189 protein-coding genes, 1 other RNA gene and 29 pseudogenes (2 of these 219 running past the window's edge) are annotated in these 229706 nt (G+C 65.3%); 101 read left to right on the forward strand and 118 right to left on the reverse strand.

All coding sequences use genetic code 11. The features are described 5' to 3' along the window. From HK436_RS04350 to HK436_RS31095, 4 genes are all read left to right on the forward strand, one after another. Positions 1–80, forward strand: partial view of an ABC transporter substrate-binding protein gene (locus tag HK436_RS04350; RefSeq protein WP_173187616.1) — the end only. The gene continues 1099 nt to the left of window position 1, outside the view; only the last 80 of its 1179 coding nucleotides appear in the window; its start codon lies beyond the left edge, outside the window; the stop codon is at positions 78–80. A gap of 49 nt (positions 81–129) precedes the next feature. Further along, on the forward strand, positions 130–981 hold the full coding sequence (locus tag HK436_RS04355) for a branched-chain amino acid ABC transporter permease (protein ID WP_312860564.1): 852 nt from the start codon (positions 130–132) through the stop codon (positions 979–981). 234 nt (positions 982–1215) lie between these two features. Next, positions 1216–2211, forward strand: coding sequence for a branched-chain amino acid ABC transporter permease (locus HK436_RS04360; protein ID WP_206680486.1), 996 nt, complete (start codon positions 1216–1218; stop codon positions 2209–2211). Continuing rightward, positions 2208–3662, forward strand: coding sequence for an ATP-binding cassette domain-containing protein (locus HK436_RS31095; RefSeq protein ID WP_173187622.1), 1455 nt, complete (start codon positions 2208–2210; stop codon positions 3660–3662). Before HK436_RS04360 ends, HK436_RS31095 begins: the two co-directional genes overlap by 4 nt. A 12-nt stretch (positions 3663–3674) precedes the next feature. On the opposite strand, the pseudogene HK436_RS04370 reads toward HK436_RS31095, so the two are convergent. Next, positions 3675–4464: pseudogene (locus tag HK436_RS04370) on the reverse strand (enoyl-CoA hydratase/isomerase family protein). Positions 4465–4618: 154 nt separating this feature from the next. Here HK436_RS04370 and HK436_RS04375 point away from each other — a divergent pair. Beyond that, a complete protein-coding gene (locus HK436_RS04375; protein WP_173187624.1) occupies positions 4619–5758 on the forward strand; it encodes an acyl-CoA dehydrogenase family protein in 1140 nt (379 codons plus the stop codon). 85 nt (positions 5759–5843) lie between these two features. After that, positions 5844–8354: a heavy metal translocating P-type ATPase gene (locus HK436_RS04380; RefSeq protein ID WP_173187626.1), complete on the forward strand. Its 2511-nt coding sequence runs from the start codon at positions 5844–5846 to the stop codon at positions 8352–8354. Between the two features lie 18 nt (positions 8355–8372). Here HK436_RS04380 and HK436_RS04385 read toward each other — a convergent pair. Both HK436_RS04385 and HK436_RS04390 read right to left on the reverse strand, forming a co-directional pair. After that, positions 8373–11011: pseudogene (locus tag HK436_RS04385) on the reverse strand (AAA family ATPase). Continuing rightward, positions 11008–12129, reverse strand: a complete 1122-nt coding sequence (locus tag HK436_RS04390; RefSeq protein WP_173187628.1) for a metallophosphoesterase family protein — start codon at positions 12127–12129, stop codon at positions 11008–11010. The pseudogene HK436_RS04385 and the gene HK436_RS04390 overlap by 4 nt, the downstream one beginning before the upstream one ends. Before the next feature lie 182 nt (positions 12130–12311). Here HK436_RS04390 and HK436_RS04395 point away from each other — a divergent pair, with 182 nt between their 5' ends. Continuing rightward, positions 12312–12512 carry a hypothetical protein gene (locus tag HK436_RS04395; RefSeq protein ID WP_244648528.1) on the forward strand — a complete coding sequence of 67 codons (201 nt, stop codon included), beginning with the start codon at positions 12312–12314 and terminating at the stop codon, positions 12510–12512. Between the two features lie 49 nt (positions 12513–12561). On the opposite strand, the gene rpsU is transcribed toward HK436_RS04395, so the two are convergent. From rpsU to cysG, 6 genes are all read right to left on the reverse strand, one after another. Continuing rightward, positions 12562–12855, reverse strand: a complete 294-nt coding sequence (rpsU, locus tag HK436_RS04400) for a 30S ribosomal protein S21 (protein WP_173187630.1) — start codon at positions 12853–12855, stop codon at positions 12562–12564. A gap of 201 nt (positions 12856–13056) precedes the next feature. Beyond that, positions 13057–13587, reverse strand: coding sequence for a DUF934 domain-containing protein (locus HK436_RS04405; protein WP_173187632.1), 531 nt, complete (start codon positions 13585–13587; stop codon positions 13057–13059). An 8-nt stretch (positions 13588–13595) separates the two neighbouring features. Beyond that, positions 13596–14348, reverse strand: coding sequence for a phosphoadenylyl-sulfate reductase (locus HK436_RS04410; RefSeq protein ID WP_173187634.1), 753 nt, complete (start codon positions 14346–14348; stop codon positions 13596–13598). Beyond that, positions 14323–15993 carry a nitrite/sulfite reductase gene (locus tag HK436_RS04415; RefSeq protein WP_173187636.1) on the reverse strand — a complete coding sequence of 557 codons (1671 nt, stop codon included), beginning with the start codon at positions 15991–15993 and terminating at the stop codon, positions 14323–14325. Before HK436_RS04415 ends, HK436_RS04410 begins: the two co-directional genes overlap by 26 nt. Positions 15994–16031: 38 nt before the next feature. Then, the gene (locus HK436_RS04420) at positions 16032–16340 is read right to left on the reverse strand and encodes a DUF2849 domain-containing protein (protein WP_173187638.1); all 309 of its coding nucleotides are present in this window, start codon (positions 16338–16340) and stop codon (positions 16032–16034) included. Further along, positions 16303–17808, reverse strand: a complete 1506-nt coding sequence (cysG, locus tag HK436_RS04425; RefSeq protein WP_244648780.1) for a siroheme synthase CysG — start codon at positions 17806–17808, stop codon at positions 16303–16305. Before cysG ends, HK436_RS04420 begins: the two co-directional genes overlap by 38 nt. Positions 17809–18011: 203 nt before the next feature. On the opposite strand from cysG, the gene HK436_RS04430 reads away from it, so the two are divergent. Beyond that, positions 18012–18461 (forward strand): baeRF12 domain-containing protein, encoded by a 450-nt coding sequence (locus HK436_RS04430; RefSeq protein WP_173187640.1) that lies wholly within the window; start codon positions 18012–18014, stop codon positions 18459–18461. 276 nt (positions 18462–18737) lie between these two features. On the opposite strand, the gene HK436_RS04435 is transcribed toward HK436_RS04430, so the two are convergent. From HK436_RS04435 to HK436_RS04460, 6 genes and pseudogenes are all read right to left on the reverse strand, one after another. Then, complete coding sequence (locus HK436_RS04435) at positions 18738–19577, reverse strand: alpha/beta fold hydrolase (RefSeq protein WP_173187642.1); 840 nt, start codon at positions 19575–19577, stop codon at positions 18738–18740. Further along, positions 19574–20683 (reverse strand): branched-chain amino acid ABC transporter permease, encoded by a 1110-nt coding sequence (locus tag HK436_RS04440; RefSeq protein WP_173187644.1) that lies wholly within the window; start codon positions 20681–20683, stop codon positions 19574–19576. The genes HK436_RS04435 and HK436_RS04440 overlap by 4 nt, the downstream gene beginning before the upstream one ends. Before the next feature lie 5 nt (positions 20684–20688). Further along, a pseudogene (locus HK436_RS04445) lies at positions 20689–21683 on the reverse strand (branched-chain amino acid ABC transporter permease). A gap of 232 nt (positions 21684–21915) precedes the next feature. Continuing rightward, the gene (locus HK436_RS04450) at positions 21916–22635 is read right to left on the reverse strand and encodes an ABC transporter ATP-binding protein (RefSeq protein ID WP_173187646.1); all 720 of its coding nucleotides are present in this window, start codon (positions 22633–22635) and stop codon (positions 21916–21918) included. Then, positions 22632–23411, reverse strand: coding sequence for an ABC transporter ATP-binding protein (locus tag HK436_RS04455; protein ID WP_173187648.1), 780 nt, complete (start codon positions 23409–23411; stop codon positions 22632–22634). Before HK436_RS04455 ends, HK436_RS04450 begins: the two co-directional genes overlap by 4 nt. A gap of 200 nt (positions 23412–23611) precedes the next feature. Beyond that, complete coding sequence (locus HK436_RS04460) at positions 23612–24808, reverse strand: substrate-binding domain-containing protein (RefSeq protein ID WP_173187650.1); 1197 nt, start codon at positions 24806–24808, stop codon at positions 23612–23614. A 124-nt stretch (positions 24809–24932) separates the two neighbouring features. On the opposite strand from HK436_RS04460, the gene HK436_RS31105 reads away from it, so the two are divergent. Continuing rightward, positions 24933–25490, forward strand: a complete 558-nt coding sequence (locus HK436_RS31105) for a PAS and helix-turn-helix domain-containing protein (RefSeq protein WP_173187652.1) — start codon at positions 24933–24935, stop codon at positions 25488–25490. 65 nt (positions 25491–25555) lie between these two features. Here the strand turns inward: HK436_RS31105 and HK436_RS04470 are convergent, their stop codons facing one another. The 6 genes and pseudogenes from HK436_RS04470 to HK436_RS04495 form a co-directional block, all read right to left on the reverse strand. Then, positions 25556–26305 carry an SDR family NAD(P)-dependent oxidoreductase gene (locus tag HK436_RS04470; protein ID WP_173187654.1) on the reverse strand — a complete coding sequence of 250 codons (750 nt, stop codon included), beginning with the start codon at positions 26303–26305 and terminating at the stop codon, positions 25556–25558. A gap of 64 nt (positions 26306–26369) precedes the next feature. Then, positions 26370–28536 (reverse strand): annotated as a pseudogene (locus tag HK436_RS04475) (transglycosylase domain-containing protein). A 227-nt stretch (positions 28537–28763) separates the two neighbouring features. Further along, entirely contained in the window at positions 28764–30038 is a 1275-nt protein-coding gene (locus HK436_RS04480; RefSeq protein ID WP_173187656.1) for an L-fuconate dehydratase, read from the reverse strand. Positions 30039–30106: 68 nt separating this feature from the next. After that, positions 30107–31051 (reverse strand): ABC transporter substrate-binding protein, encoded by a 945-nt coding sequence (locus HK436_RS04485; RefSeq protein WP_173187658.1) that lies wholly within the window; start codon positions 31049–31051, stop codon positions 30107–30109. A gap of 61 nt (positions 31052–31112) precedes the next feature. Beyond that, positions 31113–32117: an ABC transporter permease gene (locus HK436_RS04490; RefSeq protein WP_173187660.1), complete on the reverse strand. Its 1005-nt coding sequence runs from the start codon at positions 32115–32117 to the stop codon at positions 31113–31115. Further along, entirely contained in the window at positions 32114–33646 is a 1533-nt protein-coding gene (locus HK436_RS04495) for a sugar ABC transporter ATP-binding protein (RefSeq protein WP_173187662.1), read from the reverse strand. Before HK436_RS04495 ends, HK436_RS04490 begins: the two co-directional genes overlap by 4 nt. A 425-nt stretch (positions 33647–34071) precedes the next feature. Here HK436_RS04495 and HK436_RS04500 point away from each other — a divergent pair, with 425 nt between their 5' ends. Together HK436_RS04500 and HK436_RS04505 are read left to right on the forward strand one after the other, a co-directional pair. Beyond that, positions 34072–34596 (forward strand): IclR family transcriptional regulator domain-containing protein, encoded by a 525-nt coding sequence (locus HK436_RS04500; protein WP_244648532.1) that lies wholly within the window; start codon positions 34072–34074, stop codon positions 34594–34596. A 112-nt stretch (positions 34597–34708) separates the two neighbouring features. Further along, complete coding sequence (locus tag HK436_RS04505) at positions 34709–35218, forward strand: hypothetical protein (RefSeq protein ID WP_173187664.1); 510 nt, start codon at positions 34709–34711, stop codon at positions 35216–35218. Between the two features lie 69 nt (positions 35219–35287). Here the strand turns inward: HK436_RS04505 and gyrB are convergent, their stop codons facing one another. Continuing rightward, on the reverse strand, positions 35288–37759 hold the full coding sequence (gyrB, locus tag HK436_RS04510) for a DNA topoisomerase (ATP-hydrolyzing) subunit B (RefSeq protein WP_173187666.1): 2472 nt from the start codon (positions 37757–37759) through the stop codon (positions 35288–35290). 320 nt (positions 37760–38079) lie between these two features. On the opposite strand from gyrB, the gene HK436_RS04515 reads away from it, so the two are divergent. Beyond that, positions 38080–39447, forward strand: a complete 1368-nt coding sequence (locus tag HK436_RS04515) for a cytochrome P450 (protein ID WP_173187668.1) — start codon at positions 38080–38082, stop codon at positions 39445–39447. 298 nt (positions 39448–39745) lie between these two features. On the opposite strand, the gene HK436_RS04520 is transcribed toward HK436_RS04515, so the two are convergent. From HK436_RS04520 to rph, 9 genes are all read right to left on the reverse strand, one after another. Beyond that, positions 39746–41353: a GMC family oxidoreductase gene (locus tag HK436_RS04520; protein ID WP_173187670.1), complete on the reverse strand. Its 1608-nt coding sequence runs from the start codon at positions 41351–41353 to the stop codon at positions 39746–39748. 80 nt (positions 41354–41433) lie between these two features. After that, positions 41434–42273, reverse strand: a complete 840-nt coding sequence (locus tag HK436_RS04525) for a cyclase family protein (protein WP_173189930.1) — start codon at positions 42271–42273, stop codon at positions 41434–41436. Positions 42274–42360: 87 nt separating this feature from the next. Then, the gene (locus HK436_RS04530) at positions 42361–42735 is read right to left on the reverse strand and encodes a YraN family protein (protein ID WP_173187672.1); all 375 of its coding nucleotides are present in this window, start codon (positions 42733–42735) and stop codon (positions 42361–42363) included. Beyond that, positions 42728–42826, reverse strand: a complete 99-nt coding sequence (locus HK436_RS34085) for a hypothetical protein (protein WP_512770944.1) — start codon at positions 42824–42826, stop codon at positions 42728–42730. The genes HK436_RS04530 and HK436_RS34085 overlap by 8 nt, the downstream gene beginning before the upstream one ends. Continuing rightward, positions 42787–43626 carry a 16S rRNA (cytidine(1402)-2'-O)-methyltransferase gene (rsmI, locus tag HK436_RS04535; RefSeq protein ID WP_512770950.1) on the reverse strand — a complete coding sequence of 280 codons (840 nt, stop codon included), beginning with the start codon at positions 43624–43626 and terminating at the stop codon, positions 42787–42789. The genes HK436_RS34085 and rsmI overlap by 40 nt, the downstream gene beginning before the upstream one ends. Before the next feature lie 4 nt (positions 43627–43630). Further along, a complete protein-coding gene (hemW, locus tag HK436_RS04540; protein WP_173187674.1) occupies positions 43631–44788 on the reverse strand; it encodes a radical SAM family heme chaperone HemW in 1158 nt (385 codons plus the stop codon). After that, on the reverse strand, positions 44788–45435 hold the full coding sequence (locus tag HK436_RS04545) for a non-canonical purine NTP pyrophosphatase (RefSeq protein ID WP_173187676.1): 648 nt from the start codon (positions 45433–45435) through the stop codon (positions 44788–44790). Before HK436_RS04545 ends, hemW begins: the two co-directional genes overlap by 1 nt. After that, complete coding sequence (locus HK436_RS04550; RefSeq protein ID WP_173187678.1) at positions 45436–45846, reverse strand: VOC family protein; 411 nt, start codon at positions 45844–45846, stop codon at positions 45436–45438. It abuts the gene before it with no gap. Between the two features lie 10 nt (positions 45847–45856). After that, a complete protein-coding gene (gene rph / locus HK436_RS04555; RefSeq protein ID WP_173187680.1) occupies positions 45857–46573 on the reverse strand; it encodes a ribonuclease PH in 717 nt (238 codons plus the stop codon). 150 nt (positions 46574–46723) lie between these two features. Between rph and hrcA the strand changes: the two genes are divergently transcribed. The 4 genes from hrcA (at position 46724) to HK436_RS04575 (ending at position 49822) form a co-directional block, all read left to right on the forward strand. Further along, on the forward strand, positions 46724–47794 hold the full coding sequence (gene hrcA, locus HK436_RS04560; RefSeq protein WP_173187682.1) for a heat-inducible transcriptional repressor HrcA: 1071 nt from the start codon (positions 46724–46726) through the stop codon (positions 47792–47794). Between the two features lie 13 nt (positions 47795–47807). Continuing rightward, positions 47808–48104, forward strand: a complete 297-nt coding sequence (locus HK436_RS04565) for a putative quinol monooxygenase (protein ID WP_173187684.1) — start codon at positions 47808–47810, stop codon at positions 48102–48104. Positions 48105–48206: 102 nt separating this feature from the next. Beyond that, on the forward strand, positions 48207–48890 hold the full coding sequence (gene grpE, locus HK436_RS04570) for a nucleotide exchange factor GrpE (protein WP_173187686.1): 684 nt from the start codon (positions 48207–48209) through the stop codon (positions 48888–48890). 299 nt (positions 48891–49189) lie between these two features. After that, positions 49190–49822, forward strand: a complete 633-nt coding sequence (locus HK436_RS04575; protein WP_173187688.1) for a trimeric intracellular cation channel family protein — start codon at positions 49190–49192, stop codon at positions 49820–49822. A 3-nt stretch (positions 49823–49825) separates the two neighbouring features. Here HK436_RS04575 and HK436_RS04580 read toward each other — a convergent pair whose 3' ends face one another. Then, a complete protein-coding gene (locus HK436_RS04580; RefSeq protein WP_173187690.1) occupies positions 49826–50818 on the reverse strand; it encodes an adenosine kinase in 993 nt (330 codons plus the stop codon). A gap of 161 nt (positions 50819–50979) precedes the next feature. Between HK436_RS04580 and HK436_RS04585 the strand changes: the two genes are divergently transcribed. The 4 genes from HK436_RS04585 to HK436_RS04600 all read left to right on the forward strand — a co-directional run bounded on the left by HK436_RS04585 (position 50980) and on the right by HK436_RS04600 (position 54057). Further along, the gene (locus HK436_RS04585) at positions 50980–51945 is read left to right on the forward strand and encodes a helix-turn-helix domain-containing protein (RefSeq protein WP_173187692.1); all 966 of its coding nucleotides are present in this window, start codon (positions 50980–50982) and stop codon (positions 51943–51945) included. A gap of 392 nt (positions 51946–52337) precedes the next feature. Beyond that, positions 52338–52709 carry a hypothetical protein gene (locus HK436_RS04590; RefSeq protein WP_173187694.1) on the forward strand — a complete coding sequence of 124 codons (372 nt, stop codon included), beginning with the start codon at positions 52338–52340 and terminating at the stop codon, positions 52707–52709. Between the two features lie 11 nt (positions 52710–52720). After that, a complete protein-coding gene (locus HK436_RS04595; protein ID WP_173187695.1) occupies positions 52721–53206 on the forward strand; it encodes a hypothetical protein in 486 nt (161 codons plus the stop codon). A gap of 119 nt (positions 53207–53325) precedes the next feature. Then, positions 53326–54057: a sulfate transporter family protein gene (locus tag HK436_RS04600; protein WP_173187697.1), complete on the forward strand. Its 732-nt coding sequence runs from the start codon at positions 53326–53328 to the stop codon at positions 54055–54057. 4 nt (positions 54058–54061) lie between these two features. Here HK436_RS04600 and HK436_RS04605 read toward each other — a convergent pair whose 3' ends face one another. Beyond that, positions 54062–54298: a YdeI/OmpD-associated family protein gene (locus tag HK436_RS04605; protein ID WP_173187699.1), complete on the reverse strand. Its 237-nt coding sequence runs from the start codon at positions 54296–54298 to the stop codon at positions 54062–54064. 152 nt (positions 54299–54450) lie between these two features. Between HK436_RS04605 and HK436_RS04610 the strand changes: the two genes are divergently transcribed. Next, on the forward strand, positions 54451–54900 hold the full coding sequence (locus HK436_RS04610) for a DUF2214 family protein (RefSeq protein ID WP_173187701.1): 450 nt from the start codon (positions 54451–54453) through the stop codon (positions 54898–54900). Here the strand turns inward: HK436_RS04610 and nth are convergent. Beyond that, entirely contained in the window at positions 54894–55661 is a 768-nt protein-coding gene (nth, locus tag HK436_RS04615; protein ID WP_173187703.1) for an endonuclease III, read from the reverse strand. The genes HK436_RS04610 and nth overlap by 7 nt on opposite strands. Before the next feature lie 21 nt (positions 55662–55682). On the opposite strand from nth, the gene HK436_RS04620 reads away from it, so the two are divergent. The 5 genes from HK436_RS04620 to HK436_RS04640 all read left to right on the forward strand — a co-directional run bounded on the left by HK436_RS04620 (position 55683) and on the right by HK436_RS04640 (position 59102). Then, a complete protein-coding gene (locus HK436_RS04620) occupies positions 55683–56168 on the forward strand; it encodes a DUF2244 domain-containing protein (protein ID WP_173187705.1) in 486 nt (161 codons plus the stop codon). 63 nt (positions 56169–56231) lie between these two features. Continuing rightward, positions 56232–57110, forward strand: coding sequence for a methylated-DNA--[protein]-cysteine S-methyltransferase (locus HK436_RS04625; protein WP_173187706.1), 879 nt, complete (start codon positions 56232–56234; stop codon positions 57108–57110). Between the two features lie 67 nt (positions 57111–57177). Beyond that, positions 57178–58080 (forward strand): ribokinase, encoded by a 903-nt coding sequence (locus HK436_RS04630; protein WP_173187708.1) that lies wholly within the window; start codon positions 57178–57180, stop codon positions 58078–58080. A 45-nt stretch (positions 58081–58125) separates the two neighbouring features. After that, positions 58126–58740 carry a LysE family translocator gene (locus tag HK436_RS04635; RefSeq protein WP_173187710.1) on the forward strand — a complete coding sequence of 205 codons (615 nt, stop codon included), beginning with the start codon at positions 58126–58128 and terminating at the stop codon, positions 58738–58740. Between the two features lie 20 nt (positions 58741–58760). Continuing rightward, positions 58761–59102 carry a winged helix-turn-helix domain-containing protein gene (locus HK436_RS04640; protein ID WP_173187712.1) on the forward strand — a complete coding sequence of 114 codons (342 nt, stop codon included), beginning with the start codon at positions 58761–58763 and terminating at the stop codon, positions 59100–59102. Positions 59103–59106: 4 nt separating this feature from the next. On the opposite strand, the gene HK436_RS04645 is transcribed toward HK436_RS04640, so the two are convergent. Together HK436_RS04645 and cueR are read right to left on the reverse strand one after the other, a co-directional pair. Beyond that, on the reverse strand, positions 59107–59607 hold the full coding sequence (locus tag HK436_RS04645) for an MmcB family DNA repair protein (protein ID WP_173187714.1): 501 nt from the start codon (positions 59605–59607) through the stop codon (positions 59107–59109). A 38-nt stretch (positions 59608–59645) separates the two neighbouring features. Further along, a complete protein-coding gene (cueR, locus tag HK436_RS04650; protein WP_173187716.1) occupies positions 59646–60050 on the reverse strand; it encodes a Cu(I)-responsive transcriptional regulator in 405 nt (134 codons plus the stop codon). A gap of 236 nt (positions 60051–60286) precedes the next feature. Between cueR and HK436_RS04655 the strand changes: the two genes are divergently transcribed. Then, complete coding sequence (locus tag HK436_RS04655) at positions 60287–60901, forward strand: L,D-transpeptidase (RefSeq protein ID WP_173187718.1); 615 nt, start codon at positions 60287–60289, stop codon at positions 60899–60901. A gap of 109 nt (positions 60902–61010) precedes the next feature. On the opposite strand, the pseudogene HK436_RS04660 reads toward HK436_RS04655, so the two are convergent. The 7 genes and pseudogenes from HK436_RS04660 to HK436_RS04685 all read right to left on the reverse strand — a co-directional run bounded on the left by HK436_RS04660 (position 61011) and on the right by HK436_RS04685 (position 69623). Next, positions 61011–61591: pseudogene (locus HK436_RS04660) on the reverse strand (NifU family protein). A 120-nt stretch (positions 61592–61711) separates the two neighbouring features. Then, positions 61712–62202, reverse strand: a pseudogene (locus tag HK436_RS04665) (universal stress protein). A gap of 97 nt (positions 62203–62299) precedes the next feature. Beyond that, complete coding sequence (gene trpS / locus HK436_RS04670) at positions 62300–63367, reverse strand: tryptophan--tRNA ligase (RefSeq protein WP_173187720.1); 1068 nt, start codon at positions 63365–63367, stop codon at positions 62300–62302. Positions 63368–63493: 126 nt separating this feature from the next. After that, positions 63494–65095 carry a murein biosynthesis integral membrane protein MurJ gene (gene murJ, locus HK436_RS04675; RefSeq protein ID WP_173187722.1) on the reverse strand — a complete coding sequence of 534 codons (1602 nt, stop codon included), beginning with the start codon at positions 65093–65095 and terminating at the stop codon, positions 63494–63496. Positions 65096–65125: 30 nt separating this feature from the next. Continuing rightward, entirely contained in the window at positions 65126–65374 is a 249-nt protein-coding gene (locus HK436_RS34090; protein WP_512770952.1) for a hypothetical protein, read from the reverse strand. Beyond that, positions 65263–67932, reverse strand: coding sequence for a [protein-PII] uridylyltransferase (locus tag HK436_RS04680; RefSeq protein ID WP_512770951.1), 2670 nt, complete (start codon positions 67930–67932; stop codon positions 65263–65265). The genes HK436_RS34090 and HK436_RS04680 overlap by 112 nt, the downstream gene beginning before the upstream one ends. Positions 67933–68003: 71 nt before the next feature. After that, positions 68004–69623, reverse strand: a complete 1620-nt coding sequence (locus HK436_RS04685) for an EAL domain-containing protein (protein ID WP_173187724.1) — start codon at positions 69621–69623, stop codon at positions 68004–68006. A 241-nt stretch (positions 69624–69864) separates the two neighbouring features. Here HK436_RS04685 and HK436_RS33395 point away from each other — a divergent pair, with 241 nt between their 5' ends. Then, positions 69865–70017 carry a DUF982 domain-containing protein gene (locus HK436_RS33395; RefSeq protein WP_173189932.1) on the forward strand — a complete coding sequence of 51 codons (153 nt, stop codon included), beginning with the start codon at positions 69865–69867 and terminating at the stop codon, positions 70015–70017. A gap of 105 nt (positions 70018–70122) precedes the next feature. Here HK436_RS33395 and mutS read toward each other — a convergent pair. Further along, a pseudogene (mutS, locus tag HK436_RS04695) lies at positions 70123–72790 on the reverse strand (DNA mismatch repair protein MutS). Positions 72791–72999: 209 nt separating this feature from the next. Between mutS and HK436_RS04700 the strand changes: the two are divergent. Both HK436_RS04700 and HK436_RS04705 read left to right on the forward strand, forming a co-directional pair. After that, a complete protein-coding gene (locus HK436_RS04700; protein WP_173187726.1) occupies positions 73000–75285 on the forward strand; it encodes an NADP-dependent malic enzyme in 2286 nt (761 codons plus the stop codon). A 77-nt stretch (positions 75286–75362) separates the two neighbouring features. Beyond that, positions 75363–76445, forward strand: a complete 1083-nt coding sequence (locus HK436_RS04705) for an endonuclease/exonuclease/phosphatase family protein (protein WP_173187728.1) — start codon at positions 75363–75365, stop codon at positions 76443–76445. Positions 76446–76457: 12 nt separating this feature from the next. Here HK436_RS04705 and olsB read toward each other — a convergent pair. The 6 genes and pseudogenes from olsB to HK436_RS04735 all read right to left on the reverse strand — a co-directional run bounded on the left by olsB (position 76458) and on the right by HK436_RS04735 (position 83232). Further along, positions 76458–77323: pseudogene (gene olsB, locus HK436_RS04710) on the reverse strand (l-ornithine N(alpha)-acyltransferase). A gap of 127 nt (positions 77324–77450) precedes the next feature. Beyond that, entirely contained in the window at positions 77451–79742 is a 2292-nt protein-coding gene (locus HK436_RS04715) for a response regulator (protein ID WP_173187730.1), read from the reverse strand. A 75-nt stretch (positions 79743–79817) separates the two neighbouring features. Continuing rightward, complete coding sequence (gene acuI / locus HK436_RS04720) at positions 79818–80807, reverse strand: acrylyl-CoA reductase (NADPH) (RefSeq protein WP_173187733.1); 990 nt, start codon at positions 80805–80807, stop codon at positions 79818–79820. 69 nt (positions 80808–80876) lie between these two features. Next, positions 80877–81365: a signal peptidase II gene (gene lspA, locus HK436_RS04725; protein WP_173187735.1), complete on the reverse strand. Its 489-nt coding sequence runs from the start codon at positions 81363–81365 to the stop codon at positions 80877–80879. After that, on the reverse strand, positions 81362–82210 hold the full coding sequence (locus tag HK436_RS04730; protein WP_173187737.1) for a TrmH family RNA methyltransferase: 849 nt from the start codon (positions 82208–82210) through the stop codon (positions 81362–81364). Before HK436_RS04730 ends, lspA begins: the two co-directional genes overlap by 4 nt. After that, positions 82207–83232 (reverse strand): RsmD family RNA methyltransferase, encoded by a 1026-nt coding sequence (locus HK436_RS04735; protein ID WP_173187739.1) that lies wholly within the window; start codon positions 83230–83232, stop codon positions 82207–82209. The genes HK436_RS04730 and HK436_RS04735 overlap by 4 nt, the downstream gene beginning before the upstream one ends. 138 nt (positions 83233–83370) lie before the next feature. Here HK436_RS04735 and HK436_RS04740 point away from each other — a divergent pair, with 138 nt between their 5' ends. Further along, positions 83371–83718 (forward strand): VOC family protein, encoded by a 348-nt coding sequence (locus HK436_RS04740; RefSeq protein ID WP_194248441.1) that lies wholly within the window; start codon positions 83371–83373, stop codon positions 83716–83718. Here HK436_RS04740 and lhpI read toward each other — a convergent pair. From lhpI to sppA, 4 genes and pseudogenes are all read right to left on the reverse strand, one after another. Beyond that, positions 83715–84676, reverse strand: a pseudogene (gene lhpI / locus HK436_RS04745) (bifunctional Delta(1)-pyrroline-2-carboxylate/Delta(1)-piperideine-2-carboxylate reductase). The gene HK436_RS04740 and the pseudogene lhpI overlap by 4 nt on opposite strands. Before the next feature lie 37 nt (positions 84677–84713). Beyond that, positions 84714–85040: a LapA family protein gene (locus HK436_RS04750; protein ID WP_173189936.1), complete on the reverse strand. Its 327-nt coding sequence runs from the start codon at positions 85038–85040 to the stop codon at positions 84714–84716. Positions 85041–85077: 37 nt separating this feature from the next. Beyond that, a complete protein-coding gene (locus HK436_RS04755) occupies positions 85078–85359 on the reverse strand; it encodes an integration host factor subunit beta (protein WP_173187741.1) in 282 nt (93 codons plus the stop codon). A gap of 60 nt (positions 85360–85419) precedes the next feature. Then, a complete protein-coding gene (gene sppA / locus HK436_RS04760) occupies positions 85420–86394 on the reverse strand; it encodes a signal peptide peptidase SppA (RefSeq protein WP_173187743.1) in 975 nt (324 codons plus the stop codon). Positions 86395–86720: 326 nt separating this feature from the next. On the opposite strand from sppA, the gene lptC reads away from it, so the two are divergent. The 6 genes and pseudogenes from lptC to ptsN all read left to right on the forward strand — a co-directional run bounded on the left by lptC (position 86721) and on the right by ptsN (position 91932). Further along, positions 86721–87386: an LPS export ABC transporter periplasmic protein LptC gene (gene lptC / locus HK436_RS04765; RefSeq protein WP_173187744.1), complete on the forward strand. Its 666-nt coding sequence runs from the start codon at positions 86721–86723 to the stop codon at positions 87384–87386. Between the two features lie 59 nt (positions 87387–87445). Continuing rightward, positions 87446–87999: pseudogene (locus HK436_RS04770) on the forward strand (LptA/OstA family protein). Between the two features lie 125 nt (positions 88000–88124). Further along, positions 88125–88838, forward strand: coding sequence for an LPS export ABC transporter ATP-binding protein (lptB, locus tag HK436_RS04775; RefSeq protein ID WP_244648782.1), 714 nt, complete (start codon positions 88125–88127; stop codon positions 88836–88838). Positions 88839–89042: 204 nt separating this feature from the next. Continuing rightward, positions 89043–90571 (forward strand): annotated as a pseudogene (rpoN, locus tag HK436_RS04780) (RNA polymerase factor sigma-54). 239 nt (positions 90572–90810) lie between these two features. After that, the gene (gene hpf / locus HK436_RS04785) at positions 90811–91392 is read left to right on the forward strand and encodes a ribosome hibernation-promoting factor, HPF/YfiA family (protein WP_173187748.1); all 582 of its coding nucleotides are present in this window, start codon (positions 90811–90813) and stop codon (positions 91390–91392) included. A gap of 75 nt (positions 91393–91467) precedes the next feature. After that, the gene (gene ptsN / locus HK436_RS04790) at positions 91468–91932 is read left to right on the forward strand and encodes a PTS IIA-like nitrogen regulatory protein PtsN (protein ID WP_173187750.1); all 465 of its coding nucleotides are present in this window, start codon (positions 91468–91470) and stop codon (positions 91930–91932) included. A gap of 72 nt (positions 91933–92004) precedes the next feature. Here the strand turns inward: ptsN and HK436_RS04795 are convergent, their stop codons facing one another. Further along, positions 92005–92265 carry a BQ00720 family protein gene (locus HK436_RS04795; RefSeq protein WP_173187752.1) on the reverse strand — a complete coding sequence of 87 codons (261 nt, stop codon included), beginning with the start codon at positions 92263–92265 and terminating at the stop codon, positions 92005–92007. 78 nt (positions 92266–92343) lie between these two features. Next, complete coding sequence (locus HK436_RS04800) at positions 92344–92763, reverse strand: Hsp20 family protein (protein WP_173187754.1); 420 nt, start codon at positions 92761–92763, stop codon at positions 92344–92346. A 119-nt stretch (positions 92764–92882) separates the two neighbouring features. Between HK436_RS04800 and HK436_RS04805 the strand changes: the two genes are divergently transcribed. Next, positions 92883–93824, forward strand: a complete 942-nt coding sequence (locus HK436_RS04805) for a nucleoside hydrolase (protein ID WP_173187756.1) — start codon at positions 92883–92885, stop codon at positions 93822–93824. 274 nt (positions 93825–94098) lie between these two features. On the opposite strand, the pseudogene HK436_RS04810 reads toward HK436_RS04805, so the two are convergent. The 4 genes and pseudogenes from HK436_RS04810 to HK436_RS04825 all read right to left on the reverse strand — a co-directional run bounded on the left by HK436_RS04810 (position 94099) and on the right by HK436_RS04825 (position 99798). After that, positions 94099–94664, reverse strand: a pseudogene (locus HK436_RS04810) (ActR/PrrA/RegA family redox response regulator transcription factor). 67 nt (positions 94665–94731) lie between these two features. Next, positions 94732–96047 (reverse strand): annotated as a pseudogene (locus tag HK436_RS04815) (ActS/PrrB/RegB family redox-sensitive histidine kinase). A 40-nt stretch (positions 96048–96087) separates the two neighbouring features. Beyond that, positions 96088–98548: pseudogene (hrpB, locus tag HK436_RS04820) on the reverse strand (ATP-dependent helicase HrpB). Positions 98549–98592: 44 nt separating this feature from the next. Next, positions 98593–99798, reverse strand: a complete 1206-nt coding sequence (locus tag HK436_RS04825; protein ID WP_173187758.1) for an OpgC family protein — start codon at positions 99796–99798, stop codon at positions 98593–98595. Between the two features lie 330 nt (positions 99799–100128). Here HK436_RS04825 and HK436_RS04830 point away from each other — a divergent pair, with 330 nt between their 5' ends. From HK436_RS04830 to bfr, 3 genes are read left to right on the forward strand one after another with little or no spacing between them, the layout of a single operon-like run. Then, positions 100129–100410, forward strand: a complete 282-nt coding sequence (locus HK436_RS04830) for a hypothetical protein (RefSeq protein ID WP_173187760.1) — start codon at positions 100129–100131, stop codon at positions 100408–100410. Between the two features lie 49 nt (positions 100411–100459). Next, on the forward strand, positions 100460–100771 hold the full coding sequence (locus HK436_RS04835; RefSeq protein ID WP_173187762.1) for a (2Fe-2S)-binding protein: 312 nt from the start codon (positions 100460–100462) through the stop codon (positions 100769–100771). Then, positions 100737–101222: a bacterioferritin gene (gene bfr, locus HK436_RS04840; protein ID WP_173187764.1), complete on the forward strand. Its 486-nt coding sequence runs from the start codon at positions 100737–100739 to the stop codon at positions 101220–101222. Before HK436_RS04835 ends, bfr begins: the two co-directional genes overlap by 35 nt. Positions 101223–101308: 86 nt before the next feature. On the opposite strand, the gene HK436_RS04845 is transcribed toward bfr, so the two are convergent. Next, complete coding sequence (locus HK436_RS04845; RefSeq protein ID WP_173187766.1) at positions 101309–103096, reverse strand: glucan ABC transporter ATP-binding protein/ permease; 1788 nt, start codon at positions 103094–103096, stop codon at positions 101309–101311. A 234-nt stretch (positions 103097–103330) separates the two neighbouring features. Continuing rightward, positions 103331–111850, reverse strand: a pseudogene (locus HK436_RS33400) (glycoside hydrolase family 94 protein). A 386-nt stretch (positions 111851–112236) separates the two neighbouring features. On the opposite strand from HK436_RS33400, the gene HK436_RS04855 reads away from it, so the two are divergent. The 6 genes from HK436_RS04855 (at position 112237) to HK436_RS04880 (ending at position 119127) form a co-directional block, all read left to right on the forward strand. Further along, entirely contained in the window at positions 112237–114156 is a 1920-nt protein-coding gene (locus HK436_RS04855) for a methyl-accepting chemotaxis protein (protein WP_173187768.1), read from the forward strand. 307 nt (positions 114157–114463) lie between these two features. After that, positions 114464–115219, forward strand: a complete 756-nt coding sequence (locus HK436_RS04860) for an ABC transporter ATP-binding protein (RefSeq protein WP_173187770.1) — start codon at positions 114464–114466, stop codon at positions 115217–115219. Further along, positions 115212–115955 carry an ABC transporter ATP-binding protein gene (locus tag HK436_RS04865; RefSeq protein WP_173187772.1) on the forward strand — a complete coding sequence of 248 codons (744 nt, stop codon included), beginning with the start codon at positions 115212–115214 and terminating at the stop codon, positions 115953–115955. Before HK436_RS04860 ends, HK436_RS04865 begins: the two co-directional genes overlap by 8 nt. Before the next feature lie 43 nt (positions 115956–115998). After that, on the forward strand, positions 115999–117189 hold the full coding sequence (locus HK436_RS04870) for an ABC transporter substrate-binding protein (RefSeq protein WP_173187774.1): 1191 nt from the start codon (positions 115999–116001) through the stop codon (positions 117187–117189). Between the two features lie 67 nt (positions 117190–117256). Next, on the forward strand, positions 117257–118144 hold the full coding sequence (locus tag HK436_RS04875) for a branched-chain amino acid ABC transporter permease (RefSeq protein WP_173187776.1): 888 nt from the start codon (positions 117257–117259) through the stop codon (positions 118142–118144). After that, positions 118144–119127, forward strand: a complete 984-nt coding sequence (locus HK436_RS04880; protein ID WP_173187778.1) for a branched-chain amino acid ABC transporter permease — start codon at positions 118144–118146, stop codon at positions 119125–119127. The genes HK436_RS04875 and HK436_RS04880 overlap by 1 nt, the downstream gene beginning before the upstream one ends. A 28-nt stretch (positions 119128–119155) precedes the next feature. On the opposite strand, the gene HK436_RS04885 is transcribed toward HK436_RS04880, so the two are convergent. From HK436_RS04885 to relB, 12 genes are all read right to left on the reverse strand, one after another. After that, positions 119156–120205 carry a dihydrodipicolinate synthase family protein gene (locus tag HK436_RS04885; protein ID WP_173187780.1) on the reverse strand — a complete coding sequence of 350 codons (1050 nt, stop codon included), beginning with the start codon at positions 120203–120205 and terminating at the stop codon, positions 119156–119158. Then, entirely contained in the window at positions 120202–120924 is a 723-nt protein-coding gene (locus HK436_RS04890; protein ID WP_173187782.1) for a TetR/AcrR family transcriptional regulator, read from the reverse strand. Before HK436_RS04890 ends, HK436_RS04885 begins: the two co-directional genes overlap by 4 nt. 72 nt (positions 120925–120996) lie before the next feature. After that, positions 120997–121323, reverse strand: coding sequence for a hypothetical protein (locus HK436_RS31115; RefSeq protein ID WP_244648534.1), 327 nt, complete (start codon positions 121321–121323; stop codon positions 120997–120999). A 23-nt stretch (positions 121324–121346) separates the two neighbouring features. After that, positions 121347–121940 carry an NAD-dependent epimerase/dehydratase family protein gene (locus HK436_RS31120; RefSeq protein WP_244648536.1) on the reverse strand — a complete coding sequence of 198 codons (594 nt, stop codon included), beginning with the start codon at positions 121938–121940 and terminating at the stop codon, positions 121347–121349. A gap of 18 nt (positions 121941–121958) precedes the next feature. Further along, a complete protein-coding gene (locus tag HK436_RS04900; RefSeq protein WP_173187784.1) occupies positions 121959–123422 on the reverse strand; it encodes an enolase-like domain-containing protein in 1464 nt (487 codons plus the stop codon). Beyond that, on the reverse strand, positions 123419–124234 hold the full coding sequence (locus HK436_RS04905; RefSeq protein WP_206680487.1) for a sugar phosphate isomerase/epimerase family protein: 816 nt from the start codon (positions 124232–124234) through the stop codon (positions 123419–123421). The genes HK436_RS04900 and HK436_RS04905 overlap by 4 nt, the downstream gene beginning before the upstream one ends. A gap of 29 nt (positions 124235–124263) precedes the next feature. Continuing rightward, a complete protein-coding gene (locus tag HK436_RS04910; RefSeq protein ID WP_173187788.1) occupies positions 124264–124770 on the reverse strand; it encodes a tripartite tricarboxylate transporter TctB family protein in 507 nt (168 codons plus the stop codon). Then, the gene (locus tag HK436_RS04915; protein ID WP_173187790.1) at positions 124767–125807 is read right to left on the reverse strand and encodes a Gfo/Idh/MocA family protein; all 1041 of its coding nucleotides are present in this window, start codon (positions 125805–125807) and stop codon (positions 124767–124769) included. Before HK436_RS04915 ends, HK436_RS04910 begins: the two co-directional genes overlap by 4 nt. Beyond that, a complete protein-coding gene (locus HK436_RS04920) occupies positions 125800–127326 on the reverse strand; it encodes a tripartite tricarboxylate transporter permease (RefSeq protein WP_173187792.1) in 1527 nt (508 codons plus the stop codon). The genes HK436_RS04915 and HK436_RS04920 overlap by 8 nt, the downstream gene beginning before the upstream one ends. Positions 127327–127412: 86 nt before the next feature. Then, entirely contained in the window at positions 127413–128420 is a 1008-nt protein-coding gene (locus HK436_RS04925) for a Bug family tripartite tricarboxylate transporter substrate binding protein (protein WP_173187794.1), read from the reverse strand. A 207-nt stretch (positions 128421–128627) separates the two neighbouring features. Then, positions 128628–129785 (reverse strand): alpha-hydroxy acid oxidase, encoded by a 1158-nt coding sequence (locus tag HK436_RS04930; RefSeq protein ID WP_173187796.1) that lies wholly within the window; start codon positions 129783–129785, stop codon positions 128628–128630. Positions 129786–129794: 9 nt separating this feature from the next. Continuing rightward, on the reverse strand, positions 129795–130403 hold the full coding sequence (gene relB, locus HK436_RS04935) for a type II toxin-antitoxin system RelB family anti-toxin (RefSeq protein ID WP_173187798.1): 609 nt from the start codon (positions 130401–130403) through the stop codon (positions 129795–129797). A gap of 358 nt (positions 130404–130761) precedes the next feature. Between relB and HK436_RS04940 the strand changes: the two genes are divergently transcribed. From HK436_RS04940 to proX, 8 genes are all read left to right on the forward strand, one after another. Then, complete coding sequence (locus HK436_RS04940; protein ID WP_173187800.1) at positions 130762–131748, forward strand: TRAP transporter substrate-binding protein; 987 nt, start codon at positions 130762–130764, stop codon at positions 131746–131748. A gap of 87 nt (positions 131749–131835) precedes the next feature. Further along, positions 131836–132354 carry a TRAP transporter small permease gene (locus HK436_RS04945; RefSeq protein ID WP_173187802.1) on the forward strand — a complete coding sequence of 173 codons (519 nt, stop codon included), beginning with the start codon at positions 131836–131838 and terminating at the stop codon, positions 132352–132354. 9 nt (positions 132355–132363) lie between these two features. After that, positions 132364–133665, forward strand: coding sequence for a TRAP transporter large permease (locus tag HK436_RS04950; RefSeq protein WP_173187804.1), 1302 nt, complete (start codon positions 132364–132366; stop codon positions 133663–133665). A 22-nt stretch (positions 133666–133687) separates the two neighbouring features. Beyond that, the gene (gene dapA, locus HK436_RS04955; protein WP_173187806.1) at positions 133688–134587 is read left to right on the forward strand and encodes a 4-hydroxy-tetrahydrodipicolinate synthase; all 900 of its coding nucleotides are present in this window, start codon (positions 133688–133690) and stop codon (positions 134585–134587) included. Next, positions 134584–136005 carry an FAD-binding oxidoreductase gene (locus HK436_RS04960; RefSeq protein ID WP_312860496.1) on the forward strand — a complete coding sequence of 474 codons (1422 nt, stop codon included), beginning with the start codon at positions 134584–134586 and terminating at the stop codon, positions 136003–136005. Before dapA ends, HK436_RS04960 begins: the two co-directional genes overlap by 4 nt. 328 nt (positions 136006–136333) lie before the next feature. Then, complete coding sequence (locus HK436_RS04965; protein ID WP_173187808.1) at positions 136334–137515, forward strand: quaternary amine ABC transporter ATP-binding protein; 1182 nt, start codon at positions 136334–136336, stop codon at positions 137513–137515. A gap of 1 nt (position 137516) precedes the next feature. Then, the gene (locus HK436_RS04970) at positions 137517–138455 is read left to right on the forward strand and encodes an ABC transporter permease (protein WP_173187810.1); all 939 of its coding nucleotides are present in this window, start codon (positions 137517–137519) and stop codon (positions 138453–138455) included. A 77-nt stretch (positions 138456–138532) separates the two neighbouring features. After that, entirely contained in the window at positions 138533–139576 is a 1044-nt protein-coding gene (gene proX, locus HK436_RS04975) for a glycine betaine/L-proline ABC transporter substrate-binding protein ProX (protein WP_173187812.1), read from the forward strand. A gap of 82 nt (positions 139577–139658) precedes the next feature. On the opposite strand, the gene HK436_RS04980 is transcribed toward proX, so the two are convergent. Together HK436_RS04980 and HK436_RS04985 are read right to left on the reverse strand one after the other, a co-directional pair. Then, complete coding sequence (locus HK436_RS04980; RefSeq protein ID WP_173187814.1) at positions 139659–140597, reverse strand: DUF817 domain-containing protein; 939 nt, start codon at positions 140595–140597, stop codon at positions 139659–139661. After that, the gene (locus tag HK436_RS04985) at positions 140594–141304 is read right to left on the reverse strand and encodes a pyrimidine 5'-nucleotidase (RefSeq protein ID WP_173187816.1); all 711 of its coding nucleotides are present in this window, start codon (positions 141302–141304) and stop codon (positions 140594–140596) included. Before HK436_RS04985 ends, HK436_RS04980 begins: the two co-directional genes overlap by 4 nt. Positions 141305–141437: 133 nt before the next feature. Between HK436_RS04985 and HK436_RS04990 the strand changes: the two genes are divergently transcribed. Continuing rightward, positions 141438–142217, forward strand: a complete 780-nt coding sequence (locus HK436_RS04990; RefSeq protein ID WP_173187818.1) for a GGDEF domain-containing protein — start codon at positions 141438–141440, stop codon at positions 142215–142217. A gap of 136 nt (positions 142218–142353) precedes the next feature. Further along, on the forward strand, positions 142354–143259 hold the full coding sequence (locus HK436_RS04995; protein ID WP_173187820.1) for a DMT family transporter: 906 nt from the start codon (positions 142354–142356) through the stop codon (positions 143257–143259). Between the two features lie 3 nt (positions 143260–143262). Here the strand turns inward: HK436_RS04995 and HK436_RS05000 are convergent, their stop codons facing one another. The 5 genes from HK436_RS05000 to HK436_RS05020 all read right to left on the reverse strand — a co-directional run bounded on the left by HK436_RS05000 (position 143263) and on the right by HK436_RS05020 (position 146800). Continuing rightward, positions 143263–143691 (reverse strand): carboxymuconolactone decarboxylase family protein, encoded by a 429-nt coding sequence (locus tag HK436_RS05000; protein ID WP_173187822.1) that lies wholly within the window; start codon positions 143689–143691, stop codon positions 143263–143265. Continuing rightward, complete coding sequence (locus HK436_RS05005) at positions 143681–144076, reverse strand: MerR family transcriptional regulator (RefSeq protein WP_173187824.1); 396 nt, start codon at positions 144074–144076, stop codon at positions 143681–143683. Before HK436_RS05005 ends, HK436_RS05000 begins: the two co-directional genes overlap by 11 nt. A gap of 339 nt (positions 144077–144415) precedes the next feature. After that, the gene (locus tag HK436_RS05010) at positions 144416–144754 is read right to left on the reverse strand and encodes a hypothetical protein (RefSeq protein WP_173187826.1); all 339 of its coding nucleotides are present in this window, start codon (positions 144752–144754) and stop codon (positions 144416–144418) included. Positions 144755–145080: 326 nt separating this feature from the next. Continuing rightward, positions 145081–145920 carry an acetylglutamate kinase gene (gene argB / locus HK436_RS05015; RefSeq protein ID WP_173189940.1) on the reverse strand — a complete coding sequence of 280 codons (840 nt, stop codon included), beginning with the start codon at positions 145918–145920 and terminating at the stop codon, positions 145081–145083. A gap of 136 nt (positions 145921–146056) precedes the next feature. Beyond that, positions 146057–146800 carry a ZIP family metal transporter gene (locus tag HK436_RS05020; RefSeq protein WP_173187827.1) on the reverse strand — a complete coding sequence of 248 codons (744 nt, stop codon included), beginning with the start codon at positions 146798–146800 and terminating at the stop codon, positions 146057–146059. Between the two features lie 125 nt (positions 146801–146925). On the opposite strand from HK436_RS05020, the gene HK436_RS05025 reads away from it, so the two are divergent. After that, positions 146926–148347 (forward strand): MATE family efflux transporter, encoded by a 1422-nt coding sequence (locus HK436_RS05025; RefSeq protein WP_376769126.1) that lies wholly within the window; start codon positions 146926–146928, stop codon positions 148345–148347. Here HK436_RS05025 and HK436_RS05030 read toward each other — a convergent pair. Beyond that, positions 148337–149296, reverse strand: coding sequence for a GntR family transcriptional regulator (locus tag HK436_RS05030; protein WP_244648538.1), 960 nt, complete (start codon positions 149294–149296; stop codon positions 148337–148339). The two genes, HK436_RS05025 and HK436_RS05030, sit on opposite strands and share 11 nt — an antisense overlap. A 164-nt stretch (positions 149297–149460) precedes the next feature. On the opposite strand from HK436_RS05030, the gene HK436_RS05035 reads away from it, so the two are divergent. The 16 genes and pseudogenes from HK436_RS05035 to HK436_RS05120 all read left to right on the forward strand — a co-directional run bounded on the left by HK436_RS05035 (position 149461) and on the right by HK436_RS05120 (position 166918). Beyond that, positions 149461–150627, forward strand: a complete 1167-nt coding sequence (locus HK436_RS05035; protein WP_244648540.1) for a C45 family autoproteolytic acyltransferase/hydrolase — start codon at positions 149461–149463, stop codon at positions 150625–150627. A 2-nt stretch (positions 150628–150629) separates the two neighbouring features. Beyond that, the gene (locus HK436_RS05040) at positions 150630–151574 is read left to right on the forward strand and encodes an ABC transporter permease (RefSeq protein WP_173187829.1); all 945 of its coding nucleotides are present in this window, start codon (positions 150630–150632) and stop codon (positions 151572–151574) included. A 56-nt stretch (positions 151575–151630) separates the two neighbouring features. After that, positions 151631–152368: pseudogene (locus tag HK436_RS05045) on the forward strand (ABC transporter permease); the annotation flags it as partial. A gap of 21 nt (positions 152369–152389) precedes the next feature. Then, a pseudogene (locus HK436_RS05055) lies at positions 152390–154036 on the forward strand (dipeptide ABC transporter ATP-binding protein). A gap of 13 nt (positions 154037–154049) precedes the next feature. Continuing rightward, the gene (locus HK436_RS05060) at positions 154050–154919 is read left to right on the forward strand and encodes an alpha/beta hydrolase family protein (RefSeq protein ID WP_173187831.1); all 870 of its coding nucleotides are present in this window, start codon (positions 154050–154052) and stop codon (positions 154917–154919) included. A 254-nt stretch (positions 154920–155173) separates the two neighbouring features. Further along, a pseudogene (locus tag HK436_RS31125) lies at positions 155174–157885 on the forward strand (amidase family protein); the annotation flags it as partial. 85 nt (positions 157886–157970) lie between these two features. Then, entirely contained in the window at positions 157971–158597 is a 627-nt protein-coding gene (locus tag HK436_RS05075; protein ID WP_173187833.1) for an FMN-binding negative transcriptional regulator, read from the forward strand. Beyond that, positions 158597–159517 (forward strand): peptidoglycan DD-metalloendopeptidase family protein, encoded by a 921-nt coding sequence (locus tag HK436_RS05080; RefSeq protein WP_173187835.1) that lies wholly within the window; start codon positions 158597–158599, stop codon positions 159515–159517. Before HK436_RS05075 ends, HK436_RS05080 begins: the two co-directional genes overlap by 1 nt. 130 nt (positions 159518–159647) lie before the next feature. After that, positions 159648–160445 (forward strand): annotated as a pseudogene (locus HK436_RS31130) (FGGY family carbohydrate kinase); the annotation flags it as partial. A 320-nt stretch (positions 160446–160765) separates the two neighbouring features. Continuing rightward, positions 160766–161194 carry an FGGY-family carbohydrate kinase gene (locus tag HK436_RS05090; RefSeq protein ID WP_312860567.1) on the forward strand — a complete coding sequence of 143 codons (429 nt, stop codon included), beginning with the start codon at positions 160766–160768 and terminating at the stop codon, positions 161192–161194. Between the two features lie 127 nt (positions 161195–161321). Continuing rightward, entirely contained in the window at positions 161322–162056 is a 735-nt protein-coding gene (locus HK436_RS05095) for a GntR family transcriptional regulator (RefSeq protein WP_173187841.1), read from the forward strand. After that, the gene (locus HK436_RS05100; protein WP_173187843.1) at positions 162053–162781 is read left to right on the forward strand and encodes an SIS domain-containing protein; all 729 of its coding nucleotides are present in this window, start codon (positions 162053–162055) and stop codon (positions 162779–162781) included. The genes HK436_RS05095 and HK436_RS05100 overlap by 4 nt, the downstream gene beginning before the upstream one ends. A gap of 44 nt (positions 162782–162825) precedes the next feature. Continuing rightward, entirely contained in the window at positions 162826–164103 is a 1278-nt protein-coding gene (locus HK436_RS05105) for an ABC transporter substrate-binding protein (protein WP_173187845.1), read from the forward strand. Between the two features lie 21 nt (positions 164104–164124). Further along, positions 164125–164997, forward strand: a complete 873-nt coding sequence (locus tag HK436_RS05110) for a carbohydrate ABC transporter permease (protein ID WP_173187847.1) — start codon at positions 164125–164127, stop codon at positions 164995–164997. Next, positions 164994–165821 (forward strand): carbohydrate ABC transporter permease, encoded by an 828-nt coding sequence (locus tag HK436_RS05115; protein ID WP_173187849.1) that lies wholly within the window; start codon positions 164994–164996, stop codon positions 165819–165821. The genes HK436_RS05110 and HK436_RS05115 overlap by 4 nt, the downstream gene beginning before the upstream one ends. Before the next feature lie 11 nt (positions 165822–165832). Next, on the forward strand, positions 165833–166918 hold the full coding sequence (locus HK436_RS05120; RefSeq protein WP_173187851.1) for an ABC transporter ATP-binding protein: 1086 nt from the start codon (positions 165833–165835) through the stop codon (positions 166916–166918). Positions 166919–166995: 77 nt separating this feature from the next. Here the strand turns inward: HK436_RS05120 and HK436_RS05125 are convergent, their stop codons facing one another. The 3 genes from HK436_RS05125 to HK436_RS05135 all read right to left on the reverse strand — a co-directional run bounded on the left by HK436_RS05125 (position 166996) and on the right by HK436_RS05135 (position 169370). Continuing rightward, positions 166996–167967, reverse strand: coding sequence for a DUF1775 domain-containing protein (locus tag HK436_RS05125; protein WP_376769127.1), 972 nt, complete (start codon positions 167965–167967; stop codon positions 166996–166998). A gap of 57 nt (positions 167968–168024) precedes the next feature. Then, positions 168025–168429, reverse strand: coding sequence for a DUF2946 family protein (locus tag HK436_RS05130; protein WP_173187853.1), 405 nt, complete (start codon positions 168427–168429; stop codon positions 168025–168027). A gap of 98 nt (positions 168430–168527) precedes the next feature. Continuing rightward, complete coding sequence (locus tag HK436_RS05135; protein ID WP_173187855.1) at positions 168528–169370, reverse strand: LOG family protein; 843 nt, start codon at positions 169368–169370, stop codon at positions 168528–168530. Between the two features lie 151 nt (positions 169371–169521). On the opposite strand from HK436_RS05135, the gene dapD reads away from it, so the two are divergent. Then, on the forward strand, positions 169522–170376 hold the full coding sequence (gene dapD / locus HK436_RS05140; protein WP_173187857.1) for a 2,3,4,5-tetrahydropyridine-2,6-dicarboxylate N-succinyltransferase: 855 nt from the start codon (positions 169522–169524) through the stop codon (positions 170374–170376). Between the two features lie 58 nt (positions 170377–170434). Then, entirely contained in the window at positions 170435–170803 is a 369-nt protein-coding gene (locus tag HK436_RS05145; protein ID WP_173187859.1) for a DUF805 domain-containing protein, read from the forward strand. Between the two features lie 10 nt (positions 170804–170813). On the opposite strand, the gene HK436_RS05150 is transcribed toward HK436_RS05145, so the two are convergent. Then, positions 170814–171839: a 2-dehydropantoate 2-reductase gene (locus HK436_RS05150; RefSeq protein ID WP_173187861.1), complete on the reverse strand. Its 1026-nt coding sequence runs from the start codon at positions 171837–171839 to the stop codon at positions 170814–170816. A 368-nt stretch (positions 171840–172207) separates the two neighbouring features. Between HK436_RS05150 and dapE the strand changes: the two genes are divergently transcribed. After that, the gene (gene dapE / locus HK436_RS05155) at positions 172208–173395 is read left to right on the forward strand and encodes a succinyl-diaminopimelate desuccinylase (RefSeq protein ID WP_173187862.1); all 1188 of its coding nucleotides are present in this window, start codon (positions 172208–172210) and stop codon (positions 173393–173395) included. A gap of 49 nt (positions 173396–173444) precedes the next feature. Beyond that, entirely contained in the window at positions 173445–173999 is a 555-nt protein-coding gene (locus HK436_RS05160; RefSeq protein ID WP_312860497.1) for a transporter, read from the forward strand. 210 nt (positions 174000–174209) lie between these two features. On the opposite strand, the gene HK436_RS05165 is transcribed toward HK436_RS05160, so the two are convergent. Next, entirely contained in the window at positions 174210–175313 is a 1104-nt protein-coding gene (locus HK436_RS05165) for an MFS transporter (RefSeq protein WP_376769128.1), read from the reverse strand. A gap of 116 nt (positions 175314–175429) precedes the next feature. On the opposite strand from HK436_RS05165, the gene HK436_RS05170 reads away from it, so the two are divergent. Further along, the gene (locus tag HK436_RS05170; protein WP_173187866.1) at positions 175430–175993 is read left to right on the forward strand and encodes an Lrp/AsnC family transcriptional regulator; all 564 of its coding nucleotides are present in this window, start codon (positions 175430–175432) and stop codon (positions 175991–175993) included. Here the strand turns inward: HK436_RS05170 and truA are convergent. From truA to def, 4 genes are read right to left on the reverse strand one after another with little or no spacing between them, the layout of a single operon-like run. Next, complete coding sequence (gene truA, locus HK436_RS05175) at positions 175974–176717, reverse strand: tRNA pseudouridine(38-40) synthase TruA (RefSeq protein ID WP_173187868.1); 744 nt, start codon at positions 176715–176717, stop codon at positions 175974–175976. The two genes, HK436_RS05170 and truA, sit on opposite strands and share 20 nt — an antisense overlap. Positions 176718–176719: 2 nt before the next feature. Beyond that, positions 176720–177220 carry a GNAT family N-acetyltransferase gene (locus HK436_RS05180; RefSeq protein WP_173187870.1) on the reverse strand — a complete coding sequence of 167 codons (501 nt, stop codon included), beginning with the start codon at positions 177218–177220 and terminating at the stop codon, positions 176720–176722. After that, a complete protein-coding gene (gene fmt / locus HK436_RS05185) occupies positions 177217–178152 on the reverse strand; it encodes a methionyl-tRNA formyltransferase (protein ID WP_173187872.1) in 936 nt (311 codons plus the stop codon). The genes HK436_RS05180 and fmt overlap by 4 nt, the downstream gene beginning before the upstream one ends. A gap of 29 nt (positions 178153–178181) precedes the next feature. Then, positions 178182–178709 carry a peptide deformylase gene (def, locus tag HK436_RS05190; protein ID WP_173189950.1) on the reverse strand — a complete coding sequence of 176 codons (528 nt, stop codon included), beginning with the start codon at positions 178707–178709 and terminating at the stop codon, positions 178182–178184. A gap of 101 nt (positions 178710–178810) precedes the next feature. Between def and HK436_RS05195 the strand changes: the two genes are divergently transcribed. Together HK436_RS05195 and HK436_RS05200 are read left to right on the forward strand one after the other, a co-directional pair. After that, positions 178811–180058: a DNA recombination protein RmuC gene (locus HK436_RS05195; RefSeq protein WP_173187874.1), complete on the forward strand. Its 1248-nt coding sequence runs from the start codon at positions 178811–178813 to the stop codon at positions 180056–180058. Between the two features lie 62 nt (positions 180059–180120). Then, the gene (locus HK436_RS05200) at positions 180121–180603 is read left to right on the forward strand and encodes a CAP domain-containing protein (protein ID WP_244648542.1); all 483 of its coding nucleotides are present in this window, start codon (positions 180121–180123) and stop codon (positions 180601–180603) included. 8 nt (positions 180604–180611) lie between these two features. Here HK436_RS05200 and HK436_RS05205 read toward each other — a convergent pair whose 3' ends face one another. Together HK436_RS05205 and HK436_RS05210 are read right to left on the reverse strand one after the other, a co-directional pair. Next, positions 180612–181484, reverse strand: coding sequence for an N-formylglutamate amidohydrolase (locus HK436_RS05205; protein WP_173187875.1), 873 nt, complete (start codon positions 181482–181484; stop codon positions 180612–180614). Next, positions 181477–182151, reverse strand: coding sequence for a DUF1028 domain-containing protein (locus tag HK436_RS05210; protein WP_173187877.1), 675 nt, complete (start codon positions 182149–182151; stop codon positions 181477–181479). Before HK436_RS05210 ends, HK436_RS05205 begins: the two co-directional genes overlap by 8 nt. A gap of 154 nt (positions 182152–182305) precedes the next feature. Between HK436_RS05210 and HK436_RS05215 the strand changes: the two are divergent. The 5 genes and pseudogenes from HK436_RS05215 to HK436_RS32880 all read left to right on the forward strand — a co-directional run. Next, positions 182306–183355: pseudogene (locus HK436_RS05215) on the forward strand (Atu2307/SP_0267 family LLM class monooxygenase); the annotation flags it as partial. Positions 183356–183715: 360 nt separating this feature from the next. Next, positions 183716–184726 carry an LLM class flavin-dependent oxidoreductase gene (locus tag HK436_RS05220; protein WP_173189954.1) on the forward strand — a complete coding sequence of 337 codons (1011 nt, stop codon included), beginning with the start codon at positions 183716–183718 and terminating at the stop codon, positions 184724–184726. 95 nt (positions 184727–184821) lie between these two features. Beyond that, positions 184822–185534, forward strand: a pseudogene (locus tag HK436_RS05225) (ABC transporter ATP-binding protein). A 4-nt stretch (positions 185535–185538) separates the two neighbouring features. After that, a complete protein-coding gene (locus HK436_RS32875) occupies positions 185539–186792 on the forward strand; it encodes an ABC transporter permease (RefSeq protein WP_312860498.1) in 1254 nt (417 codons plus the stop codon). Beyond that, positions 186756–189104: an FtsX-like permease family protein gene (locus HK436_RS32880; protein WP_312860499.1), complete on the forward strand. Its 2349-nt coding sequence runs from the start codon at positions 186756–186758 to the stop codon at positions 189102–189104. The genes HK436_RS32875 and HK436_RS32880 overlap by 37 nt, the downstream gene beginning before the upstream one ends. Here the strand turns inward: HK436_RS32880 and HK436_RS05240 are convergent. Beyond that, positions 189091–189801, reverse strand: coding sequence for a phosphoribosyltransferase (locus HK436_RS05240; RefSeq protein WP_173187879.1), 711 nt, complete (start codon positions 189799–189801; stop codon positions 189091–189093). The two genes, HK436_RS32880 and HK436_RS05240, sit on opposite strands and share 14 nt — an antisense overlap. Before the next feature lie 82 nt (positions 189802–189883). On the opposite strand from HK436_RS05240, the gene HK436_RS05245 reads away from it, so the two are divergent. Further along, a complete protein-coding gene (locus HK436_RS05245; RefSeq protein WP_173187881.1) occupies positions 189884–191059 on the forward strand; it encodes an amidohydrolase in 1176 nt (391 codons plus the stop codon). A 23-nt stretch (positions 191060–191082) separates the two neighbouring features. Here the strand turns inward: HK436_RS05245 and HK436_RS05250 are convergent, their stop codons facing one another. From HK436_RS05250 to recR, 10 genes and pseudogenes are all read right to left on the reverse strand, one after another. Then, positions 191083–192006: a nucleoside hydrolase gene (locus HK436_RS05250; RefSeq protein WP_173187883.1), complete on the reverse strand. Its 924-nt coding sequence runs from the start codon at positions 192004–192006 to the stop codon at positions 191083–191085. Further along, positions 192006–193337: an amidohydrolase family protein gene (locus HK436_RS05255; protein ID WP_173187884.1), complete on the reverse strand. Its 1332-nt coding sequence runs from the start codon at positions 193335–193337 to the stop codon at positions 192006–192008. Before HK436_RS05255 ends, HK436_RS05250 begins: the two co-directional genes overlap by 1 nt. A 236-nt stretch (positions 193338–193573) precedes the next feature. Then, positions 193574–194635 (reverse strand): ABC transporter ATP-binding protein, encoded by a 1062-nt coding sequence (locus tag HK436_RS05260; protein ID WP_173187886.1) that lies wholly within the window; start codon positions 194633–194635, stop codon positions 193574–193576. Between the two features lie 9 nt (positions 194636–194644). Next, positions 194645–195436 (reverse strand): ABC transporter permease, encoded by a 792-nt coding sequence (locus HK436_RS05265; RefSeq protein ID WP_244648792.1) that lies wholly within the window; start codon positions 195434–195436, stop codon positions 194645–194647. Continuing rightward, positions 195433–196257, reverse strand: coding sequence for an ABC transporter permease (locus HK436_RS05270; RefSeq protein WP_173189956.1), 825 nt, complete (start codon positions 196255–196257; stop codon positions 195433–195435). Before HK436_RS05270 ends, HK436_RS05265 begins: the two co-directional genes overlap by 4 nt. A 313-nt stretch (positions 196258–196570) precedes the next feature. Next, on the reverse strand, positions 196571–197599 hold the full coding sequence (locus HK436_RS05275) for an ABC transporter substrate-binding protein (RefSeq protein ID WP_173187890.1): 1029 nt from the start codon (positions 197597–197599) through the stop codon (positions 196571–196573). Positions 197600–197753: 154 nt separating this feature from the next. After that, positions 197754–198137 (reverse strand): DUF6481 family protein, encoded by a 384-nt coding sequence (locus tag HK436_RS05280; protein WP_173187892.1) that lies wholly within the window; start codon positions 198135–198137, stop codon positions 197754–197756. 134 nt (positions 198138–198271) lie between these two features. Next, positions 198272–198841: a Kazal-type serine protease inhibitor domain-containing protein gene (locus tag HK436_RS05285; protein WP_173187894.1), complete on the reverse strand. Its 570-nt coding sequence runs from the start codon at positions 198839–198841 to the stop codon at positions 198272–198274. Between the two features lie 104 nt (positions 198842–198945). Continuing rightward, positions 198946–200200, reverse strand: a pseudogene (locus tag HK436_RS05290) (lytic murein transglycosylase). A gap of 185 nt (positions 200201–200385) precedes the next feature. Beyond that, on the reverse strand, positions 200386–200991 hold the full coding sequence (gene recR / locus HK436_RS05295; protein WP_173187896.1) for a recombination mediator RecR: 606 nt from the start codon (positions 200989–200991) through the stop codon (positions 200386–200388). A gap of 278 nt (positions 200992–201269) precedes the next feature. Between recR and HK436_RS05300 the strand changes: the two genes are divergently transcribed. After that, positions 201270–201779, forward strand: coding sequence for a GNAT family N-acetyltransferase (locus tag HK436_RS05300; protein ID WP_173187898.1), 510 nt, complete (start codon positions 201270–201272; stop codon positions 201777–201779). A gap of 156 nt (positions 201780–201935) precedes the next feature. Here the strand turns inward: HK436_RS05300 and HK436_RS05305 are convergent. From HK436_RS05305 to HK436_RS05330, 6 genes and pseudogenes are all read right to left on the reverse strand, one after another. Further along, positions 201936–202295, reverse strand: a pseudogene (locus tag HK436_RS05305) (cell wall hydrolase); the annotation flags it as partial. 308 nt (positions 202296–202603) lie between these two features. Next, positions 202604–202927 carry a YbaB/EbfC family nucleoid-associated protein gene (locus tag HK436_RS05310; protein ID WP_173187899.1) on the reverse strand — a complete coding sequence of 108 codons (324 nt, stop codon included), beginning with the start codon at positions 202925–202927 and terminating at the stop codon, positions 202604–202606. A gap of 18 nt (positions 202928–202945) precedes the next feature. Then, positions 202946–204782, reverse strand: a pseudogene (locus HK436_RS05315) (DNA polymerase III subunit gamma/tau). A gap of 124 nt (positions 204783–204906) precedes the next feature. Beyond that, positions 204907–205004: signal recognition particle sRNA small type (gene ffs / locus HK436_RS05320), an RNA gene on the reverse strand. A gap of 112 nt (positions 205005–205116) precedes the next feature. Further along, positions 205117–205602, reverse strand: coding sequence for an SRPBCC family protein (locus tag HK436_RS05325; protein ID WP_173187901.1), 486 nt, complete (start codon positions 205600–205602; stop codon positions 205117–205119). Then, positions 205599–205940 (reverse strand): ArsR/SmtB family transcription factor, encoded by a 342-nt coding sequence (locus HK436_RS05330; RefSeq protein WP_206680489.1) that lies wholly within the window; start codon positions 205938–205940, stop codon positions 205599–205601. Before HK436_RS05330 ends, HK436_RS05325 begins: the two co-directional genes overlap by 4 nt. 134 nt (positions 205941–206074) lie before the next feature. Between HK436_RS05330 and HK436_RS05335 the strand changes: the two genes are divergently transcribed. Further along, complete coding sequence (locus HK436_RS05335; protein WP_173187903.1) at positions 206075–206497, forward strand: HIT family protein; 423 nt, start codon at positions 206075–206077, stop codon at positions 206495–206497. A gap of 26 nt (positions 206498–206523) precedes the next feature. Beyond that, positions 206524–207452 (forward strand): annotated as a pseudogene (gene nudC / locus HK436_RS31140) (NAD(+) diphosphatase). 278 nt (positions 207453–207730) lie between these two features. Here nudC and HK436_RS05350 read toward each other — a convergent pair. Then, positions 207731–208033: a GIY-YIG nuclease family protein gene (locus tag HK436_RS05350; protein ID WP_173189964.1), complete on the reverse strand. Its 303-nt coding sequence runs from the start codon at positions 208031–208033 to the stop codon at positions 207731–207733. Between the two features lie 324 nt (positions 208034–208357). Between HK436_RS05350 and HK436_RS05355 the strand changes: the two genes are divergently transcribed. Together HK436_RS05355 and HK436_RS05360 are read left to right on the forward strand one after the other, a co-directional pair. Next, positions 208358–209068 (forward strand): GNAT family N-acetyltransferase, encoded by a 711-nt coding sequence (locus HK436_RS05355; RefSeq protein WP_173187907.1) that lies wholly within the window; start codon positions 208358–208360, stop codon positions 209066–209068. Positions 209069–209150: 82 nt separating this feature from the next. Further along, positions 209151–209861, forward strand: a complete 711-nt coding sequence (locus HK436_RS05360) for a GNAT family N-acetyltransferase (protein WP_173187909.1) — start codon at positions 209151–209153, stop codon at positions 209859–209861. Positions 209862–209881: 20 nt separating this feature from the next. On the opposite strand, the pseudogene HK436_RS05365 reads toward HK436_RS05360, so the two are convergent. Next, positions 209882–210750, reverse strand: a pseudogene (locus HK436_RS05365) (prephenate dehydratase). Continuing rightward, the gene (locus HK436_RS05370) at positions 210747–211487 is read right to left on the reverse strand and encodes a 3-deoxy-manno-octulosonate cytidylyltransferase (protein WP_173187911.1); all 741 of its coding nucleotides are present in this window, start codon (positions 211485–211487) and stop codon (positions 210747–210749) included. Before HK436_RS05370 ends, HK436_RS05365 begins: the two are co-directional and overlap by 4 nt. Before the next feature lie 214 nt (positions 211488–211701). On the opposite strand from HK436_RS05370, the pseudogene HK436_RS05375 reads away from it, so the two are divergent. The 7 genes and pseudogenes from HK436_RS05375 to HK436_RS05405 all read left to right on the forward strand — a co-directional run. Beyond that, positions 211702–212460: pseudogene (locus tag HK436_RS05375) on the forward strand (c-type cytochrome); the annotation flags it as partial. Positions 212461–212662: 202 nt separating this feature from the next. Then, complete coding sequence (locus HK436_RS05380) at positions 212663–214540, forward strand: extracellular solute-binding protein (RefSeq protein ID WP_173187913.1); 1878 nt, start codon at positions 212663–212665, stop codon at positions 214538–214540. Then, positions 214537–216414: an extracellular solute-binding protein gene (locus HK436_RS05385; protein ID WP_244648544.1), complete on the forward strand. Its 1878-nt coding sequence runs from the start codon at positions 214537–214539 to the stop codon at positions 216412–216414. The genes HK436_RS05380 and HK436_RS05385 overlap by 4 nt, the downstream gene beginning before the upstream one ends. 67 nt (positions 216415–216481) lie before the next feature. Then, positions 216482–217573 carry a microcin C ABC transporter permease YejB gene (locus HK436_RS05390; RefSeq protein ID WP_173187915.1) on the forward strand — a complete coding sequence of 364 codons (1092 nt, stop codon included), beginning with the start codon at positions 216482–216484 and terminating at the stop codon, positions 217571–217573. Next, a complete protein-coding gene (locus tag HK436_RS05395) occupies positions 217574–218725 on the forward strand; it encodes an ABC transporter permease (protein ID WP_173187917.1) in 1152 nt (383 codons plus the stop codon). Beyond that, positions 218722–220353 carry an ABC transporter ATP-binding protein gene (locus HK436_RS05400; RefSeq protein ID WP_173187919.1) on the forward strand — a complete coding sequence of 544 codons (1632 nt, stop codon included), beginning with the start codon at positions 218722–218724 and terminating at the stop codon, positions 220351–220353. Before HK436_RS05395 ends, HK436_RS05400 begins: the two co-directional genes overlap by 4 nt. Before the next feature lie 22 nt (positions 220354–220375). After that, positions 220376–221317, forward strand: a complete 942-nt coding sequence (locus tag HK436_RS05405; RefSeq protein ID WP_173187921.1) for a 2-hydroxyacid dehydrogenase — start codon at positions 220376–220378, stop codon at positions 221315–221317. A 7-nt stretch (positions 221318–221324) separates the two neighbouring features. On the opposite strand, the gene HK436_RS05410 is transcribed toward HK436_RS05405, so the two are convergent. The 4 genes and pseudogenes from HK436_RS05410 to HK436_RS05425 all read right to left on the reverse strand — a co-directional run bounded on the left by HK436_RS05410 (position 221325) and on the right by HK436_RS05425 (position 226856). Further along, positions 221325–222185 carry a C40 family peptidase gene (locus HK436_RS05410; RefSeq protein WP_173187923.1) on the reverse strand — a complete coding sequence of 287 codons (861 nt, stop codon included), beginning with the start codon at positions 222183–222185 and terminating at the stop codon, positions 221325–221327. After that, entirely contained in the window at positions 222182–222532 is a 351-nt protein-coding gene (locus HK436_RS05415) for a MarR family winged helix-turn-helix transcriptional regulator (protein WP_173187925.1), read from the reverse strand. Before HK436_RS05415 ends, HK436_RS05410 begins: the two co-directional genes overlap by 4 nt. 33 nt (positions 222533–222565) lie before the next feature. After that, positions 222566–225711, reverse strand: a pseudogene (locus tag HK436_RS05420) (efflux RND transporter permease subunit). Further along, on the reverse strand, positions 225708–226856 hold the full coding sequence (locus HK436_RS05425) for an efflux RND transporter periplasmic adaptor subunit (protein ID WP_173187927.1): 1149 nt from the start codon (positions 226854–226856) through the stop codon (positions 225708–225710). Before HK436_RS05425 ends, HK436_RS05420 begins: the two are co-directional and overlap by 4 nt. Positions 226857–226993: 137 nt before the next feature. On the opposite strand from HK436_RS05425, the gene HK436_RS05430 reads away from it, so the two are divergent. Further along, positions 226994–227548: a TetR/AcrR family transcriptional regulator gene (locus tag HK436_RS05430; RefSeq protein WP_173187929.1), complete on the forward strand. Its 555-nt coding sequence runs from the start codon at positions 226994–226996 to the stop codon at positions 227546–227548. A gap of 7 nt (positions 227549–227555) precedes the next feature. Here the strand turns inward: HK436_RS05430 and HK436_RS05435 are convergent. After that, positions 227556–228931 (reverse strand): annotated as a pseudogene (locus HK436_RS05435) (leucyl aminopeptidase family protein). Positions 228932–229067: 136 nt separating this feature from the next. On the opposite strand from HK436_RS05435, the gene HK436_RS05440 reads away from it, so the two are divergent. Beyond that, a protein-coding gene (locus HK436_RS05440) for a tetratricopeptide repeat protein (protein WP_173189970.1) crosses the window boundary here: on the forward strand, positions 229068–229706 show its 5' portion. Its footprint extends 177 nt past the window's final position; 639 of the gene's 816 nt are visible here — the first part of the coding sequence; it begins with the start codon at positions 229068–229070; its stop codon lies off the right edge, out of view.

Genomic DNA, 229706 nt, shown 5'->3' on the forward strand with positions numbered 1-229706 from the left:
AGGAGGTTGACGGCAAGCTGCAGAACGTCATCATCCACGAAATTCCGGAGGTAAAAGACCCGCTGCACGGGGCCAACTGAGGGCAGGTTCGGTTCAAGCTGGCATGCGTTTGAGATCGTGATCGGGCAGATCGCCATCGTGCTGTTCGACGGGTTCGCCTTCGGGATGCTCTTGTTCGTCCTGTCGGTGGGCCTGTCGGTCACGCTGGGGCTGATGAACTTCATCAACCTCGCCCACGGCGCGTTCGGCATGCTGGGCGGCTATGTCACCGTGCTGGCAATGCGCCAGCTCGGCCTGCCTTTCCTGCTTGCCCTGCCGGCCGCCTTCTTGGCGGCGGCGCTGGTCAGCGTGGTCTTCGAGCGCACGCTTTTCCGCCGGCTCTACAAGGCGGGCGAGTTGAACCAGGTTCTCTTCACCATCGGCGTGGTGTTCGTCGCGGCGGCAGTCGCGACCTATGCGTTCGGAACGGTGCAGCAGGTCATCATCCTGCCGTCCTGGCTGCGCGGTTCGGTCGAGGTCTTCGGCCTGCGCCTCGGCGTCTACCGCATCTTCCTGATCGCGATCGCGCTTGCGGTGACGGCGCTGCTGGTGTTCGGGCTGGAACGGACGCGGCTCGGCGCACAGATCCGCGCGGCCGTCGACAACCAGCGCATGGCGCAGGGGCTCGGGCTGGACGTCGAGCGCATCTTCGCCATCACCTTCGCGCTCGGCAGCGGTCTTGCGGGGCTCGGCGGCGCGCTGGCGATTGAGATCGTCGGGCTCGACCCGTCCTTCGGCTTCCACTACCTCGTCTACGTTCTGATCGTGGTCGCGGTCGGCGGGCTTGGCTCGATCACCGGCTCTTTCGTAGGCGCAGCACTGCTCGGTATCGGCGACGTCGCCGGCAAATATTTCGTGCCGGAGATCGGCTCTTTCCTGATCTACCTGCTGCTCGTCGCCATCCTGTTCGTGCGGCCGCTCGGCCTTTTCGGAAAGCGGTGAGCGAGTTCATGGACAGACCCGCGCCCTACGTTGCCCCCTATGTCCTGCCGGACATCTCCCCCACGAGGGGGAGATCGGCCTTCATTTCTCTCGGTGCCCATCCTGAGAGGTCGGAGATTAGCTAAAGCCGATGCGCTAGTTGATCTCCCCCTCGTGGGGGAGATGTCCGGCAGGACAGAGGGGGCGCGAAGGAGCGCAGCCCTTCCGTCGCAATACCAACCAGAGCGCCCGGCCATGACGAGCCTCGACAGCTCTAACGACTCGCCCCACGTCTGGCTTGCCCGGCAGAGCCGCTGGTCGCCGCTCGAAATCGCCTTCTGGCTGGCGACGCTGCTGCCGTTCTACTTCTTTCCAACCTATCTGACGCTTGCGAGCCAGATCGCCATCACCGCGCTGTTCGCGATCTCCGTCGACCTCATCCTCGGTTATGCCGGCATCGTCACACTGGGCCATGCGATGTTCTTCGGCCTCGGCGCCTATGCCGCCGGCCTGCTCAGCGTTTATGGCTGGGGCGAGCCGATTTCCGGCCTGCTGTTCGCCGCCGCCATCGCGGGTCTTGCCGGCTGGTTGGCCAGCTTCGTCATCGTGCGCGTGCAGCACCTCGCGCTCATCATGATCACGCTCGGACTCGGCTTCCTGACCTACGAACTCGCGAACGCGATGACATGGCTGACCGGCGGCACTGACGGGCTGCGCGGCATCCGCACATGGCCGATCTTCAACTACTTCCGGTTCGACCTTTGGGGCTACACCGCCTATTCCTATTCACTGGCGGCCCTGTTCGTCGGATTTCTGCTCAGCCGACGGATCGTGAATTCCTCTTTCGGCCTGGCGCTGCGCGGCGTGCGCGAGAACGTGAGGCGCATGCCGGCCATCGGCTCCGACTATCGCCGCCACCTGCAGAAGATCTACGTCATCTCGGCGGCGATCGCCGGCACGGCCGGCGGGCTGCTCGCGCAGACGACCAACGTGGTGGCACTCGACGCGCTCAGCTTCCAGCGCTCCGCCGACGTGGTGGTCATGCTGATCCTCGGCGGTACCGGCAGGCTATACGGTGCCATCGTCGGCGCGGTCATATTCCTGGTGGCGCGCGACCAGCTTGCGGGCATCAATCCGCAATATTGGTATTTCTGGATCGGCCTGCTGCTGATGTTCGTGGTGCTGGTGATGCCCAAGGGCATTCTCGGCGGGCTGGCCAGCCTCGCGGCGCGCTGGAGAGGCCGCGGATGAGCGAAGCCGTGTTGCAGACCAGGGCGCTGCGCAAGAACTTCGGCTCGCTGGAAGTCGCCCGCGACATCTCGCTGGCGCTGTCGCGCGGCTGCCGGCACGCGCTGATCGGCCCCAACGGCGCCGGCAAGACGACGCTCATCAACCTCATCACGGGGCAGCTCAAGCCGGACGCCGGCACGATCACGCTGGAAGGCGAGGACATCACCGCTGCCCCTGCCGCGGCGCGGGTGCGCAAGGGCCTGACCCGCACGTTCCAGATCAACACGCTGTTTCCGGACCTGACGCCGCTGGAGGCGGTCACCCTTGCAATCTGCGAGCGCGAACGCGTGGCCGCGCAATTCTGGCGCGGCCTTACATCGCAAGGTGCGATCGTCGACGAGAGCATCGCCATTCTCGAGCGGCTTGGGCTGGGTAACGCTGCCACGCGGGCCACGCGCACCCTGCCCTATGGCCAGCAGCGGCTGCTCGAGATTGCGCTGGCGCTGGCGACGCGCCCGAAGGTGCTGCTGCTCGACGAGCCGGCAGCCGGCGTGCCCAAGGACGAGAGCGCGATGCTGTTCGACGTGATCGCCGCGCTGCCGGACGACATCTCGGTGCTTTTCATCGAGCACGACATGGACATCGTGTTCCGCTTCGCCACGCAGATCATCGTGATGGTTTCCGGCGGAATTCTGCTGGAGGCGGACCCGCAGACCGTGCGCGACGATCCGCGCGTGCGCGAGGTCTATCTGGGGGCGGCCATGGCTGAGCCGCTCCTCGAATTGGAAGACGTGCGCGCCGGCTATGGCGAGGCCGTGGTGCTCGACGGGGTTTCGCTGTCGCTGCCGGTCAACGGCAGCCTGGCATTGCTCGGCCGAAACGGCGTCGGCAAGACGACGCTGCTGCTGGCCTCCATGGGCTTCGTTGGCATCATGCGCGGAGCTGTTCGGCTCGGCGTCCGCGACATCTCGCGCCTCGCCCCACACAGGCGCGCGCAGGCTGGCCTCGGCTGGGTGTCGCAGGAACGCGACATCTTCCCCTCGCTCAGCGTCGAGGAAAACCTGACCGTCGCCGCACGGCCGGGGCGCTGGGATACTTCGTCGATCTACGCGCTCTTCCCGCGCCTGCGGGAGCGACGCGGCAATATGGGAAACCAGCTTTCTGGCGGCGAACAGCAGATGCTCGCGCTCGCCCGCACGCTGATGACAAATCCATCTGTGCTGCTGCTCGACGAACCATTCGAAGGGCTCGCCCCGATCATCATCGAGGAACTGACCGGCGCGGTGCGGAAGATGATCGACGACGAGGGTGTCGCGATCGTTCTGGTCGAGCAGCATGCCGAAGTGGCCCTGCGCCTGACGCGCGACGCGGTGATCCTGGAACGCGGGATGATCGCGCATCGCGCGCCGTCGCAGGAATTGCTCCACGACCACGCCACGCTGGAGCGCTATCTCGGCCTCAAACTCGGCTGACGCGTTGCCGCGTCACACACCTTTGAAGACCGGTTTGCGCCGGGCGAAGAACGCATCGACAGCCTCGCCGAAATCATCAGTCACGGCACAATCGCCGAAGGCCTGCGCCTCGGCATCGAGCTGCTCAGCGTAGGCGTTTTCGAGCGATGTACGCATGAGTTCCTTGATCCGCGCCTGCGCCATCGGCGCGCCGGCGGCAAGGCGGGCGCAGTTTCGCCGTCTCCGCATCCAGTTGGTCGCGCGGCACGACCCTGTTGGCCAGTCCGAGCCGCAGCGCTTCATCCGCACCGACGGTATCGGACAGCAGCGCGATCTCCAGAGCCCGACGCACGCCGACCAGGCGCGGCAGCGCCCACGAGCCGCCGCAATCGGGCGGCGCGCCGATACGGGCATAGGCAAGGTTGAAGGTCGCGTCGTCGGCCGCCACCAGCAGGTCGAAATTGAGTGCCAGCGACATGCCGGCGCCCGCGACGGCTCCCTTCACGCTGCCCAGCGAGATCACGGGAGCTGCGGCAAGCATCTTCAGCGCGCCATGCAGCGGATCGATCAGCTCAGCGGCAGCCGCCCGCCTGTCCTGTGAGGTCCGGAAATGAGCGAGGTCGCCGCCGGCGACGAAGGCGCGCCCTTCCGAGGAAATGACGACCACCCTCAAGGTTTCGTCGGCCGTCACCCGTTCGATGGCTGCGGCAAACGCCTGCGCCATTTCGAGATCGAGCACGTTGAGCCGGTCGGGCCGATTGAACCTTATCTCGGCTATGCCGCCGGCGCTGGAATAAAGCACCGGTCCGTCATCTGTCTGCATTCGTCATTCTCCCCGGTGTCCACATCGGCGCCGCGCGTCGCCTGCCCCGTTTCTTGCAGGTAATGACTTTACTGGCGAGTGAATAGTCGCCAAACAGCCTGCATGCGACAAGCCTGCGGGATGCTTTTCCGCACGGGGAGAGAGAGGCCTATCGATGCTGCTGAACGAAGACCAGACGATGATCCGCGACATGGCCCGCCGCTTCGCGCAGGAGCGGCTCAAGCCGTTTTCGGCCGAGTGGGATCGCAGCAAGACCTTCCCGCGCGACCGCGTCACAGAAATGGGCGAACTCGGCCTGATGGGCATGCTGGTGCCGGAAGCCTATGACGGCTCGAAGACCGACTATGTCTCCTACGCGCTCGCCATCGAGGAGATCGCGGCCGGCGACGGCGCGCTTTCGACAGTCATGAGCGTGCACAATTCGGTCGGCTGCGCGCCCATACTCGCCTTCGGCAGCGAGGAACAGAAGGAACGCTTCCTCAAACCGATGGCGCGCGGCGAATGGCTGGGCGCCTTTTGCCTGACCGAACCGCAGGCCGGTTCCGACGCCTCCGCGATCAGGACCCGTGCGCGCAAGGTCGGCAACCGCTATGTGCTCAACGGCACCAAGCAGTTCATCACCTCGGGCAAGAATGCCGATGTCGCCATCGTCTTCGCCGTGACCGACCCGGACGCCGGCAAGCGCGGCATCAGCGCGTTCATCGTGCCGACGTCCACGCCCGGCTATCGCGTGGCGGGGCTGGAGGAGAAGCTCGGCCAGCATCTTTCCGATACCGCCCAGATCGCCTTCGACGACATGGAACTGACGCCCGACCTGCTGCTCGGCGAAGAAGGCCAGGGCTATCGCATCGCGCTCTCCAATCTCGAAGGCGGACGCGTCGGTATCGCCGCGCAGTCGGTCGGCATGGCGCGTGCCGCACTGGAGGCAGCCCTCGCCTACGCACAGGAGCGGACGAGCTTCGGCGCGAAGATCATCGAGCATCAGGCGGTCGCGTTCCGCCTTGCCGATATGGCCACGAAGATCGAAGTCGCGCGGCAGATGGTGCTGCATGCGGCCGCTTTGCGCGAGGCGGGCCAGCCTGCGCTCAAGGAAGCCTCGATGGCCAAGCTGTTCGCGTCGGAAATGGCCGAGCGGGTGTGCTCGGACGCGATCCAGATCCACGGCGGCTACGGCTACGTCGCCGACTTCCCGGTCGAGCGCATCTATCGCGACGTGCGGGTCTGCCAGATCTACGAAGGCACCAGCGACATCCAGAAGCTCGTGATCGCGCGTGCGCTGGCGCAGGAGAGCTGACGCGGAACTCTGAAAAAAAAGCGCTTGACCCTCCAGTGACTGGAAGGATTACCCGTGGTTTCATCAGGAAATCCGGAGACTGCCCATGGCGCACAACCACACACATTCCCACAATTCGAGCGGCGGTTCCTGCTGCTCCGCCCATGGCGGCAAGGCGCATGGCGTAACGCGCGATCCCGTCTGCGGCATGACGGTCGATCCGAACGCCGGCAAGCTGACGGCGACGCATGAAGGCCGGACGTTTCATTTCTGCTCGGCCGGCTGCCACAAGAAATTCACCGCTGCGCCAGATCAATATCTGACGGCGACCGACCCGGTTTGCGGCATGGATGTCGACCGCGCCAGCGCGGAACATTTCGCCCGCCATGAAGGTCAGGCCTTCTATTTCTGCTCGGAGCGCTGCCTGAAGAAATTCGAGGCAGAGCCGGCCAAATATCTGGGTGACCGGCCGGCGCCGGAGCCGATGCCAGCGGGAACCGAATGGACCTGCCCGATGCATCCGGAGATCGTGCGCGACAAGCCGGGCTCGTGCCCGCTCTGCGGCATGGCGCTGGAGCCGATGGGCGTACCGACCGGCGAGGAAGGCCCCAATCCGGAGCTGATCGACTTCACCCGCAGGTTCTGGGTCAGCGCAGTGCTGTCGCTGCCGCTGCTGGTCATCACGATGGGGCCGATGCTGGGCCTGCCGGTGCGCGAATGGCTCGGCGAGCGCACAGCAATCTGGCTTGAGTTCGCGCTGGCGACACCGGTCGTTTTGTGGGCCGCGATCCCGTTCTTCCATCGCGGGTGGGAATCGATCGTCAACCGCAGCCCCAACATGTGGACGCTGATATCCATCGGCGTCGGTGCGGCCTACATTTACAGCGTCGTGGCGACGCTGTTCCCCGGCATCTTCCCGCACCAGTTCCGCGGCCATGGCGGCTCCGTTCCGGTCTATTTCGAGGCGGCCGCCGTCATCACCGCGCTGGTCTTCCTCGGACAGGTACTGGAGTTGCGGGCGCGTGAACGCACCGGCTCGGCCATCCGCGCGCTCCTCGACCTCGCGCCGAAGACGGCGCGACGGATCGGCGACGACGGTTCCGAGACCGACGTGCCGCTCGACGAGGTCGCGAGCGGCGACCGCCTGCGCGTCCGCCCCGGCGACAGCGTCCCGGTGGACGGCGTCGTGGTCGAGGGCCGCTCCTCCATCGACGAATCCATGATCACCGGCGAGCCGGTTCCCGTCGAAAAGGCGGAAGGCGATACGGTCACCGGCGGCACGCTCAACAAGAACGGCTCGCTCGTCATCCGCGCCGAGCGGGTGGGCTCGGAAACCGTGCTGTCGCAGATCGTGGAGATGGTGGCCAAGGCGCAGCGCAGCCGGGCGCCGATCCAAGGGCTGGCCGACCGCGTGTCGTTCTACTTCGTGCCGACCGTGGTGCTTGTCGCCATCCTGGCCTTCATCGTCTGGGCCGTCTTCGGTCCCGAGCCCAGCATGGTCTTCGCCATCGTCTCGGCGGTGTCGGTGCTCATCATCGCCTGTCCCTGTGCGCTGGGGCTTGCCACGCCCATGTCGATCATGACGGCAACCGGACGCGGCGCGCAGGCCGGCGTGCTGATCAAGGATGCCGAGGCGCTGGAACGCTTCGCCAAGGTGGACACGCTGATCGTCGACAAGACCGGCACGCTGACAGAAGGCCGGCCGAAGCTGACCGACGTCGTTACCGCCGAAGGTTTCGACGAGAAGCGGCTGCTTGGGCTCGCCGCAAGCCTCGAAAAGGGGTCGGAGCATCCGCTTGCCGAGGCGATCGTCGAAGGCGCGAGAGAGCGCGGCGCAAAGATCGAAAACGCCGCCGACTTCGAGGCCGTCACCGGCAAGGGCGTTCAGGGCAAGGTCGGTGATGCAGACGTATCGCTAGGCAACCGGGCGATGATGGAAGCGATGGGTCTCGACACGCAGGCCCTGCGCCAGCAGGCCGATACGTTGCGCAAGGACGGCAAGACGGCGATGTTCGTCGCAGTCGACGGCAAGCTGGCAGGCATCGTTGCCGTTGCTGATCCGGTCAAGGCGACGACGGCCGAGGCGATCCGTGCCCTGCACGAAAGCGGGCTCAAAATCATCATGGCGACAGGCGACAACGCGCTGACGGCGAAAGCGGTGGCCGACCGGCTCGGCATCGACGCTGTCCGCGCCGACATGCTTCCCGAAAGCAAGAAGGCGCTTGTCGACGAACTGCGCGCGGCGGGCGCATCGGTCGCCATGGCAGGTGACGGCGTCAACGACGCGCCGGCCCTGGCAGCCGCCGATGTCGGCATCGCGATGGGCACCGGCGCGGATGTCGCGGTGGAGAGCGCGGGCATCACGCTGGTCAAGGGCGATCTCAACGGCATCGTGCGCGCACGGCTTCTGGCGCGGGCGACGATCCGCAACATCAAACAGAACCTGTTCTTCGCCTTCATCTACAACGCGGCCGGCGTGCCCATCGCCGCAGGTGTCCTCTATCCGATCTTCGGCACCTTGCTGTCGCCGATGCTCGCGGCAGCAGCGATGAGCCTGTCATCCGTGTCGGTCATCAGCAACGCGCTGCGGCTGCGCCGCGTCAATCTCGACGGCTGAACCGCGAGGGCGGCCGGATCAACCCTGGTCCGGCCGCCACTCCGTCATCTGCAAGCGGTTGCCGCCCAGCCGCTCAAAGGCGCGCTGCCGGCAGGAAAAGACGATGATCTGCTGGTCGCGCGACTGGCGATGCAGCGCATCGAACATCTTCTCGATGCGGTCGTCGTCGGAATAGACGAGCGCGTCATCGAGGATGACCGGCGCGGGGCGTCCGTCGCGTGCCAGAAGCCGGGCAAAGGCAAGACGCGTGAGGATTGCAAGCTGCTCGCGCATCCCGCCGCTCAGCACGTCCACCGGCTCGTCCTGGCCGTTGCGGCGCAGCAGTTCCGGCAGCAGCGTGGCATCGTTGAACGAGACCGAGACATCGTCGAACAGCAGCCCCATCAGCGGCCGCAGCTCGTTCATCACCGGCTCGAAATAGAGATCGCGCGCGGCCGTGCGCGCATCTTCCAGCGCGCGGCGCAGCCTCGTCAGCGCAGCGACTTCCATCTCAAACCGCCGCACCAGCGTATATCGGCGGCAGCGCGCCGTTCGGCCGTCTCACGCCAGATTTCCTCGACCGCGCCGTCCGTCCGGGTACGGATGCTGCCGTTCAGGTCGGCCAACTGTTCTCGCAAGGATGCAGCTTCCTTGGCCGTGGCGTCGACCGCCGATGCCGTACGGCGCAGCGTCGCCTCGACAGTGTCGATATCGGGAGCGCCCGCTCGCAACGTCTCGGCCGCAGCCTTCGCTTCGGCGAACGCGGCTTCAGCCGTTTCGCAAACACGCTGAAGCTCGCCAGCGCGGTCAGCGCGGCCTTCCTCGGCGCCGAGTGCCGCTTCAGCGACCGCACGCTCCGCTGCAATCGAGGAGAGCGCCTTTTCGGCATCGATCACTGCGGCTTCCGCTCTATCCCTTGCAGGGCGGGCCTCGCGTGCAGCAAGCCGCGCAGCGGCAAGCTTCTCGCCTGCGGCGGCATGCGCCTGCCTTGCCGCCTCCGGATTCGCTTCCGTTTGGTCTTCCGGCACAGGCAAATCCTGCAGACGCGCGATCTCCGCGCGCAACTCGGCCACGCCCTGCGGGGCGAGCAGCGCGAGATGCCGACGCGCCGTTTCGAGTTCGATCGCCTTCGCCGAGGCAGCGGCCTGCCGCTCCCGCACGTCGCGAAGGCTTTCGGCGCCAAGCTGGCGAAGCAACGTCCGGTGCCTTTCCACTGCCTTGGCAAGCTTGCCGTCGGACGCCGCGCCTTCACGCGTGGAACGGATCGTCAACGTCCCGACACCTTCGATCCGGAACTGTTCGGTGCCGTGGATGGGCCGCTCCGCCCCGTCCGGCAGCGGCGCACCGCCATCGGTCAGCCGTCCCCCGGCACCATCGTCATAATCTATCCGCAGCGTCGTCGCCCGCGCGGCCTCGGCAGCACGCAACCCCGCCAGTTCAGTCTCGAGGCGTTCCAGTTCGCGCACCGTGTCGGCAGGAACGGCGGCGACACGCAGCGCCGCCTGGCCATCCTCGATCTGCTTGTGCGCCGCTTCCGCTTCCGCAAGGCGCGTCCGCAGCTCCTTCAGCCGTTCCGCGGCTTCCCGCGCGCGCAGGGCGCGGTCCAGCCGGGCGAGAAGTCCGCGCGCCTCCTGCTCCGCCACTTCCGCCTGCTCGGCGGCTGCCAGCGCATTGTCGCTCGCCGTCACAGCTTCCAGCCGCCTGGCGAGCGCATCGTCGCGCCGCGCGATCGCGGCCGTTTCCTGCGATTGCAGTTCGAGCGCGCGCTGCGTTGCGCGGCGGAACATGTCAAGCGCCGCGCGTGCGGCTTCCGCGTTATGCCGCGCGAGGCTCTCCCGCGCTTCGGCGGCGTGCAGTTTCTCGCCATGCGCGCGCGCCTGAGCGAGCGCCTGTTCGGCCTGCGCCCTGGCCTGCTGTCGCGCGGCTGTTTCGGCCGGATCCTCAAGCTCCGCCAGCCGCTCGCGCGCCTTGCGCCGTGCATCGAGCGCGTTGCGCAGATCGCGCACATCGGCTTCCAGACGCGCCTCCTCGGAAGCCAGCCTGTCGCGCTCCTCCAGCGCTTGGTCATAGGGCTCACCGGTCCTCGGTTTCCCTTTTGACGTCACCAATTTGTCGAGCTCCGCGGCGCAGGCATCCAGAATCTGTGCCATGCGGCGGCCGCCGGTCAGCGCCTCGACCTCTCCCTGCACGGAGGCAAGCACGCCCTCGCGCGCCTTGCGCTCTTCTTCCTTTTCGCTGGGCGACCGATTCTCGATGCCGGTGATGCCCTGCCTCACCCACAACAGGCCCGCCGGGCCGCCGCTGCCGCCGTGCACCAGCTCGGCGATGAACCGCTCGGCCTCGTCCGCCTGCGCCACGATGCGGCCGGTCCCAAGATCGACGACGCCGGCGCGCTTGCCGGCATAGAACTGTTTCGTCAGCCGGAAGCGCCCCGCATCCGTTTCGATGTCGGCCTCGACGAGCGGGCTTCCGCCGCTGTAGGGGCGCAGCGACTGCACCGCCTTGGGTGTGCCGGAATGCGGCTGGAAAAAGAGCGCGTGGAGTGCATCGAACGAGGTCGACTTGCCATGCTCGTTGGCCGCCGACAGCACATTGACGCCATCGCCCATGCCTTCGATCGCGACACCCCGCCCGGCAAAGCGGCGGACGTTGTGCAAGCGGACAGCGCGCAGCTTCACGACGGCGCGTCCTCGCAATAGGAGAACAGCCGCGCCAGCGCCCCACGCGCGATGTCGCGCTCGGCCTCCGCGCGCTGCGGATCGTCGCTTTCGGCCAGAAGCGTTTCGGCCGCCTGTCGTAAGGCACCGGCATGGTCTATACGGTCAAGATCACCGCTCTCGCAGACGGTTTCCAAAGCATCGTCTTCATAAATCGCATGAGCGAAGTCCGGCGCAGCATGTTCGACGGCGGCCTTGAGTTCCGCTTTTGCCGGCAGCCGCGTGCGCCCCTGTGCGGCGATCCGCAACAACGTCTGCCGCCGCATCTCTGTCGGTAGCACCTGTGCCAGCGCCTCGTTCACGTTCTCATCGCCAAACAGGCGAAGATCGAGCGTGCGCCACTGGAACGCACCGGTTTCGGCCGGCGTGACGGTCGGTTCGGCGCCTGCCCCCTCTATCGACACGAGGAGTGCGCGACCTGGCTCACGGTGCTTGAACCGATCCGGCTCAGGCGTGCCGCTGTACCATGTACGGGCATCGATGCGGGTCAGCCCATGCCAGTCGCCCAGCGCCAGATAATCGAGACCCGCGCGCGACGCCCGGTCGGGCGCCAGCACGTCGGATGAACTGCCTTCTTCGGAGAAATCGCGGATCGCGCCGTGCGCAAGGCCTATGCGGAGCGTGCCATCGCCCGTCGTTACCCCATCCATCCATTCGCTGAGATCGCGCCCGGGCCGCCTCGTGGTACAAGGTGCCGGCAGCACGACCACGCCGGGTGCAACGTCCACCGGCTCCGGCTCGAGAGCCAGCGTGACGTTGGCTGGAGCGTGCTGCAGGGCGGTTCGCCACAGCTCGTCGGCCACCCGTGAATCGTGATTTCCCGGAAGAACTATCCAGCGCAACGCGGGATCTTCGGCCATCGCCGCAAGCGACTGTCGCAACATCGCCGGTGTCGGCGTTTCGGTATCGAAGGTGTCGCCCGCAAGCAGGACCACAGACGCGCCCTGTGCACGGGCAAGGCCAGCCAGGCGTCCGATCGCCTGATGGCGCGCCTCACGCAGCCGCCCCCGCAAGTCCTCCGGCAGGTTGCCGAAACGCTTGCCTATGTGCAGATCGGAGCTGTGAACGAAACGAAACATGCATCCCGACTAGCAGGATTCGGCGCGGCGCAAGAGCGAAAAACGCTCCACCACCAGAGCAGCACATCGCTACAACTTAAGTAAAATTTTACCGTGTTGCTCGGTTTCCGTTGCGCGAACGGGGCCTATTCCGGAACCATTCCACCCACACCATTGTTTCTATTCACGAAAGGAACGGAAACATGTCTGGAATGAAGGCAAATACGATGCGGGAGGACGCGCTCGACCAACTGATCCGCAAGGAGATCGGTTCGGCGAACAATCGCCGACTTCTCGGCCGCATGCCTGCCTTCAAAGTGGATGCGGACATGCCTGATCAGTTCAACGATCTACTTGCGGAACTCGACCGAGCCGAAAACGGACGGTCGCGAGCGCGCAGCTAGCAAAAAGGGGACGGCTGCCTGGCAGCCGTCCCCCTGAATTTCGTTACCATCACGCAGCGTTTGAGCTGGTCGACGGTGTCGCTTCAACAGCAGCAGGACGCGGACGCGCCGGGCGCATCGGCTTCTTCTTCGGCGAAGGCAGCAGGCCTTCCCGCTGCGCCTGCTTGCGGGCCAGCTTGCGCGCCCTGCGCACTGCCTCGGCCTTTTCGCGGGCGCGCTTCTCGGACGGCTTCTCGTAGGAACGGCGCGCCTTCATCTCGCGGAAGACGCCTTCGCGCTGCAATTTCTTCTTGAGGACCCTGAGGGCCTGATCGACGTTGTTGTCGCGTACAATAACCTGCAATTGCTTTCCTGACTTCTCACGGGTTCGCCCGGCATGTTCTGGACATGGAGGACATGGAAGCGGATCGCAGTGCGATCCGGCGAAGCGGCGCCAAGTCACGAAATGAGAGCGGACGATGCGTGCCGCAGATCCTGCGGGCGCCTGAAGATGCACTCGATATAGACCGCTGACAGCTTAATGCAACCCCGTGGGGCAGAAAGCTCAGGCTGCGGGACGCCTGCGCCAGGAATATCCGGCTCCACAATCGCCTGCTTTGGCTGCTGGCTGGTAGTGGAACGGAATACCGCCAACGCGCCCTTCACCGAGCCGCGAGAGCGCTGTTTCGTTGGTCACCTCGAACTCGCTGAAGCCCGTTCGGATCATCAGAGGGATCTGATCGATCAGCACATCGCCCGAGGCGCGGATGGTGCCGCCGTATCCATGCCGTGAGCGCAGCAGCTCTGCCTTCGAATAGCTGCGGCCATCGTTGAAGGCGGGGAAACCGAGCGAAATCAACGACACCTGGGACAGGAAGGGCAGCAAGGCATCCAGCGCCTCGCCGGGCAGCACATGAACGCCGATGCGGTCGGCCGCTGCCGCCCGCGTGGCATCGTCGAGATCCAGGAAGACAGCAAGCGGCAGGATAACGCGCTGGTTACCAGCGAGCGCCTGAGCGTCCTCCGCATGGCTCCATTCTTCCTCGCGGAAGCCGTCCGGGGTCCATAGCCGGGTGACGGTTTCGGTCTCGCTCATTGCATGCCCTAATGTGTTGGAGTGGCCAGTCGCTCGCCGAGCCCCGGCAGATGAATGCCGCATTCGGTCTTCGCCTGCCCTGCCCAGCGGCCCGAACGCGGGTCTTCGCCCGGCTTGGCCGGCTCCGTGCAGGGAAAGCAGCCGATCGACAGGTAGCCGTAGGCAACCAGCGGATTTTCTCTCAGGTCATGACGGCGCATGTAATCTGCCAGCTTCGCCGTATCCCAGCGCGCCAGCGGATTGATGCGGATGCGCGGCCCGACCGCCTCGAAGACCGGCATGGCGCCCCGCGTCGAAGCCTGAAAACGCTTGCGGCCCGTGAACCATGCGCGGAAAGGTTCAACGCCACGAGCCATCGGCTCCACCTTACGAACGCCGCAGCATCCGTCGACGTCCGTCTTGTGCAGATGTCCGGTCGGGTCGACGTGCGCCAGTGCCGCGTCATCCGGCGTGACGATGCGAATATCGGACAGGCCGAGATCGTCAGCCAGCTGCTCGCGATATTCGAGCGTCTCGCCGAAATGCTTGCCCGTATCGAGGAAGACGACGGGCAAATCCGGATCGGTGCGGGCGATCATATGCAACAGAACGGCCGAATCCGCGCCGAATGACGATACGGCGGCGAGCTCGCCGAGACCGAAGCGTTCCCTGGCCACACCGATGATCTCATGCGGTTCGAGGCCGCCGAAGCGGGCATCGAGCGCCGCCGCCTCCCCGATCGTATCGAGGCCGGCTTCAGGCAGCCTTTGCTTCGCTTCCATAAAGGGCCTCCTTGAATGGGGCGGCCCCCAGCCGCCGATAGGTATCGAGGAACGTTTCTTCGCGGCCTGAGCGGCAGGCGAGATAGGTCTCGACGACCGTCTCGATGGCCCCACCAATCTCTTCCGGCCCGAAGCCGCGACCGACGATCTCGCCGATGGACGTGTTCTGGTCACCCGAACCGCCGAGCGTCACCTGGTAGAGTTCGGCGCCCTTCTTTTCAACACCCAGAATGCCGATATGGCCGACATGGTGGTGGCCGCAGGCGTTGATGCAGCCGGAAATCTTCAGCTTCAGCTCGCCGATTTCCTCCTGCTTCTCCTGCGACGCGAAACGGCGCGAGATGTCCTGCGCAACCGAGATCGAGCGGGCATTGGCGAGCGCGCAATAGTCGAGCCCCGGGCACGCGATGATGTCGGTGACGAGGCCGGAATTCGCGGTCTCAAGACCGATCGCGACGAGCCTGTCGTAAACCGTCTTCAGGTCGGCGCGCGCGACATGCGGCAGGATCAGGTTCTGTTCGTGGCTGACGCGGATTTCGTCGAATGCTAGTTCCTCGGCGATGTCGGCAACCGCGTCCATTTGCGCGTCGGTCGCGTCGCCCGGCGCCTCGCCGATTGCCTTCAGCGAAATGGTAACGGCCGCATAATCCGGGTGGCGGTGTGTGGTCACGTTGCGGCGCAGCCAGGCGGCGAAACCGCGATCGTCGAGCTGCGCTTCCTTGACCACAGCTTCCCCTTCGGGACGCACATTCAAGGCAGGCGGCGCGAAATAGGTCTCAATCGCGCGGATGTCCGCCTCAGGCAGCTTGAGTTCGCCGTCCTTCAGCGCCTCGAATTCCTTCTCCACCCAGCCCGTCAGTTCCTCGGTGCCGGTCTCGTGGACGAGGATCTTGATGCGCGCCTTGTACTTGTTGTCCCGGCGGCCGTGCAGGTTGTAGACGCGCAGGATCGCTGTCGTGTAGGCGAGCAAGTCCGCCTCGGGCAGGAAGTCCCTGATCTTCTTCGCGATCATCGGCGTCCGGCCCTGGCCGCCGCCGACATAGACCGCAAATCCCAGCTCACCCTGCGCATTGCGCTTTAGGTGCAGGCCGATGTCGTGAACCTGGATCGCGGCCCGGTCGCGTTCCGCGCCGGTGACCGCGATCTTGAACTTGCGCGGCAGGTAGGAAAATTCGGGGTGCACCGACGACCATTGCCGCAGGATTTCGGCATAGGGGCGCGGATCGGCCACCTCGTCGGCCGCAGCACCGGCAAAGTGGTCTGCGGTGACATTGCGGATGCAGTTGCCGCTGGTCTGAAGCGCGTGCATCTCCACCGACGCCAGATCGTCGAGGATCGCGGGAATGTCGGCCAGCGCCGGCCAGTTGTACTGGACGTTCTGGCGCGTGGTGAAATGGCCGTAGCCCTTGTCGTATTTGCGCGCGATATGCGCCAGCACGCGCATCTGGCGGGCATTCAGCGTGCCATAGGGGATCGCGACGCGCAGCATGTAGGCGTGGAGCTGGAGATAGACCCCGTTCATCAGCCGCAACGGCTTGAACTGGTCCTCCGTGATCTCGCCGGCTAGCCGCCGGTCGACCTGTTCGCGGAATTCGGCGACGCGGGCCTTCACGAAGCCATGGTCGAATTCGTCGTAGCGATACATGCTGGACTGTCCTTAAAGCGGGACAGCCGCCGGCTCGATCAGGCGGCGACTGCGATTTCGGGGCGGGCCTGCTTGCCCAGGTCGATGCGGTTGGTGGGGCCGGCGGCGCGGATGCGCTCGCGAAGGCGAAGCGGCCGGATCGCGCCGTCCACGACCTCGACGTCGATCAGGTTCACGTCCACGACCTCGTTCTTGAGGAACGCCGCCTTGCCGGTGCGCTCGAGCCGCTCTTCGGTGGTCGCGTCCCTGGCGAGTTCGGCGGCGTCGATTGCTTCCGACCAGGAATGATCTGCGGCAAGCCACACCGCTTCACCGTCGGAAAGCCTGTTCGCGGTCAGTATCTTCATCGGGTCGGTCCTTTCTGCGTCTCAAGCGGTCGGTCGCCCCAGCGGCAATACGCGCGCCGAGCGGTTCTGATCTGTCGAAATTCGCGCCGGCGACCGCGTCGCCGATGATTGTCATGACGGGACCCGCAAGATCCGTGCGCTCCTGCAGCGCGGGCAGGTCGGCCAGCGTACCGTGGAACAGGCGGCGATGCCCCAGGCTGGCGTTTTCCACGACTGCGACCGCCGTGTCGGGCGAAAGTCCGGCATCGGCCAGCCGGCCGGCCACGTCGGCGGCATTGCTGCGGCCCATGTAGACGGCAACGGTCGCGCCATCGATCGCGAGCCGCGCCCAGTCCGGCAGCGACTTGCCTTTCAGGTCATGGCCCGTCGTGAAGACGAGGGAGGATGAAACGCCGCGTAGCGTCAACGGCAGTTCGAAATCGGCGGCGGCCGCGAAAGCCGAGGTGACGCCGGGCACGACCTCGTAGGAGACGTTTGCCGCGCGCATTGCCGCCATCTCCTCGCCGGCACGCCCGAATACCAGCGGGTCGCCCGACTTGAGCCGCACCACTCGCTTGCCGGCCTTCGCCAGATCGACGAGCAGGTGGTTGATCTCGGCCTGCGACTTCGAATGGCAGCCCTTGCGCTTGCCAGCCGCGATCCGTTCGGCGTCGCGGCGTCCGAGAGCGACGATCGCCTCCGGCACCAGCGCGTCGTGGACGATGACGTCGGCTTCCATCAGAAGCCGATGGGCACGCAGGGTAATCAGGTCCTCGGAGCCAGGTCCCGCACCGACAAGCGCCACGTGGCCGTTAGCCTGACCCTTGTACTGCAACAGAGATTGCGCGGCCCGATGGGCACCAGTCTCGTCACCGGCATCGAGCGCGCGGGCCGTCGCGCCGGTGAAGAAGGACTTCCAGAAGGCGCGGCGCGGCGCGCCCTTTGGCACGTGCCGCTCGGCAGCCTCGCGATAAAGGGTCGCCAGCGATGCCAGCGCACCCAGCGACGGCGACAGCATCCGGTCGATGCGGCTGCGGATCATCTGGGCGAGGACGGGACCGGCGCCCTCGGTGCCGATCGCAACCGCGACGGGCGCGCGGTTGACGAGCGCGGGGGTGTAGAAATCGCAGAGTTCGGGACGGTCGACCGCATTGGCGGCGACACCTGCGCGGCGCGCATCGGCGACGATGGCAGCATCGCGCTGTTCGTCGCCGGTTGCAGCAAAGACCAGAACGGCATTGTCCAGATAAGCGGGTGCCCACGCCTTCTGGATTAGCTCCGCGCCATTGGCGTCGGCCCAGTCTGCGAGGGGCGGTTCCGCGGCCTCGGCCACGATGCGGATCGCTGCCGCCGACTGCCCGAGCAGCCGTGCCTTGGCAAGCGCCTCCTCGCCATCGCCGACGATGACGACCCTGCGGCCTTCAACCCGCATAAACACGGGGAAGGCGCTCAGGCGCGTTTCGCGGGTGTGTGGCAGCTTCTCGACCATGGCCGGATTGTCGCTGCCTCGGCCGGTTTTCAGAAGAAACAGCCTCGCTTGGCGGATCGCGGCGGGCAATCGCTTTTGCGCCATGCAGCATCGCCACGCAAAGTTTTGCTCCTGATGCCGATCAAACCGGACAAAGCACGGAACGGCCAACCATCCGCAAGCGTTGAAAGATCAACCGGAAACAAGGCTGAAAGGAGCAGGACATGTCTGGAATCAAGCTGGAGCACGACGCGTGGGTTGTCGTCGCCGATGGCGAGAAGGCGCTGTTCCTTCGCAATGAAGGCGATGCGAAATTTCCGAACCTGGAAGTGTTTCGCGAGATGCATGACGACAATCCGCCAACCCACGAACAGGGCACCGACAGGCCCGGGCGCTTCAACGACGGACCCAATGTTCACCGCAGCGCCGTGCAGGAGACCGACTGGCACCGGATCGAGAAGGAACGTTTCGCGAAGGAGGTTGCCGAGCGGCTCTACAAGGCTGCGCACCGGGGCGATTACAAGCGGCTTGTGATCGTCGCACCGCCGATGGTCATGGGCGAGGTCCGAAAGGAGCTACACAAGGAGGTCGAGGACCGCGTGGTGGCGGAAGTGTCGAAAACCCTAACGAACCACACGATCGACGAGATCGAGAAAATCTTGACGGCCGACTGAGTGGCTGCTCGCATTCTCAGGGGTGCGTCCTTCGAGGCTCGCGGAGCCTGTCCTCGGGCTTGCCGAAGGCAAGACCCGGGGGCTCGCACGTCAGGATAAGGGATGTAGTCTAGGGGCTCGCACGTCAGGATGAGGGATGTAGTCTGATCGAGTCTACGACGTCGTGGGCTCGATGGATTTCTGAAGAACGGCCCTCGAACCCACCGGCTCGCCGGAGCGATGCACAACAGTCCTCATCCTGAGGTGCGAGCGTAGCGAGCCTCGAAGGACGCACAGCTACTCCGCGAGGAAGTCCCGCAACATGGCGATCTCGAAGTCGCTGGCAAGCGTCGGGGCGTGGCCGCAGTCGGGCATGACCTCGAGACGCGGGCGCGGCCCGCGCCGCACCATGTCCTCGGCGATGCCGGCGGGCAGCACGTCGGAGCTTTCGCCTCGTATCAGCAGCGTTTTCGAGGTGATCGCGTCGTAGGAGTCCCACACGTCGAGATCCGACTTGTGGTGCGTGAACTGCGAGACGATGTTGGGATCGTAGTGGACGGTCACGCGGCCATCGTCTGTCCTGCGCGAGGAGGTGTCGGCCATCCGGCGCCAAAAGGCATCGGTGTTGCGGCCGAAGGGTGCGTAATTCTCGCGCAGCCACGCTTCAAGTTCGCCGATCGTGTCGTAGACGGGCGGATTGCCGACATAGGAGGCGATCCGTCCCGTGCCGGCCTCTGGTATGTCGGGTCCGATGTCGTTGATCACTAGATGGGTGATACGCTGCGCGAGCGGGCCCGCCGCAAGCGTGACGCCGATCAGGCCGCCCATCGAGGTGCCGAGCCAGCGCAGGTCGCCGATGCGGTAATGGTCGAGGACCGCCAGCGCCGTCTCGCCGAACACCCGATAGGAATAATCGACCGTGTAGTCGCGCGCCCAGCTCGACAGGCCGCGCCCGAGCGTGTCGGGACAGATGACGAAATAGGTGTCGCTGAGCGCCTCGGCTACCTCGTCGAAATCACGGCCGGTGCGAGCAAGTCCATGCCACATCACCAAAGCAGGCTTTTGCGGATCGCCCCATTCGGTGACGTGCACCTCGAAGCCGTCGCAATTCACATAGGTCGAACGCGGCAGGGTCATTTGGTGCCTCCCTTGCCCATGAGGGTGCCGGCGATGCCAGCCGGAAAGAAATAGACGAGCAGGATGAAAACCACGCCGAGCCACAGCAGCCAGCGGTCAGGGTTCAGCAGGTCGGGTATCAGCGGCACGTCGGCGGTTGCCGCCGCGCCGGCGGCCATGAGGTCCTTCAGGTAGAACTGTGCCAGCGTCATGATGACGACACCGATCACCGCGCCGAACATGGTGCCCATGCCGCCGATCACCACCATCAGCAGGATGTCGAGCATGATGTCGAAGGAGAGCGCCACGTCCGGGCCGGTATAGCGCAGCCACGTCGCCCGCACGACGCCGGCAAGAGCGGCGACGACCGCCGCTATGCAGAAGATGGCGGTGCGATAGGCCACGACACGATAACCGATCGCTTCCGCGCGCATCTCGTTTTCGCGGATCGCCTCCAGCACCGTGCCAAGCGGCGAAGCGACGATGCGCAACATCGTCAGGAACAGAATCAAAGAGGACAGGAAGACGAAATAGTAAAGCGCAAGCCTGCCGTTCGCGGCGACGCCGAAGATGCGCAACGCCTTGCCGTCGCTGCCCTCGATCAGCGTATTTGCCGGCGAGAAGAAGCGCGGTATGGAGTAGGTCATCCCATCCTCACCGCCGGTGAAATCGGAAAGCTGGCTGGCCAGCACCATCATCACCGAGGCCGCGGCAAGCGTGATCATGGCGAAGAAGATCGCCTTGACGCGCAGCGACAGGAGACCGATCAGTACAGCCAGCACGAGCGCCGCAATCACGCCGAGCGACCCGCCAAGCAGGATCGCGTCGAACCCCGCGCCCATGGTTTTCAGCGCAATCGCCACCCCGTATGCGCCGAGCCCGAAGAACATCGTGTGGGCGAAGGACACGATGCCCGTATAGCCAATCAGCAGGTCGTAGCTCGCCACCAGCACGATGAACACGCAGATCCGCGCCGCCACTTCCTGCGCCCGTACATCGGGGAACAGAAACGGCGCGAACATCAGGCAAAGCCCGACCGCAAGCACGACGCCGTAGACGATGAGCCTGCCTGCGGGAACGCGACGATCAATCCTGTGACCGGTGGTGGCTGGCGTCGTTGCTGTCATGTCGCTCACCCCTTCACCGCCGGCTTCAGTCCGAAGGGTCGCCACAGCAGGATCGCCATCATCAGGATCATGTTCGACGCCAGCGACATCTTCGGGAACAGGAAGGCCACGTAGTTCGCCATCAGCCCGACGAGGATCGCGCCGAGCAGTGAACCCTCGATGGAGCCAAGCCCGCCGATGATGACGACGATGAAGACGAGGATCATCATCTCCGAGCCGATGGCAGTCGTGATCAGCCCCTGATAGCCGGCCCACATGGCGCCGCCCATCGCGGCCAGCGCGGAGCCCGCCATGAAGACGGCGATGAACAGCCGGTCGATCCGGAAGCCCAGCGCCTCGACCATTTCCCGGTTCTCGACGCCGGCGCGGATCAGAAGGCCGATGCGGGTTCGGTTGAGCGCGAAATGCATGGCGATATAGACGACGAGCCCGAGGGCGAAAGCGAAGATGCGGTAGAGCTCGATGGCCACGTCGCCGATGACGATCGAGCCGGTCAGCGCAGCCGGGCGCGGCACCGGGATCGGCGCGCCGCCCCAGATCATCAAAATGAGTTCCTCCGCCACGATCAGCGCGCCCATGGTGATGAGGATCTGGCGCAAATGGTCCTTATAGACCGGCTTGACGATGACGCGCTCGAAAGCCCAGCCAGCAAGCGCGCCGAACGCGGTAGCAGCCGCGATGGCCGCCATCAGTGCGACGATGTTCATGGCCGCGCTGCCGCCCGACACCCAGACGCCGAACCATGCAAGCACGCTCGCTGCAATAAACGCCCGAAGGAGACGAAGGCCGAATGGCCGAAGTTGAGCACGTCCATGAGGCCGAAGATCAGCGACAGACCGGACGCCATCAGGAAGATCATCATGCCCATGGCGAGACCGGCGACGGTCAGCGTCATCCATGTCGACGGCCGGCCGATCAGCACGAAGGCGATAAGGCCCAGCGCGACCGGCAGCAGCATGACGCCTCCGAAGCGTTCGAAGGTGGCGGAGAGGGTTTTCATGTTGGCCGTTTCCCCGCGATCGTCCGACCAAAGGAACCCACTCTATGTTGCCCCCTCTGTCCTGCCGGACATCTCCCCCATGAGGGGGAGATCGGCTTTCAGACCGCTCACCGAGCGCTTGGCAACGCCGGCGATTGGCGAAAACTGCGCGACCGGCTGATCTCCCTCCTTGTGGGGGAGATGTCCGGCAGGACAGAGGGGGCGTGACAGAGCGCATACATGACCAACATCCTCAATGCGCTTCCATCGACAGGCTGAGGAAACGGTTCTGGAGCGCCTCGTCGGCCGCGAGCTCGGCCATGGAGCCGCGATGGACAATGCGGCCGTCGTCGATCACGGCGACGGTTTCGCCGAGCGCGCGGGCAAAAAGGAAGTTCTGCTCGACCAGCAGGATAGTCGTCTCGCGTGCGATGTCGCGGAAGGCGTCGATCATCGCGCGGATGATCGCAGGCGCCAGCCCCTTGGTCGGCTCGTCGATGAGTATCAGGTCGCGCCTTTCAATGATGGCGCGGGAGATGGCGAGCATCTGCTTCTGTCCGCCGGAAAGCGCATAAGCCTGCCGATCCCAGAACTTCTCCATCGCAGGAAAGAGTGTGAAGACGCGCTGCAGCCGCTCGTCGTCGAACCGGCCCCCGGTCGCGGCCAGCCGCATGTTTTCCTCGACCGTGAGGCCGCCGAAGATACCCATGTTCTCGGGCACGAACGCCACGCCCAGCCTGGCGATGTCGGGCGTCCGCATGGCGGTGATGTCCTGACCGCGGAATACAATCCTGCCGGAGCGCGCGCGCCAGAGCCCCATGATCGTGCGCAGCGTCGTGGTCTTGCCGGCGCCGTTGCGGCCGAGCAGCACGTGCACGCCGCCCTCCGGCACGTCGAGCGAGATGCCATGCAGAATGTGATATTGCGCGATGTCGGTATAAACATCCTCGATGCGCAGGATCGGCGCGTTCATGCCACCTCCTCCGCACCGACGCCGAGATAGATCTCGCGCACAATCGGCAGCGCCATCACTTCGTCGGGCCTGCCGTCGGCAACGAGTTCGCCATTGTGCAACACCACGATGCGGTCCGCGAGCGCGCGCACCACATCCATCTTGTGCTCCACCAGCAGAATGGTCTTGGAACGGTCCTTCTTGAGTTCGGCGACCAGCTCAAGGATCGCCGGAGCCTCATCGACCGACATGCCCGCCGTCGGCTCGTCGAACATGAAGATGTCCGGCTCCATCGCCATCAGAAGCGCGACCTCCAGCTTGCGCTGGTCGCCATGCGGCAGGGCCGAGGCAGGCAGATGCGCGACAGCGGCCAGCCTGGTCGCTTCGACGAAGCCGTAGGCCTTTTCGCGTATGCCGGTCAGTCCGGCGGCGCGAGTGAAGATGCGGGCACCCTGCCCCGCGCTGGCCTGCACGGCAAGCCGCACATTTTCCAGCACCGTCAGCTTGGGAAACAGGTTGGTGAGCTGGAACGCGCGGCCGACGCCACCCTTTGCACGCGCTGACGGGGAGAGCGCGGAGATGTCGTCGTCGCCCTTGAAAATACGACCCTCGGTCGGCTTCAATTGTCCCGAGACGAGGTTGAACCACGTCGTCTTGCCGGCCCCGTTCGGCCCCACGATCACCGTCAGCTCGCCCGGCTGGAACGCGCAGGTAACGCCGTTGACCGCCGCATGGCCGCCAAAACGGATCGTCAGGTTTTCGGTGCGGAGTGATGGGGGGACATGTCTTCCAGGCAATCGGTTTCAAAACAAGCACCCCACTCCGGCCCTTCGGGCCACCTCTCCCCTGCCCGGGGGAGAGGAAAGGCGCTGCCGCCATGTCGGCGCTTCTCCAGCTTGGGTTCCTCTCCCCGGGCAGGGGGAGAGGTGGCCCGAAGGGCCGGAGTGGGGGTGTTGCGTTCCCGGCTCGAGCCGGGAACGATCGGATGGATTCAAGCCTACTCCTGGTTGTTCCGGCCGACCGGAATGTCCATCTCTTCGGCCTTGATCTCGCGGACCAGTTCCGGCACCGCCCAGTCGACACCGTCCTCGACCTTGATCTTGAAGTGGTACATGGACTGCAGGGCCTGGTGGTCTTCGGGCCTGAAGGTCATCTGTCCCTTCGGGGTGTCGAAGGTCATGCCTTCCATGGTGGCGATCAGCGTTTCGGTGTCCCACTCCTCGGCCTTTTCGAGGGCGGTGACGATGGCCATGGCAGACGCCATGCCGCCGGCGGTGAAGAAGTCGGGCGGCGAGCCGAAGCGTTCCTGATGCTGCTCGACGAGCCAGTCGTTCACCGGATTGTCCGGTGCCTCGTAGTAGTAATAGATCGCGCCTTCCATGCCCGGCACCTGCTTGTAGGCGACGAGCGCCGGCAGAATGTTACCACCGGTGGAAAGCTCGATGTCGTAGCGGTCGAGGCCGGCGCCCGCCAACGGCGTCATGGCGTCGATGCCTGCGACGTAGATCATGATGACCTTGCGGCCGGGCTGATCCTTCAGCGCCGCCGTCAGCCGCTCGATCGTGGCGGTGAAGTCCGTCGTCTGCTGCGGCACATATTCCTCGGCAACGATATGCGCGCCGGTGCCGTCGAGCGCCGCCTTGAACGCCGACACGCCGTCGCGCCCGAACGCATAGTCCTGCGCCAGCGTCGCGACGTAGAGGTTCTCGTCCGGGTTGAGCGCAAGCGCCTGCGCCTGCATGTCCATTGACGAGTTGCGCGAGGTCTTGAAGACGTAGCGGTTGGAATCCGGCCCGGTGAGGCCGTCGGCCACGGCCGGCTCGACAAGCAGGATCTTCTCGTACTCCTCGGCGACGGGCAGCATCGACAACGCCACACCCGAGGACGTATCCCCGACGGCGATCAGCGCATCGTCGTCGCCATAGGCTTCGGCCAGCAGGGCGCGGGCGACATCGGGCTTGAACTGCGTGTCCTTGACGATCAGCTCGATCTTGCGACCCTTGACCTCCATCGTGCCGTCGGTGGCGTATTCGAGGCCGAGCTCGAAGCCGGTGTGGGTCTGCTTGGAATAGGCTTCCAGCGGCGAACCCGACAGGCCGTGAAGCAGAGCGATGCGAACCGTGTCGTCCTGCGCCAGGCCCGGCGTGGCCGTCAACGCGGTCGCCACGGCCAGCGCGGCAAAAAGCTTCTTCATGATGGTCTCCTCCCAGAGTATGACGGAACGCTGCGACTGGCGCGGTTCGGTCTGGCGGCTATTATCGTTTCCGGAAACCGGAACCCGCAATATCGTAGGAATACGAACGGTAGAAATACGCATCATGAGTTGGGCCGAAAACATCCGCGAGCTGGCGTTCGAACATGCGCCGGTCGGGCTCGTGGTCACGGAAAGCCGCGTCATCCGCGCCTGCAATCCGCGCTTTGCGGAGATGTTCGGCTATGAACGCGACGAACTGACCGACAGGTCCTTCGCCATCCTCTACCCCTCCTTCGAGGAGTTCGTGCGCATTCGAGATGTCGGCGTCGCGCCGCTCAAGAAGAACAACCGCTATTCCGACGAGCGCATCATGGCGCGCAAGGACGGCACGCTGTTCTGGTGCCGGGTGCGCGGCCACTCGCTGACGCCGGACGACGACCCGCTGCGCCGCGCGGTCTGGAGCTTCGCCGATCTGTCGGAGACCCGCCCGGTACTCGACCTCACCACCCGCGAACGCCAGATCGTCATGCACCTGGGCGAAGGCCGCACCTCCAAGGAGATCGCGCGCATGCTCGCGATTTCGCCGCGCACGGTGGAGGCCTACCGGGCGCGGCTTCTGAAGAAATGCGGGGCGGCCAATGTCGCCGAGCTGCTGTCGCACCTGTCGACGATGCCGCAGTAGAGCGGCAGCTTCACCTTAGTGCGTCCTTCGAGGCTCGCTCCGCTCACCACAAGGGCGCGGCAGCATCAGACGTGCTGGCCACCGTTGATGTGGATTTCCGATCCCGTCACGTAGGAAGCCTGGCCGGAACACAAGAAGAAGATGATGTCGGCGACTTCCGCCGTAGAACCCAGCCGACGCAAAGGGATGGTCTCGACGATCTTTTCCGTGCCCGGCGACAGGATCGCGGTATCGATCTCGCCCGGCGCGATCGCATTTACCCGGATACCGTGCGGACCGAAATCGGCCGCCATCTCGCGGGTCAGCGAACCGAGTGCGGCCTTCGACGTCGCGTAGGCAGTGCCGGCGAAGGGATGCACCCTGCTACCCACGATCGACGAGACATTGACGACGGACCCTTTCGCCCTGGCCAGTTCCTTGAACAGGCCGCGAGCAAGCATGATGGGGGCGAAGAAATTGACCTGGAACACGTCGCGCCAGACATGCATCGGTGTCTCGATCGAGTTCATGCGCGCGCCGCCCTCGAGCTTGGGCGAAATCGCGGCATTGTTGACGAGCGCGTCGAGCTGGCCACCCTCGGCCTCAAGCCGGTGGCGTATCTCGGCCACGGCCTGCCCCACATCCTCCGGGTCGGAAAGGTCGACCTTGATGTGATCCTCCGGGCCTGATGGCCAGGGACAGTTGTCGGCGAATGCCTGCCTGGAACAGGTGATGACGCGCCACCCTTCGCCCGAAAAGCGCTTGACGGTGGCGTGGCCGATGCCCCGGCTTGCGCCGGTCAACACCAGTGTCTTGCGTGGGTCGGCATCGGCCATGGCAAATCTCCTTGCCGCTATCTAGCGGAAGCCGTTGCCCAAAGCGAGTGCGCAAAGACGCGCATCAATTGCCGAGGATGATGTCCATGATCGAGCCCACGGGTTTCTGAGCCTGTGCGCCAATATCGGCCTGCGGTGTCGGCGCGTCGATCGACGCCGTATGCTCGGTACCGGGCTGCGCGCGCAAAATGTCCTCGACCTGCGAGAGCACCCGCCCGTTCCAGTTGCCAGGCAGGTTGGCGACCGGCACGCCTTCATGCGCGGCAGCCATGAAGTCGTTCCAGGCCGCAGCGGGCAGCGAGCCGCCGGTGATGTTCTTGGTCGCGGTCCCGTCGTCGTTGCCGAACCATACGCCCGTTGTGAGGTTCGCGGTGTAGCCGACGAACCAGGCGTCGCGGGAATTCTGCGTGGTACCAGTCTTGCCAGCCGCCGGCCAGCCGAAGGCCGCGCGCCGCGCCGTGCCCTGCGACACGGTTTCGGCCATCATCGCGTTCATCATGCCGACGATTTCCGGGCGCACTACACGCGGCCCGCTGGTCGACCTATGCTGGTATAACACCGCCGCCGCCGGCCGTGGTGATCCGCTTGACGAAGTGGATGTCCGGTCTGAAACCGCCATTTGCAAATGGCACATAGGCGGCCGTCAGCTCCAGCGGCGTGACCTCCGACGTGCCGAGCGCGATCGACAGGTTCGGCGTCAGATCGGATTCGATGCCCATGCGCCAGGCCGACTCGACGATCGCGGCAGGTCCCACCTCCTGCGCAAGCTGGACGGCAACCGAATTGAGCGACTTGGACAGCGCCGTGCTCAGCGAGACCTGACCGTAGTATTTTTCGTTGTAGTTGCGCGGCGCCCACTTGCCGATGCGGATCGGCGCATCGTTTCGCATCGTATCCGGGAACAGTCCCTTTTCCAGCGCCGCCATGAAGACGAACGGCTTGAAGGCCGAGCCCGGCTGCCGGCGCGCTTCCGAGGCGCGGTCGAACTGGCTCGTCGCATAGTCGTAACCGCCAACCATGGCGCGTACCGCGCCCGAAGCGTCGATAGACACAAGCGCACCCTGGCTGACATTGTGCTTCTTGCCCTCCTCGTCGATCAGGCGGCGGATCGAGCCTTCCGCATAGGTCTGCAGGACGAGGTCGACGGTCGTTTCCACCACGATATCCTGCCGCACCTCACCGATGAGTTGAGGCAGCTCTTCCATGATGCGGTCGGCGAAATAGTGCTCCGAACCTGTCCAGTAGGCGGTGGCGCGGACGGCCGGCGTGCTCATCGCGGTTGCAAGCTGGCTGTCGCCGATCATGTCTTGGTCGCGCATGGCGGCAAGCACGAGCTGGGCGCGCTGCTCGGCCGCCTGCGGATCGCGGGCCGGCGAAAGCCGCGACGGCGCCTTGAGCAGACCGGCAAGCAATGCGGCTTCGGACAGCGAGACATCGCGCGCGGACTTACCGAAATAGCGCCGCGAGGCCGCCTCCACTCCATAGGCGCCCGAGCCGAAATAGACCCGGTTCAGATACATTTCGAGGATCTGGTCCTTGGTGTATTTCTGCTCCAGCCACAGCGCCAGCAGCAGCACTTCCTGCACCTTGCGCTCGATGGTTCGCTCCGGCTTGAGGAACAGGTTCTTGGCAAGCTGCTGGGTGAGCGTCGAGCCGCCCTGGCTGAACCGCGCACCGGCGATGTTGGTAACGACAGCGCGTGCCAGGCCTATCGGGTCGACGCCGAAATGGGAGTGGAACCTGCGATCCTCGATCGCCATTACCGCCTGCGGGATAAAGGGCGACATCTCGTGCAGGCCGACGGCCTCGCCGCCGGTCATGCCGCGATTGGCGACGAGCTGGCCGTTGACGGCGACAATGCGCACGTTCGGCGGCCGGTCGGGGATCGCCCACGTGGTCGCTGCCGGCATCTGCGCGCCGTAGAAGGCAACGAGGCCTGCAGCGGCGATGCCGCCCCAGATACCCATAACCATCATCCAGTAGACGCCGCCGCGCAGGAGGCCGAAGAAGCCGCGCCGCTTCTTTTGTCTTCCTGAGCGCGAACGGTTTCCGGACGATTGCCTGCGGGTCGTTCCGCTCGCCGCCTTCTTGCGGGTCGGGGCTGCCTTGCCCTTTCGCGCTGCAGGCACCACGCGATCGTCTTCGCCGACGAAAAACACCGAAGCGTCGTCATCTCGCGATCCTCCACCGAAGGTCGGTTCTATGCGCGTGTTTCGATTTCGGCTGGCCATCCCGTCCGCGGGTCCGATCTCAGTCTGTGGGCATCGGGTCGGGTGGAGAGTAAATGCGGCTATTTAAAGGGGGTTAAGCCCAAAGGTTGCGTTCGCTATCCGTTGACAGACTGTTGACCGTTTCGACAACAGTGGTATGCAACGCTTCTCAGGCAACGGAACCTCGTCGATTCTTTCGAGAGCGGCGGGGTTCTTTTGTTTCAGACGCCTGAGGGATTAGCTACGAGTTACGCGCCAAAGCGGTAAGTTTCGCGCGATTTCGGCTTGATCTCGATGGAAAAGCCCGGCGCGGACGGCGGCATGTAGGCTGCACCCTCGATCACGCATGGTTCGACGAAATGCTCGTGCAGGTGGTCCACATATTCGACCACCCTCCCCTCGAGCGTGCCTGCGATGCAGACATAGTCGATCATGGCCAGGTGCTGCACATATTCGCACAGGCCCACCCCGCCGGCATGCGGGCAGACCGGCAGCCCGTATTTCGCGGCCATCAGCAGCACGGCCAGCACCTCGTTGACGCCGCCGAGCCGGCAGGCATCGATCTGCACCACATCGATGGCGCCGCGCATGATGAGCTGCTTGAAGATCACCCGGTTCTGGCACATCTCACCGGTGGCGACCTTCACCGGCGCGATGTCCTCGCGGATGCGGCGGTGGCCCTCAATGTCGTCGGGGCTGGTCGGCTCCTCGATGAACCACGGCCTTGCGAAGGCCAGGTCCTTCACCCAGTCTATGGCCTCACTCACCTCCCACACCTGATTGGCGTCGATCATCAGGTTGACCTCAGGCCCGACTGTTTCGCGCGCAATGGTCAACCGGCGAATGTCGTCGGCCTTGTCGCGCCCGACCTTCATCTTGATGTGGTTGAAGCCCGCGTCCACGGCTTCCCGGCAAAGCCGGCGCAGCTTGTCGTCGTCATAACCGAGCCAGCCGGCCGAGGTGGTGTAACAGGGGTAGCCCTCGCGAAGCAGTGTCGCGATGCGTTCGTCCTTGCCTTCGCCCCGCACACGCAGCAGATCGACGGCCTCTGCCGGCGTGATGCAGTCGGTGATGTAGCGGAAATCGATGCAGCGCACGATCTCCTCGGGGCTCATCTCGGCCACAAGCCGCCAGACTGGCTTGCCTTCGAGCCTTGCCCACAGATCCCAAACGGCGTTGACGACGGCGCCGGTCGCCAGGTGGATCGCGCCCTTGTCGGGACCGATCCAGCGGAGCTGGCTGTCGGACGTCATGTGCCGCCAGAAAGCGCCCATGTTCTCCGCGACCTTGGCCATGTCGAGCCCGACCACGAGATGGCGCATGGCCTCGATCGCCGCACAACAGATCTCGTTGCCGCGCCCGATGGTGAAGGTCAGTCCGTGGCCTTCATGCTCACCGTCGGTCTTGAGGATGACATAGGCCGCCGAATAATCGGGGTCGGGGTTCATCGCATCCGATCCGTCGAGATGGAGCGATGTCGGAAAGCGCAGGTCCAGCACCTGCATGTCGACGATGCGTGTCATGGGCGTCCGGCAGGTAAGGAAGGAAAAAGTGGCCGGAGACGCAAGCGCGCCTCCGGCCCATGCTTGTCCTAATCGTATAGAACGGCGGCGATCTCGGGATCGTCGATGTTCGACTTATCGTACCAGTAGAAGCCGGTGTCGATCGCGGCCGGAACTTCCTCGCCCTTGATCGCTTTCACGGCAGCCGCGACGGTCTCGTAGCCGATGCCGACCGGGTTCTGGGTGATGGCTCCGGCCATCAATCCGTCGCGGATCGCCTGCTTCTGCTGCGCGCCGGAATCGTAACCGATGATGACGAGGTCGGTCTTGCCGAGTTCGCGTGCGCCGTTGACGACACCGATCGCCGAGCCTTCATTCGCGCCGAAGATGCCCTTCAGGTCGGGATTGGCCTGCAGGATCGACTTGGTGATCTCCGTCGACTGCAGATGGTCGCCGCCGCCATACTGCACGGTGACGATCTCGATGTTCGGATAGGCCTCCTCGACGCGGTTGACGAATCCGTCCCGGCGGTCGATGCCAGTGCGGCTGGTCTGGTCGTGCACGACCAACGCCACCTTGCCTTCGCCACCGATCAGCTCGGCCATCTTGTCGGCCGCAAGGGCGGCGGCGGCGAGATTGTCGGTCGAGGCGGTGGCGACGGGAATGTCGGAATCGACGCCGGAGTCGAACGCGATCACCGGAATGCCGGCCTCCTGCGCCTTGCGCAGCAGGGGGATCGCCGCCTGGCTGTCGAGCGCGGCGAAGCCGATGGCCTGGGGGTTCTTGGCAAGTGCGGCCGCCAGCATGTCGATCTGGCGGTCGACCTGAGCCTCCGTGTCGGGACCTTCGAAGGTGACGGTGACCCCGAACTCGGCCGCGGCCTTGTCGGCGCCGGCCTTCACAGCCTGCCAGAACTGGTGCTGGAAGCCCTTCGAGATCAGCGGAATGTAGGTCTCCTGCGCGCTGGCGGGCACTGCCGCGCCAAGCATGGCGAGCGCGCCGATCGCGCCCAGGATAGTGCGTCTGTTGAGCATGGCATTTCCTCCTTGGTTACACGTATTGGTACGTTTCCGGAGCGCTGACCGCCCTCTCTTGCTAAAGCTTCCGCCGCCGCAGCATGTCGATGTAGACGGCGAGGATGATGATCGAGCCGGTGACGACGGTCTGCCACTCCTGCGCCACCGACAGAATACGCAGGCCGTTGAGCAGAACGCTCATGATGAGGGCGCCGATCAGCGTGCCGAGCACCGTGCCGCGCCCGCCGGAAAGCGACGTGCCGCCGATGACCACCGCCGCGATGGCGTCGAGCTCGTAGCCCTGACCAAGTGCGGGTTGCGCGGAATTGAGACGCGAGGCGATCAGCAGCCCGGCGATGCCGCAGATGGAGCCGGCGAGCGTATAGACGGCGATCTTCCACCGGTCCGTGTTGACGCCCGACAGGCGCACCGCTTCCTCGTTGGAGCCGAGCGCGAAGGTGTAGCGTCCAAGCGCCGTCTTCGACAGGATGAAGGAAACGGCGATCGCAACGAGGAACAGGATCAACACGCCATTGGGCAACGGCACCGACGGTATCAGCACGCCGACGATCGATCCCTGCGCGATCTCGGTGAAGCCGGGCGTATCGTTGAAATAGATCGGTCGCGTGCCCGAAATCACCAGCGAAAGGCCCTTGAGAATCAGCATCATGCCGAGCGTTGCGATAAATGGCGGGACCTTGAGCTTGGCGACGAACGTGCCGGAACAGAAGCCAGCCGCGGCGCCAGCCAGGATCGCGCCCAGCACGCCGAGCGGCAGCGGCAGGCCCCAGTAGGTCAACACAACGCCGCAGATCACCGCGCAGAAGGTCATCAGCGTACCGACAGACAGGTCGATGCCGCCGGTGATGATGACAAGCGTCGCGGCAATGGCGAGCACGCCGTTGACCGAGGTCGCCTGCAGGATTGCGATGATGTTGCTGGTCTGCATGAAGTTGGGCGACGCAAGGCTGAAGCCCAGGACCAGAACGATGAGGCTGGCGAAGGCGAGCAGCCGGTGATGCGCACCGGAAAGCCTTGCTGCTGCCGGCGAAGGGGCCGCTGGTGTGGCTGCTTCAGTGGTCATGCCGCGTCTCCCATCTGCTGCTGCGCTCCGGTCGCGCCGTTGCGCTGCGTTGCCAGCTTCATGATCTCTTCCTGTGAGGCGCCGGCGGGCAGGATGCCGGTCAGGCGCCCCTCGCACATCACCGCGATGCGATGCGAAAGCCGCAGGATTTCGGGCAATTCGGAGGAGATCACGATCACCGCGCGCCCCTGCGCGGCCAGCGAATTCAGAAGCTTGTAAATTTCGCTCTTTGCCCCAACGTCGATGCCACGCGTCGGCTCGTCGAAGATCAGGATGTCGCAATCGCGCAGAAGCCACTTGGCGATGACGACCTTCTGCTGATTACCGCCCGAAAGCAGCCGCGCTTCCTGCAGGTCCGAAGGCGTCTTGATCGAGAGCATGTCGATGTAGCCGACTGCGGCTTCCCGCATCGCCCCGTCGCGAAGAATCCCGCCCGCGCCGGTGAAGCGCGACAGGCTCGCTAGCGCGATGTTGTTGCGGACATCCATGCCGGTGGCGAGGCCGAACTGCTTGCGATCCTCCGAGAGGTAACCGATGCCGGCGCGCACGGCGTCCTTGGGTTGTGCGATCGCCACTTTGCGGCCGTGAACATGGATTTCCCCGGCGTCGAGCGGATCGGCGCCGAAGATCGCACGCGCGACCTCCGTGCGGCCCGCACCCATCAGGCCCGCGAAGCCGAGGATCTCGCCTTTGCGTACCGAAAAGCTGACGTCGCGAATTTCGGCGCCCCGGCGCAGGCCGCGCACTTCAAGCGCAACCTCGGCGGCGCTCAGATCAGGCACTTTCACCGCTTCATCGGAAAGCTTGCGCCCGACCATCATCGAAATGATGGTCTCCACCGGTGTTTCGGCCGCCGGCACGGTGTCGACGGTCTCGCTGTCGCGCATCACCGTCACGCGGTCGGCGATACGCTTCAGCTCGTCCATCTTGTGCGAGATGTAGACGATGCCGACACCCTCGCCGCGCAGCTTGCGGATGATCGTGAACAGTTCGGCAATCTCTGTATCGTTCAAGGCGGCCGTCGGCTCGTCCATGATCAGCACGCGTGACTTGTAGGATAGCGCCTTGGCGATCTCGACCATCTGCTGCCGCGCGATGGAGAGCCCGTGCACCGGTGTGCGCGGGTCGAGCGACAGGTTCATGCCCTGCAGGATCGCGGCGGCGCGTGCGTTGAGCGCGGCTTCGTCGAGCAGCAGCCCGCCGGCGCGGCGCGGCTCACGCCCGATCAGGATATTCTGCGCCGCCGTCAGGTCCGGCATCAGGCTCAGTTCCTGATGGATTATGCCGATGCCCAGCGCCTGGGCAGCGCGCGGTGACGCGATCTCGGCTGGGTTGCCATCAATCAGGATCGCGCCGCGGTCCTTCTGATAGATGCCCGCGAGGATTTTCATGAGGGTGGACTTGCCGGCACCGTTCTCGCCCATCAGGGCGTGAACCTCACCTGCCAGCAACTCGAAGCGCGCGCCATTCAGAGCACGTACGCCCGGGAAACTCTTGTCGATCCCGGCCATGGCGACGAGGGGCGTCAAAAGTCGACCCCACGGTCAACATGCCGGCCTGGAACGAGCGGATATGTGCTCCCAAACGATCGCATTCGCCGATTGTCCTCCCAGTCAATTGGCAGCGTCTCATTCTATATACAAACAGATCGTTCATATGTAAACTGAAATCGCTGACGTTGGGGCATGAGGTCGGGTGATGGAATCTGCGGTGGTCGAGCAAAGGGACAGACAGACGGACGACCGCTATCGCGCGCCTGCGCTGGACAAGGGCCTCGACATTTTGGAGCTGCTTTCGGAGCAGCCGCGGGGCATGACCCGGGCCGAGATCGTCAAGGCGATGGGCCGCAGCGCCAGCGAGATCTACCGGATGCTCGAACGGCTGGTCGCGCGTGACTATGTCAGCCGCTCGCCGGAGGGCGATCGCTATGCGCTGACGATGAAGCTGTTCGTGCTTGCGCACCGGCACCCCCGTGCGCCGGCTGGTGGCTCGGGCGCTGCCGCTGATGGACGCCTTTGCGCGCGCGGCCCTGCAATCATCGCATCTGGTGGTGCCCGATACCGAACAGGCCATCGTCGTGGCGCAGGCGACATGCCCCGGCAATTGGGAATTCGGCATCAGGGTGGGAACGCAGATCGCCCTGCTGGGCACTGGCTCGGGGCACACGCTGCTTGCCTTCCAGGACCCGCACCTCACGGAGGAAGCGCTCGACCGCTGGCAGCGCGACGGCAAGGATCACGACATGGACGCAATGCGCGCCGAACTGGAGGCCTGCCGCAATGCCGGGCACCGCATCGGACCCAGCCAGCAGATCAGGGGCGTGGACGACATCTCCGTGCCGATCCGGTCACCGGAGGGCCATGCCATCGCCGTGCTGACCTGCCCCTATATCCAGCGGCTCGACGGCAAGGCGCAGCCCGAGATCGACGAGGTGCTGGCGCTGCTCAAAGGCGTGGCGCAGGACCTGTCGCTGTCCTAGTCATCCGGGCTCCGGCCTCCCAAGCCTTGGCAAGGCCTGCTGACGTCAGGGTGGCAGCAAGGCTGTGCGACGTTCGGCGTCGGGCCAGCCAAGGACAAGGGACAGCGACGCCATGACAATTTCTCCGTTTCATGCGGCTCTCGGATCGGGCGGTCCTGCCGCTGGGATCGCCGGCGACATGAGCCTCTATGGATGGCTGATCGGAAGCTGGGAGATGGATACCGTGCATCACCTCGATGATGGTACAACGGAGAAATCGACCGGGGAAATCCATTTCGGCTGGGTGCTCGAGGGCCGTGCCATCCAGGACATATGGATCAGGCCCAGGCGCCCGGCGCCGTCGACCATGTACGGCACGACGCTGCGTGTTTTCGATCCGGGGATCGACGGCTGGCACATCATATGGAGCGATCCGCTCAACCAGGACTATTCGCGCCAGATCGGCCGGGCCGACGGCAACGACATCGTCCAGGTCGGCGAGGATTCGCGCGGCCTGAAGGCGCGATGGCGCTTTACCGAAATCACGGCCGACAGCTTCCACTGGATCGGCGAGGAGCGCGTATCCGACAAAGATCCCTGGCGGGTGACATACGAGCATTTTGCCCGCAGGACCGCTTCCTGAAACAGAAAAGGGCGGAGAGGTCTGCAATGACCTCTCCGCCCTCTCGGCGTTCCTTTTCCGGCCGGTCGCCTACACGTCGAGGTTGGCGACAGACAGCGCGTTTTCCTGGATGAAGTCGCGCCGCGGCTCGACCTCGTCGCCCATCAGGCGGGCAAAGAGCGAGTCTGCGTCGGTCGCGTCCGTCACCTTGACCTGAAGCAGCGAGCGCACGTTCGGATCGAGCGTCGTTTCCCAGAGCTGCTCGGCATTCATCTCGCCGAGGCCCTTGTAGCGCTGCATGGTCAGCCCCTTGCGGCCGGTTGCAAACACGGCGTCCAGCAGCGCCATCGGCCCCGAAATCGGCTCCGAGGTGTCGCGGCGGCGCAGCACGGGCTGCTTGGCGTAGATTTCCTGCAGCCGGCCCGCATAGCGGTCGATGGCGCGCGCGTCGGCCGAGCCGATCAGCCCGGCATCCAGCGTCACGACCTCGCGCACACCGCGTACGGTGCGTTCGAAGACCAGACCGCCCGCGCCCTCGTTGGACGGATTCACGCGACCTTCCCAGCCACGCTCGGTCTCTTCGGCGATCATGTCGAGGCGTCGGGCGACATAGGCGGCGGCTTCTGCGGCTCGCGCCGGGCTCGACAGCACTTCGGCGTTCAGCGCCCCCGCGATCGCGGCCTGCTCGACGATGGATCGCGAATAGCGCGTATGCAGGCCGTTGATGAGCGTGCGCACGGCAATCGCATCGTCGATGACCGCGCGAAGATCCTGTCCGGCGCGCACTTCTCCGCCGTCCAGTTCCAGCGACGCCTCGTCCAGACCGGACTCGATCAGGAATTCCTCGAAGGAACGCTCGTCCTTGATGTACTGAGCCGACTTGCCGCGGCTGACCTTATAGAGTGGTGGCTGCGCGATATAGAGGTGCCCGCGCTCGATCAGCTCCGGCATCTGCCGGAAGAAGAAGGTCAGAAGCAGGGTGCGAATATGGGCGCCGTCGACGTCGGCGTCGGTCATGATGATGATCTTGTGGTAGCGCAGCTTTTCGGGGTTGAACTCGTCCTTCCCGATGCCCGTACCCAGCGCCGTGATCAGCGTGCCGATCATGTCCGAGCCCAGCATCCGGTCGAAACGCGCGCGCTCGACATTGAGGATCTTGCCGCGCAGCGGCAGGATCGCCTGGTTCTGGCGAGAGCGTCCGGATTTGGCCGAGCCGCCTGCCGAGTCACCCTCGACGATGAAGATTTCGGACTTGGCCGGATCGCGTTCCTGGCAGTCCGCGAGCTTGCCGGGCAGCGACGTGATATCGAGCGCGCCCTTGCGCCGCGTCAGGTCGCGCGCCTTGCGCGCTGCCTCGCGGGCCGCCGCCGCCTCGACCACCTTGCCGATCAGCACCTTCGCCTCGGCGGGGTGCTCCTCGAGCCATGTGTTGAGCGCCTCGTTGACGAGGCTTTCGACCACAGGCCGCACCTCCGACGAGACCAGCTTGTCCTTGGTCTGCGAGGAGAATTTCGGGTCCGGCACCTTCACCGACAGCACCGCCGTCAGGCCCTCCCGGCAGTCGTCGCCGGTGAGCGAGACCTTCTCCTTCTTGGAGATGCCGGAAGACTCCGCATAACCCGTCACCTGGCGCGTCAGCGCGCCGCGGAAGCCGGCAAGATGGGTGCCGCCGTCGCGCTGCGGGATGTTGTTGGTAAAGGCCAGCACGTTCTCGTGGTAGGAATCGTTCCACCACATCGCCACCTCGACGGTGATCCCGTCGCGCTCGGCCCTGATCCCGATCGGCGCGGTAATGAGCGGCTTCTTCGCGCGGTCAAGATATTTGACGAATTCTTCCAGCCCGCCGTCATAATGCAGCTCGACCTGCTTGACGTCGGCATGGCGCATGTCGGTCAGGATGATGCGCACGCCCGAGTTCAGGAAGGCGAGTTCGCGCAGCCGGTGCTCCAGCGTGCCGTAGTCGAATTCGGTCTTCGTGAATGTCTGCGGCGACGGCAGGAAGGTGATCTCGGTGCCCGAACGGCCTTCATAGGTGCCGGGTTGCCGGTTCTCGACGTAGGAGCCTGTCACGGCCAGCGGCGCGTCCGCGTTGCCATGGGTGAAAGTCATCTCGTTGATCTCGCCATCGCGGCGGATCTTCAGCCGAAGCTGGGTCGACAAGGCGTTGACGACCGACACGCCGACGCCATGGAGGCCGCCGGAAACCTTATAGGAATTCTGGTCGAACTTTCCGCCCGCATGGAGCTGCGTCATGATCACTTCGGCAGCGGAAACGCCCTCGCCGGAGTGGATCGCGGTCGGAATGCCGCGCCCGTTGTCGATCACCGTGCACGAACCGTCCGGATTGAGCGTCACCGACACGAGGTCGGCGTGGCCGGCGAGCGATTCGTCGATGGCGTTGTCGACAACCTCGTAGACCATGTGATGCAGGCCGGAGCCGTCATCGGTGTCGCCGATATACATGCCCGGCCGCTTGCGCACCGCGTCGAGGCCCTTGAGGACCTTGATGGAGTCCGCGCCGTACTCGTTGCCGCCGTTGCCGTTTTCGGTCTCGTCGCTCATGAAATTCCAATCTCGCAAAGCCCGGAAATGGAGCACCGGACCGGTGCCGAATCATGCTCCAGAAAGATACCCAGATATAGGTGTTTTGCGGCCCGATTTCCAACAAATGCGCGCTGTTTTGCAGAGGAATGGAGCCGTTTCGGGGACAAAAACCGGCAAAATTCCTGTCCGGCCCGATAATCGGGCCAAACTTCGCAACTCATCGGCCCTGACGGCCTGAACCGCACCACACCGCCTGCTGTAATTCGACGCACTGCTGCGGGCTGCGTGGACTGCCAGCGGGCGGCTTCCTACATTCGGCTTGAACCAAGGATCAGCCGATGACCCAGGCCACGCTCTTCGTACCGCCGGCGCCCAAGCCGCGCACAAAGCCGCCGTCGACGCTCGAGATGATACGGATCGTCTATCGCAATCCGCTCGAATTGTGGGGCGAACCTTCCTACAACGAGCCGTGGATTTCCATCTCCACCGGGATCGGCGGCCCGCTGGTGATCGCCAACGACCCGGCGCTGATCCGTCACATCCTCGTCGACAACGCGAAGAACTACCGGATGGCGCGCGTACGCCAGAAGATTCTGCGCCCGATCCTGCACGATGGCCTACTGACGGCCGAGGGCGAGGTCTGGAAACGGTCGCGCAAGGCGATGGCGCCGGTTTTCACGCCGCGCCACATCGCCGGCTTCGCGGGACCCATGCTGCGCGTGTCGCAGGACTTCGCCGCGCGCTACGAGGACGGCGCGATCGTCGATGTCGCCCGCGATATGACGATGCTGACCTATGAGATCCTGGCCGAGACTCTGTTTTCCGGCGAGATTGCCGGCAATCCAGACGATTTCGCGCACCAGGTCGACCATCTGTTCGAAACGATGGGGCGGGTCGACCCGCTCGACCTGATCGGCGCGCCGGACTGGCTGCCCCGCATCACGCGGCTGCGCGGTCGCAAGGCGCTCGCCTTCTTCCGCGGGCTGGTCGCCGATACGATGCGCATGCGCAAGGCGAAGCTCGCGCGGGACCCGGAAGGCTCGCCCAGCGATTTCCTGACGCTGCTGCTGAAAGCCGAAGGTCCGGAGGGGATTTCGGCATCCGAAATCGAGGACAACATCATCACCTTCATCGGCGCCGGGCACGAAACCACCGCCCGCGCGCTCGGCTGGACGCTGTTCTGCCTTGCCGAAGCACCCGGCGAGCGTGACCGGGTGGAGGCGGAGATCGACGCGGTCGTGGCAAGCACGCCCGATCCCTATGAATGGCTCGGCAAGATGCCTTTCACCCGCGCCGCCTTCGAGGAGGCGATGCGGCTCTATCCGCCGGCGGCCTCGATCAGCCGCGAGGCGATCACGCCCGAGCGCTGGCGCGACCTCGACATCGTGCGCGGCGCCCAAATCCAGATCATGCCATGGACGATCCACCGCCACCGCAAGCTCTGGCACGAGCCGGAAGCGTTCATGCCGGAGCGGTTCCATCCGGACAACCGCGACGCCATCGACCGCTTCCAGTACCTGCCCTTCGGCGCCGGCCCCCGCATCTGCATCGGCGCAAGCTTCGCCATGCAGGAAGCCGTGATCGCGCTCGGCGTCCTGATGTCGCGCTTCCGCTTCGACAGCGTGCCCGAGACGAAGCCATGGCCGGTGCAGAAGCTCACCACCCAACCCCAGGGCGGCCTGCCGATGCGGGTGACGCGGAGGTAGGCTGGCGGCGGCGCCGTCCTCATCCTGATCCAGTCTAAGGCAATGACCAGACCGTAAACGGGGCGTGCTTGCGTGATGAGATGCGGCCATGCAACAGCGTCATCCCGGCCAAGGGAGCGTCAGCGACCGCAGGGCCGGGACCCATTGGCCCGAAGATCATAGGGCCCAGCCCGGCTCTCATCCCGGCGCGTTTCAGCGCTTTCGCGCGAACCTTCAACCCGGCCGCGCTGCTCAATAGGTCCCGGCTCTCCCTCGCTTCGCTCACTCGGCCGGGATGACGGTGGAGAAGTAGCCATAGCTACGCCGCCCTGATCATATCGGCCGCCTTCTCGGCGATCATGATAGTCGGCGCGTTGGTGTTGCCGCCGATCAGCGTCGGCATCACGGAAGCATCGACGACCCGCAACCCCTCCAGCCCCCGCACCCGCAATTGCGGGTCGACGACGGCCTCATCGCCGGTCCCCATGCCGCAGGTGCCGACCGGATGGTAGATCGTGTCGGCGCGGGTGCGGATGTGGCTGAGCAGCTCGTCGTCCGAGACGTCGCCCTGCATGTAAAGCTCCTTGTGTCGGTAACGCGCCATCGCCGGCGCGGCGAGAATTTCGCGCATTTTGCGCGCGCCCTTGACCATAAGCGCCGTATCGCGATCGTCGGAGAGATAGCGCGGATCGATGCGCGGCGGCGACAAAGGATTGGCATCGCCCAGCCCGACCTCGCCGCGCGAGAACGGCCGCAGCACGCAGACATGGCACGAATAGCCGTAGCCGAGGTGCAGCTTTCTGGCGTGGTCGTCGACGATGCCGATGACGAAATGCAGTTGCAGGTCGGGCCGGTCGAGGTCCGGCCGCGACTTGAAGAAGGCGCCTGCCTCGGCCGAGGGCGTGGCGATCATGCCGCCGCCCTCGCGCCGCCAGATGCCGATCTGCTTGAGGATGTTCGTCGTGCCTCGAAGACCGACGCCGACGAGATCAGTCTCCTTCGATTTCCACGAGGCGATGAAGTCGAGATGATCCTGAAGATTGCGGCCGACGCCGGTCAGTTCGTGTCGCACCGCGATGCCGTGGCGCTTCAGCTCGTCAGCCGGCCCGATGCCGGACAGAAGCAGGAGTTGCGGCGACCCGAACGCCCCGCCCGACAGCACCACCTCCCGACGCGCGGAAGCGAGCATGTCCTGCCGGCCCCTGCGATAACGCAGGCCGACGGCGCGCTTCCCGTCGAATTCGATGCCAGTAGCGTGAGCGCCAGTGATGACCGTCAGGTTGGGCCGCACGCCCATATGCGGATGCAGGTAGGCAGCGGCAGCGGAGCAGCGCTCTCCGCGATGCGCACCGTCCCAGAACTGCGTCACCTGATAGTAGCCGGCACCTTCCTGTTCCGGGCCGTTGAAGTCGGTGGTCGTGCGTAGCTGGGACTGCGCGCAGGCTTCGATGAAGGCCCGGCTGATCGATCGCGGGTGCGGCTGGTCGCGCACCTGCAGCGGTCCATCGTTGCCGTGAAGATCGTCTGCGCCGCGCTGGTTGCCCTCGGCACGACGGAAATAGGGAAGCACCTCGTCCCACGACCAGCCGTCGCAGCCGAGATCGGCCCAGCCGTCATAGTCGGAGCGATGGCCGCGCACATAGAGCATAGCGTTGATGGCGCTTGAGCCGCCGAGCGTGCGGCCGCGCGGCTGATAGCCCCGGCGTCCGTTGAGACCCTCCTGCGGCTCGGTGGTGAAGGCCCAGTTGTTGATCTTCGGCCGTCCCGGCAGCATCGCCACGGTGCCCATCGGCGTGCGGATGAGGAAGTCACGGCCCTCGCCGCCTGCCTCTATCAGGCATACCTCGACGGACGGATCTTCCGACAAGCGCGCAGCCAAGGTCGCGCCGGCGGAACCGCCGCCGGCGATGACATAATCATAGGACATCGCTTCCCCTCCCCAGGTGAGCCGCCATTGCCGACGACGAGACGGTAGAGCCGGCCACCGATGCCTGTCCAGTCAAGCAGTCAGGCGAAAGCGAAGATACGGGCCGGACCGCCGGTGCCACCGCGCACCTTTGGCGCGCCGACCACGATAGTTGCGCCCGAGGCCGGCAACGCGCCGAGATTGGCAATGCCCTCGATGCCGTAGCGCCCGGAAGGCAGCCAGGTGTTGTGGACGATGAAGTCCGGCGAAGGCCCGAAGTCGAGAGACAGCGTATCGACCGCGATCGCCTTGGCGGAGGTCTCGTCCATCAGCATCTGCACCGCTTCGACATGGAAACCGGGGAAATGCATGGTCTTGCCATCGTCGCCGACATTGCGGAACTTGTCGGTGGCCACATGCCGGTCCCAACCCGAATTCATCGCAATGCATGCGCCCTCAGGGATGTCGCCGTTCGCCGAAATCCAGGCGGCGATATGATCAGGCGTCACCTGCACGTCGGGGTTCTCCTCGGCTTCGGCGGCAATGTCGATCACCACGAGGGGGCAGATCAGATCTTCTATAGGTAGTTCGGCGACCGACTTGCCATCGGCGGTGAAATGCAGCGGCGCGTCGATATGGGTGCCGGTATGTTCGCTCAGGCGCAGTTCGTAGAGGTTGAAGGTGTCCTTTGCGAAATCGTACTGCTTCTCGAAGAAAAGCTGCTGTCCGCCGAAATAGGTCGGGAACGTATCCCATAGCTCATGCGTGAGGTCGCTCCAGCCGGCTGCGGCGGGCATGGACGCGGCCGGGCTCTGGGCGGCGGCTGAAACCGGCAGTGCGCCCAGTGCTGCGGCCCCTGCCACGGCCGCACCACCCTTGAACAGGCTACGGCGCGACAGCATGTTCTGCTTGACGTTTTCAATGACGCAATGATGGCACATCTTCATTCCCTCTCCGGTCATCGTTTCAACGATGCCGGACAGAATGATCCCCCAACGCGGGTTACGCAAGGTAAGGATGTGCACTACTCAGACGCGCTGGAAGATGTTCTCCACATGCACCGGCCAGCGGCGCGGCAGCACCGCCACCATGTCGAAACGGATCGAGAGACGGGCATGATCGGGCTGGCGCATCAGCCAGAGATCAGCGGCGTCCGCGATACGGCGCTCGCTCAGGTGCCCGATGGCCTCCATGGCCTGCACCAGCGTAGAGCGCACCTTGACCTCGACGATGAGCACGAGGTCGCCGCGCCGTGCGATCAGGTCGATCTCGCCGAGTTTTGTGCGGTAGCGCCGTTCGACGATGCGATAGCCCTTGAGCATTAATGCCAGCGACGCCAGCCACTCACCCCGGCTGCCGCGGCGCAGAGCGCGTTGCCGCCTCGCCCGCACACCGTCAGCCATCGCTCTTGAGCTCCATCAGCCGACGGTAGAGATCGGCCTTGCGCGCGCCGGTCATTTTGGCCGCTTCGCCGGCAGCCCGCGATGCCCCCATCTCGCCGGCCAGCGAAAGCAACAGCGCATCGACATCCTCGACCGTGGAGGCAGCTTCCTGCGGAGGCGCCACGCAGATGACGACCTCGCCCTTGGGCGTGTCTTCTCCGGCATAAGCCTGCGCCAGCGCTGCCAGAGCCCCCTACGCATCTCCTCGAAAGTCTTGGTGAGTTCGCGGCCGATGGCGGCTTCACGGTCGCCCAGCACCTCGGCCATTGCCGCAAGGCAATCGGCGAGCCGGCGCGGCGATTCGTAGAACACCAGCGTTGCCGGCACCGCGCGCAGTTCCTCCAGTCGCGTCTTTCGCTGTCCGGCCTTCACGGGCAGGAACCCGGCAAACAGGAACGTGTCGGACGGCAGTCCCGACGCCGTGAGTGCCGTCAGCAGGGCCGACGCGCCGGGTATCGGCACGACGCGGCCGCCGGCTTCCACGACGTCGCCGACCAGCCGGAAACCGGGATCGGAAACGAGCGGCGTGCCTGCGTCCGAAACCAGCGCGACGCTCTTGCCCGCCAGCACTGCCTCGACCAGCTTCGGCCCTGCCTCGGCCGCGTTGTGCTCGTGATAGGCGGTGGTTCGGCGCCTGATGCCGTAGCGGTCGAGCAACACGCGCGTAACGCGGGTGTCCTCGCAGGCAACAATGTCAGCGGCCGCCAGCGTCTCCAGCGCGCGGATGGTGATGTCGCCGAGATTGCCGATCGGGGTCGCCACCAGATAGAGCGCGGGCTCCAGCCGGCGCGCGGAAAATTCCGCCTGCCCGATCACATAGCTGCGCTTGCCGTCGGTGTCCGCCCGGTCCATCGGCCTATCGTGCCAGATCGGCGACCACCGCGTCGAGCACGATCATGCCGGCCGAGGTTGCGCGCAGGCGCGAGTTGCCGACGGGCGCCACCAGCGCCTCCTCCTGGAGCGTGGCGATGCGGCGCGACGACAGCGGCCGGCCCGAAAGCTGCTCGTAGCGCGCAAGGTCGATGCCTTCGGCAAGCCGCAATCCCATCAGGAGGAATTCGTCGGCCTCCTCCGAACGCGTCAGGACTTCGCCGCCGATCACGCCGTGCCCCTTCGCTTCGACAAGATTAAGCCACGTCTCCGGCATCTTCTCGGTGAAAGTGACGATGCGGTGCCCGTCCTCCAGGAAACGGCCATGGGCGCCAGGGCCGATGCCGACATATTCGCCGTAGCGCCAGTAGACGAGGTTGTGACGGCTCTCGGCCCCCGGCCTTGCGTGGTTCGAGATTTCATAGGCCGGAAGGCCGCGCGCCGCGGTCACCTCCTGCGTCAGCCGGTAAAGATCGGCCGCGTGGTCGGGATCGGGCATCGCGAACTTGCCGGCCGCATGCAGGGCATGGAAGCGCGTGCCTTCCTCGATGGTGAGCTGGTAGAGCGACAGATGATCGGCCGCATAGCCGATGGCTTCGTCCAGTTCCTTCTCCCAGGCATCCATAGACTGGCCGGGCCGGGCGTAGATCAGGTCGAAGGAAAGACGCGGGAAGGTCTCGCGGGCAAGCCGGATCGCGCCCAGCGCCTGCTCCACGTCATGCAGGCGGCCGAGGAAACGCAGGTCGCCATCGTTCAGCGCCTGCACGCCGAGCGAGACGCGATTGACCCCCGCATCGCGATAGCCGCGAAAGCGCGTCGCCTCGACCGAGGACGGGTTTGCCTCCAGCGTCACCTCGATGTCGTCCGGCACGGTCCAGTTGGCGGCGATCGCCTCCAGCACGGCGCCGACGGTCTGCGGCTTCATCAGCGAAGGCGTGCCGCCGCCGAGGAAGATCGACGTTACCTCGCGCGGACCGGTGCGTTGCCGCATCGACGCCATCTCGGCCGCGAATGCGGCAGCGAAACGCTCCTCGTCGACCTTCTGGTGGCGGACATGGCTGTTGAAGTCGCAATAAGGGCACTTGGCCGCACAGAACGGCCAATGAACATAGACGCCGAAGCCGGGCTGCCGGTCGTCGGGCATCACGCCTCGACCAGCATGGCGTTAGCGAAGCGGGCGAAGGCGCGGGCCCGGTGCGACAGGCCGAGGTCGCCACGGCCGGCTTCCCAGGAATGTTTCTGCGAGGCCGGCATCTCGCCGAACGTCTCGTCGTAACCGTCGGGCTTGAAGACCGGGTCGTAGCCGAAGCCGCGCTCGCCGCGTGGCGGCCAGACCAGCGTGCCCTCGACCTCGCCGCGGAAATATTCCGCATGGCCATCCGGCCAGCACAGGCAGAGCACCGCCACGAAGCGCCCGGTGCGGGCGTCCGGGGTCACCGCACCTTTTTCCCGCAAGAGGTCCTCCACCTTGCGCATGGCCATGGCGAAGTCGCGGCCGTCACCGGTCTCCGCCCAGTCGGCCGTGTAGACGCCCGGCGCGCCGTCGAGCGCGTCGACGACAAGCCCGCTGTCGTCGGAGAGCGCCGGCAGCCCGGTTGCCGAAGCCGCGGCATAAGCCTTGATGTAGGCGTTTTCCTCGAAGGTCGTGCCGGTCTCGGCAGGTTCCGGCAGGCCGTAATCTGCGGCCGACCCCGCTTGCAGCCCGAACGGCGCGATTAGCTCGGCGATCTCGGCCAGCTTGCCCTTGTTGTGGCTCGCCACAACGATCTTCGCTGCCTCAAGCTTCCGCATCTAAAGTCCCCAGATCTTCGGGTTTGCGATCTCGATCGAATTGCCTGCCGGATCGCGAAAATAGATCGAGCGCCCGCCCTGAGGCCACTCGAAATCGGCCTCGATGACGATCCCGCGCCCTTCGAGGCGGGTTTTCCACTGCTCTATCTCGTCCTCGGTTCCACGAAAGCACAGATGCCCGGCTCCCCTGGTGCCGTGGGGCGGCACAGGCAGCCGCGCATCGGGTGCCGGCGGCTGGACGGTCTTGTCCGGATCGAAGAGCAGGAGAACCCCATCCCCGCAGCGGAAAAAGACATGGCGGCCTTCCACCTTCGCAATGCGCTCCAGTCCCATCACTTCGGTATAGAAAGCCTCGGCCTCGTCAAGATCATCGACATAGAGCGCGGTTTCGAGGATGCCGTAGGGGGTCATCGCTTCGATCTCAGGCGATCGCCATCTTCTGCAGGTTGACCAGCCGGCTGATGCCGGAGCGCGCGAGCGCCATCAGCGCGGCAAATTCCTCCTCCGAGAAAGGCTCGCCTTCGGCGGTGCCCTGTATCTCGACGATGCCGCCCTTGCCGGTCATGACGAAATTGGCGTCGGTGCCGGCCGAGGAATCCTCGTCATAATCGAGATCGATCACCGGCACGCCATTGTGGATGCCGCAGGAGATGGCGGCCACATGGTCCTTCAGCACCTTGCCGACGCTGACCATCTGGCGCGCTTCCATCCATTTGAGGCAGTCATGCAGCGCCACGAAGCCGCCGGTGATCGCGGCCGTGCGCGTGCCGCCATCGGCCTGCAGCACGTCGCAGTCGACGGTGATCTGCATTTCGCCAAGCGCCTGCAGGTCGACGACCGCGCGCAGCGAACGGCCGATCAGCCGCTGGATCTCGAGCGTGCGGCCGCCCTGCTTGCCGGACGATGCCTCGCGGCGCATGCGCTCGCCGGTCGAGCGCGGCAGCATCCCGTATTCCGCCGTCACCCAGCCCTTGCCTGAATTGCGCATCCAGCCGGGAACGCGCTCCTCGAGGCTGGCGGTACAAAGCACGTGGGTGTCGCCGAACCTGACGAGGCACGAGCCCTCGGCATGTTTGGAAAAGCCGCGTTCGAAGGAGATTGCCCGCATCTCGTCGGGCTGGCGCTTGGATGGCCGCATGGATTCTGTCCGGTCCTGTTCAATGTGCCGGGGCTTGTAGCGGCAGCAACGGCGCGACGCAAAGGAAAAGGCAAACGACGCACGACCTTCACAGCCGTTGCGCCCGCGCAGCCGACGATTATATCCTCCATTGAACGAGACAGGCAGACAATGACCAAGCCAGTGATGGACCAGCAGTTGCAGTCGCTCGACGCACGCTCGCGCGACATCTTCCGGATGATCGTCGACAGCTACCTGCGCGACGGTGAGCCGTTGGGCTCGCGCAACCTGTCGCGGCTGTTGCCGCAATCGCTCTCACCGGCGACGATTCGCAACGTGATGAGCGATCTGGAACAGTTGGGGCTGATTTACGCGCCACACGTTTCGGCCGGACGGTTGCCCACCCAGCAGGGTCTGCGCTTCTTCGTCGACGCCTTCATGGAGGTCGGCGACCTTTCCGACGACGAACGTCGCGTGATCGACGCGCAGGTCAAGGCATCCGGCAGCGGCGCGACGCTGGAGCACATGCTGACCGAAGCGAGCCAGATGCTTTCCGGCATGTCGCGCGGCGCAGGCCTGGTGCTTGCGACCAAGAACGAGGTGCCGCTGAAGCATATCGAGTTCATCCAGCTCGAGCCGAAGCGCGCCCTCGCCGTGATGGTCTCGCAGAACGGGGATGTGGAGAACCGCGTCGTCGAACTGCCGGCTGGTGTCACGGCATCGCAGCTTCACGAGGCGTCGAACTTCCTCAATGCCCACATCCGCGGCCGCACGCTGGCGGAGGCGCGATCGGAGATCGCCAAGCTCAAGGAAGAGACCAAGACAGCGCTCGACGCGCTGTCCCAGGACCTCGTGGAACGCGGACTCGCGATCTGGGCCGGCGCGGAAAGCGGGTTGCCTGCGCGGCTGATCGTGCGCGGCCGGTCCAACCTTCTGGAAAACATAACGGCCGAAGCAGACCTCGACCTGCTGCGCCATCTGTTCGACGATCTGGAAACCAAGGAAGGGCTGATCCAGCTTCTCGACCTCGCAGAGGAAGGCTCCGGCGTGCGCATCTTCATCGGCTCCGAAAACAAGCTCTTCTCGCTGTCGGGTTCGTCGCTGGTGGTCGCGCCCTATCGCGACAAGGATGCCCGCGTCGTCGGCGCGCTGGGCGTGATCGGGCCGACACGGCTCAACTATGCCCGTATCGTGCCGATGGTAGATTACACCGCGCAGGTCATCAGCCGCCTGTTGCGCTAGCGAGGAACCGGACATGTACGGACTGATCGGCAAGATGCGGGCGGTGCCCGGCCAGCGCGACGCCCTTCTCGACCTGCTCCTGGAAGGCAGCGGCGACATGCCCGGCTGCCTCAGCTACATCGTGGCCCGCGACCCCACCGACGGCGATGCGATCTGGGTGACGGAGGTCTGGACTGACGAGGCCAGCCACAAGGCATCGCTTGCGCTGCCTGCCGTTCAGGCCGCAATTGCCAAGGCACGGCCGCTGATTGCCGGTTTCGACAACCACACCGTTACCGAGCCGGTGGCAGGCATCGGCCTGCCCGGATAGGAACCTTTTCCCCTCCCCTTGCATCCGGCTCTTGATTTTCGCGCCCCGAACATCGATATCGGGCGCAACTTTCAAGAACCATTCCAAAGACGGGATCTGGCGATGAGCGAACAGCCAAAAGACGAACGCGCGCCCGAGCAAACCGCGGCAAAGAGCGAGTATGCCGAGACGGCTGCAACCGGTGAGGCCTTCCAGGCCGAAACGGAGGCCGATGCGCAGGGGCAGGCAGCCGATTATGAAGCTGTCGTGCGGCTGGTAAAGGAAAACGAGGAAAAGGAACTTAAGGACCGAGCGCTGCGGCTTGCGGCGGAGATGGAGAACCTGCGCCGGCGCACCCAGCGCGACGTGCAGGACGCCAAGTCCTATGCGATCGCCAATTTCGCGCGCGACATGCTGCAGGTGTCCGACAATCTGCGCCGCGCGCTCGACGCCATTCCGGCCGAGGCCAAGGCTGCGGGCGATGCCGGCTTCACCGCCCTGATCGAAGGCGTCGACATGACAGAGCGTGCGATGCTGTCGGCACTCGAGCGCCATGGCGTCAAGAAGCTCGAACCGATCGGCGAAAAGTTCGATCCGCATTTCCATCAGGCGATGTTCGAGGTGCCCAATCCCGAGGTGCCGGCCAATACGGTCGTGCAGGTTGTGCAGACCGGCTACGTCATCGGCGAGCGCGTCCTGCGCCCGGCCATGGTCGGCGTGGCCAAGGGCGGCCCGAAACAGCCTGCCGAGCAGGCGGCGCCCGCAGAACCCGGCCCGCCGGACCCCCAGGCGGAAAAGGACGCCTGAACAGGACCATCGTCGTCCGATCGAAACTCGTCAGTGCGTCCTTCGAGGCTCGCTGCGCTCGCACCTCAGGATGAGGTAGGTGGGTTGCTCGATCTCACTGCAGCGGGCTCGATGGACGTAATTGGAACGACCTTGAGCCGAAGAGCATCGGGCTCGATGCACTGCGGTCCTCATCCTGAGGTGCGAGCGTAGCGAGCCTCGAAGGACGCGCTGACGCAGGCCCACCGCGGCTCTCGAACCGGCATTGCTACCTTCCACACGCCAAGCCCTTCCGCTAGAGATCGTAGCGGGAGGTCGCGATGGACCAGATCATCTTCCTCGACTATGCCGGCGTCGCGGTGTTTGCCGCGACCGGCGCGCTCGCGGCATCGCGCAAGGAGCTCGATGTCATCGGCTTCCTGTTCCTGGCCAGCGTGACCGGCGTGGGCGGCGGCACGTTCCGCGATCTCATTCTCGACGTGCCGGTGTTCTGGGTGCAGAACCACGACTATCTGCTGGTCTGCGCTGCAATCGCGGTCGCCGTCTACTTCTCGGCTCACCTGATCGAGTCGCGCTACCGTCTGCTGCTGTGGCTCGACGCGGTGGGCCTTGCTGCCTATTGCGTGTTCGGCGCCTGGAAGGGGCTTGTCGTCACCGGTTCGGCGATGGTTGCCATCGTCATGGGCATGCTGACGGCCACCTTCGGCGGCATTCTGCGCGACATTCTTTCAGGCGAGCCATCGGTGCTGCTGCGTCCTGAAATCTACGTCACTTCGGCCATGGCGGGCGCAGTGACCTTTACGGTCCTCGACATCGCCGGACTGCCGCTGCTTTTGTCGGCGGCGCCGGCCTTTCTCGTCGCGTTCGCCATTCGTGGCGGCGCATTGCGCTTCGGCTGGTCTTTCCCGCCCTACAAGAGCCGGCCCGGCCGGCGTCCGGAGGATATCCCGTGAGCGTCAGGCCAGCCGGTGCTGCTGGGCTTCCTCCAGCAGATTCTGGCGCGGGCGCGGGCCGATCTGCTGGATAACCAGCCCGGCGGCCAGCGAACCCAGCGCGCCGCAATCGGCAAGGCTGCGCCCGGCCGTATAACCGTACAGGAACCCGGCCGCATAGAGGTCGCCGGCACCTGTCGTATCGACCAGTTCGGCGATCTCGATGGCCTTGATCGGCACCGTTTCCTCGCCGCGAACGACAACCGAGCCGCGTTCGGAGCGAGTGACTGCGGCAACCTTGCAATCCCTGCGGATCTGATCCAGCCCGGCCTCGAACGAAGACGTCTGGTAAAGCGACTTCAGTTCGCTCTCATTGGCGAAAACGATATCCACCGTGCCGGAGCGCATCAGGTCGAGGAACTCGTCACGGTACCGATCGACGCAAAACGGATCGGATAGCGTCATCGACACTTCATTGCCGGCCGCATGCGCGTGGCGGGCCGCCATGCGGATCGCCTCCTTGGCACGTGGCGGATCCCACAGGTAACCCTCGAAATAGGTCACCTTGGCGCCGCTTGCCTTCTCGGCCTCCACATCTTCCGGTCCGAGCTCGACGCAGGCGCCGAGATAGGTGTTCATCGACCGCTCGCCGTCCGGCGTGACGAAGATCATCGAGCGCGCCGTGGGTGGCTCCCCGGTCAGCGGCCTGGTGTCGAAAGCCACACCCTGCGCGCGGATGTCGTGCGTGTAGATCGTGCCAAGATGATCGTTGGACACCTTGCCGAAATAGGCAGCACGTGCGCCAAAGCTCGCAACGCCTGCAGCCGTGTTGCCCGCGCTGCCGCCCGACGCTTCGATCGCTGGCCCCATGCGGCTGTACAGAAGCTCGGCACGCTCGGCGTCGATGAGGTTCATCGCCCCCTTGATGATGCCGTTGTCGGTGAGGAACGCTTCGTCGCAGCGCGCGATGATGTCCACGATCGCATTGCCGATGCAGAGCACGTCGTACTGGCTCATGAATGTCTCCGAAGTGCCGACAAGCGGTCGCCTGCCAAGCATTGAACATCGGCCGGGTTTAGCCGCTGTGCCCCGAAATGCAAGTCCGCGCGCAAGAAGGCTGTTCATCCAAATCAAACTTGAGTATAGGCGCGCATCCTTTCTGACGTTACGGCAATCCTATGGCCGAAAGCTGGTCCTTTCATTTCGACGGCAAGCATCCCGAACGCCGCTATCGCAGCGGACGCGTGCAGTATCATGACGGCCCGTTTCAAGGCTGGATGGAAGGTTCGGAACTGCGACCGGGATTTCATCTCTATCGCATCAACGGCATTTCCACGCACCGCTATGACCTTGCTCCCAAGGGCGTGATGCAGCGCGGTTCGCTCGTTCTCGGCAATATGCTCGGAGGCGCCGGCTGCGTCAAAACAGGCGACGCTGAAGACCAGAGCTGGCGGGACGACCGCAACTTCTTCGCGCTGACGCCTGAGACGCCGGTTTCCTATCACATTCAGCCCGGCAAGACATGGAGCACAGTGGGTGTCGTACTCGAACCGCAGACGCTGGCGGAACTGACGGCCGGCGACGATCTGCCCGACCTCGCGCGCAACACCATTGATGGTAAATCCCGGCCGTTCAGCATGATGCGGCCGCTTGACGGCCCTGCAACGGCGCAGCTTGCAGACGATATCATCAACATGAACTACCAGGGCAGGATGGGAGAGCTCTACCGTCAGGCCAAGTCAATGGAGTTTCTGGCGCGCCTCCTCGATCTACTCGACACCCCGGCCGACACGCGCGCCCTTTCGGCGCGCGAGAAGATGCGCATCCGTGAAGCGCGCGAACGTCTTCTTGCAGATCTGCGAAACCCGCCCGATCTGCACGAGCTCGCGCATTCCGTCGGCCTGAGCGCCAAACGGCTCAACCAGGGCTTTCGCATGGTCTTCGGCACAACGGTTTTCGATCATCTGCGCGACGCAAGGCTGGACCGGGCGCGGCAGCTTATCGCAGAAGGCATCGACATGCCGTTGAAGCAGCTTGCCTGGGAGTTGGGCTACGGCCATCCGACGAACTTCATAAGTGCCTATCGGCGCCGCTTCGGCATCTCGCCTGCACGGCACCGGCGCGACGGTTTCCCCGAAAACTGACCTGCATCTCCCTCTGCCACCCTATGCGCGCGGGGCAAAAGCTATGCGTGCGTGAATTGCCGTTGCCGATGTCGCGGCGTCGCGACTACTCGTCCGCCATCTGCGAGGCGGCTCCCCGGTCTGCTCGAGCCCCTCGCAGGCAATCGCAGGCGAGACGCAGATGGGCTGGTCAACAACCACTCGGCTTGCTTGCCCGAGGGGCCGGCCCGCACCGCGTCGGGCCGGCCCACAGGCAATTCTTGCGTGGATGCAACGGCCGAACCGCCGCGCCGCAACCCGCTCCTCAATTCATATGCACGGATCATGCTCATGAAAGCATTCATCACTCCTTTCACGCCGCTGCCGGCGTTCCGCTCCGACAGAATTCCCAGACCACCCGTACGGCGGTTGCCATGAACAGGCTCGCAATCCTCGCGCTATGCACCTTGCTCGCCGGATGCAGCCAGACCTCGAAGCCGGCCGGTTCCGGGGCGAGCCCTGTTTCGACCACCAACACCGCGGCTGCGGCAACGTCGCGGGCTGCCCCGGCGCATCAGGCAGCTTCCGCGACCGGCGCCTGCGATACGGCAATCAGGAGCCAGGCCAACTCCGCAATGCTGGGTGGTGCGCTCGGCATGGTCGGTGGCTTCGGTGGTTTCGGGGGACGTGGCGGCATGGTTGCCGCGCAGGTCGCCTCGACCGCCGGCGGTGCGATAGCCAGATCCCAGCAAGCGCAAGCCCAGGCCAATGTGATGCGCGAATGCCAGTCACGACAGGGCTACTAGAGGGACCCCACATGAAACGGATAAAGTTTGCGCTGCTGGCCGCGCTCGCCTCGCTTTTCCTTGCCTCCTATGCAGTCGCACTGGAAAGCAGGCAGGCGGCTATCGTTGCCGACGTGCTGGAGACACTGGCTTCGGAACGCGGCGAACCGGTCTATTACGACGAAGAGGCCGCTGACGACTGGCATGAATTCGACGCCGACGGTGACGGCCTCATTCCCGCTGCCGGCTTCACCCGCGAGAGCTGGCAAGTCGCCTACGAGCAGACGATGAAGGGTCTTATGGCACTGATGCCGCAGTCAGAATTCGACGCCATGTTCGGCAATGTCGAGGAGAAGGTCGCCGCGCTTCATGGCCTGACCGCCGAACAGAAGCGCGAGCTGGCGGGCGACTTCATGGCTGAGGCGGAGCGGGTTAAGGCCTACAGGGCCGAAGGCGCGGCCTTTGCCGAAGCGGTGCGGCCCGTGGCCGGCCGGCTGCGCGCGCTCGGCGATCAGTAGCTCAAGCACGTTCGCCGAGGCGGCGGCGTCGTGCCGGGCCTCCGCATCCCTCAGTGCGGAGGCCCACTTCTTGCAGCGGAGGGAGCGGCTGCCTATCTGCGGATGATGCAGGTGCGCCCATGATCCTCCAAGCAGCATCCGCGGCTCTAGGCCGCCTGTTCACGCCCGAATTCCGTGCAGTCTTCTTCAAGACGCTGGGGCTCACCATTCTCGCGCTCATCGGCCTGTGGTTCGCGATCGGCGGCCTGTTCGACGTACTGGCCCTGCCCACGCTGCAGGAGCTGATGCCCGACCTGCCGGGATGGGCGGCCTGGTTCGGCGTTGCTGCGACATTCGTTGCCGGCCTGATGCTGGCGCTGGGCCTCGGCCTGCTGATCGCGCCGGTGACCGCCATCATCGCCGGCTTCTTCCTTGACGATGTCGCCGAGATCGTCGAACGCGAGGACTATCCGCAGGACGCGCCCGGCAAGGCTCTGCCTCTGATGACGGCGGCAATCGTCTCGGCCAAGTTCCTCGGCCTCGTCTTGCTCGGCAATCTCCTGGCGCTGCTTCTGCTGCTGGTGCCGGGCGTCAATCTCATCGCGTTCTTTGTCGTCAACGGCTATCTGCTCGGCCGGGAATTCTTCGAGTTCGCGGCCATGCGCTTCCGCAGCGAGGCCGATGCGAAGGCCCTGCGCCGCCGCAATGCCGGCACGGTGTTCGGCGCCGGGCTGTTGATCGCTGCCGTCCTGTCCGTACCCATCGTCAACCTGCTCGCGCCGCTGTTCGCCGCAGCGATGATGGTGCACCTGCACAAGCTGGTGTCGATCCGCGAGAATGGACCGGCGGCGGCTGTTGCGCGCGCTTCCTGACCGGTCAGTCGGTTCCGCCGTTCCACTTCATGTTCATGTAGACATCGCCACGCTTCAGCTCGTCCAGCATCTGGTCGAGACGTTTGCGCCGCGTCTGCTCGCGCGCGGGGCTTGCGATCCAACGGAGATAATCGTTGCGCTGGTAGGCAGGACGCGCGTCGTAGCTTGCCATCAATCCGTCTTCTTCAAGCGCGTCGCGCACGAAGGCGGGCATCGGGTGCAGGGGGCGTTTCAGGACCATGGACGGAATTTATCGCCGCGAGAATGGCAGGCAAGGTGCCTCGCGCTCGTTCCTGCCATCGCTGTCTGCACCGCCACCGCGTCTTGACAGCGGAAAGATTCGTATCTATCCAATCTTTACGTTGTAAACATTTGTCCGAGGGGACTCACCCGATGACCGATCTCATTCTGGCCATCCTCCATCACCTGCTCGTTTTTGCGCTGTTTTCCATCTTCGCGGTTCAGATGACGCTCGTGCGCCCGGGGCTGGAAGCCTCCACTGTCAGCCGCCTCGCGCGACTGGACGGCGCCTATGGCGGCATCGCGCTGGCGGTCATCATCGTCGGTTTCGCGCGGGCGATCTTCGGTCTCAAGGGATGGGACTACTACAGCACCTACTGGGTATTCTGGGCCAAGCTCGGCGCCTTTCTGCTAGTCGGCCTGCTGTCGGTGCCGCCGACGCTTCGCTTCCGCCGCTGGCTCGGCGCTGCCAGGGCCGACGCAGGCTACATCGTACCGGACGACGAGGTCGGCGCGGTTAGAACGTGGCTCGGCCGCGAAGGGCTGGTCCTGCTGTTGATCCCCATTCTGGCGGCAATGCTGGCGCGCGGTATCGGCTACTGAGCCGCCAAAGGCTCGGGATCGCCGATCGGCACCAGCGGCGCGGGGGTGGAAGTGGTCTTTTCCGGCGATTTGCAGATGTCGGCGATAACGCAGGCCGGACAATCCGGCTTGCGCGCCTTGCAGACGTAGCGGCCGTGCAGGATCAGCCAGTGATGCGCATGGCGCATGTATTTGTCGGGGATGATGCGCACGAGCGTGTCTTCCACCTGCTCGGGCGTCTTGCCCGGCGCAAGACCGATGCGGTTGCCGATCCGCAATATGTGGGTGTCGACCGCCATGGTCGGCTGTCCGAAGGACATGTTGAGCACCACATTCGCGGTCTTGCGGCCGACGCCGGGCAGCGTCACCAGCTCCTCGCGGGTCTGTGGCACCTCGCCGCCGAAATCGCGTATCAGCCCCTGCGATAGTGCGATGACGTTGCGGGCCTTGTTGCGCCAGAGCCCGATGGTGCGAATGTGTTGACCGACCGCCTCCTCGCCCAGCGCACGCATCTTTTCGGGCGTATCGGCGACTGCGAACAGCGCCCGCGTGGCGCGGTTGACGCCGGCATCCGTCGCCTGCGCCGACAGCACCACCGCCACCAGCAACGTGAACGCATTGACGTGCTCGAGCTCGCCCTTCGGCTCGGTGCGCTGCACGGAAAAACGACGGAAAATCTCGTCGATCTCCTGCGGCGTGTAGAGGGTCCGGCGGCGACGGCTTGCAGCGGGCCGCTTGCGCTGCGACGCCGCGGCCGCCTTTTTGCTCTTGGGCTTTTCCATGGGCACTCTATACTCCGTGCCATGGACGAAACGAAAGCCGCAGACGAGCCGATTTTCCGCGCGCTGCTGACCCCCTACCGCTCATTGGGGCGGACGGGTTTCATCGTACTGATGAGCGTGCTCGGCGTGATCTGGCTCGGCACCGGCCTGTTCTTCATGTCGATAGGCGCATGGCCGGTCTTCGGCTTCTTCGGGCTCGACATGGTGGCAATCTATGTCGCCTTCCGGCTGAACTACCGCGCCGCGCGGGTGCGTGAGGAGGTGTCGGTGTCACGCAGCGCGCTCGACATCCGCAAGATCGCGCCGTCCGGTCAGACCGAGGCGCACCACTTCAACCCCTTCTGGGCACGGTTCCGCGTCGCGCGCCACGACGAGATCGGCATCACCGACATGGCCGTCGAAGGCGAAGGAAAACGGGTCGGAATCGGCTCGTTCCTCAACCCGGACGACCGCGAGAGTTTCGCAACCGCCTTCGGCCGCGCACTCGCCACGGCCAAGGCCGGATAAGGCAGGAATCGGGTGGCGAAGACGACCGTACAAAACGATATTGGCGTTCAAGGAGATATTGCCATGAACGCACAGACCGCCATCCTGCAACGCGACGTGACGCCGGTCGGCAACGACTATGAGGTCGTTCGGCGCGCAATCGAGAAGATCAGCCTCGACTATCGCGACCAGCCGTCGCTGGAAGAGCTCGCCGCAGATGTCGGCGATACGCCGACCGGGCTGCAGAAGCTGTTCACCCGCTGGGCCGGACTTTCTCCCAAGGGCTTCTTGCAGGCGGTGACGCTCGACCACGCCCGACGGCTGCTCGACCAGGGCATGCCGCTTCTCGACACCGCCTTCGAGGTCGGCATGTCGGGGCCGGGGCGGCTGCACGACCTGTTCGTCACCCACGAGGCAATGTCGCCCGGCGACTACAAGAGCCGCGGCAAGGGCCTGACCATCCGCTACGGCTATCACCTGTCGCCGTTCGGCATCGCGCTCGTCATGGTCACCGATCGGGGGCTTGCCGGCCTTGCCTTCTGCGACCACGGCGGAGAGCGGGCCGCGTTCGAGGATATGTCCGGGCGCTGGCCGAACGCGACCTATGTCGAAGACCTTTCGGCAACGACGCCCTATGCCGGGCGCGTCTTCGAACCGTCGCGCTGGCGGGCCGACGAGCCGTTGCGCGTGGTGCTGATCGGAACCGACTTCCAGGTCCGCGTATGGGAAGCGCTGCTCAAGATCCCGATGAACCGGGCGCGCACCTATTCGTCGATCGCGGCCGAAATCGGCAATCCGACTGCCAGTCGGGCGGTTGGCGCGGCCGTTGGGGCCAATCCGGTTTCCTTCGTGGTGCCCTGCCATCGGGCGCTGGGCAAGTCAGGCGCCCTCACCGGCTACCACTGGGGCCTGACGCGCAAGCGCGCCATTCTCGGCTGGGAGGCCGGCCACGCAACGATCTGACCGGCTTACCCCGCGCGGCCAAATCGGCTAAAGCCTCCCCGGACACCACCCAGGGAGGCTTTTCTTCGTGATAACCGTCATCGGCTCCGCCAATCTCGACCTGATCGCCACCGTCGATCGCCTGCCCCGGCCGGGCGAAACGGTTCTCGGCGACGGCTTCTCCACGGCGCCTGGCGGCAAGGGCGCCAATCAGGCGCTTGCAGCGCGGCGCGCCGGCGCGGATGTGCGGATGGTCGGGGCGGTCGGTCAGGACGCCTTTGCGGACCAGGCGTTGGCGCTGCTGCAGGAAGGCGTCGTCGACCTGTCCCAGATGCGCCGGGCCGAAACTGCCACGGGCATTGCTGTGATCCTGGTCGAAGCCGCGGGCGAGAACGTGATCGCTATCGTGCCCGGCGGCAACGGCACGGTTTCACCTTCCGACGTCGCGGCAGCAAAGCTGTCGGCCGACGATTTCCTGATGATGCAGCTCGAAATCCCGCTCGACGCAGTCGAAGCGGCGCTTGCCGCGGCACGACTGGCCGGCGCACCGTCGATGCTCAACACCGCGCCTTTCCGCGCCGAGGCCAGTGGGCTGCTCGCCGAGGCGGACTATGTTGTAGCCAACGAGACCGAGTTCGACCTCTACGCCGAAGCGCTCGACCTCGCTGGCGACGAGCGCGAAGCCAGGATGCGCGATTTCTGCGCACGCACCGGGCGCATCGTTGTCGTCACGCTGGGTGCGGAAGGCGTCATGGCCGCCACGCCGGACGGCGTTGTTCGCGCGCGCGGCCTCGCCATCACGCCGATTGATACGGTGGGCGCAGGCGACACCTTCTGCGGTTATCTGGCTGCCAGCCTTGAGCGGGGGCTTGAGCTTGAAGAGGCGCTGCGGCGCGCGGCAGCCGCCGGCTCGCTTGCCTGCCTGAAACCCGGCGCACAGCCGGCCATACCCTTTGCCGCCGAGATCGACGAGGCGCTGAAAGCGAATTGAACCACATCCGGACTCGTGCAAGCTTGCGCCTTCCGGAGGACGTCCATGAACCCTGAAGCCTATTTCGCCTATCTCGCCGTCTGTCTGGTCGCGATCATCGTTCCCGGCCCGACCAACACGCTCATCGTCGCCAACGGCATGCGCCACGGCACCAGGGCGGGGCTGCTCAACGTCGCCGGAACGCAGGCGGGGCTGGCGCTGATGCTGGCGATCGCGGGTTTCGGGCTGACATCGGTGGTCGAGACCGCCGGTCACTGGTTCGAATGGATCAAGTTGCTGGGCGCGGCCTATCTGATCTGGGTCGGATGGCAGATGATCCGTGCCGGCGGCCGCATCGATAATTCACCAACGGCCCGCAAGCCGCGCGGCGGCTTTTTCATGCAGGGTCTGCTGGTCTGCCTCGGCAATCCCAAGCAGCTTCTGTTCTTTGGCGCGCTGCTGCCGCAGTTCATCGATCCGGCGGCCGACCACGCGATGCAGATCGCGATACTCGGCGTCACCGCGCTTTCGCTCGCCGCCCTTTGCGACGGCGCCTATGCGCTCGCTTCCGGCCGGATCGGCCGCGCGCTTTCCGAGCGCGTCGTCAGAACCATTACCCGCGTCAGCGGCGGAATGCTGATCGGCGGCGGGCTCTGGCTCGCTTTCTCGCGGGCGAAATAGGACCGCCGGAAAGGAAAGACGTGCCGTCGCTCAGCCTGCGCATCAATCTCGATCCCGAAGGTCGCATCGGGCCGGGCAAGATCGAACTCCTGGAGCATATCGCATCCTTCGGCTCGATCTCGGCCGGCGCCCGGCAGATGAACATGTCTTACAAGCATGCCTGGGACCTCGTGGAGGAGATGAACCAGCTCTTCGGCAAGCCGGTGCTCGACACGCAGAAAGGCGGCCAGCGAGGCGGCGGCGCGCAACTGACCCCGACAGGCCTTGCCTTAGTCAGCCGGTTTCGCGCCATCGAACGGGCGGCGCTCGCCGCCGCCGAGCCGCACATGGTCGCGTTGCAATCCGAGATCGGCGAGGACTGATCCCCTATTCGCTCTCGCCGTCGAGCGCAGGGATGGCCACGCCGGCGATTTCGGCCGCGGTCAGCCGGGCCGCGCCGGCGCGCGCGATCCGCAGCATCAGCGCCTTGCGGGTCGCAGGCGGCAGCCGGTGCTCCGGCGCATCGCGCAGGATCTCCGCGCCGTAACCGTCGGAGAGGATGAAGCCGCATTCGTCCGGAAAAATCCCGGCCGGCACTTCAGGGTGCGTGGCGAAGAAGAAGCGGTCGGAATGGAGCCGGTATTCCGGCCATTTGCGATCGACCCGGAAATCCTCGATCGAGGACTTGATCTCGATGATCCAGATGTCGCCCTTGCGCGTCAGCGCAACGAGATCGGCGCGCCGTCCGGAGGCCAGCGATATTTCGGGGATCACGGATGCGCCCATTTCCATCAGGAGGCGCTGGACGCCGCGACGCACCACCATGGCGCGCTCGGACTGGCGTCCGTCGGCCAGAGGATTTACGAGAATCGGAGAGATGATCGGCATGAAGCGAGAATGCCATCAAAGGCGTCGGCATTGAACCGTCAGGCGTGCGTATCCTGCAATGCTCCCGCCATATCGTCGAGGATCGGGCAATCGGGCCGGTCGTCGCCGTGGCAGGCCGTGATCAGGCGGTTGAGCGTGCGGCGCATCGATTCCAGTTCGCGCATCTTCTCCTCGATCGCCGCGACATGCGCGATCGCGATCTGGCGCACGTCGTGGCTGGCGCGGCTTCGGTCCCTGTAGAGCGTCATGAGCTGCCGGCATTCATCGATCGAGAAGCCGAGGCCGCGGGCGCGCTTCAGGAAAGCCAGCCGATGCACGTCGTCGCCGGAATAGTCGCGATAGCCGTTTGCGGACCTGTCCGGCTTCAGCAAGCCGACGTCCTCATAGTAACGGATGGTCTTGGCTGGAAGACCCGAGCGCCGGGCGGCTGCCGAAACGTTCATCTAACACCTCTCTTTAGCTATGCCCGCCCTCGAAAGGATGAGCAATGTGGAGCGCGTTTTCTTCACGAAGCCGTGAGAATGTTGCGCATTTACCATAGACCTGCAGTAAGCTGCGACGGGGTCGTTGCACATGGGCGTCGGAGACTTGGCAAACGCCGCTGGGTAAGCCAAACAGACCATGGCAGAAATACGGCTCGAATCGGGCAACAAGCTGGCTGTGGGGGTTTGAGTATCATATGCGACTGAAGACGCTTTTCATCGTTGCGGCGCTTGGGGCTGCAACTGCTCTTGCGGGATGTAGCACCGGGGGCACGATCTTCACCTCGGAATACGGTGCCAAGAAAGACTCCGGCTACCAGCTTCCGCAGATTCCGATCAACAAGGTGCCGAGGCAGTACCACCGGCAGATTGTCAAGTACGACACCAGCGAGAAGCCCGGCACGATCATTGTCGATACCAGCGACAAGTTCCTCTATTTCGTGATGGGCGACGGCAAAGCGATGCGCTACGGCATCGGCGTCGGCCGCGAAGGCTTCGAGTGGAACGGCACGGCGCGCATCGCCATGAAGCGCGAGTGGCCGACCTGGACGCCGCCGGCAGCGATGATCGGTCGCCAGCCCGAGCTCGCCAAGTGGCGCGGCGGACAGCCGGGCGGTCTCAGCAACCCTCTGGGTGCGCGCGCGCTGTATCTCTTCAACAAGGGTGGCGACACCGGTTACCGGCTGCATGGCACGCCGGAATGGAATTCGATCGGCAAGGCGATGTCGTCCGGCTGCATTCGAATGATCAACCAGGACGTCATCGACCTCTACGAGCGCGCCGACGTGGGCGCGAAGGTGATCGTGAAATAAGGCGGACCGTCTAGGCAACACTGACGTCCCAATGCAGAAAACCGGGCGCAAGCCCGGTTTTTTGTTGTTCGTCGACGGTCGCTCGGTTGAGCGAATTATCGGGCAGCGTTCAGGAAATCTGCTCGACCTGCTGCACTTCGGGCACGAAATGGCGCAACAGGTTCTGGATGCCGTGCTTGAGCGTGGCGGTCGAAGACGGGCAGCCGGCGCAGGCACCCTTCATGTGAAGGAAGACCGTGCCGTTCTCGTATCCACGGAAGGTGATATCGCCGCCGTCCTGTGCCACGGCCGGACGAACGCGGGTGTCGAGCAGCTCCTTGATCGTCAGGACGATCTCCTCGTCCTCCTTTTCGTAGAACTCCTCGCCAGCGCTTGCAGCGCGACCTTCCGCTGCCGCGTTCAACGAAGCCATGACCGGCTGGCCGGACATGAAATGCTCCATGATCGTGCCGAGGATCGCCGGCTTGAGTGCTGCCAGTCGTGCTCGTCGGACTTCGTGACGGTCACGAAATCGTAGCCGAAAAAGACGCCGACGACACCGGGCACGCCGAACAGGCGGCCTGCGAGTGCGGATGCGGCGGTCGCCGAATCGGCGTCGCGGAAATCCGCCGTGCCTTCCTCGAGCACGACCTTGCCCGGCAGGAACTTCAGCGTTGCGGGATTTGGCGTGGCTTCGGTCTGGATGAACATCAGCGTTCTCCGTTCATATAGTTTGGAATAATTCTAAATAGGCCTGCCAGCGCAGAACTGCAAGCGCCAATCGGCCTTCATATGGTGAGCGGTGCCCCGCCGCGCAATCTCTGGGAAGGCTCAGGCGAGGCTTTCGATATCCTCGTCGGAGAGATTCATCGGCACGACGGTGACCGGGATGGGGAATGCGGCACCCTTGCCGGCAACCGAGGCGACCAGCGGTCCCGGCCCCTCTTTCGCGCCACCGGCGGCCAGCACCAGGATTGCGATGTCCTGATCGTCCTCGATCAGCTTGTGGATTTCTTCCGTCGGTGAGCCCTCGCGGATCACAAGCTCCGGTTCGATGCCGATCCGTTCGCGCACCTTCGCCGCCTGGGCATCAAGCACCGCAGCAGCTGCGGCATTGATTCCTCGCGCATGATCTGCTCGACGCCGAGCCAATGCTGGAAATCGCCGGGTTCGATGACGTAGAGGAGCACGACAGAGCCGTTGGTCGCCTGCGCGCGGCGCGAGGCATAGGCGATAGCGCGCTCGGACTCCGGCGTTTCATCGGCGACCGCAAGGAATTTCCGCCGGTGACCGGCTTCACGGCTCAGACGTTTGGAAACCATCTAATCTCCCGACCCGGCACCCGCTGCCGACGGCGCAATCTGCCATCGGATGCGGCGGCGGGCAAGCCGTCGCATCCGGGCAAACCGACAGGCCTTGTCAGTCGTTGAGCAGGCCAATGATCTCGCGTACGCCCTTCATGGTGGCTTCCGCGATCACCTCGGCGCGTTCGGCGCCTTCCCGCAGCACCCCGTCGACATAGGTCGTGTCGGCCGAGATGCGGCGCATTTCGGCTGCGATCGGTGCGAGCCTGTCGACGGCCAGATCGGCAAGCGCCGGCTTGAAGGCGGAGAACTGCTGTCCGCCGAATTCGGCGATCACAGCCTCGCGGGTCTTGTCGGCCAGCGCCGCATAGATGCCGACGAGGTTTTCGGCTTCCGGGCGTGCCTTCAGACCGTCGAGTTCGGACGGCAACGGCTCGGGATCGGTCTTGGCCTTCTTGATCTTCTTCGAGATTGCATCGGCGTCATCGGTCAGGTTGATGCGCGACAGATCCGACGGATCGGACTTCGACATCTTCTTGGAGCCGTCGCGCAGGCTCATCACGCGCGTGGCCGGCCCCTCGATCAGCGGTTCGGTCAGCGGGAAGAAGCCGTTGACGGTTTCCTCGCCGACTTCCATCTCCACACCAAGGCCGAGATCACCGATCTTGGCGGAGAAGTCGTTGTTGAACTTGGCGGCGATGTCGCGCGTCAGCTCGAGATGCTGCTTCTGGTCGTCGCCCACCGGCACGTGCGTTGCGCGATAGACGAGAATGTCCGCGGCCATCAGGCTCGGATAGGCGAGAAGGCCGAGCGATGCGTTCTCGCGGTCCTTGCCGGCCTTGTCCTTGAACTGGGTCATGCGGTTCATCCAGCCGATGCGGGCGACACAATTGAAGACCCAGGCGAGCTCGGCGTGCTGACGCACCCGGCTCTGGTTGAAGACGATGTGCTTCGTCGGGTCGATGCCGGCCGCCAGGAAGGCGGCAGTGATCGAACGTGTCTGGCCGGGCAGGTCGTCATGGACGAGCTGCGCGGTGATCGAATGCAGGTCGACGACGCAATAGATGCAGTCGTGGCTTTCCTGCAGCGCGACGAATTTGCGGATCGCACCGAGATAGTTGCCGAGATGCAGGTTTCCGGTCGGTTGAACGCCGGAGAAGACAAGGGGCTTGAATTCGGACATTTCGTTTTTCCTGGCTTGTGGAGGGCCGTCTGAGGTGAATCGGAAGACTGCCGGCTTCGCCCTTGAACCGCGTGGTTGCAATGCGAGACGCGCGCTTATGGCCGAGCGCGCCTCACGGATCAAGCCTCACACGGGGTCATTGTTCTGGTCGCCGCCCGAGGGTATACCCTGCTTCCGCTTCACGTTGCGGCGGATCATGCCCATATCGGCTCCGCCCAATCCGAAAACAGCCGCGAAATAGAAAACCATGCCACCCGCAACGACGGCGGCCAGCGCTGCCGCCTGAATGTAGAACGGCGTTTCCGGCGCAAATTGCGGCTGCATGTAGCTGACGGCGAGGTGGATCGCGCCACCCATGAGCGCGGAGGCGACCAGTATCCGGGGCGCGCGTTTCAAAAGCCCCGCATCGCTGCCCCATTGGCCGCGGCGGACGAGCACGGTGAAAAGAAGCGTCGCGTTGATCCAGCCGGCAACCGCCGAGGCGGTCGCAATGCCGGGCGCGCCCATGGACGGGAACAGCAGAAGCGCGACCGATATGTTCACCGCAACGGAAATGCCCGCGAAAATCATCGGGGTTCTGGTGTCTTCCCGCGCGAAATAGCCGGGCGTAAACGCCTTGATCAGCACGAATGCCGGCAGGCCGATGCCGAAGATCGCAAGCACCTCGGAAACGACAAGCGTGTCTTCGGGCAGGAATGCGCCGCGTTCGTAGAGCACCCGAACGATGGGTTCGGCGATGGTGAACAGGGCGGCGGCCGCCGGCAGTGTCAGGAACAGGGTGAACTCGACCGAACGGTTCTGCAGGTTCGCGGCCTCGACGCGGTTGCCCGCCCGCAGCGCGCGCGCCAGCTCCGGCAAAAGAACCACACCAACGGCCACGCCGACGATGCCGAGCGGGAGCTGGTAGACCCGGTCTGCAAGGTTGAGCGAGGGAACCGCGCCGTCCTGCCCCGTAGCGATCGCCGTGCCCACAAGCGTGTTGATCTGCGTGATGCCGCCGGTGATGGCCGCGGGCAAGGCAAGCCACAAGAGACGTTTTACGTTGGGCGTCAGGCGCGGCCTGCGGAAGCCGATGGACACGCCCGCGCCGCGCACTGCGACGAAGACGATACCGAGCTGCACCACGCCGGCAGCCAGAACGCCCCAACCGAGCGCCAGGCCGACCTCGCGGCCGTCATAGCCGCCGTACCAGGCGACAACGAGGACGCCGACCAGAATGATGTTCAGGAATACCGGCGCGATCGCGGCCGCGAAGTAGCGATGTAGGGAATTGAGCATTCCCGCCATCATGGCGCCCAGCGACATGCAGATGAGGTAGGGGAACATGATCGCCGCCAGCTCGACCGTCAGCAGCAGCTTTTCGGGATCGTTCGCGAAGCCCGGCGCGATCGCGTAGCGGATCACGAAGGGCATAGCCAGCTCCATCGCGATCGTCAAAAGCAGCAGAACGGTGAAGAGGACGCCGAAAACCTCTTCGGAGAACTTTTTGGCGCCGGCAACGCCGTTTGCCTCTATCTCCTTGGCAAAGAGCGGCACGAAGGCGGCGTTGAACGCCCCCTCGGCGAACAGCCGCCTGAAAGTGTTCGGAAACTGGAATGCGGCATAGAAGGCTTCCGCCACGGGCCCGGTGCCTAGCGCCGCCGCCATCATCATTTCGCGGGCGAAGCCGAAGACGCGGCTCAGCATCGTGCCGGAGCCGACAGTGGCAAACTTCTTCACGAGGCTCATTCGATGGGGGTCCCGCCGGTCAACACAGCTTCATTCCGCCGCCGCTTTCGGCGTCGAACCGGTGCCGCGGCCATTGCCGTTGCGCGCGGTGTCGCTGCCGTCCATCACGGCGATCAGCCGCTTGCGGATGTTCTCCTGGCGCGTCGGATTCTCAATCTTCTGCCCCGTCAGGTCGGTGACGTAGAAGGTGTCGATGACCTTTTCGCCGAAGGTGGTGATGTGCGCCGACGCGATGTCCAGCGACAGATCGGATATGGCGCCGGTGATTTCCGAGAGCAGGCCGGGCCGGTCCAGTCCCTTGACCTCGACGACCGAGAAGCGGTTCGACAGGGTGTTGCGCACTTCCGCGCGTGGCTGCACCCGGAACGTCTTTGCCCCCGCCGTGGCTTGGTGCGCTTCTCGATCATCTCCGGCAGCCAGCTCTTGCCGGACAGAACGTCCTCGATCAGCCGCCCCACCCGCTGAGCGCGCCGGCGCTCGTCCTCGTCCATGTCGAACTCTCGCGAGATCAGGATGGTGTCGAGCGCGCGGCCGTCTGCCGTGGTGAAAATCTGCGCGTCGACGATGTTGGCGCCCGCTGCCGCACATGCACCCGCGATTACCGAAAGCAGGCGCGGATGGTCCGGCGACAGCACGGTGATCTCGGTCACAGCCTCGAACTGGTGCGTGCGCACCATCGTCGCCAGCCGCCGCGAGGCCGCATCGGCCTCCCGGATGAAACCGGCATGGCGTACCTGGTCATCGAGATCGACCGTCAGCAGATAGTTGTCGTAGTGCAGGCCGAGATAGCGCTTGCGCTCCTTCTCGGGCCAGTCCGCAAGCGCATCTTCGAGTACGGCGCGGGCTTCCTGGGCACGCTTGGCGCGTGTGACCTCCGAGAAGCCGCCGGTCAGTTGCAGCTCGGTCTCGTAATAGAGCGTGCGCAGTAGCTGGCCCTTCCAGCCGTTCCACACGCCGGGCCCGACGCCGCGGATGTCGCAGACGGTCAGCACCAGAAGAAGCTTTAGCCGCTCTACCGACTGCACGACGTCGGCGAAATCCTGGATCGTCTTGCGGTCGTTGAGGTCGCGGGTCTGCGCCGTCATCGACATGACGAGATGGTTCTCGATCAGCCATGCGATGGTTTCGGTATCGGCTTTGGAAAAGCCCATATGCGGGCACAACCTGCGGGCTATACGGGCGCCGGCTTCCGAATGGTCCTCCGGCCGCCCCTTGGCGATGTCGTGGAACAGCACGGTGACATAAAGGATGTCTCGCAGCGGTTGCAGCGACGGCATCAGCGAATGCGACAGCGGATGCACGGCCTCGGCGTCACCATGCTCGATCTCGGCGAGAACACCCACGCAGCGGATCAGATGCTCGTCGACGGTATAATGGTGGTACATGTTGAACTGCATCATCGCCACGATCTTGTTGAAGTCGGGGATGAGCTTGCCGAGCAGGCCGGCCTCGTTCATGCGCCTGAGATTGAGCTCCGGATTGCGGCCGGAGGTGAGCACATCCATGAAAAGTCGGTTGGCTTCCTCGTTGCGCCGCAGGTTGCGGTCCACGAGCTTGAGCGAGCGAGTCAAAAGTTTCAGCGCGTCGGGGTGGAATTCGAGGCCGTGCTTGTCGGCCAGCCAGAACAGCCGCAGCAGATTGACGGGATCGCGCTCGAACACCTGCTCGTCGGCGATGTTGATGCGGTGATTGTCGACGATGAAATCGCTGCTGCCGGCGAGCTTGCGCTTGCGCCGGGAGAAATTCAGGAAGATGCGGTTGAAGCCGGGCACATGCTTGGCCTGCTCCTCCTCCAGCGCCGCACAGAAGATGCGCGTCAGGTCTCCCACCGTCTTGGCGGTGAGGAAGTAGTGCTTCATGAACCGCTCGACGGCGGAAAGGCCCGGATGGCTGGTATAGCCAAGGCGCTCTGCAATCTCTCGCTGAATGTCGAAATGCAGTCGCTCCTCGGCGCGCCCGGTCAGGAAGTGCATGTGGCAGCGCACCGCCCAGAGGAAATCCTCCGCCTTGCGGAACTGCAGAAACTCCCTTCGCGTGAACACGCCCTTGCCGACCAGCTCCTCGGCGGTCGGCACGCGGTAATAATATTTGCCGATCCAGAACAGGGTGTGCAGATCGCGCAGGCCGCCCTTGCCTTCCTTGACGTTGGGCTCGACCAGATAGCGGCTTTCGCCGCCCTTGGCGTGCCGCTCGTCTCGCTCGGCGAGCTTCGCCTGCACGTATTCGGCGCCCGTGTCCTTGACGACTTCCGCGTCGAACCGGGTGACCAGCGTGTCGTAGATCGCCTCGTCGCCGCTGACGAAGCGCGCTTCCAGGATCGATGTGCGGATGGTGACGTCGGTGCGCGACAGGCGCATGCACTCGTCGAGATTACGGGTCGCGTGGCCCACCTTGAGGCCAAGGTCCCACAGCACGTAGAGGATGTATTCGACGATCTGCTCGCCCCAGGGCGTCTGCTTGTAGGGCAACACGAAAAGCAGGTCGATGTCGGAGCCCGGCGCGAGCGTTCCACGCCCATAGCCGCCGACCGCCACCACAGCCATGCGCTCGGCCGCCGAGGGATTGCGGGTATGGTAGACGTGATCGACGGCGAATGCATAAAGAGCGCGGATCACCTCGTCCATCAGGTGCGAAAGCCGCGCTGCGCAGGCCGTTCCGCCGCCATCAGCCATCAGCATCGCTTCCGCGCGGTCGCGGGCTTCGGCGACGCGTTCCTTCAACAGACGGATCAGGGCAGGCCGCGCACCGGCGGCATCCTTGCCCGCCAGCGCAATCATCTCATCGAGCAGCGCGCGGCCGTCGATGATCTCGTCCAGTTTGAGAGGAACTTTCGCCATGCCCACCGGTCTTGCCGCAATCGCGCGGTCTATAGCGCGAAATTTGCGCCTTGTGTATGGCGCTGTTGCGGCTAGGCCGCGACGACACCCAGACCGGCCTTGCGTTTGCGCTCCGCCAGCGAGACCGGCTGCGGGGTCATGAACGCCACGAACGCCGCGATGTCGAGCGGTCGCGAGATGAAATAGCCCTGCACGAAGTCGACACGCGCCTGCATGCCGCGCAACAGCGCCAGCCTTTCGGCCGTCTCCACGCCTTCTACGACCATGACCCGACCGGTCGCCTCGATCATCTCCACGGCGTGGCGCAGCATCTTGGCCATCACCGTATTGTCGGGCGCCATTGCGAAGGCCCGGTCGAGCTTGACGCCGTCGACGGACAGGGCAGCCAGATTCTGCATGTTCGAATAGCCGGTGCCGAAGTCGTCGATATAGGTCTTGATGCCCAGCCGGCGCAGCGCTTCGATTTCCCGCTGGGCGTTCGGCGGTATCTCGTCGCTTTCGATGATCTCCAGCACCACATCGAAGCGATCCGGCTGCGACTTGAAGCCCGAGAAGATGCGCGCCAGGCTGTCGCTATCCAGGTCGCAGGGGAAGATGTTGAAGTTGACCTGCAGCCGCTTGCCCGCAGGCAGGTGCTCGGAAAGCTCGTCACACGCGCGCTGGGCAACCAGTTCGGTGAAGCGCCGCGTCATGTCATGACGTTCGATGACATTGAGGAAGCGATCGGGGAAGACAACGCGGTCGTCAACATCACGCCAGCGGGCGAGCACCTCGCAGCCCGTGATCTCGCCCGTGTCGAGTTCCATCACCGGCTGGTAGGCGCAGACGATGGATTTCTCATCGAGGTGGCGACGGAAACGCGCCTCGAACGACCAGTATCGTGCAATCAGCGCGCTTGTCTGCAAAGTTGCGAGCGTGGCGATAATCGCCGCCCCCAGTAGCGCCAGGGCGACAAGGCCCTTGTATTGCGCGAGAAGCGCACGCAGATCACCCTCAACGACGACGCAATGCATGCCGTTGGCATCGCAGGAGATCACGCGCATCGTGCCGTCGGCGAGGCCTTCGCCATCCGCAATCAATCGCGTGTAGATGCCCGGGCGACCGCTGCGATGCCACCATTTCCCATCCTCGGCAACCAGCACCGCCTGCATCGACATCCAGTCGGGCCCTCGGAAGCCAGCCTCCTGCGGCGGAACGATGGCCGCGAAGGGCTCGCTCAAAGCGATCGTACCACGCTCGCCCACAAGTCCCAGGAAGCTGAGATCGCGATCAAGCCAGAACGCCACTCCGCGCTCGCCCTGTCGGCCAATTTCCGGCGCTCCGAAATCCACCACCCCGTCAAATGTGGCGACGTTCGCAGAACAGCGCGCACGCCCGCCGGGCGCATAAAGGAACTCGTTGAGGCCGTCGGGCAGATAGGCGATGCGCCGCAATTGTTCCTGGAAAGCCGGAGAACAGGGTTCGGCCGTCAGGTTTGCGTGCATGGCGTCGAAGGTGGAAAGCAGGTTTGTACGCAGCCGGACGAAATGATCCGCCGTGGAACGCGCTTCGTACGTCATCGACCTTCCGGCCTGATCCAGTGCGAACCAGCCGACAAGCGCCAGCACCGCCGCGAAGGCGACGAGCCAGACGATTAGTGAAATCACCCGCCGGTGCGCCGCCGATATGAAGACGCTGACAAACCTTGCCATTGAACGGCCCCCATTCGCCCGTCACTAGGACATGAAAAGCTCAAGCGACCGTTAATGGCCATCGCCTCGTGATGTGCGCCCACGTCCGGCAACCGTTACGTGCGCGCCGCGTTAAAGCCGATTGCAACCGGAGTGCTCGTGATGAAGGACTGGTGGGACAAACCCGTTTGCCTGATCGTCGGCAAAACGGAAACCTGTAGGGTCGAGAGGATGGAAAAGGCAGAAGATATGCTGCTGAACGATTGCCGACGACAGTGGCCCTGCCTATTCTCACGCCAGAGAAGCTCTCACCAAGGCGCTTCAAGACCCGGCAAGCGACAGCTCTCGCAAGGCTGCGCGCCTGGCTTTTGCCGCCGCCGCGGATGAAGCCGGCATTCTGTCCGATGACGCGTAACGGACCGCTGGAGCGACGCTCTCGGCAAGAGATTTGAAAGCGCCAGGTGCACCACCGTTGCCGTCGCACATCAGCTTCAGCGGCGCCTGGACAGTTCCTTGTGCTTCAGCGGCGCACGGACAGTTCCTTGAGCCGATACAGGGCCTCGAGCGCCTCTCGAGGCGTCATCTCGTCGGGGTGCAGGCTCTCCATCGCGTCGGCCAGCGCACCGCCACCCGCCGGCTTTGGAGCCTCGCGTTTTGCAGCAACCGAAAACAGCGGCAGATCGTCGACGAGGCGTGCCGCTTTGCCTGACGTTTCGCCTTCCTCGAGTTGTCGAAGCACCTCGCGCGCACGCTGGACCACCGCGTCCGGCAGGCCGGCAAGGCGCGCGACCTGCACGCCGTAGGACCGGTCGGCCGCGCCTATGCCTACTTCGTGCAGGAAAACGACGTCGCCTTCCCACTCCTTGACCCGCATCGTCACGTTGTGCAGCCGGGAGAGCTTTTCGGCCAGCGCGGTCATTTCGTGGAAGTGGGTGGCGAAGATCGCGCGGCAGCGGTTCTTCTCGTGCAGATATTCGACCGCTGCCCAGGCGATGGAAAGGCCGTCGAACGTGGCCGTGCCGCGGCCGATCTCGTCGAGAATGACCAGCGCGCGGTCGCCGGCCTGATTGAGGATCGCGGCCGTCTCTACCATCTCCACCATGAAGGTGGAGCGGCCGCGCGCCAGATCGTCCGAGGCGCCGACTCTGCTGAACAGCCGGTCCACGATCCCGATATGCGCCGCGGCCGCCGGAACGAAGAAGCCCATCTGCGCGAGGATCGCGATCAGCGCGTTCTGGCGCAGGAAGGTCGACTTGCCGCCCATGTTGGGGCCGGTCAGCAGCCATATCGCGCCGTGCTTGGCATCGCCCTCGGGGACAGGTCGCAATCGTTGGCAACGAACGGATCGGCCAGTTGCCGGTGCAGGGCCTGCTCGACGACCGGATGGCGTCCGCCGTCGATGTGGAACGAAAGGCCATCGTCGACGACAGGCCGGCAGTAGTTTTCCGAAGCCGCCAGCACCGCCGCTGCGGCGGCCACGTCGATTTCGGAGAGTGCCGCGGCACCGGCGCGGATTGCCTCGGCGTGCGAGACCACTTTCTCCAGCAACGCGTCGAAGACCGCCAGCTCGATCTGCAGCGCCCGGTCGGCCGCGTTGGCGATCTTGGTTTCCAGCCCGGCCAGTTCGGTGGTGGTGAAGCGCATCGCGTTCGCCATCGTCTGGCGATGGATGAACCGCGCCTTGGCAGCATCCGTGCCGTTCATCACCTCCGCATGGTTGGCCGTCACCTCGATATAGTAGCCCAGCACATTGTTGTGCCTGATCTTCAACGAGCGGATGCCGGTTTCCTCGGCAAGATCGCGCTCCATGCCCGCAATCACCCGGCGCGACTGGTCACGCAACGCGCGCATCTCGTCGAGTTCGGCATTGTAGCCGGTGCGCACGAAGCCGCCGTCGCGCCGCAGCAGGGGCAGTTCCTCCGCAAGCGCCCGGTCGAGATGGGACGAAAGATCGGCGGGCAGTGACGAGAGCGCGTCGCACGCGTTCTTCAGCCCGTCCGGCAGCATCGCCGCCGACACAGCTTCCAGCACCTGGCGGGCCGCTTCCAGTCCCGCGCGCAAAGCGCCGAGGTCGCGCGGACCGCCGCGTCTGAGCGCCAGCCGCGACAGGGCACGCGGCATGTCCGGCGCACCCTTGAGGACTGCCCGCAGCGCCTCGCAAAGCCGCGTCTCGGCAGACAGGAACGAAACACAATCCAGCCGCCGGTTGATCTCTGCGGGGTCGGTCAGCGGCGAGGTCAGCCTTTCGGCCAGAAGCCGCGCGCCGCCTCCCGTGACGGTACGGTCGATGGCTTTCAGCAGAGAGCCGTCGCGGTTGCCGGACAGCGTACGCGTCAGTTCCAGATTGGCGCGCGTGGCCGCGTCGATGAACAGGCTCGATCCGCTCTCCTCGCGTTCGGGCCGTGCCAGCGGCGGACGCTCCGAAATCTGCGTCTTCTCCACATAGGCGATCGCGCCCGAGATGGCCGCGAGCTCGGCGCGAGAAAACTGGCCGAAGCTCTCCGGCGTCGCCACGCCGTAGAAGCGCGCGATGCGGCCCGATGCGGCGGCCGAATCGAACAGGGCCGCCGGCTGCGGATTGGCCACACGGCCAAGCACGTCGAACACCGCGCGCAGTTCGGGATCGTGATAAATCGGGTCGGCAACGATCAATTCGCGCGGATCGACGCGCAATATGTCCGCGAGCAGCCGGTCGGCCGCGCTTTCGGCCACCCGGAACGAACCTGTCGAGATGTCGATCCAGGCAAGCGCGTAGCTGTCTCCGTTGCCGGACGCGCTGCCGCCCTGCCCCTTCACGCGGCCAAGCGTCATCATATAGTTGGCTTCCGAGGGCGCCAGAAGCTTTTCCTCGGTGATTGTGCCCGGTGTGACGAGGCGCACGACGTCGCGGCGCACCACCGACTTCGAACCGCGCTTCTTCGCCTCGGCGGGGTCTTCCACCTGCTCGCAGACCGCGACCCGATGGCCCTGCGCGATCAGCTTTGCAGATAATCGTCCGCCGCGTGCACCGGCACGCCGCACATCGGGATGTCCTCGCCCTGGTGCTTGCCGCGCTTGGTCAGCGTGATGCCGAGCGCACGGCTGGCGATCTCGGCGTCCTGGAAGAACAGCTCGTAAAAGTCGCCCATCCGGTAGAACAGCAGCGAATCCTGGTTTGCCGCCTTGATCTCGATGAACTGCTCCATCATCGGTGTCGCGCCCGCCGTCGACAGGACGGGCGGTGTCGGCGCGGCGCCGGCGGTGCGGATGGGCGTTTCGTCGTTCAACGGCGGATTGCCTTCTGGAGGAAGCGGTTTTCCTGCTTGGCGATTCACGGCGGCCAAGTGTAGCCTTAATCGATGCGGCTCGGCAAAACTCCACAAGAACGAGCCACCCGGGGAAGGAAACAGACACCATCATGCCGTTGAAAGACAAGTCCACGGAGGGCGGCCCCTCCGTCAGCCCTCAGGAAGCGCTCGATTTCCACGCCTCGGGACGACCGGGCAAGCTCGAGATCAACCCGACCAAGCCGATGGCGACCCAACGCGACCTTTCGCTGGCCTATTCGCCGGGCGTCGCGGTTCCGGTCAAGGCCATCGCCGAAGACCCCAGCAGGGCGTTCGACTACACGACGCGCGGCAACATGGTCGCGGTGATCTCCAACGGCACCGCCATTCTCGGCCTCGGCAATCTCGGCGCGCTCGCCTCCAAGCCGGTGATGGAAGGCAAGGCGGTGCTGTTCAAGCGCTTTGCCGACGTCGATTCGATCGATCTGGAGGTCGATACGCAGGACGTCGAGGAGTTCATCAACTGCGTGCGCTTCCTTGGCCCGTCCTTCGGCGGCATCAACCTGGAGGACATCAAGGCGCCGGACTGCTTCATCATCGAGCAGCGCCTGCGGGAAGTGATGGATATCCCGGTCTTCCACGACGACCAGCACGGCACGGCGATCATCGCGGCCGCCGGCCTCATCAACGCGCTGGAGATCACCGGACGCGACATGAAGACGGCGACGCTGGTGTGCAACGGGGCGGGCTCGGCCGGCATCGCCTGCGTCGAACTCGTCAAATCGATGGGCTTCTCCCCGCAGAACGTCATTCTCTGCGACACCAAGGGCGTGGTCTATCAGGGCCGCAAGGAAGGCATGAACCAGTGGAAGTCGGCGCATGCGGTCAAGACGGACAAGCGCACGCTGGCCGACGCCATGGACGGCGCCGACATCGTCTTCGGCCTGTCGGCACAGGGCGCGTTCTCGAACGCCATGATCCAGTCGATGGCCAAGAACCCGATTATCTTCGCCATGGCCAATCCCGATCCCGAAATCACACCGGAGGAAGTCGCCGAGATTCGCACCGACGCCATCATGGCGACCGGCCGTTCGGACTATCCTAACCAGGTCAACAACGTGCTGGGCTTCCCGTACATCTTCCGCGGCGCGCTGGATGTGCGGGCAACCACCATCAACGACGAGATGAAGGTCGCGGCAGCGCAGGCGCTCGCGGCGCTCGCCCGCGAGGACGTACCCGACGACGTCGCCGCGGCCTACCAGGGCAACCGGCCAAAATTCGGCGCCAACTACATCATCCCGGTGCCGTTCGATCCCCGCCTCATCTCGGCGATCCCAGCGGCCGTGGCCCGCGCGGCGATGGATTCGGGCGTGGCGCGGCGGCCGATCCTCGACATCGAGAAGTACAAGCAGGAGCTTTCGGCCCGCCGCGACCCGATAGCCTCGACGCTGCAACGCATCTACGATCGCGTGCGCCGCCAGCCCAAGCGTGTCGTCTTCGCCGAGGGCGAGGAAGAGCAGGTAATGCGCGCGGCAGTGTCATACGTGAACCAGAAGCTCGGCACGGCGATTCTCGTCGGACGCGACGACCAGATCCGGGAGACCGCCCGGCACGCGGGCGTCGACCTCGACCGGCCGGGCATCGAGATCATCAACGCGCGTCTGTCGCGCCGCAACGCGGTCTATGCCGACCATCTCTACGAGCGAATGCAGCGCAAGGGCTTCCTCTTCCGCGACTGCCAGCGGCTCATCAACAACGACCGCAACCACTTCGCCGCCTGCATGCTGGCGCTGGGCGACGCAGATGCGGTGGTGACCGGCGTGACGCGCAACTATTCGACGGCGCTCGAAGACATCCGCCGCGTGATCGATGCTAAACCGGGCCATCGCGTCATCGGCGCGTCGGTGGCGCTGTGCCGCGGTCGCACCGTCATCGTCGCCGATACCGCCGTCCACGACATGCCGGATTCGCTGGAGATCGCCGACATCGCCGAGGAGGCGGCCGGCTTTGCCCGGCGCATGGGCTACGAGCCGCGCGTTGCGCTTCTGGCCTATTCCACCTTCGGCCATCCGCAAGGCGAGCGCTCGGCGCGCGTTCAGGAAGCGGTGCGCATCCTCGACAAGAGGCGCGTCGACTTCGAGTATGACGGTGAGATGGCCGCGGACGTGGCGCTCAACCCGACCCTGATGCGGCAATATCCTTTCTGCCGTTTGTCGGGGCCTGCAAACGTGCTGGTCATGCCCGCATTCCACTCGGCATCCATCTCCACCAAGATGCTGCAGGAACTCGGCGGCTCGACCGTCATCGGCCCGATGCTGGTCGGCCTCAACAAGCCGGTCCAAATCGTGTCGCTGAACGCCAAGGATTCCGACATCGTCAACATGGCGGCCATCTCCGCCTACAGTGCGGGGACGTAAGGCGGACGGAACCGAGGCTGCGATTTCGAGTTTCCAACCTGCCGCGATGAGCGGGCGATGGGGATGAGGGTGACGACATGCTGATCGCAGCATCGGCCTTGACGGTATTTCTGGCTGTCTCGACGATATTGCCGTTTCTGCCGCTGGCGCACGGCATCGTCCGGGTGGGCGACTTTCCCCGCCAGCAATCGCTTGCGACGGCGCTGTTCGTCGTCGCGGCTTCCCTGCTGCTTGGCGCCGAGGGCACGGCATGGCGCGTCATCCAGATCGTGCTCCTGGCCGTCGCCGTCGTGCAGCTATGGTTCATCCTGCCCTTCACACCGATCTGGCGCCGGCAGTCCGCCGATTTCGACCCGGCCACCGACAAGGGCGAGGCACTGAAGCTTCTGGCAAGCAACGTGAAGATGTCGAACGACAGGTTCGGCGAGTTGGAAAGCGAGATCCGAAAATGGGATCCCGACATCTTCGTGCTGATGGAGGTCGACCAGCGCTGGCGCGATGCCCTTTCAACGCTTATTTCAAGCTATCCAACGGTCGTGGACCAGACGCAGGACAATTCCTACGGCATGATCCTGGCGTCGAAATTGGCGCTATCGGACACGGTCGTCGAATGCCTGCTCACCGACGACGTCCCGTCCATCGTGACCACGGTGACCACGCCGGAAGGGCAGCGCTTCCGGCTTTACTCGATCCACCCGGAACCGCCGGTGCCACATCGCGGCACCGAGGGGCGCGACGGCGAAACCGCCCTGGTAGCGCTGAGGGTCAAGGACGAAACGCTGCCCGTGCTCGTGACGGGTGACCTCAACGACGTCGCCTGGTCGGGCACGACGGAACGCTTCCGCCGGATAAGCCGGCTTCTCGATCCACGTATCGGCCGCAAGGTGTTTTCCACCTTCGACGCACGTTTCCCGCTCATTCGCTGGCCGCTCGACCATCTCTTTCACTCGGCCGAGTTCCGGCTAAAGGCCATGCACCGGCTGCCGGCCTGCGGGTCGGATCACTTCCCGGTTCTTTTCGAACTCGTCCTGTGTCCGGACGAAGACGCGGAATCGGAAACCGAACAGGCGAATGGCGACGATCTGTCCCGCGCGCGCGAACTGGTAGGCGAAGCGAAGAAGCGCGACGAAGATGCGATCGGGACAGATTGGGAGGGCTGAGACAGCCCAACCTCAAGCCGCGAAGCGCTGTGCCTCGGCGCCGTAATAATTGATATAGCGCGCGGAGATGGTCTCGACCGGCAGGATGATGAAGACATCCGTCGTGCCGAAGTCGTGGTCGATCACGCAACCGTCGCCGATCTTGGCGCCGAGCCGCAGATAGCCCTTGATGAGCGGTGGCATGGCGGCGAGCGCCGAGCGCGCGTTCACCGCCTCGGCCGGCATCAGGTCCATCGGGTGATGGCGTCTTGCCACGGCAGGCACGCGCCAGGCACCTTCCGCGCTGCAATTATGGGCGAGGAACGACAACGCCTCGGCATGCGCCGCGGCACCGTGCCATGGAAGGAGGCGCAGCCGGTCATCACGCCGATGTCGTAATGGTTCACATAGGCCCAGATGCCCTGCCAGAGCAGTTCGATCGTGCGCTTCGATCGGTAGTCCGGCAGCACGCAGGAGCGGCCAAGTTCCAGAAAGCGCAGATGGGGATGTCGCGCGACCAGCCTGTCGAGCTCGAACTCGTCGCTCGAGTAGAAGCCGCCCGCAGCCGAGGCGCTTTCCTGGCGCAACAGCCGATAGGTACCGACGATCCTGCGATGGTCCGGCCCCTCGAGCGAGGTATCCATCACCAGCAGGTGGTCGCATACATCGTCGAACCGGTCGGCGTCGCGCCGGTCCTGCATGCCCGCGGCAACCGCCCGATTGCCGAGTTCTTCCCGGAAGACGCGATAGCGCACTTCCTGCGCCGCCTCGATCTCGGCAGCGCTGCACGCAAGCCGCACCAACATCGTGCCGATTCGTCCCAGCGGCTCTCCAGCCAGCAAGGTACGGCCCTTGGCGCCCTGCCCGGCAAGGCAACTGCTTGCAGCACGTTCGGTCATGGCATCCTGCATGGCTGATTCTCCTCGCCGCAGCCACTGATCTGTCGTGGCTATAAGGACAGACTGCAACAGGACTGTGACCTAATTCCACCCCGAGGCCGCGACAGCCGTTCTAATTAGCCGGCGCTCAAGTTCGGGAGTGGCTCTCAACAGCGTCCGCCATCGCAACCGGATCAACGGGTTTGGTCAGAAACCCGGTCGCCCCGTATGCAATCACGCCATGACGGGTCTTTTCCTGACTGTCGGCCGAGAGAACCAGGATCGGTACAGCCGGAAGACCCTTTGCCTCTTCGTGCTTGCGGATGTGCGCGATTGCGTCGAGCCCGTCCATGACCGGCATGTGGAGATCCATCAGCACGATGTCGTAGGCGTGCGCGCGGCGCGGCGCAGTCAACGCTTCGACCGCGGCCTTGCCGTTGCGCACCACCTCGACGCGGTGGCCCGCCTTTTCAAGCGCGGAGCGCGCCAGCAGGGCGTTGATCTCGTTGTCCTCGGCTATCAGAATGCTACGCGAGCGCGATGCCCGGGCGCGTTGACGGTCGCCGCCATCGACCGCGCCACCGGGTCCGGCAGATCTGGACGGTGATGCGAGAAGGACGCGCAGCAGCGTTTCGCCGCGGACCGGCCGGGCCAGAAACGTGTTGTAGCCGCTCGCCCGATATTCGGCGAGCTGGCCGCGATCCGTCGGGGCAATCAGCGTTATGGCTTCCGCCGGGTTCACGCCCGCTTTCTGCAATCTCTTGAGCAGCCGGCCATCCACGCGCTCCAGCGACGCATCCACCAGCACGACATTATAGCCCTGGCCACGAGCGTGCGCCGCCGCTGCCGCCTCCTCCGCAGTGCGTGCGATTTCGGCCAGCCCGCCATGCGCGGTTATGGTACGCGCGATCCCTTCTGCCTCCATCAGATTGCCCGATATGATGATCGCCCGGCAGTCCGCGAGCGCGCCTTCAAATTCCATCGGCCGTTCCACGGCATCCAGTACAGGCAGCAAGATGGTGAACTCGGATCCTTCGCCCGGCTCGCCATCGACAACTATTGAGCCACCCATCGCCTCGACGATGCGCCGCGAGATCGCCAGGCCAAGGCCTGCGCCACCGTGCTTTCGCGTCGACGTTCCGTCCCCCTGCTCGAACTCGTCGAATATGCGGTCAATGTCCTTCTTCTGAAGTCCGGGGCCCGTGTCGGCCACGGAAACGCGCAGCCGCCGCCCCGGCTCCGTGTCGTAAATGTCCACGCTGACCAGCACGCCGCCGGCTTCCGTGAACTTGACGGCGTTGCCCACGACATTAAGCAGCACCTGCCGCAGACGACCGGGATCGGCGGAGACAAGTTCGGGAACGGCCGGGGCGACATGGCAGCCGAGCCCTATGCCCTTGCCATAGGCGCGGGGCGCCAGCAGTTCGACCACGTTCTCCACCAGTTCGCGCGGGCTCACCGGCTGCGGCTCCATATCGAAGCGGCCGACCTCGATTTTCGAATAGTCGAGCAGGTCCTCGATCAGCGCCAGAAGCGCGGAAGCCGACGTGGATACCGCGGCAAAGTAGGTCTGCTGCTCGGGTATCAGCTTCGTGTCGGCCAGCAGCTTGGCCATGCCCATGATGCCGTTCATCGGCGTGCGGATCTCGTGGCTGACGGTTGCCAGGAAGCGCGACTTCGCCTGGTTCGCGGACTCGGCGCGTTCGCGCGCATTGATGAGCGCCGTCTCGGCGCGCTTGCGAGCCGTGATATCGCGGGCGATGGCCCGGTGCGATACCGCGTTGTTTTCCTTGTCGCGCACCGAAAGCTCGATCCACGAGAACCAGCGTATGCCCGCCTCGGTCCGTATCGCCACATCGGCCGAGCTCAGGCACTCACCGTCGGCAAAGGCGCCGTCCGGCACCACGCCGATGTCGATGCCGAGTTCCAGAAGCTTTCGACCCACGAGCGCGTCGGGCTTGCAGCCGAGCATGTCGGAAAGAACGCGGTTGGCGTAGACGATGCGCCCCTCGCGGTCGCGATGAACGACGATGTCGCCCAGCGCGTCGATCAGCCCGTGAAAGTGTTCCTCGCTCTCCTGAAGCTCCCACATCTTGTCGGCGAGGTTTTCGATTTCCTCGCGGCTGCGGTTGACATTCTCGTCCAGCAGCGACGTCAGCCGGCTCTCCTTGCGCAACTCGAGGATCTGCATCACCAGGGCAGCGAAGCTGATGAGGAGAAGCCCGCCGGTGACGATGAGGGAGGAACCGGTGAGATGAGCGATACCGGCAAGCGACAGCAAAGCCGCAACGAGAGCCGGACGGCCCAGCGAACGACGTCTCGGCGCCTGAGGCGCATCCGGCGCCAGCGGCGGAGGGCTGACGCGCAGGCGCGCAGGCGCCGACACCTTTTCTGGCTCCGCTTCCGCTGCCGTCTCGAACTGGTTGTGCTCCACCGTCATCGTCGCGGACGATAGCGAAGAAGGCTTAGGGAAGCTTTTGGCCGTTCAGTACAATTTTAGCGAGCGGCGATGCCGTTACATTTCGATGACCAGACGGCCCCTCACCTTGCCGGCCACGATGTCGTGGGCGGCATTGACGATCGCGTCGAAAGGCATCAGCGTCGAGAGCGCGGTCAGCTTGCCGTGGTCGAGGTCCTGGCCGATGCGCCGCCAGGCCTCCAGCCGGATTTCACGCGGCGCCATCACGGAATCGATGCCAAGCAGGGAAACGCCTCGCAGGATGAACGGCGCGACGCTACCCGGCAGGTCCATCCCGCCGGCAAGGCCGCAGGCCGCCACCGCGCCGCCATATGCCGTCATCGACAGCACGTTGGCCAGCGTGTTGCTGCCAACCGCATCGATGCCGCCCGCCCAGCGCTCCTTGCCGAGCGGTTTTGCCGGCGCTTCCAGTTCCTCGCGGGCAATGACTTCGGCAGCGCCCAGTTCCTGCAGGAAACCGGCTTCCGCCGGCCGGCCCGTGGAAGCGATAACGTGATAACCGAGCTTTGAAAGTACAGACACGGCGACCGAGCCAACGCCGCCGGCAGCACCCGTGACGACGACCGGCCCACGTTCCGGCGTGATGCCGTGCCGCTCCAGCGCCATGACACACAGCATTGCCGTGTAGCCTGCCGTACCGACGGCCATCGCATCGACCGGCGTCATGGCCGCTGGCAGCGGCACCAGCCACTCGCCCTTGACCCGCGCGCGCCCGGCAAAGGCGCCATGATGCGTTTCGCCAACGCCCCAGCCGTTGAGAATGACGCGATCGCCGACCTTCCATTGCGCGTTGTCGGACGCAATCACCGTTCCGGCGAAATCGATACCGGGGACAAGCGGCCAGCGGCGGATGACGGGCGCCTTGCCGGTGATCGCCAGCCCGTCCTTGTAGTTGACGGTGGTTGCCTCGACAGCCACCGTCACGTCGCCTTCCATCAGGTCGTCTTCGCTGAGTTCCACCATGTCGACGGATTGGGTCTTGTTCTCGTCGCGCGAGACGAGCAGCGCCTTGAACGTGTCGGACATGATGGCTTCCTCCCGGTGGCTGTTTCGGACGACTGTGAGGTGCTGTCGCGCGGAGGTCAACAGCACCGTTTATTGCGCGCTGCTGCCCCGCGACCGCCGCCAGACGATGAACTCCTGAAGGATCACCAGCGCCGCGCCCACGGAGATGAAGGCATCGGCCAGATTGAAGATCGCAAAGGACCAGGTCGGCAGATGGAAGAGTATGTAGTCGATCACATAGCCGTGCCAGACCCGATCGATCAGGTTGCCCAGCGCGCCGCCGACAATGAGCGCGAAGCCGAGACGTGCGAGGCGGTGGTCCTCGTCGGTACGCAACGCAATCCACGTCACGACGCCCACCACACCCAGCGTCAGCACGAGGAGTGCGACACCGCTCAGGTCGGAAAACATCGAAAAGGCGATGCCGGTATTGTGCGTGCGGAACAGCGCCAGGAACGGCAGCACGTCGACCTGCACATGCATGGCCAGCTCCGTCTCGACCAGATATTTGATGCACTGGTCGAAAGCCACCGCCAGGATGACGACGGCGGCGTAAAATCCCCGGCTGTTGAAGCTCAATTCTCGTCCTTTCCGACCACCGGCAGGGCGTGCCTGCGAATTTCATAGAGCGCAACGCCGGTGGCCACCGCAAGGTTCAGTGAATCCGCGCGCCCTGCCTGCGGGATGCGGATCAGCGCGTCGCATGAAGCTGCCAGTTCATCCGGCAGCCCCTGCTGCTCGTTGCCCATCACCAGCACGACCGGCCCTTTCGCATAGTCGACCGTGCGATAGTCGACCGATCCCTTCAGATGGGTTCCGACGACGGTCGCCTGGACGCCCTTGCGCCAGGCCAGGAATGCCTCCACGCCGGCCCTTGCGACCGGAACAGCGAAGACCGAGCCCATCGTGGCGCGCACCGTTTCCACAGAGAACGGATCGGTCGTCTCGCCGACCAGGATCACGCCTTTGGCGCCCACCGCATCAGCCGTGCGGATCACCGTGCCGAGATTGCCGGGATCGCGCACGCGGTCCAGCGCGATCCAGACATCGCCGTCAGCGGGGCGGATGTCCTTGAGTGCGGCCCAGCGTTGCTGAAACACCCCCACCACCATCTGCGGGTTGTCGCGACGGGTGATGGCGCCCAGCACCTTCTCGCTTGCTTCCAGCACGAGGCCACCGGCGGCAACCGTGCGTGCGGCGATCTTTTCCACTATGGGATTGCCGCGCTGCGCCTTGGCGAAGACCAGCGTGCGGATCGTCCAGCCGAGATCGAACGCGTCGATCACCAGCTTCAGTCCCTCGGCCATGAAGGCGTTCTGCTGGTCGCGGAACTTCTTCATCGCCAGGGCGCGGATGTCCTTGACGATGGGGTTCGAAAGGCTGGTGACTTCCTTCACCTGCCCGACACGCCGGTTGTCGCTCATCCCGCCACCCACCTTGAAAACAACGAGGTTGAGAGCGCGCGGCCGGCGGATTTTTCGCGGATCACCAGCTCGCCCGACTGGACCTCGCCACCCATGCCCGCGAAGGTATCCCGCATGAGCGCGTGGATCGCGAAGAACGATGCGCGGATCGAGTAGGCCGTCAGCACCACTGCCAGTGGCTTGGGCGTCAGGATTTCGCGGCAGATGTCAGCCATAACCGGAAGGTCGTCGAAAAGCTGCCAGACCTCGCCCTTCGGCCCGCGCCCATAGGCGGGTGGATCGAACAGGATGATGTCGTAGCGGTTGCCGCGGCGTTCCTCGCGCTCGACGAACTTCATTGCATCTTCGCAGATCCAGCGGATCGGCTTGTCGGCCAGCCTTGCAAGCTGCTGGTTCTCGCGCGCCCAGCCGATCGCCTTCTTGGAGGCGTCGACATGGGTGACCTCCGCGCCCGCACGCGCGGCAACCAGCGAAGCAAGACCCGTATAACCGAACAGGTTGAGCACCTTCACCGGCCGGCCCGCCTTGCGGATCAGGTCTTCCATGTGGCTCCAGTGCGAGCCCTGCTCTGGAAAGACGCCGACGTGCCGAAAGGATGTGAAACGGCCGAGATAATCGATGCCGTCATGCTTCATCGGCCAGGTCTCGCCGAGCGGCTCCCTTTGAAAGCGCCAGCGGCCCATGCCTTCCTCGTCTGTATCGCCGGTGAAGACGGCATCGGCCCTGGCCCACTCGGCGGGCGGCAGCGCCGGCTGCCAGATCGCCTGACCCTCAGGACGCTCGATCACATAAGGCCCGTACTGCTCGAGCTTGCGGCCGCTGCCCGAATCCAGCAGCGCATAATCGGCACCGGGCTCCACCTCAAGGATCAGCGGCAGCGTCTCGGCCGGCAGGGGGCCGGGTCTGCGCGTCAGCGGCCGCTTTACAGGCGGTTCCTCCCGCGCGGCCTGCCTGCGGCCGTCGGCAGCCTGCGGCCCGCGTGCGGGGCGTTTGTCGCGGCGCTTGTCTCGCGAGGCGTTCAAGGAAAGGGTCTCCGCATCTTGTCGCCCGCTTTTGGCACAGGGTCATCCGCCTCGCAACAGAGCGTGGCGGGGTGCGGTCTCCTGACACGTTTGAGCGGAGCCATCTCCTATCATGTGCGGATCGAAAGGAGACACATCTTGCCCAATCTCATCATTCTTTATGTCGAAGACCCCACCGCCAGCGCCGCCTTTTACGGCAAACTTCTGGACCGCGAGCCGGTGTTCGCCGTGCCCACCTATGTGTCGTTCGATCTTGGCTCCGGCTTCATGCTGGGACTTCTGTCGAAATCGTCGCCCGCGGCGGTATCCGACAAGGGCTTCGAATTCGCCTTTCTGGCGGACGGTCCAGAAGCCGTGGACCAGGAGCACCAGCGCTGGCGGGACGCCGGCATCGATGCGGCGCAGCCATTCGACGCCCAGTTCGGCCGCACCTTCACCGCGCCGGACCTGGACGGCAACCTCCTGCGCGTCTGCCTGGCCGACTAACCCTTCGAGCGCTCATAGACGGCAATGCCCGCCGCGAGGTCTTCCAGCGCGGCGCCGACCGACTTGAACAGCGTGATCTCGTCGGGGCTCTGCCGCCCCGGCTTCTCGCCGCGGGTGAGCTCGAACAGGTCGGCGACGATGCCTTCATGCGTGAGGGCGCCGGAGGCTACCGCCTGCACGATGTCACCGGCTTCCTTGGTCGCACCCGAGCGCGTATCGACATAGACGCGCGCGGCGGATCGCCTCATCGTCGCTTTCGCGCATGGTTGGCGTGAACGCGCCTACCAGATCGAGATGCGTGCCGGGCGTCAGCGATTCGCCCCTCACCAGTGGCTCGGTGGATATGGTGGCGCAGGAGACGATGTCAGCCCAGCCGATGGCTTCGTCGAGATTTTCGGCTACGCTGGCGTTCAGACCCGCCTCGCGCAATGCAGCGGCCGCCTTGGCCGCATTCTCGGATGTACGGTTCCAGATCCTGATCTCGTCGATCGGCCGCACGGCCGAGTGAGCCTGCGCCAGAAACGGGCACAACGCGCCGGCGCCGACGACCAGCAGCTTTGATGCATCCTCGCGGGCGAGATAGCTGGCAGCAAGCGCGGAAGCGCAGGCCGTGCGCCACTGCGTGATGCGCTGGCCGTCGATCAGCGCGCGGCTCGCCGGTCTTGCCGTCGACCAGGAGGTAGAGCCCCATCACGGCGGGTTTTCCGATCTGGTTGTTGTCGGGCGAAACGGTGACGATCTTGACTCCGATATACCCACCATCGGAGGTGCCGGCTTTCTCGAAGTCGTTCCAGGCGGGCATGAGCAGCAGGGTCGACGCCGCGCCGTCCGGGCGCTGGATCGTGTGGTGATGGCGCACAGGCTGCACCGCGCCGTCGCGAAAGGCCACGCGCAGCGTCTCTACGAGACCTGCAAAGCTAAGCGAGCGGTCGACGCCGTCGGCCGAGATCGTCAACATGTGTGAAACTCCTTCGAGGTCGCCCAAAGGCGACGGGTCAGGCGCGCGGTGCCGGCAGCGCGGCCGCGCCGGTTTCGGGCTTGGCCGCTGGCTTCGGTGCGGCTGCGAGTTCAGCCTCGCGCCGACGCGCCAGCTTACGGTAGTGGCCCTGCCTGAACCAGGTCGCGACACTGCCGACGATCAGCCCAAGCGCGAGGGCACCGAAGAGATAGATGAACAGCGGCAGCGTCACCGTCAGCCCCGGATTGCCGGGATTGAACGGATCGAGCGTAAAATCGACAGGTGCGCGGTTGGCGACTGCAAGCGCCACAAGCACGATCGCCAGCGGAATGAAGACCACGACGGTCATGAAGCGGTTGAGCATGTGCATAATGCCGCGTCAGCGCGGCTCCCGTTCAGAGTTAGTCGGAATTGAGCCGCTCGCGCAATTCCTTGCCGGTCTTGAAGAACGGCACCCACTTCTCCTCGACTTCGACCGATTCGCCGGTGCGCGGATTGCGGCCGACGCGGGCGGGGCGATTCTTCACCGAGAATGCGCCGAAGCCGCGCAGTTCGACACGGTTGCCGGAGGCCAGCGCTTCGGAGATTTCGTCGAAGATCGCGTTCACGATGTTCTCCACGTCGCGGAGAAACAGATGCGGATTTCGGTTGGCGATGGTCTGCACGAGTTCAGACTTGATCATCGGAAAGCTTCCCCGCTGACAGCGTTGTTATCGTTTATGCAAGTGTTTTTGCTTGATTTTTCAGCCACCAAAGGCATCCCGGTCAGGTTGCCAGAGGGACAGCAGCCCGTCAAGGAACAAGCGGTCGGCGCCGATCTTGCGGGCCACGTCAGGACCGAGGCCCTCGAGGCCGAGCAAAGTTCCGGCAGCTTGTGCGAGCGCCAGCGGCGAGAAGAAGCTGTCGCTTTCCGACGACTTCCATTCGATCACGGAGAGCTCGCCGTCCACACCTTTGGAGGCCAGCCATTCGACGGCTTCCTCCTCGCCACCCAGCCCGTCGACGAGCTTGCGCTCCAGCGCCTGCCTGCCGGTGAAGATGGACCCGTCTGCGACGGCCAGCACCTCGGCGCGGCTCAGCGGGCGGCGTTCTTCCACCAGGCCGACGAACCAGTCGTAGCTGTCCATGACGAGGGCACGCAGCATGGCGCGCTCTTCGTCGGTGGTCGGGCTAAACGGCGACGGCTCGGCCTTGAGCGGCGAGGACTTCACGCCCTCGAGCTTGACGCCGATCTTGGCCATCAGCTCGGAAACGTCGGGAAACTGCACCAGCACGCCGATCGAGCCGACGATGGAGGACTGCCTTGCGACGATATGGTCGGTGGCGCTGGCGATCATATAGCCGGCGGAAGCGGCAAGGGTGCCCACCTGGGCAACGACCGGCTTCTGCTCGGCGAGCTTGCGTACCGCCTCGTAGATCGCCTCGCCGCCGACGGTCGTGCCGCCAGGAGAATCGATCGACAGGATCACGCCCTTGACGCTGTCGGCCTTCGCGATGCGTTCCAGCCGCTTGAGAAGCTCCTCGTCCTCGACGATCGTACCCTCGATCTTGACCTTGGCGATATGGTTTCCGCCCGTGCTGGCCAGCCGGTCGCGCATTGCCCAGGACGAAAGTGCTGCGACAGCGAGAACCACGATGACAAGCGCCGCCGCCCGCCAGAACGTCAGCTTGCGACGCAACCGTCTGCGGTCGATGATGTCGTCTGCCCGATCTGTCATGACGTCCTCTCCGGGTTTGCCACTTGTCCGCCGCCTGCGGACAGCTTTGTAGAACAAGCCGGCAAGGGTTAGAAGAGGCAGCTTGCCGCGCCCTGGGAGCGCCTCTGGGCGAAACCCCTTTTGCGGACGGCGCAAGGCGCCTATATTGTAGGGTGCGCTGGTTTATCCAAAAATTACCATATTAGGATGTAACTCGCGTCGACACGATCAGAACAGGTCGTCAGCTCCACTTCGGGAGCACTCTTAATTGCCTGCGGGATACGGCAGGCCAGTATCACCATCGCCCCTGATATCGGGTGCGCAATCAGATTTCGGACCAACGGGGTATGACCATTTCGTCAGCGCAACAGCCAACGGGCACGGCGCGTAGAACGGCCGCCACGCCTTCTGCGCAGGAGAGCCGCGTCGAAGAGGCGTTTTCGCGCGCGCGACGGCATTCCGGGCGGGTGCGATTCCTCAAGCTGACCTTGCCGGTTGTTGCCGTGCTGATGGTCGCTGCGTTCGTGGCCAAATCCTGGCTGGCGACACCCGAAGGCGTTTCCGTCGAACTCGGCTCGACCGCCATCGAAGGCGGCAGGCTGGTGATGTCGGATCCCAAGCTCGACGGCTTCACGCGCGACAACCGCCCTTACAACATGACGGCGGAACGCGCGATCCAGGACATCGGCAACGCCAGCAAGATCGACCTAGAAGGCATCGCCGCAAAGTTGCCGCTCGACGACGACAATTGGGTGACGGTCGCGGCAAAGAGCGGCGTCCTCGATCGTGACGCAAACACGCTCGGGCTCGACAGCGACATCACATTCACCACCGACACCGGAATTCACGCCTTACTGCGCTCCGCAGTGGTCGACATGGCCTCGGGCAAGCTGGAAACCAGCGATCCGGTCGATATTACGCTTGACGGCGCGCGCATCGAAGCCGATTCCATGCGCATCAGCGAAAAGGGCGCGGTGATGGTCTTCGAGAACCCGCGTGCGTATGGAAATTGACGCCAAGCGTCTGCAGACAGCGGCGAATGCCGAGGGGGATACGGCCAATGGAGGGACGAATGAGAATTGACGGCCGTTCCCTGGTCGTGGCCGCATGCCTTGCATTGCTGCCCGCCGGCAATGCACTTGCGCAGGAAGCTGGCCGCCTGACGGGCCTGAAGCTCGACGGCGACAAGCCGATCCAGATCGAAAGCGACCATCTGGAAGTGCGCGAGAACGACGGCGTGGCCATCTTCACCGGCAATGTCTCGGTCGTGCAGGGCCCGACGCTGCTGCGCTCGGGCAAGATGACCGTGCATTACAACACCGAGGGCGGCTCCGCGACGACGGGCTCGGCCGACATCGACCGGCTCGAGGTCGAGGGCAAGGTCTACGTCAAGTCCGAGACCCAGGTTGCCACCGGCGACAGCGGCAGCTTCGACATGCGCTCCGAGGTGCTGGTCCTTTCCGGCAAGGAAGTCGTGCTGACGGAGGGCGACAACGTCGTCGTCGGCTGCCGGCTGACCGTGCAGATGTCTACCGGGCTCGCGACCCTTGACGGTTGCGGCAAGCAGCAGGGGGCAGCGGCGGTCGGGTCAAGATGCTGCTCAAGCCCGGCTCGCAGAACCGGTAGGGCGGCCAGACCATTTCATGGCCAAACCTGCGTCTTCTTTCATCCAGTCGCTGACAGACCGATTCGCCTCCAAAGGCGCTCCGGCGGTGCAGGTGCGTGCCGATCGCGAGCGCTTCAAGGGCACCATGATCGCGCGTGGCCTGACCAAGAGCTACAAGGGCCGCCAGGTCGTCAGCGGCGTGTCCTTCGGGGTGCGCGCCGGCGAGGCGGTCGGTCTGCTCGGACCGAACGGCGCCGGCAAGACCACCTGTTTCTACATGGTGACGGGGCTGGTGCCGGTCGATCAGGGCACAATCGAGATCGACGGTTACGACGTGACCTCGATGCCAATGTACCGGCGTGCGCGACTGGGCATTGGCTACCTGCCGCAGGAAGCGTCGATTTTTCGCGGCCTTTCGGTTGAAAACAATATCCGCGCCATACTCGAAGTGACCGAAAAGGGTCGCAAGGCGCGCGAGCACCGGCTCGACGAGCTTCTTGAGGAGTTCCATATCGCACATCTGCGCAAGGCGCCTTCCATCGCGCTTTCGGGCGGCGAGCGCCGGCGTCTGGAGATTGCCCGCGCGCTGGCGTCCAACCCCAATTTCATGCTGCTGGACGAACCTTTCGCGGGCGTCGACCCGATCGCCGTCTCCGATATCCAGCAGCTCGTGCGGCACCTGACCGCGCGCGGCATCGGGGTGCTGGTCACCGATCACAATGTGCGTGAAACGCTGGGGCTCGTTGAGCGCGCCTATATCATCCACGCAGGACAGGTGCTGACTCACGGCCTGCCCTCGGAAATCGTCGAGAACCCCGACGTGCGCCGGCTCTATCTCGGCGAAGCCTTTACGCTTTAGACACCTTCCAAGCCGTTTTTCCGCGATTTCGCGCTCTCGAGGCGGGTTTTGGCATCGAGAATGCCCTCGCGTAAGCGAATCTAAACCCCGATGCGCTTGACAAGCAAAAGACGGGCCAGTTTCATTCGGCCCGAAATGGCCTGTGGGCGACAGACGCCGCGCCGGTCAATGCAGGTTCGGGGTAAGGGGTAGGTAGCGGTCGCCATGGCACTCAGCGCCAAACTGCAGTTGCGTCAGTCGCAGTCGCTGGTGATGACCCCGCAGCTCATGCAGTCGATCAAGCTGCTGCAGCTTACCCATATCGAGCTGGAACGTTTCATCGAGGATGAGATCGAGAAGAATCCGCTGCTGGAACGCACGGAGCAGCGCGACGACGACCCGCGGCGCGACGATGAGCACGACCGGCGGGCTGAAGGGGCCTCCGACGGCTCCGAGCTCGACCGCATGTTCGATGCTGACGATACGAACGCCGCCGCGATGTCGGAACGGCTCGACACGTCGATGGAAAACGTCTTTCCCGATGATCCGGGCACGGTGGAGCAGCTATCGCCGGACCTTGCCGCACAGTGGAAGTCGGCGCCGTCCGCGACGGGTGGCGGCGAAGGTTTCGACATCGAAGACATGGCTGCCTCCCGCGTCAGCCTCGCCGATCATGTCGGCGAGCAGATCGCCTTTGCCTTTCGGGCGCCCTCCGACCGCCTGATCGCGCGGGAACTCGCCGATTCGCTCGATGAAGCCGGGTACATGCGCGGCGATATGGCGGAGATTGCGGAACGGCTCGGCACGGACGAAGAGGCCGTGGCCCGTGTCCTGACCACCTGCCAGACATTCGACCCTGCAGGCCTTTTTGCACGGGACCTTGCCGAGTGCCTCGCGTTGCAGCTTCGTGCAAACGACCGTTTCGACCCGGCCATGCAAGCACTGGTCGCCCATCTCGACCTGCTGGCGCGGCGCGATTTCGCCCAGCTACGCAAGCTTTGCGGAGTGGAGGACGACGATCTGCTCGATATGCTGGCAGAGATCGCAGCCTCGACCCGCGCCCCGGCCTTGCCTTCACGCGCGGCACGGCGGACACGATCGTGCCGGATGTGATCGTCAGCGCCGCGCGCGACGGAAGCTGGTCGGTGGAGCTGAATGCCGACACGCTGCCACGCGTCCTCGTCAACCAGGACTATTTCACCAGCGTTTCGAAGCAGGCAGCCAACAACGCCGAAAAGGAGTTCCTGGCCGAGTGCCTGCAGAACGCCAACTGGCTGACGCGCAGCCTCGACCAGCGCGCGCGTACGATCCTCAAGGTTGCAAGCGAGATCGTGCGACAACAGGATGCGTTCCTGCTCCACGGCATCCGGCATCTAAGGCCGCTGAACCTGCGCACCGTCGCCGACGCGATCGGCATGCACGAATCAACGGTCAGCCGCGTGACGGCGAACAAATACATGATGACGCCGCGTGGCGTGTTCGAACTGCGCTATTTCTTTTCGGTGGCGATCGCTTCGTCGGCGGCCGGCGGCGACGCACACTCCTCGGAAGCCGTCCGGGATCGCATCCGCGAGCTCATCGACGCCGAAAAGCCGCTGGATGTGCTCTCCGACGACGCCATTGTGGATATCCTCAAGCGTGGCGGTGTCGACATCGCGCGCCGCACCGTTGCCAAGTACCGGGAAGGAATGAGTATTCCGTCGTCGGTGCAGCGTCGGCGCGAAAAACGGGCCCTTGCCTCGGCGGGCGGCTGACCCACGTCTTCCCGTTAGGTAACCTCGCCCGGTTTGACATTGCCAGCCGAAGTGACTAGAAGCCCGCCCGCATACGGCGGACCGCTTCGGAGGCGATGCGACAGCACGTCGGGACGGCGTTCCGCGCTTGAAGGAAGAAGTCCTAACCATCCGAAATGCCGCCAAAAACCTTGTGCGCGACGACCACAGGTATAAACTCCAAGCCCTCTAGAACCGGCACAAGAGAAGGTCAGTTTCATATGAGCCTGCGTATCTCTGGTAAGCACATGGAAATCGGCGACGCTTTCCGATCGAAAATCGAGGGACGTGTCGGGGAGGCTGTGGGCAAGTATTTCGACGGCGGATTTGCCGGGCACGTCACGGTTGAGAAGTCCGGATCGCGTTTTACCGCCGATTGCATGGTCCATCTCGACACCGGCATGGTGCTGCAGGCGACCGGGCAGGCACAGGACCCGCAGTTTGCGTTCGATGCCGCCGCCGAGCGCATCGAAAAGCGCCTGCGCCGCTACAAGCGCCGTCTCAAGTCGCACCAGGCTGGCGTGGTCGCTGACGGCATCGATATCGACTACCGTGTAATGGCGCCCGTTGCCGAAGACGACGAGGAAGTGCCGGAAGACTACGCGCCGGCGATCGTCGCGGAGTCCACGGTCGCGCTGCGGATCATGTCGGTCGCATCCGCCGTCATCGAACTCGACACCAAGGACAGTCCGGTTTTCGTATTCCGCAACGCCGGGAACGAGCACGTCAATGTCGTCTATCGCCGCCCTGACGGGAACATTGGCTGGATAGACACCTCCTCAGCCGTGGTCGCAAGGGCCTAGCCGCCAACAACTCAGCCGGACCGCAGGCGGGGGCTTGCGTCGCGGTTAAAAGGCAGAGCAAAAGGATAATCGGAAATGGATCTCAGCGATCTGATCGAGGTTTCGGCAGTGATGCCGGCCTTGAAGGCCAATTCCAAGAAGCAGCTTCTGCAATTGCTGGCCGAAAAGGCCGCATCGGTAACCGGCCTGCCCGAGCGCGAGGTGTTCGACACGATCCTGCAGCGCGAACGGCTGGGTTCTACCGGCGTCGGCAACGGCATTGCCATTCCGCACGGCAAGCTGCCCGGCATCTCCCGGATCACCGGCATTTTCGCGCGGCTTGAAAATCCTGTCGATTTCGAGGCTCTCGACGACCAGCCTGTCGACCTCGTCTTCCTGCTGCTGGCGCCCGAAGGCGCCGGCGCGGATCATCTGAAAGCGCTGTCGCGGATTGCGCGCGTTCTGCGAGACAGCGACATCGTCGGCAAGATTCGCGGCACCAAGGATGCTGCCGCAATTCATACTTTCCTGTCGCAGACGCCGGCGTCTCACGCCGCCTGACGGCTCCCACGGTACAGGTTCCATCCAAGGCGGCCCATGCGGCCGCCTTTTTCATTTTCGGGTGTGCCCGCGTCAGTGAATGCTGACGGGGGTCAGGTCATTCTGGATCGCCCCGGCGAGCGCCGATGCGCGTGCGTCGGTCAGCAGGATCGGCTGGCCATTGGCCGCAAAAACCGCCCAGAGCTTGGTTCCCGGCGCAATCTCGGGCATGCCCGGAAACTTTCCGCGCAGCTCGTCGCTGTCGATTTCCTTGAGATAGGCCACCGTGCCTTCGCCGAGATGGGCCAGTTCGGCCTGGGTCAGCACGGTCTTTTCTTCTTCATTCACAGTCATGTCAGCCTCCTACGCTTCAGCGGGGCGTCTCCTTGACCAACCCGCAGCAGAGCCATTGGGTTCCGGTGCGGCCGGAACTCAGTCTTTCACGGAAATGTTTATTTTCCGTACCAGTCGTTCCGGTTCGGGCCTGTCGAGATCGATCGCCAGCAGCCCGTTCTTCAATTCCGCGCCGGCAACCTTCATTCCGTCGGCCAGCACGAACACGCGCTGGAACTGCCTTGCGGCGATGCCGCGATGAAGGAATTCGCGTTCTGCATCGTCGGTCTGGCGGCCGCGGACGGTCAGTTCGTTGTCTTCGACCACCACTTCCAGATCGGCTTCGCAGAAGCCCGCGACCGCGAGCGTGATCCGCAACCTGTCACCGGTGTCGCCGCGCAGGCGCTCGATATTGTAGGGTGGGTATCCGTCGCCATTCTTGGCAACTCGTTCGAGCGTCTTCTCGATCGTGTCGAAGCCCAACAAAAGCGGGCTCGAAAAAGGCGTCATGCGCGTCATCAATCATGTCCTCAAAGAGCGACGTGGAAAGGCGGAAACCCGGATGGCATTTTCGCCCGTGCCACTGATATGGTTCGCGCGCTTTTCCAGTTCAAGAACAAAGACTGAAGGGACCGCCAGTGGCAGAAGCGCGCAAAATCATCATCGATACCGATCCCGGCCAGGACGATGCCGTGGCCATCCTGCTCGCGCTGGCCAGTCCCGAACTGGACGTGCTCGGTCTCACAGCCGTTGCGGGCAACGTTCCGCTGGCGCTCACCGAGAAGAACGCCCGCAAGATCTGCGAACTGGCGGGCCGGCCCGAAACCCGTGTCTTCGCCGGCGCGGTGCGACCGTTGACGCGCCCGCTCGTCACTGCCGAGCACGTGCATGGCCGCACCGGCCTCGACGGGCCGGAGCTTCCTGACCCCACGATGAAGCTGGAAACGCAGCATGCGGTCGACTTCATCGTCGAGAAGATGATGGCCGAGCCCGAGGGCACTGTGACGCTCTGCCCGCTCGGCCCGCTGACCAACATCGCGCTGGCGATGATCCGCGAGCCTGCGATTGTGCCGCGCATCCGCGAGATCGTGCTGATGGGCGGCGGCTATTTCGAGCAGGGCAACGTTACACCGTCGGCGGAATTCAACATCTACGTCGATCCGCAGGCAGCAGACGTCGTCTACCGCTCCGGCGCGCCGATCGTCATGATGCCGCTCGACGTGACCCACAAGGCGCTGACCACCAAGGCCCGTATCGAGCGCTTCCGCACGATGGGCACGCGCGTCGGCACCGCCACCGCGCAGCTTCTCGACTTCTTCGAGCGTTTCGACGAGGAGAAATACGGCACCGACGGCGGCCCGCTGCACGACCCCTGCGTCATCGCCTACCTGCTGAAGCCCGAGCTCTTCTCGGGCCGGCAGTGCAACGTGCAGATCGAAACCGTTTCGGAACTGACGATGGGCGCCACGGTGGTCGACTGGTGGAACATAACCGACGGCCCGCGCAACGCGCTCGTCATGCGCGACATAGACGCCGAAGGCTTCTTCGCGCTGCTGACGGAAAGGATCGCGCGGCTGTAGTGGGCGCTTTGGTCTCTACCTCTCCACCGTTATCCCGGCCAAGGGAGCGAAGCGACCGCAGAGCCGGGACCCATTGGTCCGAACATCGTGAAGCGCGGCCCGGTTCAAGTGATAGCGCATGTTGGAGCTGCCGAGCGAGCCCGCCACCCGGCCGCGCTGCTCAATAGGTCCCGGGTCTGTCCTCGCTACGCTCGGTTGCCCGGGATGACGGCGGTGCTGCGGCCAATTGGCCGATCAACCCTCGCAGCCGCCAATATAAAGCCGTTGCAACACCCTACCTGGGCGCGCGCTTGGCCAGGATGCGCTGGAGCGTGCGGCGGTGCATGTTGAGCCGCCGCGCGGTTTCCGACACGTTACGGTCGCACATCTCGTAGACGCGCTGGATATGCTCCCAGCGCACGCGGTCGGCCGACATCGGGTTTTCCGGCGGCGCGGCCTTCTCGCCTGCCGTGCGCGTCAGCGCGGCGAACACGTCGTCCGCGTCGGCGGGCTTGAGAGGTAATCGATCGCCCCCAGCTTCACCGCCGTTACGGCGGTCGCGATGTTGCCGTAGCCGGTGAGGATGATGGTGCGCGCATCGTCGCGCTTCTCGCGGATCGCCACGACCACGTCGAGCCCGTTGCCGTCGCCCAACCGCATGTCCACCACCGCATAGGCCGGCGCGGACGCCTTGACCTTGCCGACCGCCTCCTCGACGCTTTCAGCCGTATCGACGACGAACCCGCGTCCTTCCATGGCGCGCGCGAGGCGGGTCAGGAACGGCTTGTCGTCCTCGACGATCAGCAGCGAGCGGTCCGCACCGAGGATTTCGGCTGCATCGATTGCTGTTTCGTCGTTCATTGGGCGTTTTCCTGCTGTTTCATTCTCTTAATAGGCAATATCGCCCGGTTTTCAAACTTCCGAAGCGTCAATAAGCGAGTTCCGCCCTGCCCGCGGTCGACAGGAAGGCCTGTCGCGGCCAGGCGACCCGCACGATGGCGCCCTTGCCGGGTTGAGCCGCGTTGCCGAAGGTCACCGACGCGCCGGATCGCTCGAGCAGCGTCTTGGCGATGAACAGGCCGAGGCCCAGTCCCCGCCCGCCATCGACCGGCGAGCGCTTGGACATATAGGGCTCGCCGATGCGGTCGATGATTTCCGGCGGAAAGCCCGGGCCATCGTCCACCAGCGTCAGTTCCACGCGCGCGTCGTCCCATTTCCAACGCAGCACCACGGCCTCGCGGGCGAAATCGACGGCGTTCTCGACGAGGTTTCCGAGGCCGTAGATCACGCCGGGATTGCGTCGTCCGACGGGCTCCGGCCCCTGCCTCTCGCCCGGCTCCAGGGTGATAGCGATGCCGAAATCGCGATGTGGCGCAATCACCTCCTCGATCAGCGACGTGAATGGCAGCCGTGCCATATGCGCCTCGTCCTCGGAGGAAAGGCTGGTCAGCCGCTTGAGGATTTCGCGGCAGCGTTCCGACTGGGAGCGCAGCAGCACCACATCTTCCTTGAAGCGCGAATCCGAACCCAGCGCGCGTTCCATTTCCTTGGCGACGAGCGCGATCGTGGCCAGCGGCGTGCCAAGCTCGTGCGCGGCTGCGGCCGCCAGGCCGTCCAGCGCCGAAAGATGTTGTTCGCGCTGCAGGATCAGTTCGGTCGCGGAAAGCGCGTTGGCCAGAAGCCGCGCCTCCTCGGCGACGCGATAGGCATAGATGGCCGTGAACGCGATGGACGACACCACCGCCATCCACATGCCCGCCACATAGATGAACGGCATCGTCAGCGTCATGCCGGGAAACCACGGCAGCGGCAGGTGGAAGAAAGCGAGCAGCGAAGCCATCGCCACCACGGCAAGGCCCAGCAGCATCGTCCAGCGCGCCGGCAGCGACGTCGCCGAAATCACGACCGGCACCGTCATCAGCAAAGAGAAGGGATTGGTCAGCCCCCCGTCATGTAGAGCAGGCCCGCAAGCTGCAACGCGTCGAACAGCAGGATGCCGAGCGCAAAGTGCGGAGGCAGGCGGTGCGTCGCCGGATAGCGGAATGCGAGGAACAGGTTGAGCCAGGCAGAAAGCGCGATCAGCGCGAAGCAGAGGCTCACCGGCAGCGGAAATTCCAGCCAGTAGGCGACGATCAGCACCGCAGCACTCTGGCCGATGATCGCCAGCCAACGCAGGCGGATCAGCGTGTTGAGCCGCAGATGGTGAATTTCGAGCGGGTCGGGTCTGCCCAGTTTCGCAAGCATGGTGGCTCCTTATGCGCTGCCTCGCAGTCCGCGCCAAGTCCTATCTGGCGCGCGGCTTCGCCCGGTTTGTCGCAGCCGCCTGCAACGGGTCTTCAGGCCAGACGTGCTTGGGGTAGCGGCCGCGCATATCGGCGCGCACGTCGGCCCAGGAACCGCGCCAGAAGCCCGGCAGGTCGCGCGTCGTCTGGATCGGGCGGTGTGCCGGCGAGAGCAGTTCGAGCGTCAGCGGTATCCTGCCGCCGGCAATCGACGGATGCCGGTCGAGCCCGAACAGTTCCTGCACCCGGATCGCGAGAACCGGCTGGCCCTCGTCGTAGCGGATCGGCACCGAACTTCCAGAGGGTGCCGAAAAATGCGTCGGCGCGAGGTCGTTGATCTTGCGCTGCAGCTCGTGCGGCACCAGCGACATCAACCCGTTGGAAATCGCCTGGGGATCGATACGCGCCAGCAAGGCTTCGCCCGACAGAAACGGCAAAAGCCAGTCGTCCAGCGCCTCCGTCAGCGCCTCGTCGGACATGTCGGGCCAGGGCGCGCCAAGACCGCTGTGCAGCCACGCCAGACGCCGGCGCAGCGTTGCCGCCCCCTTGCCCCAGTCGAGCAAGGCAAGGCCGTGCTCGCGCAGGGCCGCTATCAGCCGGCGATCCGCCTCTGCGCCGACAGGTGCCGGCAATTGGCGTTCGGCGAGCCTGATGGCGCCGAGCCGTACCGTCTCCCGCGCCCGCAGGGCGCGGCGCTCGGCATCGAAACTCGTCTCGGTCGCGGTTTCCAGCCGCCCTGAAAGATGCTGGCGGATCTCTTCTTCGGTGATCGCTGCGGCAGACGCGATCCGCGCATTCTGGGCCCTGCCCTGCAGGTCGGCGACGACCAGAAAACCCTCCCTTGCCAGCGGCTCGGCCGGATCGAGCATCGCCCCCTGCCATTGGCGAGCACGAAACGACCGTATTCGCCCCGCGCCTTTGCAACCCGGTCGGGGTAGGCAAGAAGCAAAAGCGCGCCGGCGGAGGTCATGGCTGACGACGCCCCGGACGGCCGTTCCTGGGCAGCCGAGCGGTTGAGCCTCTCCGCCATTTTCCTCGCCGCCTGCGCGCGCGGACCCTTGTCACGGCGAAAGCCGGCCAGCCGCCGGTCCAGATCGACCGCGGTGCCGCCCAGTCCGCGTTCCGTGAGCAGCACCGCCAGTTCGCTTGCGGCCCGGCGGTCGCCGGCTTCCGCTACCATGTGGGCAAGGCGTACCGGCAGGGCCAGCCGCCGCATGGCTTCGCCCGCATCGGTAAGCCGGCCATCGCCGTCAAGCGCGCCGAGTTCGACCAGCAGCGCGCGCGCCTCGGCCAGCGCCGGGGCCGGAGGCTTGTCGAGGAAGGACAGCATCGCCGGGTCGGTCACGCCGAAGGCCGCGCAATCGAGGAGCAGACCGGAAAGGTCGGCTTCGAGAATTTCAGGCGGCGTGAAAGCCGGCAGCGCCGCCGTCTGCTCGGCGCGCCACAGCCGCAGGGCCACACCAGGTTGCGTGCGGCCGGCGCGGCCGGCACGCTGGTCTGCCGAGGCGCGGCTGGCACGCACCGTTTCCAGCCGGGTCAGGCCCGTGGCCGGTTCGTATTTCGGCAGACGCGAGAGGCCGGAATCGATCACGACGCGTACGCCGTCGATGGTGATGGAGGTTTCCGCAATCGAAGTGGCGAGCACCAGCTTGCGCCGTCCCTCCGGGGCGGGGCGGATTGCCGCGTCCTGCGCCCTGCCGTCCAGCCCGCCATAGAGCGGCGCGATGTCGACGTCGGCCGGCAACCGGCCCGCGAGGCGCTCCGCGGTCCGCTCGATTTCCCCCTGCCCCGGCAGGAAAGCCAGTACGCTGCCTGTCTCTTCCGCCAGCATGTCGCGGCAGGCCGAGGCCATCGCATCCTCGATGCGCATGTCGGCCGCGCGATCGCGGTAACGTATGTCGACGGGGTACGACCGCCCTTCGCTGGTCACCACAGGCGCCTCGCCCAGCAGCGTACCGACGCGGGCGCCATCGATGGTGGCCGACATCACCAGCAGGCGCAGATCGGGCCGCAGCGCCGCCTGCACGTCCAATGCCAGCGCCAGACCGAAATCGCCGTCCAGCGAGCGTCCGTGGAATTCGTCGAATATGACGGCGGCGATGCCGTCCATTCCGGCATCGTCGAGGATCATCCGCGACAGCACCCCTCGGTCACGACGAGGATACGGGTACGCGCCGAAACCCGGCTTTCCATGCGCATGGCATAGCCGACCGTTCCGCCCGGCTCCTCGCCGAGCAGGGCCGCCATGCGGCGCGCGGCAGCCCTCGCGGCAAGCCGGCGCGGCTCCAGCAGCAGGATGCGCCCTTCACCCCGCCAGCCAGCGTCCAGCATGGCCAGCGGCGCGAGCGTCGTCTTACCCGCGCCCGGCGGCGCAACGAGAACAGCGCTATTGCTCCTGTCCAGCACCTCCAGCAGGTGCGGCAGGGCTGCGGTTACGGGAAGATCGGGAAGCTGGCGCGTCATCCCCGCGATATGCACGATCGCGGGCGCGGCGGCCAGCCTTCCGGTCAGGCCATTTCAGGCTTTGCCCGATGCGGCAGCGAATGGTGGGCAGGTCGCAGCGGCGGACCCGTGAAGACCTCGGGGCCAGCCGGCACGGACTTGCTGCCGCGCACCAGCCCCCGATACCATTCGATGTAGTAGGCAAGGGCGAAATGCGCCCCGATGCCTGCGGCCACGATCGCGATGTCGGTCACAATCGACGGCTCGTGTACCAGACGCCAGGCCTGCGCCACCATCGACAGGATCGTGCCGGTCACGAAGACGGGCAGCGCATGACGACCCATCACGGCAAGCGGATTGTTTGTTGGTCGGCGCGCGAGGCCCGAGATCTGCGGCAGGACCGCGATCAGGTAGGCGGCGGCCAGAACGTGCAGCAAGCGGGGCGCCGAAAGGTAGGTCTTGTCGAAGCCGGTCAGCACAGATGGCAGGCCCATCGAGGTGTCGATGCCCCATAGCGGCACCTGCACCCACGCAAGCGACAGCACGAGATAGGCGGCCGCAGTACCGATCATCCAGAGATGCACCGGCAGCTTGCCGCCGCGCTTCACATGCATGGTTGCAGCGAGGCCGATGACGAACAGAAACTGCCACGACAGCGGATTGAGGAACCAGACGCCTTCGTTGGGAAAGTTCGGAGGGCCGAGACGGAAGAGGCCGGCTGCAAGCCATAGCGCGCCCGATGCTGCTACCATGTGCAGCAGGCCCGCCCGGCTGCCGATCAGCAGAAGCGCAGGCAGCAACAGAAGCACGCCCGCATACATCGACAGAATGTTGTTGTAGCCGAGTTGGTGCCCGAAGGTGACGATGCCGACCAGCGCTGCGGCGGTGTCTTCCATCACCGGGCCGATATTGATCTTCTCCAGCAGTTCGGGCGCGCCGTAATGCAGCGCGAAGAACGAGAATATGCCCAACGTGGCCATCGTGGTGCCAAGCTGCGCCATATAAAGGACGCCAACGCGCCGCCACATCTTCAGCGCGGTTGCGAGCCGCGCACCAGGGCGGAATTTCAGACCGTAGGCGAGCCCGGCCGACACGCCGGAAATCAGCACGAATGCTTCAGCTGCATCGGAAAACCCGAAATTCTTCGACGTCAACGCCTCGAACGGATTTCCCGGCACGTGATTGACGAAGATCGTGATCAGGGCAATCGCCCGGATCACGTCGATCCTGGTGTCCCTAGTGCTGCGTACCTGTGAAAGAGGATTGGTCATACGTCCATGCCGCGAGATGTGAACCGGTTCCCGACCGATCACATGAGCCCTTCAACGAACGCTGAAAGACGCACAACCGGGCGAAGCTGTGGCCATAACGCAGTAGCGCCGCAATGGTGGCACCTTCTCCCATCACATTCGGTGGCAGCCTGTTACGCGGGGCGGCAGGCGGCCTCAGCCCTTACCTTAGAATTCTTCTAACCTATTGATCTATGAGTGCTTTTGTCATGTTTGAATTGACAAGCCGGCCGCCATAGGTGTTTAAGGGGGCGTGCCTGACGGCACACCCTTTGATGTCTGGGCCTTGAACCCTTTCGATTGGAGGCAAGGATGGTTTTTCTGCCGATACGGCGCGAGGGCGCCGCGAGCCTGCGGGTGCGGGCACGCAACAACTCCTATGGCTGGCGCGGCGGCTTCCCTGCGACCGACGCGAAACGGCGTCTTGCATCTATATCGCCCTTGTTTGCCACGGCGCTGCTCACGGCTGCGATCTTCCTGCTGCCGCAAACCGGAAACGGGCGGCAGGCGCGCGCTTCCGTCGATGACATCAACGCATATGCAACCCATATCCAGTACGATTCAGCCGCGGTTGTACCGACGGTGAAGAAGTAGTGCATCTAGCCCGACCGTCCTCGTCGGCGGTCAAGCCATGAGTAGGTAAATGCTGGTCTGCCATTGCAACCTGATTACCCAGAAGGAAATCGAGCAGGTCATCGTCGGGCTTCTCGATGCCGACCCCTGGCAGCTCATCGTGCCTGCGAAGGTCTATCATACGCTCAAGAAGCGCGGTCGCTGTTGCGGCTGCTTCCCAAATGTGGTGGAAACGATCATTCGGGTAACCGAAGAGTACCATCGCCGCCTCGGCGCCGGTGAAACAGAGATCGTACCATTCCTGGACCGCGTACGTGGATTGCGCGGCCAGTACGGGAGCAGCAGCCATGAAGGGCGAAAAACGGATCATCGAGCGGCTTAACGAAGCCTTGTTCCTGGAGCTGGGAGCAGTCAACCAATACTGGCTGCACTACCGCCTTCTCGAGGACTGGGGATACGCGAAGCTCGCCAAGAAGGAGCGTGAGGAATCCATCGAGGAGATGCATCACGCCGACAAGATCATCGAGCGCATCATCTTTCTCGAGGGACATCCGAACCTTCAGAAGGTCGGCGCGCTCAGGATCGGCCAGAACGTCAAGGAAGTGCTGGAAGCCGACCTTGCCGGCGAATACGACGCCCGCACCTCCTACAAGAAGTCGCGTGAGATCTGTCAGGAGCTCGGCGACTACGTCACCATGAAGCTGTTCGAGGAACTGCTTCAGGACGAGGAAGGCCACATCGACTTCCTCGAAACCCAGCTCGAACTGTACGAACAGATCGGCGAGCAGAAGTACGGCCAGCTCAACGCGGCCTCCGCCGACGAAGCGGAATAACATCTCGACAGACAAAAAGGGCTTCCGGCACAGCCGGAAGCCCTTTTTCATGCGCGATTTTCGTATTTGCGCCGCAGACGGATCGGCTAAGCCGCCTCGGGCGACAATTCCCGCATGTTCAGCGGCACCGAGCGCAGCCGGTCCTTGTCGTCCAACAGGCCGCTGGCGCGCAGGAGCGAGGCAAAGCGGCCATTGTCGCGCGCGGCAAGTTCGTTGAAGCCGCCCATCTCAACGATCCGTCCGCGATCCATGAAGATCACGAGGTCGGCGTCGCAGACGGTCGACAGCCGGTGCGCGATGACGAAGGTGGTGCGGTTGCGCCGCAGGCGGTCGATCGCCTCCTTGACCTTGCCCTCCGTCTCGACGTCGAGCGCACTGGTCGCCTCGTCGAGCACCAGGATCGGCGCATCCTTGAGCACGGCGCGCGCGATCGCGATGCGCTGACGCTCGCCGCCGGAAAGCTGGGAGCCGCGCTCGCCGACCACAGTATCGTAGCCTTCGCTCTTGGCGAGGATGAAGTCCTGCGCGGCCGCCGCGAGCGACGCCTCGTGGACCTCGTGGTAGCCGGCATCGGCGCGGCCGAGGCGGATATTTTCCTCGATCGTGCGATTTAGCAGCCCCGCATCCTGGAACACTGTCGCAATCTGGTCGCGCAGCGATTTGCGCGTCACGGTGCGCGTATCGATGCCGTCGACGCGGATCGAGCCGGACTTCGGATCGAAGACGCGCTGCAGGAGGTTGATGAGGGTCGTCTTGCCGGCGCCCGTGGGGCCGACGATGGCCACCGTCTGACCGGCCGCAACGCTAAACGAGATGTTCTGAACGCCCTCGCCCGAATCCGGGAACTGGAAACACACGTCGTCGAAAACCACGTCGCCGCGCACCCGCTCGATCGGACGGGTGCCCATCGGCTCGCTGCGTTCGCCCACGGCATCTTCGAGCGCATAGAAGGGTTCCAGCTTGGCACGGGCCTCGAAGACCTGATTGACGAAGCCCGTCACCTGGTCGAGCCGGCCGATAAGGAGCGTCGCGAAGCCTGCAAAGGCAACGATGTCGCCGATGCGCAGGTGGCCGCGCTGAACGAGGATCGCGCCGATGACCAGAACCACCATCATCGAGATCGTGGCCGACAGGCGCTGCAGGGCGCTGGCTACAGCCCACCAGTTCAAGACCGGGAACTGCGCACCGATCAGCTCGTCCGTGTAGCGGCGTAGCGCGGCAGCTTCATCCGCAAGCCGGCCGTAGCTCTGCAGCACCGAGACGTTGCTGATCGAGTCGCTGACATGCGCGAAGACCTGATGATAATGCTGCTCGACCTGCGCCTGACCGTCCTTGGTGCGCGCCATCACCGCGCGGCTGATCGCGACGTAGGACGCGCCGAGGCAGAGCAGGACGCCAGCCATCCGCCAGTCGAGCGTCAGCGCCGTGGGGATCAGCAGCAGCAGGGCAACGGCCGTCGCCAGGTGCTGGCGCATGAATTCGAGCCATAACGAGAACAACGTTTCCATCGCGCGCAGCAGCGTGTGCAGCGAATGCGAGGTGCCGTGGCGGTGGTGCCAGGACAGCGGCATCGAGATGACCTTCTCGAAGGACTCGCCCAGCACGTCGACGCGCCGCTTATGCGCCAGCCTGTCTGCGCCGCGTGCGACGAGAACGAAGGCCACGATGTTGAATGCGCCCAGCGCGGCCCATGCCCCGACCTGGAATGCGATGTTTTCTTCCTGCGAGATGGCCTCGATGATGCGGCCGAACAGAATGGGCTCGGCGATCATGGCGATCGCGAGCGCCACATTGGCAAGGCTGATGACTGCCACCCGCTGCCTTTCGGCGGCGAGGTAGCTCATGGCCCTCCAGTAAATTGACAGAAGTGACAAACGGAACCCCGTTTTTGTTGCAGTGCACCATGCACGCGGTGACGCTATGCCTCGCCGCGATTTACATCAATGGGCTGCGCGCGATTCCGTTGCCTTGTTTGTGTCAACAAGAGCGACAGAAAGTTACCTTTCGTGATCTTGTAACAGACTGAAATATAATAAAAAATGGCGGAGCGGTGACGAAAGCCGGGCGTCACCGTGTGCGCCCGGCGATCCTTCCATGCTGCAAGTGCGTCAGACCACCGTCACAACGACTTCATAGTCACCGTCCTTGACCGGAATTTGCGTCTTCGTCCGCTTCCCGTTGAGCGTCATTTCGGCCTTTGCGCCCCGCTTCACCGTGATGTGCAAACGGGCATTGCCGAGCCGTAGCCGAGTCTCGAATCCGTCCCATGACGAAGGCAGCGACGGCTCGACGAACAGCCTGTCGCCCTCGCGGCGGATGCCGAGTATCGCCTCCACTGCGGCACGGTAGAGCCAGCCCGCCGAACCCGTGTACCAGGTCCAGCCCCCTCGCCCGGCCTTTTCGCCTTGCGAATAGATGTCGGCCGCCACCACATAGGGCTCGACCCTGTATCGCTCGGCCTCGGCCTCGTCCGGCGCGTGGTTCACCGGATTGAGCATCGAAAAAACGCGATAGGCCTCGTCGGCGCGGCCAAGTTTCGCCAGCGCAACCACCAGCCAAGTCGCGGCGTGGGTATATTGCCCACCATTCTCGCGCACGCCGGGCGGGTAGCTCTTGATGTAGCCCGGTTCCTTCTCGGTGTTCTCGAAGGGCGGGTCGAAGAGCCTCACGATCTTGAGATCGTCATCGGCCAGCAGTTCCATGACCTTGTCGATGGCCTGCGACGCCCTTGCCGGGTCGGCGCCTTCCGACATCACCGCCCAGGACTGGGCAATCGAGTCGATGCGGCATTCGTCCGACTGCGCGGAGCCGAGCGGCGTGCCGTCGTCATAGGTTTCGCGGCGATACCACTGCCCGTCCCAGCCAGCGTCTTCCAGGGCCTTGCCGAGTTTTCCGGCATGCTGCCGCCACGCCTGAGCGCGCGCTTCATCGCCACGCTCGATGGCTAGCGGCTCGAAATCGCGCAGCGCCTTGAGCAGGAACCAGCCCAGCCAGACGCTGGTGCCCCGCCCCTCCTCGCCGACGCGGTTCATGCCGTCGTTCCAGTCGCCACCGAGGATCAGCGGCAAGCCATTCTCGCCGGTGCGCTGCACCGCGAGATCGAGCGCGCGCGCGCAATGTTCGTACAGCGTAGCCGCCTCACGTGAAGTCTCGGGCGTGAAGAAGGCGTCGTGTTCGCCTTCCTTCAGCGGCGGCCCCTCGATGAAGCGGATCTGTTCGTCCAGTACCGCGCGGTCGCCGGTCACGCTCACATAATGATGCGTTCCATAAGCGAGCCAGACGACGTCGTCGGAGATGATGGTGCGCACGCCCGCGCCGCTGCGCGGCAGCCACCAATGCTGCACGTCACCTTCTTTGAACTGCCGCCCCGCCGCGTTGACGATCTGGGCGCGAGCGAGCGCGGGATCGTGAAGCAGCAGGGCAAGCGTGTCCTGCAACTGGTCGCGGAAGCCGAACGCGCCACTCGCCTGATAGAAGGCGGATCGCGCCCGGATACGGCAGGCCAGGCTCTGATAAGGCAGCCAGGTGTTGACCATCGCATTGAAGGCGGGGTCAGGCGTTTCCACCTGCAGCGCATCGGAAAATTCCGCCCACGCAGTGCCGTTCGCGTCCATGCGGCTCTCGAAATCGGTCTCCAGATGCCGTTTCGCGAGCAAAGACACCTCGATGGCCGAGGAGGCGTCGCCGAGGATGACGTGCAGGTCGGCCGTTTCGCCCGCGCCGATCATCACGTCGCACGCGATCGCGGCGCATGGGTCGCGCCCCGCTTCCACTGTGCCGGAGAGGTCCAGCCCCCGCCGCACGGCAACGGGACTGACCGTGGAGCCGCCGGCCCCAAGGAATTCGGTCCGGTCGCAGGTGTAGGTCACTGCCTTGCCATCGGTGACGAGGAAGGCGGTGCGCTCGCCGTAATCGAGGCTGTAGGGGTTATGTGCCATCAGCGCGCCGGTTGTCCCGTCGCGTGCCGGAACGATGAAGGGGGCGGAGCGCGCACGGTTATTGCCCATCAGCCATTCGGCATAGGCATAGACGCGCAGCTTGGCGTTGCCGGTTCCGTGGTTCGTGAGCCGCAGGCGCTGCACCTTGACCGGATCGTTCGGGTCGACGAGCTGCGTCAGTTCCGCGCTGAGCGCGCCCCTGCGCGCATGGAAGCTCGAGACCCCCGGCGCGTGGCGCGCTTCGTAGACAATCGACGGATCGCGCAGCACACAGGCTTGCGGCGAAAACGCTTCACCGGTCTCCATGTCGCGAATGTAGAACGCCTCGCCCGGTCGGTTGGTAACCGGGTCGTTCGACCACGGCGTCAACTGGAAGTCGCGGCTGTTGCGGCTCCAGGTGAACGAGGCGCCCTCGCTCGAAGTATGGAAGCCGAATTCGGGGTTTGCGATCACGTTGATCCAGGGCTGCGGCGTCGCGCGGTTGCCGGAGAGCCGGACGACATATTCGCGCCCATGATCCGCGAAACCGCCGAACCCGTTCCAGAAGGACAGGTCCTCGCCGTCCACCTCCGCGGCAACCGCCTTGTTGTCGTTGCCCGGCGACGGCTCGCGAACGGGCAGCGGCCTGCGTGTCGTTTCAGCCTCCCGCGCTGCGGTCTCCGCCGCCAGCGCGGTCTGCTCGGCCCGCTCGATCTGATCGAGGATCGGGCCGTTGCGGGTGTGCATCACAACACGCGCAGCCGAAAGAAGCGTGCGATAGGAGGTGTCGTCCATCAGGTCGCGGCGCACGGCGAAGATATGCTGGCGCGGCCCGAGCTCGCGGCCGCGCATGCGGGCATTGTCGCACAGCAGCTCGATCGCCTGTTGCAGGTCCTGCACGTAGGACGAGGCCTGCTCGTTGACGATCACCAGATCGGCCAGCAGCCCGTGGGCGCGCATGTATTCCTGCATGCGAAGCGCAGTCGCGACAATCTCGAGATCGGCGACGTCGCCGATGCGCAACGCGAAGATCGGGAAGTCGCCCGAAATCGCCATCGGCCAAAGCGCCGACTGGCGGCCGAGGCCGGCCGAGATGGTCTCTGCCGGTGCACGCAACGTCGGGTCCGGATAAAGCAGGCGGCTTGCGAGCTTCTGCACCCCGGCGGCTTCGGCAAGGCTGAGCCCCACATGGCGCGTCTGCACCTGCGAACGCGTCCAAGCCAGCATCGCCTGCCGGCGGAAACTGTCGGGGTGCAGGAAGCGCTTCATTTCCTGCTCGACATCGGGGCGGTTCGCGGCGACGACCGTCCAGAAGGTCAGCATTACCTTCTTGCGCGCCGGCACCCTCACGCGCGCACGCAGCGCCATGACGGGGTCCAGCACATGACCGGCCGAGCCGGAGAGCCTGGCGCCGGCATCGAAGGCAGCGGCGTTGGCGATCGACCGGCCGCGCCCGATGAAGGTGCGCCGGTCCGTCTCCGCCTCGACATCGCGGGCAACGCCGACGCCGGAGGTCACGAAATGCGCGAGCGCGATCGATGGGTCACCGGACGAGCGCTTGCGGCGCTCCGCGAACACAGTCGCGCCATCCTCACCGCCGATCTCCGTCTTCACGAACATCTTGGAGAACGCCGGGTGCGCGGTGTCGGCCGCCTCGAAGGCCAAGGCCAGCTCGGCGAAGGACGTCACGTCGATATGGCGATCCTGATCGCCTTCGTTCCAGATCGTGAGGCGACGTGCCTCGCCATTGCCTTCGGAAACGACGACGCACTCGACCTCGGAGCGTAGCGTGCCAACGGTCTTGGTGAACACCGCCCGGTCGTCGCCGAAGAAGGCGCGGGTCGTTTCGCCCGGCATGCGTTTCGGCTCCGCCGTGGCCGACCACCAGTCGCCATTCTCGGGATCGCTCAGGAACAGGAACGTTCCGGTGCGGTCCTCGGTCGGATCGCCGTTCCAGCGCGTGATGGCGATCTCGTCGGCGCGGCTGTAGCCGGTACCCGTGCCGCTGACCATGACGTGATAGTGGCCGTTGGACATGAGATTGGTTGCGCGCATGCTGCGCAGGGGATCGAGGACGAGCCGCGAATCCGGACGTTCGTCGAGCACCTCCGGCTTGATCCGCTCGCCGGTCTCCGCGCGGATCGGCATTGCCGGGATTTCGCGCGGCGCCTTTTTTCCTGCAGTAAGAGCTCGGCGGATTCGATCACCGAGTCGGCGTGGAAAAGCGGTCGCGCATACGGCCTTCGAAGACGGCGTTGGCGACCGCGACAATCGACATGCCATGATGGTGCGCCATGAAGTTGTGCACCACTGCGTGGCGTTTGCCTTCGGGCACGCGCACGGCCGTGAAGTCGACCGCATCGTGATAGCCGTAGCGGCCGAGCGCCCCGAGCTTGCGCAGCCAGCGCAGGTTCTCGACGGCTTCGGCTGGCTTGAACTGCGCGGCAAGCAGGCTCGCATAAGGCGCGATCACGGTATCCTGCGCCAACCCACGCTTGAGGCCCAGGCCGGGGACACCGAAATTGGTGTACTGATAGGTCATCTCGCGGTCGCGCGCGTGATAGGCCGCTTCGGATATGCCCCACGGCACCCGCTTCGAGCGGGCATATGACATCTGCTTCCTGATGACGAGATTGCTGGTCTGGTTGAGGATGCCACCCAGCGGCTCCTTCATCACCAGCGGCGGCATCAGATACTCGAACATCGAGCCCGACCATGACAGCAGCGCGCCGTGGAAGCCGATCTCGGTGACGGGTCGGCCGAGACGGAACCAGTGCTCGGTCGGCAGATCGCCCTTGGCGATGCCGAAAAGGCTCGTCAGCCGCGCCTCGGAGGCAAGAAGGTCGTAGCAGGCTTCGTCGAGCTGGCGCTCTTCGATCCGGTAACCGATGGAAAGCAGCTTGCGGTCCTGCCGCAGCAGGAACGAGAAATCCATCTCGAAGGCGAACTTGCGCGTGCGGTCGCGCAGCTGGATCAGCCGCTGCCGCAGCTTGCCGATGCCGGTTTCCTCGACATGCGAATCCGTCAGATGGGCTTCGCAGGCCTTCTCCAGCTTCTCAGCCCAGAGCGCCAGGTCGCCGCTCGCCTGCGAGCCGATCTCTTCGTCGAGCGCCCTGGCAAGCTTGCGGATGTCGGCCGCCAGCACGGTGAGGTTGATGGTGCGGATCGCCGCCGTCTCGGGTTCATCACGGATGGTGTTCACAGCCCGGCGCATGCCCTCGATGCGCTCGGCCAGACGTTGGCGCAGCGGCCGCAGCGCGCGACGGTCGTCGGGCAGCGCCGCCAGCTCCTCCTCGAGGATGGCCGCGACGTCGATGATGCCGCCGAATTCGCCCTGCAGGTGTGCTGCGGGCGCGGCAGCCCAAAGGTCGCAGGCCGATGCGACGGCGACGAGGTGCCCCGCCAGATTGCCGCTGTCGACGGATGAGACGTAGAGCGGATGCAACGGCCGCAGCGTGCGCGTGTCGTACCAGTTGTAGAGATGACCGCGGTAGCGTTCCATCTTCTCCATGGTGGACATGGTTCGGTCCAGACGGTCAATGGTTTCCGAAAGGCTGATCCAGCCGAAGTCGCGGGCGGACACCACGGACAGCATGTAGACGCCGATATTCGTCGGCGAGGTGCGGCCAGCCACGACCGGCACCGGCACCTCCTGGAAATTGTCCGGCGGCAGCATGTGGTGCTCGGCCGTCACGAAGGTCTCGAAGTAGAGCCATGTCCGCCGCGCGATGGTGCGCAGGGTGGCCGCGTCCTCGGGGTCCACTTCCAGCCGATCCTCGGTCTCCGCCGACTGGCTGACCAGCCACGCGAAGGCCGGCGAGCCGGCCCAGAAGATCGCGAAGAACGCGGCAATCACCACACCGGTGGAACCGACCATCAACGGGATCGCAAGGCCAACCAGGGCTACCAACACCACGCCGCTCATGGCGCGATAATGGCCTCCAAGGCTCGCCTCCCAGGAACGCGCCGCCTGCGAGGCCGCCCGCCATTCCAGCAGATGCCGGCGGCTGACGAAAAGCCGATAGAGCGTGCGCACCACGGCATCACCCATCGACCAGGCGTGATGCGCCATCAGCACCACCTTGAGCGCAACCTGGGCGCTGGCAAAGGCGAAGTCGCGCGCGACGGCGGCGAAATGGTTCTTGAGCGTCGCCTCCGGGTCGCGCGGCAGGATCGAATCGACGATGCCGTAGGTGAGCGACAGGAACAGGCTCAGCACAAGAAGCGCCTGCCACTGGGCGGCTTGCGTGAAGGGCAGCAGGGTCCAGCCCGCTACCGACGCCGCGATCCAGAAGATCGGCGTCAGCGACCGGCGCAGATTGTCGATCATCTTCCAACGCGAAAGACCGGGCACGCCCGAGCGCGGATTGAGTATCCACGGCAGAAGCTGCCAGTCGCCGCGCGCCCAGCGATGCTGGCGCGACTCGTCGACGAGATAGCGCGTTGGGTAATCCTCTATCAGCTCGACATCGGTCACCAGCGCCGCGCTGGCATAGCCACCCTCGATCAGGTCGTGGCTGAGGATCGTATTCTCCGGGATGCGATCGCGGAGTGCGGCTTCCATCGCGTCGATGTGATAGAGCCCCTTGCCCGTGAAAGTGCCTTGATCGAACAGGTCCTGATAGACGTCGGAGACGGCGAAGACGTAGGGATCGATGCCACGGTTGGCAGAAAAGATGCGTTGGAAGAAGGACGCCTCGTCGCCGGTCGTCAGCGACGGCGTGATGCGCGGCTGCAGGATGCCGTGGCCGGAGGTCAGGCGCCGCGCCTTGGCGTCGATCACCGGGCGGTTGAGCGGATGTTCCAGCTTGCCGACCAGCTTGCCGACCGCGCCGCGCGTCATGCGCGTGTCGGCGTCGACCGTCATCACATATTCGATGTCCTGCGGCAGCGGGTCCGCGGGCGCGAAGAACGTCGTGTCATGGTCGCCGCGCAGCAGCGTGTTCAGCTCATGCAGCTTGCCGCGCTTGCGCTCCCAGCCCATCCAGCAGCTCTCGGCCTTGTTGTAGAGCCGCCGGCGGTGCAGCAGGTAGAAACGCGCATGGCCATCCTTCGGATAGCGCTCATTGAGCGCAGCGATCAGTTCGTGGGCGTGCTCGAGGAGAGCCAGATCAGCCGCGCTTTGCTCCGTCTGACTGTCGGACCAGTCGGACAGCACGGCGAAATGCAATTCCCCCATGTTTGCGAGGTAGTGCACTTCGAGATTGCGGACGGCTTCCTCGACATCGTCGCGGCTGCCGAACAAGACCGGCGCAACCACAAGCGTTCGCGCATACGCTGGAACGCCGTCCTTGTAGTCATAGCCGATCAGCCGCGTCGGCTTGACGAAGGTCGAGACCAGCGTGTTGAACAGGCCAACGGCCGCCTCGCTCGCCGGAAACGCAAAAAGCGCGACCAGCAACATCACCGCCCCTGTCGAAAGCCCGTAGTCGGCCAGCGCCACCGCACCAGCAGCGAGCAGCAGGCAGGTCACCAGCGCCACCGGCACGACTACACCCAGCCAGTCGCTCTTGCGGTAAATGCGATGGAGCCTCTCACCAAACGACGGGCTGTAACCCAGCGCACGCTCGAACTCCTGTCGCCGCGGCCCGACGAGAAAACAGCCCGCGTCGACGCCGGCGCCGCCGTTCGAACGGCATTCGCCCGCCGTCTCGGCCATGACGACAGCCTGCAGGGCAACCTCGTGCTCCTCACGCCCCGAACGTTTCGCCAGCTTTTCGACGGCGCGCGGTAGGCGTCGCGGGATGCAAAGTCCAGCTTCTCGAAATCCGTCCGCTCGCGCAGCAGACGGTCGATATGGCTGACCTCCTCGAACCACACCGTCCATTCGGTGTCGTCGATGAGGCGCAGGCCCTTGATGATGTTGCCGGTAGTGACATTGCCCGACGACAGGTTGGCGTGCTCGCCGAGCGTGATCTCCTCGGCGTCGCTGCCCGCCGCTTCCAGTTCGCCCTCCAGCCATGCCAGCGCCTTGCTGGAAACCTGCGAGCCGTCGCGCAGACGATGGAGTAGTTGTGTCGCGAATGTGCGGTCGCGGGCCTGCTGCGCATAGGCGCGCAGGATGTCGACGTCCTCGCCGCCCGGAACCAATGCCAGCTTGTCGGCCACCTGATTGGCCAGCACACGCATATCGCGCGCCTTGGCGACGCGAACCGCCAGCCGTCTCAGATTCTCCACCAGCACGAAGCGCAGCAGCGACGGCAGCGCCCAGAGCTCGCCGATGCGCAACGGCTGCACTTCCTGGAAGCCGTCGACCAGCGCGCGGAAGCCGTCGACCGAGACCTCGCTGTCGGACTGCGCCACGTACAGCCATGCGATCGCCAGAACGCGCGGCACGCGCAGGTCCGGCATTTCGGGTAGCTGGCGATAGAAGCGCCGGGGCAGGTCGCGGCGGATGGCCGCGATCGCCTGTTCGATGACGTGCGAATTGTCGAGCAACCAGTTTGCGGCCGGCGTCACGCTCTCGCCATCGAGTTGCGCACGGTTCAGCACATGGACGACGGAGCGGATGCGCTCGGCGCTGTCCTTCGTACGGTCGCGCGGCTCGAAGGGCTCGATATCCTCGATATGTTCTCTGGCACCCTGCGCCAGCGCCGCGCCGAGCCGGCGCAGATCACCGTGATGGGCAAAAGGAGAGCGGATAGGCAGATCGCCCCCGCGAAACGAAAGCTTGTTGTCAGACCGAAGTGTCGGGTCTGCATGAACATTCATTGGGTATGAGCCCCCGGATGGGATTTCGTCGACTTCCCGGCTGCCGGCCGGACGTATGCGGGATGCTCTTAAACCGATTATTGAGGCGATAGTTCCACGGGAGTTTCACTCTGCTCGAACACATTATGTTGCAGCGCGAAACAACAGGCAGACAAGGTGTCCCACGCCCACCGTCCTTACAATGTCGACCGTCACTTTAATCTTCCGTGGCCCAGTATTTCCGCATGGCGTCCCTGCAGCGTCACGATCGCCGAGTCAGGTTCACAAGCGCTGTCTGAGGCATCGGCACAGGCGCAGATGCAGCATCCATAAGACAGTGAACGCTTCATTAAAGCTTTAACTGTTTAAGATTGATCTGAAGAGTTCATCTGCGGCGAGGGGCCCCAATGATAAGTCTTTTCAGATCTTCGATCGTCTACCAGAGCGTGGCGGTCACCGTAGCGCTCATTTTTCTGACAACCGCCGCCATCGTCGGCGTCATGCACCACAATCTCAGGGCATCGGTGCTGCAGGATGCGTCGAGCGATGCACGCGACGCCGCCCGCACTATGGCCGTGCTGGCCGGCGTGTCGCTTTATGGTCTCAACGTTGAGATCGACGGAGAACATATCTCCGACCTCACGGCGACGAGCATACCGCCAATCGCCAATCACGACCTCGTCGACCGCACCGCGAACGCCATCGCCGGCGTCGCGACGGTGTTCCAGACGCAGGAAAACGAATACCGCCGCGTCTCCACCAACGTCCTCAAGCAGGATGGCAGCCGCGCTGTCGGGACCACGCTTGCCCCGGACCATCCGGCACAGGCATTTCTTGCCAAAGGCGAGGCCTATTACGGAGAGGCCGTGCTGTTCGGGAAGGCCTATATGACGGGTTATGTGCCGGTGAAGAACGAAGCCGGCGCCAATGTCGGCATCCTGTTCATCGGCATTCCCATGGAAGTCTATTTCGCCAAGATCGACAGCATGCTTTTGCTGCTGACCGGCGTGGGCGCGGTGTGCCTGCTGGTCTTCGGGGCGGTGGCGTTCTTTGCAATGCGGGCGCTCATCCGCCCGATGGCGACGCTGACCGACTCGGTTCACCGGCTGGCTTCCGGCGACATGACCGCCGAAGCGCCCTACCAGGACAGGCAGAACGAGTTCGGCGCGATCGGCCGGGCGCTTGCCGTGTTCCGCGACAACGCACTGCAGAAGGAACGCGTCGAGGGCGAAAGCGCGCGCCAGCGTTCGGCATCGGAAGCGGAGCGCACCCGTAACGACGAGGAAAAACGCCAGACCGAGGCCGAAATCGCGGAAGCCGTCGATGCGCTTGCCACGTCGCTGGCAGCACTAGCACAGGGCGACCTGTCGCAGCGGATCGACACGCCCTTCACCGGCCGGCTCGAGCAGGTTCGGACCGACTACAACGCGTCGGTGGCGACACTTCGCGAAACGCTCGGCGAAATCCGGCAGAACGCGAGGGCGATCAATTCCGGCTCGGAAGAAATCCGCAACGCCGCCGACGACATGTCGCGGCGTACCGAGCGGCAGGCTGCTTCGGTGGAAGAAACGGCTGCCGCGCTTGAAGAAATCACGGCGACCGTTCGCGATTCATCGCGCCGTGCAGAGGAGGTCGGCGCCCTGGTGTCAAGAGCCACCAAAGATGCCCGCATCTCCGGCGAGACCGTGCAGAAGGCGGTTCACGCCATGACGCAGATCGACGCCTCCTCGCGCGAGATTTCCAGCATCATCGGCGTCATCGACGAGATCGCGTTCCAGACCAACCTTCTGGCGCTGAACGCGGGGGTCGAAGCCGCGCGAGCCGGCGAGGCCGGAAAGGGCTTCGCGGTGGTCGCCTCCGAGGTGCGTGCCCTTGCGCAGCGCTCGGCGGAGGCCGCCAAGGAGATCAAGGCGCTCATCATGACGTCGGCGCAACAGGTGCAGTCGGGCGTCCAGCTTGTCGGCGATACCGGCACGTCGCTGGACTCGATCGTCCGGGAGGTTGCCGAGATCAACGATCACATCGCGGCAATCGTCACCGCCGCGCGCGAGCAGTCGACCAGCCTCGCCGAGGTCAATTCGGCGGTGAACACGATCGACCAGGCCACGCAGCAGAACGCCGCCATGGCCGAGCAGTCGACGGCGGCCAGCCATTCGCTGGCACGCGAGGCGCAGTCGCTCGAGGCCCTCGTCGCACGCTTCTCGCTCGAGGCCCACGAGGCCGCAGGTGCGGAGCTGGTCATGCTGCGCAATCCGCTGCACTCCGCCGGCAACGCCATGCGGCAGGCCGACAACGAAGACGCCGCCACTGCGGTCGGACACCGCTAGCGAGCAGCTCGCACCCTCCTTGACCGAACTCCAAGGCCGGCTGAAAAGCCGGCCTTCGTCGTTTCCGTTGCGGCAACTCATATTTATTAGACTTTAGTTGAACATGATACGCGGAACGGTTCGTAACGCGCGTCACCGGGCAAGCGACGTATTTATACCAACTTGCCTTCCCCGCATCCTTGTGCATGGTTCTGGCAGACGCGGCGACAGACCGCATCGGCCGGCAAACGGCCAGAGCGCTTCCCGGGAGGAGGGCTCATCACAAAGAACACGCCGGAAAGGCGCGAGCGATGAGTGTGAGGAACGTATGAGTGACGGCGTCATTCTGGCCGCTGAGAATCTGACCAAGGAATTCAAGGGCTTCTTTGCCGTCGAAGACGTCAACCTCAGTGTGCGGCGCGGGCAGATTCACGCATTGATCGGCCCCAACGGCGCCGGCAAGACGACCTGCTTCAACCTACTGACCAAGTTCCTGTCGCCGACCAGGGGCAGGATCACCTACAAGGGCGACGACATCACATCCATGTCTTCGGCCGACATCGCACGGCTCGGGCTGGTGCGCTCGTTCCAGATTTCGGCGGTGTTTCCGCACCTGACCGCGCTGGAAAACGTCCGCATCGCCCTGCAGCGCAAGCGCGGCGACAGCTTTGACTTCTGGCGCTCGCAGAAGGTGCTTTCCGCATTCGACGACGAGGCCCGGGCGCTGCTCGCAGATGTCGGCCTTTCCGAATTCGAGACCGTCAACGCCTCCGATCTGTCATACGGCCGCAAGCGGGCGCTGGAGATCGCAACGACTCTGGCGCTCAATCCCGAGATGCTGCTGCTCGACGAGCCTATGGCGGGCATGGCGCAGGAAGACGTCGAGCGTATCTCGGCGCTCATCAAGCGCATTTCCGTCAATCGCACCATTCTCATGGTCGAGCACAATCTGTCGGTGGTTGCGAGCCTGTCCGACACCATCACCGTACTGGCGCGCGGCAAGGTGCTGGCCGAAGGAGACTATGCCACCGTGTCCAAGGACGAGCGTGTGATCGAAGCCTATATCGGAGCGGGACATGGCTGAGGCAGCTTTGGCAACGAATCCGCATGCTGATACCGCAGCGCCGCTGCTGTCGGTCAAGGGGCTTGAAGCCTGGTACGGCGAGAGCCACGTGCTGCACGGCATCGACTTCGACGTGCGGTTCGGCGAGGTGGTGACGCTTCTGGGCCGCAACGGCGCGGGCAAGACAACGACGCTCAAGGCTATCATGGGCGTCCTGCCGAAACGCACCGGCTCGGTGCAGTTCCAGGGCAAAGAACTGATGCACGCGCCGGCGCGCTTCATCGCCAGGGAAGGCATCGCGTGGTGCCCGGAAGAGCGCGGCATCTTCTCGTCGCTGTCGGTCGAGGAGAACCTGATGCTGCCGCCGCAGGTGAAGCCCGGCGGCATGAGCCTGGATCGGATCTTCGAGCTTTTCCCCAACCTCAAGGAACGCCTTTCGAGCCAGGGAACCAAGCTTTCGGGCGGCGAGCAGCAGATGCTGGCGATCGCCCGCATCCTGCGCACCGGCGCCAAGATGCTGCTTCTGGACGAGCCGACGGAGGGGCTCGCGCCGGTCATCATCCAGCAGATCGGCCACACCATCGCGCGGCTGAAGCAGGAGGGCTTCACCATCATTCTGGTGGAGCAGAACTTCCGCTTCGCCTCCACGGTGGCGGACCGGCACTATGTCGTCGAGCAAGGCAAGGTGATCGACATGATCCCCAACGACCAGCTCGAGGCCAATATCGACAAGTTGCACGCCTATCTGGGCGTGTGAGGGAGAGAAGGCGCGAAACGCGCCGCAATCGGAGGAGAAGAAAATGAAAAGCAGATTCGTCCTTGCCGCACTGGCAGGTGTGCTCATGTCGGGAACGGCCTACGCCACCGACGTCAAGATCGGCGTCATGAACGACCGCTCCGGCATCTATGCCGACATCGGTGGCGAAGGCTCGGTGATCGCCGCAAGGCTTGCGGTCGAAGATTTCGACGCGGCCTCCAAGGGCATCAATGTCGAGATCGTGTCGGCCGACCATCAGAACAAGCCGGACGTCGGCTCCAACATTGCACGTCAGTGGTACGACACCGAAGGCGTCGACGTGATCGCCGACGTTCCGACCTCGTCGGTGGCGCTCGCCATCAACGAGATCACCCGCGAGAAGAACAAGATCTTCCTCAATTCGGGCGCTGCGACGTCCGACCTGACGGGTGCCGCCTGCTCGCCCAACACCGTTCACTGGACTTACGACACCTGGCAGCTCGCACATGGCACTGGCAGCGCCATGGTGGAAAACGGCGGCAAGACCTGGTTCTTCCTGACCGCCGACTACGCCTTCGGCCACGCTCTGGAGCGTGATACTTCGGCAGTGGTCAAGGAGGCCGGTGGCGAGGTGATCGGCTCGGTCAAGACGCCGTTCCCCGGCACAGACTTCTCGTCGTTCCTGCTGCAGGCACAGGCGTCCGGTGCGCAGGTGATCGGCCTTGCCAATGCCGGCGGCGACACCGTCAACTCGATGAAGCAGGCGGCCGAGTTCGGCATCACGCAGGCCGGTCAGGCTATCGCCGGCCTGCTGGTGTTCATCAACGACGTCCATTCGCTGGGTCTCGACGTGGCCCAGGGCCTCGTGCTGACGGAAAGCTTCTATTGGGACATGAATGACGGCACCCGCGAGTGGTCGGCCCGCTTCGAGGAGCAGACGGGCAACAAGCCGTCGATGATCCAGGCCGGCGTCTACGGCGCGGTTCTCCATTACCTCAAGGCGGTCGAGGCGGTCGGCAACAAGGAAACCGAGGCCGTCATGGCCAAGATGAAGGAGATGCCGACCGACGATCCGCTGTTCGGCAAGGGCGTGGTTCGGCAGGATGGCCGCAAGATCCACGACTCCTACCTGTTCCGCGTGAAGACGCCCGACAAGTCGGAAGGCGAATGGGACCTCTACGAGACGGTCGCCACGATCCCGGCCGAGAAGGCATTCCGTCCGATCGAGGAAGGCGGCTGCGAATTCGTCAAGTGACGTAACGCTTCGCAAGGGAGGCGCGCGACAGGCGCGCCTCCCTTCTCATACGGCAGCAGGTTCCCAGATGTTCGAACTTCTCGGCATTCCGCCCCAGGCGCTTTTCGGCCAGCTCTTGCTCGGGCTGATCAACGGCTCGTTCTACGCCATCCTCTCTCTAGGGCTGGCGGTGATTTTCGGCTTGCTGAACATCATCAATTTCACCCACGGCGCACAGTACATGCTCGGTGCATTCGTCACCTGGATGCTGCTCAACTATCTCGGCGTGAACTACTGGTGGTCGCTGCTGATCGCACCGGTCGCGGTCGGCATTACCGGCGTCATCCTGGAACGCCTGTTCATCCGGCGATTGTATCACCTCGACCATCTTTACGGGCTGCTCCTGACATTCGGCCTGGCGCTCATCACGACCGGCATCTTCAAGCAGATCTTCGGCGTGTCCGGCCTGCCCTACCAGGCGCCGCCACTGCTCTCGGGCGGACATAATCTCGGCTTCATGTACCTGCCCAACTCGCGCGCATGGGTCATCATCGCGTCGGCGGTCGTGTGCCTGGCGACATGGTTCGTGATCGAGAAGACCAAGCTCGGCGCCTATCTGCGCGCCGCGACGGAGAACCCGACGCTGGTCGGCGCGTTCGGCGTGAACGTGCCGCTGATGATCACGCTGACCTACGGCTTCGGCGTAGCCCTTGCCGGCTTTGCCGGCGTGCTTGCCGCGCCGATCTACGCGATCAACCCGGTGATGGGCGAGAACCTCATCATCGTGGTCTTCGCCGTGGTCGTCATCGGGGGCATGGGCTCGATCCTCGGCTCGATCGTCACCGGCTTCGGGCTCGGTCTCATCGAAGGCCTGACGCGCGTCTTCTACCCCGAAGGCTCGGCGGTGGTCATTTTCGTCATCATGGCCCTGGTGCTGCTGGTCAAGCCGGCAGGGCTCTTCGGGAGGACTGCCTGATGACCGCCACCACGGAAGCAACCGGCGGCCCCGTCGTCGCCCAGCAGACGGCGGGCGGCATGCCTGTCCACCACATCGCGATCTTCGCCGGCCTGCTGGCGCTGCTGATCGCCGCGCCGTTCTTCTTCTATCCGATCTTCATCATGAAGATCCTGTGCTTCGCGCTCTTTGCCTGCGCCTTCAACCTGCTGCTCGGCTATGGCGGGCTGCTGTCCTTCGGCCATGCCGCCTATTTCGGCATGGCGAGCTATGTCTGCGCCCACGCCGCCAAGGTCTGGGGGCTGACGCCAGAACTTGCCATCATATGCGGCACGCTGGTTGCCGGGGTGCTCGGCTTCCTCATCGGTTCGCTGGCGATCCGCAGGCAGGGCATCTATTTCGCGATGATCACGCTCGCTTTCGCGCAGATGGTCTACTTCTTCTCGCTGCAGGCCGAGTTCACCGGCGGCGAGGACGGCATCCAGGCGGTACCGCGCGGCCATCTCTTCGGCCTCATCGATCTGCGCTCGCAGGAATCGCTGTATTTCCTCGTACTGGCGATCGCCTTCGCGGGGATCCTGCTCATCTACCGCATCATCCACTCGCCGTTCGGGCAGGTGCTGAAGGCGATCCGCGAGAACGAGCCGCGCGCGATCTCGCTCGGCTATCGCGTCAACCGCTACAAGCTCGCCGTCTTCGTGCTGTCGGCGACGCTGGCCGGCCTCGCCGGAGCCACCAAGGCCATCGTCTTCCAGCTCGCCTCGCTGACCGATGTCTACTGGACAATGTCCGGCGAGGTGGTTCTGATGACGCTGCTCGGCGGCATGGGCACCGTGTTCGGGCCGATCGTGGGTGCTGCGGTGATCGTCACCATGCAGAACTACCTGGCGACCTTCGGCGCCTGGGTGACCATCATTCAGGGCCTGATCTTCGTGGTCTCGGTGATGCTCTTCCGTGAAGGCATCGTCGGCGTCATCTCGAAATGGACCCGGAAGCCGCTCTGAGCGGCTTCCATCCCTGCCGCGACCCTGCTCAGGCGAGCCAGCGATCCAGGTTTTCGCGCACGAACGCATCGTCGTTGAGTTCGGGATAGTCGCGCATGACGCGCGCGAGTTCCTTTTCCTGGCCCGGCCCCATGGTCTCGTCCGGGTTCAGGCACCAGATGCCCTGCAGCAGCCCCTGCCGGCGCAGCACCTCGTGGATGGCGGCGATGCAGCCGGCGAAGTCGTTGCGCACGTCGAACAGCACGCCGTTGGCATCCGTGGTGCGCGCATCCAGCTCCAGCCATTCGGCGGTTGACCGCTCGTCGGCGCGTTCGTGAATGTCGGCCAGCAACTCGACGGCGCGTCTGGTCCACACGGCCCAGTGGCCGAGCAGGCCGCCCTTGATGCGGACGCTGACCGGCTTGCCGTCGCGCTTGAACGTAAACTTGGTCATCAGGTCGGCGACGATATGGTCGTCATTGCCGGTGTAGAGCGTGATGCGGTCCTCGGCGCCGGCGTCGATCACCGCCCGCACCACGTCGAGCGTGCGATAGCGGTTGAAGGGCGCCATCTTGATGGCCACCACATTCTCGATCTCGGCGAAGCGCCGCCAGAACTCGTAGCGCAACGGCTGCCCGCCGACGGCCGTCTGCAGATAGAAGCCGATCACCGGCATGACCTCGGCGACGGCGCGGCAGTGGGCGACCAGCTCGTCCTCGCTGGCGTCCCGCATCGCCGCAAGCCCGAGCAGCACCGCATGATAGCCCTTGGCGCGCGCCAGCTCGGCCTCGCGAACCGCCTGCTCCGTGCGCCCGATGGCACCGGCAACCATGAAAGGCTGGCTGGCATGGCGCGCGGCTTCTTCCGCCGCCAGCGAAAGCACCGGCTCCAGAAGGCCATGGTCGCGGATTTCGAACTGCGTTGTGTGGACACCGACCGCCATCCCGATTGCGCCCGCATCGAGATAATAACGCGACAGCGCGCGCTGATGGCGCTCGTCCAGCTTGCGCGAGGCGTCGAGCGCCAGCGGATGCGCGGGGATGACGCCGCCCTTGCGGAGCGCTGCGAGCGGGGTGGCGGGGATGTCGTTGATCTTCATGGATTTGCTCTTGATGTGGAAGGCGTCCCGTCGACGGGGCGCAGATAGCCGAGGATGACGTCGATCACGTGCCGGCGACGATCCGCCAGCACTTCCGGCGTCTTCGGCAGGCCGAAGATCGCGGAAAGGGTCGGGCGATTGGCGATGAAGAAATAGCAGATGCTGGCGATGGAGATGTAGAGCTGCACCGGGTCGACGCCGGCGCGAAAGACGCCGTCGCGTTCGCCCCGCTTCAGTATCTCCTCGATCAGCGCGACGAGCGGGCTGTTCAGGTCCCGCGCCTTGGCCGAATGCGCGACATGCACGCCGCCATGCAGGTTCTCGTCATTGATGAGCTTGATGAATTCGGGGTGCTGGCTGACATAGTCGAACGAGAAGCCGATCAGCTCGCGCATCGCCTCCACCGGCGGCTTGTGCGCCAGGTCGAGCTGGCGCTCCGCCAGCCTGATGTTCTCGTAGGTCTTTTCCAGCACGGCGCTGAACAGCGCCTCCTTGCTGCCGAAATAATGGTAGATCAGCGCCTTGTTGCAGCGGGCGCGCGTGGCGATCTGGTCGATGCGGGTGCCGGTCAGGCCCTTCTTGGCGAATTCCTTCACCGCGGCCGTGAGTATGCGCGCGCGCGTTGCCACCGCATCGCGCGTCTGGCGCGGCGCATCCTTCACCGGCTTGCCCGTCGAGACGTCCTTGCCGGACGTCCCGTCCGCATCAGTATTTGCCATCTCGAACCTCGAAATGCGTCGGCTTGTCGAGAGACTTGCCGCCCCCTTGCATCCATTTTGCGGTCCAGTCGATCAGCCGGGGAGCGGAATCGAGGGGTAGCCATGCAACGACTGCTGCAGGCTCGTGTCCACGATCCATGCCTTGCCCTGCTCCTCGCCTTCGAAGACCGGCGTACGCCCGAAGCGCTCCCCGAACTTCTGCGCAAGCCGGCGCACGCTGACAAGCTCCGGACCCGACAGGTTGAGCACGAAAGGCGGCGTTCCTGCTTGGGCGAGCGACTGGAGCGCGATGTCGTTGGCATCACCCTGCCAGATCACGTTGCAATGGCCGCTGCTCACCTGCACCGGTTCGCCGGAGAGTACGGCGCGCGCGACGTCGTGCAGCACCCCGTAGCGCATGTCGATCGCGTAGGAGAGACGGATCAGCGAGACCCGGCACCGTGGACGCGTGAGAAGTGCTCGAACATGCGTTCGCGCCCGACGCAGGAATTGGCGTATTCGCCGGGCGGGTCCAGCGGCAGGTCCTCGCGCGCGCCCTGCCCCGCTATGTCGACGAAGGGATAGACGCAGGCGGTCGAGAACACGGCGATGCGCGACTGCACGAAAGCTTCGGCGACGATCGCCGGCACATGCACGTTCATCGCCCAGGTCAGCGACTCGTTGCCCTCGGACCCGAACTTTCGGCCGGCCATGAAGACGACATTCTCCGTGCGCTCGAGGCCGTCGACTGCCTTGCGGTCGAGCAGGTCGCACTCGACCGTCTCGATATCCCAGCCCTGCAGCTTCTCCCTCAGGCCCGGCTCGGAGAAGCGGGCAACGCCGATGACGCGCTTTTCGGGCGCGGCGCGCTTGGCCATGCGCGCCAGCGTCGGCCCCATCTTGCCGCCCACGCCGAGGATGGTGATGTGTCCGTCGATGCTGCGCAGAGACGCGACGAGTTGTTGTTCGCTCGGCCGCGACAGCAGCTCCTCCAACTCTTCCTCGGTGCGGATTTCTGACGGGATGGTCTGGTCCATTTCAGTCTCCTCGCCGGCTCAGTCTGCCGGTCTTGCGTTAAGCATGGCGAACGTCCAGTCAGCCGGAGCGATGCGCTTGCCGAGATCGGGGGTGAGCGCGCAGCCGAGGCCGGGCACCTGCAGCGACGCGATGTCGAGATGGCCGTCGCGCACCGCGAGTTGCGCCCCTTGGGGCGTCTTTTCATAGAGGTCGGGATGCGCGTTCAGCGCCGCATCCGCCTCGGCGCGGGGCAGATGGTCGAGCCCGTGGAAATAGTGGTGCCCGTTGCGCTCCACATGGGTTATGCCGAGCGAGGCGACCACGGCGAGATCGGCCTGCAACGACACGACCGGCAAGCATGTCAGGTCTTCGGCCGACTGGAAATAGCCGCCCGGCTCGCCTGACGCGGCGTTGTGATGCGCGACCAGCATCGCGTTGAGCAGCGACCGGACGACGCCCTTGCAGTTCTTGTGGCTGACGCCGCGATAGCCCAGCGCGATGGCGTCGCGGAATGCGCCTGTCCAGCCGTCCGCCTCGTCTATCAGCAACGGCTTGCCAATCGCCGCCAGTTCGTCGGCGCCCAGCGGTCCGTCGAGCGCGACCGAGCGCTCCAGCGGCTGTTCGACGAAGAGGATCGAACGGTAGAGCTCGCCCAGCGCCGGGCGCGAGCGGATCGCTTCCATCAGGCCGGCGAAATCGTCGAGGCGCTTATACTGCTCGTTGCCGTCGAGCGTGATCGGGAACGGCCCGCCGACCTGCCTCAGCAGCCCGGCGATCTTCTCGAGACGCGCGATGTCGGCATCGGCGTCGCCGCCCACCTTGATCTTGAGATAGCGAACGCCGTCATGGCGCAGATAGTCGGCCAGCGTCTCCGGCAGGCCGTCGCCGACGCGCTGAGCCGGATCGAGGTCACCGGCATCAATCGGATCGACCAGCCCGACCGTGTGGCGCAGGCCAAGCCGCTTCAGCGGCGTGGCCGGCAACACATCGGCAAGCGACATGCCGTCCAGCTCGGGGAAGACCTGCGCCGGGCGCAGCCCGAGGACGTCGCCGCGGATGCACTCGTGGAAGGTCAGCCCAAGCGATCGCGCGATGCCGTCGATCAGCGCGCGTTCGATCATCGACACGCCGAACGAGGCGCCAAGACGATTGAAGCCGGCGTCGAGCGCGCGCCGCTCGACCTCGCCGTCCAGTGCCCGCCATATCTCGAACAGCGTGCCCGAAGGCAGGTCGCGCGCGACCTTCGCTGCTTCCTGCACCACCCAGAGCAGGTCGGCGACATTGTCGGCCGGCGTCTTTTCCGGCCGCTTGTCGAACCATTTATAGGCCAGCAGGTCGGACGCGTAGCCCACGGCACGCCGGCCGTCGATGCTCAGTTCCAGTTCGAGCGTGAGTGCTGCCGCCGCCTCCATGGTGACGACGCCGAAGCGGAACGGCATGCGGGCAAACGCATTGTCGATCCCGAACCGCGCCTCGCCGACCTTGATTGCTGGCGCGTTCATGGCGTCCTCTCCGTCTGTTCCAGAAGCCCGTTGAGATAGCCCAGCGCCATTGCGGCAACCGTTGCTCCGTCCGGGTGATAATCAAAGGGCTCGACCCCGACGACGCCCTTGTAGCCGCCGTCGACCAGCGCGCGCATCACCGACAGGAAGCCGTGCTCCCCCTGCCCCGGCGCGCGGCGGTTGGGGTCGTTGACGTGCACGTGCCGCAGCAGGCCGGTCGGCAGATGCCGCCGGATGAGCGCGTCGGGTTGTTCCGTTTCGCCGGCCCAGGCGGCCGACGTGTCGATCATCGTCGCGAGATGCGGCGACCCGACCGCGCGCACGATCGCCGCCGCCTCGTCGATATTGGTGGCGAAATCGGTCAGCGCCGGCGACAGCGGTTCCAGGCAATAGACGACACCGGCCCGCTGCGCGGCTTCGGCCGCGCGGGCCAGCACCACGGTCGCGTTGTCGCGCGCCACCTGCGGGCCGCTTGCATCGGCAACCCGCCGCTGGTCCGGCGAGCCGTGAACCAGAACCTCGCCGCCGAGGTCGGCGCAAAGCTCGATCATCGCCTCGATATGGGCGACCGTGCGCGCCCGCAGGGCCGCATCGTCCGTGGTGATCGACAGGCCCTTGGGCACGGTCAGGAGCCAGTGCAATCCGGTGATGGCGATGCCTTCCCGCTCGGCCGTGCGCAGCAGGGCCCGGCGCTTCGCGAGGCCCAGGGACGCCGGTTCTGGGTCAAGCGTGAACGGTGCGAGCTCCAGCCCGTCATAGCCGAGTTCAGCCGCAAGCGCGCATTGGCGCACGAAAGGCAGCTTGCCGAGCACCTCGTTGCAGAGCGAGATCCGAAACGTCCTCATCCCGGCAACCTGACATGGAAGACGACGGTAAAGACGTAGTGGACCACGAAGGCGGCAACCAGCGAGAGGGCGAGAGCCCATCCCGCAAGCACCGGCAAGCCCATCCGGCGTTGCGGGTTCAGCCACTCGGCTCCCACGGTAAACACGAAGACGAACAGCGTCGTCGCGGCAATGAACGGTATCCGGCCGAACAGCGCACCGCCGTAGATGACCACCGTGGCTATCGTGAACAGGGTGCGCTTGACGCTGCCTTCGGGCCATACGCCAATCGGCAATGTCTCGGATGCGCCACGGCCCGCGAGCGCGCGCAACACGAGCATCAGGCCCAGCACCGCGATGACGAAGCTGACGATGCCGGGCGTCAGGCCGGGTACGGTGAACGGGTCGGCGTTGCGCGCCTCGAAACGCGGCATCCGCAAGGCTTCGACGAAACCCGCAATGCCGATCACCGAAACGACCAGCCCCGATATCAGGTCGGTGCGCATGACCTTGTCCACCTTCATGCGGCATCTCCTACCGGTTCGAGCTGGCGCGTGCGGCTCGCGCAGGCCTCCAGCCCCTCGATCACGCGCGCCATCTCCAGCGCGCCTTCATGCGGGTTGCACATCACCGGCCCGCCGCCATCGAGTGCCGTGCCGAAGATCGCGAAGCTGCGGGCAAGCAGGGATACCGGCGTCACCCCGATCGCTGCCTCGCTGGTCAGGCCTTGCGGCATGACGTCGAAGCCGCCTGGCGAGCGGCGATATTCGACGGTGCCGTGGAACAGCCGATTGGCGTTGAAATCGAGCACCAGATTGCCCGTCGATCCCACCAGCCTCAGGCACTTGCTGGTCATCGCGCCGGGCACGAAGCCGTCTTCGGCGAGCCCACCAGCCAGCACACCGAGCCTCAGGCGGCCTTCGATGCCGTTGCCGAATGCGAGATCGATGCGGATATCGTCGACAACTGCCGGATCGAGGTGCCGAGCGAACACAGCGTCGACCGCGCTGACGGGCGCGCCTGCGAAATGACGCATCAGGTCGATGAAATGCACGCCGTCGTTTTCGATGAGTGACGAATCCGTCCGCATCCGCTTCCAGCCGGAGAAATCACCCTCCATCAACAGCAGCTTGCCGATGGCGCCTGCCGCGAGCAGGTCGCGTGCGCGCCGCACGAGCGGGTGGCACCGCAGCACGAGGCCGATCTGAACCGGCACGGTTCCGGCCGCCTGCACGAGTGCCTGCGCCTCGCCAAGCGAGCGCACGGCGGGCTTTTCCAGCAATACCGGCTTGCCGAGCGATAGCGCCTGCAGCGCCAGCGGAAGATGGTGAACCGGCGGCGCGACGACATCGACGATATCGGCCTGCGGCATCAGCGTCGCAGGGTCCTCGGCAACCGCTGCCGGTTCGACGCCGCTTGCAATCGCCTCACCACGCGCCGCCTCCGACGGATCGCTCACCATGAGCCGAACCGAGGGGTCGCAGACGCGCCACGCCTTCGCATGCAGTGCCCCGAAGGCCCCGAAGCCACAGATCAGGACAGAGCACCGCGCGTCAGCCATCGGCGCGTCTCCCTTCGAGCAGCCGCACTTTCGCCTGGCCCAGCATGCGCCGCACCGGCGGCGGCAGCGCCAGCACGATCATCAGCAGCACAAGCAGGGCGATGACGGCGCTGATCGGCCGCGTGACGAAGGGTATCGGGTCGCCCTGTGTCAGCGACAGGCTGCGCCGGAAGTTGTTGTCGAGGATCGGCCCCAACACCACGCCGAGGATCATCGGCGCGATCGGGAAACCGGTTTCGCGCATCAGGAAGCCGATGAGGCCGAAGCCGATCATCACCCAGACGTCGAACAGGCGTCCGGCAATCGCGAAGGAGCCCACCGCGCACAGGACGAAAATGACGCCCATCAGCCATTCACGCCGCACCTTGAGGATGAGAAGCAGCGGACGCGTCAGGAGAAGCCCGAGCACCAGCATCGCCACGCTCGCCCAGAACACCATGGCGACCACCGAATAGAAGAAGTCGGCCTGCGTAATCATGATCAGCGGCCCGGGGCGAAGCCCATGGATCACCATCGCCGCCAGCAGTACGGCGGCCGGCGCGGAACCGGGGATCGCCAGGGTGAGCACCGGGATCAGCGCGCCGGGCACGGCGGCGTTGTTGCCCGTCTCGGCTGCCAGCAGGCCGTCGGTCGAGCCCTTGCCGAAGTCGTCGGGCGTCTTCGAAGCGCGCTTCGCGGCCGCGTAGGAGACCCACGCCCCCATATCCTCGCCGACGCCGGGCACGACGCCCATGAAGGTGCCGATCACGCCGGATCGCAGCCAGGTTCGCACATATCTGAACGATTTCAGGGCGGACCGCAGCACGCCGCCGACCTGCGAGGCGACCAGCGTCGTCGCCTCCTGCCGCATCACCACGAACACCTCCGCGCAGCCGAATGCGCCGACGAGGACGGGCAGCAGCCCGAAGCCCGCCTCCAGGTCAAGAATGCCGTAGGAATAACGTGAATAGGCGTGCAGGCTTTCCTGCCCCACCATCGCGACCAGCAGGCCGAGGAAGCCGGCGATCCAGCCCTTGAGCGGATCGTCCATCGATGTGAGCTGGCCGCAAAGCACGATGCCGAAGACGGCAAGCCAGAAGAATTCGAAGGAGGTGAAGTCGAGCGCGAATTCGGCCAGCCATGGCGCGATCAGCGCGAGGCCGACCATGCCCACCATCGTGCCCAGGAAGGAGCCAGACGTGGCCACCGCCATCGCCTCGCCCGCCCGGCCCTGCTTGGCCAGCGGAAACCCGTCCAGCGCGGAGGCCGCATTGGCCGGCGTTCCGGGGATGTTGAGCAGGATGGCTGTCCTACCGCCACCATAGATCGCGCCGATATAGACGCAGATCAGCACCAGGATCGCGGTGTTCTGCTCCATGGTGAAGGTCAGCGTGGTGACAAGCGCCACGCCCAGCGTCGCTGTCAGGCCCGGTATCATGCCGACCACGATGCCGAGCAGCGTCGCCCAGACGACGACCAGCATGTCCGCGGACATGCCGATCGCGACGACCGCGCCGAAAAATTGATTCAGACCGTCCATGAAACCGATCGCCTGGCAGAGTTACCGCGCGCAGAGACTATCGCGATCCGGCGCGCAGGACGTGCCGGATCGCGTCTGTTGAATGCTTATTCCGGCTTCGGGATGCCAAACTCCGACGGGTCGTTCGGCGCCGCGCCGCTTTCGAACTGCTGCCAGGCATTGATCGAAAGATACGGCATCGCGGCCTTGACCGCTTCCTCGCCATAGGTGGCGTTGAACAGCGCGCCGCGCTCGGCTGCGTGCGCCTTCATGACCTCCGAGCCCGCGATCTTCTCAGCCCAGATCTTGTCCATCGTGTCGAGCACCTCCTGCGGCGCGTCGGCGGGGATGAAGACGCCGAAATAGTTCGGCGCGCTGGCAACCTCCGGCAGCCATTCGGTCACCGGTGGCACCGTGCCGAAGCCTTCGAGCTCGAGGGGCTTGTCGGCCACCACGGCCAGCGGGCGCAGCCGGCCGGCACGGATCATGTCGACCTGCTCGGTGGCGGTCGCCGCGGTAAACTGAGTCTCCCCCGATACGGTCGAGATGACGGCCGGGTTGCCGCCCTCATAGACGATCTGGCGATAGTTGATGTCGGCCGCCTTCTCCAGCGTCTGCATGCTGATGGCGGTCGCGGAAGAAAGTCCGCCGGACGAAACGGTAATGGCTTCCCCGGACGTCTTCAGCGCTTCGAGAAGGTCGCCGAAATCTTCCCATTCGCTGTCGGTGCGAACGGAGATGAGGCCGGGATTGGCGACGTGCAGGTAGAGGCGCCAGTCCTCGAGCTTCGCGTCGAGCGTGCCCAGCACCGGATAGGCGCCGAGGTCGGCCACCGCGCCGGCGGCCATGGTCATGCCGTCATGCGGAGCCTCCCACACGGAGCGGGTGCCCGTCGAGCCGGACGCGCCGGGCTGGTTGAGGATCACGACGTTCTGGCCGAGCACTTCGGAAAGCTCGCCGGCGACGACGCGGGTGACGGTATCGGTCGATCCGCCCGCGGACCACGGCACGATGATCGTGACCGGTTCGCTGGGCTTCCAGTCCTGCGCAACGGCGGGACCGGCGACCAGAAAGGCCGCTGTCGCGGCGATGAATGCGTATGCCTTATTGCCCATTCTCGTTCCCCTAACTAACCAAACGGTTAGATAATAGGAGAGAGAATCCGCATCCGAGTCAAGAAGAAGATTCGGCGACGAAAAAGGTTCTGTCCGCAGCGTCCGTCGCACCGGCCCGCTTGCAGGCGAGATACGGGATCGGGGGAAACGCAAGGAAAGGCTGGCAAGGCAGCAGGCGCGACGCCGAGGGAAAGCAGCGTTGCGGGCTCAGTTCACCGCTTCGACGCTCCAGCGCGCGGGGCTTCGCAGCGCGGCGATGTCAGACACGCCGAGAAAGCCCATGGCGGTGTCCATCTCGCGCAGCATCATCGACAGGATGGCGCGCGCGCCCTCCTCGCCGCCGGCCGCGAGCCCCCACAGCGGCAACCGGCCCAGCATCACGCCCTGCGCGCCCATGGCAAGATATTTCAGTGCGTCGGTGCCGCGCCGCACACCGCTGTCGGCCAGTACGGCCATGCTGTCGCCCACCGCTTCCGCGATCGCCGGCAGGCAGCTTGCGGGAGATGGCAGGCAATCGAGATTGCGCCCGCCATGCGCGGAAACGACGATGCCATCAGCGCCGACCCCGGCGGCCAGTTCGGCATCCTCGACCGACAGCACGCCCTTGACGATCAGCTTGCCCGGCCACTCGTCGCGCAGCCGCTTCACGTCATCCCAGGAAAGATCCGTCCTCAGCCGCACGGCGCCCGCAACGCTGGCGCGGGTGATGGCGCGCCGGAACTCTGGCGGATAATGACCGTAGGTCGGTACGCCTCCGGCAAGCACGTAGCGCAGCATGACGCCCAGCAGCCAGCCGGGGTGAACCGCCATGTCGGCGACGTTTCGCACGGTCGGCTTGAAGGGAATGCCGAAGCCGTTACGCTGGTTGTATTCGCGGTTGGGCGACATCTGCGTGTCGGCCGTCACCACGAGGCATTCGCAATCGCTCGCCCTCACCCGCTTCAGAAGGTCGGCGGTCAGCGCACGGTCACGCCAGACATAGAGCTGGAACCACAAAGCCGCATCGGGTGCTGCGCTGCGGATGTCCTCTATGGTCGTCACGGATTGGGTCGAGACGCAAAATGGGATGCCGAGCGCTGCCGCGGCACGCGCCAGCTTCAGTTCGCCGTCGTGTGCGACGAGGCCCGCCAACGCGGTCGGCGCCACGACCAGAGGCGTCGGCAATCCTTTGCCGAAAAGCGTCGTGCCGGCATCGCGACTTGCATGCCCCGACAGCACCGAAGGCCGCAGCGTCACCGCATCCAGCGAGTCGCGCAGGCGCGTCAGGGCCTGTTCGTCCTCGGTGCCCCGGTCGATATATTCGAACAGGCCGCGCGGCAGTCTGCGCCGCGCTTTTTCGCGGTAGTCGGCTGCATTCAACAGCATGGAGCGTCTCTAGGAGGAGATCACCCAGATCACTTCCGCATCCTCCGGCCCCTGCGAGGTCCAGATGTGCGGCGATCCGGCGTCGTAATAGAGGCTATCGCCCGCGTTGAGGATCAGGGGTTCGTAGATCTGGCTGTGCACGACCATTGTCCCCTTGATCACGGTCACGAAAATCTCGGCATCGCTCACCGGCCACGAGCGGTATTCATCCGGCGACCGCGCCGTCACCCGCGTGCGGATCGGCGTCATGCGCTTGTCGAGCAGGTCGGCGCAGAGCACCGTGTTGGCGCAACTGTTCGACTGGTAGGGACGTCCCTCGTCCGCCCGCGTCACGCTGCGGCGGCCCGGCAGACTGCGCGAAGCCTCCCGGTCGTTGAGCAGCGCAACCACGTCGAGCTCGTAGCCATGGGCAACGCGCTGGAGCGTCGAGATCGTCGGCGACAGTTCGTTGCGCTCGATCTTCGACAGCGCCGATGCGGAGACGCCGGTCCGCTTGCTGGCCTGCTGCAGCGTCCAGCCCTGCTGCTGGCGAAGCTGGGCGAGCCTCGCTCCGATGTCCAGGCCGGGCACGGCCGTTTCGATATCGGGCTCAATGACTTCGGCGGGTCGGACGTTCATTGCTGGCTCCAGCCTTCCTGCTGTCTGGCTACCCGGCGGAACGGCCAGGCGACGCAGTCGCTTATACGATGTCCCTTCCTGTTGGGAAAGTGCGGATAGTACGCTTATCCACTATACGACATTTTTTTGCCGATCCAGCTTGACATGAAAATGTCGTTTCGTATGGTAGACAGCTAAGAGGGGCAGCCTACAAGCCCCCAGGGAAACTGCCAAAAGCATTTACATTTAGGGTGAACTTGAGCGTCGTCGGGCCTGCGCCCGCCGCGTCGGGGTCACTGTGACATTCACCACCGACAGCGGAGTTGAGGAAATGAAATCCATCATACGAAAACTGAGCGTTGTTTGCGCTGCGGCGACAATGAGCCTTGGAACCATGATGATCGGCGCCGCCGACGCGCAGACGGTCGTTCGTTTCGGCCATGTCGACGGCGAAGGCGACCTTCTGGCGAATCCTTATTGGGCCTACACCGAGGTGTTCAGCTCGATCGTCAAGTCGCACACTGGCGGGCGCTACGAGATCCAGGTTTTCCCGAACGGCCAGCTCGGCGATCTGGAATCGCTGCTCGAGCAGAATGCGCGCGGATCGCTGCAGATCGTCGGCGGCCTGAATGCCGGCCACGTCGCAGCCTACGCGCCGGCCGCGCAGGTGCTGGAGATGCCCTACACCTTCTCCACCACGGAAGTGGCGCGCGAGGTTCTCGAAGGCCCGTTCGGCAAGAAGCTCTCCGACACGGTCGCCGAGCAGAGCGGCGTGCGCATCCTCAACTACCTGCCCTCCGCGTTCCGCAACTTCTCGAACTCTGTGCGGCCGATCCGTACGCCCGAGGACATGGTCGGCCTCAAGATCCGCACCCAGCAGGTTCCGATCCATATCAAGATGGTCGAGGCGCTCGGCGCGTCGCCGACCCCGATCGCCTGGGCCGAGCTTTACAGCGCGCTGCAGACGGGCGTCGTCGACGGGCAGGAAAACGCGCCCTACACGATGCTTCTGGCGAACCTGCAGGAAGTGCAGAAGTATTACACGCTGGATCACCACCTCATCAACATGCCGCTCATCACCATCAATGAGGAGTTCTACCAGGGCCTCAGCGAGGAAGACCGCGCGGCGTTCGATTATGCCGGCCGCCAGGCGACGTTCGCCATGCTCGGCATCATCGCGGCCAAGGAATCGCAGGATCTGAAGGTCATCGAGAAGGCAGGCGTGGAAATCTACCAGCCCACGGCGGAAGAGTTCCAGGCCTTCGTCGAGAAGACCCAGCAGCCGATCGCCGAAATCCTAACAGAGCAGGTCGGCGCGGAGCTCATCAGCGAGCTGCAGCAGGCTATCGCCGGCGCGCAGGACTAGTCATCATGGAGCCCGCGCCTCAGGCGCGGGCTCGTTCATTTACGCCGGACAGCCAGTGCTGTCCCGGCTTCAACCATGGAGGCGGCGTTGCTCAGAACCCTCGAAAAGCTCGCAGACGTGCTGGGCTTCATCTCCTCCTTCGTTGCCCGCGTCATGCTCGTCCTCGTGGCCGCGATCCTGTTCTTGCAGGTCGTGCTGCGCTACGGCTTCGGCTTCTCACTTCCATGGCCCGAGGAAGCGGCGCGCTACCTCATGATCTGGGTGGTGATGCTGGCCGGCAGCCTGCTGGTGAAGGACGAGCAGCTCGTGCGCGTCGACTTCTTCGACGGCTACTGGCCGCGCCGGCTGCTCTCGATCCGCAACGCGATCTTCCGGCTGATGCTGTGCGCGCTTCTCGCCGTGCTCGTCTGGAAAGGCTACGAAAACGCCGATTTCGGCCAGCGCCGCATGTCGGCGACATTGCAGCTCAGCTTCTACTGGATCTATCTCTCCGTGCCGGTCGGCGCGGCCCTGATGCTCTTTCACATGCTGGTTCTGGCATTGCGCGACCTCGTCCGCGGCACGCCTGAAAACGACCAGCCCTCCATCCTCAAAGCCGAGATCTGAGGCACCCCGATGGATTACACGCTTCTCGTCGTCATCGGCCTGCTGCTCGTTCTCATGATCATGGGCAGCCCGGTCATTTTCGCCATCGGCTTTGCCGGCATGGCCTATTTCTTCATCAAGCCGGGCATGTCCGGCATGCTCGACATCTATGCCCACAAGTTCTTCACGGGCATGGATGTGTTCATCTGGCTCTCGATCCCGCTCTTCATCATCGCCGGCGAGATCATGACCGCCATCGGCATGACCGACCGGCTGGTGAACCTGTCGAGGCTCATGGTCGGAAGGCTTCGCGGCGGCCTTGCCTATGTCAACGTCGTCGGATCGATGATGTTTTCCGGCGTGTCGGGATCGGCACTGGCTGACATCTCCGCGCTTGGCCCGGTCGAGGTCAAGATGATGGAAAAGGACGGCTACCGGAAGGATTTCGCGGCCGCGCTCACCGTCAGCTCGGCGATCCAGGGGCCGATCATCCCGCCGTCGATCCCGCTGATCATCTTCTCGGCCCTGACCAACACGTCCGTCGCAGCGCTTTTCCTCGCCGGCGCCGTGCCGGGGCTGATGCTGGGCGTCGCGCAGATGGCCGTCATCTACTACCTGGCGCGCAAGAAGGGCTTCCCGCGCAACCCGATCGAGAACCTGACGCTGGGAGTTGCCTTCCACATCTTCATGAGCGCGTTCTGGGCGATCTTCATGCCGCTGATTATTCTGGGCGGCATCATCTCCGGCATCTTCACGGCGACCGAGGCAGCCGCCATCGCTGTTGCCTATGCGCTGCTGGTGGGCGTGCTCGCCTATCGCAACCTGTCGCTCAAGGCCTTCTGGGACATCATCGACCGCGCCGCGCGCACCTCCGCCTCCGTCTATCTGATCGTCGGCTTCGCAACCATCATAAGTTGGGTTCTAGCCAATGAGCGCGTGCCCAGCGAATTGCAGGCGCTCGTGCAGGACATGCAGCTCGAGCCGTGGATGCTGCTGCTGCTTCTCAACCTGTTCTTCCTCATCAACGGGTTGTGGATCGGCGATTCCGTGCAGCTCCTGCTGTTTGCGCCCCTGTTCACGCCGCTGCTCGCATCCATGGGCGTTGACCCCGTGCATTTCGGGGTCATCATGGTGCTCAACGTCATGATCGGGCTGATGACGCCTCCTTACGGACTGGCGCTCTATCTCGGCTCGACCATATCTGGGGTGCCACTCGGCGCGATCGTGCGCCAGAGCGTGCCCTTCCTCCTCTCCAACCTGGCGGTGCTGCTTGTCGTCACCTACGTGCCGGCGGTTTCGCTGACGCTGCCCCGGTTGTTCGGTTTCATGTGATATTTCTGAAAGGACTTTCTGGATGGCTCTGACAAAAGACGACCTGTCGGGTCTCTTCACCGCAATCGTCACACCGTTCACGGATGACGGTTCCGTGGACTTCGACGCGCTGCGCGCTCTCGTCCGCTTCCAGATCGATGCGGGGGCGACGGGCATCGTGCCGATCGGCGGCACCGGCGAGTACCCCGCTCTTTCGCGTGGCGAGCGTGCCGACATCGTACGGGCCTGCGTGGAGGCCGCCGCCGGCGCGCCGGTGCTGCCGGGCGTGCTTGCCACCGGCTTCGCCGATGCGGTAGACGCGGGCCGCGACTTCATCGCCGCGGGCGCCAACGGCGTGATGACGGTCACGCCATACTACGCCGCAGGCACGCAGGAAGGCATGCGCACCTATTTCCGCAACTATCGCGACGCGGTCGACGCACCGGTGCTCGCCTACGAGATCCCACGCCGCACAGGCGTGGCGCTCAAGGCCGAGACCATCGCGGCCCTTGCCGACGACGGTTCGATCATCGGCATGAAGTGCTCGTCCTACGATATGCCGGAATTCATCGAGACCATGAAGCTCGCCGGCGACAAGCTTGCCGTGCTCAGCGGCGAGGAGCCGCTGTTCGCCACGCATGTGGCGCTCGGTGCATGTGGCGGCGTGCTCGCTTCGGCGACCGTTTATCCGCGCCACTGGATCGAGGTCTTCAAGCTCGCCCGCGATGGCAAGCTCGACGCCGCGATCGCCCACCAGCAGCGCCTCGACCCGGTCGTCAAAACGATCTTCCTGGAGACCAACCCCGGCCCGCTCAAATATTACATGGGCCTTGCTGGAATGCGCGCCGGCGGCGTGCGCCTGCCGCTGACCGATCCGACGCCTGAGACGCGCGAGGCGCTCAAGGCCGCCTTTGCCGGCATGACGAAGGCAGACGCTGCGTGAGCACGCTGATCGAGCGGCTGGGTGCGGTTCTCGGCGAACGGGGCCTGATCGCCGATCGGGGCGACATGACGCCGTTCGTCACGGATTTCCGTGGCCGCATGACCGGCACGGCCGACGCGGTTGCGCTTCCGGCAAATACCGACGAGGCGGCCGCCGTGGTGGCGGTCGCGCGCGAACACAACGCCGCGATCTTCCCGCTCGGTGGCAATACTGGCCTTTGCTATGCCGCCGTGCCTACGCCTGCTCCCGGACGCCCGGCAATCGTCGTCGGCATGAGCCGGATGGCGAACCTGCGCGCCATGGACCGTGCCGCCAACGTCGTGACGGTGGATGCCGGCATGACGCTTGCGCGCGTGCACGAGCTTGCAGCCGGCGAAGGCCGGCAGTTCCCGCTCCATCTGGGCAGCGAGGGCACCGCCCAGATCGGCGGGCTGATTTCGACCAATGCCGGTGGCACTGGCGTGCTCCGCTACGGCCCGATGCGCGATCTCGTCTGCGGCATTGAGGCGGTGCTGCCCGACGGCAGCGTCTATCGCGATCTCGACGCGCTGCGAAAGAACAACACCGGCTACGACCTCAAGCACCTGCTGATCGGCGCTGAGGGCACGCTCGGCCTCGTCACGGGAGCCGCGCTGCGCCTGCGCCAACCTAACCGGTCGTTCGCCCATGGCTGGATTTCTGTCACCGGACCCGAGGCCGCGGTCGAGCTTCTTTCGCGCCTGCAGGATCGCTGCGGCGACGCGGTCGAAGCCTTCGAGATGCTGAACCGCGCCGAGGTCGATTGCGTGCTGCGGCATATTCCGCGCACGCGGCTGCCGTTCGAGGCCACGCCGGAATGGTCGGTGATGATCGAGCTCGCCCACACCGATCCCGATGCAGACCTCGTAGCCGCGCTGGAAGAGGTGATGGCGGCGGCGCTGGACGCCGGCCTCGCAGACGATGCGATCGTCGCGCAGAACGAGGCCCAGGCACAGGACATCTGGCACATCCGCCACTCCGTAACCGAGGCGCACAAGATCGAGGGTGTCGGCATCGTGCACGACACTGCCGTGCGCAATTCGGCCGTGCCCGGCTTCATCGCGGCTGCCGACGAAATGTCGGCGAGGCTGTTTCCGCAGGCGCGGGTGCTCGTCGTCTCCCACCTGGGCGACGGCAATGTGCACTACATCCTCATGTTCCCGCACGACTACTGGCGGGCGCTGCCGGACGGCGAGGCCAAGGCGCTCGAAGTCGAAATGGCTGTGCACGACATCGCCATGCGCTTCGGCGGTACCATCAGCGCCGAACATGGCATCGGCCGCAAGCTCACATCGGAGCTGCAGCGGCTGGGCGATCCGGTGAAGCTTGCCGTCATGCGCCAGATCAAGCAGGCGCTCGATCCCGACGGTATGATGAACCCGGGCGCGCTGCTCGGCTGAGCCGACCGCGCAGCCGCCGCTCTCCTTTTGCGGATACAGCCAGCATCAAGCGCCATTGCGCGCGGGGTTTCATCGGCTTCGCGCAGCAATGTTGCGTGCAACCTTCCGTTCTTGATTGTTCCGGTCCAATCCGGCTCATCGGGGTTGCCCGTTAAATATTATGGCCGTATATAGGCAGCAACTTCGATGCCATGAGGGCATCATATAGCCAGCCATTCAATAATCATTTGATATTGCTGAAGGTGCACAACCTTCATGATCCCGTGCAATATTGAATGTTATTTTTGGTCATGGCTGTATTTATTTTTGGACATCACACAATGGATTCATGAAAACCAAAATATCAGGCAAGAATTTATATAAGATATTCGGTGGAAGCGCCGAAGACGCATTGAATCTCCTCGAAGCAGGAAAAGACAAAGACGAAATATTCGAGGCAACGGGACAGACCGTCGGCGTGAACGACGCAAGTTTCGAGGTGGCCGAAGGCGAGATTTTCGTCGTCATGGGACTTTCCGGGTCCGGCAAATCCACTTTGGTGCGCATGATCAACGGGCTCATCAAGCCAAGCGCCGGAGAAATTCTGATTGACGGCGTCGATGTCGCCACTTGCTCGGACGAGCAGCTTCGGTGGGTGCGGCGCGAGAAGGTGGCGATGGTCTTCCAGCACTTCGCCCTCTTCCCGCATAAGACGGTCGCCGACAACGTCGCCTTTGGCCTCAAGATCAAGGGCATGCCCGCCGCCGAGCGGCGCGAGAGGGCGCAGGCGGCCCTCGATCAGGTGGGCCTCGGCGCACGTGCCGACAGCTACCCGGACGAGCTTTCCGGCGGCATGCAGCAGCGCGTCGGCCTTGCCCGCGGTCTCGCCTCGGAGCCCGAAATCCTTCTGATGGACGAGCCGTTCAGCGCGCTCGACCCGCTCATCCGCAGCGACATGCAGCAGGAGCTCATCGAGCTCCAGCGCTCGCTCAAGAAGACGATCGTCTTCATCACCCACGACCTGAACGAAGCGCTGACGCTCGGCAGCACCATCGCGATCATGCGCAACGGCGCCATCGTGCAGACCGGCAGCGCCGAAGAGATCGTCGGCAGCCCGGCCGACGATTACGTTGCCGCCTTCACCAAGGACATCGACCGGTCGCTGGTCTTCACCGCCGGCAGCGTGGCGGAACCCGGCGAAGCGCTTGAGCTCGCTGCAGCCGACCTGAAATCGGCGCTCGCCGCCATGGAGCGGCTGGACAGGGACGCGATCCACCTCGTCGACGACGGCAAGCCGGCCGGCATCGTAACCTATCGCGAAGCCAACGCCGCGCTGGGTCGCAAAGGCAGCACGCTTCGCGATGTCCTGAACGACGACTTCCCTGCGGCCGAGCCCGACACACGGCTGTTCGATCTCTACGAACTGGCGCAGACCGGCCTTCCGATCGCGCTCACCAATGGTGACGGACGGCTCTCCGGCATTGTCGAGCCGAAGGCGGTCTTCGCGCAGCTTTCAGCGGGAGGCGCCTGACATGATCAGCCCATCCGATTTCGACTTTCTCGCAATCCCTTTCGCCGACTGGATCAACCTGTTCGTTCGAGACTGGCTGGTGCCCAACTTCCGGCCCTTCTTCCGGTCCATGCAGTGGCCGGTGAGCCAGGTGCTGAACGGCCTGTCCACCTTCCTAAACGCCACGCCGATGCTGGTGTTTACCGCCGCGCTCGCGCTGATCGCCTGGCGCACGGCGGGCCGCGGCGTCGCCATATTCACGCTGGTCGCGCTCGTCTTCATCGACCTCATCGGCCTCTGGCCGGAGACGATGACGACGCTGGCCATGGTCGTGACGGCAGTGTTCTTCTGCGTCGTGATCGGCATCCCGCTGGGCGTGCTCGCCGCGCGCAGCGACATCTTCCAGGCCGTGCTGCGGCCGATCCTCGACATCATGCAGACGATCCCGTCCTTCGTGTATCTGGTGCCGATCGTCATGCTGTTCGGCGTCGGCGTGGTGCCGGGCATCATCGCGACGATCATCTTCGCGGTTCCGCCGATCATCAGGCTGACCAATCTCGGCATCCGGAACGTGCGCCACGACCTCACGGAAGCCGCCGTCGCGTTCGGCGCGACGCCGTGGCAGTCGCTGGTGGAGGTGCAGTTTCCGCTGGCGCTGCGCACCATCATGGCCGGCCTCAACCAGACGCTGATGCTGGCGCTGTCGATGGTCGTCATCGCCGCGCTCATCGGCGCGGGCGGGCTCGGCCTGACCGTGTTCACCGGCCTCGGCCGGCTGGACGTCGGCAATGCCACGGCCGGCGGCGTCGGCATCGTGCTGCTCGCCATCATCCTCGACCGCATCAGCCAGGCGCTCGGCGAAAAACGCTCCGTGCGCACGGTCTCCCTGATGGAGACGATGCGATCCCTTTTCTCGCCGCGGCGCGACGCCGCCGCCGGCGAGTCGCAGCGGGCAGGCTGACCTGCCCCGACCGCGTCTCGCGCGGTCCCATGCCCCGCCATCCGCGTGGGGCGAAAGAAGAAAGCAAGGAGACTGACATGAACAACCACAACCTATCGCGGCTCTTCGCCGTGGCCCTTGCGGCCGGCACGATGCTTACCGCACCGATGGCGACCGCACAGGCACAGGAAGGGCCCGGTGCCGGTGTGACCGTGCGCATGGCCCAGGCCACATGGGACACCGGCTGGTTCCCCGCCGCCGTCTACAAGCAGCTCCTGGAGCGGCTGGGCTACACGGTCGAAGGACCAACCACGCTCGACAACCCGCCTTTCTACCAGGCGGTTTCGCAGGGCGACCTCGATCTGTGGGTCAATGGCTGGTTCCCGCTCCACAACACCTATGAGGACACCTATTCGCAGGGCGCCGAACTCGTCGGCAATGTCGCCCAGGGCGGCGCGCTCGAGGGCTATCTCGTCGACAAGGCCTCCATCGAGAAGTTCGACATCAAGTCGCTCGAGGACTTCAAGCGCGATGAGGTCAAGGAAGCCTTCGACCGCGATGGCGACGGCAAGGCCGATCTGGTTGCCTGCCCGCCCGGCTGGGGATGCGAGATCACCATCGAGCATCATCTCGATGCCTACGAGCTGCGCGACCACGTCAACCCGATCAAGGCCAGCTACTCCGCCTCGATGGCGGATGCCGTGGCAGCCTACGGCGAAGGCGACCCGATTCTCTTCTACACCTGGACGCCGAACTGGACCGTCGACACGCTGAAGCCCGGCGAGGACGTGATGTGGATCGAGGTTCCCGAGGTGAACCTGCCGGAAGCACAGAAGGACCTCGAGGAGGCCGCGACGCTCGACGGCGTCAATGGCTGCATCAACGATCCATGCAAGCTCGGCTTCCCGGCCAACGACATCCGTCCGGTAGTCAACTCTGCCTTCCTGGAAGAAAACCCGGCCGTGCAGGCGCTGCTTGAGGCCGCCTCGATCCCGATCGAGGACATCTTTGCCCAGAACGCGAAGATGAATAACGGCGAAGGCGACGCCGAGGACATCGAGCGTCACGCCAGTGAGTGGATCGAAGCCAATGAGGAGCTCGTCTCCGGCTGGCTCGAAACCGCCCGCGCCGCTGCCGACTGATCGGCCGGACGCATCAAAACCACCCATCCGCCGGACACGGCGGGTGGGTCCCCTCCGATACCACCCGTCTTTCCCGGTCGGGCTATGTCTCCCGGGAACTCAGCCCCACGGCTTCCACCTTTGAAGGCGTCTCCGCGACGGGCTCCCGATCCATTGCAATCTCATCTTTTTCGTCGTCGAGCGACCGCGGCCGGTGCACCAGCGTCACCAACACGAACGAGATGATCATCAACAGATACCAGGCGCCTAGCTTGTGGATCGACACCGGTGTCCAGCCGTCCTCCTGGCCCGGATAGAGCCAGGCGCGCGACCATGTGCCGATATTTTCAGCGAACCAGATGAACAGCGACACCAGCAGGAAGCCGACGAGCAGCGGCATCCGGTGGCGGAACCGGAAAACGCGGTAGTGCACCGTCGTGCGCAGGAACAGCAGTGCCGTCGCCGCAAAGAGCACAATGCGGAAATCGACGACGAAATGATGCGCGAAGAAGTTGACGTAGATCGCAACAGCTAGCGCCACTGTCGTCCAGAAGGGCGGATAGTTCGTGTAGCGCATGTCGAAGATACGGCTGACGCGCGCCAGATAAGAGCCGACGGCCGCATACAGGAATCCCGAAAACAGCGGAACGCCGGCGATGCGGAAGAAGCTCTCCTCCGGATAGACCCAGGAGCCCGCGCCGGTCTTGAAGATTTCCATCGCCGTTCCGACGACGTGGAAGATGAGGATCACCCTCGCCTCGGAAAGCGTCTCCAACTTGAGGCCCAGCATGGCGAGCTGGATCCCGAGCGCGGCGAGAAACAGGAAGTCGTAGCGGCTTATGATGCTCGCATCGGGCCACAGCAGGCGCGTGCCGATGATAAGCACCAGCATCGCGCCGCCGAACAGGCACGCCCAGCCCTGCTTGAGCCCGAAAACCACGAACTCGACCGCAGCGCCATAGAGGCCATGCGCCGGCAGTCGGTCGAGCACCACATGCGCGGCTGCATCGATCCGTGCCTCAAGGGAGGTAAAGCGCCTCAATGGGCAAGCGCCGCATTGATGCGCGTCAGGAAGCCGGCGAGGTCGTCGGTGACGTAGTCGACGTCATCCTCGTTATCGGCGTCGCGCTCCCATATCTCGGAGAAGGTCAGCTCGAAATTGTTCGGCACGATCAGAACCGTCGTCATGCCGAGCGCCTTGGGCACGGCAAGATTGCGGGCAAGGTCCTCGAACATGACCGCATGGGCGGTGTCGACGCGATGCAGGCCCACGAATTTGTCGTAGGTCTCGCGCGCCGGCTTGGGCGTCAGGTCGGCCGCCACGATGTCGAAGATGTCGTTGAAATGGTCGAGGATGCCGAGTTGCCGCGCCGTGCGCTCGGCGTGACCCCGGTCGCCGTTGGTGAAGATGAACTTACGGCCCGGCAGGGTGCGGATGGCATCGCCGAGTGCCGGGTTTGGATCGACCCAGGAATAGTCGATGTCGTGCACCTTGTTGAGGAAGTCGTCCGGATCGATGCCATGGCGGGCCATCAGCCCGTTCAGCGTGGTTCCATATTCCCGATACAGGTCCTTCTGCAACACGCGCGCCTCGTCGCGCGGCAGTTGCAGCAACTCCGACACATACGCCGTCATCTTCACGTCGATCTGCGAAAACAGGTTCGAGTGATGCGGATAGAGCGTGTTGTCGAGGTCGAACACCCAGTCGGTGACATGGGCGAAGCGCGCGGGATCGGGAAGATTTGTCATGGCACCTGACTAGACGATTCCATAGGCCGAATGAAGCGCCACGATAATTCGGCGAGTATGTCGAATTGGAGATGCGCTCGAAACGACCGATTCACTTTCCCCTGCCATGAGGTCCGCCAACGGAAGGATCGTCATGAAGCAGGTTTTGGCAAAGGCAGCGTTGTTTGCCGTGGTCTCGGCAGCAGCGTCGCTCCTGATTGTGGTCGCACTCGTGCCGCTCATCGGCGGGGTCGTGGAAGGCAACGCGCTGTTGATGGCGCTGCTTTGCCCGCTGGTCATCGCCTTTCCCGCGAGCGGCCACACTTTGTGGCAGAAGAAAAAGCTCTCCGACGCCTTGCTCGAACTGACCCGCGCCCATGACGAGCTTGCCGATGCTCACATGCAGCTCGCCGAGGCGCATGCGCGGCTGTCGGAAAAGGCCCGTCACGACGACATGACCGGCCTGCTCAACCGCGAAGCGTTCTTCGCGGCATTGAAGAGCCTGCGGCGCCGTACCGACAGCGGCGCGCTGCTCATCATCGACGCGGACAATTTCAAATACATCAACGACACCCATGGCCACCAGCAGGGTGACGTGGCGCTGAAGCTGATCACCGAGGCGATCCGCACCGCCCTGCGCGAGGACGATCTCGTCGGCCGCATCGGCGGCGAGGAATTTGGCGCGTTCCTTGTCGGCGCCAATGTGAACGAAGCCATCGAGGTGGCCGAACGCATCCGTCTTGCTGTCGAGGCGATCCGTTTCTCGCCCGGCGAAGGAAAATATCTGCCCCTTTCCGTCAGCATCGGCGCATCCAGGCTGCGTCCGCAGCTGACATGGTCGGAAATGATGCGCGAAGCAGACCGGCGGCTCTACGAAGCCAAGCGCCGCGGTCGCAACCGGGTCGTTTTCGAGACCGTCGCAAAAGCGGCCTGACCAGGGAAAGCCGCATGAGGCCGGGCACAGCCCCCACAAGCAAGATGGGTAAGGAACGGGTGTCGTCTTTCGCAGCTCCATTGCAAGCGTGAGCGCACGGGTCTAGACAGCGTTCGTCCCTCACGCGCCGTCTCCCATGGAACTCTGGATACCCATCACCGTCGCTGCCGCGTTCCTGCAGAACCTGCGTTCTGCGGCGCAGAAGCATTTGAAAGCGGTGATGGGCACCACCGGCGCGACCTTCGTGCGCTTCGGTTTCGGCCTGCCTTTCGCGCTTCTCTTCCTGCTCGTGCTCAGCCGACTTGCCGGCTACCAGATCCCGTCTCCCAACGGCACGTTCCTGTTCTGGGTGGCGGTAGGCGCCTTCGGGCAGATCGGAGCGACTTTCCTGCTCATCCACCTTTTCTCCTACCGCAACTTCGCGGTGGGCACGGCCTATTCGCGCACCGAGCCGGCACAGACGGCGCTGTTCGCGTTGCTCTTCTTCGGCGAGCGGGTCACGGGTGGAACGCTGCTTGCAATCGCCGTCAGCGTCTTCGGCGTCATGCTGATATCGGTCGCGCACATGCATATGAGCTGGCGCAATCTCGTCGCCTCGATCTTTGCGAGGAACGCGCTGATCGGGCTTGCCTCCGGCACGCTGTTCGGCATCGCTGCTGTCGCCTATCGCGCGGCATCGCTGGCGCTGGGCGGCCCGAACTTCATGATGCAGGCAGCCGTCACCCTCGCCTGGACGATCACGCTCCAGACGCTAGTCATGGGCGGCTGGATGCTGTGGAAGGACCGCGCCGAGATCGGCCGCATCGGCAAGGCGTGGAAGGTCTCGCTGTTTACCGGCTTCGTCGGCGCGACCGCCTCGTTCGGCTGGTTCATGGCGATGACTTTACAACAGGCAGCGGTGGTGAAGGCGCTGGCCCAGATCGAAATGCTCTTCACCTTCACCGCCTCGGTGTTCTTCTTCAAGGAGAAGATCAACCGGCTGGAGACCGCCGGTTGCCTCCTGATCGTCGCCGGGATCCTGATCCTCGTGCTTCTGGGCTGATTACTACTGGCTGTCCCAGGCTGAGGCCGTATCGGAACCGTCCAGTTCGGCAAACAGCGCCAGCGCCGCGTTGATGCCGTTGATCGCGGCGGGCCAGCCGCCATAAGCTGCCATCTGCAGGATGATCTCGAGCACCTCCTGCCGGTCCGCGCCGGCGGCGAGCGTGTGCTCGATGTTAACCTTGAGCTGCGGCGCGGTTTGCCCGCCGAGCACCGTCAGCGCGGCGACCGTGGCGAGCTGGCGCGTCTTCAGGTCCAGCCCGTCGCGCGCGTAGAGCCGGCCATAGGCGGATTCGATCAGCGTTTCCGCAAACCCCGGCAGTGCCGTGTCATAGCGGCCTGCAAGGAGCGCTTCCAGTTCGGGGTTCAGTTTCCTCGCAATATCGCGCCCCTTGTCGAGCGCCGGGCGCTCAATCGTCTGTTCAGTGTTCATCGTGTTGGTCCTTCCGGCCGTCCTCGGCGCGGTAGCGCGCTTCGATTTCGGCGTAGTTCTTGATCTTGTAGTCGAGCAGTTCCACACATTCGGTCAGCTCGGCGATCTTCTGCAGCACGGCCTCGCGCTGCTGTTCCAGCATCACGCGCCGCTCAGCCGAGCTTCGGTCGCCGTCGCGGCGGAGCCTTGCATAGGTCTCGACATCGGCAAGCGGCATGCCTGTGGCCTTGAGCATCTTGATGAAACTCAGCCACGCGATGATGTTCTCGTCATAGGCGCGCCGCCCCGCCTGCCGCCACGGCGGATCGATCAGGCCGAGCTTCTCGTAATAGCGCAGCGTATCGATGCTGAGCCCGGTGCGCCTTGCGACGTCGCCGATCTTCATGGCTCGGGCCGGGCACGAAAGCGGGTCAGAACCGCGTCGTGCGCATCCACCAGAAGCGAGGGGCCAGCGCGCCCTGCCCGTGGTCTGCCGGGGGTATTTTCGAGGAAAGGTTGTCGCTGCATGCGTGCATCTCCTCTGTCTGCACACATGCATCTACTTGCTGGAGTGAACTCCAGGTCAAGCGCAATTTTTACGAAGCATACCGACACCAGACTGGCGCCGGAACGAAAACCGGCCCGCGATCCCGCTGGGGCCAACCATCGGGGTCACGAGCCGGGTCGCGCGACGCACCAGGCAAGTCTGCGCCCAGCCGCGTCGGCCAAATGGAAATGCGTTCGCTTATTTGACAACGATGGCGACAGTGCCCGACTGGTAGCGCTTCACCTCGGAACCGGCCTTGATGCCCGTGCCGTTGACCGCGCGCGTGGGGACGCGTTTCTTGCATTGGTTGCTGACACGACTGGAAAGCCCGCCATCGGAATATCTGACCAGGTCCGACTTGGGAATCCGCCGCATCACCGCCTCGAAGCTCGGTGCGGGAGCATTGCAGCCATCGCCCCTGTAAGCGGTGATGTGGGCCGTCTGGCCGACTGCCAGTTCGCGCGTGACGTCGGCGCTGCTGGCGCTCACGCAGCCAGCGAGCGGAAAGAGAAGCAGAGGTGCGAGGCGGTGGTACATGCGATGTTTCCTTCAGTCGTTGCCTGAGACGGCGCTGTGTGGCCGTCATCGACAGAAGCTTCATCGAAATTCGCGATCCGTCGTCTGCAAAATGGGTCGATTGCAGGAAACTGCCGGAAAACCGGGTGCGGAATCGACTGAAAGAGGGGGCTGGTAAAGCGCCTCCGGCGGCCCATTTTTGCGGCCGAGCTATCGCGGGCCAAGCATCATTTCTGATGCCCGGCCTGCGCGGGAATCGCTTGAGGCCAATTCGGCGACATCCGGCACGTGTTCATCCGGAGCGTGTATCCGCTCGCCGGCTGGCTCTATCTGACCGTTGAGGCGGCCTACGGCACGATCAGCGTGCCGGCGCCGTGGTGCGTGAAGAGTTCGAGCAGCACCGCGTGCGGCGCCTTGCCGTTGAGGATGACCACCCCTTCGACGCCGCGTTCGATCGCCTCGATGCAGGTCTCGACCTTGGGAATCATGCCCCCGGAGATCGTGCCGTCGGCGATCAGCGAGCGGGCCTCGCCCACCGTCAGCTCGTCGATCAGCTTCTTGTCCTTGTCGAGCACGCCCGGCACGTCGGTCAGGAACAGCAGACGCGAGGCGCTCAGCGCACCCGCGATGGCGCCGGCGAATGTGTCGGCGTTGATGTTGTAGGTGTGGCCATCGCGGCCCGGCGCCACCGGCGCGATCACCGGGATCATCTCCGAGCGGGCGAGCAGGTCCAGAAGCGTGCGGTCGACCTCGACCGGCTCCCCGACGAAGCCGAGATCGAGCACGCGCTCGATGTTGCTGTCGGGGTCCTTGATGGTCTTGTGCGCCTTTTCGGCAAACACCATGTTGCCGTCCTTGCCGCACAGGCCGATCGCCCATTCGCCCTCGGCGTTGATGAGCGCAACGATCTCCTTGTTGATCGATCCGGCCAGCACCATCTCGACGATCTCGACCGTCTTGCGGTCGGTCACGCGCAGGCCGCCCTCGAACTTGGATTCGATGCCCATCTTGTTCAGCATCGCGCCGATCTGCGGCCCACCGCCATGCACGACGATAGGGTTTACCCCGGATTGCTTGAGCAGCGCAATGTCGCGGGCGAAGGCCTGGCCGAGCTCGGCATCGCCCATGGCGTGGCCGCCATATTTCACCACGACGGTCTTGTTCTCGTAGCGTTGCATGTAGGGCAGCGCTGCCGAAAGAAGGCGCGCCTGCTCTTCGCGGTGGCAAGCTGGTCCGTCGTCATGGAGGAAACCTCGGGATTGCTGGGCATTTCGGTCGGCGGCGTCTTAGCCGCAAACGCGACCCCGCGCAAATGGTTCGCCGTCAGCCGAAGGCATGCGAAAGCATGAAGGCGCAGACGAAACCCGCCGCCGTGATCAACCCGGCGAAATCATGCGCCGTATCGAAGGCTTCCGGGATCATCGTGTCGGCGATCATCGCCAGCATCGCGCCGGCGGCGACGCCCTGCGCAATGGCCACGTAATGCGGCGGCGCGCCGGCGAAGAGATGGAAACCCGCCACGGCACCGATGCCGCACAGAATGGCGATGCCGCTCCACAGGCCGAACACGAAGCGGCGCGACAGGCCCGATGCTTTCATGCCCGCCGAACTCGACATGCCTTCCGGCACGTTGGACAGGAAGATGGCGATCACCACCGGCAGCGAGACGCCTTCTCCGTCGAGCAGGCTCAGCCCGATCACCATCGATTCGGGAATGCCGTCGAAGACCGAGCCGAGCGCGATCGCCATGGCCGCCGTCGCGGGTGCCGCGGCGGACGCCGAGGAGCGTTTGCGGCCGCCGGCATCGCGCCGGGCGAGGTAGAGCGCGCCGAGCGTGAAAGCCATCGCCCCGACCATGAAGCCGGTGGCCGAGGCGGCGATACCGCCCTTGGCGGCAGCGTCATCCATCAGGTCGAACGCGATAGCTGAGATAAGCACGCCGCTGCCGAAGGCCATGACGGCGGCGACAATGCGCGGGCTCGGCCGCGCGAACCAGCCGATCGCGGCTCCGACCAGCAGCGCGCTCCCGCCGAAAAGTCCCCAGCCCAATGCCGTCAACGCACCCACAAATCGATCCCCCTGCGCGGTGGTCAAAACGCTACAGCCACGGCACGACAAGGGCAACATCGCTGCGCCAACCGATGGCGCGGCGTGGTTCTGGCAATGTCCGCCGCCTCGGCTATTGAGCCGAAATGTCAAAAACCCCCACCATAGGGCGCGTTGCCGCGCAGACGCCGTGGCGCGCGGAGTTCCGCGCCATGCTGGCGCTCGCCTGGCCGATGATCCTGACCAATCTCGGCCAGACCGCGATGACGGCAACCGACGTCATGATGATGGGCCGGCTGGGCCCGGAGTCTCTTGCCGCCGGAACGCTCGGCGCGAACCTCTATTTCGCGCCGATGATGTTCGGCCTTGGGCTGATCCTCGCCGTCTCGCCGATGATCGCCTTCGAGCTCGGTCGCAAGCGCCATTCCGTGCGCGATGTACGCCGCACCGTCCGGCAGGGCTTCTGGGTCGCGCTGTGCGTGGCCGTGCCGGTGTGGGTGCTCCTGTGGCACACGGAGGCGATCCTCGTCGCCATGGGGCAGGACCCGGCGCTGGCGGCGGAAGCCGGCCGTTACGTGCGCGTGATGCAGTGGGCGATCCTGCCCTTCTACTGCTTCATCGTGCTGCGCTCCTTTATTTCCGCGCTCGAACGGCCCGGCTGGGCGCTGGTGATCGTCTTTGCCGCCGTCGGCTTCAACGTGCTGTGCAACTGGGCGCTGATGTTCGGCAATCTGGGCTTTCCGGCGCTCGGCATCGTCGGCGCGGGTGCCGCCACTACGCTGTCGAGCCTGCTGATGTTCGGCGGGCTGGCGCTGGCCGTGTCGCTCGACCGGCGCTTCCGCCGCTACCGGCTTTTCGGGCGCTTCTGGCGTTCCGACTGGCCGCGTTTCCGTCAGTTGCTGCGGCTCGGCCTGCCAATCGCGGGCATCATCACCTTCGAGGTCAGCATCTTCAACGCCGCAGCGCTTATCATGGGCTTGATCGACGCCGTGTCGCTGGCCGCCCACGCCATCGCCATCCAGATCGCCTCGATCTCGTTCATGGTGCCGATGGGCGTGTCGCAGGCCGCCACCGTGCGCGTCGGCCGCGCCTATGGCGCCGGCGACCGGGACGGCGTGACGCGCGCCGGCTGGACGGCCTTCGTCATGGGTGTGGCGTTCATGGCCTGCATGGCGGCGCTGATGTTGTTCGCGCCGTACCTTTTGATCCGCGCTTTTATCAACCTGTCGGATCCGGCCAACGCACCGGTGATAGGACTGGCGGTCACCTTCCTGGCGCTTGCCGCGATGTTCCAGATCGTCGACGGGGCGCAGGCCGTGGCCGGCGGCATGCTGCGCGGCTTGCAGGATACGACGGTGCCGATGGTCTATGCGGCGATCGGCTATTGGGGCGTGGGGCTGACGCTCGGCGTGTGGCTCGCCTTCCCCGGCGGGCTCGACGGCGTCGGCATCTGGATCGGGCTGTCGAGCGGCCTTGCGGTGGTCGCCGTGCTGCTTCTGGCCCGCTGGCTGCGCCGCGACCGGCTGATGGCGTCTGCCCCCGTGCCGACCGTCGCAGTCAGTCCATAGGCAGCGACGTTTCCCGCCCTTCGTCGGATACGTCCTGGCTCGCCCGCGAAATGTGCCGATTGAGCAGTGCGGCCGCGAATTTGTAGTCGCCGGAAGCGATCGCCTCCAGAATGCCGAGATGGTCCTTGCAGGCCTCGTCGAGCCGGCGCTTGCTCAGCTTGGAGAAGTCGCTCAACTCGGTCATCCGCCGCAGGCTGTTCTGGCGCTGCAGGCTCTGCACCAGGAACCGGTTGCCCGACCACGATACGATGGTCTCGTGGAACCTCGCATTGGCGCTGAACCAGTCGACGCGGCTGATCTCGTGGATGGGGCGATCGAGGATACCGCGCTGGTCGCGTTCGAGCGTCTTGATCTGCGCCTCGTCGGGCCGGTAGTTCGGCACCAGCAGCGCGCCGCATTCGACGATCAGACGGAACTGGTAGCTCTCGTCGACGGCCTCGTCGGTGACGAGGCATTCGGCGAAGCGCCAGCCATGGCCGGCCCGGCGGCTGGCGATGCCCTCGTCGGACATGCGCATGAGCGCACGCCGCACCGCCCCTCGCGTCGCGCCGAACTGCTCGACCAGCTCCGTTTCCGAGACCTCCTCCGCGATCTCGCCGGTCGCGCGGGCGCTCATCAGGCGGTCATAGAGGCTCTGGCTTTCGGAGGGCGGCACCATGCCCTGGATGCTCTCGCCCGAGGCAAGCGCCCGCACGAGCTGGAAGCCCCTGCTGCCGTTCTGTTCGAGAAGCCCCTGCGCGGTCAGTGCCTGCAACACCTGGCGGACTGGGGTGCGCGAGACGCCGAACTCCCGAGCCAGCGCCGAATCGGAAACCTTCTCCTTGGCCGCCCAACGCCCTTCGGAAATCAGCGCCAGGACCTTGCGTGCGATCTCGGCCTGAAGGCTGCTGAGCGCGGCGGGTTGCTGCAAATCGTTCGGGGAAACCTGCATCGGGCCTCTGGTCGTCATGCCATCTCGGGCAATCGATTGCGACTTTGCATCATCATGACAGGTGGCCGCAGCTTGTTCAAACGCATAATAAATAGGCATAAAACGAATTTCACTCAAGAACGTATGGACATATGTTTTCTGTATCGATAAAGAACATTTTGTGACGTGCCTGTGGAGTGCCAATGCCGGTCGAACCCTTTCCCTTCATCACCGTTTCGGGCGGCGCCTTCGAGCGCGGCCGGCAATACGGCATGCTGCTGGCATCGCGCATCCGGCGCAGCGCCGACCTGTACGGCGGCTCGCTCCATAAGCTTGGCCTTCCCGCAGAGCGCAAGGCAGCCCTGATCCAGAGCTATGCCGACTGCATCGCCGAATTCGACGAGAGCTACATCGAGGAAATGCGCGGTATAGCCGAAGGCTCGGACGTCGCCTTCGAAGACATCGTGATGATCAATGCGCGTACCGAGATCGTCGCCTCGGCGCGGGCCGAGTTGAACAAGCCCGAGCCCGACGAGCCCGATGACGGCTGCACCTGCGCCCTCATCATGCCGGAGCGCAGCAGCACCGGACACCTGATCCACGGCCAGAACTGGGACTGGCGGGTGGAATGCGCCGAGACCGGCGTGGTGCTGCGGGTGCGGCAGGAGAACGGGCCGGACTTCGTCACCTTCGTCGAGGCCGGCGGGCTTGCGCGCAGCGGCTTCAACGCCGCCGGCACGGCAATCACCGCCAACTATCTGGAGTGCGAGCGCGACTTCACCCAGCGCGGCGTGCCGCTCGGCGCGATCCGGCGCAAGGTGCTGCAGAACGAGCATTTCGCCCGCGCCATCAAGGTCGTGGCGACGACGCCGAAGTCCTGCTCCAACAACATCATGATCTCGACGTCTGCCGGCTTCGGCATCGACTTCGAGTGCGCGCCGGACGAATCCTTCCCGCTCTATCCCGAGGACGGGCTGCTGGTGCATGCAAACCACTGGGTGAGCCCGGTGGCGCTCTCCAAGCTGCGCGACACCGGCATTCCCTATGTGCCGGAAAGCTTCTACCGCGACTGGCGCGTGCGCCGCCTGCTGGAGGAGCGCGGCCCCCTACTCGGCCGCGCCGACCTGAAGGCCGCGCTGTTCGACGACTTCCTCACGCCGTTTTCGGTCTGCCGGCCGCCGCGCGAGAACGAGGCGAGCAACATTTCGACCACTGTCGCCATGGTCGTGATCGACTCGTCCAAGGGGTTCATGGAGATCGCAGCCCTTCCGGCGCTCAACCGCGAGTTCCGGACATACGCGCTGGACGACGACGCGCTGCTGCCGGCGGACGCCGGGGCGCCGGCCATCCCGGCATCGGCGGAGAACTGACGGTGCTGCGCTTCGCCATAGGCCGCATAGCGATGGCGATCCCGACGCTGATCATGGTCGGCGTCACGGTGTTCATTCTGGTGCGCATCATTCCCGGCGATCCGGCGTCGCTGATGCTGGGCGATGTCGGCGATGCGGCGGCGCTAGCAGCGCTTCGCGAAAGGCTCGGACTCGACCGCAGCCTGCCGGAGCAGTTCGTGATCTGGGCGGGCCTGCTGCTGCAGGGCGACATGGGCACATCCATCGCCACCGGCCAGCCAGTGCTGCAGACCATCATAGCGCGCTTCCTTATCAGCCTGCAGGTGGTGGTGCCTGCCGTGATCCTTTCCACGCTTGTGGCCGTGCCGATGGGCATGCTGGCGGCATGGCGGCAGAACAAGACAAGCGACATCGCCCTCGTCACATCTGCGACGCTGCTGATGTCGATCCCCACCTTCTGGATGGGCATGCTGATGCTGCTCCTGTTCGGACTGAAGCTCGGATGGCTGCCGATCGTCGGCTATGTCAGCTTCTCGGAAAGCGTTCGCGGCGCTGCCCTCTACCTCGTCCTACCGATCTTCACGCTGTTCCTGCATGAGGTCGGCGTGATCCTGCGCATGGCGCGCGCCTCCACGCTGGAAGTCCTCGGCCTCGACTACATCACCCACGCCCGCGCCAAGGGTCTGCCCGAGAGTACCGTGATGTGGCGCCACGCCTTCCGCAACGCCTTCGGGCCGACATGGACGCTGCTCGGCCTCATCCTCGGCAATCTTCTGGCCGGCGTCGCCATCATCGAGACCGTGTTCACGATCCCCGGCCTCGGCCGGCTGCTGGTCGACGCAATCTTTGCCCGCGACTACCCCGTCATCCAGGGCTGCCTGCTGTTCATCGCCGGCATCTACGTGCTGGTGAACCTCGTCGTCGACCTGCTCTATCCGATCTTCGACCCGCGGGTGACGGCGCAATGAGAACCTATCCGCCAAACCTCGTCATCGGGCTCGCGCTCACGGGCATCATCGTCGTCATGGCGGTCATGGGCGTAGTCTGGACGCCTTACGACCCGGTCGCCATGAACTTCACCGCCCGTCTCGCGCCGCCGAGCTGGAGCCACTGGCTCGGCACCGACGAGTTCGGCCGCGACCAGCTCAGCCGGTTGATGACCGGCGCCGCCGCAAGCGTGAAGATCTCGGTGCTGACGGTGACGCTCGCGATCTCGGCGGGCACTGCGATTGGCATCGTCAGCGGCTTTCTGCGCGGCTGGTCCGACCGCATCATCATGTCGCTCAACGACGTACTGCTCGCCTTTCCGGGCCTGCTTTTCGCGCTTGGCCTGCTCGCCGTGCTCGGCGCCAACGAAACCGGCATCATCCTGGCGCTGGGCCTCGTCTACATGTCTTCCGTGGTGCGCGTCGTGCGCGGCACAGTGCTCAGCCTGCGCGAACGGGAGTTTGTCGAAGCCTCCCACGTCATGGGCAACTCCCTCGGCTACACGATGCGGCGCCATATCCTGCCCAACTGCATTGCGCCGCTGACCGTGCTCGCGACGTCGATGTGCGGCTGGGCGCTGCTGGCGGAAAGCGCGCTCAGCTTCCTCGGCCTGGGCGTCGCGCCGCCGGCACCGACCTGGGGCAACATGCTGGCCGGCAGCCGCGCCTTTCTCGACCAGGCTGTCTGGCTGGTGACCTTCCCCGGCCTCACCATCTCCATGGCTCTTCTCGGCATCAATCTTCTGGGCGACGCGCTGCGTGACCGGCTCGACCCCCCGCATGAGGAGGCGCGTCCTGTGACCCAGCCACTCCTCGAAGTCAGCAACGTCACGCTCGGCATCGGCCGAGCCGGCCCAAAGATCGTGAAGGATGCGAGCCTGTCGATCGCACCGGGGAGATCGTCGGCATCGTCGGCGAATCGGGTTCGGGCAAGACCATGCTCGGCCGCGCGATCCTCGGGCTCTCGCCGGCACCCGTCGGTCTGGTCTCCGGCGACATCCGCTTCAAGGGCCGCTCGCTGGGCGAGCTCGACGATGCCGGTCTGCGGGCAATGCGCGGCAGCGGCGTGACCATGGTCTTTCAGGAGCCCATGACCTCGCTCAACCCGTCGATGCGCATCGGCCAGCAGCTCGACGAAGGACTTGCGTTGCACGGCGGCATCGGGCGCAGGGAGCGCAAGGCCCGCATCCTAGACATGCTCGGGCGGGTTGGCATCGCCGACGGCGAGCGCGCGCTTTCGGCCTACCCGCACGAGTTCTCCGGCGGCATGCGCCAGCATCATGATCGCCAGCGCCATGCTGATGCGACCGGCACTGCTGGTGGCGGATGAACCGACCACCGCGCTTGACGCCGTCACGCAGCGCGACGTCATGGACCTGCTTGTCGGCCTGACGCGCGAACACGGCACGGCCGTCATCCTCATCAGCCACGACCTGCCGATGGTCGCCCGGTACAGCGACCGGATCCTCGTCATGCAGACGGGCGAGATCGTCGAGGCGGGCAAGACCGCCGAGCTGCTGGTCGCGCCGAAACACGATTATACGAAGAAGCTGCTCGCGTCGCTGCCGGTACGCGCGCCGGCACGCGCTACGCCGGAGAACGCGCCGATCGTGTCGGTCGAACATCTCAAGGTCGATTTCCCGGTTCGAGCCGGGCTGTTCGGCCGGCGCGGCGTCAAGCATGCGGTGCGCGACGTCAATCTGGAAATCCGCCCGGGCGAGGTGCTCGCGGTGGTCGGCGGGTCCGGCTCCGGCAAGACGACGCTGGCGCGCGTGATCGCCGGCCTGACGCGGCATCAGGGCGGACGGGTGCTCTTCAACGGTCACGGCATCGAGGCCGGCGCGCCCGACTATGCCGATTACCGCCGCAACTGCCAGATGGTCTTCCAGGACCCGTTCTCGTCGCTCGATCCGCGCATGAAGGTCGGCGCGCTGGTGGCCGAGGGGCTGCGCGCGCTGCCTGACGTGCCGGCCTCGCACTACGCGCGCCGCGTCGAGGAGGCGCTGACCAACGTGGCGCTGGACCCGTCCTTCGCCAGACGCTTCCCGCACGAGCTTTCCGGCGGCCAGCGCCAGCGCGTAGCGATCGCGCGCGCGCTCATCCGCCGGCCCTCCTTCGTCATCGCCGACGAGGCGGTCTCTGCACTGGATGTCACTGTCCGCGCGCAGGTGCTGCGGCTCCTGGCCGACCTGCAATCGAAGTTCGGTTTCGCCTGCCTCTTCATCACCCACGATCTCGCCGTCGTCGAGCAGATCGCCGACCGCGTCATAGTCATGCATGAGGGGCGCATCGTCGAGGAAGGCACGCGCGACGCCATCCTGGATACGCCGCGCCACGCCTATACGCGCCGGCTGCTCAACGCGATCCCGATCCTCGAGACCACGCCAGCCGGCGGCGTCGAATTGCGCTGGCGCAACGAACCAGCCGCCGCCGATGCCACCTGAAGGAGATCGATCCATGTCGAACGCCACAGTCACGCCCAAACCGCCGAAGCGCGAGGGCCACGGCATCAATCTCAGCTTCTATGATTTCGGGCCGACGCCGTTCTTCGCCAGCCAGTACGACCAGCGTTTCAGCTACTGCCTGTATGTCCCGCAGGACTACAGCGAGACCGACGGCAAGCAGTACGACCTCGCCGTCATCGTCCACGGCACCGGCCGCACGGCCGCGCAGTATCGCGACCGCTTCGCAGACTTCGCCGAAAAGCACGGCTGCATCATCCTGGCGCCGCTGTTTCCGGTCGGCATCGTCGAGCCCGGCGAACTCGCCAACTACAAGCGCATCGAGTTCCACGGCATCCGCTACGACCTCGTGCTTCTGTCGATGGTCGACGAGGTCTGCGCCAAGTACCGCATCCGCGATGGCGGCTTCATGATGTACGGCTATTCCGGTGGCGGCCAGTTCTGCCAACGCTTCTTCATGCTGCATCCGCAGCGCCTTCGAGCCGTCTCCATCGGCGCGCCGGGCGTGGTGACGCTGCTCAACCGGGACTACGACTGGTGGGTCGGCGTGCGCGACCTGAAAGCCCGCTTCGGCATCGAGATCGACCTGGAGGCGATGCGCAAGGTCAAGGTCCAGACGCTGATCGGCGGCGCCGACGACGCAACCTGGGAAATCACCATCCCGCGCGAAAGCAAATTGTGGATGGACGGCGCCGACCTTCAGGGCGCCAACCGTCTGGAGCGCATCGCCGCACTTGCCGATTCCTTCGAGGCCCATGGCATCGCGGTGCGCCGCGACATCGTTCCGGGCGTCGCCCACTCGCCGTTCGAGATGGTCGATCCGGCCGAAGACTTCTTCACCAGCATCGTCACCGCAGCCCGCTGAGTGGCGCAATCACAAACAATGGGAGCCTGAGCATGAAACCTTTCGGAATATCCTTCCTGACATCGCTCGCCGCGAGCCTTCTGGTCTCGACTGCGCCGCTGGCCGCGCAAGATGCGGACACGCTGCGCGTGGCAATCCACTCCGACATCGCCAGCACCAATCCGGGCGTCAACCGCGACGCCAATTCGGACATGGTGATGCTGCACGTCGTCGAGGGCCTCGTCGGCTTCTCCGACGACCTGTCCATCAAGCCGATGCTGGCCGAGGAATGGTCGGTCAGCGAGGGCGGCAAGGTCTACGATTTCCGCCTGCGCGAGGGCGTACCGTTCCACGACGGCAAGACGCTGACGGCGCAGGACGTGGTGTGGAACTTCGAGCGCTACCTCGATCCCGAGACGGCCTTCCAGTGCGCGGCCCGCTACAATGGCGGCATCGGCCCGAAGCTTGAGACGGTCGAGGCGCTTGACGACACGACCGTGCGCTTCACCTTCTCCGAGCCGACGTCCAACTTCCTCATCACCATGGCGACCGTCCAGTGCACGCCGTGGATTCTCAGCCCCTCCTCGGTCGATGAGAGCGGCGCCTTCGTCAAGCCGGTGGGCACCGGCCCCTACAGCTTCGACACGCTGGAGAGCGGCCGCTATCTCGATATCGTGCGCTTCGACGACTATGCCGCGCTGCCGGGCGCGCCCGACGGCAATGTCGGGAACAAGAAGGCCAGCGTCGAGCGCATCCGCTTCATGACGGTGCCCGATGCCAGCACGCGGGCCAACGGCCTGCAGTCCGGCGAGATCGACGTCATCGACGAGGTCGAGCCGACGCTGGTCGAGACGCTGCGCGCCCGCGACATCACCGTAGACATTCAGCCGACACCGGCGATGATGACGCTGCAGATCCAGACCGCCGCGCCGGCGCTGGAAGACGTCCGCATGCGTCAGGCGATCGCACATGCCATCGACCTCAAGCAGCTTTCCGAAGCGCTTGGCGGCGAGTTCTATCGCCCGAACCCATCGGTCATCGCCGAAGGCACCTACTATTACGACGACTCCGCCGCCACCTGGCCGGCATACGACGTGGAAAAGGCGCGCGCTCTGGCCACTGAAGCCGGCTACAATGGCGAACCGCTCTCCATCCTCGTCGCCAATCGCCAGAACCGCGTACAGGTCGCGACGATCGTGCAGGCGATGCTCTCTTCGGCCGGCATCAACGTCAATCTCGACGTGCGCGACTGGGCGACGCAGCTCGAGCAGTACCGCGCCGGCAATTACGAACTGGCCGTCTTTGCCTACTCGGCCCGTCTTGATCCGCTCCTGAGCTTCCAGTCCTTCATCGGCGACAAGTCGGTCGAGCCCACCCGCATGTGGGACGATCCGAAGGCGGAGGAGCTGCTCGAAAAGGTTCAGACCCTGCAGGAGCCGGCAGAACGCAAGGCGGTCTTCTCCGAACTGGAACGAGATGGGCAAGCAGGTGCCGATCCTCGGCCTGTTCAACCTGTCGAACGTCACTGCGCTGTCGTCGTCCGTGAAGGGTTATTCCGGCTGGCTCGGCGGCTCCCACCGCTTCTGGGCGGTGACCAAGGACGCCGAGTAGACTGCGAAGGACTGGCCGATATGCGTGCTTCCGAATTCGACTATGCAACAAGCGACGCGATCGGCCTTTCCGAAGCCATTCGGGCGGGGGTGCTGAGCCCGGACGAAGCCGTCAGCGAGGCCTTTGCTGCTATCGACCGGGCCAATCCCCGCCTCAACGCCGTCGTCTTGCGCATGGAAGACGAGGCGCGCGAACAGCTACGCCGCCTGCCGCAGGATGCGCCGCTGCGTGGCGTTCCGACCCTGCTCAAGGACGACTGCCCGTCCTATGCGGGTGCGCCGATGTCCTTTGGCTGCCGGGCGGCGGGTGGCAACGTCTCCGACAGCGACCACGAGATCGTTACTCGCTACCGCGCGGCCGGGCTGGTCGTGGTCGGCAAGACCAACCTCCCGGAATTTTCCTGCAACGTCGCGACCGAATCCTCCCTCCACGGGCCGGCGCTCAACCCGTGGAACACGCAGCGGAGCATCGGCGGTTCGTCGGGCGGTGCGGCAGCGGCGGTCACCGCCGGCATGGTGCCCACGGCCTACGCCAATGACGGCGCGGGCTCGATCAGGATACCGGCGTCCTGCGCCGGCCTGTTCGGCTTCCGGCCGTCACGCGGCCGCGTGCCCTGCGGTCCGGTTTCGACCGAGAACTGGGGCGGCCTCGTCAGCCACCATGCGCTGACCCGCAGCGTGCGCGACTCGGCGCTGCTCCTCGACCTGACCGACGCGCCGGAGCCGGGCGCGCTCTATGCCGCGCCCGCCAAGGATGGCTCCTATCTGGCCGCTGCGGGAAGCGGGCCGCGACGGCTCCGCATCGGGCTCGTCGCGCAATCGGGCCTGCAGACGCAGCCGGAACCGGAGATCGCCGATGCGCTGGACGAAGCGGCGGAGCGGTTGCGGGGCCTCGGGCACACGATCGTGCCGGTTACATTCGCCCACGACGCCGGCGCGCTGAAGGATGCGCTGACGAAACTAATCGCGACCTACACTGCCATTGAGGTGGACGACGTCGCCGGCGCCTTCGGCAAGCCCGCCGACGACGATAATTTCGAGCCCGTCAATCTAGGGCTCGCAGCGTTCGGCCGCGAGCTTGGCGCGACCGAGGTGCTGAGCGCCCGAAATACGGCCAACGCGACGGCCCGCGCTTTCGGTCGGCTGTTCGCCGAGGTCGACGTCATCATGGCGCCGGTAATGCCGAACCTGCCTTTGCCGCTCGGCGCGCTCGACGTGCGCAGCGCCGACTGGCGCGGCTTCGTCGACCTTCTGATGGACGTCACCGCCTTCACCCACCCCGCCAATGCTGCCGGCATACCGGCCATGAGCGTGCCGATGGCGCAGAGCGCGGACGGCCTGCCTATCGGCATCCAGTTCATGGGCCCGCTCGGCGGCGAGGGCCTGCTGTTCGCCCTTGCCGGCGAGATCGAACGCAACTGGCCGTGGGCCGGCCGCCGTCCCCCATTCACGCGTAAGACCGATGCTCTACACGAAGCCCTATTTCCAGCCGCACGACCCGGCCGAACTGTTCGACCTCGTCGACCGCGTCGTGCTCGGCACGCTGGTCACCGCCCACGACGAGGGCGTCGCCATCTCGCATCCGGTCTTCATGGCCGACCGCGCGCGCAACCGGCTCGTCTCGCATGTGGCACTCGCCAACGACCACGTGCGCTTCCTGCGGCAGGGCTTGCCCAGCATCGCGATCCTGATGGACGGCGGCAGCTACATCTCGTCGTCTTGGTATCCGGCCGCCCCGCACCGCGACAGCGCACCGACCTGGAATTTCATGGTCGCGCATTTCCACGGCCGACCGGAAATCATCCCGGAAGCCGCCACCGCGCGCCATCTCAGCCAGCTCGTCACCCATATGGAGCGTGGGCGGCAGGACGCGTGGTCGATGGGTGAACTCGGGTCGGGCGGGCTGGAGCGGCGCCTGCCCAACATCGTCGGCTACGAACTGCCCATCGAACGCAGCGAGGTGCGCTTCAAGCTCGGCCAGGACGAGCGCGCCCGCGACATGCTTGCCGCCGAGGCGCGGCTGCGCGAAGCGGGCCGGAACGATCTGGCCGACAGGATGGCGTGCTACCGCCCGAAGGAAAACGAGTAATGAAGCCTGACGCGATCGACACCCTTCTGCGCGAAAAAGGCATGTCGCTGCCCGCGCTCGGCCCGCTGCTGGCCGGCGAAGTCGACCTGTCTGCGCCAGCGAATGACGTGCACGCCCGGCTGGCGGACCTGACGAAAGGAACATCGCTGCTGGCGCGCGTGGAGCGCATGGACCCGGTGGTCGCGCGGGCACTGCTGCGGCAGGGCGCCGGGCTGGTGCCGGTTCTCGGTGGGGCGGCGCTGCGCCAATGGATCGCAGCCAATGCCGGGGAATGGCATGGCATCATCGCGCCATCGGTACGCGAAATTTCCTCCGTCGAGCTGGAGCTCGGCGGCGCGGTCTCCGACATCGCCGCGGCCTCGGCCGCGCAGGATCGGAAGACGGCCCAGCGCCTCTATGATGCCTACATGGCCGCCCAGGGCGCACGCCTCGGCATAGGCACCTGGCACGAATACCGGACGGTCTACAGCACCGACAACTATATTTCCGTCTTCGATCCTGCCGTCCGGCGCGACCATCATCTCGGCCTCGATCTTTTCTGCGATGCCGGCACGCAACTCATCCTTCCGCTGGACGGCGAGGTGGTCGACGCGCGCATCGTCGACGTGCGGCTCGACTATGGCGGCGTTCTCGTCCTCGAACATGCGTTCGGCGACGACAGGAAATTCTGGTCGCTGTGGGGGCATCTGAGCTTCGCGTCCGCACGGCGCTGGAAGCCGGGCGACCGGATCGCCGCGGGCACCGCCTTCTGCGAGATGGGCGACTTCGAGGAAAACGGCTGGTGGCTGCCGCATCTCCACCTGCAACTCAGCGCCGAGAAATACCCCGATTTCACCATGATGCCGGGTGTCGGCGAAGGCGCCTTCCTGGACATCTGGGGCGACCTCTTTCCCGATCCGACGCCGCTCATCTTCGGCTGATTCGCCATCCGTTTACCGCACAGGCGGCTTGTCATTTGGTTCGGTATTGGTATTGGACCGGTCCCGACCATGTCGGCGCCGGCTGCCTTTTGCCGGCGCTCGCGGCAGGAAACCCGTGCGACGGACGACGATGATTGTCGCGTCCTCGCTCCCGTTTGTGAAACGCCCTTCTCGCGGAGGCAATGTGAGCGACCATCTCTATATCGGCCTTGATGCCGGCACCTCGCTGACCAAGGCCGCGATCTTCGATCTCGCCGGCAACCAGCTCGCCGAGGCCCAGCACCGTACGACCGTGCTGCGGCCGCATCCCGGCTGGAGCGAGCTCGACCCCGCCGAGGCCTGGAAGGCGGCGCTCGACGTGCTGGGACGCGTGGTGCGAGAGAGTGGCGTCGACGCGTCCCGCATTCGTGGCATCGGCCTGACGGCGGCCATGGTCGGCGCGTGGCTCGTCGATGCGGACGGTCAGGCCGTGCGCAACGGCATCACCTGGGAGGACAGCCGCGCGCAGGCGCTCATCGACGCACATGTCGCCCGCGACCCGCAATTCATGCGCCGCATCTTCGCCTCGTCCGGCTCGGTGATGCAGCAGGGCTGCACGCTGCCGCTGCTTGCATGGCTTGCCCGCCACGAACCGGCAACGCTGGCGCGCACGCGCCATGTGCTTGGCTACAAGGATTTTCTGCGCTTTCGCCTGACCGGAACGATCGCGACCGACCGCACCGAGGCTTCGGTGCTGCCCGGTTCTGCGACTGCCCGCACCCGTAGCGACGCGATGATCGCGCTGTTCGGTCTCGAGGACGCGGCCGACCTGCTGCCGCCCGTTGCCGAATCGGAGAGCTTCGTCGGCGGTCTCACCAGCGAGGCAGCACAAGCCATCGGCCTGCCCATGGGCCTGCCGGTCGCGGTCGGCGCGGGTGATGTCGCCGCCACCGTCATCGGCGCGGGCGGGCTTGCCGCTGGAACGGCGACGGCCGTGCTCGGCACCACCTGCATGGTCGGGGTCGCCCACGACCGGCCAATCTTCGAGCCGGCCGACATCGGCCTTCTGTTCACGCTGCCGGGCGAACGCTGGTATCGCGCCATGGTCAATGTCGCGGGCACGCTCAATCTCGACTGGGCGTTCAACGCGCTCGCGCCCGACCTCGCTTCCAGGCCGGAACGGTTCGCCATGATGACGGAGATGATCCGCGCGGTTCCGCGGGCGCGCACGGCCTCGTCTACCTGCCCTACCTGTCGGAAAGCGGCATCATCGCGCCCAGGGTCGATCACGCTGCACGGGCGCAGTTCTCCGGCCTGTCGCCACGGCATGACCGTGCCTGCCTGTTCCGCGCGGTGCTCGAAGGCGTGGCCTTTGCCATGCGCGACCTGTTCGACCTGCTCGCCTTCGACGGCGACCGCGTGCTGCTCACCGGCGGCGGCGCGCAGAACCCCGACTGGGTGCAGATGATCTGCGACCTCATCGGCCAGCCGGTCGAGGTGCCGGAAGGGTCCCAGTTCGGCGCGCGGGGCGCGGCCCTTCTGGCGGCCACTGCCGACGGCGCGTTCGAAACGATCAATGTTGCGTCTAACGCCGTCACCGGCCGCGGCCGCACCTACGCTCCCGACCCGCAGGGCACGGCCGCGCTGGAGCCGGCCTTCGCCCGTTACATCGCGGCCCGCGACAGGCTTCTCGGCTGATCGCCTGCGCCTGAGCGGCCTGACTTAACGCCCCTGCGGAGCCTCTTGACTCCGCAGGTCCTGCGCGTCAAAGTGAGTGGTATATACCACTACAGAGCTGGACTATACCAGCCGCTGGGGACGCGTGATGGACAATGCACCGCTCTATCTGAGGATCGCCGCCGATCTCGAGGCCGAGATCGCGTCCGGCGTGCTCAAGGCGGAGGAAAAGATCGATTCCGAGCGCGCGCTGTCTGAGCGCCTTGGCGTCAGCCGGATGACGGCGCGCCAGGCTCTGCGCCATCTCATCGGCAAGGGGTTGGTTGAAACGCGCACCGGGCAAGGCACCTTCGTCTCCAGCCGGCAGATCGAGCAACGGCTCGAAACGCTGAGCGGCTTTACCGAGGAGATCACGCGTCAGGGCCGGCAGGCCTCGTCCATCATTGTCTCCTCGATCACGCGGCGCGCCGACGAGCAGACGGCACGCGCCCTTTCGCTGCCCGCGACAGGCATGGTCCACTGCCTCACCCGCGTGCGCTTTGTCGACGGCATGCCGGTCGCGCTGGAAACCACCGAAATCATCGCCAGCCGCGCCCCGCACCTGCTGGAGCGCGCCGACTTCCGCACCACCTCGCTCTACGCCACGTTGACGGACGAATACGGCATCGTGCCGACGCTGGCCGAGCAGACGCTGATGGCCGGGCTCGCCGACGCCAACATCGCGCGCACGCTGCACACCGACCCCGGCGCCCCGGTGCTCGACCTCACGCGTCTGACCCGCGATCAGGACGGCAGCCCGTTCGAGTTCGTGCGCTCCACCTATCGCGGCGATTTCTTCGTCATGAAAGTCGACCTCTCACTGGGAGCCCGAACGCAGGCATGAACACCATACAGGACGCGTATTTCTCCGATCTGATCGCCCGGCTGACGGCGCTGAAGGCCACGCTCGCCGAGCCGATGGCGCGGGCGGTGGATGCGATCGTGGAGACCGCGCGGCGCGACGGGCTCGTCTACGTCTTCGGCACCGGCCACTCCCACATGCTCGCCGAGGAAGTGCATTTTCGCGCCGGCGGGCTGGCGCTGACCGTGCCGATCCTCGCCGGGCCAACAATGCTGCACGAGGGTGCGGTCGCAGGCACTGCCTATGAGCGGATGGAAGGCGTGGTCGGCCCCATCATGGACCGCTACCCCATCAGTCCCGACGACGTGCTGTTCGTGTCGTCCAATTCCGGCGTCAACGCCGCGCCGCTGGAAGCAGCCCGCATCGGCAAGGCGCGCGGCGCGACGGTGATCGCGATCACCTCCGTCGACTATTCCAGCGCGGCGGCGAAAGGCCGGGAGCGGCTGGCGGACCTTGCCGACATCGTGCTCGACAACGGCGCCCCGCCCGGAGACGCGGTGATCGGCGTGGAAGGCAGCGAACTCAAGGTCGGCCCGGTTTCCACCGCCATCGGTGTCGCGATCATCAACGCGATCATGGCGGGCGTGGCTGCCTGTCTGGTCGGCGACGGCAACGCACCGATCTATCTGAGCGCGAACATGCCGGGCGCCAGGGAGAACAACGAGCAACTGGTGGCGCGGTTTCGGCCCCGAAACCCGCACCTTTGAAACAATGTCCGGGGCTCAAGTGGAGTGAGGAAAGGGAACACGAGATGAAATCGATACTGAAGCTGGCGCTCGCCACAACCATGCTGATGCCTGTCGCGGCACTCGCGCAGGAGCCTGTCGAAGTGACGCTCTGGCACATGGAGCAGCCGCCGCACCGCGTCGCGCGCGTGCAGGAGCTGATCGACGCCTTCAACGCCGCCAACCCCGACATTGTGGTCAAGCAGGAGCCGCAGAACTGGGGCGAGGTCTATGCCAAGGCGCCGGCCGCACTCGCCGCCGGACAGGGCCCGGACATGCTGTTCGCCATTCCGGATTTCACGCCGATCCTCAAGGACATCGGCGCGCTGACCTCGGTCGAGGACTTCGTCAAGGAACTCGACGCGAAGCATGATTTCGTCGATTCCACCGTCGAGGCCTATTCCTATGACGGCGGCGTATGGGCCGTACCGCTCTACAACATGGCCATGAACCTCTGGTACCGGAAGAGCGTGCTTGAAGAAGCAGGCATCGAAGCCCCGACGACATGGGAAGAGTGGCGCGCTGCGGCCGAGAAGCTGTCGGTCGACGGCGTCTCGGGCATGGGCCTGCCTGCCAACAAGCAGCTCTACACCGACCAGACCGTCTATTCCGTCATGGTCAATGGCGGCGCGACCGAGATCTACAACGAGGATGGCACGCTGCGCTTCGATAATCCGGAGACCGTCGGCGCCTACGAGTTCTATGCCGATCTCAACACGTTCTCGCCGGCCGACTCCACCTCCTGGACATGGGGCGAGGCGGAAGCCTGCTTCTCGTCGAAGGCCTGCGCGATGGTGATGCAGTTCTCCGTCATCGCCACCTACGACACGCAGGCCGAGGGTGACGCGGCCGACCTCGGCGTCGCGGCCATCCCGTCCAAGGACGGCGGCGAGCACAACACCATCTCCTACGCCAACGCCGTGATGCTCCTGTCCAAGGACGAGGCGAAGATGGAGGCGTCGAAGAAGTTCGTTTCCTTCCTGCTCGAGCCCGAGAACTATGGCCGCTTCCTCAACATGGAGCCGGGCCTGTTCATGCCGGTGACGGCAGACGGCGCCGAGGCGGAGACCTTCTGGGCCGATCCGATGGTCGAAAAGTATCGCGAGCAGATCGAGACCGTCATCGACAATGCACAGAACGGCCGGCTGTTCGGGTTCACGAGCGGCCGCACCTTCCCCTCGATCGCTGCGATCTCGGCGCAGAACATCATCGCCGAGACCCTGCAGTCGATTGTGGTGTCTGGCCAGTCCGCAGCCGAAGCCGTGACCGCGGGCCAGGCTCGGATGCAGGAAGTCGCCCAGTAAGGCGCTGACGGAGACAGCCGGATGCAGCAGACAAGAGCCCTGGCCTTCGTTCTGGTCGCACCGGCCCTTCTTTTCCTGGCGGCCACCCTCGGGTGGCCGCTGGTCCAGGCTGTCCAGCTATCCCTGCAGGACGTGCGCGTCATCGGCGCGCCCGGAGCCTTTGTCGGGCTGGACAATTACAGCCGTGTGCTTTCCAACCCGTCCTTCTGGAACGCGGCATGGCTCAGCGTCGTCTGGGTCGTCGCCAACGCCGTCCTGCAGACGGTTCTCGCGCTGGCCGTGGCGCTGGTGCTTAATGAGAAGTTCCCAGGCGTGCGCGTCGCCCGGACATGGGTCATCCTTACCTGGATCGTGCCCACGGTCGTGGTCGTGGTCATCTGGCGCTGGCTGTTCTCGACCTCCGGCGGCATGATCAATCCGCTGCTGATCCAGGCCGGCATCGTCGAGCGTCCGGTCGGCTTCTTCGCCACGCCGTGGACGGCGATGGCGACGCTCGTCTTCATCAATTCCTGGCGCTGGTTCCCGTTCATCGCGCTGATGATGCTGGCCGGACTGACCCGCATTCCCGACGACCTCTACGAGGCCGCGCGCATCGACGGTGCCAACGCCTGGCAGCGCTTCAGGCGCATCACGTGGCCGCTGCTGGCGCCGACACTGGGCGTTCTCGCCGTCATCGGCACGCTGCTTTCCTTCAACGTCTTCGACATCATATGGCTCTTGACCAGCGGCGGGCCGGCTGGCGGCTCGCGGACGCTGCCGGTGCTCATCTACGAGACCGCGTTCAAGGGCTATCGCCTGTCGGAGGCCGCGACCGTCTCGGTGCTCGCCACGCTGCTCCTGATGGCCTTCGCCGTGGTCGCCACCCGCGCGCTCGACCGGGGAGACGACCGATGAACCGTTCGCTCGGCCTCAATGCCGCGCTCGTCGCCGTCGTCGCCTTCTTCGTGGTGCTGGTGGGCCTGCCGTTCTGGTGGGTGGTGTCGGGATCGTTCAAAATCCCGCAGGAGATCATCGCGCGCAGCCCGACGATGATCCCGCAAAGCTTCACGCTGCAGCACTACCAGAAGCTGTTCGAGGCGTCGGACTATCCGGTCTATCTGGTCAACAGCCTCATCGTGGCGGCATCCTCGACGGTGCTGACGCTGCTTCTGGCGATACCCGCCGCTTACGCCTTCTTCCGCCTCGTCTTTCCAGGGCGCGGCATCCTCTATCGCACGATCCTGCTCGCCTACGCGTTCCCGTCCATCGTGGTGCTGATCCCACTGTTCGGGCTGTTCGCCAAGGTCGGGCTGGTCGACCGGCTGCCGGCGCTCGTCATCGTCAACGTCGCCTTCGCGCTGCCGTTCTCGATCTGGATGCTGCGCTCGTTCCTCGCCGGCGTACCCAAGGAAATCGAGGAGGCTGCAGTGATGGACGGCGCGCCGACGCTGACGATCCTGCGGCGCATCATGATCCCGCTCATCGCTCCGGGCATCGCATCCGTCGGCATCTACGCTTTCGTGACGGCATGGACGGAATACGTCTTCGCCTCGGTCCTCATCCTCTCCGACGCGAAACGGACCCTGCCGGTCGGCTTCTCCGGCATCATCGGGCAATATCAGATCGACTGGGGCCTGCTGCTCGCGGGCGCGACCGTCGCGATCGTTCCGGTCGTGGCGATCTTCGCGCTGATCGGGCGCGGCTTCGTCAGCGGCCTCACCGAAGGCGCGGTCAAATAGGGAATCCCGGCATGGCGGAACTGGCGCTCAGCAATCTTCACAAATCCTTCGGTGCCACCGAAGTCATCCGCGGCGTCTCGCTCGCGGCACACAGCGGCGAGTTCGTCGTCTTCGTCGGGCCTTCCGGCTGCGGAAAGTCGACGCTGCTGCGCATGATCGCGGGGCTGGAACGTTCCGACAGCGGCACGATCAGCATCGGCGGCCGCGACGTGACAACCACCGACCCCGCCAAGCGCGGCATCGCCATGGTGTTCCAGACCTACGCGCTCTATCCGCATATGAGCGTGGCGGAGAACATGGGTTTCGGCCTCGAAATGGCCGGCATGGCCAAGGCCGAGCGCCAGAAGCTGGTGCGGCAGGCGGCCGAAATGCTGCATCTGACCGACTATCTCGACCGCAAGCCGCGCCAGCTGTCGGGCGGCCAGCGCCAGCGCGTCGCCATCGGCCGCGCCATCGTGCGCAACCCGGACGTCTTCCTGTTCGACGAGCCGCTCTCCAACCTAGACGCCGAATTGCGCGTGAAGATGCGGCTGGAGATCGCCAAGCTGCACAAGGACCTCGGCGCGACCATGGTCTACGTGACCCACGACCAGGTCGAAGCAATGACTCTGGCCGACAAGATCGTGGTGCTGCGCGCGGGTCTGGTCGAACAGATCGGCAGCCCGATGACGCTCTATTCCGACCCCGACAATCGTTTCGTCGCCGGCTTTATCGGCTCGCCGCGCATGAATTTCATCGACGCCTCCGTCTCCGGCATCAAGGACGGCGCGCTGCTCGTCGATGTGCCGGAGCTCGGCCTCTCGGGCCTGCCGGTGCGGCCGCGCGCGATGCCGGCAAAGACGCCCGCCACCGTCACGCTCGGCATCCGGCCCGAGCATCTCAGCGAAGGGGCCGAGGGCCCGTTCCGGATCACGCTCGCCTGCAACGCCATCGAGCGTCTCGGCGCGATCTCCTACCTCTATACCGCGCCCGGCGACGACGCGACGATCATCGCCCAACTCAAGGGCGCGAGCGGCGTGCGCGTCGGCGAGACCGTCACGGTCGGCGTCGACCCGGACGCCTGTTTCCTGTTCGACGATGCGGGGCAGCGCATCTAGAAACGAAAGAGGCGGCCGACCGGCCGCCTCGCTCCTTTGCAAGGTCACGCGTGGGCAGCGCCCTTCGCGCTGCCACGTCAATGCTTGTGGTGGCCCCCGCCATCGCCGCCCCGTGCGGAGCGCACCGGCAGTCCGACATCCACCGAACCCGCCTTCTCGAATTCGAGCGTGATGGCAACTGTGCCACCTTCGCGGAACGGGTCCGACACGTCGAGGAACATGATGTGCAGGCCGCCCGGCTTGAGCTCGACCGTTTCGCCGGCAGGAATTTCCAGCGCACCTTCCACGGGGCGCATCACCATCACGTCGTCGACGACTTCCATGGTGTGGATCTCGACGCGGTCGGCGGCCGACGCGCTGGCGCCCACGAGCCGGTCGGCCTCGTCGCCCTTGTTGGCGATGGTCAGGTATCCGCCGCCGGCAGGCTGACCGGGCAGCATCGCGCGCGCCCAGGCGGCGGTGATCTCGAGGTCACCGGCAACAACGGCCCGCTCGCCGCCGCCGCCATGGCCGGCGTGATCGTGGCCGCCTTCGGCGGCAAGGATCGTCAGGCCCGGTGCGGGATGCGCAAGCGCATGCGGGTCCTCCCCTTCGGCCGGAATCTCGTTCCACTTCACCTCACCGTCGGCGCATGTCTGCGTCGTCACGAAGAACAGTTTCTGCCCTTCCTCGACGCCGGCCAGCGAACCCGACAGCACGAATTCGTCATAGTGGCCGTCTTCCAGTGAACCGCCGGACCAGGTGACTGCCTTGGTGCCGGACGAAACCTCGCGGCCGTGCAGGTTGTAGCTCTTCTGATAGTCACCGCTATCGACGGCCAGCGTCCAGCCCGCCTTGGGCATCGGCTTGACGCCGACATAGCCTTCCGGGACCTCGACGCGCACGGTGTGGGTGGCCTGGCCCTCGCAGCCATGCGGGATGCGGACGACGGCCTTGTAGCTGCCGGGCGCGGCATTCGCCGTTTCCAGCGAGGCATGCGCGTAGGCGGTGGCGACGGAGAACGCCGTCAGCGCACTGGCCGCAGCGAATTGAAGCATGAGATGACGCATGGTTTTTCCTTTCAGCGTCTGAAGTATCAAAGACCCCTGTTCGAGGCCGGCTCGACTTCAGGCGGAAAGGGGCGGGCCGCGGATCGCCGGCGGCGGATCGTCCGGTCGCGGAGCGAAATTCTCGTCTGCTTCGACGAAGGTGTGAACGAACGACAGCGCCAGCGGCGTCGGGAAGGCCGGCTCCGCAGCCAGCAAGGCCTTGTAGACCGGCCCTGCCTGGCCGCCGTGGCCGAACAGGCAGATCGGGCATTTTTCCTGCAGCGGCGCCGGCAGGTCGGAACCGTCGACCGGCTTCTCCGCGCCGTAAACGGTACAGATCACCCAAAGGTCGTTTTCGCCAGCCTTCGCCGCGGTAATGGGCTGCAGGACGTTCAGGAACAGGATCAGGCAACCGATCAGCGCGAACAGGCCGCGGTCGCGCCGCAGCGTCGCAAACCAGGTCGGGCGGCGAGCCATGTTCATGCCAATGCCCTTAGCGCAGTTGCCGCAACCCCGCCAGCGGGTCGCCCTGCGACATGGCGCGCCGAGGTTGAGCGCGCCCCCGCGCAAACCGCTACCCCTCAAGCGATCTCGTAGAATTCCTTGACGATGTCCCAGGCTTCCTCGGCGGTGTCGACCGCGTCGATCAGGTGCTGGTCGCCGGGCGAGATGGTGCCCTGTTCGGCCAGATAGTCGAGATCGACGGCCTTCGACCAGAACTCCTTGCCGAACAGGATCACCGGAACCCGCTCCATGCGTCCGGTCTGGATCAGCGTCAGCGTCTCGAAGAACTCGTCCATCGTGCCGAAGCCACCGGGGAACACCGCCACCGCCTTGGCGCGCATGATGAAATGCATCTTGCGGACCGCGAAATAGTGGAAGTTGAAGCACAGTTCCGGTGTCACATAGAGGTTCGGCGCCTGCTCGTGCGGCAGCACGATGTTGAGGCCTATCGAAGGCGCGCCGCAGTCTGCTGCGCCACGATTGCCGGCTTCCATCACGCCCGGCCCGCCGCCCGTCACCACCACGAACTCGCGGTAATAGGTCTTGGCCGAATGCTGCGAACACAGCCGCGCGAAATTACGCGCTTCCTCGTAATAGCGGGCGTTCGCCTCGAGGTTCTTGCGCTGGGTCTCGTTCTTGGCCGCCCACGCCTCGCCGCCCGGCTCCGGGATGCGCGCGCCGCCGAACAGCACCACGGTCGAGCGGATGCCGCGCTCGGCAAGCATCATTTCCGGCTTCAGCAGTTCGAGCTGCAGGCGCACGGCGCGCAGCTCGCGCCGTGTCATGAATTCCTCGTCGTCCCAGGCGAGCCTGTAGGCAGGTGCGCGGGTTTGCGGGGTATCCGGCACGGCCTTCGCGCGCTCGAGATCCTCGTCCGAATGCGGCAACGGCGTCCAGCCGGATTTGTCCTCCGGATTCATGAAAATTCCAATCTGTCTCTATGCGCCGCGCAGCGGCGCGCCCCGTCATTGACCCCCACCGCGCATGACATAGTTTCCGCGCCGACCCGAGGGCCACCTCGTTACGTCCAGCCTATTGTCTACCCCTTAACAGCGCGTAATGGAGCATTTCATGACCAAGCCGGATCTGGCGGCCCTCGAGAAGACTGTCGAGAAGGCATTCGATGAGCGCGACGGCGTCAACACCGGCACGCGCGGCGAAGTGCGCGATGCGGTGGAGGCAGCCCTCGAGATGCTCGACAAGGGCCAGGCCCGCGTCGCCGAACGGGCGGCTGACGGCACATGGACGGTCAACCAGTGGCTGAAGAAGGCCGTGCTCCTGTCGTTCCGGCTCAACCCGATGGAGATCGTCAAGGGCGGCCCCGGCGAGGCGGTCTGGTGGGACAAGGTGCCCTCCAAGTTCGACGGCTGGTCCCCGAACGAATTCGAGAAGGCCGGCTTCCGCGCCGTGCCCAACTGCATCGTGCGCCGCTCGGCCTATGTAGCGCCGGGCGCCGTGCTGATGCCGTCCTTCGTCAATCTCGGCGCCTATGTCGGCGAAGGCACCATGGTCGACACATGGGCCACCGTCGGCTCCTGCGCCCAGATCGGCAAGAACGTGCATCTTTCGGGCGGCGTCGGCATCGGCGGCGTGCTGGAGCCGATGCAGGCCGGCCCGACCATCATCGAGGACAACTGCTTCATCGGCGCGCGCTCGGAAGTGGTCGAAGGCTGCATCGTGCGCGAGGGCTCGGTGCTCGGCATGGGCGTCTTCATCGGCAAGTCGACCAAGATCGTCGACCGCGACACCGGCAAGGTGTTCTACGGCGAGGTACCGCCCTACTCCGTCGTCGTCGCCGGCACCATGCCCGGCAAGAACGTGCCCGGCGAGAACTGGGGCCCCAGCCTCTACTGTGCCGTGATCGTCAAGCGGGTCGACGAGAAGACGCGCTCCAAGACCTCCATCAACGAGCTGCTGCGGGATTGATCGGCGCTGCGCGCCGGTTCATCCTGACCTAGAACGCGATCCTGCGGAGACCGCCACCGTGCCTGCGAACCAGATGTTATGGCTCTTTTTCGGCTTTTCCGGCCGGATCAGCCGCGCCGCCTATTTTCTGGCCGGCCTGCTGATGATGATCCTCGTCGTCTTCATGGTCTACCGGCTGACGCTGGCGCAGGAGAGCGGCAGCGGCGGCGCGTTCTGGGAGACGCTGCTCAGCGCGGTCATGATCGCCTCGCTGTGGGCGCAGGCCGCGCTCGGCGCCAAGCGCTTGCACGACCTCGACAAGCCCGGCCTGTTCGCCGCCCTGCTGTTCGTGCCGCTGCTCAACTTCATCGTCTTCGTAGGCTTGTGCCTGATGCCAGGCACGCCCGGCGCCAACCAGTACGGCCAGGCGACCAACCGGCCGAAGTAGCAGGCAGGCGCTAGGCGCCCGCCATATCTTCGGGCGTGAGCACCGGCGATCCCGCACCGGCCCTTTCCGCATCCCGCACTAGCTTCACAACGCGCGCCGACAACGGTGCCGTCCGGCCATGCCGTTCGGCCAGCTCCACGATGACGCCCTGAAACTCGTCGATTTCCGTCGGCCGCCCGCGCTGCAGATCCTCCCACATCGAGGATCGCGCCTGCGCGTCGATCGACAGCATGCGTCGGGCCAGTATGCGGAACAGCCAGTCGGGCAGCCGCAGGATCAAGGGAATCAGAGCCGGGGGCGGTCCGGCTGCCGCGCGAGGCCGGATGCCCGCCGCCCGCAACACGTCCAGCGCCTCGCTCACCTGATCGGCAAACGGCCGCCGCCAGCGGCGGTCGCCAAGCTGCTCGGCCAAGGGCAGGCCCGACAGCGCGTTGAAGGCGTTGTTGAGGTTCATGATAAGCTTGCCCCACAGCACGGCGTCGATGTCGCCATGTTCCGCGACTGGAAAGCCGGCGACGTCAAGCAAATCGCGAAGATCCGGCACACCCGCCGCCAGAAGTGTCGAACCGCTGCTGGCACGATGGAACATTGGCGCGCCTTCCGCCGTCTCGCCGCGCACCACGTTGAACGGCACCATGCCGGTGACGACGGTCATCGTTGCCGGCAAAGCCCGGCGCAACGCATCGGCGTTCCTGACGCCGTTCTGCAGGCTGACGACCACCGCGTCGGCCCGTGCGTGGCGGGCGACCAGTTCGGCCATCGCCGCCGTGTCGCGGCTCTTCACCGTCACGAGCACGACACCGGCATCGGCCAATGCCACCGCAGGATCGCTTTCGGCCCCGATCGCACGTGCCGGCACGTCGCGAGCGCCGCCGCCCAGATCGACGATCCGCAGCCCCCGCTTTTCGACGGCATCGGCGAGCGCCGGCCGACAAAGCAGTGTCACCCCGCGCCCCGCAAGCGCGAGGCAGCCCCCGGCATGGCAGCCGATGCTTCCCGCCCCCGCAACCGCGATCTTCGTGTCGTCACCGATCATGCCAGTCCTCCGCGCGAACCCGGATGGAGACATTCATATCCGGGCGGGTCAATGCCGGGCTGCCGGGAATGCGATGCCGGTGCTTGTGCAGTACCCCCACCCCATACCCCTCCCCACAAGGGGGAGGGGGATTCTGAGCCGACAACGTTTGGCCGAATCGGTGATAGAAAAGGCGATGCGTTGACGGCCCCCTCCCCCTGTGGGGAGGGGTAAGGGGTGGGGGTAATGACAACCGCACCGTTCAAGTGAAGCGCGCGAGGAAGCTTAAACCTGCCCCTGCGCCGCACCCTCTGGCCCTATGTTTTTCACCGTCGACTGAGTCACGCTCCACGTGACAGCTTCGGCGGCTTGGTCTATCCATCGCACACATGAACCTGCCTGTTGATCCGGCGGCGAACCTCGCCGCGCTCATCCGTTGTCCGTCCGTCACGCCCGCCGAGGGCGGTGCGCTCTCGGCCCTGCAGGCGATGCTTGCGCCGATGGGTTTCGCCATCGACAGGCCGACCTTCTCCGAGGACGGCACACCGGACGTCGAGAACCTCTACGGACGGCTTTCCGGCAACGGCCCGCATCTGATGTTCGCCGGCCATACCGATGTCGTGCCGGTGGGCGACGAGGCCGACTGGACGCACCCGCCCTTCGCGGCCGAGGTCGCCGATGGCTGGATGTTCGGGCGCGGCGCGGTCGACATGAAGGGCGGCATCGCCTGTTTCGTCGCGGCAGTCGCCCGTCATATCGAGGCGCGCGGCGCGCCGAAGGGCAGCGTATCCCTGCTGATCACCGGCGACGAGGAAGGCCCGTCCATCAACGGCACCGTCAAGCTGCTCGACTGGGCGGCAAAGCGCGGCGAGAGCTGGGACGCGGCGATCGTCGGCGAGCCGACCAACCCGGAGGCGCTCGGCGACATGATCAAGATCGGCCGTCGCGGCTCCATCTCCGGCGACATCGTCGTTCACGGCCGGCAGGGCCACGCCGCCTATCCGCACCTTGCCGACAATCCGGTGCCGGGCATCGTCATGCTGGTCGATGCGCTCCTGTCGCCGGCCTTCGACGAAGGCACCGGCAATTTCCAGCCGACAAATCTGGAAGTGACCACAATCGATGTCGGCAATCCGGCCACCAACGTCATCCCTGCCCGCGCGAAGGCGTCGTTCAACATCCGCTTCAACGACACCTGGACGGCGGAGACGCTGCAGGCGGAAATCCATAACCGGCTCGACCGCGCAGCCGCGCGCAGGAAGCTGCGGCCCGGCCGTGGGGAGAAGATCAATTTCGAGCTGATCTGGCGCGACCGGCCGAGCCCGGTCTTCCTTACCCGCGACGAGAAGCTGACGGCCGGCCTAAGCGCATCCGTCGAGGCGGTCACCGGCCGCAAGCCGGTGCTGTCGACATCCGGCGGCACGTCCGATGCCCGCTTCATCAAGGATCATTGCCCGGTGGTCGAGTTCGGCCTTGTCGGGCAGACCATGCACATGGTCGACGAACGCGTGGCGCTCTCCGATCTGGAGACGCTGACGCGCATCTACCAGCGTTTCCTGGAAGACTGGTTCGCCTGATATGCCACCCGCCGAGGACATCCAGAGACACCTCCTCGGCGCCTGGCGCATGATGACGGGCAAGCGCGACGCCGTGCGCATGCTGGACCTCTCCGTCGACGGCTTCTGGAACTCGTTCTTCGCAATCCTCATCGCGCTGCCGGTGCTGCTGGTCGGCTGGGTGCCGCTCGCCAACGAACTGGCCGTACCAGAAGCCCGCTCCGTCGGCCGCGTGCTGCTGGTGCTGCGGCTTGCCGTCGTCGACATCGGTTCGTGGGTTCTGCCGATCGCGGCGCTCGCCGCAATCTCCGGCTATGTCGGTATCCGCGACCGCTTCGTCGCCTATGTCGTCGCCACCAACTGGGGCTCGGCGCTGTTTGCCTGGTTCATGCTGCCTGCCTCGCTGCTGCGGCTGGTCGCGCCGGGGCTCGGCGAGGCGGCGACCGCGCTGTCGCTCGGCATCTTCCTTGCCAGCATGGTGCTCTCGTGGCGCCTGACCGATGCGGCCATCGACAAGGGGCCGGGCGTCGCCACGGGCGTCTTCGCCGGCATGTTCATGGCGTCGGTCCTCACCCTGTTCGCGCTGCAGGACCTGCTGGGACTCAGCGCCCCGATGCCGAATTAGGGTATTCTGCGGCTGAGAAACGCAAGCTGGAGCAGCGGACCAGCAAAGAGCAAGGGAACTCCCCCTCCACCGCCTACGCCGGTTCCTCCCCCGCTTCGCAGGGGAGGAACCGGCGTCGCGGCCGTCTGCAACCTTGGATCCTCCTCCGTTTACGGGGAGGGGAACCATGCGCAGCATGGTGGAGGGGTATTTCTCAAAACCCGAAACGACCTACCGCCGCGCGGCGAATGCCGCAGCGACAAGCATCAACGCAACGGCCAACATCGGCAGTACGGCGAAACCGAACATCGCGTGCACCTGGCCGAAGCCGATCGTGCCGACAAACAGCGCCAGATAGGTCATGCCGCTGTTGAGCCCCATGATCGCGCCGCGTCGCGAAGGGTCGAGCGCCGTCAGCCGCATGATCAGCACATTGAGCCCGAAATGGTTGATCAGCCCCCAGGCGAAGACCACCGCCAGCATCGCCACATAGGAAACGCTCGCCACGGCCATGACGGCAAAGACGGCCGCAACGCCCACGAAGATCAGCGGCAGCAGCAGGCCCGGTCCCACCCTGTCGATGAGGCGGTCGAGCAGTGCGGCACCGCCGAAGCCGAGCCCGTAGCTGAGCGCGACGAGGCCGTTCGCACTCAGCGGCAGGCCCAGTTCCCCGTGCAGGTGGTCGCCGATATAGCCGTAAACGCCATAGAACGAGGTCATGAAGGCCGCACATGCCGCCAGCAACGGTGCCACGCCGCGCACGCGCAGCGCCGCGAAGGGCGATTGCGACACGCTTGCGCCGGCCGTGGCCGTCCCAGCCGCAGAGCCTGAAACGGTCAACGCCGCGGCAAAGGCGGTGGCTGCCACCACCGCATAGACCAGACGCCAGCCTGCAAGGTCGGCCAGCACCGCCGAAAGCGAGACGCCGGCGACCATGCTGAGCGTCCAGCCGGTGAGAACGACACCGATGGTCTGGCTCTCGCGTCCAACGGGCGCAACCTCCGCTGCCAGCGTATAGATTGCCGGCAGCGCGACACCTGCGGCGATGCCGACGACGAACTGCGCGGCGACGAGTACCGCAAGCGCCGGCGCCAGCGCGCTGCCGCCGAGTCCTGCGCCAAGCAGCAGCAATGCCGCCAGCAGCATGCGCCGCGCACCGTGGCGGTCGATGAGCCGGCCGAGAAAAACCGCGCTCGCCGCCGTGCCGAGGCCGAAGGCGGCTGAAGCCGTCATCACCGCCGGAACGCTGGTTCCCAGTGCGCGGGCGACCTCGGGCGCGATCGGGCCGAGTGCCAGCGAGTTCGAGCCGATCACGCCGATGCAAGCGGTCAGCACGAAGGCGAATGGGGGATCGGCATCCTTGCGGGGGCGGCCGCGATATCCTGTTGATCGATGTTCGTCATTCCTTCATGATTGCAGAATGATGTTCGGCATCAAGATGGAAATGCGATATGAACGAAAATACAGATGGTATTCGGCGTAAACGCGCCAGCAGCCGCGCCCTCGACGATATGGACCGAAAGCTGTTAGGCGTTCTGGCCGAAGATGCGACCATCAGCTACGCGGATCTGGGGGAGCGCGTCGGTCTTTCGCCACCCGCCGCGCACGAGCGGGTGAAGCGCCTGCGCCGCTCTGGCGCGATCCGCAAGGTCGCCGCGCTGATCGATCCCGAGGCGAGCGGCAAGCCGATGCTTGCCTTCGTGCATGTCGACACCACCGGCTGGGGCAAGACGCCTGTGCTGCTCGCAATCGAGGAGCACCCCGAGGTGGAGGAGATCCACTCGGTTGCCGGCGACACCTGCATGCTGCTCAAGGTACGCACGGAAAGCACGCATGCGCTCGAAGGCCTGCTTGCGCGCCTCTACGACACGCCCGGCGTCAAGGCGACCCGCAGCTATGTGGTGCTGTCCACCTATCTGGAACGTCCGGTGCAGCCCGGCGTCACCGCCGAATGGCCGGCTCTGGTGAAGAACGCGCAGGCCGGTGTCGCTGCGTTCAATAATCGACCCGGGTGAGATAGAGCCCGTCGGGCGGCGCGACCTGCCCGCAGCGGGCGCGGTCGGCGGCCGTCAGTGCCGCCTCGAGGTCGTCCGCACTCCAGCCGCCCTCGCCCACCTTCTTCAGCGAGCCGACCATCGAGCGCACCTGATTGTGCAGGAACGAGCGCGCCGACGCCCGAACCTCGATCAGATCGCCGTCGCGTGACACGTCGAGCCGGTCGAGCGTCTTGACCGGGCTTGCCGACTGGCATTGCACGGAGCGGAAGGTGGTGAAGTCGTGCTTGCCCAGAAGCCGTTGCGCGGCCGTGTGCATTGCGTCCGCGTCCAGCAAGCGCGGCACGTGCCAGACATTGCCGCGCATCAGCGCGGCCGGCGCGCGCCGGTTGAGGATGACGTAGAGGTAGTGCCGGGCGGTCGCCGAAAACCGCGCATCGAAATCGTCCGCCACGCGCGCCGCCGCCAGCACCGCGACGGCCTCGCCCGCCATCGTCAGATGGGCGTTGAGCGCGCCCTGCACCTTGTCGGCGTCCCATTCCCTGTCGAGATCGACATGGACCACCTGCCCCGTCGCATGCACCCCGGCATCGGTGCGCCCAGCGCCGCGGATCGTCACGGTCTCGCCCGAGAAGCCGAGGATGGCCTTCTCGATCGCCTCCTGAACCGTGGCAAGGTCGGCCTGCCGCTGCCAGCCGGCATAGGCCCGTCCGTCATATTCGATGTCGAGCCGGTAGCGCGGCACCGTCAGAGCTCCTGGAACGCCGGCGCGTAGACCAGCCTGCCGCTGGCCGGCGCCTCGCCCCACGAAATCGCCTGCAGCGCCTCGCCCTGATAGTCGCTCTCGAAGCCTGCGGCGCTCTCGTGCGCGTAGCCGAAGCGGCCGTAATAGGCGGGGTCGCCCAGCACGACGCTCAGCGTCTCGCCTGCGGCGCGCAGGCGACGGTGCGCCTCTTCCACAAGCGCCACGCCGATGCCTTGTCCCTGCGCGGCGGGCGAAACCGCCAGCGGCGCGAGCGCGACCGCGGCGAAGCTGCGGTTGCGTGTCTCCACCATCAGCCGCGAGAACAGCACATGGCCGACAAGTTCGCCGTCCCGTTCCGCGACCAGTTCGAGCACATCGTCGCTGGCGCCGACCAGCAATTCGACCAGCCGCGCTTCGCCATCCTGCCCGAAGGCCGCTTCCTCGATCGCGCGGATCGCATCGCGGTCCTGCTCGGTCGCCTCACGGATGGTAATGCCGTTCATGACAGCTCGTCTCCCTCGCCGATCTTGGCGCCGCGCAGGAACTCGCCCGCCGCCATCGGCTTTCCGCCTGCCCGCTGCAGCCCCGTTAGCCGTACCGCGCCCGTGCCGCAGGCTACGGTCAGCCGATCGTCGAGGATGCGCCCGGCAGGCCCCTCGCCCTCGGCCATCGTCGAGCGCAGCAGCTTCACGCGTTCCGTCTTGCCCCCGGCCGTCATCTCGCACCATGCGCCGGGAAACGGCGAAAACCCGCGGATATGATTGTGCACTTCCGCCGCCCCGCGCGACCAGTCGATGCGCGCCTCCTCCTTCGCGATCTTCTTCGCGTAGGTCGCGCCTTCTTCAGGCTGCGGTTTCAGCGACAGCGATCCGGCTTCAAGTGCCGCCAGCGCCCGCACCATCAGTGCGGCACCCGTTGCCATCAGCGCGTCGTGCAGTTCGCCAGCGGTCATGTTGGGGCCGATCGGCACCCGTTCCGTCAAGGCGACAGGGCCTGTATCGAGCCCCTCGTCCATCTTCATGACCATCATGCCGGTCTCGGTGTCACCGGCCATGATCGCGCGCTGGATGGGCGCCGCACCCCGCCAGCGCGGCAGCAGCGACGCATGGCCGTTAAACGCGCCCAGACGGGTGCCGTCGAGGATCGGCTTCGGCAGCAGCAACCCGTAGGCGACCACGACGGCGACGTCGGCTTCCAAATCGCGGAACGCCTTTTGCTCGTCCTCGCCCTTCAGCGACTTGGGCGTGCGCACCTCGACGCCCAGCTCCTCGGCAAGCAGATGCACCGGTGACTTTGTCAGTTCCAGTCCGCGCCGGCCCGCAGGGCGCGGCGGCTGGCTATAGACGGCGAGGATCTCGTGCCCGGCCTCGGCGATCGCGCGCAGCGTCGCGGCCGAAAACTCGGGCGTTCCCATGAAGATGACGCGTAGGGACATGGTGCGGCCTCCGGCTCGCCGGCGCGGGGCTAGCCGGCCATCCGGCTGAGGGGTTTGTCGCGCGCCAGCTTCTTGAACCTGCGCACCACCATGTCGCGCTTGAGCTTGGAGATGTGATCGATGAACAGCACGCCGTTCAGATGGTCGATCTCGTGCTGCAGGCACGTCGCCATCAGGCCATCGGCCTCGATGACCTGTTCCTTGCCGTCGCGGTCGAGATATTTCACCGTCACCGTGTCCGGCCGCTCGACCTCGGCATAATAGTCCGGGATCGACAGGCACCCTTCCTCATAGACAGAAACGCCGTCGCCGCTGGCGACGATTTCCGGGTTGATGAAGACATGCGGCGCCTTCGGCTCGTCCTCCTTGGCGAGGTCGATCACCAGCATACGGCGCGGTTCGCCGATCTGGATCGCCGCCAGCCCGATGCCGGGCGCGTCGTACATCGTCTCGAGCATGTCGTCGGCAAAGCGCCGCAGCGCGTCGTCGACCCGCTCCACCGGCTCGGAAACCTGGCGCAGGACGGGATCGGGAAGGATGACAAGAGGTCTGATCATGCCCGTCAGGTAATCGGTAACCCCAGAGGCGTCAACGGCTTTGGCGATAATGTTCACGTTTTGGTCTTATGCCGGCCAGCCGAATCGTCTATCCTGGAGGGATGAATGATCCGGCCGCACTGCTTTCGCTCCCAGTCGCCCACCTCGGCGCGACCACGATCACGCTGGGCCAGGCCCTTGCGGGCTCGGTGGCGCTGGCGCTGCTGCTGGTCCTTTTCCTCACGCTCGCCCTGCTGCGCTCCGCTCGCTCCCGCACAGAGGCGGCAGCCGAAGCGACGCAGCGCGCCCGCGAGGCGGAAGCGCGCATGGCCGAGATCGCCCGCGCACAGGCCGAGATGCAGGGCCGCATGGGCACCATCGCAGAGGTCTTCGGCAGCCGGCAGGCGGAACTGACGAAATCGATCGGCGAACGGCTCGACGGGATGAGCGCGCGGCTCGGCCATTCCATTACCGAGCAGACGAAGTCGACGCATGAAAACCTGGCGAAGCTGCAGGAGCGGCTGGCCGTGATCGACACGGCGCAGTCCAACATCCAGTCGCTGGCCGGCCAGGTCGTGCAGCTCCAGCAGATCCTGTCCAACAAGCAGACGCGCGGCGCGTTCGGCCAGAGCCGCATGGAGGCGATCGTCGCCGATGGCCTGCCGCACGGCGCCTACGAGTTCCAGGCGACGCTGTCGAACAACAACCGCCCCGATTGCCTCGTGCGCATGCCCAACGGCGCGCCCGACCTCGTCATCGACGCAAAGTTCCCGCTGGAATCGTGGAACGCGATCCGGGCGGCGGCCGAGAGCGAGGGAGCGGATGCGCAGAAGGTCGCCTCGCAGGCCTTTCGCCGCGACGTGGAGGTGCACATCCGCGCCATCGCGGACAAATACCTGATCCCCGGCGAGACGCAGGATACGGCGTTCATGTTCGTGCCGTCCGAATCGATCTTCGCCGAGATTCACGAGAACTTCGAGGCGGTCGTGCAGAAGGCGCATCGGGCCCGCGTGGTCATCGTCTCGCCGTCGCTGCTGATGCTGTCGATCCAGGTGATCCAGGCCGTGCTCAAGGATGCGCGCATGCGCGAGCAGGCACACCTTATCCAGCACGAGGTGGTGCGGCTGATGGAAGATGTCGGCCGCCTCGACGATCGTGTGCGCAAGCTGCAGACGCATTTCTCGCAGGCGAGCCGCGACGTCGAGACGATCCTGACCTCGGTCGACAAGGTCACGCGGCGCGGTGCCAAGATCGAGGCGCTGGAGTTCGGCATCGAGGGCGGCGCGCCGGAGGCGGACGAGCCCGCGCCGCGCACGGCCTCGTCACGCACCGGGCAGTTGCGCCTGCATGTGGTCGAAGACGGCGAATGATGCCCGCATCCTGCCACGATCCTGTTTGAAGAAGCCCACCGTCGCAAATTCGAAGGGCATCCATGAACCGCATCGCAAGAGCAGTCAGCGCCACCGGCGCTGCCGTCATGCTGGCAGGCGCGCTACTGGTCGCCGGCTGCCGGACGGGAACCACGCCCGGCGCTTCGGCCGGGGCGTCACGCTCCGGGCAGGCCTATCTGGCCGAGATTCGCACCTCCGCCGGCCTGCCGGCGCTGAGACCCGATCCGACACTGGAGAAAGCGGCATTGCGCCAGTCCGGCTACATGGCGCAATCGGGCCGCATGGCGCACGACACCGGCTGGCGGCGCGATTTCGCCACCCGGATGAAGGCGGACGGCGTCGCCGCGCCGGCAGCCGAAAACCTCGCGCACGGACGCATGGAGATGGAGCGGCTGTTCCAGATGTGGATGGCCTCCTCCGGCCACCGCCGCAACATGCTCGACGAGCGCTTCACCCGCTTCGGCCTCGCCTATGCGGGCACCGATGACGACCGGCGCTACTGGACGCTTGTGCTCGGCAAATAGCAGCGGCGTCAGTTCAGCCGCGCGCGGGCGAAGCCGGCGAGTTCGTCTGTAAACGTCGACAGGTCGTCCTTGAGGCCGGCGAAACCGCCGGTGCGGTCCAGCGTGCCGTGGTCCATGTAGAGGGCGCGGTTGATCTCGATCTGCAGCGTGTGCCGCCCCTCCTCCGGCTTCCCGTAGCGCTCCACGATCAGCGCGCCCTTGTACGGATCGTTGAGCCCGACACTGTAGCCGAGCTCCGACAGGTGGTCCGCGACGAAGCGCGTGAGCGCCGGATCGCATGACGTGCCGTCGAGATCGCCCAGCACGAAGTCCAGACGCGTTCGGCCCGGGTCGGGCGCCAGCGCATTGCCGACCGGCTGCATCGAATGCCAGTTGATGTGCAGCACTTCGCCGAATCGTTCCGTCAGCCGCGCCATCTCGTCTTCCAGCGCCGCGTGATAGGGCCGCCAGTAGGCATCGATGCGCCGCCGTATCTCGTCCGCGCTCAGAAGCCGGTCGTAGATCGGCACCGCGTCGCCGATCAGCCGGAAGATCAGGCCAACGCCGCGCTCCGAATTGACTGAAGGCGCAGTCTCCTCCGCCCAGTCCTCCGGCAGAAGATGCGGATCGAGATCGTCCGGGGTGCGGTTGGGATCGATATAGGTTCTGGCAAACAGCGCCTTGATGAGCGTCGCGCCATGGCTCGGCGCGTCGATGACGAGGTCGTCGACGAACCGGTCCTCGCCGCCCAGCAGCAGCCGCATCTCGGCCGCCGGCAGGAAATCCTCGGGATAGACCCGGCCGCTATGCGGCGAATCGTAGAGTAGCGGTAGTTCCTCGCCGTCCGGCCGCCGCACCGATACCGCCTGCGGCAGGTCTTCGGGTTCGCCCTGCCTAGACATCGCCGTCCTCGAAGATGCCGGCAGGGTTGGCGCGTGTCGCCATGCGCCGGATATGCGGCAGCAGCTTCTCGGCGAAGACCGAATGCAGCCGCATCAGCTCGCCCACCGGATCGTCGTGGTCGTCCACGCGAATGTCCCAAAGCGGATATTCCTCGCTGGCCACCACATAGACTGTCGAGGAGCGCTCTTCCTTTCGGTCTCCGCCTTCGGCCATGCCCGCAGCAAGCGCATGGATCAGCCGTTCCACGAGCGGCGCGTTCGGCTTCTCGCCGAAGGCCTGCACTGCGTGCTCGATCACCCGCGGCCCTTCGAGCCGGTTGCCCTGCACGCAGAAATCGCGATGCGCCTGCCCGCCGGCCCAAGGCTTGCAGCCCTCGCCGGTCCAAATCGCGGCGCGGCCGTCGCGGTCGATTACGCCGAGCTGCCGCCGATCCATCCGCGGGTCATGCTGGCGCAACGCCTCGATCACCTCATCGGCCCACATGCCGCTCTGCAGCAGCCTTATGCCGTCGATGCCGAGATACGGATTGAGCCGTGCCTGTGTGGCGATCGCGCCTGCGCCGGGCGCGGCGTGCGTCAGAAGCTTGCCGACGGCCGGAAGCGCGGTGATGGCGGCAATGCCGAACTCGCCCGTTCGCGGGCAGCGGGCGACGATGGAAAAGGTCATGAAGCGCCTCTGGCTGGAAACCACGTCAGGGGAACGACGGGCGGCGTCCCCGGTTCCCGCGTCGCGCGTCGGAGGATGGACTGTTCACAGCAAACCGCTTTGCGCGCGATGGATCGGCAGCCTATCTGTCGGAGACAATTCGGGAGACTTCATGATGGAACTCGGCCTCTACACGTTCGCCGATGTCGGCACTGACCCGGTTACCGGCGCAAAGGTTGGGCCGGCGGAACGGCTGCGCAATCTCGTTGAAGAGATCGAGCTTGCCGACCAGCTTGGCCTCGACTTCTTCGGGCTGGGCGAACACCACCGCCCCGACTATGCGGTCTCCTCGCCCGCCGTCGCGCTTGCGGCCGCCGCCACGCGCACGAAGAATATCCGCCTGTCGAGCGCGGTTTCGGTGCTGTCGTCCGACGATCCGATCCGCGTGTTCCAGCAGTTCGCAACCCTCGACAATCTGAGCGAGGGCCGCGCCGAGATCATGGCGGGCCGCGGCTCCTTCATCGAATCGTTCCCGCTGTTCGGCTACGCGCTCGAGGACTACGACACGCTGTTCGCCGAAAAGCTCGAAATGCTCATCAAGCTGAACGAGGGCGAGATCTTCTCGTGGCCGGGTGGCCAGCACACGCCGAAGGTCGACAATCGCGGCGTCTATCCGCGCCCGCTGCAGGAGAAGCTGCCGCTATGGATCGCCGTCGGCGGCACGCCGCAATCGGTCGGCCGCGCCGCCATGCTTGGCCTGCCGCTGGCGCTCGCCATTATCGGCGGCGAGCCGCACCGTTTCGCGCCGCTGTTCAAGCTCTACCGCGAGGCGGCAGCCAAGTTCGGACGCGACCCGACAACCTTGAAGACCTCTATCAACGTGCATGGTTTCGTCGCCGAAACGACGCAGGAGGCGATTGACACGGCCTTTCCGGCACACACCGACGTGATGAACCGCATCGGGCGCGAGCGTGGCTGGGGCCCGACGGGCAAGGACCAGTTCGCCGCGTCCGCGGCCCCGCGCGGCGCGAACTTCGCCGGCAGCCCGGCGGAAGTCACCGACAAGATCCTCGCCAACCACGAGATCTTCGGCTTCGACCGCTTCGTCATCCAGATGGCAATTGGCGTCATGGACCATGCAAAGCTGATGAAGGCGATCGAGCTGTTCGGCACGAAGGTCGCGCCCGAGGTGAAGAAGGCCGTGGCGGCGAAGGAAACAACCGCCGCCGAACATAGGGCCTTAGGTTCCCACCGTCATGGACGTCGCCGCGAACCACCGACGTTGAAGTCGGAACCGCGACCTCTTCGCCGTCATCCCGGCCAAGGCCGCGCAGCGGCCGCCGAGCCGGGACCCATTGAGAGGCGCGGCCGGTCTCCGCAGGTAGCGCCGCGCAGATCACGCACGGCAGGCGCTTTCATGCGTCAAGACAAGCACCGGGCCGTGCTCCACGATGTCCCGACCAATGGGTCCCGGCTCTCGCTCCGCTCGGCCGGGATGACGCCTTCACGGAAGCTTTCCACAAACCGACATTGGCACAAACATGAGGCGGTTGGTGAACGCGTGCGGACATCCTATATCCGACCGATGATACCGCTCTCCGTACTCGACCTCTCGCCCGTGCCTGAGGGCAGCGACGTTTCGCAGTCGCTCGCCAACACGCTCGATCTCGCCCGCCATGCCGAGCGCCTTGGCTACAATCGTTACTGGCTGGCCGAGCACCACAACATGCCCGGCATCGCAAGTGCGGCAACGGCCGTGGTGATCGGCCATGTCGCGGCCGGCACCTCCACTATCCGGGTCGGGGCCGGTGGCATCATGCTGCCCAACCATTCGCCGCTGATGGTGGCGGAGGCCTTCGGCACGCTGGCAGCACTCCATCCCGGCCGCATCGACCTCGGGCTCGGCCGCGCGCCTGGCACCGACCAGCTCACCGCGCATGCGCTTCGGCGCAACATGGGCGGCGGCGTCGACACCTTTCCCAACGACGTTGTCGAACTGATCCACTACTTCAAGCCGGAGGAACCCGGCCAGCGCGTACGAGCCGTGCCGGGCGCCGGCCTCAACGTGCCGGTCTGGATGCTCGGCTCGAGCCTCTACGGCGCGCAGCTCGCCGCCATGCTCGGCCTGCCGTACGCCTTCGCCTCGCATTTCGCGCCGGCCGAGATGGAGCATGCGCTGGAAGTCTACCGCACGCGTTTCGAACCTTCGGAGCATCTCGACAGGCCTTACGCGATGCTCGGCCTCAACGTCTTCGCCGCCGACACCGACGAGGAAGCGCGGCTGCTCTTCACCTCGCTGCAGCAGGCCTTCGTCAATTTGCGCACTGGTCGCGCCGGCAAGCTGCCGCCGCCCGTTCCCGGCTTTGCCGAAAATCTTGACCCGTCAGCCAAGGCGATGCTCGACCATGCACTTTCCTGCGCCATCGTCGGTTCGCGCGAGACCGTGCGCGACGGGCTCAGGGCCTTCGTCGCGCGCACCGGCGCCGACGAGCTGATGGTCACGGCACAGATCTTCGATCACACCGCGCGGGTGCGCTCGTTCGACATCCTTGCTGCCGCCCGCGACGAGCTGGACCGTGCCGAAGCCGCCGAATAGGCAACAGGGACTGTCAACATGCACCTTTGACGTGTATCAACGGGCCGGGCTGAGTTTGGGCTAAAGATCGTTCGTTCGCGAATGAGGGAGGCCGTGTGAACGCCGGGCCGATCTACACCGTCGAGGGGGTGACCAAGGTCTACCGCACCGGGGAGGTCGAGGTGCGGGCGCTACGCGGCGTCGACATCGAGATCGGGGCTGGCGAGTTCATCGTGCTGCTCGGCCCGTCCGGCAGCGGCAAGTCGACACTCGTCAACATCCTTGGGGGCTCGATACCGTCACCGACGGCAAGGTCTTCTTCCGCGACGAGGAGATCACCGGCTTCGGCGACCGCGAGCTGACGAAATACCGCCGCGACCATGTCGGCTTCGTCTTCCAGTTCTACAATCTCGTGCCCAGCCTGACGGCGCGCGAAAACGTCTCGCTCGTCACCGAGATCGCGCGCGATCCGATGGACCCCGGCGAGGCGCTGGAGATCGCAGGCCTGCCGCGCGACCGACACGACCATTTCCCCGCGCAGCTTTCGGGCGGTGAGCAGCAGCGCGTCGCCATCGGCCGCGCCATCGCCAAGAAGCCCGAAGTGCTTCTGTGCGACGAGCCGACCGGCGCACTCGATTCGAAAACCGGCATTCGGGTGCTGGAAGCGCTGGCGCAGGTCAACCGCGACCTCGGCACCACGGTGCTGGTCATCACCCACAACATGGCGGTGGGCCGCATGGCCGACAGGGTGATCCATTTCGCCGACGGCACCGTGGCGCGGATCGAAGAGAACGAGAAGCGCGAGGCACCGGCCTCGATCGCGTGGTGACCCCATGGGTGTGCTCGACCGCAAGCTGATGCGCGATCTCGTCCGGCTGTGGGCGCAGGTCGCGGCGATCGCGCTGGTCATGGCCGCCGGCGTGATGACGCTGGTGCTGGCAGTCGGCGCCCAGCGCTCCCTGTTCGAGACGCGCGAAGCCTATTACGAGCGCAACGCCTTCGCCGATATCTTCGCCACCGCCACCCGCGCCCCGGAACGCCTCTCCGATGAGATCGCCGCCATACCCGGCGTCGCGAGCGTCGAGACCCGCATCCGCGAGAACGCGGTGCTCGACATAGAGGGCATGCTGGAACCGGCCAGCGGCATACTGGTCTCGGTGCCCGACGACGGCCAGCAGGTGCTGAACCAGCTCTATATGCGGCTGGGCCGCCTGCCCTCGCCCGGCCATCCGGCCGAGATCGTCGTCAACGAGCCCTTCGCCCACGCCCACGGTTTCGAGCCCGGCGACACGCTGAGCGCGATCATCAACGGCCGCAAGCGCGCACTCACCATCGTCGGCGTCGCGCTGTCGCCCGAGTTCATCTACGTCGTGCCCGACCTGATGCCGGACGACCGGCGGCTGGGCGTGGTGTGGATGTCGCAGACTGCGCTCGCCGCCGCGTTCGACCTCGACGGCGCGTTCAACGCGGTTTCCGTCAAGCTCCTGCGCGGGCAGCCGCCCGAACCGGTGATCGACGAGATCGACCGGCTGCTCGAACCCTTCGGCGGGCGCGGCGCGCATGACCGGGAAGACCAGCAGAGCCATGCCTTCCTCGATGCGGAACTGACGCAGCTTCAGGCGATGAGCTACGTGCTGCCGCCGATCTTCCTGCTGGTCGCCGGCTTCCTCGTCAATATGATCCTGTCGCGCCTGATCGCGCTGGAGCGCGAGCAGATCGGCCTCATGAAGGCCGTCGGCTACACCGGCGCCGGCGTCGCCTGGCACTACATGAAGCTCGTCATCGTCATCGCGCTGATCGGCGTCGCCATCGGCATCGCCGCCGGCACGTATCTCGGGCGCGGCCTGACCCGCCTCTATGGCGACTTCTTCCACTTCCCGTTCCTGATCTTCCGGCTCAGCCTCGACGTCTACGTCATCGCCATCACGGTTTCGGTGGCCGCCGCGACGCTCGGCGCGCTGCGCTCGGTTCGCGCCGCGCCGCCCTGCCGCCCGCCGTCGCGATGCGGCCGCCTGCGCCCGCGCGTTATCGCCGGCTCTTCGGCGGCGGCTTGCCGTTCGTATCGCTGCTGCCGCAGACGACAGTGATGATCGGGCGAAACATCGTGCGCCGGCCGCTGCGCTCGCTCTTCACCAGCTTCGGCATCGCGCTGTCGGTCGCCGTGCTGGTCGGATCGCTGTTCTCGCTGGACGCGGTCGAGGAGATGATCGACATCACCTTCTTCAGCGCCGAGCGGCAGCATGCGACGATCAGCTTCGTGCACAAGCTGCCTGCCGACGCGCTCTACGAGGTCGAGCGCCTGCCCGGTGTGATGGCGGCCGAGCCGGCGCGGATGGTGGCGGCGCGGTTCCGCAACGGCCACCTTGAACGCCGCCTCTCGATCACCGGCAAGCCGGCCGGCTCGAACCTGTCGCGCCTGCTCGACGTCGACCGTCAGGAGGTGACCATGCCGCGCGATGGCGTCGTGCTGACCACGGCGCTTGCCGACATCCTCGAGATCGGTCGCGGCGAGACGATCGAGGTCGAGCTGATGGAGGAGCACCGCGAGACCGTGCGGCTACCCGTCTCGGCCATCGTCGAAAGCTATATCGGCCTCGGCGCCTTCATGGAGATCGAAGCGCTCAACCGGCTGATGCGCGAGGGGCCGTCCATCTCAGCCGTGCACGTCATCACCGACGCCTCGCAGATCGCCGCCCTTTACGAAGCGGTGAAGAACCTGCCGATGGTCGGCTCGATCGCGCTGCAGCGCGCCTCGGTCGCCAAGTTCCGCGAGACCATGGCCGAAAACCTCACCATGATGGTGACCATCTATGTCGCGCTTGCCGGCATCATCGCCTTCGGCGTCGTCTACAACGGCGCGCGCATCCAGCTTTCCGAGCAGGGGCGCGAGCTTGCAAGCCTGCGGGTGCTGGGCTTCACCCGCGGCGAGGTGTCGTGGATCCTGCTCGGCGAGTTCGCGATCCTGACGCTTGCCGCCCTGCCTCTCGGCTGGCTGCTCGGTTACGGCATGGCCTATTCGACCGCCGAAGGGCTGGCGACCGAGATGTTCCGTCTGCCGCTGGTGATCGAGCGCTCCACCTATGCCTGGGCGAGCGTCGTGGTGCTGGTGGCCTCGGCGCTGTCGGCGCTGATCGTGCGCCGGCGCATCGACCGGGCTCGAACTGATAGAAGTCTTGAAGACGAGAGAGTGACCGATGGCGATTCCGCTTCGAAAATCTGCCTGGATCGTGGCCGGCCTGGCGCTGGCCGGCGCGGCGGCGTGGTGGGCGTTCCGTGCGCAGCCAGTGGCGGTCGACATGGCGCGGTCGAGCGCGGCACGCTGGAGGTGACCGTCAGCGATGACGCGCGCACGCGCATCCGCGACGTCTATACGGTGTCGGCACCCGTGGCCGGCACGGTGCAGCGCACGCCCGGCCACGTCGGCGACCAGGTGGTCGCTGGCGAAACCATCGTCGGGGTGGTTCGCCCGGCCGCGCCGGCTCTGCTCGACACCCGTTCGCGACGCGAGGCGCAAGCCGCCTTTGCAGCGGCCGGCGCGGCGGTGCGGCTTGCCGAAGCCCAGTACCGCGAGGCGGAAACCGCGCTGGAGCTGGCAAGGGCCGAAGCTGCCCGCAACGAGGAACTCAGCCGCCGCAGCATCGTCTCCGATCGCTCGCTGCAGGAGGCGCGGGGAGCCGTCACCCAGGCCGAGGCCCGGCTTGCCAGTGCTGCCGCGAGCGTCGAGATGCGCCGGCGCGAACGCGAAAGCGCACAGGCGCGGCTGGACGACCCCGAAAGCAGCACCAGCAACGGCAGTGGCGGCTGCTGCATCACGGTCGAGTCGCCGGTGAATGGCGAAATCCTGACCATCCACCATGAGAGTGAGGCGGTGGTTGCCGCCGGCACGCCGCTCGTCGAGATCGGCGACCCGACCGAACTCGAAGTGGTGGCCGAGCTTCTCTCGGCGGATGCCGTGCGCGTGCCGTCCGATGCCGACGCCCGGATCGAAGGCTGGGGCGGCCCGCCGCTGGAGGCACGCGTGCGCCGCGTCGAGCCGACCGGCTTCACCAAGGTCTCCGCACTCGGCATCGAGGAGCAGCGGGTGCGCACGATCCTCGACCTGCTCGCCCCGCCGGAGGATCGCCCGGGGCTCGGCCATGGCTACCGGGTCACAGCGCGGATCACCATCGAGCGCCACGAGGACGCCCTGCTGGTGCCGCTCGGCGCGCTCTTCCGGCAAGGCGCGGACTGGGCGGTCTTTGTCGCCGGCGCGGAAAACAAGGCCGCGCTGCGCACCGTCGAGGTCGGCGCACGCGACGCCCGCAACGCCGTCGTCCTGTCCGGCCTTTCGGAAGGCGAACAGGTCATCATGCACCCCAGCGACAGGATCACCGACGGCGTAGAGATCACGCGGCGCTGACTTCGCCGCCCTGCGGACGCCATCGCCCGTCCGGCCCGCGCGTCAGCAGCGGCGTCGCCGTCGCGCCATGGATGGGCACATCGCCCATGCCGGCTTCGGCCAGCGCATCACGCCAGCGTTCGCCCTGCAGCATCGCGAAGATCGCCGCAGCGGGCCGCAGCCCTGCGCGCTGCAGAAGCCGCAGCACCGAAACCAGCGACGCCCCCGTGCTGACCACGTCGTCCACCAGCACGAAGGGTCGCCCCTCCAGCACCGGCAGCATGCGCGGGTCGACATAGATGCGCTTCTCACCGCCGGGACTGGTGATAGAGCGCAGCGGTTCCGACAGCGCCTCGTCGTACCAGAACTTGCGCGAGGTACCGAGCGCGACCATGCGCGGGTGGCCAAGCCGCCGCGCCACGTTGGCCGCCAGCGGCAGGCCCAGCGTCGGCACGCCGACCACCACCGCCGGATGATAGTGCCGCGCCGCCTCCGTCATCGCTCCGGCCAGCGCATCCTCGACGGCGAAGCTTGCCTGGTTGACGATCAGCGAGGCGACGGCGCGGTCGTCGCCACCCGGCAGAACCCGGATCGGCAGCGCCACCTGCCGCCCGTCCGGCAGCGTAGCCGGATAAAGATCGGCAAACCCTTCCGCGATGCCGTCGGCAAAGGTGCCCGGCGCGTGGATTTCCTGCCAGAACTGGTGTGGAGCGAGCATCGGCGACTTGCTTTCCGGGATAAAAGGGCGACCTGCAAAGGCGAGCACCACCTTCTAACCGCATCACGGGACGTGTCCAGAGATGAGCGATTTCCTCGACCCGCAGGACCTCGAAGACCTGGTTGCGCTGCGCCGCGACCTGCACGCCCATCCCGAGCTCGGCTTCGAGGAGGAGCGCACCAGCGCCATCGTGAAGACGTTTCTTGCCGATTGCGGCATCGCGGTCGAGGACGGCATCGGCGGAACCGGCGTGGTCGGCACGCTCAAGCGCGGCAACGGCACCACGTCGATCGCGCTGCGCGCCGACATAGATGCGCTCGCCATGCCCGAAACCGCCACGGAGCGCCCTTACCGCTCGAAATTCCCCGGCAAGATGCACGCCTGCGGCCATGACGGGCACACCGTCATGCTGCTGGGCGCTGCCCGCAAGCTGGCGCGCAGCCGCTCCTTTTCCGGCACCGTGCATTTCGTGTTCCAGCCGGCGGAGGAAGGCCGTGGCGGCGCGCAGGCGATGGTCGATGACGGCCTGTTCGAGCGGTTCGCGATCGACCGTTTCTATGGCCTGCACAACATGCCCGGCATCGCGATCGGCGAGATGGCGGTGGTGCCCGGCCCGCAGCTTGCCTCGTCCGACCGCTGGGAAGTGACCTTCAAGGGCGTCGGCACCCATGGCGGCAAGCCGCATCTCGGCCTCGACCCTACGGTCGCCGCCGGCCAGTTCCTCAGCGCGATCCACACCATCGTGTCACGCAAGGTCGATCCGGTGGAGGCCGCCGTCGTCAGCGCCTGCGCGATCCAGGCCGGCGATTTCGAGGCGCTCAACGTGATCCCCAACGACGTGCGCATCGGCGGCACGGCGCGCGCCTACAGCCACGCGGTGCGCGACCTGATCGAAGCGGAGATCGGCCGCATTGCCGCCGGCGTAGCTGCGGCTGCCGGCATCGGCGCTGCCTACGACTACCGGCGCGGCATGCCGCCCGTCATCAACGAGGCGGACGCAACGCAGCGCGCGCTGGAGGCCGCGCAGGCCGCGCTCGGCACCGCAAACGTGGCGACCGCCTACCCGCCATCCACGGCGGGCGACGATTTCGCGATTTTCTCGGGAAAAGTCCCCGGCGCCTATGTCTGGCTCGGCAACGGGCCGGCGCAAGACGGCGCGCTGCACCACAACACCCGCTACGATTTCAACGACGCCGCCATCGAGCCTGGCGTCCGCTTCTGGACCACGCTGGTGGAGCAGGAACTGCAGGCGGGGTAAGTGGTGCGTCCTTCGAGGCTCCCCTACTCGCCTGACAACCGCGCCGCCAGCAATTCCAGCGCCCCCTCGCTATCGACCTTCACCGCCACTGCAATTGCGCTACCGGCCTTCCGGTCGACGTCGAGCGCACCTGCTTCGGGTGCCTCGCCCAGGTCGACGGCTATCGGCAGCGTCTCCAACCTGAAAAGGTCTGGCCGTTCGGCAAACAGCATGACGCAGGGATCGTGCAGCGGCCGGCTCTCGCCACCGGAGGTCGACAGGAAATAGGCGTCGATCAAGTCGGCCGAGGCGGCAGCGGCGGCGGCCACGCCCGTCTCGCGCAGGGCGGCCGTATAGGCGCGGGTCGCGCGCACCTTGCGCGTCACGTCGAGCGGCACCAGCACCGTCTCGACCCCTGCCCGGAAGACGATGTCGGCGGCCTCTGGGTCGGCGGCGATGTTGAACTCGGCGCGCGGGCCGACATTGCCCGGCTCGTCGACGGCGCCTCCCATGGCGATCAGCCGCCGGACGCGCCGCGCCGCTTCGGGGTAGTCGCTCACGAGCCGCGCGATGTTTGTCAGCGGGCCGAGCGCCAGTATGTCGATGCTGCCTTCCGGCTCGCGCATCAGCAGGCCCGCCAGCCATTCGACCGCATCCGCCAGCGGCGGCACGGCCGGCTCGGGAAACCGCACACCGCCGAGGCCGTCATTGCCGTGGATGTCGGCGGTGTCAAAGCCCTTGCGTGACAGCGGCGCCGGCGCGCCCGCAATCACCGGGATGTCGCCGCGCCCGGCCAGCGCCAGGATACGGCCGGCATTGCGGGTTGTCGTCGCGATGCCGATATTGCCGGCCACCGTCGTGAGGCCGAGAATGTCGAAAGCGGGCGACGACAGCGCATGCAGAATCGCGACCGCGTCGTCGATGCCGGGATCGGTGTCGATCACGGCGCGGATGGTTGCATCGCTCATCACGCCTGCCCGTCGGCGGCGTCGATGCGCGCCATCTCCGCCTTGAATTCACTTGCGACCTGCAGCGCGTCGCGCATCACCTTCCTGCGCTCCAGAGTCTTCACGTCGCGGTCCCGCATCAGCCACGCGCCCGCCACCATCACGTCGCACACGTCCACCGGCATCGCCGAGAACACCAGCGTCGCGTATTGATCGTAGATCGGCTGCATGCGCGCCGCCGAGACGTCGATGCGGATCAGGTCGGCCTGCTTGCCGGGCTCCAGCGAGCCGATCCTGTCATCCATGCCCAGCACCTTCGCGCCCTCGATGGTCGCCATGCGGATCACTTCCCTCGCCGGCATCGGCTTGCGGCTGTGGCCGAGCAGCTTCTGGAACATGGTGACAGGCGCGAACTGCGAGAACAGGTCGAGCGTGTTGCCGCTCATCGGCCCGTCCGTCGCGACGCCGACCGGAATGCCCGCCGCGCGCATCGCCTCCACCGGCGCGATGCCGCGCCCCGCCTTGGCGTTGGAGCGCGCATTGTGCGCGACGCAGACCTGCGCGTGGGCCATCTTCTCGATGTCGCTGTCGCTGACATGCAGGCAGTGCGCGCAGATCAGTCCCTTGCGCAGCAGCCCCGCCTTCTCCACCACCTCGACCGGGCGCATGTTGTGGTTCTTCGCGCACCACTCCATCTCCGAATCCATCTCGGCCAGATGGATCTGCACCGGCACGTCTGGGTGATCGTCGGCCCAGCGCGCGACGCGGTTAATCACCGCGATGTCGGTCGAATAAGGCGCATGCGGCGCGATCGACGCGGTCACGCGCGGATGGCCGGCGAATTCATCCACCAGCGCTTCCGTCAGCGCGAAGCCCTCGTCGATCGTCTTGTGATCGGGCGGGTTGAAATCGGCGATGGTCTGGCCGACCACGCCGCGAATGCCCGCCTGATCCACCACCCGACCGACTTCGGTCTCGAAGTAATACATGTCGGCGACGGTGGTGACGCCGCCCTCGATCAGCTCGAGTGCTGCCAGCGCCGTGCCCGCGCGCACCATCTGCGGCGTCACGAACTTGCGCTCCATCGGCAGCACGTAACGGTAAAGCCGGTCGTCGACATCCTCCCCCAGCCCGCGAAACAGCGTCATCGCCATATGGCAATGCGGATTGACCATGCCGGGCATGACGATGTCGCCGCCGACGTCAACCACCTCGGCGCCCTCGACCCGCGGCGCCGGACCGGCACCGGCCGCGACGATGCGCTCACCGTCGACATGAACGAACCCGCCCTCGATCACCGGCATGTCCGGCGTGCAGGGGATCAGCGTGGCATTGGTGATGAGGGTGGTCATGGGAAACGCCCCTGGATCGCTGATCGCAAAGGCCGCGCTCTACGTTGCCCCCTCTGTCCTGCCGGACATCTCCCCCACAAGGGGGAGATCGGCAGCTTTGCGCTCACCGCTCCTTCTGCAGCGCTGGCGATTAGCGAAAGTCGAGACGAAAGCTAATCTCCCCCTCGTGGGGGAGATGTCCGGCAGGACAGAGGGGGTGCGAAGGAGCGCGACGACTCGGTAGAATATCCACGTCTCTATTCTACCCTCAACACGCAGCACTGGTCGGGAACAGGCACCAGCCGTGCCACCGAGCCCAGTTCCAGCGGCGAGGACAGCGGGCCGTTGGCGATCAGCGGGCCGGCCTCCGTCTCGCACTGGTACTGATAGGCGCGGCCCAGATAGGTGCGCAGGCCGAGCGTGGCGGGCAGGCCCTTCGCGTCGGGATCGGCCGTCACGGCCAGCCCGTCGGCGCGCGCGGCCAGCACGAAATCGTCCGGGATGTCGCCGAAGCGCGCCTTGGGCAGCGCAAGCGCCACGCCGCCCGGCGCCTGCGCCGTCACGTCGTCGCCGTCGCGCGCCGTCACCTTCATCGGGATCAGGTTCTCGAAGCCGACGAAGCGCGCCACGAACGCGTTGGCCGGCCGCTGGTAGAGCACCTCGGGCGTGTCGAGCTGCATGATGCGGCCCTGATGCATGATCGCCACCCGGTCGGAGATCGAGAACGCCTCCTCCTGATCGTGGGTCACGTAGACGGCAGTGGTGTTGTTGGCGCGCTGGAGCTGGCGGATCTCGACGCGCATGTCGACGCGCAGCTTGGCGTCGAGGTTGGACAGCGGCTCGTCGAACATCAGCAGCGGCGGTTCGATCACCAGCGCGCGTGCGAGCGCCACGCGCTGCTTCTGACCGCCGGAGAGCGCACCGGGAAGCCGGTCGGCGAGCTGGTCGAGGCCGACGCGCTCCAGCATCGCGCGTGCCCGCTTGTTGCGCTCGGCCGTCGCGATGCCGCGCTGCTTCAGGCCGAAGGCGACATTGTCCAGCACCGACAGGTGCGGAAACAGAGCGTAGTTCTGGAAGACGAGGCCGATATGGCGTTTGTAGGCGGGCAGCCGCGTCAGGTCTTCGCCACCCAGCGTAATGGTGCCTGCCGTCGGCTCCAGGAAGCCGGCGATGAGGCGCAGCGTCGTCGTCTTGCCGCAGCCGGAGGCGCCCAGCAGCGAGACGAGCTCGCCCGCGCCGACGCTGAGTGAGAGGTCGTCCAGAACCTTGGTCGTCCCGTAATGGGCGGTCAGGTGTTCGACAGCGAGGGGATGAGTCATTGGCTGTTTCTACTTGGCGAGGAAGGTCAGCCCCAGCGTGCGCTCGACAATCGCCATCACTGCGACGGTCAGCAGCATGAGCAGCACGGAGACCGATGCGATGACGGGATCGAAGAACTGCTCGACATGGGCGAGGATCTGGATCGGCAGCGTCGAGATGCCGGGTCCGGTCAGGAACAGCGACACCGAGACGTCGTTGATCGAGGTGATGAAGGCGAGGATGAAGGCGGCGATCACGCCGGAGCGCACGTTCGGCAGCACGATCGTGAAGAAGGTCTTGATCGGACGGCTGCCGAGGCTGATCGCCGCTTCCTCGATGGAGAAGTCGAACGAGGCAAGGCTCGCCGAGATGACCCGCACGCAATAGGGCAGCACGATCAGGGTGTGACCGATCAGCAGCGTCAGGAAGATCGGAGCGGACTGGCCCACGGCGACCAAGCGCAGCAGCGAGAAGCCCAGTACGATTTCCGGCACCAGGATCGGCAGCACGAACAGCGTCGACAGCCACGCCGGAAGCTGGATGCGGTAGCGGTTCAGCGCATAGGCCGCCGGAATGCCGATCAGCAGCGCCAGCGCGGTCGCCAGGAATGCGATCTCGACGCTGGTGACGATCGTGCGCCGGAACGCGCCGATCTCGAAGATGCGCTCGAACCAGCGCAGCGTCAGCCCCTGCGGCGGAAAGGTCAGGAAGGTCGTGTCCGAGAGTGCTGCGCCGAAGACGATCACCAGCGGCCCCATCAGGAACAGGTAGACGAGGACGGCGAAGCCGATCAGGGCAGGATGAAGACGGTTGGGCATCAGGTCGCCATTGGGTTGAGACGGCGGGCGGCCCGCGTCATGAAGAGCACCACGGCCACCGTCACCACCACCATGATGGCGGCGATGGTGGAGGCGCTGACCCAGTCGAAGGCGACCATGGCGCGCTGGTACATCAGCGTGCCCATCACCATCTGGCTTTCGCCGCCGAGAAGCTGCGGCGTCGCATAGGCGGTGAACGAGCCGGTGAAGACCAGCACCGCGCCGACGATCAGGCCGGGCACCGCCAGCGGGAAGATCACCTGTCGGAACGTCGCGGCCGGCGAGGCGCCCAGCGAGGCTGCCGCCTGCACAACGTCGTCAGGGATGTTTTCCAGAACGCCGACGAGGGTCAGCACCATCAGCGGCACGAAGAGATACACCATGGCGACGATCACCGAGCCCTGCGTGTAGAGCATGGAGAACGGCTCGTCGGTGATGCCCATCCCGATGAGGAAGTTGTTCAGGATGCCGTTGCGCCCGAGGATGATCAGCCAGGCAAAGGACCGCACCACCACGCCGGTCAGCAGCGGGAAGACGGCCGCGATGATGAGCAGGCTCTTGATGCGACCCGGCGAGCGGGCGACGACGTAGGCCGTCAGGAAGCCCACCGCGACGGAGATGATCGTGGTGATCAGCGAGATTTCCAGCGTGCGCCACAGCACCGTGCGGCGAAAGCCGCTGGAGAAGAAAGCCTGATAGGGCGCGATGATGCCCGCGGGCTCGATGAAGGTCGCGGTGATGGTCGCCGCCACCGGCAGCACCAGGAACACCACGACGAGGGTCGTGGCCGGCGCGGAAAGCGTCCATCCGGCGAAGCGTTTCAGCACTGTGGTCGTCCCCTTCGGATCATCGCGTATGTCATGGGTGCGTCCTTCGAGGCTCGCGGAGCCTGTCCTCGGGCCTGCCAAGGGCAAGACCCGTGGGCTCGCACCTAGGATGAGGGAGGTCGTGCATCGAGCAACAGAGCAGTGGGTTCGACAAACCGCCATCTTCATCTTGAAGTGCCACCGGATCGAACTCACGGCGTCATGGATTCGGCAGACCACTTCCCTCATCCTGAGATGCGAGCGCAGCGAGCCTCGAAAGACGCACCAAAAACCACGGCTGGCAAGGCACAACCCCCGCCAGCCGTCGATGTCACATCCCGAAAATTTCGTTCCAGCGATCCACCCAGGCGTTCTTGGCCTGGTTCATCTTGGAGTAGTCGACGCGCTTGAGGCCGTCGATCATCTCCTTGCCGTAGGTCCACTGCGCGGCTTCCTCCTCCGTCAGCTCGACGGAAGCGGCAACCGGGGCGTCGACGCCGTTCTGCGCCAGCGTCTTCTGCAGCTCGGGATCGAGGATGAAGTTGATGAACTCGTGCGCCAGCTCGACATTGGCCGCGCCCTTCGGAATGTTGACCGTGTTCAGCGTCGCGATCGCCCCGTCCTCGAGATCGGCCCAGACCACACTCGGCACGGCAGCCTGAAGCTGACCCAGCGCGAAATCCTGTGCCAGCGACACGGTAATCTCGCCGGTCGAGAACAGGTTTATCATCTCCGAGCCGGTGTTGTAGTTCTTCACAACGTTGGGCTTGATCTTCTCGATCTCGGCAAAGGCCGGGTCGGCGTCGTCGAAGGCGTTCGTGCCGGCCTTCTCGCCGGCGATCATGACGACCATCGGGCCGGCGGTGGTGGTGATGCCCGGCAGCGACACCTGGCTGGCAAGGTCCTCGCGCCACAGGTCGGCCCAGCTCGTGATCGGCGGGTTCACCTTTTCCGAATCGTAGACGATGCCGACGCGGCCGATCGTATAGGCCGGGCCGTAGCCGCCCTGCGGGTCCTGCGCCAGCTCGTAGAGCCCGTCGATGTTCGGGATTTTCGAGCGGTCGATCTTCTGGAAGAGGCCTTCCTCGACGCCGATCTGCGAGAAGGAATCGGTTAGGTAGATCACGTCGACGCCCGCGCCGCCGCGAATCTTCACCTTGTTGAGGCGGTCGGCATTGTTGCCGGTCTCGAACACCAGCTCGCAGCCGCATTTTTCCTGGAACGGCTGGACGATGTACTGGTCGAGTTTCTCGCCGTTGAAGCCCCACCACGAGATGGTCAGGGTTTCGGCCTGCGCCGCGCCGGCCGTCGTGGCAAGCACGGATGCCGCGGCCAGCATCGTCTTACGGGGAGTGGTCATGTTTCGCGCCTCTTCTGGATAGGTCGGAACCGGGTTCATCCCGGACTCGATGTTCAGCAAAAGCTTATTTTGACCGCCAAAGCCCCGCAAGCCCAAAGAATGTGCAGCGCACAACTACGGGCGCTCGTGTTGCCGGCAATCCGATGGGGCGAACCTAGCGCTTGCGCGCCTTGCGTGCGGCATAGCGCGCGTCGCGCTTGGCCTTGCGCTCGGCCTCGTCGGCCAGCAGCCGCGAGATCATGTCCTTCTCGGCATTTTCCTTGGCCTCGGCCTCGGCCTTTGCCGCGGCTTCAGCTGCAGCCTCGCGCTCGGCGCGCTCACGGGCCTCTCGTTCGGCCTTCTCGCGCTTCTCACGCTCGCGCTCGGCCTGACGCTGCGCGCGCGCCTCGGCCGCAGCCTTGCGCTCGGCCCGCCTTGCCTGCGCGGCCGGATCGTCGGCGGACGGCATCTTGGCCTTCGCCTTTTCCAGCAGCGCCTTGCGGGCGTCCATCGCGGCCTGTCTGCGTTCCGCGAAACCCTGTTCCTTGTAAATTGCCACTCTTCGCCTTCTCGGTTGCGAGGTTTTCTTCGAGGGGCCTTATTGATGGCTACACGGCCGCAATTCAAGACGAAAAAGGCCCTCTCCGCACAAAACGGAGAGGGCCTCAGTCGATTTTCGGTCAGGCCAGCGCCTTAGCAGGGGCCGGGACGCTCGATGCGGTAGCGGGCGTTCTCCGCCTCGCAGGCATTGCCGAAGGTGCGGCGCTCGCCACGGCGGGTGCCGCAGACAGGTGCATATTCACGCGTGCAGGCCCGCTCTTCGCGGCCGCCACCGCCTCCGCCGCCACGGCATTCGCCCTGGCTGACCACGCGATAGCCCTCGACCTGCGCCGAGCAGGCATTGCCGAAGGTGCGGCGCTCACGACCGCGCACGGCGCAGACCGGATCGAACTGCATGGTGCAACCAACTTCCGGCGGCCGTTGTGGCTGCGGCGGGCGTTCGCTGCGGCACTCACCGCCATAGACGATGCGGTAGCCGTCCGACCGCGCCAGACAGGCGTTCGAGAAGGTTTCACGCTGACCGCGACGCTCGCCGCAGACGGGAGCGTATTCGCGGGTACACATCTCCGGCGGCCTGTCGGGACGCGGCGGGCGTGGACCTGGTCCCGGTCCGGGACCCTCCTCCACCACCACACAGGCTGCCAGCACGGTGGCAACGACGGCCAGCCCGGCCGCAATCTTCGCAATTGAAAGGAAACGCATTCCCGGTCCTCCAGATGTCCCTCGATCATCACAATGCGTCAGTACCGCATTCGATCCCCATATGCGGGCAAATTGCAAGCCCGCATATCGCGCGAGCCCGCCGATCAGCCGAGCGCCCGCACCAGCTCGGCATCGGGGAAGCAGGTCGGCGCTCGCCCGTTCCTTGCCTGCCACTCGCCGATCGAGCGGCGCGTGCGGAAACCGGGCAGCCCGTCGGCGCCGCCGACATCGTAGCCGAGACGCTCCAGTCCGCGCTGCATGGCGGCGATGTCGGAGCGATAGAGCTTCGCCACCCGCCCCCAGGAGCCCGCGAAACGCCGGTCGCCATAGGTGATGCGATCAGCCGCGTGGCCGACGAACAGCGCGTAGAGATCGCTCTCGTTATAGTCCTTCAGCACGTAGAAGTTGGGCGTGACGATGAAGGCAGGGCCCGAGCGTCCGGCCGGCATCAGCAGGAAACCCTCCTGCCGCGCCTCGTGTTCCGGGAACGGCCGGCCGCTGACGCGCGCGACCCCCATCGCCTCCCATTCGGAAATCCGCTTGCCCCGGTCGGGACCTTCCAGCGCGCAGGACACGCTTTCAGGCACCGTAACCTCGAAGCCCCAGTCGCGGCCCTTCACCCAGCCGTGGCTCGCCAGATAGTTGGCGATCGAGGCGAGCGTATCGACCTGTGAGCCCCATATGTCGGCGCGACCGTTTCCATCGGCATCGACCGCATATTTCATGTAGGAGGTCGGCAGGAATTGCGGCTGCCCCAGCGCGCCGGCCCAGGACGACTTCATCGCCGCCACGGAAACATGGCCGCGCTGGACCATTTCGAGTGCGGCCAGCACCTCCTCGCGGAACATGTCCTTGCGCGTCGCCATGAACGCCTTGGTGCCCAGCACCTCGAAGGCGTTGTGCGGGATGTTGGCGTTGCCGAAGCCGGATTCGCGTCCCCAGATCGCCAGCAATATGCCAGACGGAACGCCGAAGCGTCCCTCGATGGCCCCGAGCGCCTGGCCGAGTTGCGCGGCGCGGCTGCGCCCGCCGCCGGTCACACCCGAGACGATGTTCTCGGCGAAATAGTTGCCCGGCGCACCGAACTCGGCCTGATGCTGCACCTTAGGCGTCTGCGACGACTGGCCCGGCATCACGAGGTCCGGCAGCTTGAGATCGGGCTCACGCCCCCGAACGCCGCGTTGAAAGTCTCCTGCGACACGCCGCGGCGCGCGCATCGGGCCACAGATCGTTCTGCAGCCATGTCTGGAACTGCGATGTGACATTCTGCGCGGCGGCCGGAAGTGCTGCAAGGACCGACACCAGAAGTAGGACGCCTGCGAGCAGAGGCGCCCTACGTTGCCCCCTCTGGCTTGCCAGCCATCTCCCCCCACAAGGGGGAGATCGGAAGCTTCACGCTCGCCGTTCCTTCTGCAACGCCAGCGATTGGCAAAAGCCAAGACGGAAGCTGATCTCCCCCTTGTGGGGGAGATGTCCGGCAGGACAGAGGGGGCAACGTAAAGCGAAACCTCTCATCACGTGCACTCCTTGTTCACGCGAGATACTCAAAACGCCGTCCGCGACCGCAGCGCGGCGGCAAGCGTTCCCTCGTCGAGATAGTCGAGCTCGCCGCCAACGGGCACGCCGTGGGCGAGCCGCGTCACCTTCACCTCCATGCCCGAAAGCTGGTCGGTGATGTAGTGGGCGGTGGTTTGGCCCTCGACCGTCGCGTTGACGGCGAGGATCACCTCCTGCACGCCGTCCTCGGCAACGCGCGCCAGCAGCGAGCGGATGTTCAGGTCTTCCGGCCGCACCCCGTCGAGCGGCGACAGCGTGCCGCCCAGGACGTGGTAGCGCACGTTCATCGCCGAGGCGCGTTCCAGCGCCCAAAGATCCGCCACGTCCTCCACCACGATGATCGTCGCACCGTCGCGGCGCGGATCGGTGCAGATCGTGCAAGGGTCGCTTGTATCGACATTCCCGCAGGTCGAGCACACCCGCACCTTCTCGACCGCCTCGCCCATGGAGGCGGCGAGCGGCACAAGGAGCTGCTCCTTCTTCTTGATGAGGTGCAGCGCGGCGCGGCGCGCCGAACGCGGCCCCAGCCCCGGCACCTTGGCCAGAAGCTGTATCAGGCGTTCGATCTCCGGGCCTGCGATTCGTTTCGACATGACGCCGGTTTAGCGGGGAACGGCGAAATTGGGTAGCGCAGGAATGGCACGGCGCATTAAGTTGATGCGTCCTTCGAGGTTCGCTGCGCTCGCACCTCAGGATGAGGACGGTAGTTTGACTTGCCCTACAATGTAGTGGCCTCGATTTACGTCGACAGAACGATCCTCGAGCCGACGAGCTTGCCGGCGTGACGCACAAAGGTCCTCATCCTGAGGTGCGATCCTGAGCTTGTCGAAGGGGAGCCTCGAAGGACGCACCTAAACACGGAGCCCACCCTATGCCTCGCGCCGAAATCACCATCCGCGTCGCCACCCCGGACGACCTCGATGCGCTCGGGCGGCTCATCGCCGCATCCTATGCGGGGCTGGACGACGGTTCCTACGAGCCGGAGCGGATCGCGGCCGCCATGCCTGCTATGTCGAAGGCCAACCCGGTGCTGCTCGCCAGCGGCACTTATTTCGTCGCGGAGATCGATGGCGAGGCGGCCGGCTGCGGCGGCTGGACAAGGGAAAAGCCGGGCAGCGGCGATGTGGTCGACGGGATCGCGCATATCCGCCATTTCGCTACGCACCCCACCCATCTGCGCAAGGGCGTGGCACAGGCGCTGCTTCAGCACTGCCTGCGCGAGGCAGCGAGCGCAGGCATCAAGACCATGAAGAGCCAGTCGACCCTGCCGGCCGAGCCGTTCTATGCCGCCGCCGGCTTCCGGTGCATCGGCCCGATCGAGGTCGAGATGGGCACCGGCGTGATGCTGCCCGCGGTCGAAATGGAACGCGCCCTGCCCTAGAGGAGCGCGTTACTCCGCAGCCAACGGCCGTGTCTGGCCCGCAAGCATGGCGCCGATCGCATCGGCGGCCTGCGGCTCGACGCTGTAGGACATCATCGTCGTGTCCGTCACCACCGTCTCGGCTGGCTTTTCCGCCTCGGCGATCTGCTGGCTCCTGCGGCTGCGCTTCTCGTAGAAGGCGTTGCCGCCGGCTTCCAGCACGTAGTGCATGTTCTTGTAGGGGAATTTCAGGCCCGCCTGATGGAAGAACTGGGCCTTCTTCACGGCGGGATGCCGTTCGCCCTTGAGCACGGCTTCGGCGGCCGCCTGCACATCCGGCAGTGCCTTGGAATTCATCTTGCGGCTGAGAACGCCCGGCGCGAACTGGTTCTTCTGGCCCACCACACCGCAGACCGTATCGGCATATTTGCCCGAATCGAGCCGGTTCATCACCACGGTGCCGACCGCGACCATGCCTTCGCGGCTCGAGCGGTGCGATTCGAAGAACATCGCGCGCGTCAGGCACTCCTTGTCCTTCATCGAATAAGCCATCGGCTTCGCCCGAAGCGACGAGGTCGTCACGCTGTCGAGCGCTTCGACGCTTTGCGAACAGGCAGAAAGGATGGATGAAAACGCGACGACGCACACAGGCGCGAGCCGCAGCCTACGGGATTTCTGGTACACGAAACTGACCCTCTCCGAACGGTCCCCGCCACTTCGGAGCGTCCATCAGAGCCGGACCAATCGGGCAAAAGCGTGGCAAAATGGTTACCGGCGCCTCATTTGGGCCTCTTGCGACCCGAATGCGCCCCCGCCACGCTTCGCAGAAAGCCCTCCCGCCTCGGCTAGAAAGGCAGTTTCATGCCGGGCGGGATCGGCAGGCCGGCGGTGAGCTCCTGCGTCTTCTGCTGCATCACCGCCTCGACCTTGGACTTGGCGTCGTTGTGCGCGGCGAGTATCAGGTCCTCCAGCACCTCGACGTCGTCTTCCTTGAACAGAGAGGGGTCGATCTTCAGCGAGCGCATCTCGAACTTGCCGGAAAGCGTGACCTGCACCAGCCCGCCGCCGGCCTGGCCGCTGGCCTCGATGTTGGCGATCTCTTCCTGCATGGCCTGGAACTTGGCCTGCATCTCCTTCGCCTTGCTCATCATGCCGAGAAGGTCTTTCATCGTGATCTCCGCGCTATTCTAGAGTTCGTCGTCTTCGTCACCAACGCCGGGGTCCGGCATCGGCTCCGCGGTTTCGTCGTCATTGTCTTCCGGCGCGTCTGGAATGCGCACGTCGATCACCTTGGCACCGGGAAAGCGCGACAGGATCGCGGCCACCGCCGGATCGTTGCGCGCATCCGTGAATTGGGCATCGCGCCTGGCCGTCGCGATTTCCGACAGCGTCTGCCCGCCAGGCTCCTTGGACGTCGTTATCAGCCATCGCCGGCCCGTCCATTCCTTCAGGCGTACGGACAGATCGTTAAGCAGGCTCTTCGGTGCATCCTGCGTGAGGGCCACCTCGATGTGGCCGTCCTGAATGCTCACAGGCCGCACATATTTCTTGAGGTTGATCTCAAACAGCTTGTCGCGGTTCGCATCCGCAAGCGCTGCAATGTCGGCCAGCGACCTGATGCGCGCCTGCGGCTCGGCTTCGGGCTCGGGGGCAGCCTGAGGCGCCTCGAAGACAGGCGCGCTTTCGGCAGCCGGCTGCGAGGAGACCAGCCGCATCGCCTGTCCGCCGCCATTGCTGGACGCCGGCATATATTGCTGTCCCACGGCTGAGGCGGCAGGCCCCGACGGCGACGGCGAGGCCGACGCACCGCCATTGCCGCGCGGGACGCCGGCGGACTCGGTCGCAGCGCCGCTTTCGATCGCCTTCAGCGCCTCGTCCAGCGTCGGCAGCGTCGCCGCATGGGCAATGCGGATCAGCACCATCTCGGCGGCGTTGATCGGCCGGTTCGCCGTCTGAACCTCCGAAATGCCCTTGAGCAGCATCTGCCAGGTGCGCGACAAGACGCGCACCGACAGCGACGTGGAAAAGTCCAGCCCCCGCGTGCGCTCGTCCTGCGAGAGCGAAGGATCGTCGCCGGCTGCCGGCACGAAGCGCATGCGGGTGACGAGGTGGTTGAATTCCGCCAGTTCCGTCAGAACAGTCGCCGGGTCGGCGCCGGCGTCGTATTGCGCGCGGAACTCGCCGAGCGCCGCCGCGACGTCGCCCCTCATCAGCGTCTCGAACAGGTCGATGATGCGGGCACGGTCGGCCAGCCCCAGCATGTCGCGCACGGTCTCGGCCGTCACCTTGCCGGAAGAATGCGCGATCGCCTGGTCGAAGATCGACTGCGCGTCGCGCATCGAGCCCTCGGCCGCGCGCGCGATCATCGCCAGCGCGTCGTCCTCCGCCTCCACGCCTTCCAGCCCGCCGATCCGCGCCAGATCCTGCTTGATCAGCGCGGCGTCGATGCGGCGCAGGTCGAAGCGCTGGCAGCGCGACAGGATGGTGATCGGCACCTTGCGGATTTCGGTGGTGGCGAAGATGAACTTCACATGGGGCGGCGGCTCCTCCAGCGTCTTCAGCAGGCCATTGAAGGCCTGGTTCGACAGCATGTGGACCTCGTCGATGATAGACCTTGTAGCGCGCGGAGACCGGCGCGTAGCGCACCTGCTCGATGATGTCGCGGATGTCGTCGATGCCGGTGTGGGAGGCCGCGTCCATCTCGATCACGTCGACATGGCGGCCCTCCATGATCGCCTCGCAGTGGACGCCCGGCACCGTCAGGTCCACCGACGGCTGGTCGATCGCGTCGGTCTTGTAGTTGAGCGCGCGCGCGAGAATGCGCGCCGTCGTCGTCTTGCCGACGCCGCGAACGCCGGTGAGCATCCAGGCTTGGGCGATTCTGCCGGTCGAGAAGGCGTTGGTGAGCGTGCGCACCATCGGCTCCTGGCCGATGAGTGCGGTGAAGTCGCGCGGCCGGTATTTCCGCGCCAGCACGCGGTATGCGGCGGGTCTTTTCGTCCCGTCTGTTCCGCTTGTCTCCATGACGCTTGAACCAGCTCCCTGCGGCGGCGGCACCGAAGTATCGAGTTTCGCCCCCGCGAACCGGCGGCGTCAACCGCTCCGTTCCATGGTCTCCTGTGGATGGGGCCCGATGGATGGGGGAAGGGTGGGAGGCTGGCACGATGACCCGTGCCGTGGCTCGTTAGGGCTGCTTCCTTCCGGACCTGACCCGGTTGGCGAGTGGCTCGTCCACCACCAACCTCCCGATCTCCATATCGGCAATTCGCGCCGCGAATGCAAGGGGAGCGTTGTCACGCGGCAGCATCAAGCCATTGCAACGGCACCGGTCATGATGCCGCGCGGCAGCGGCACGACCCTAACCCTTCCAGCCATAACGCTCGTCGAGCTTGGAGAGCTGGCTCAGGAAGCCTTCCTTCTGCATGGCAGAGGTCTCGGCGTCGTGCATCGGCCACAGCGTCACGACCATGCGGACATGCCCCTCGCCGGCGGGAAAGAATTCCACCTCGATGGTACTGTTGTAGGGTTCCACGCCCGGCAGGAAGTCGATGATCTGGGTGAGCACGAGGCGTTCATACGGCTTGAACTCGCTGAAGGTGCCTCTGATCCCATGGGAAGGCGGCCTGTCCAGCTTTGCCATCTCCGCCACCACCTCCGGCGCATCCGCCACCATGTCGTAGTGGAGTGCACCGTCATGGCGCGCCTCGATCTTGCGGACATCGGCGCGGAAACCCTGCGGCCCCCACCACGATTCGAAACCGGCCTTCGTCGTCCACAGGCCCCACAACTCCTCGGGCTCGGCCGCATAGGTGCGTTCGATGACGATGTTTGCCCTGTCATTCATGTTTCCGGTTCCTTCCTTGTGGCTTTTTGCCGAACTTCGAGTGCGGCGCCGAAGCGATCGAGCCGCGCCTCCCAAAGGCTGCGATACTGCGCCAGCCACTGGTCGAGTTCGCGAAACGGCTCCGGTTTCAACGAATAGAGCCTGCGCTGCCCGTCCGGTCGCATCACCACGAAGCCTGCTTCGTTCAGGATTTTCAGATGTCGCGAGACGCCGGATTGGTGGACCCCCGCATCCTCGACGATGTCGTTGACCTGCCGTTCGCCGCCAAGCAGCGCCTCGACGATGCGGCGGCGGGTGGGGTCGGCCAGTGTCTGGAAAGCATCTAATTGCATAATCATGTATATGCATTGGCGTGTATATTAAGTCAACACCCCGCGAACATTCTTTCCGCAGGACCGCCAAGCCGGCACGATCGCTTGCAGCCGGGGAGCGCGCCTCTAGCCTCCGCAGGAACGACAAAAGAGGAAACGCCATGCCCGCCGTGCCGGCCGGATTCGAACTCGATCCGCGCATAGAGCGCGATACCTGTCCGCTGATGTGGCTGGGTCTGTGCGAATTGCGGCTGATGGACGACCGCCGCTGGCCATGGCTGATGCTGGTGCCGCAGCGTCCGGGCGTCATCGAACTGCACGAGCTCACGCCGCTCGACCAGACCATGCTCACCTTCGAGATCAACATGGTCAGCCAGGCCCTCAAGCGCGTGACCGGCTGCCGCAAGATCAACATGGGCGCGCTCGGCAACGTCGTGCCGCAGCTCCACGTGCATCTTGTCGCGCGCAACGAAGGCGATCCCGCCTGGCCCGGTCCGGTCTGGGGGTTCGGAGACCGCGAGCCCTACCGCCGCGAGGATTTGCACCGCTTCGTCGACACGATAAGATCGGCGCTCTCGCCATAGGATTTCGTCTTCCCAATGAGCTTTTTCTGTTTTCAGCGCCCGAGCGCGAGCCGAGCCAGTTTGTCGGCTTTGCGGGCAACCGGATCGACCGCCAGTCGGAAAACCGCACTGACGAAGCGCTGGAGATTGCGCTCGCCGATCCGCGCCTGCGCATCATGCAGACGCGCGGCGGCCGGCTCTACCTCAAGCTGAACGGTGCCGGCTTCGATCCGTATTTCACCCTCGCCGAAGCGCGGGAGGTGGGCGCCAAGCTCGGCGACAGCGTGCTTCTGGGCCTGTCGGACGCCGGCCCCGTGGTCATGGCGCCGGGCGCGGTCGAGCCCGACGACCTGCCCGAAGGCATCAAGGCGATCGACCACCGCTCGTCTACGTGCAAGGCCTGATCGGGGCCGACATGCTTGGCGAACTGGCGCAGGGAGCCGCCCTTCTTGCGTGGAACCGCAATCACCGCTTCTGCGGACGATGCGGCGCGGAAACGCAGGCGCGCATCGGCGGCTACAAGCGCTCCTGCGCCGCCTGCGGGGCCGAGCATTTCCCGCGCACCGATCCCGTCGCCATCATGCTGACGGTCAGGCAGGACATGTGCCTGCTCGGCCGCAGCCCGCATTTCGCGCCCGGCATGTATTCGTGCCTGGCCGGCTTCATCGAGCCCGGCGAAACGATCGAGAACGCCGTCCGGCGCGAGACGCTGGAGGAATCAGGCATCCGCCTCGGCCGCGTTGCCTACCACGCCAGCCAGCCATGGCCGTTTCCGCATTCGCTGATGATCGGCTGCTTCGGCGAGGCGCTCAACGACGACATCGCGTTCGATGGCAAGGAACTCGAGGATTGCCGCTGGTTTGCACGCGACGAGGTGCTGACCATGATCGCCGGCGCCCATCCCAACGGCCTCGGCGTCCCACCCAACGGCGCCATCGCCAACCACCTCATCCGCGCCTGGGCCGAACACGGTTAGCTGTCTGGGCGACAGGCGACCAGAGTCGACATTTTCTCTCGCCGACGCTGACGATGGAACAGGAGCACTTAAGAAGCCGTCATCCCGGCCAAGGGAGCGGAGCGACCGCCGAGCCGGGACCCATTGGTCCGATAATCGTCAAGCACGGCCCGGTTCTCGCCCCGACACGGGCCACCACCGCCGCAAGCACCGTCCACCCGGCCGCGCTGCTCAATGGGTCCCGGCTCTTCCTCGCTCCGCTCGGTCGGCCGGGATGACGGTGGAGAGGCAGCGGCGCTTCAGCCGTTCAACGTCTCATAAAGATCGTTCCATTCCGGGTTCATCGCCTCGACCAGGTCCAGCTTCCATTTGCGGCGCCATTTCTTGATGCGCTTCTCGTCGTCGATCGCATCGCGGATGTCATCATAGTCGCGATACCAGACCAGCCGATCGACACTGTATTTGCGGATAAAGCCCTGCATCAGCCCCTCGCGATGCTCCCAGATGCGACGTTCGAGGTCAGCCGTCACGCCGATGTAGAGCGTTCCATGCTTTCGCGAAGCAAGAATGTAGACATAGCCCCCATCTTGAGATGGGACCAGAAACCTGTTCTTCCGGCAAGTAGGATTGGGCGCCGTGCCTCTCCACCGTCATCCCGGCCGACCGAGCTTGCGAGGGAGAGCCGGGACCCATTGGTCCGCAAATCGTCAAGCACGGCCCGCTTCTCGCCCCGACACGCGCAACCGCAGCCGCAGCCACCCGCCGACCGGCAACACCGCCCATGGCTTCCGGAGAGCCTGCACTTCGCTTCGGCTTACCGGATAACGGCGGGGAGGGCGTGGCCCAACCTTAATCGCCTGTCTCCCTTTGGGACGGCACGATCCTTGCAACCCGGTTGCCAAGGGTGAGAATTCGGGGAGATCGCCATGAGCATGCAAACCACCGTCGGCGACACGGCAACCTCACCGCGTCCCTGGCAGCATCTGGCCGTGCTTCGCGAGCGCGCCCGAGGCCGGTTCAAGCCGACACTGCTCACCCGCATCGAGCGCTACGGCATCAGGCGCGATCTTACGGTGCCGCGCGATATGCTCCCCACGCGGGTTCCGATCGCGCTGCGGCCCATGACGCACGCCGACGTGGACATATTGTTCCCCGACGATGCGACCGCGCTGTCTCCGAAAGACCGGCAAGAGGTCGTTTGGCGGCGCATGTTCATCGACAAGGCGGGCATCGCCAACGGCATCGTCGGCGTGGACGAGCGCAATGGCAGGCTGTGCGCGGCGTTGTGGCGGTTCTGGCATTCAGACAACGCGCTCGTGCGCCGCATCGGGGGCTTCCCGCACCTGAACCCCGAAGATATTCTCATAGAAGGGCACTACGCGCCGCGCCCCTATCGTGGTGTCGGCGTCATGCCGGTGGTGACCGAAATGGTGGCCCGCGAGGCGGCCGCCGCCGGTCTGCGCTACATGCACGGCTTCGTCGGCACCCGAAACCGGCCGTCCCTCAAAAGCGCGCGGCGCATCGGTTTCGAGCCGCATCTGCTGCACACGCGCCGCTTTCGCCTGTTCGGGCTGCTCGTCGACGACCGCTTCGATGTCTTTCCCGACGAAGACCCGCGCCGTCGCTGGGAACTCTGATGTCCGCCCGTCCCGGAACGGGACGGCACGGAAGTTGCTTGGCGTCGGCAGGGGCAAAAAAACGATCCCCGGAGGAACCGTCATGAGCATGGACAACGCCAAGTCACTGAACGGCAAATCGACCGACATTCTCCATACGCTCGATCATCTCGGGCAGCGCATCCGTGGTCGCCTGAAGCCGACCCTCGTCGCGCGCACCGTGCGCTACGGGCTTCGCCGCGACCTCGCGGCGCCGCTGGAGCATGTCAGCGCCAAGATCCCGATCTCGTCGCGCCGCATGACCCAGGCCGACATCGACATCATGCTGCCGGAGGACGCCTCCGCGCTGCCGCCTGCCGATCAGCTCGAGGTCAAGTGGCGCCGCCTCTTCCTTGACAAGGCCGGCATCGCCAACGGTTTCGTCGCCGTCGACGAACGCGATGGCTCGCCCTGCTACATGCAGTGGCTGTTCGGCCGCACCGAGGCCGACATCGTCGCCGATCTCGGCGGCTTCCCGCGGTTCGGCGGGGACGAGGCGCTGCTCGAATGCGCCTATACGCCGCCGAGCCATCGTGGGCTCGGCATCATGTCGGCGGCGATGGCGCTGTTCGCCGAACACGCGACCGATTTCGGCGCACGCTACGTGCACACCTTCGTCGGCACCGAAAACATACCGTCGCTGAAGGGCTGCCGCCGGGCGGGCTTCGACCCGCACATGCTGCACACCCGCCGCTTCCGGCTGTTCGGCCTGCTGCGCGACGACACATTCGACGTGATGCCCGACGACGACCCGCGCCGCCGCTGGGAGATGTAATCCACGTCTGAAGCGGGGGCCTAGTCCTCGTCCACGCTCTGCGTCGCGCGGAACGGATGCGCGGGATAGACGCCGAGGATGCGGACCTCGCGGGAGAAGAACGCCAGTTCCTTCAGCGCCTGGGCGACGTTCTTGTCGTCCGGGTGCCCCTCGATGTCGGCGTAGAACTGCGTCGAGAAGAACTTGCCGCCGAGCTGGTAGCTTTCCAGCTTGGTCATGTTGACGCCGTTGGTGGCAAAGCCCCCATCGCCTTGTAGAGCGCGGCGGGGATGTTGTGCACCCGGTAGACGAAGGTCGTCATCATGAGCTGTTCGGGATCGACGCGCGGCGCCCAGCTCTTTTCCTTCGACAGCACCACGAAACGGGTGACGTTGTTGTCGGCGTCCTCGACGTTCTCGGCCAGGATGTCGAGCCCGTAGAGCGACGACGCCAGCCGCGGCGCAAGCGCTGCCCAGCTCCGGTTGCCTTCTTCGGCCACCAGACGCGCGGCACCCGCCGTATCGCCTGCCACGACCGGCTTCCAGCGATGGCGGCGAATCACCTTCCGGCACTGGCCGAGCGCGTGGATATGGCTGTGGACCGATTTGATCTCCTCCATCTTCACTCCCGGCAGCACCATGAGCTGGAAGTGGATGGGCAGGAAATATTCCGCGACGATGTGCAGCCGCGATTCAGGCAGCAGGTAGTGGATGTCGGCGACGCGGCCTGCCAGCGTGTTCTCGATCGGGATCATGGCGAGGTCAGCCTTGCCGCTCTCCACCGCGTTGAACGCATCCTCGAAGGTCGGGCACGGCATCGGCTCCATGTCGGGATACATGTCGCGGCAGGCGGTGTCGGAGTTCGCCCCCGGTTCGCCCTGGAAGGAAATCCTGTTCGTCTTTGCAATCATTTCGGCAGGCCTTGTGAAATCAAAGTGCGGGCGCGTTCGAGGTCGCGCGGCGTATCGACGCCCAACGGCACGGCATCGACGATGCGCGCGTCGATGCGCATTCCGGCTTCCAGCGCCCGAAGCTGCTCGAGCTTCTCGCGCTTTTCCAGCGTCGAGGGCGGCAGGGCGACGAAGCGGGCAAGTGCTGCGCGGCGGTAAGCGTAGAGACCGACATGGTGGTAGTGCGGCCCCTCGCCCCAGGGCGCGGTCGCGCGCGTGAAATAGAGCGCACGCAGGCGGCCCGGCTCGACCGGCGAGCCGACGATCTTCACGACGTTCGGGTCGGTCCGCTCCTCGTCATGGACGATCTCGACGCCCAGCGTGGCAATGTCGACGGCGGCGTCGGCCAGCGGTTCGAGTGCGGCGCACACGATGCGCGGCTCGACGGTCGGCAGATCGCCCTGCAGATTGACGACGGTCTCGACCCTGCCGTCCGGGTCCAAGGTCCGAAGCGCCTCGAAGATGCGGTCCGAGCCCGACTGGTGGCCGCTGTCGGTCATCACCGCCTCGTGTCCGCTGGCCACGACCGCATCGCGAATCTCGGCCGAATCGGTGGCGACCACAACGCGTCCCACGCCGCTTTCCACCGCCCGGTCTGCAACGTGCGCGATCATCGGGCGGCCGCAAATGTCTGCGAGCGGCTTGCCCGGCAGGCGGGTCGCCGCCATGCGCGCGGGGATCAGGACAAGGATGGACATGGCTGGGAAACGGGTCTCCGGCGCGAATGGCGAGGGCATTCCCGAGTGGCAAAAGGTCTCACTGGGAAGTGCCCTTATATGTGTTGCAAGGACCGAGCAAAAGACCTAGTTTCCGCGCGATTTCACCGGCATCTACCGCACGGGGGATGTGGCTTGCGCACGAGAAGGGGGCAAGCCCGACGGAGCGGTCGGACAAGGGAGCCTCGGATAGATGATGGATTCGTTTGAACTCAACAAGCTGGTCGGCGCGTTTCTCGCGGTGGCGTTCGTGGTCTTTTCGGTCAGCATTGTGTCCGATTCCATCTTCGCTACCCACGCACCCGAAAACCCCGGCTATGCCATTGAAGTGGCCGAACAGCCAAGCGGCGACGCAGCCCCGGCCGAGGCCGGTCCGTCGATCGCGGAGCTGCTGCAGACGGCAGACGCCGCAGCCGGCGAGTCGGCCTTCCGCAAGTGCCAGGCCTGCCACACGGCCGAAGAGGGCGGCGCCAACAAGGTCGGCCCGAACCTCTGGGACATCGTCAACCGCCCGGTCGCCTCGCATGAAGGCTTCAGCTACTCGGCCGGCATGCGCGAATTCGCAGCCGACGGCACCGTCTGGGACTACGATCACCTGAGCGAATTCCTCAAGGCGCCGCGCTCCTACGTCTCCGGCACCGCCATGGCGTTCGCCGGCATCAAGAACCCGGAAGAAGAAGCCAACCTGATCGCCTATCTGCGCACGCTCTCCAGCAACCCGGCCCCGCTGCCGGAAGTCGCGGCAGAAGAAGCGCCGGCCGAGGACGCCGCAGCGCCCGCCGCCGAAGGCGAAGCCGCCCCGGCAGCAGAGGAAGAGGCTGCTCCCGCCGAGGATCAGGCCGCCCCTGCGGAAGAGCAGACTGCCCCCGCCGAGGAACAGGCTGCTCCTGCCGAGGAAACCGAGGCCGAGCCGGCCCAGCCGGAAACGCCCGATGACGGCAGCGCCGCCGCGCCGGAAACCGATGCCGGCACCGAGAGCGACGAGACGACCCTCAGCAACAATGACAAAGATGTAATCTCAGCATCACGAAAAAGCCGGGTTTCGCCCGGCTTTTTTGTTAATCTGGGGTGCACGGAAACTTGCCTGCGCAGGGTTTTCATATGCGCCGCAAAGGCTAGTTTAGGAATTCGTAGACCACACGCTGAATGAGGATGGCATGGGATTGAAGCGCTTTCGCACTCTGGCTCTGTCGATGATCGCAACAGCCGTGCTGACCGGCGCGGCCGGAGCGCAGGAGGAACCGGAATGGCGCACAACCTCGTCGCTGATCAGCGAAGCAGCCGAGACCGAGACGTTTGAGCGTTACGACCACGTCAACCCCGATGCCCCCAAGGGCGGCACACTGAATACGGTCACGTCGGGCACCTTCGACAGCTTCAACCCGTTCATCGTGCGCGGCACGGCGGCAGCCGGCCTCAACTATTTCGGCGGCCTGCTGTGGGAAACGCTGATGCAGCAGTCGATCGCCGACCCCGGCACCAGCCACGCCCTGATCGCCGAGGCCTTCAAATATCCTGACGACTATTCGTCCGCGACCTACCGGATCGACCCCAGCGCGCGTTGGCATGACGGCGAGCCAATCACCGCGGAGGATGTCGTCTGGTCGTTCAACATGCTCAAGCAGCACAGCCAGGTCCACAATCGCTATTACGTCAACGTCACCGAGGCGGTGGCGCTCTCCGACCACGAAGTCGAGTTCAAGTTCGACCAGGCGGGAAACCGCGAGCTCCCACACATCATGGGCGACCTTCCCATCCTGCCGAAGCACTGGTGGGAAGGCGAAAATGCGCAGGGCCAGAAGCGCGACTTCACCCAGCCGACGCTGGAGCCGCCGCTCGGCTCCGGGCCTTACGAGATCGAGACATTCCGTCCCGGCGCCGACATCACCTGGAAGCGCGTCGAGGACTACTGGGCGGAAGACCTGCCGGTGAATGTCGGGCGCTACAATTTCGACCGGCGCAAATACACCTACATCCAGGACGAAAACGCCGCCTGGCAGGCGTTCACCAAGGGTGGCCTGCACGACATCCGCCTGGAGAACCGCGCGTCGCGCTGGGCGTCGGAATACAACTTCCCCGCCTTCGAGCGCGGCGACGTGCTCAAGCGCACCTACGAAACGACGTCGGGCGAACCGATGCAGGGCTTTGCGCTCAACACGCGGCGCCCGCAGTTCCAGGACAGGCGGGTGCGCGAGGCGCTTACGCTTGCCTACGATTTCGAAAGCCTCAACCGCGTCCAGTTCCACGGGCTCTACGCTCGCACCGACAGCTTCTTCGAAGGTGGCGAACTGGCGTCGAGTGGCCTGCCCCAGGGGCTGGAGCTCGAAATCCTCGAAACCGTCCGCGACGAGGTTCCGCCGGAAGTCTTCACCGAGGAATTCAAGCTGCCGGTCTATGACAGCCGTGAGGCCCAACGCGACCATCTTCGCCGCGCCTCGCAACTCCTCGCCGAAGCAGGCTGGCGCCAGCAAGGCAGGCAACTGGTCAACGAGAAGGGCGAGCCCTTCCGCATCGAATTCCTTTCGTTCAATCCCGACAGCGAGCGCCTCACCGGCCCCTATATCAACACGCTGCGGCGGCTGGGCATCGATGCCTCGCTTCGCATCGTCGACAGCAGCCAGTATGTAAACCGGGTTCGCGACTACGACTTCGACGTCATCACCGGCCTGATGATGCAGTCGCAGTCTCCCGGCAACGAGCAGCGGGAATATTGGGGGTCGGAAGCCGCCGACCTCCCCGACACCCGCAACTATGCCGGCATCAAGGATACTGCCGTCGACAAGCTCATCGAGCGCGTCATCTTCGCCAAGGACCGCGAGGAGCTGATCGCTGCCACCCACGCCCTCGATCGTGTGCTGCTCTGGGGCTACTACTACGTGCCGCAGTTCCACAATTCCGAGGTGTGGGTCGCCTACTGGAACAAGTTCGGCATCCCCGAAGAACAGCCCTCCTATGTCGGCGTGGACGTCGAGTCCTGGTGGATCCGTCCCGATCAGGAAAAGGCGATCGAGCGCAGCTTCGAGGAGACGCAATGAGGGTCGGTGGAATGATTGCCCGGCGCGATTTTCTTGCGCTGGGCGGCGCGGCCGTCGCTGCGCCACTGCTGGTTCGAGACGCCTTCGCCCAGTTGCCGACGGACACGCCGCTTCACGGCATATCGGTCTTCGGCGACCTGAAATACGGACCCGACTTTGCGCATTTCGACTATGTGAACCCGGATGCGCCCAGCGGCGGGCGCATCGTCACCCAGTCGCCGGTACGCATCTACAACCAGAACTTCGACACGTTCGATACGCTCAACATGTACGTGCTGCGCGGCAACGCGGCATTCGGCATGGATCTCACCTACGCCTCGCTGCTGGCGAGTTCGTCCGACGAGACCAGCTCGATGTACGGCTATGCGGCGGAGTCGGTGTTCGTCAGCGAGGACAGGCTGACATGGCGCTTCACGCTGCATCCCGACGCAGCGTTCCACGACGGCACGCCGATCAAGGCCTCCGACGTCCTCTTTACCCTGACGACGCTGCGCGATCTCGGCCACGAAAACATCGCCAGCACGCTGCGCGAAGTCGAGACAATGGAAACGCCCGACGAGCGCACCGTCTCGGTAACGCTGAAACCGGATGCCGGCATATCGGTGCTTTTGACCGTCGCCGGCGCGCCGATCTTTTCGGAAAGCTGGTGGGAAGGCCGCGATTTCCAGGCAACGCTCTCCGAAGCGCCGCTGGGTTCCGGACCGTATCGGGTCGGCCGCTTCAATTTCGGCAGCTTCATCGAGTTCGACAGGGTCGCCGACCATTGGGCGGTCAAGCGCCCGGTCATGGTCGGGCGCTACAATTTCGACCGCATCCGCTACGAATATTATCGTGACAGGACCGCATCCTTCGAGGCGTTCAAGGGCGGCAACATCCTCTTCCGGGAGGAATTCACGTCGCGCAACTGGGCGACGGACTACAATTTCCCGGCCATCAACGACGGCAGGGTCAAGATCGAGGACTATCCCGACGAGACACCGTCCGGCGGCCAGGGCTGGTTCTTCAACACCCGCCGGGAAAAGTTCGCAGACCGGCGCATCCGCCAGGCCATCGGCATGCTGTTCGATTTCGAATGGACGAATGCCAATATCATGTACGGCCTCTACGAGCGTTCCAACTCCTTCTTCGAAAAGTCGGACAACAAGGCGTCGGGCCTGCCGAACGAAGCCGAGCTCGAACTGCTGGAACCGTTTCGCGACCAGCTCCCGCCCGAGGTTTTCGAAGAACCCTATGTCGCGCCCGTCACCGACGGCAGCGGCCGCGACCGCAACCAGATGCGCGCCGCGCTGGCGATGTTCACGGAGGCCGGCTGCAAGCTGGACGGCCGCCGTATGCTGCTGCCCTCCGGCGAGCAGCTTACGATCGAGTTTCTCGGCAACTCGGACACGTTCGAGCCGCACCACAACGCCTTCATTCGCAATCTGACCCAGCTCGGCATCCGCGCCAGCTACCGCATCGTCGACGCCGCGCAATATTCGCTGCGGCTGCGCGAGTTCGATTTCGACATGGTGGTGTCGCGCTTCACGATGTCGCTCTTCCCGTCGCGCTTCATCAGGCAGGTGTTCGGCTCGGTCAGCGCCAATTCGCCGGGCTCGTTCAACATGGCCGGCATGGCCAATCCCGCCATCGACGCCGTGCTGGAGAAAATCATCGCGGCGAAGTCGCAAGAGGAATTCACCATGGCCACGCGCGTGCTCGACCGGATCATCCGCGCCGAGCACTATGTAGTTTTCCAGTGGCACAAGGCCGCGCATTGGCTCGCATATTGGGACTATTACGACCGGCCCGCGGTCAGCCCAAAATACGCCATCGGCGTGCTCGACACATGGTGGACGCGCCCGGACAAGGTCCAGGCCACCGGCATGACCGGCTGACGCAAGCTTCCCATGTGATGACAAAGCCGGTTACAGACGTGTCCAGCTCGAAACCCGAAGGAAACTGATGGGCGCCTATATCCTCCGCCGCCTGCTGCTGATGATCCCGACGCTGTTCGGCATCATGGCCATCTCCTTCATCGTCATCCAGTTCGCGCCCGGCGGGCCGGTGGAACAGGTGATCGCGCGCATGACCGGCGACGGCGGCGGTGCGACCGACCGCCTTTCCGGCGGCGGGGCCGACGTCTCGCAGAATTTCGATGCCGGAAACGACTACAAATATCGCGGCGCGCAGGGGCTCGACCCCGCCTTCATCGCCCAGCTCGAAAAGCAGTTCGGCTTCGACAAGCCGCCGCTCGAACGCTTCTTCAACATGTTGTGGAACTATGCCCGCTTCGATTTCGGCGAGAGCTATTTCCGCGACATCTCGGTCATCGACCTCATCATAGAGAAGATGCCGGTCTCGATCTCGCTGGGGCTGTGGATCACGCTGATCTCCTACTCGATCTCGATACCGCTCGGCATCCGCAAGGCGGTCAAGGACGGCACCGCCTTCGACGTGTGGACAAGCGGCATCGTCATCGTCGGCTATGCCATACCGGGCTTCCTGTTCGCGATCCTGCTAATGGTGCTGTTTGCCGGCGGCTCGTTCTTCGACTGGTTTCCGCTGCGCGGGCTCACCTCGGAGAACTGGGGCGACATGTCCTGGCCGGAACGTATCCTCGACTATTTCTGGCACCTGGCGCTGCCGCTGACGGCAATGGTGCTGTCGGCCTTCGCCACCACCACGCTGTTGACCAAGAACTCCTTCCTGGACGAAATCCGCAAGCAATATGTCGTCACGGCGCGGGCCAAGGGCCTGTCCGAGCGGCAGGTGCTCTACGGCCACGTCTTCCGCAACGCCATGCTCATCATCATCGCCGGTTTTCCGGGCGCGTTCATCTCCGCCTTCTTCACCGGCTCGCTGCTCATCGAGAACATCTTCTCGCTCGACGGGTTGGGCCTTCTCGGCTTCCGTTCCGTGCTCGACCGCGACTATGCCGTGGTGTTCGCCACCCTCTACATCTTCTCGCTGATCGGCCTGTTCGTCAGCCTTCTCTCGGACCTCACCTACACGATGATCGATCCGCGGATCGATTTCGAAAGGCGGGAGGTCTAGATGTCCGACGTGATCGCCAAGGGCGAAGTGGAGAAGGTGCGCGAGCGCACGGCGCGGCCATGGCTGTCGCCGCTGAACCAGCGCCGCTGGCAGAACTTCAAGGCCAACCGGCGCGGCTACTGGTCGCTCTGGATTTTCCTGGTCCTGTTCGTGCTGTCGCTGTTTGCCGAGTTCATCGCCAACGACAAGCCGATCGTCGCGTCCTACAAGGGCGAGATCCTGTTCCCGGTCTTGGTCGACTACCCCGAAGAGAAGTTCGGCGGCTTCCTTGCCGTCACCGATTATCGCGACCCGATCATCAGCGAGGAGATCGAGGCCAATGGCTGGCTGATCTGGCCGCCGATCCGCTATTCCTACCGCACGGTCAACAACGACATCCCCGAATCCGCGCCGGCCAAACCCTCCTGGCTCTATGACGCGGAGACGCGCTGCGGCCGCTATTTCGACGGCGCCGCCGACCCCGCCTGCACGGTCGGCAACTGGAACTGGCTCGGCACCGACGATCAGGCGCGCGACGTGCTGGCGCGCATCATCTACGGCTTCCGCATATCGGTGCTGTTCGGCCTCGTGCTCACGCTGGCCTCGGCCGTCATCGGCGTGTCGGCCGGCGCCGTGCAGGGCTATTTCGGCGGCTGGACCGATTTGATCTTCCAGCGCGTGATCGAGATCTGGTCGTCGATCCCGGTGCTCTACCTGATCCTCATCATCGCCGCCGTTCTGCCGCCGGGCTTCTTCATCCTGCTCGGCATCATGCTCCTGTTCTCGTGGGTCGCCTTCGTCGGCGTGGTGCGCGCGGAATTCCTGCGCGCGCGCAACTTCGAATATGTCAACGCCGCACGCGCGCTCGGCGTCTCCAACGGCACGATCATGTTCCGCCACCTTCTGCCCAACGCCATGGTGGCGACGCTGACCTTCCTGCCCTTCATCCTCAACGGCTCGATCACGACGCTGACCTCGCTCGACTTCCTCGGCTTCGGCCTGCCGCCCGGCTCGGCCTCGCTGGGCGAGCTGCTGCGCCAGGGCCAGCGCAACCTCAACGCGCCATGGCTCGGCATCACCGGCTTCCTGACGCTGTCGATCATGCTGTCGCTGCTGATCTTCATCGGCGAGGCCGTGCGCGACGCCTTCGACCCCCGGAAGACGTTCAAATGAGCGACACACCTCTCCTCTCCGTGCGCGATCTTTCCGTGGCCTTCACGCAGGGCGGCGCGCAGAATCTTGCCGTCGATCGCGTCTCCTTCGACATCGCGCGCGGCGAGACGGTCGCGCTCGTCGGAGAATCCGGGTCGGGCAAGTCCGTCTCGGCGCTCTCGGTCCTCAAGCTTTTGCCCTACCCGGCCGCCAGCCACCCCTCGGGCGAAATCCTGTTCCACGGCGAGAACCTGCTGGCAGGCGGCGAGAAGGAACTTCGCAAGGTGCGCGGCAACAAGATCACCATGATCTTCCAGGAGCCGATGACCTCGCTCAACCCGCTGCACACGATCGAGCAGCAGATCGGCGAGATCCTGAAGATCCACCGCGGTATGGGCGACAAGCAGGCCCGTGCCCGCACGCTGGAGCTGCTGCATGAAGTCGGCATCCAGCAGCCGGAACGCCGCCTCGGCGCCTATCCGCACCAGTTGTCGGGCGGTCAGCGCCAGCGCGTGATGATCGCCATGTCGCTCGCCAACGAGCCGGAGCTGCTGATCGCGGACGAGCCGACCACCGCGCTCGACGTCACCGTGCAGGCGCAGATCCTCGAATTGCTGGACGAGCTGAAGAAGAAGAACGGCATGTCGATGCTGTTCATCACCCACGACCTCGGCATCGTCCGGCGCATCGCCGACAAGGTCTGCGTGATGACCAAGGGGCGAATCGTCGAGGCCGGCCCGACCAGCGAGATTTTCGAGAACCCGCAGCACGAATACACCCGCCACCTGCTCGCCGCCGAGCCGAAGGGCACCGCCCCCAAGGCGAACCCGGACGCCGAGACGGTCATGACGGGCGACGACATAAAAGTCTGGTTCCCGATCAAGCAGGGCTTCTTCAGGAATACCGTCGACCACGTGAAGGCGGTCGACGGCATCGACGTCGTGGTCAAGGCCGGCCAGACGCTCGGCGTCGTCGGCGAATCCGGTTCCGGCAAGACCACGCTCGGCCTCGCCCTGTCGCGCATGATCTCGTCGGAAGGCAGGATCATGCTCGGCCAGAAGGAAATCGACGGCTACTCCTTCAAGCAGATGCGCCCGCTGCGCAGCGAGATGCAGATCGTCTTCCAGGACCCGTTCGGCTCGCTGTCGCCGCGCATGTCGGTCTCCGAGATCATCGAGGAAGGCCTGAAGATCCACGAGCCGAACCTGTCCGTCGACGAGCGCGACGCGATGGTTGTCGACGTGCTCGGCGAGGTCGGGCTCGATCCGGCCACCCGCTTCCGCTACCCGCACGAATTCTCCGGCGGCCAGCGTCAGCGCATCGCGATCGCGCGCGCCATGGTGCTGAAGCCGCGCTTCGTCATGCTCGACGAGCCGACCTCGGCGCTCGACATGAGCGTGCAGGCGCAGGTGGTGGACCTTCTGCGCGACCTGCAGAAGAAACACGACCTCGCCTATCTCTTCATCAGCCACGACCTCAAGGTGGTGCGCGCCCTGTCGAACCATGTCATCGTCATGCGCAACGGCAAGGTGGTGGAGCAGGGTTCGACCGAGCAGATTTTCGAGAACCCGCAAACCGACTATACCAAGGCGCTGATCGCCGCCGCCTTCGACATCGCCACCGCGCCCGCCGGCGTCGTCAGCCAGTAGCTTCACTTTCAGGACCATCGCCATGTCTTCACCTGCGCGCAGCCGCATCCTGCTTTCGGTTACCGGCTACGACCCGAAGCTGTGGAAGGAACTGCTGTCGGTCGAACACGACGTCGTCACCCAGCCGGACGGCGAAGCGATCGACTATGCGGTTGTCTGGAAGCATCCACACGGCGCTCTCGATGGGCTGAAGGGCCTCAAGGCGATCTTCTCGCTAGGCGCCGGTGTCGACCACATTCTTGCCGATCCCGGCCTGCCCGAGGTACCGATCGCGCGCATCGTGGCCGACAACTTGACCCAGCACATGGTCGAATACATGACCTGGCGGGTGCTCGATCATCACCGCAACGGCATGACCTACCGCGCCAATCAGGCGCAGAAGATCTGGCGCGAACCGCCGCAGCCCGTAGCCGGCGAGATCAGCGTCGGCATCATGGGCCTGGGTCAGCTCGGCCGCGCCTGCGCCTCCGCGTTTCTGACGCTCGGCTTCAAGGTCAATGGCTGGACAAGAACGCCGCGCCCTGTGGAAGGCGTCACTACCTTCCACGGCGAAAGCGGGCTGCGCGACTTCCTCGGCGCGACCGACATTCTGGTAGTGCTGCTGCCGCACACGCCGGCCACCGAAGGCATCATCGACCATGCGCTCCTGCGCGGCCTGCGCCGCGAAAACCGGCTTGGCGGCGCGATCCTCATCAATGGCGGACGCGGCAAGCTGCAGAAGGAGGCAGACATCCTTCAGGCACTCGACGAGGGCATCTTGAAGGAAGCAAGCCTCGACGTCTTCCAGCAAGAGCCGCTGCCTCCGCAGAGCCCGCTCTGGACGCACCCGCGCGTCTTCGTGACCCCGCACTCGGCGGCCACCTCCGATCCAGTCCATCTCGCCCCGCTGATGCTCGAACAGATCGCGCGCCACCAACGCGGCGAGGCGCTGCAGAACGTCGTCGACCGCGCGGAAGGGTATTGAGCGAAGGTCACACCCGCCGGAACCTCGTCGGCGGGCCGTAGAGGTAGGCGATTCGTTCCACGGCCGCGGCGAGCGGTTCGCGTGAGACCATCATGGTGTGGCCGTTGGCGTGGATGATGGTTTTCTCGTCGACCATGATCGCCACGTGGCCCTTCCAGAAAACGAGGTCGCCGCGCCGCAGCCCGGCGAGATTGTTGCCCACCTCCAGCGCCGCGCCGATCGTGGCCGCCTGCATGTCGGTGTCGCGGCGCACATCGCTTCCCGCCATGCGCATGGAAAGCTGTACGAGGCCCGAACAGTCGATGCCGAAGGCGCTCGATCCGCCCCAGAGATAGGGCGTGCGCTCCAGCTCTTCGGCGACCGCGACATAGTCGCCACTGACCGTGCCTACAGGCCGCAGGTGCGCGGCGACCAGCGCCTCGCCGCTTTCAAGAAGCGCGTAGTCCGTGCCGCGCGTCGTCGCTCCGCCCACCACCGTCAGCCGGCTGCCCATGGAGAGGGCGCCCGTGGCCGGCTTCTTCATGTCGGCTTCGCGATAGCTGAAGGTACGCGGCACGGCGACGACATGTGTGGGCGCCGCACCCGGCTCTGCCAGCCCTGTTGCGGGCGCGTAGCCGACATAGCCGTCGCGCGCGCCCTGCACCCAGGCGAAGCCTTCCGTTTCCTCGAAGACCATCACCTCGTCTCCGGCCAGAAGCTGGGTGTCGAGCCCGGCATCGGGCCGCGGCGCGTTGCGCAGGTCGAGAACGGGCGCGGCGACCCGCGCCGGGCGGCCGGTAACGAAACGCTGCGCCTCCACCGTGCCTCGCAGCCGCTCGTCGGCGAGATCGGGCCGGAAGGCCTGCAGCCTGCGGTCGAGGGCGTTCATATCGGCAGCTCCGCAGCCTTGTCGATGACGAGATCACCGAAGCGTTCGACGAACAGCGCGCCCTCCACGGTGCGCTTGATCAGAACGTTGCGCTTGTCCTTCTCGTCGCGGTGGCGCGACAACAGCTTGAGCGAGCCCATCGTGTCGAGCGCGCGGGTAATCACCGGCTTGGTCACGGAGAGCTTTTCAGCCAGCCCGCGCACGGTGTGCGGCGGCGGGTCGAGATAGACCGTCAGCAGGATCGCCATCTGGCGCATGGTAAGGTCGTGCGACGCCGCCTGCACCTCCGCCAGCGTGACCTGCTGCCAGAGCCGCAGCGACTGGCTGGGACGCATCGCGATGCCCATCGGCGCTCCACGGAAGGTCGTTTCGGTTCCGTATCATTCAAGCGAAAAAAAAGCGGCCGGCGCAAGGCACCGGCCGCTCTTCATTTCGTCTCTACGGCGGCTACTCGCCAGCCGGCGCCCCTGCGGCTGCGGAGCGTCGTCCTCCACATGCCCCATCTCCTTGGCGGAGATGAAGCTGTAGAACATCGGCACCACGAACAGCGTGAACATCGTGCCGATGATCAGGCCGGTGAAGATGACGAGGCCCATCGAGAAGCGCGCCGCCGCACCGGCGCCAGAGGCGATGATGAGCGGCACCACGCCCAGCGACATCGCCGCCGTGGTCATCAGGATCGGCCGCAGGCGCACCTTTGCGGAGGCGACGATCGCCTCGAAGCGGTCTAGCCCATGGGCCTCGCGCTGCTGGTTGGCAAACTCCACCATCAGGATGCCGTGCTTGGTGATCAGCCCGATCAGCGTGATCAGACCCACCTGCGTGTAGATGTTCAGCGTCGAGAGGCCGAGGTTCAGCGGCAGCATCGCGCCGAAGATCGACAGCGGCACCGTCATCATGATGATAAACGGATCGCGGAAGCTCTCGAACTGCGCTGCGAGCACCAGATAGATCACCACAACGGCCAGCGCGAAGGCGATGACGATCGTGTTGCCCTGCTCGATCTCCAGCCGCGACTGGCCGGAATAGTCGATGAAGAACCCGTCCGGCAGCAGCGGCCGTGCGATGTCCTCGATCAGCGCGAGACCGTCGCCGGTGGTCACGCCCGGCAGCGGCAGCGCGGAGATCGTCGCCGAGTTGAGCTGGTTGAACTGCTCGATGGCGGCCGCGCTGACGCCGGTGGAGATCGTCACCACCGCTGAAAGCGGCACCATCTGGCCGGTGGCGCTGCGCACGAAGAAGTCGCCCAGCCGTTCCGGATTCTCGCGGTACTCCTGCGGCACCTGCATGATGATGTCGTAGCTGTTGGAATCGCGGTCGAACTGCGCGATCGCGCCGCCGCCCACCAGCAGGCTCAGCGTGGAGCCGATGTCGCGCACCGGCAGGTTGAGTGCCGCCGCGCGTTCGCGGTCGACCGTGATGACCACCTGCTGCGCGTTGAAGGCGAGCGAGTTCTGCACGACGATGAAGCGGCCGCTTGCCTGCGCCTCCTGGCGCACCTGCTCGGCCACCTCGTAGACCTGGCTCGGATCGCCGGTCGACTGGATCACCAGCGAGATCGGCAGGCCGCCGCCGGCACCCGGCAGCGAGGGCGGCGCGAAGACCAGCGCCTCGACGCCGGCGATCTTGGACAGCCGCGCCTGGATGTCCTGCTGGATTTCCTTCTGCGACCGTTCGCGCTCGGCCCAGTCCTTGAGCGCCCACACCGAGATGCCTGAATTGGTCTGGCCGCCGAAGCCGACGATTGAGAAGTTCGCGTCGAGCTCCGGCAGGTCCTCCGTCAACGCGCGCATCTGGTCGGTGTACATCTTGGTGTACTCCGTCGTCGCATAAGGCGGCGCGGTCACCAGTGCGAAGAGCGCGCCCTCGTCTTCTTCCGGCGCGAGCTCGCTCGAGGTCTTCATGAACATGAAGCCGGTCAGGCCAACCAGCACCAGCACGATCAGCACCGTCACCGGCCGATAGTTCAGCGAACCGTGGACCAGTCGCTCGTAACGCGCCGAGACGCGGTCGAAGGTATTGTCGACGGCCTGCTGGAAGCGGCTGTGTCCACCGCGCTTGAGCAGCCGCGCCGACATCATCGGCGTGATCGTCAGGGCGACGATGCCGGAGATGACGACGGCGCCGGCCAGCGTCATGGCGAATTCGCGGAAAAGCGAACCCGTCAGGCCGCCGATGAAGGCGAGCGGCGCGAACACGGCCGCCAGCGTGATCGTCATCGCGACGACCGGCCCGGTGATCTCCTTCATGCCGACGAACGCCGCCTGCCGGGGCTCAGCCCCTCCTCGATATGCCGGTGGATGTTCTCCACCACCACGATGGCGTCGTCGACCACGAGGCCGATGGCGAGCACCATCGCCAGCAGCGACAGGAGGTTGATCGAGTAGCCGAGCGCGAACAGCACGAAACAGACGCCGATCAGCGACAGCGGTATCGTGACGATCGGCATCAGCACCGAACGGAACGAGCCCAGGAAGAGAAGAATGATGACAATGACGATCACCACCGCTTCGGAGATCGTCGTGAACACCTCGCGGATCGATGCGCTGATCTGCTCGGTGGCGTTATACATCATCGTCAGCGTCATGCCCTCGGGCAGGCTCGCCTGGATCGCCGGCAACTCGTCGAGCACGGCCGAGGCCGTGTCCAGCGGGTTGGCGGACGGGGTAGGGAAGACGCCGATGAAGGTCCCCGGCTGGCCGTTGAAGGTAACGACCATGTCGCTGCTTTCGGCGGCGAGCTCCACCTCGGCGACGTCGCGCAGCCGCACGACGTCGTCGCCAGTCGCCTTGAGCGGCAACTGGCCGAACGCCTCGGGGTTTTGCAGCGTCGATTCCATCGTCACCGAATAGGTGACGAACTCGTTCTTGGTCTTGCCTGGGGCCGCGAGGAAGTTGGCGGAATTGATGGCGTTCATCACCTCCGCGGCTGTCATGCCGCGGGCGGCCAGCCGCACCGGATCGACCCAGACGCGCATGGCGTAGTTGGCCGCGCCCATGATCTGGACCTCGGCGACGCCCGGAATGGTCGACATGCGCGGCCGGATGACGCGTTCGATATATTCCGTCACCTGCTCGTTGGTCATGTTCGGGTTCTGCAGCGCCAGATACATGGTGGCGAACTGCATGCCCGTGCCCTTGACGATGGTCGGATCCTCGGCCTCGCTGGGCAACTGGCTGCGCACCTGCTGCACCTTCGACATCACCTCCGTCAGCGCGACGTCGGGGTTGGAGCCCAGCCGCATCTGCACGGAAACGACGCTCGCGGAGGGGCGGCTCTGCGAGGTGACGTAGTCGACGTTCTCCGTCGTGGCGACGGCGGCCGAGATCGGCGCGGTGATGAAGCCCTGGATCAGCTCGGCGCTGGCGCCCGGATAGATCGTGGTGATCGTGATCACGGTCTCCTCGACCTCCGGATACTGGCGCACCTGGAGGTTGAAGAGCCCCTGGAAGCCCAGGAGCAGGATCATGATGCCGAGCACCGACGACAGGACGGGCCGGCGGATGAAGATGTCGGAGAAGCTCATTTCGACGCCGCCTGTTCACCGGTCTGTCCGGCCGGATCGATAGTGTTGTCGACGGCGATGGGGGTCCCGTTGTTGAGGCGGTTCTGGCCTGCCGTCACCACCATCTCGCCGCCTTCGAGGCCGGAGGCGATTTCCACCTGGCTGCCGGACCGGCGCCCCACCGTCACGAAGACCTGCCGCGCCTCGAGTTTCTCCGCCTCGCCTTCGGCGGGGACCTGCTCTTCGCCGTCAGCCTCGGGCTTGCGGGCGACGTAGACATAGTCGCCGTAGAGGCTCGTCACGACGGCCGTCTGCGGCAGCGCGATGACGTCGTCCTCCTTCGGCATATCGACATAGATGCGCGCGAACTGGCCGGGCGTCAGACGCTCGTCCGGGTTCTCGATCGCCGCGCGCACCGAAACCAGCCGGCTCGACGGGTCGACCTTCGGATCGATGCCCACGATCTCGCCGGTCAGTTCGTTGTCGTCGCCATCCACGGTCAGGCGCACCGGCTGGCCGATGCTGAGCTGGCTCAGCCGCTGCTCCGGCACGGTGAAGTCTGCCCGCATCGTCTCCAGGTCCTGCAGCGTCACCACGCTGGCGCCCGGCTGCAGATACTGGCCGATGTCGACGCGCGGAATGCCGACGGTGCCGGCGAAGGGCGCGCGGAGCTGCTTCTGCTGCAGCACCGCTTCGAGCTTTTCGGCCTGCGCGCCGGAAGCCGCCGCAGCCGCTTCGGCAGCCTGCAACGACACCGTCGAGCCAACGCCGCGCTGCTGCAACTCCATCGCGCGATCGAGCGCCTGCTTGTCGAGATCGGCCTGGGTGCGGGCAGCGAACAGATCGGCCCGCTGCACGGCGTCGTCGAGCTGCACCAGAACCTCGCCCTGCTCGACCCGCTGGTTGGCGCTAAAGTGCAGCTCCTTGACGATGCCCGTCGTCTCCACCGTCAGGTCCACGCCCCGGATCGCATTCACCGTTCCGATCGCATCGATCGACGGGGTCCACGATTCCGGCTTGACCTCCACCGTGGAGACTGTGACGGTCGCAACCGGCATGTTGGCGAAGAAGTTCTCGATCGCCTGATCGCGGAATAACTGCCAGCCGACTATACCGGCTGCAACGAGAGCCAGCAGTACGATTGCGATGAGGAGGCGCTTGATCATGGGTGTTGGGCTTTCTGGCTGGAACCGACGAGCAAAGGCCAACGGCCTCCGTGAGAGGGCCGCAATAATAACCTTGCAAATCGAGGGCGATCTACTGTACCGTCTGGACGGTATTGTCAACCCCGATTGTAGGTGAAATGGCAGATAAACGACCCAACACCAGGCAGCGTCTTCTCGAAGCGGCAGCAGACATCTCCCGTGAATCGGGAGCCGGCAGCCTCTCCCTCGACGCCGTCGCCGCCCGGGCGGGCACCTCCAAGGGCGGACTTCTCTATCATTTTCCAACCAAGGCCGCGCTCATGGAAGGCGTGGTGGAGATGTTCGTCTCGAGCTTCGCCGAAACCCTGTCGGCGCGCGCCGCCGAAAAGCAGGGCGAACCCAACGGCCTCGCCGAAGCCTATCTCGAGCTTTTCGTGGAAGACCACGATTGCAACAAGCCGCCGCCCTCGGGCCTGCTTGCGGCACTCGCCGAAAACCCGGACTTCCTGAGACCCGTGCGTCGTTTCGAGCGCGAGCTACTCGACCGCATGAAGGAAAACAGCGCCGATCCGGCGCTGTCGATCGTCATCTTCCTGGTCGCGCTGGGCGTGCGCAATTCGGCCCTCATCAACCTCGACGTCCTGACCGACGAGGAATTCCACCTCGTCACCGAGCGCTTGAAAACGCTGCTCGAAGCCGCGCCGGACCAATAGCGCGCCCTCAGCCGCCGTAGCGGCGCGCCAGCACATCCTCGATTGCGCGAATGCCCTGCGCCTCGCCGCCCACGGGGCAATGGGGCCGGTCGACCGGGCTCCAGCCGTACACGTCCAGATGCGTCCAGCTTTGCGCCTTCTCCACGAAACGGCGCAGGAACAGGGCCGCCGTCACCGCGCCTGCAAAGCCATCCGACGTCACGTTGTTGACGTCGGCGACCTTGGAAGCGAGCTTCCTGTCGTAGGGCGTCCATAACGGCATCCGCCACAGCGGGTCGGCCACGCGCATCGAGGCTTCCGCCAGATCGGATGCAAACGCTTCGTCATCGGTGAAGAAGGGTGGCAGGTCGGGCCCGAGCGCCACCCGCGCGGCACCCGTCAGCGTCGCCATGTCGATCAGCAGCTGCGGCTCTTCCTCGTCCGCGAGCGCCAGCGCGTCGGCCAGCACCAGCCGGCCTTCCGCATCGGTGTTACCGATCTCCACCGTCGGCCCCTTGCGGCTCTGGAGCACATCGCCCGGCCGGAAGGCGTTGCCCGCGATGGAGTTCTCGACCGCCGGCACCAGCACCCGCAGCCTCACCTTCAGCCCCGCCGCCATGATCATCGACGCAAGGCCGAGCACATTTGCGGCCCCGCCCATGTCCTTCTTCATCAGCAGCATGCCGGAGGCCGGCTTGATGTCGAGCCCGCCGGTGTCGAAGCACACGCCCTTGCCCACCAGCGTGATCTTCGGCGCGCCCTTCGACCCCATGTGAGGTCGATGAGCCGCGGCGCCTGCGCGGATGCGCGTCCCACTGCGTGGATCATCGGGAAGTTCTTCTTCAGGAGATCGTCGCCGGCAATCACCTTCACGCTCGCCTTGTGCACCTTGGCCAGCTTGCGCACAGCCGCCTCCAGCGCGTCAGGGCCCATGTCGCTCGTCGGTGTATTGATGAGGTCGCGCACGAGGTAGACCGCATCGGCCCGGCGCTGCACCGCCGCGAGGTCCGAGCCGTCGGCAACGGCGAATTCCAGTTTGGGCGTCTCGTTCTTGCGATAGCGGGAGAAGCTGTAGCCACCCAGCGCCAGACCCAGCGCCGCCAGTTCCGGTTCCTCGACCTGCCCGGCAAATCGCCATGCCCCATCGGGAAGCTGGCGCGCGAGTGTTCCCGTTTCCAGCGGCGCGAAGCCGCCGCGCTCGGCTGCCACGCCGAACAGCGCGCCGGCTACGGCGCCGCCTTCGCCCGGCAGCACCAGCAGCTTGCCCGCCTGCCCCGAAAACCCGTTGGCTGCCGCCCAGGCGCGCGACCGGTCGTCGAGATCGAGCTGCTCGAAGCTCTTCTTGGTGACGAGGTGAACGGGACGTGCGTCACGCGCGGGCTTTTCGGTCAGTTTCAGCGGCATGGGAGACTTCCTGATGCCGGACGGAACCCCGGCGCTGGCGGCAGCGCCTTAACCGTCCGTTAGGGTTAACAGACTATTGCTCGTTCCCGGATGCGCCCTCTTGCAGGGCAATGACGGCATGGAGACGAGCGTGCAGATGTTGACCAACCGCGCGACGAACGCAACGGGAAAACGCCTTCGCACCACGGCAGCGGCACTTGCGCTGGCCCTGGCGCTGGCCGGCTGCGCCACCAAGGACCGCATCACGACCGGATCGGTCAGCCGTCCGTCCTCCGCCCCCGTTGAGACCATGTCGACACAGCAGCTCGCGTCCGAGGCGCAGACGCTGGGCCAGATTTACGCCAAGAACCCCAAGGACGTGAACACGGCGATGCGCTACGCCTCCGTCCTGCAGATGAACGGGCGAACCGACCAGTCCCTGGCGGTGATGCGCAAGCTTGCGATCGACTATCCCAAGGAGCGCCAGGTGCTTGCGGCCTACGGCAAGGCGCTCGCCGCGGCCGGCGAGCTGGAGCCGGCGCTTGACGCCGTGCGCCGCGCCCAGACACCTGAATATCCAGACTGGAAGCTCGTTTCGGCCGAGGCAGCGATCCTCGACCAGCTCGGCAAGCCGCAGGAGGCCCGCCAGCTTTATCGCCGCGCCCTCGAGATGAAGCCCGGCGAACCCTCCATCCTGTCCAACCTCGGCATGTCGCATCTGCTTGAAGGCGACCTCAAGACCGCCGAGAACTACATGCGACAGGCCGTCGAGACGCAGGGCGCCGACAGCCGCGTG

The sequence above is a fragment of the Neoaquamicrobium sediminum genome (assembly GCF_013240295.1).
GTDB classification, from domain to species: Bacteria; Pseudomonadota; Alphaproteobacteria; order Rhizobiales; family Rhizobiaceae; genus Aerobium; species Aerobium sediminum.

What these genes read in the sequence shown, in the direction of transcription:
- HK436_RS04390 (WP_173187628.1), bottom strand. Translation starts at nt 12,129, where the DNA reads ATGTTTCGTTTCGTTCACAGCTCCGATCTGCACATAGGCAAGCGTTTC.
- HK436_RS05200 (WP_244648542.1), top strand. Translation starts at nt 180,121, where the DNA reads ATGAACCGCATCGCAAGAGCAGTCAGCGCCACCGGCGCTGCCGTCATG.
- HK436_RS04680 (WP_512770951.1), bottom strand. Translation starts at nt 67,932, where the DNA reads ATGGCGAAAGTTCCTCTCAAACTGGACGAGATCATCGACGGCCGCGCG.
- HK436_RS05125 (WP_376769127.1), bottom strand. Translation starts at nt 167,967, where the DNA reads ATGCGTCATCTCATGCTTCAATTCGCTGCGGCCAGTGCGCTGACGGCG.
- HK436_RS04420 (WP_173187638.1), bottom strand. Translation starts at nt 16,340, where the DNA reads ATGAAGATACTGACCGCGAACAGGCTTTCCGACGGTGAAGCGGTGTGG.
- grpE (WP_173187686.1), top strand. Translation starts at nt 48,207, where the DNA reads ATGAGCGAACAGCCAAAAGACGAACGCGCGCCCGAGCAAACCGCGGCA.
- bfr (WP_173187764.1), top strand. Translation starts at nt 100,737, where the DNA reads ATGAAGGGCGAAAAACGGATCATCGAGCGGCTTAACGAAGCCTTGTTC.
- HK436_RS34085 (WP_512770944.1), bottom strand. Translation starts at nt 42,826, where the DNA reads ATGGGGGCATCGCGGGCTGCCGGCGAAGCGGCCAAAATGACCGGCGCG.
- HK436_RS04835 (WP_173187762.1), top strand. Translation starts at nt 100,460, where the DNA reads ATGCTGGTCTGCCATTGCAACCTGATTACCCAGAAGGAAATCGAGCAG.
- HK436_RS05245 (WP_173187881.1), top strand. Translation starts at nt 189,884, where the DNA reads ATGAGCGATTTCCTCGACCCGCAGGACCTCGAAGACCTGGTTGCGCTG.
- HK436_RS05255 (WP_173187884.1), bottom strand. Translation starts at nt 193,337, where the DNA reads ATGACCACCCTCATCACCAATGCCACGCTGATCCCCTGCACGCCGGAC.
- HK436_RS05405 (WP_173187921.1), top strand. Translation starts at nt 220,376, where the DNA reads ATGTCTTCACCTGCGCGCAGCCGCATCCTGCTTTCGGTTACCGGCTAC.
- HK436_RS32875 (WP_312860498.1), top strand. Translation starts at nt 185,539, where the DNA reads ATGGGTGTGCTCGACCGCAAGCTGATGCGCGATCTCGTCCGGCTGTGG.
- cysG (WP_244648780.1), bottom strand. Translation starts at nt 17,808, where the DNA reads ATGGTCGAGAAGCTGCCACACACCCGCGAAACGCGCCTGAGCGCCTTC.
- HK436_RS05390 (WP_173187915.1), top strand. Translation starts at nt 216,482, where the DNA reads ATGGGCGCCTATATCCTCCGCCGCCTGCTGCTGATGATCCCGACGCTG.
- HK436_RS04925 (WP_173187794.1), bottom strand. Translation starts at nt 128,420, where the DNA reads ATGGGCAATAAGGCATACGCATTCATCGCCGCGACAGCGGCCTTTCTG.
- HK436_RS04450 (WP_173187646.1), bottom strand. Translation starts at nt 22,635, where the DNA reads ATGAACGCGCCGATCCTGCGCATCGAGGATGTTTATACCGACATCGCG.
- HK436_RS04920 (WP_173187792.1), bottom strand. Translation starts at nt 127,326, where the DNA reads ATGGACGGTCTGAATCAATTTTTCGGCGCGGTCGTCGCGATCGGCATG.
- HK436_RS04620 (WP_173187705.1), top strand. Translation starts at nt 55,683, where the DNA reads ATGGACGAAACGAAAGCCGCAGACGAGCCGATTTTCCGCGCGCTGCTG.
- HK436_RS05370 (WP_173187911.1), bottom strand. Translation starts at nt 211,487, where the DNA reads ATGTCCATCCTTGTCCTGATCCCCGCGCGCATGGCGGCGACCCGCCTG.
- HK436_RS04750 (WP_173189936.1), bottom strand. Translation starts at nt 85,040, where the DNA reads ATGCTCAACCGCTTCATGACCGTCGTGGTCTTCATTCCGCTGGCGATC.
- HK436_RS04800 (WP_173187754.1), bottom strand. Translation starts at nt 92,763, where the DNA reads ATGACGCGCATGACGCCTTTTTCGAGCCCGCTTTTGTTGGGCTTCGAC.
- HK436_RS05160 (WP_312860497.1), top strand. Translation starts at nt 173,445, where the DNA reads ATGATGACGGGCAAGCGCGACGCCGTGCGCATGCTGGACCTCTCCGTC.
- HK436_RS04635 (WP_173187710.1), top strand. Translation starts at nt 58,126, where the DNA reads ATGAACCCTGAAGCCTATTTCGCCTATCTCGCCGTCTGTCTGGTCGCG.
- nth (WP_173187703.1), bottom strand. Translation starts at nt 55,661, where the DNA reads ATGGAAAAGCCCAAGAGCAAAAAGGCGGCCGCGGCGTCGCAGCGCAAG.
- HK436_RS04600 (WP_173187697.1), top strand. Translation starts at nt 53,326, where the DNA reads ATGATCCTCCAAGCAGCATCCGCGGCTCTAGGCCGCCTGTTCACGCCC.
- dapE (WP_173187862.1), top strand. Translation starts at nt 172,208, where the DNA reads ATGAACCTGCCTGTTGATCCGGCGGCGAACCTCGCCGCGCTCATCCGT.
- HK436_RS05030 (WP_244648538.1), bottom strand. Translation starts at nt 149,296, where the DNA reads ATGACGACCAGAGGCCCGATGCAGGTTTCCCCGAACGATTTGCAGCAA.
- HK436_RS04480 (WP_173187656.1), bottom strand. Translation starts at nt 30,038, where the DNA reads ATGACACGCATCGTCGACATGCAGGTGCTGGACCTGCGCTTTCCGACA.
- dapA (WP_173187806.1), top strand. Translation starts at nt 133,688, where the DNA reads ATGGCTCTGACAAAAGACGACCTGTCGGGTCTCTTCACCGCAATCGTC.
- HK436_RS05250 (WP_173187883.1), bottom strand. Translation starts at nt 192,006, where the DNA reads ATGAGCGATGCAACCATCCGCGCCGTGATCGACACCGATCCCGGCATC.
- HK436_RS04965 (WP_173187808.1), top strand. Translation starts at nt 136,334, where the DNA reads ATGAAAACCAAAATATCAGGCAAGAATTTATATAAGATATTCGGTGGA.
- HK436_RS04915 (WP_173187790.1), bottom strand. Translation starts at nt 125,807, where the DNA reads ATGGCTGACGCGCGGTGCTCTGTCCTGATCTGTGGCTTCGGGGCCTTC.
- HK436_RS04575 (WP_173187688.1), top strand. Translation starts at nt 49,190, where the DNA reads ATGGACCAGATCATCTTCCTCGACTATGCCGGCGTCGCGGTGTTTGCC.
- HK436_RS05170 (WP_173187866.1), top strand. Translation starts at nt 175,430, where the DNA reads ATGAACGAAAATACAGATGGTATTCGGCGTAAACGCGCCAGCAGCCGC.
- HK436_RS04360 (WP_206680486.1), top strand. Translation starts at nt 1,216, where the DNA reads ATGACGAGCCTCGACAGCTCTAACGACTCGCCCCACGTCTGGCTTGCC.
- hemW (WP_173187674.1), bottom strand. Translation starts at nt 44,788, where the DNA reads ATGCCCGACGACCGGCAGCCCGGCTTCGGCGTCTATGTTCATTGGCCG.
- HK436_RS04490 (WP_173187660.1), bottom strand. Translation starts at nt 32,117, where the DNA reads ATGACCACTGAAGCAGCCACACCAGCGGCCCCTTCGCCGGCAGCAGCA.
- HK436_RS05010 (WP_173187826.1), bottom strand. Translation starts at nt 144,754, where the DNA reads ATGTACCACCGCCTCGCACCTCTGCTTCTCTTTCCGCTCGCTGGCTGC.
- HK436_RS04995 (WP_173187820.1), top strand. Translation starts at nt 142,354, where the DNA reads ATGGAACTCTGGATACCCATCACCGTCGCTGCCGCGTTCCTGCAGAAC.
- HK436_RS04505 (WP_173187664.1), top strand. Translation starts at nt 34,709, where the DNA reads ATGACAATTTCTCCGTTTCATGCGGCTCTCGGATCGGGCGGTCCTGCC.
- HK436_RS05095 (WP_173187841.1), top strand. Translation starts at nt 161,322, where the DNA reads ATGGACAATGCACCGCTCTATCTGAGGATCGCCGCCGATCTCGAGGCC.
- HK436_RS05035 (WP_244648540.1), top strand. Translation starts at nt 149,461, where the DNA reads ATGCCGGTCGAACCCTTTCCCTTCATCACCGTTTCGGGCGGCGCCTTC.
- HK436_RS05000 (WP_173187822.1), bottom strand. Translation starts at nt 143,691, where the DNA reads ATGAACACTGAACAGACGATTGAGCGCCCGGCGCTCGACAAGGGGCGC.
- murJ (WP_173187722.1), bottom strand. Translation starts at nt 65,095, where the DNA reads ATGAGCCTCGTGAAGAAGTTTGCCACTGTCGGCTCCGGCACGATGCTG.
- HK436_RS04545 (WP_173187676.1), bottom strand. Translation starts at nt 45,435, where the DNA reads ATGCGGAAGCTTGAGGCAGCGAAGATCGTTGTGGCGAGCCACAACAAG.
- HK436_RS05210 (WP_173187877.1), bottom strand. Translation starts at nt 182,151, where the DNA reads ATGACCTTTTCCATCGTCGCCCGCTGCCCGCGAACGGGCGAGTTCGGC.
- recR (WP_173187896.1), bottom strand. Translation starts at nt 200,991, where the DNA reads ATGTCGAAACGAATCGCAGGCCCGGAGATCGAACGCCTGATACAGCTT.
- HK436_RS04825 (WP_173187758.1), bottom strand. Translation starts at nt 99,798, where the DNA reads ATGACCAATCCTCTTTCACAGGTACGCAGCACTAGGGACACCAGGATC.
- HK436_RS04430 (WP_173187640.1), top strand. Translation starts at nt 18,012, where the DNA reads ATGTCTGGAATCAAGCTGGAGCACGACGCGTGGGTTGTCGTCGCCGAT.
- HK436_RS05130 (WP_173187853.1), bottom strand. Translation starts at nt 168,429, where the DNA reads ATGAACATGGCTCGCCGCCCGACCTGGTTTGCGACGCTGCGGCGCGAC.
- rph (WP_173187680.1), bottom strand. Translation starts at nt 46,573, where the DNA reads ATGCGGCCATCCAAGCGCCAGCCCGACGAGATGCGGGCAATCTCCTTC.
- HK436_RS04610 (WP_173187701.1), top strand. Translation starts at nt 54,451, where the DNA reads ATGACCGATCTCATTCTGGCCATCCTCCATCACCTGCTCGTTTTTGCG.
- HK436_RS05325 (WP_173187901.1), bottom strand. Translation starts at nt 205,602, where the DNA reads ATGAATGACAGGGCAAACATCGTCATCGAACGCACCTATGCGGCCGAG.
- HK436_RS04970 (WP_173187810.1), top strand. Translation starts at nt 137,517, where the DNA reads ATGATCAGCCCATCCGATTTCGACTTTCTCGCAATCCCTTTCGCCGAC.
- HK436_RS04755 (WP_173187741.1), bottom strand. Translation starts at nt 85,359, where the DNA reads ATGATCAAGTCTGAACTCGTGCAGACCATCGCCAACCGAAATCCGCAT.
- HK436_RS05380 (WP_173187913.1), top strand. Translation starts at nt 212,663, where the DNA reads ATGGGATTGAAGCGCTTTCGCACTCTGGCTCTGTCGATGATCGCAACA.
- proX (WP_173187812.1), top strand. Translation starts at nt 138,533, where the DNA reads ATGAACAACCACAACCTATCGCGGCTCTTCGCCGTGGCCCTTGCGGCC.
- HK436_RS04375 (WP_173187624.1), top strand. Translation starts at nt 4,619, where the DNA reads ATGCTGCTGAACGAAGACCAGACGATGATCCGCGACATGGCCCGCCGC.
- HK436_RS05115 (WP_173187849.1), top strand. Translation starts at nt 164,994, where the DNA reads ATGAACCGTTCGCTCGGCCTCAATGCCGCGCTCGTCGCCGTCGTCGCC.
- HK436_RS05385 (WP_244648544.1), top strand. Translation starts at nt 214,537, where the DNA reads ATGAGGGTCGGTGGAATGATTGCCCGGCGCGATTTTCTTGCGCTGGGC.
- HK436_RS04625 (WP_173187706.1), top strand. Translation starts at nt 56,232, where the DNA reads ATGAACGCACAGACCGCCATCCTGCAACGCGACGTGACGCCGGTCGGC.
- HK436_RS04655 (WP_173187718.1), top strand. Translation starts at nt 60,287, where the DNA reads ATGCGACTGAAGACGCTTTTCATCGTTGCGGCGCTTGGGGCTGCAACT.
- HK436_RS05355 (WP_173187907.1), top strand. Translation starts at nt 208,358, where the DNA reads ATGAGCATGCAAACCACCGTCGGCGACACGGCAACCTCACCGCGTCCC.
- HK436_RS05395 (WP_173187917.1), top strand. Translation starts at nt 217,574, where the DNA reads ATGTCCGACGTGATCGCCAAGGGCGAAGTGGAGAAGGTGCGCGAGCGC.
- HK436_RS04930 (WP_173187796.1), bottom strand. Translation starts at nt 129,785, where the DNA reads ATGCTGTTGAATGCAGCCGACTACCGCGAAAAAGCGCGGCGCAGACTG.
- HK436_RS04860 (WP_173187770.1), top strand. Translation starts at nt 114,464, where the DNA reads ATGAGTGACGGCGTCATTCTGGCCGCTGAGAATCTGACCAAGGAATTC.
- HK436_RS04380 (WP_173187626.1), top strand. Translation starts at nt 5,844, where the DNA reads ATGGCGCACAACCACACACATTCCCACAATTCGAGCGGCGGTTCCTGC.
- lptB (WP_244648782.1), top strand. Translation starts at nt 88,125, where the DNA reads ATGATCGCGCGTGGCCTGACCAAGAGCTACAAGGGCCGCCAGGTCGTC.
- HK436_RS04395 (WP_244648528.1), top strand. Translation starts at nt 12,312, where the DNA reads ATGTCTGGAATGAAGGCAAATACGATGCGGGAGGACGCGCTCGACCAA.
- HK436_RS04685 (WP_173187724.1), bottom strand. Translation starts at nt 69,623, where the DNA reads ATGGCAAGGTTTGTCAGCGTCTTCATATCGGCGGCGCACCGGCGGGTG.
- HK436_RS04705 (WP_173187728.1), top strand. Translation starts at nt 75,363, where the DNA reads ATGCTGATCGCAGCATCGGCCTTGACGGTATTTCTGGCTGTCTCGACG.
- rsmI (WP_512770950.1), bottom strand. Translation starts at nt 43,626, where the DNA reads ATGGACCGGGCGGACACCGACGGCAAGCGCAGCTATGTGATCGGGCAG.
- relB (WP_173187798.1), bottom strand. Translation starts at nt 130,403, where the DNA reads ATGAACGTCCGACCCGCCGAAGTCATTGAGCCCGATATCGAAACGGCC.
- cueR (WP_173187716.1), bottom strand. Translation starts at nt 60,050, where the DNA reads ATGAACGTTTCGGCAGCCGCCCGGCGCTCGGGTCTTCCAGCCAAGACC.
- HK436_RS04885 (WP_173187780.1), bottom strand. Translation starts at nt 120,205, where the DNA reads ATGAAGATCAACGACATCCCCGCCACCCCGCTCGCAGCGCTCCGCAAG.
- dapD (WP_173187857.1), top strand. Translation starts at nt 169,522, where the DNA reads ATGACCAAGCCGGATCTGGCGGCCCTCGAGAAGACTGTCGAGAAGGCA.
- HK436_RS04410 (WP_173187634.1), bottom strand. Translation starts at nt 14,348, where the DNA reads ATGGAAGCGAAGCAAAGGCTGCCTGAAGCCGGCCTCGATACGATCGGG.
- HK436_RS05220 (WP_173189954.1), top strand. Translation starts at nt 183,716, where the DNA reads ATGATACCGCTCTCCGTACTCGACCTCTCGCCCGTGCCTGAGGGCAGC.
- HK436_RS05415 (WP_173187925.1), bottom strand. Translation starts at nt 222,532, where the DNA reads ATGGGCATCGCGATGCGTCCCAGCCAGTCGCTGCGGCTCTGGCAGCAG.
- HK436_RS04470 (WP_173187654.1), bottom strand. Translation starts at nt 26,305, where the DNA reads ATGGCCGATGCCGACCCACGCAAGACACTGGTGTTGACCGGCGCAAGC.
- HK436_RS04990 (WP_173187818.1), top strand. Translation starts at nt 141,438, where the DNA reads ATGAAGCAGGTTTTGGCAAAGGCAGCGTTGTTTGCCGTGGTCTCGGCA.
- HK436_RS05285 (WP_173187894.1), bottom strand. Translation starts at nt 198,841, where the DNA reads ATGCGTTTCCTTTCAATTGCGAAGATTGCGGCCGGGCTGGCCGTCGTT.
- HK436_RS04715 (WP_173187730.1), bottom strand. Translation starts at nt 79,742, where the DNA reads ATGACGGTGGAGCACAACCAGTTCGAGACGGCAGCGGAAGCGGAGCCA.
- gyrB (WP_173187666.1), bottom strand. Translation starts at nt 37,759, where the DNA reads ATGAGCGACGAGACCGAAAACGGCAACGGCGGCAACGAGTACGGCGCG.
- HK436_RS05205 (WP_173187875.1), bottom strand. Translation starts at nt 181,484, where the DNA reads ATGTCTAGGCAGGGCGAACCCGAAGACCTGCCGCAGGCGGTATCGGTG.
- HK436_RS05060 (WP_173187831.1), top strand. Translation starts at nt 154,050, where the DNA reads ATGTCGAACGCCACAGTCACGCCCAAACCGCCGAAGCGCGAGGGCCAC.
- HK436_RS04890 (WP_173187782.1), bottom strand. Translation starts at nt 120,924, where the DNA reads ATGGCAAATACTGATGCGGACGGGACGTCCGGCAAGGACGTCTCGACG.
- HK436_RS04550 (WP_173187678.1), bottom strand. Translation starts at nt 45,846, where the DNA reads ATGACCCCCTACGGCATCCTCGAAACCGCGCTCTATGTCGATGATCTT.
- HK436_RS04645 (WP_173187714.1), bottom strand. Translation starts at nt 59,607, where the DNA reads ATGCCGATCATCTCTCCGATTCTCGTAAATCCTCTGGCCGACGGACGC.
- HK436_RS05120 (WP_173187851.1), top strand. Translation starts at nt 165,833, where the DNA reads ATGGCGGAACTGGCGCTCAGCAATCTTCACAAATCCTTCGGTGCCACC.
- HK436_RS05400 (WP_173187919.1), top strand. Translation starts at nt 218,722, where the DNA reads ATGAGCGACACACCTCTCCTCTCCGTGCGCGATCTTTCCGTGGCCTTC.
- HK436_RS04580 (WP_173187690.1), bottom strand. Translation starts at nt 50,818, where the DNA reads ATGAGCCAGTACGACGTGCTCTGCATCGGCAATGCGATCGTGGACATC.
- HK436_RS04525 (WP_173189930.1), bottom strand. Translation starts at nt 42,273, where the DNA reads ATGTGCCATCATTGCGTCATTGAAAACGTCAAGCAGAACATGCTGTCG.
- HK436_RS04700 (WP_173187726.1), top strand. Translation starts at nt 73,000, where the DNA reads ATGCCGTTGAAAGACAAGTCCACGGAGGGCGGCCCCTCCGTCAGCCCT.
- HK436_RS04530 (WP_173187672.1), bottom strand. Translation starts at nt 42,735, where the DNA reads ATGGCTGACGGTGTGCGGGCGAGGCGGCAACGCGCTCTGCGCCGCGGC.
- ptsN (WP_173187750.1), top strand. Translation starts at nt 91,468, where the DNA reads ATGGATCTCAGCGATCTGATCGAGGTTTCGGCAGTGATGCCGGCCTTG.
- HK436_RS04730 (WP_173187737.1), bottom strand. Translation starts at nt 82,210, where the DNA reads ATGAGCGACAACCGGCGTGTCGGGCAGGTGAAGGAAGTCACCAGCCTT.
- HK436_RS31105 (WP_173187652.1), top strand. Translation starts at nt 24,933, where the DNA reads ATGAGTTGGGCCGAAAACATCCGCGAGCTGGCGTTCGAACATGCGCCG.
- lptC (WP_173187744.1), top strand. Translation starts at nt 86,721, where the DNA reads ATGACCATTTCGTCAGCGCAACAGCCAACGGGCACGGCGCGTAGAACG.
- HK436_RS05310 (WP_173187899.1), bottom strand. Translation starts at nt 202,927, where the DNA reads ATGAAAGACCTTCTCGGCATGATGAGCAAGGCGAAGGAGATGCAGGCC.
- trpS (WP_173187720.1), bottom strand. Translation starts at nt 63,367, where the DNA reads ATGTCCGAATTCAAGCCCCTTGTCTTCTCCGGCGTTCAACCGACCGGA.
- HK436_RS05105 (WP_173187845.1), top strand. Translation starts at nt 162,826, where the DNA reads ATGAAATCGATACTGAAGCTGGCGCTCGCCACAACCATGCTGATGCCT.
- HK436_RS04910 (WP_173187788.1), bottom strand. Translation starts at nt 124,770, where the DNA reads ATGAAGGTGGACAAGGTCATGCGCACCGACCTGATATCGGGGCTGGTC.
- HK436_RS05410 (WP_173187923.1), bottom strand. Translation starts at nt 222,185, where the DNA reads ATGAACGCCCTCGACCGCAGGCTGCAGGCCTTCCGGCCCGATCTCGCC.
- HK436_RS05335 (WP_173187903.1), top strand. Translation starts at nt 206,075, where the DNA reads ATGCCCGCCGTGCCGGCCGGATTCGAACTCGATCCGCGCATAGAGCGC.
- HK436_RS05240 (WP_173187879.1), bottom strand. Translation starts at nt 189,801, where the DNA reads ATGCTCGCTCCACACCAGTTCTGGCAGGAAATCCACGCGCCGGGCACC.
- HK436_RS04585 (WP_173187692.1), top strand. Translation starts at nt 50,980, where the DNA reads ATGGCCGAAAGCTGGTCCTTTCATTTCGACGGCAAGCATCCCGAACGC.
- HK436_RS04590 (WP_173187694.1), top strand. Translation starts at nt 52,338, where the DNA reads ATGAACAGGCTCGCAATCCTCGCGCTATGCACCTTGCTCGCCGGATGC.
- HK436_RS05150 (WP_173187861.1), bottom strand. Translation starts at nt 171,839, where the DNA reads ATGATCGGTGACGACACGAAGATCGCGGTTGCGGGGGCGGGAAGCATC.
- HK436_RS04950 (WP_173187804.1), top strand. Translation starts at nt 132,364, where the DNA reads ATGGATTACACGCTTCTCGTCGTCATCGGCCTGCTGCTCGTTCTCATG.
- def (WP_173189950.1), bottom strand. Translation starts at nt 178,709, where the DNA reads ATGATCAGACCTCTTGTCATCCTTCCCGATCCCGTCCTGCGCCAGGTT.
- HK436_RS04855 (WP_173187768.1), top strand. Translation starts at nt 112,237, where the DNA reads ATGATAAGTCTTTTCAGATCTTCGATCGTCTACCAGAGCGTGGCGGTC.
- HK436_RS04830 (WP_173187760.1), top strand. Translation starts at nt 100,129, where the DNA reads ATGGTTTTTCTGCCGATACGGCGCGAGGGCGCCGCGAGCCTGCGGGTG.
- HK436_RS04415 (WP_173187636.1), bottom strand. Translation starts at nt 15,993, where the DNA reads ATGTATCGCTACGACGAATTCGACCATGGCTTCGTGAAGGCCCGCGTC.
- HK436_RS31095 (WP_173187622.1), top strand. Translation starts at nt 2,208, where the DNA reads ATGAGCGAAGCCGTGTTGCAGACCAGGGCGCTGCGCAAGAACTTCGGC.
- HK436_RS04865 (WP_173187772.1), top strand. Translation starts at nt 115,212, where the DNA reads ATGGCTGAGGCAGCTTTGGCAACGAATCCGCATGCTGATACCGCAGCG.
- HK436_RS04565 (WP_173187684.1), top strand. Translation starts at nt 47,808, where the DNA reads ATGTACGGACTGATCGGCAAGATGCGGGCGGTGCCCGGCCAGCGCGAC.
- HK436_RS05425 (WP_173187927.1), bottom strand. Translation starts at nt 226,856, where the DNA reads ATGATCAAGCGCCTCCTCATCGCAATCGTACTGCTGGCTCTCGTTGCA.
- HK436_RS04460 (WP_173187650.1), bottom strand. Translation starts at nt 24,808, where the DNA reads ATGAAGAAGCTTTTTGCCGCGCTGGCCGTGGCGACCGCGTTGACGGCC.
- HK436_RS04440 (WP_173187644.1), bottom strand. Translation starts at nt 20,683, where the DNA reads ATGACAGCAACGACGCCAGCCACCACCGGTCACAGGATTGATCGTCGC.
- HK436_RS04900 (WP_173187784.1), bottom strand. Translation starts at nt 123,422, where the DNA reads ATGAACGCGCCAGCAATCAAGGTCGGCGAGGCGCGGTTCGGGATCGAC.
- HK436_RS04485 (WP_173187658.1), bottom strand. Translation starts at nt 31,051, where the DNA reads ATGCTCAACAGACGCACTATCCTGGGCGCGATCGGCGCGCTCGCCATG.
- HK436_RS04515 (WP_173187668.1), top strand. Translation starts at nt 38,080, where the DNA reads ATGACCCAGGCCACGCTCTTCGTACCGCCGGCGCCCAAGCCGCGCACA.
- HK436_RS04405 (WP_173187632.1), bottom strand. Translation starts at nt 13,587, where the DNA reads ATGAGCGAGACCGAAACCGTCACCCGGCTATGGACCCCGGACGGCTTC.
- HK436_RS05195 (WP_173187874.1), top strand. Translation starts at nt 178,811, where the DNA reads ATGAATGATCCGGCCGCACTGCTTTCGCTCCCAGTCGCCCACCTCGGC.
- HK436_RS31120 (WP_244648536.1), bottom strand. Translation starts at nt 121,940, where the DNA reads ATGGACCAGACCATCCCGTCAGAAATCCGCACCGAGGAAGAGTTGGAG.
- HK436_RS04875 (WP_173187776.1), top strand. Translation starts at nt 117,257, where the DNA reads ATGTTCGAACTTCTCGGCATTCCGCCCCAGGCGCTTTTCGGCCAGCTC.
- HK436_RS05110 (WP_173187847.1), top strand. Translation starts at nt 164,125, where the DNA reads ATGCAGCAGACAAGAGCCCTGGCCTTCGTTCTGGTCGCACCGGCCCTT.
- sppA (WP_173187743.1), bottom strand. Translation starts at nt 86,394, where the DNA reads ATGACAGATCGGGCAGACGACATCATCGACCGCAGACGGTTGCGTCGC.
- HK436_RS05075 (WP_173187833.1), top strand. Translation starts at nt 157,971, where the DNA reads ATGCTCTACACGAAGCCCTATTTCCAGCCGCACGACCCGGCCGAACTG.
- HK436_RS04795 (WP_173187752.1), bottom strand. Translation starts at nt 92,265, where the DNA reads ATGACTGTGAATGAAGAAGAAAAGACCGTGCTGACCCAGGCCGAACTG.
- HK436_RS05025 (WP_376769126.1), top strand. Translation starts at nt 146,926, where the DNA reads ATGTCAAAAACCCCCACCATAGGGCGCGTTGCCGCGCAGACGCCGTGG.
- HK436_RS04985 (WP_173187816.1), bottom strand. Translation starts at nt 141,304, where the DNA reads ATGACAAATCTTCCCGATCCCGCGCGCTTCGCCCATGTCACCGACTGG.
- HK436_RS04595 (WP_173187695.1), top strand. Translation starts at nt 52,721, where the DNA reads ATGAAACGGATAAAGTTTGCGCTGCTGGCCGCGCTCGCCTCGCTTTTC.
- HK436_RS04435 (WP_173187642.1), bottom strand. Translation starts at nt 19,577, where the DNA reads ATGACCCTGCCGCGTTCGACCTATGTGAATTGCGACGGCTTCGAGGTG.
- HK436_RS05135 (WP_173187855.1), bottom strand. Translation starts at nt 169,370, where the DNA reads ATGAATCCGGAGGACAAATCCGGCTGGACGCCGTTGCCGCATTCGGAC.
- acuI (WP_173187733.1), bottom strand. Translation starts at nt 80,807, where the DNA reads ATGTCCGACACGTTCAAGGCGCTGCTCGTCTCGCGCGACGAGAACAAG.
- HK436_RS04605 (WP_173187699.1), bottom strand. Translation starts at nt 54,298, where the DNA reads ATGGTCCTGAAACGCCCCCTGCACCCGATGCCCGCCTTCGTGCGCGAC.
- HK436_RS05260 (WP_173187886.1), bottom strand. Translation starts at nt 194,635, where the DNA reads ATGACTCATCCCCTCGCTGTCGAACACCTGACCGCCCATTACGGGACG.
- fmt (WP_173187872.1), bottom strand. Translation starts at nt 178,152, where the DNA reads ATGTCCCTACGCGTCATCTTCATGGGAACGCCCGAGTTTTCGGCCGCG.
- HK436_RS05300 (WP_173187898.1), top strand. Translation starts at nt 201,270, where the DNA reads ATGCCTCGCGCCGAAATCACCATCCGCGTCGCCACCCCGGACGACCTC.
- HK436_RS05430 (WP_173187929.1), top strand. Translation starts at nt 226,994, where the DNA reads ATGGCAGATAAACGACCCAACACCAGGCAGCGTCTTCTCGAAGCGGCA.
- HK436_RS05080 (WP_173187835.1), top strand. Translation starts at nt 158,597, where the DNA reads ATGAAGCCTGACGCGATCGACACCCTTCTGCGCGAAAAAGGCATGTCG.
- HK436_RS05180 (WP_173187870.1), bottom strand. Translation starts at nt 177,220, where the DNA reads ATGAACGGCATTACCATCCGTGAGGCGACCGAGCAGGACCGCGATGCG.
- HK436_RS04870 (WP_173187774.1), top strand. Translation starts at nt 115,999, where the DNA reads ATGAAAAGCAGATTCGTCCTTGCCGCACTGGCAGGTGTGCTCATGTCG.
- HK436_RS05330 (WP_206680489.1), bottom strand. Translation starts at nt 205,940, where the DNA reads ATGATTATGCAATTAGATGCTTTCCAGACACTGGCCGACCCCACCCGC.
- HK436_RS05100 (WP_173187843.1), top strand. Translation starts at nt 162,053, where the DNA reads ATGAACACCATACAGGACGCGTATTTCTCCGATCTGATCGCCCGGCTG.
- HK436_RS05275 (WP_173187890.1), bottom strand. Translation starts at nt 197,599, where the DNA reads ATGACCACTCCCCGTAAGACGATGCTGGCCGCGGCATCCGTGCTTGCC.
- HK436_RS04520 (WP_173187670.1), bottom strand. Translation starts at nt 41,353, where the DNA reads ATGTCCTATGATTATGTCATCGCCGGCGGCGGTTCCGCCGGCGCGACC.
- HK436_RS05005 (WP_173187824.1), bottom strand. Translation starts at nt 144,076, where the DNA reads ATGAAGATCGGCGACGTCGCAAGGCGCACCGGGCTCAGCATCGATACG.
- HK436_RS04940 (WP_173187800.1), top strand. Translation starts at nt 130,762, where the DNA reads ATGAGCCTTGGAACCATGATGATCGGCGCCGCCGACGCGCAGACGGTC.
- HK436_RS31115 (WP_244648534.1), bottom strand. Translation starts at nt 121,323, where the DNA reads ATGCGCTACGGGGTGCTGCACGACGTCGCGCGCGCCGTACTCTCCGGC.
- HK436_RS05360 (WP_173187909.1), top strand. Translation starts at nt 209,151, where the DNA reads ATGAGCATGGACAACGCCAAGTCACTGAACGGCAAATCGACCGACATT.
- hrcA (WP_173187682.1), top strand. Translation starts at nt 46,724, where the DNA reads ATGACCAAGCCAGTGATGGACCAGCAGTTGCAGTCGCTCGACGCACGC.
- HK436_RS04880 (WP_173187778.1), top strand. Translation starts at nt 118,144, where the DNA reads ATGACCGCCACCACGGAAGCAACCGGCGGCCCCGTCGTCGCCCAGCAG.
- hpf (WP_173187748.1), top strand. Translation starts at nt 90,811, where the DNA reads ATGAGCCTGCGTATCTCTGGTAAGCACATGGAAATCGGCGACGCTTTC.